At 73.9% G+C, this 186,465-nt stretch carries 166 protein-coding genes, 1 tRNA gene and 2 pseudogenes; 54 read left to right on the top strand and 115 right to left on the bottom strand.

The genetic code is table 11. The features are described from left to right. Positions 1-635: 635 nt before the first annotated feature. The 4 genes from uvrC to rsgA all read right to left on the bottom strand — a co-directional run bounded on the left by uvrC (position 636) and on the right by rsgA (position 7,480). Positions 636-2,582, bottom strand: coding sequence for an excinuclease ABC subunit UvrC (gene uvrC, locus OC439_RS19695; RefSeq protein WP_262014692.1), 1,947 nt, complete (start codon positions 2,580-2,582; stop codon positions 636-638). Between the two features lie 76 nt (positions 2,583-2,658). Beyond that, positions 2,659-3,147, bottom strand: a complete 489-nt coding sequence (locus OC439_RS19690; protein ID WP_262014691.1) for a Rieske (2Fe-2S) protein — start codon at positions 3,145-3,147, stop codon at positions 2,659-2,661. A gap of 100 nt (positions 3,148-3,247) precedes the next feature. Further along, the gene (gene uvrA / locus OC439_RS19685; protein WP_262014690.1) at positions 3,248-6,190 is read right to left on the bottom strand and encodes an excinuclease ABC subunit UvrA; all 2,943 of its coding nucleotides are present in this window, start codon (positions 6,188-6,190) and stop codon (positions 3,248-3,250) included. Between the two features lie 210 nt (positions 6,191-6,400). Continuing rightward, the gene (rsgA, locus tag OC439_RS19680; protein WP_262014689.1) at positions 6,401-7,480 is read right to left on the bottom strand and encodes a ribosome small subunit-dependent GTPase A; all 1,080 of its coding nucleotides are present in this window, start codon (positions 7,478-7,480) and stop codon (positions 6,401-6,403) included. Positions 7,481-7,717: 237 nt separating this feature from the next. Between rsgA and OC439_RS19675 the strand changes: the two genes are divergently transcribed. Together OC439_RS19675 and OC439_RS19670 are read left to right on the top strand one after the other, a co-directional pair. Further along, on the top strand, positions 7,718-8,434 hold the full coding sequence (locus OC439_RS19675) for a maleylpyruvate isomerase family mycothiol-dependent enzyme (RefSeq protein WP_262014688.1): 717 nt from the start codon (positions 7,718-7,720) through the stop codon (positions 8,432-8,434). Between the two features lie 8 nt (positions 8,435-8,442). Then, on the top strand, positions 8,443-9,096 hold the full coding sequence (locus OC439_RS19670; protein ID WP_135241188.1) for an MBL fold metallo-hydrolase: 654 nt from the start codon (positions 8,443-8,445) through the stop codon (positions 9,094-9,096). 45 nt (positions 9,097-9,141) lie between these two features. Here the strand turns inward: OC439_RS19670 and OC439_RS19665 are convergent, their stop codons facing one another. Next, positions 9,142-9,750, bottom strand: coding sequence for a DedA family protein (locus tag OC439_RS19665; protein WP_262014687.1), 609 nt, complete (start codon positions 9,748-9,750; stop codon positions 9,142-9,144). A gap of 89 nt (positions 9,751-9,839) precedes the next feature. Continuing rightward, positions 9,840-10,514, bottom strand: coding sequence for a class I SAM-dependent methyltransferase (locus OC439_RS19660; protein ID WP_262014686.1), 675 nt, complete (start codon positions 10,512-10,514; stop codon positions 9,840-9,842). 181 nt (positions 10,515-10,695) lie between these two features. Between OC439_RS19660 and OC439_RS19655 the strand changes: the two genes are divergently transcribed. After that, positions 10,696-10,899, top strand: a complete 204-nt coding sequence (locus OC439_RS19655; RefSeq protein ID WP_013287480.1) for a cold-shock protein — start codon at positions 10,696-10,698, stop codon at positions 10,897-10,899. Positions 10,900-10,948: 49 nt separating this feature from the next. On the opposite strand, the gene OC439_RS19650 is transcribed toward OC439_RS19655, so the two are convergent. From OC439_RS19650 to OC439_RS19630, 5 genes are all read right to left on the bottom strand, one after another. Further along, positions 10,949-12,223: an MFS transporter gene (locus tag OC439_RS19650; RefSeq protein ID WP_262014685.1), complete on the bottom strand. Its 1,275-nt coding sequence runs from the start codon at positions 12,221-12,223 to the stop codon at positions 10,949-10,951. Continuing rightward, complete coding sequence (locus OC439_RS19645) at positions 12,220-12,795, bottom strand: ArsR/SmtB family transcription factor (RefSeq protein ID WP_262014684.1); 576 nt, start codon at positions 12,793-12,795, stop codon at positions 12,220-12,222. Before OC439_RS19645 ends, OC439_RS19650 begins: the two co-directional genes overlap by 4 nt. 97 nt (positions 12,796-12,892) lie before the next feature. Beyond that, complete coding sequence (locus OC439_RS19640) at positions 12,893-13,801, bottom strand: hypothetical protein (protein ID WP_262014683.1); 909 nt, start codon at positions 13,799-13,801, stop codon at positions 12,893-12,895. Between the two features lie 170 nt (positions 13,802-13,971). Further along, positions 13,972-15,621: a CocE/NonD family hydrolase gene (locus tag OC439_RS19635; RefSeq protein ID WP_410054936.1), complete on the bottom strand. Its 1,650-nt coding sequence runs from the start codon at positions 15,619-15,621 to the stop codon at positions 13,972-13,974. A gap of 2 nt (positions 15,622-15,623) precedes the next feature. Next, a complete protein-coding gene (locus OC439_RS19630; protein ID WP_262014697.1) occupies positions 15,624-16,139 on the bottom strand; it encodes a MarR family winged helix-turn-helix transcriptional regulator in 516 nt (171 codons plus the stop codon). A 137-nt stretch (positions 16,140-16,276) separates the two neighbouring features. On the opposite strand from OC439_RS19630, the gene OC439_RS19625 reads away from it, so the two are divergent. After that, on the top strand, positions 16,277-18,403 hold the full coding sequence (locus OC439_RS19625) for an MMPL family transporter (protein ID WP_262014682.1): 2,127 nt from the start codon (positions 16,277-16,279) through the stop codon (positions 18,401-18,403). A gap of 54 nt (positions 18,404-18,457) precedes the next feature. Here OC439_RS19625 and OC439_RS19620 read toward each other — a convergent pair whose 3' ends face one another. Both OC439_RS19620 and OC439_RS19615 read right to left on the bottom strand, forming a co-directional pair. Further along, positions 18,458-19,327, bottom strand: coding sequence for a lytic transglycosylase domain-containing protein (locus tag OC439_RS19620; RefSeq protein ID WP_262014681.1), 870 nt, complete (start codon positions 19,325-19,327; stop codon positions 18,458-18,460). 32 nt (positions 19,328-19,359) lie between these two features. Next, positions 19,360-20,859: a DedA family protein gene (locus OC439_RS19615; protein WP_262014680.1), complete on the bottom strand. Its 1,500-nt coding sequence runs from the start codon at positions 20,857-20,859 to the stop codon at positions 19,360-19,362. A gap of 131 nt (positions 20,860-20,990) precedes the next feature. Between OC439_RS19615 and typA the strand changes: the two genes are divergently transcribed. Then, the gene (gene typA / locus OC439_RS19610) at positions 20,991-22,859 is read left to right on the top strand and encodes a translational GTPase TypA (protein ID WP_262014679.1); all 1,869 of its coding nucleotides are present in this window, start codon (positions 20,991-20,993) and stop codon (positions 22,857-22,859) included. 268 nt (positions 22,860-23,127) lie between these two features. Here the strand turns inward: typA and OC439_RS19605 are convergent, their stop codons facing one another. After that, complete coding sequence (locus OC439_RS19605) at positions 23,128-23,793, bottom strand: class I SAM-dependent methyltransferase (RefSeq protein WP_262014678.1); 666 nt, start codon at positions 23,791-23,793, stop codon at positions 23,128-23,130. A 72-nt stretch (positions 23,794-23,865) separates the two neighbouring features. On the opposite strand from OC439_RS19605, the gene OC439_RS19600 reads away from it, so the two are divergent. Further along, a complete protein-coding gene (locus OC439_RS19600; RefSeq protein ID WP_262014677.1) occupies positions 23,866-24,732 on the top strand; it encodes a serine hydrolase in 867 nt (288 codons plus the stop codon). A 5-nt stretch (positions 24,733-24,737) separates the two neighbouring features. Here OC439_RS19600 and OC439_RS19595 read toward each other — a convergent pair whose 3' ends face one another. Next, the gene (locus OC439_RS19595; protein WP_262014676.1) at positions 24,738-25,535 is read right to left on the bottom strand and encodes a tyrosine-protein phosphatase; all 798 of its coding nucleotides are present in this window, start codon (positions 25,533-25,535) and stop codon (positions 24,738-24,740) included. 44 nt (positions 25,536-25,579) lie between these two features. Between OC439_RS19595 and OC439_RS19590 the strand changes: the two genes are divergently transcribed. Continuing rightward, positions 25,580-26,677 carry a mandelate racemase/muconate lactonizing enzyme family protein gene (locus OC439_RS19590; protein ID WP_262014675.1) on the top strand — a complete coding sequence of 366 codons (1,098 nt, stop codon included), beginning with the start codon at positions 25,580-25,582 and terminating at the stop codon, positions 26,675-26,677. A gap of 57 nt (positions 26,678-26,734) precedes the next feature. Beyond that, positions 26,735-27,808 (top strand): C40 family peptidase, encoded by a 1,074-nt coding sequence (locus OC439_RS19585; RefSeq protein WP_262014674.1) that lies wholly within the window; start codon positions 26,735-26,737, stop codon positions 27,806-27,808. 58 nt (positions 27,809-27,866) lie between these two features. On the opposite strand, the gene OC439_RS19580 is transcribed toward OC439_RS19585, so the two are convergent. Then, positions 27,867-28,865 carry a TerC family protein gene (locus OC439_RS19580; RefSeq protein ID WP_194803519.1) on the bottom strand — a complete coding sequence of 333 codons (999 nt, stop codon included), beginning with the start codon at positions 28,863-28,865 and terminating at the stop codon, positions 27,867-27,869. Between the two features lie 389 nt (positions 28,866-29,254). On the opposite strand from OC439_RS19580, the gene OC439_RS19575 reads away from it, so the two are divergent. After that, positions 29,255-29,548, top strand: a complete 294-nt coding sequence (locus OC439_RS19575) for an antibiotic biosynthesis monooxygenase family protein (protein WP_013287496.1) — start codon at positions 29,255-29,257, stop codon at positions 29,546-29,548. Positions 29,549-29,657: 109 nt separating this feature from the next. Here OC439_RS19575 and OC439_RS19570 read toward each other — a convergent pair whose 3' ends face one another. The 4 genes from OC439_RS19570 to uvrB all read right to left on the bottom strand — a co-directional run bounded on the left by OC439_RS19570 (position 29,658) and on the right by uvrB (position 34,004). Then, positions 29,658-30,557: a DUF5753 domain-containing protein gene (locus OC439_RS19570; RefSeq protein WP_262014673.1), complete on the bottom strand. Its 900-nt coding sequence runs from the start codon at positions 30,555-30,557 to the stop codon at positions 29,658-29,660. 85 nt (positions 30,558-30,642) lie between these two features. After that, entirely contained in the window at positions 30,643-31,011 is a 369-nt protein-coding gene (locus OC439_RS19565) for a VOC family protein (RefSeq protein ID WP_262014672.1), read from the bottom strand. A gap of 25 nt (positions 31,012-31,036) precedes the next feature. After that, the gene (locus tag OC439_RS19560; RefSeq protein ID WP_262014671.1) at positions 31,037-31,873 is read right to left on the bottom strand and encodes a helix-turn-helix domain-containing protein; all 837 of its coding nucleotides are present in this window, start codon (positions 31,871-31,873) and stop codon (positions 31,037-31,039) included. Between the two features lie 25 nt (positions 31,874-31,898). Next, positions 31,899-34,004, bottom strand: coding sequence for an excinuclease ABC subunit UvrB (gene uvrB / locus OC439_RS19555; RefSeq protein WP_135241208.1), 2,106 nt, complete (start codon positions 34,002-34,004; stop codon positions 31,899-31,901). 298 nt (positions 34,005-34,302) lie between these two features. Between uvrB and OC439_RS19550 the strand changes: the two genes are divergently transcribed. Beyond that, complete coding sequence (locus OC439_RS19550; RefSeq protein ID WP_262014670.1) at positions 34,303-35,925, top strand: hypothetical protein; 1,623 nt, start codon at positions 34,303-34,305, stop codon at positions 35,923-35,925. Positions 35,926-35,950: 25 nt separating this feature from the next. Here OC439_RS19550 and coaE read toward each other — a convergent pair whose 3' ends face one another. Then, positions 35,951-37,138 carry a dephospho-CoA kinase gene (gene coaE, locus OC439_RS19545; RefSeq protein ID WP_262014669.1) on the bottom strand — a complete coding sequence of 396 codons (1,188 nt, stop codon included), beginning with the start codon at positions 37,136-37,138 and terminating at the stop codon, positions 35,951-35,953. Positions 37,139-37,299: 161 nt separating this feature from the next. Next, a complete protein-coding gene (rpsA, locus tag OC439_RS19540; RefSeq protein WP_262014668.1) occupies positions 37,300-38,829 on the bottom strand; it encodes a 30S ribosomal protein S1 in 1,530 nt (509 codons plus the stop codon). A gap of 312 nt (positions 38,830-39,141) precedes the next feature. On the opposite strand from rpsA, the gene OC439_RS19535 reads away from it, so the two are divergent. The 7 genes and pseudogenes from OC439_RS19535 to OC439_RS30310 form a co-directional block, all read left to right on the top strand. Further along, positions 39,142-39,945: a class I SAM-dependent methyltransferase gene (locus OC439_RS19535; protein ID WP_262014667.1), complete on the top strand. Its 804-nt coding sequence runs from the start codon at positions 39,142-39,144 to the stop codon at positions 39,943-39,945. A 130-nt stretch (positions 39,946-40,075) separates the two neighbouring features. Further along, positions 40,076-40,603, top strand: a complete 528-nt coding sequence (locus OC439_RS19530) for a Uma2 family endonuclease (protein ID WP_262014666.1) — start codon at positions 40,076-40,078, stop codon at positions 40,601-40,603. Positions 40,604-40,644: 41 nt separating this feature from the next. Further along, positions 40,645-40,863 (top strand): DUF2945 domain-containing protein, encoded by a 219-nt coding sequence (locus OC439_RS19525; protein WP_262014665.1) that lies wholly within the window; start codon positions 40,645-40,647, stop codon positions 40,861-40,863. Further along, the gene (locus OC439_RS19520; protein ID WP_073830920.1) at positions 40,850-41,197 is read left to right on the top strand and encodes a DUF3140 domain-containing protein; all 348 of its coding nucleotides are present in this window, start codon (positions 40,850-40,852) and stop codon (positions 41,195-41,197) included. Before OC439_RS19525 ends, OC439_RS19520 begins: the two co-directional genes overlap by 14 nt. Before the next feature lie 41 nt (positions 41,198-41,238). Further along, a complete protein-coding gene (locus OC439_RS19515; RefSeq protein ID WP_262014664.1) occupies positions 41,239-42,105 on the top strand; it encodes a CPBP family intramembrane glutamic endopeptidase in 867 nt (288 codons plus the stop codon). A gap of 40 nt (positions 42,106-42,145) precedes the next feature. Continuing rightward, a complete protein-coding gene (locus OC439_RS19510) occupies positions 42,146-42,895 on the top strand; it encodes an SDR family NAD(P)-dependent oxidoreductase (RefSeq protein ID WP_262014663.1) in 750 nt (249 codons plus the stop codon). Further along, positions 42,855-42,959: pseudogene (locus OC439_RS30310) on the top strand (hypothetical protein); the annotation flags it as partial. The gene OC439_RS19510 and the pseudogene OC439_RS30310, both read left to right, overlap by 41 nt. 209 nt (positions 42,960-43,168) lie before the next feature. On the opposite strand, the gene polA reads toward OC439_RS30310, so the two are convergent. The 11 genes from polA to OC439_RS19450 form a co-directional block, all read right to left on the bottom strand. Beyond that, the gene (gene polA, locus OC439_RS19500; protein WP_262014662.1) at positions 43,169-45,868 is read right to left on the bottom strand and encodes a DNA polymerase I; all 2,700 of its coding nucleotides are present in this window, start codon (positions 45,866-45,868) and stop codon (positions 43,169-43,171) included. Positions 45,869-45,940: 72 nt separating this feature from the next. After that, positions 45,941-46,693 carry an amino acid ABC transporter ATP-binding protein gene (locus OC439_RS19495; RefSeq protein WP_262014696.1) on the bottom strand — a complete coding sequence of 251 codons (753 nt, stop codon included), beginning with the start codon at positions 46,691-46,693 and terminating at the stop codon, positions 45,941-45,943. Positions 46,694-46,746: 53 nt separating this feature from the next. Continuing rightward, on the bottom strand, positions 46,747-47,724 hold the full coding sequence (locus tag OC439_RS19490; protein WP_013287514.1) for an amino acid ABC transporter permease: 978 nt from the start codon (positions 47,722-47,724) through the stop codon (positions 46,747-46,749). Positions 47,725-47,728: 4 nt separating this feature from the next. Then, the gene (locus OC439_RS19485; RefSeq protein WP_262014661.1) at positions 47,729-48,634 is read right to left on the bottom strand and encodes an ABC transporter substrate-binding protein; all 906 of its coding nucleotides are present in this window, start codon (positions 48,632-48,634) and stop codon (positions 47,729-47,731) included. 32 nt (positions 48,635-48,666) lie between these two features. Continuing rightward, entirely contained in the window at positions 48,667-49,377 is a 711-nt protein-coding gene (locus OC439_RS19480) for an ABC transporter ATP-binding protein (RefSeq protein ID WP_262014660.1), read from the bottom strand. Then, positions 49,367-50,212 (bottom strand): ABC transporter ATP-binding protein, encoded by an 846-nt coding sequence (locus OC439_RS19475; RefSeq protein WP_047893879.1) that lies wholly within the window; start codon positions 50,210-50,212, stop codon positions 49,367-49,369. The genes OC439_RS19480 and OC439_RS19475 overlap by 11 nt, the downstream gene beginning before the upstream one ends. Further along, on the bottom strand, positions 50,205-51,344 hold the full coding sequence (locus OC439_RS19470; RefSeq protein ID WP_135241218.1) for a branched-chain amino acid ABC transporter permease: 1,140 nt from the start codon (positions 51,342-51,344) through the stop codon (positions 50,205-50,207). Before OC439_RS19470 ends, OC439_RS19475 begins: the two co-directional genes overlap by 8 nt. Then, the gene (locus tag OC439_RS19465) at positions 51,341-52,291 is read right to left on the bottom strand and encodes a branched-chain amino acid ABC transporter permease (protein ID WP_091420555.1); all 951 of its coding nucleotides are present in this window, start codon (positions 52,289-52,291) and stop codon (positions 51,341-51,343) included. The genes OC439_RS19470 and OC439_RS19465 overlap by 4 nt, the downstream gene beginning before the upstream one ends. A gap of 105 nt (positions 52,292-52,396) precedes the next feature. Further along, entirely contained in the window at positions 52,397-53,557 is a 1,161-nt protein-coding gene (locus OC439_RS19460; RefSeq protein WP_104114971.1) for a branched-chain amino acid ABC transporter substrate-binding protein, read from the bottom strand. A gap of 257 nt (positions 53,558-53,814) precedes the next feature. Continuing rightward, positions 53,815-55,032 (bottom strand): hypothetical protein, encoded by a 1,218-nt coding sequence (locus OC439_RS19455; RefSeq protein ID WP_262014659.1) that lies wholly within the window; start codon positions 55,030-55,032, stop codon positions 53,815-53,817. A gap of 37 nt (positions 55,033-55,069) precedes the next feature. After that, positions 55,070-55,690: an ANTAR domain-containing response regulator gene (locus OC439_RS19450; RefSeq protein WP_262014658.1), complete on the bottom strand. Its 621-nt coding sequence runs from the start codon at positions 55,688-55,690 to the stop codon at positions 55,070-55,072. 81 nt (positions 55,691-55,771) lie between these two features. On the opposite strand from OC439_RS19450, the gene OC439_RS19445 reads away from it, so the two are divergent. Together OC439_RS19445 and OC439_RS19440 are read left to right on the top strand one after the other, a co-directional pair. Next, a tRNA-Leu gene (locus OC439_RS19445) sits at positions 55,772-55,854 on the top strand. Between the two features lie 98 nt (positions 55,855-55,952). After that, positions 55,953-56,636, top strand: coding sequence for a transcriptional regulator (locus tag OC439_RS19440; RefSeq protein ID WP_262014657.1), 684 nt, complete (start codon positions 55,953-55,955; stop codon positions 56,634-56,636). A gap of 36 nt (positions 56,637-56,672) precedes the next feature. Here OC439_RS19440 and OC439_RS19435 read toward each other — a convergent pair whose 3' ends face one another. Beyond that, a complete protein-coding gene (locus OC439_RS19435) occupies positions 56,673-57,848 on the bottom strand; it encodes a trans-sulfuration enzyme family protein (protein ID WP_262014656.1) in 1,176 nt (391 codons plus the stop codon). 83 nt (positions 57,849-57,931) lie between these two features. Between OC439_RS19435 and OC439_RS19430 the strand changes: the two genes are divergently transcribed. Both OC439_RS19430 and OC439_RS19425 read left to right on the top strand, forming a co-directional pair. Further along, positions 57,932-58,411 (top strand): Lrp/AsnC family transcriptional regulator, encoded by a 480-nt coding sequence (locus tag OC439_RS19430; protein WP_262014655.1) that lies wholly within the window; start codon positions 57,932-57,934, stop codon positions 58,409-58,411. A 61-nt stretch (positions 58,412-58,472) separates the two neighbouring features. Continuing rightward, a complete protein-coding gene (locus OC439_RS19425) occupies positions 58,473-59,468 on the top strand; it encodes an LLM class flavin-dependent oxidoreductase (protein ID WP_199733081.1) in 996 nt (331 codons plus the stop codon). A gap of 167 nt (positions 59,469-59,635) precedes the next feature. Here OC439_RS19425 and OC439_RS19420 read toward each other — a convergent pair whose 3' ends face one another. From OC439_RS19420 to OC439_RS19390, 6 genes are all read right to left on the bottom strand, one after another. Continuing rightward, a complete protein-coding gene (locus tag OC439_RS19420) occupies positions 59,636-61,921 on the bottom strand; it encodes a cellulose binding domain-containing protein (RefSeq protein WP_315985943.1) in 2,286 nt (761 codons plus the stop codon). A gap of 358 nt (positions 61,922-62,279) precedes the next feature. Next, positions 62,280-63,323, bottom strand: coding sequence for a sulfite exporter TauE/SafE family protein (locus OC439_RS19410; protein ID WP_262014654.1), 1,044 nt, complete (start codon positions 63,321-63,323; stop codon positions 62,280-62,282). Positions 63,324-63,434: 111 nt separating this feature from the next. After that, positions 63,435-63,905 (bottom strand): RrF2 family transcriptional regulator, encoded by a 471-nt coding sequence (locus tag OC439_RS19405; protein WP_135241228.1) that lies wholly within the window; start codon positions 63,903-63,905, stop codon positions 63,435-63,437. Positions 63,906-63,976: 71 nt separating this feature from the next. Further along, a complete protein-coding gene (locus OC439_RS19400) occupies positions 63,977-64,855 on the bottom strand; it encodes an acyl-CoA thioesterase (RefSeq protein ID WP_262014653.1) in 879 nt (292 codons plus the stop codon). Beyond that, entirely contained in the window at positions 64,852-66,300 is a 1,449-nt protein-coding gene (gene pyk / locus OC439_RS19395) for a pyruvate kinase (protein ID WP_262014652.1), read from the bottom strand. The genes OC439_RS19400 and pyk overlap by 4 nt, the downstream gene beginning before the upstream one ends. A 279-nt stretch (positions 66,301-66,579) precedes the next feature. Then, a complete protein-coding gene (locus tag OC439_RS19390; protein ID WP_013287532.1) occupies positions 66,580-66,945 on the bottom strand; it encodes a YciI family protein in 366 nt (121 codons plus the stop codon). A 163-nt stretch (positions 66,946-67,108) separates the two neighbouring features. Between OC439_RS19390 and OC439_RS19385 the strand changes: the two genes are divergently transcribed. Both OC439_RS19385 and OC439_RS19380 read left to right on the top strand, forming a co-directional pair. Next, positions 67,109-67,975, top strand: coding sequence for an aldo/keto reductase (locus OC439_RS19385; protein ID WP_262014651.1), 867 nt, complete (start codon positions 67,109-67,111; stop codon positions 67,973-67,975). A gap of 91 nt (positions 67,976-68,066) precedes the next feature. Next, positions 68,067-69,659: a GMC family oxidoreductase gene (locus tag OC439_RS19380; RefSeq protein WP_262014650.1), complete on the top strand. Its 1,593-nt coding sequence runs from the start codon at positions 68,067-68,069 to the stop codon at positions 69,657-69,659. Between the two features lie 41 nt (positions 69,660-69,700). Here OC439_RS19380 and OC439_RS19375 read toward each other — a convergent pair whose 3' ends face one another. The 4 genes from OC439_RS19375 to OC439_RS19360 form a co-directional block, all read right to left on the bottom strand. Beyond that, positions 69,701-70,504, bottom strand: a complete 804-nt coding sequence (locus tag OC439_RS19375) for a lipase family alpha/beta hydrolase (RefSeq protein WP_262014649.1) — start codon at positions 70,502-70,504, stop codon at positions 69,701-69,703. Positions 70,505-70,671: 167 nt separating this feature from the next. Then, positions 70,672-70,935, bottom strand: a complete 264-nt coding sequence (locus tag OC439_RS19370) for a DUF6244 family protein (protein WP_073830945.1) — start codon at positions 70,933-70,935, stop codon at positions 70,672-70,674. A 58-nt stretch (positions 70,936-70,993) separates the two neighbouring features. Then, complete coding sequence (locus OC439_RS19365) at positions 70,994-71,773, bottom strand: hypothetical protein (protein WP_262014648.1); 780 nt, start codon at positions 71,771-71,773, stop codon at positions 70,994-70,996. A 238-nt stretch (positions 71,774-72,011) separates the two neighbouring features. Beyond that, positions 72,012-74,528, bottom strand: a complete 2,517-nt coding sequence (locus tag OC439_RS19360; RefSeq protein WP_262014647.1) for an FtsK/SpoIIIE domain-containing protein — start codon at positions 74,526-74,528, stop codon at positions 72,012-72,014. Between the two features lie 183 nt (positions 74,529-74,711). Between OC439_RS19360 and OC439_RS19355 the strand changes: the two genes are divergently transcribed. Further along, on the top strand, positions 74,712-76,124 hold the full coding sequence (locus tag OC439_RS19355) for a PhoX family protein (protein ID WP_262014646.1): 1,413 nt from the start codon (positions 74,712-74,714) through the stop codon (positions 76,122-76,124). Positions 76,125-76,192: 68 nt separating this feature from the next. On the opposite strand, the gene OC439_RS19350 is transcribed toward OC439_RS19355, so the two are convergent. The 3 genes from OC439_RS19350 to OC439_RS19340 form a co-directional block, all read right to left on the bottom strand. After that, positions 76,193-76,825, bottom strand: coding sequence for a hypothetical protein (locus OC439_RS19350; RefSeq protein ID WP_262014645.1), 633 nt, complete (start codon positions 76,823-76,825; stop codon positions 76,193-76,195). 82 nt (positions 76,826-76,907) lie between these two features. Next, positions 76,908-77,117, bottom strand: coding sequence for a DUF1818 family protein (locus OC439_RS19345; RefSeq protein WP_262014644.1), 210 nt, complete (start codon positions 77,115-77,117; stop codon positions 76,908-76,910). Positions 77,118-77,231: 114 nt separating this feature from the next. Continuing rightward, positions 77,232-77,804: a TetR/AcrR family transcriptional regulator gene (locus OC439_RS19340; protein ID WP_262014643.1), complete on the bottom strand. Its 573-nt coding sequence runs from the start codon at positions 77,802-77,804 to the stop codon at positions 77,232-77,234. Positions 77,805-78,078: 274 nt separating this feature from the next. On the opposite strand from OC439_RS19340, the gene OC439_RS19335 reads away from it, so the two are divergent. Continuing rightward, the gene (locus tag OC439_RS19335) at positions 78,079-79,533 is read left to right on the top strand and encodes an MFS transporter (protein ID WP_262014642.1); all 1,455 of its coding nucleotides are present in this window, start codon (positions 78,079-78,081) and stop codon (positions 79,531-79,533) included. 73 nt (positions 79,534-79,606) lie between these two features. Here OC439_RS19335 and OC439_RS19330 read toward each other — a convergent pair whose 3' ends face one another. Then, on the bottom strand, positions 79,607-82,285 hold the full coding sequence (locus OC439_RS19330; protein ID WP_262014641.1) for a hypothetical protein: 2,679 nt from the start codon (positions 82,283-82,285) through the stop codon (positions 79,607-79,609). 115 nt (positions 82,286-82,400) lie between these two features. Further along, positions 82,401-83,186, bottom strand: coding sequence for an SGNH/GDSL hydrolase family protein (locus tag OC439_RS19325; RefSeq protein ID WP_262014640.1), 786 nt, complete (start codon positions 83,184-83,186; stop codon positions 82,401-82,403). Positions 83,187-83,383: 197 nt separating this feature from the next. Between OC439_RS19325 and OC439_RS19320 the strand changes: the two genes are divergently transcribed. After that, positions 83,384-84,919, top strand: a complete 1,536-nt coding sequence (locus tag OC439_RS19320; protein ID WP_262014639.1) for a M1 family metallopeptidase — start codon at positions 83,384-83,386, stop codon at positions 84,917-84,919. 62 nt (positions 84,920-84,981) lie between these two features. Continuing rightward, positions 84,982-85,491, top strand: coding sequence for a hypothetical protein (locus tag OC439_RS19315; protein ID WP_262014638.1), 510 nt, complete (start codon positions 84,982-84,984; stop codon positions 85,489-85,491). A gap of 56 nt (positions 85,492-85,547) precedes the next feature. Here OC439_RS19315 and OC439_RS19310 read toward each other — a convergent pair whose 3' ends face one another. Together OC439_RS19310 and gltB are read right to left on the bottom strand one after the other, a co-directional pair. Then, positions 85,548-87,053: a glutamate synthase subunit beta gene (locus tag OC439_RS19310; protein WP_262014637.1), complete on the bottom strand. Its 1,506-nt coding sequence runs from the start codon at positions 87,051-87,053 to the stop codon at positions 85,548-85,550. Further along, complete coding sequence (gene gltB, locus OC439_RS19305; protein ID WP_262014636.1) at positions 87,046-91,713, bottom strand: glutamate synthase large subunit; 4,668 nt, start codon at positions 91,711-91,713, stop codon at positions 87,046-87,048. Before gltB ends, OC439_RS19310 begins: the two co-directional genes overlap by 8 nt. A 145-nt stretch (positions 91,714-91,858) precedes the next feature. On the opposite strand from gltB, the gene OC439_RS19300 reads away from it, so the two are divergent. Then, positions 91,859-92,701 (top strand): GNAT family N-acetyltransferase, encoded by an 843-nt coding sequence (locus OC439_RS19300; protein WP_262014635.1) that lies wholly within the window; start codon positions 91,859-91,861, stop codon positions 92,699-92,701. Between the two features lie 21 nt (positions 92,702-92,722). Here the strand turns inward: OC439_RS19300 and OC439_RS19295 are convergent, their stop codons facing one another. Together OC439_RS19295 and lgt are read right to left on the bottom strand one after the other, a co-directional pair. Next, positions 92,723-93,910 carry an FAD-dependent oxidoreductase gene (locus OC439_RS19295; RefSeq protein ID WP_013287548.1) on the bottom strand — a complete coding sequence of 396 codons (1,188 nt, stop codon included), beginning with the start codon at positions 93,908-93,910 and terminating at the stop codon, positions 92,723-92,725. Positions 93,911-93,921: 11 nt separating this feature from the next. Beyond that, positions 93,922-95,136 (bottom strand): prolipoprotein diacylglyceryl transferase, encoded by a 1,215-nt coding sequence (gene lgt / locus OC439_RS19290; protein ID WP_262014634.1) that lies wholly within the window; start codon positions 95,134-95,136, stop codon positions 93,922-93,924. Between the two features lie 102 nt (positions 95,137-95,238). Between lgt and OC439_RS19285 the strand changes: the two genes are divergently transcribed. Next, positions 95,239-95,790 (top strand): NUDIX hydrolase, encoded by a 552-nt coding sequence (locus OC439_RS19285; protein ID WP_262014633.1) that lies wholly within the window; start codon positions 95,239-95,241, stop codon positions 95,788-95,790. A gap of 129 nt (positions 95,791-95,919) precedes the next feature. On the opposite strand, the gene trpA is transcribed toward OC439_RS19285, so the two are convergent. Genes trpA through trpC form a run of 3 tightly spaced genes read right to left on the bottom strand, consistent with a single transcriptional unit; the run spans position 95,920 to position 98,792 of the window. After that, on the bottom strand, positions 95,920-96,723 hold the full coding sequence (gene trpA / locus OC439_RS19280; protein ID WP_262014632.1) for a tryptophan synthase subunit alpha: 804 nt from the start codon (positions 96,721-96,723) through the stop codon (positions 95,920-95,922). Between the two features lie 4 nt (positions 96,724-96,727). After that, entirely contained in the window at positions 96,728-97,954 is a 1,227-nt protein-coding gene (gene trpB / locus OC439_RS19275) for a tryptophan synthase subunit beta (protein WP_262014631.1), read from the bottom strand. A 34-nt stretch (positions 97,955-97,988) separates the two neighbouring features. Then, complete coding sequence (gene trpC, locus OC439_RS19270; RefSeq protein ID WP_194801305.1) at positions 97,989-98,792, bottom strand: indole-3-glycerol phosphate synthase TrpC; 804 nt, start codon at positions 98,790-98,792, stop codon at positions 97,989-97,991. A 445-nt stretch (positions 98,793-99,237) separates the two neighbouring features. Here trpC and OC439_RS19265 point away from each other — a divergent pair, with 445 nt between their 5' ends. Then, entirely contained in the window at positions 99,238-99,513 is a 276-nt protein-coding gene (locus OC439_RS19265; RefSeq protein WP_135241248.1) for a hypothetical protein, read from the top strand. On the opposite strand, the gene OC439_RS19260 is transcribed toward OC439_RS19265, so the two are convergent. The 5 genes and pseudogenes from OC439_RS19260 to OC439_RS19240 form a co-directional block, all read right to left on the bottom strand. Further along, entirely contained in the window at positions 99,506-100,063 is a 558-nt protein-coding gene (locus OC439_RS19260; RefSeq protein WP_262014630.1) for a Trp biosynthesis-associated membrane protein, read from the bottom strand. The genes OC439_RS19265 and OC439_RS19260 overlap by 8 nt on opposite strands. Beyond that, a complete protein-coding gene (locus OC439_RS19255; RefSeq protein WP_194801252.1) occupies positions 100,060-101,613 on the bottom strand; it encodes an anthranilate synthase component I in 1,554 nt (517 codons plus the stop codon). Before OC439_RS19255 ends, OC439_RS19260 begins: the two co-directional genes overlap by 4 nt. Continuing rightward, the gene (gene hisI, locus OC439_RS19250) at positions 101,610-102,023 is read right to left on the bottom strand and encodes a phosphoribosyl-AMP cyclohydrolase (protein ID WP_262014694.1); all 414 of its coding nucleotides are present in this window, start codon (positions 102,021-102,023) and stop codon (positions 101,610-101,612) included. Before hisI ends, OC439_RS19255 begins: the two co-directional genes overlap by 4 nt. A 180-nt stretch (positions 102,024-102,203) precedes the next feature. Further along, a pseudogene (locus OC439_RS19245) lies at positions 102,204-102,851 on the bottom strand (phosphoribosyl-AMP cyclohydrolase); the annotation flags it as partial. A 152-nt stretch (positions 102,852-103,003) separates the two neighbouring features. Then, the gene (locus OC439_RS19240; RefSeq protein WP_262014629.1) at positions 103,004-103,393 is read right to left on the bottom strand and encodes a MerR family transcriptional regulator; all 390 of its coding nucleotides are present in this window, start codon (positions 103,391-103,393) and stop codon (positions 103,004-103,006) included. A 110-nt stretch (positions 103,394-103,503) separates the two neighbouring features. Here OC439_RS19240 and OC439_RS19235 point away from each other — a divergent pair, with 110 nt between their 5' ends. Genes OC439_RS19235 through OC439_RS19225 form a run of 3 tightly spaced genes read left to right on the top strand, consistent with a single transcriptional unit; the run spans position 103,504 to position 105,571 of the window. Then, positions 103,504-104,226: an ABC transporter ATP-binding protein gene (locus tag OC439_RS19235; RefSeq protein WP_262014628.1), complete on the top strand. Its 723-nt coding sequence runs from the start codon at positions 103,504-103,506 to the stop codon at positions 104,224-104,226. Beyond that, positions 104,223-104,978: an ABC transporter permease gene (locus tag OC439_RS19230; protein ID WP_262014627.1), complete on the top strand. Its 756-nt coding sequence runs from the start codon at positions 104,223-104,225 to the stop codon at positions 104,976-104,978. The genes OC439_RS19235 and OC439_RS19230 overlap by 4 nt, the downstream gene beginning before the upstream one ends. Beyond that, on the top strand, positions 104,975-105,571 hold the full coding sequence (locus tag OC439_RS19225) for a TetR family transcriptional regulator (protein WP_013475814.1): 597 nt from the start codon (positions 104,975-104,977) through the stop codon (positions 105,569-105,571). The genes OC439_RS19230 and OC439_RS19225 overlap by 4 nt, the downstream gene beginning before the upstream one ends. Positions 105,572-105,590: 19 nt before the next feature. Here the strand turns inward: OC439_RS19225 and OC439_RS19220 are convergent, their stop codons facing one another. After that, a complete protein-coding gene (locus OC439_RS19220; RefSeq protein WP_262014626.1) occupies positions 105,591-106,322 on the bottom strand; it encodes a DUF2470 domain-containing protein in 732 nt (243 codons plus the stop codon). Between the two features lie 67 nt (positions 106,323-106,389). Here OC439_RS19220 and rpsD point away from each other — a divergent pair, with 67 nt between their 5' ends. Further along, positions 106,390-106,998 carry a 30S ribosomal protein S4 gene (gene rpsD / locus OC439_RS19215; protein ID WP_262014625.1) on the top strand — a complete coding sequence of 203 codons (609 nt, stop codon included), beginning with the start codon at positions 106,390-106,392 and terminating at the stop codon, positions 106,996-106,998. Between the two features lie 42 nt (positions 106,999-107,040). Here rpsD and OC439_RS19210 read toward each other — a convergent pair whose 3' ends face one another. Together OC439_RS19210 and OC439_RS19205 are read right to left on the bottom strand one after the other, a co-directional pair. Then, a complete protein-coding gene (locus tag OC439_RS19210) occupies positions 107,041-108,831 on the bottom strand; it encodes an ABC transporter ATP-binding protein (RefSeq protein WP_262014624.1) in 1,791 nt (596 codons plus the stop codon). Continuing rightward, entirely contained in the window at positions 108,828-110,696 is a 1,869-nt protein-coding gene (locus OC439_RS19205) for an ABC transporter ATP-binding protein (RefSeq protein WP_262014623.1), read from the bottom strand. The genes OC439_RS19210 and OC439_RS19205 overlap by 4 nt, the downstream gene beginning before the upstream one ends. Positions 110,697-110,887: 191 nt before the next feature. Between OC439_RS19205 and OC439_RS19200 the strand changes: the two genes are divergently transcribed. The 3 genes from OC439_RS19200 to OC439_RS19190 all read left to right on the top strand — a co-directional run bounded on the left by OC439_RS19200 (position 110,888) and on the right by OC439_RS19190 (position 114,561). Then, positions 110,888-111,517 carry a TIGR03085 family metal-binding protein gene (locus tag OC439_RS19200; RefSeq protein WP_262014622.1) on the top strand — a complete coding sequence of 210 codons (630 nt, stop codon included), beginning with the start codon at positions 110,888-110,890 and terminating at the stop codon, positions 111,515-111,517. A gap of 128 nt (positions 111,518-111,645) precedes the next feature. Then, complete coding sequence (locus OC439_RS19195) at positions 111,646-112,596, top strand: terpene synthase family protein (protein ID WP_262014621.1); 951 nt, start codon at positions 111,646-111,648, stop codon at positions 112,594-112,596. Between the two features lie 138 nt (positions 112,597-112,734). Beyond that, complete coding sequence (locus OC439_RS19190; RefSeq protein ID WP_262014620.1) at positions 112,735-114,561, top strand: AMP-dependent synthetase/ligase; 1,827 nt, start codon at positions 112,735-112,737, stop codon at positions 114,559-114,561. Positions 114,562-114,632: 71 nt separating this feature from the next. Here the strand turns inward: OC439_RS19190 and OC439_RS19185 are convergent, their stop codons facing one another. Beyond that, positions 114,633-115,940, bottom strand: a complete 1,308-nt coding sequence (locus OC439_RS19185) for a low temperature requirement protein A (protein WP_262014619.1) — start codon at positions 115,938-115,940, stop codon at positions 114,633-114,635. A 72-nt stretch (positions 115,941-116,012) separates the two neighbouring features. Continuing rightward, positions 116,013-117,464, bottom strand: coding sequence for a PLP-dependent aminotransferase family protein (locus OC439_RS19180; protein ID WP_262014618.1), 1,452 nt, complete (start codon positions 117,462-117,464; stop codon positions 116,013-116,015). 59 nt (positions 117,465-117,523) lie between these two features. Between OC439_RS19180 and OC439_RS19175 the strand changes: the two genes are divergently transcribed. Together OC439_RS19175 and OC439_RS19170 are read left to right on the top strand one after the other, a co-directional pair. Next, a complete protein-coding gene (locus OC439_RS19175) occupies positions 117,524-118,159 on the top strand; it encodes a YczE/YyaS/YitT family protein (RefSeq protein ID WP_262014617.1) in 636 nt (211 codons plus the stop codon). Between the two features lie 116 nt (positions 118,160-118,275). Then, positions 118,276-118,737 carry a hypothetical protein gene (locus OC439_RS19170; protein ID WP_262014616.1) on the top strand — a complete coding sequence of 154 codons (462 nt, stop codon included), beginning with the start codon at positions 118,276-118,278 and terminating at the stop codon, positions 118,735-118,737. 8 nt (positions 118,738-118,745) lie between these two features. Here OC439_RS19170 and hisF read toward each other — a convergent pair whose 3' ends face one another. The 12 genes from hisF to hisD form a co-directional block, all read right to left on the bottom strand. After that, on the bottom strand, positions 118,746-119,513 hold the full coding sequence (hisF, locus tag OC439_RS19165) for an imidazole glycerol phosphate synthase subunit HisF (protein WP_262014615.1): 768 nt from the start codon (positions 119,511-119,513) through the stop codon (positions 118,746-118,748). A gap of 86 nt (positions 119,514-119,599) precedes the next feature. Then, positions 119,600-120,601, bottom strand: coding sequence for an NADP-dependent oxidoreductase (locus tag OC439_RS19160; RefSeq protein WP_262014614.1), 1,002 nt, complete (start codon positions 120,599-120,601; stop codon positions 119,600-119,602). After that, positions 120,598-121,023, bottom strand: coding sequence for an organic hydroperoxide resistance protein (locus OC439_RS19155; protein ID WP_091045350.1), 426 nt, complete (start codon positions 121,021-121,023; stop codon positions 120,598-120,600). Before OC439_RS19155 ends, OC439_RS19160 begins: the two co-directional genes overlap by 4 nt. Before the next feature lies 1 nt (position 121,024). Next, positions 121,025-121,471, bottom strand: coding sequence for a MarR family winged helix-turn-helix transcriptional regulator (locus OC439_RS19150; RefSeq protein WP_262014613.1), 447 nt, complete (start codon positions 121,469-121,471; stop codon positions 121,025-121,027). 83 nt (positions 121,472-121,554) lie between these two features. Continuing rightward, positions 121,555-121,971, bottom strand: a complete 417-nt coding sequence (locus OC439_RS19145; RefSeq protein WP_262014612.1) for a RidA family protein — start codon at positions 121,969-121,971, stop codon at positions 121,555-121,557. Next, a complete protein-coding gene (priA, locus tag OC439_RS19140) occupies positions 121,968-122,696 on the bottom strand; it encodes a bifunctional 1-(5-phosphoribosyl)-5-((5-phosphoribosylamino)methylideneamino)imidazole-4-carboxamide isomerase/phosphoribosylanthranilate isomerase PriA (RefSeq protein ID WP_018785235.1) in 729 nt (242 codons plus the stop codon). Before priA ends, OC439_RS19145 begins: the two co-directional genes overlap by 4 nt. Positions 122,697-122,715: 19 nt before the next feature. Beyond that, positions 122,716-123,036 carry a hypothetical protein gene (locus tag OC439_RS19135; protein ID WP_262014611.1) on the bottom strand — a complete coding sequence of 107 codons (321 nt, stop codon included), beginning with the start codon at positions 123,034-123,036 and terminating at the stop codon, positions 122,716-122,718. 46 nt (positions 123,037-123,082) lie between these two features. Then, positions 123,083-123,703 carry an imidazole glycerol phosphate synthase subunit HisH gene (gene hisH, locus OC439_RS19130; protein WP_262014610.1) on the bottom strand — a complete coding sequence of 207 codons (621 nt, stop codon included), beginning with the start codon at positions 123,701-123,703 and terminating at the stop codon, positions 123,083-123,085. Continuing rightward, the gene (locus OC439_RS19125) at positions 123,703-123,870 is read right to left on the bottom strand and encodes a hypothetical protein (protein ID WP_167796924.1); all 168 of its coding nucleotides are present in this window, start codon (positions 123,868-123,870) and stop codon (positions 123,703-123,705) included. The genes hisH and OC439_RS19125 overlap by 1 nt, the downstream gene beginning before the upstream one ends. Further along, on the bottom strand, positions 123,870-124,481 hold the full coding sequence (gene hisB, locus OC439_RS19120) for an imidazoleglycerol-phosphate dehydratase HisB (protein ID WP_262014609.1): 612 nt from the start codon (positions 124,479-124,481) through the stop codon (positions 123,870-123,872). The genes OC439_RS19125 and hisB overlap by 1 nt, the downstream gene beginning before the upstream one ends. Further along, positions 124,478-125,551, bottom strand: a complete 1,074-nt coding sequence (locus OC439_RS19115; RefSeq protein ID WP_262014608.1) for a histidinol-phosphate transaminase — start codon at positions 125,549-125,551, stop codon at positions 124,478-124,480. The genes hisB and OC439_RS19115 overlap by 4 nt, the downstream gene beginning before the upstream one ends. Continuing rightward, positions 125,548-126,873 (bottom strand): histidinol dehydrogenase, encoded by a 1,326-nt coding sequence (hisD, locus tag OC439_RS19110; RefSeq protein WP_262014607.1) that lies wholly within the window; start codon positions 126,871-126,873, stop codon positions 125,548-125,550. Before hisD ends, OC439_RS19115 begins: the two co-directional genes overlap by 4 nt. 108 nt (positions 126,874-126,981) lie before the next feature. On the opposite strand from hisD, the gene OC439_RS19105 reads away from it, so the two are divergent. Next, positions 126,982-127,686 carry an LON peptidase substrate-binding domain-containing protein gene (locus OC439_RS19105; protein WP_262014606.1) on the top strand — a complete coding sequence of 235 codons (705 nt, stop codon included), beginning with the start codon at positions 126,982-126,984 and terminating at the stop codon, positions 127,684-127,686. Here the strand turns inward: OC439_RS19105 and OC439_RS19100 are convergent. The 25 genes from OC439_RS19100 to mraZ form a co-directional block, all read right to left on the bottom strand. After that, complete coding sequence (locus OC439_RS19100; protein ID WP_262014605.1) at positions 127,652-128,518, bottom strand: DUF2567 domain-containing protein; 867 nt, start codon at positions 128,516-128,518, stop codon at positions 127,652-127,654. The two genes, OC439_RS19105 and OC439_RS19100, sit on opposite strands and share 35 nt — an antisense overlap. A gap of 48 nt (positions 128,519-128,566) precedes the next feature. Next, positions 128,567-130,114 (bottom strand): ATPase, encoded by a 1,548-nt coding sequence (locus OC439_RS19095; protein WP_262014604.1) that lies wholly within the window; start codon positions 130,112-130,114, stop codon positions 128,567-128,569. Positions 130,115-130,254: 140 nt separating this feature from the next. Then, on the bottom strand, positions 130,255-131,103 hold the full coding sequence (locus tag OC439_RS19090) for a hypothetical protein (protein ID WP_262014603.1): 849 nt from the start codon (positions 131,101-131,103) through the stop codon (positions 130,255-130,257). Between the two features lies 1 nt (position 131,104). Then, positions 131,105-132,049 carry an RluA family pseudouridine synthase gene (locus OC439_RS19085; RefSeq protein ID WP_262014602.1) on the bottom strand — a complete coding sequence of 315 codons (945 nt, stop codon included), beginning with the start codon at positions 132,047-132,049 and terminating at the stop codon, positions 131,105-131,107. Further along, entirely contained in the window at positions 132,046-132,660 is a 615-nt protein-coding gene (lspA, locus tag OC439_RS19080; protein ID WP_262014601.1) for a signal peptidase II, read from the bottom strand. Before lspA ends, OC439_RS19085 begins: the two co-directional genes overlap by 4 nt. 68 nt (positions 132,661-132,728) lie before the next feature. Further along, positions 132,729-133,148, bottom strand: coding sequence for a TraR/DksA family transcriptional regulator (locus tag OC439_RS19075; RefSeq protein WP_018785248.1), 420 nt, complete (start codon positions 133,146-133,148; stop codon positions 132,729-132,731). A gap of 225 nt (positions 133,149-133,373) precedes the next feature. After that, positions 133,374-134,879 carry a potassium/proton antiporter gene (locus OC439_RS19070; protein ID WP_262014600.1) on the bottom strand — a complete coding sequence of 502 codons (1,506 nt, stop codon included), beginning with the start codon at positions 134,877-134,879 and terminating at the stop codon, positions 133,374-133,376. A gap of 22 nt (positions 134,880-134,901) precedes the next feature. Beyond that, positions 134,902-135,210 carry a DUF167 domain-containing protein gene (locus tag OC439_RS19065; protein ID WP_262014599.1) on the bottom strand — a complete coding sequence of 103 codons (309 nt, stop codon included), beginning with the start codon at positions 135,208-135,210 and terminating at the stop codon, positions 134,902-134,904. A gap of 2 nt (positions 135,211-135,212) precedes the next feature. Continuing rightward, complete coding sequence (locus OC439_RS19060; protein ID WP_410054937.1) at positions 135,213-136,046, bottom strand: hypothetical protein; 834 nt, start codon at positions 136,044-136,046, stop codon at positions 135,213-135,215. 72 nt (positions 136,047-136,118) lie between these two features. Next, positions 136,119-136,922: a DivIVA domain-containing protein gene (locus tag OC439_RS19055; RefSeq protein WP_262014598.1), complete on the bottom strand. Its 804-nt coding sequence runs from the start codon at positions 136,920-136,922 to the stop codon at positions 136,119-136,121. A 41-nt stretch (positions 136,923-136,963) separates the two neighbouring features. Further along, complete coding sequence (locus OC439_RS19050) at positions 136,964-137,269, bottom strand: YggT family protein (protein WP_013287596.1); 306 nt, start codon at positions 137,267-137,269, stop codon at positions 136,964-136,966. A gap of 28 nt (positions 137,270-137,297) precedes the next feature. Beyond that, a complete protein-coding gene (locus tag OC439_RS19045; RefSeq protein ID WP_262014597.1) occupies positions 137,298-137,999 on the bottom strand; it encodes a cell division protein SepF in 702 nt (233 codons plus the stop codon). 193 nt (positions 138,000-138,192) lie between these two features. Then, positions 138,193-138,939, bottom strand: coding sequence for a YggS family pyridoxal phosphate-dependent enzyme (locus tag OC439_RS19040; protein ID WP_262014596.1), 747 nt, complete (start codon positions 138,937-138,939; stop codon positions 138,193-138,195). Positions 138,940-138,948: 9 nt separating this feature from the next. Continuing rightward, positions 138,949-140,064, bottom strand: a complete 1,116-nt coding sequence (gene ftsZ / locus OC439_RS19035) for a cell division protein FtsZ (RefSeq protein WP_135241281.1) — start codon at positions 140,062-140,064, stop codon at positions 138,949-138,951. A gap of 246 nt (positions 140,065-140,310) precedes the next feature. Next, entirely contained in the window at positions 140,311-141,129 is an 819-nt protein-coding gene (locus OC439_RS19030) for a cell division protein FtsQ/DivIB (protein WP_262014595.1), read from the bottom strand. Further along, complete coding sequence (gene murC, locus OC439_RS19025; protein ID WP_262014594.1) at positions 141,126-142,607, bottom strand: UDP-N-acetylmuramate--L-alanine ligase; 1,482 nt, start codon at positions 142,605-142,607, stop codon at positions 141,126-141,128. The genes OC439_RS19030 and murC overlap by 4 nt, the downstream gene beginning before the upstream one ends. Before the next feature lie 31 nt (positions 142,608-142,638). Further along, positions 142,639-143,745 carry an undecaprenyldiphospho-muramoylpentapeptide beta-N-acetylglucosaminyltransferase gene (gene murG, locus OC439_RS19020; RefSeq protein WP_030500243.1) on the bottom strand — a complete coding sequence of 369 codons (1,107 nt, stop codon included), beginning with the start codon at positions 143,743-143,745 and terminating at the stop codon, positions 142,639-142,641. Continuing rightward, positions 143,745-145,247, bottom strand: coding sequence for an FtsW/RodA/SpoVE family cell cycle protein (locus tag OC439_RS19015; protein ID WP_370584962.1), 1,503 nt, complete (start codon positions 145,245-145,247; stop codon positions 143,745-143,747). The genes murG and OC439_RS19015 overlap by 1 nt, the downstream gene beginning before the upstream one ends. A gap of 152 nt (positions 145,248-145,399) precedes the next feature. Beyond that, positions 145,400-146,527 (bottom strand): phospho-N-acetylmuramoyl-pentapeptide-transferase, encoded by a 1,128-nt coding sequence (gene mraY, locus OC439_RS19010; protein WP_091420798.1) that lies wholly within the window; start codon positions 146,525-146,527, stop codon positions 145,400-145,402. Beyond that, complete coding sequence (gene murF, locus OC439_RS19005; RefSeq protein ID WP_262014593.1) at positions 146,524-147,933, bottom strand: UDP-N-acetylmuramoyl-tripeptide--D-alanyl-D-alanine ligase; 1,410 nt, start codon at positions 147,931-147,933, stop codon at positions 146,524-146,526. The genes mraY and murF overlap by 4 nt, the downstream gene beginning before the upstream one ends. Beyond that, complete coding sequence (locus OC439_RS19000; protein WP_262014592.1) at positions 147,930-149,492, bottom strand: UDP-N-acetylmuramoyl-L-alanyl-D-glutamate--2,6-diaminopimelate ligase; 1,563 nt, start codon at positions 149,490-149,492, stop codon at positions 147,930-147,932. The genes murF and OC439_RS19000 overlap by 4 nt, the downstream gene beginning before the upstream one ends. Positions 149,493-149,544: 52 nt before the next feature. Beyond that, on the bottom strand, positions 149,545-151,758 hold the full coding sequence (locus OC439_RS18995; protein WP_262014591.1) for a peptidoglycan D,D-transpeptidase FtsI family protein: 2,214 nt from the start codon (positions 151,756-151,758) through the stop codon (positions 149,545-149,547). A gap of 3 nt (positions 151,759-151,761) precedes the next feature. Beyond that, on the bottom strand, positions 151,762-152,343 hold the full coding sequence (locus tag OC439_RS18990) for a hypothetical protein (protein WP_262014590.1): 582 nt from the start codon (positions 152,341-152,343) through the stop codon (positions 151,762-151,764). Next, positions 152,340-153,449, bottom strand: a complete 1,110-nt coding sequence (gene rsmH, locus OC439_RS18985; RefSeq protein ID WP_262014589.1) for a 16S rRNA (cytosine(1402)-N(4))-methyltransferase RsmH — start codon at positions 153,447-153,449, stop codon at positions 152,340-152,342. The genes OC439_RS18990 and rsmH overlap by 4 nt, the downstream gene beginning before the upstream one ends. Positions 153,450-153,653: 204 nt before the next feature. Further along, positions 153,654-154,085: a division/cell wall cluster transcriptional repressor MraZ gene (mraZ, locus tag OC439_RS18980; protein WP_073831045.1), complete on the bottom strand. Its 432-nt coding sequence runs from the start codon at positions 154,083-154,085 to the stop codon at positions 153,654-153,656. A 355-nt stretch (positions 154,086-154,440) separates the two neighbouring features. Between mraZ and OC439_RS18975 the strand changes: the two genes are divergently transcribed. From OC439_RS18975 to OC439_RS18960, 4 genes are all read left to right on the top strand, one after another. Then, a complete protein-coding gene (locus OC439_RS18975; protein ID WP_128138608.1) occupies positions 154,441-155,688 on the top strand; it encodes a MurT ligase domain-containing protein in 1,248 nt (415 codons plus the stop codon). Further along, positions 155,678-156,400 (top strand): type 1 glutamine amidotransferase, encoded by a 723-nt coding sequence (locus OC439_RS18970; protein WP_013287612.1) that lies wholly within the window; start codon positions 155,678-155,680, stop codon positions 156,398-156,400. Before OC439_RS18975 ends, OC439_RS18970 begins: the two co-directional genes overlap by 11 nt. A gap of 29 nt (positions 156,401-156,429) precedes the next feature. Continuing rightward, on the top strand, positions 156,430-157,116 hold the full coding sequence (locus OC439_RS18965; RefSeq protein ID WP_410054935.1) for a TVP38/TMEM64 family protein: 687 nt from the start codon (positions 156,430-156,432) through the stop codon (positions 157,114-157,116). Between the two features lie 124 nt (positions 157,117-157,240). Further along, the gene (locus tag OC439_RS18960; protein ID WP_262014587.1) at positions 157,241-158,443 is read left to right on the top strand and encodes a hypothetical protein; all 1,203 of its coding nucleotides are present in this window, start codon (positions 157,241-157,243) and stop codon (positions 158,441-158,443) included. A gap of 74 nt (positions 158,444-158,517) precedes the next feature. On the opposite strand, the gene leuS is transcribed toward OC439_RS18960, so the two are convergent. Then, entirely contained in the window at positions 158,518-161,358 is a 2,841-nt protein-coding gene (leuS, locus tag OC439_RS18955; RefSeq protein ID WP_262014586.1) for a leucine--tRNA ligase, read from the bottom strand. A gap of 397 nt (positions 161,359-161,755) precedes the next feature. Here leuS and OC439_RS18950 point away from each other — a divergent pair, with 397 nt between their 5' ends. Genes OC439_RS18950 through OC439_RS18940 form a run of 3 tightly spaced genes read left to right on the top strand, consistent with a single transcriptional unit; the run spans position 161,756 to position 166,593 of the window. Continuing rightward, positions 161,756-162,811, top strand: a complete 1,056-nt coding sequence (locus OC439_RS18950) for an AAA family ATPase (RefSeq protein WP_013287615.1) — start codon at positions 161,756-161,758, stop codon at positions 162,809-162,811. A gap of 1 nt (position 162,812) precedes the next feature. Next, a complete protein-coding gene (locus OC439_RS18945; protein ID WP_262014585.1) occupies positions 162,813-164,111 on the top strand; it encodes a DUF58 domain-containing protein in 1,299 nt (432 codons plus the stop codon). Between the two features lie 16 nt (positions 164,112-164,127). Then, positions 164,128-166,593, top strand: a complete 2,466-nt coding sequence (locus tag OC439_RS18940; protein WP_262014584.1) for a DUF3488 and DUF4129 domain-containing transglutaminase family protein — start codon at positions 164,128-164,130, stop codon at positions 166,591-166,593. A gap of 870 nt (positions 166,594-167,463) precedes the next feature. On the opposite strand, the gene OC439_RS18935 is transcribed toward OC439_RS18940, so the two are convergent. The 9 genes from OC439_RS18935 to OC439_RS18895 all read right to left on the bottom strand — a co-directional run bounded on the left by OC439_RS18935 (position 167,464) and on the right by OC439_RS18895 (position 178,143). Next, positions 167,464-167,865, bottom strand: a complete 402-nt coding sequence (locus OC439_RS18935) for a DUF3040 domain-containing protein (RefSeq protein ID WP_128139017.1) — start codon at positions 167,863-167,865, stop codon at positions 167,464-167,466. A 115-nt stretch (positions 167,866-167,980) separates the two neighbouring features. After that, positions 167,981-169,240: a DNA polymerase IV gene (locus tag OC439_RS18930; RefSeq protein WP_262014583.1), complete on the bottom strand. Its 1,260-nt coding sequence runs from the start codon at positions 169,238-169,240 to the stop codon at positions 167,981-167,983. Between the two features lie 110 nt (positions 169,241-169,350). Further along, entirely contained in the window at positions 169,351-170,538 is a 1,188-nt protein-coding gene (locus tag OC439_RS18925) for an alkaline phosphatase family protein (RefSeq protein ID WP_262014582.1), read from the bottom strand. After that, positions 170,535-171,266 carry a methyltransferase domain-containing protein gene (locus tag OC439_RS18920; protein ID WP_262014581.1) on the bottom strand — a complete coding sequence of 244 codons (732 nt, stop codon included), beginning with the start codon at positions 171,264-171,266 and terminating at the stop codon, positions 170,535-170,537. The genes OC439_RS18925 and OC439_RS18920 overlap by 4 nt, the downstream gene beginning before the upstream one ends. Positions 171,267-171,297: 31 nt before the next feature. After that, positions 171,298-171,477: a hypothetical protein gene (locus OC439_RS18915; protein ID WP_013287622.1), complete on the bottom strand. Its 180-nt coding sequence runs from the start codon at positions 171,475-171,477 to the stop codon at positions 171,298-171,300. Between the two features lie 96 nt (positions 171,478-171,573). Continuing rightward, entirely contained in the window at positions 171,574-174,924 is a 3,351-nt protein-coding gene (locus OC439_RS18910) for an error-prone DNA polymerase (RefSeq protein ID WP_262014580.1), read from the bottom strand. A 93-nt stretch (positions 174,925-175,017) separates the two neighbouring features. Then, positions 175,018-176,739 (bottom strand): DNA polymerase Y family protein, encoded by a 1,722-nt coding sequence (locus OC439_RS18905; protein ID WP_262014579.1) that lies wholly within the window; start codon positions 176,737-176,739, stop codon positions 175,018-175,020. Next, positions 176,736-177,497 carry a hypothetical protein gene (locus tag OC439_RS18900; RefSeq protein ID WP_262014578.1) on the bottom strand — a complete coding sequence of 254 codons (762 nt, stop codon included), beginning with the start codon at positions 177,495-177,497 and terminating at the stop codon, positions 176,736-176,738. Before OC439_RS18900 ends, OC439_RS18905 begins: the two co-directional genes overlap by 4 nt. Positions 177,498-177,636: 139 nt before the next feature. Beyond that, positions 177,637-178,143, bottom strand: coding sequence for an SAV_6107 family HEPN domain-containing protein (locus tag OC439_RS18895; RefSeq protein WP_262014577.1), 507 nt, complete (start codon positions 178,141-178,143; stop codon positions 177,637-177,639). A 526-nt stretch (positions 178,144-178,669) separates the two neighbouring features. Here OC439_RS18895 and OC439_RS18890 point away from each other — a divergent pair. The 6 genes from OC439_RS18890 to OC439_RS18865 are packed head-to-tail and all read left to right on the top strand — an operon-like array spanning position 178,670 to position 183,864. Continuing rightward, complete coding sequence (locus tag OC439_RS18890) at positions 178,670-179,158, top strand: YbaK/EbsC family protein (RefSeq protein ID WP_262014576.1); 489 nt, start codon at positions 178,670-178,672, stop codon at positions 179,156-179,158. Beyond that, positions 179,155-179,886 (top strand): monooxygenase, encoded by a 732-nt coding sequence (locus tag OC439_RS18885; protein WP_262014575.1) that lies wholly within the window; start codon positions 179,155-179,157, stop codon positions 179,884-179,886. Before OC439_RS18890 ends, OC439_RS18885 begins: the two co-directional genes overlap by 4 nt. Next, positions 179,883-180,437 (top strand): GNAT family N-acetyltransferase, encoded by a 555-nt coding sequence (locus OC439_RS18880; RefSeq protein ID WP_262014574.1) that lies wholly within the window; start codon positions 179,883-179,885, stop codon positions 180,435-180,437. Before OC439_RS18885 ends, OC439_RS18880 begins: the two co-directional genes overlap by 4 nt. Then, positions 180,434-181,240 (top strand): carotenoid biosynthesis protein, encoded by an 807-nt coding sequence (locus tag OC439_RS18875; protein WP_262014573.1) that lies wholly within the window; start codon positions 180,434-180,436, stop codon positions 181,238-181,240. Before OC439_RS18880 ends, OC439_RS18875 begins: the two co-directional genes overlap by 4 nt. Further along, positions 181,237-182,364: a glycosyltransferase gene (locus OC439_RS18870; protein WP_262014572.1), complete on the top strand. Its 1,128-nt coding sequence runs from the start codon at positions 181,237-181,239 to the stop codon at positions 182,362-182,364. The genes OC439_RS18875 and OC439_RS18870 overlap by 4 nt, the downstream gene beginning before the upstream one ends. Before the next feature lie 12 nt (positions 182,365-182,376). After that, positions 182,377-183,864 (top strand): phytoene desaturase family protein, encoded by a 1,488-nt coding sequence (locus OC439_RS18865; RefSeq protein WP_262014571.1) that lies wholly within the window; start codon positions 182,377-182,379, stop codon positions 183,862-183,864. A 33-nt stretch (positions 183,865-183,897) separates the two neighbouring features. Here the strand turns inward: OC439_RS18865 and OC439_RS18860 are convergent, their stop codons facing one another. Further along, entirely contained in the window at positions 183,898-184,587 is a 690-nt protein-coding gene (locus tag OC439_RS18860) for a CDP-alcohol phosphatidyltransferase family protein (RefSeq protein WP_013287633.1), read from the bottom strand. 44 nt (positions 184,588-184,631) lie between these two features. Continuing rightward, positions 184,632-185,549 carry a methylenetetrahydrofolate reductase [NAD(P)H] gene (metF, locus tag OC439_RS18855; RefSeq protein WP_262014570.1) on the bottom strand — a complete coding sequence of 306 codons (918 nt, stop codon included), beginning with the start codon at positions 185,547-185,549 and terminating at the stop codon, positions 184,632-184,634. A gap of 227 nt (positions 185,550-185,776) precedes the next feature. Here metF and OC439_RS18850 point away from each other — a divergent pair. Next, on the top strand, positions 185,777-186,465 hold a 689-nt coding region (locus OC439_RS18850), incomplete at its 3' end, for a helix-turn-helix domain-containing protein (protein WP_262014569.1).

Here is a 186,465-nt window from a genome sequence, read left to right as displayed (position 1 = left end):
GACGACCGGGCCGGGCCGATTCCCTGACCTGCCGTGGGTGCCGGGCGGGCCGATGTTCGGCGCTCGGTTCCGGTGCCGCGGGGCTCAGCCATGTACAACGCCCCGCGCCCGCCACCGATTCCACCCGCACGATGGCACCGACCACAGCCACGCCCCCGCCCCGAACCGGACACGGCTCACCAAACCACCCGTCCTCGGTGCGATGGCCCCGGCCTGGTGCGGGATGGAGTCCGCGAGCTGCCGACATCGAACGCCAGCCGTCACAGATCCACTCGACCACATGCGCGATCTTGCAGTTTGGTACCCGGCAAACCTCGCAAAGCTGGCATCCCTGGGGCACCAAGTGCAAGATCGCGTGGGGCCTGGGCGTGGGCGGCCCGCCGGTACAAGCCCCGCGCGGTGTGCGAGATCTTGGTACCGAATGGCCCCTATGGGGGCTCTTCCGTACCAAGATCTGCCACCGCTTTCAGAATGTGGACAGAGGTCGCACCAGGCGGGAAGCCGTCCATCAGTGGAACGCCATGGGTGTCAAACGGGGGCGGAGACACCCATGGGGTTCCAGTCGGGCGTGACGGGTGACGTGCCGGCAAAGCCGGACAGCGAGCAAGCCCGAGGGCGGGCGTGAGCGCGAAGGGTCAGGGACGGGGGGCGGCTTCGGTGGGGGTGGAGCCGTCCAGCGCGGCCAGGATCGCCTCGGCCGTACGCCTGCCGACCCCGGGCACCTCGGTGATCTCCTCCACCGTGGCGGACGACAGCCGCTTCAGCGAGCCGAAGTGCCGCAGCAGCGCCTTACGGCGTACGTCACCGAGGCCGGGCACGTTGTCCAGCGCCGATTCGGTCATCCGCTTGGAGCGCCGCTGCCTGTGGAACGTGATGGCGAAGCGGTGCGCCTCGTCACGGACGCGCTGCAGCAGGTAGAGCGCCTCGGAGGTGCGCGGCAGGATCACCGGGAACTCGTCGTCGGGCAGCCAGACCTCCTCCAGCCGCTTCGCCAGCCCGCACAGCGCCACGTCGTCGATGCCCAGCTCGGCGAGCGCCTTCGCGGCGGCGGCGACCTGGGGCGGGCCGCCGTCGACCACGACGAGCTGCGGAGGGTACGCGAACTTGCGTGGCCGCCCGGTGGTCGGGTCGATGCCGGGCCGGTCGGGGTCGGAGGCGGTCTCCTCGCCCAGCTCGCCGGTCTCGGCGCGGGCGTCGAGGTAGCGGGCGAAGCGCCGCCGCAGCACCTCGGACATGGCCGACAGGTCGTCGGTGGCGCCGCGCACGATGAACCGGCGGTATTCGCTCTTGCGGGGCAGCCCGTCCTCGAACACGACCATGCTGGCGACCACGTCGGTGCCCTGGATCTGGGACACGTCGAAGCACTCGATGCGCAGCGGCGAGGTGTTCATGGCGAGCGCGTCGGCGATCTCGTCGAGCGCCTGGCTGCGGGTGGTCAGGTCACCGGCCCGCTTGAGCTTGTGCCGGGCCAGCGCGTCCTTGGCGTTGCGCTCGACGGTCTCCAGCAGCGACCGCTTGTCGCCGCGCTGCGGCACCCGCAGCGACACCCGGCTGCCCCGGCGGGCGGTGAGCCAGTCGGCGAGCGCGTCGGCGTCGCCCGGCAACTCGGGGACGAGCAGTTCGCGGGGCACGTCGGCCTCACCCTGCTCGCCGCCGTACACCTGGGTGCAGAAGTGGTGCACGAGGTCGCCGGTGGTCAGTTCCTCGGTCTTCTCCACCACCCAGCCGCGCTGGCCACGCACCCGGCCGCCGCGGACGTGGAAGACCTGCACGGCGGCTTCGAGCGGGTCGTCGGCGAACGCGACCACGTCGGCGTCGGTGCCGTCGCCGAGCACCACGGTCTGCTTCTCCATCGCCCGGCGCAGCGCCGCGACGTCGTCGCGCAGCCGGGCGGCCCGCTCGAACTCCAGCTGCTCGCTGGCGTCGAGCATCTCCTTCTCCAGCCGCCGGACCATGCTGTCGGTGCGGCCGGCCATGAAGTCGCAGAAGCCGTCGACGATCTCCCGGTGCTGTTCGGCGGTGACGCTGCCGACGCACGGCGCCGAGCACTTGCCGATGTAGCCGAGCAGGCAGGGCCGGCCGACCTGGCCGGCCCGCTTGAACACCCCGGACGAGCAGGTCCGCGCCGGGAAGACCCGCAGCAGCAGGTCGAGCGTCTCGCGGATCGCCCAGGCGTGCGAGTACGGCCCGAAGTAGCGCACGCCCTTGCGCTTCACCCCGCGCATCACCTGCAACCGGGGGTATTCCTCGTCGAGCGTGACCGCGAGATAGGGGTACGACTTGTCGTCGCGGTAGCGGACGTTGAACCGGGGGTCGTACTGCTTGATCCAGGTGTATTCCTGCTGGAGCGCCTCGACCTCGGTGGCCACGGTGATCCAGTCGACCGACTCGGCGGTGAACACCATCTGCCGGGTGCGCTGGTGCAGGCCGACCGGGTCGGCGAAGTAGGAGTTGAGCCGGCTGCGCAGGTTGCGCGCCTTGCCGACGTAGATCACCCGGCCGGTGCCGTCGCGGAAGCGGTAGACCCCTGGCGACTCCGGGATGGTGCCGGGCGCGGGACGGTAGGTCGAGGGGTCAGCCACGGTGTCAAGCCTAGTCCGCACCCCTGACAGGCGACCGTAGCCGCGTCCCCGCCGGCCGACGGGGACGCGGAACGGGTCAGGCCAGCTTGATCTGGTCGCCGTCGACCTTGATCTCCTTCGCCGCGAGCGGCTTGGTGGCCGGGCCACCCTTCACCGAGCCGTCGACGATCGAGAACCGGCTGTTGTGGCAGGTGCAGTTGATCGTGCCGCCGTCGACGTTCGACACCGGGCAGCGCTGGTGCGTGCAGATCGGGTCGAACGCCTTGAACTGGCCGGCCTCGGGCTGGGTGATCACCACGCCCTGGCTGGCGAAGACGGCGCCACCGCCGACCGGGATGTCCGAGGTGCGCGCCAGCGCACTGCTGCCGTCCCGGTCGCCGCCGCCGGCGTCCCCGGTCGCGGTGGCGCCGGGCGGGCCGCCGCTGGTCGGGGCCTGCCCGGGGGACGCGTCGTCGTCACTGCCGCAGCCCGCGAGCACCACGGCTGCGCCCACCGCGCCGGCTCCGGCGAGCAGACTGCGGCGGCTCTGGGTGAACGGTCGGGTCAGCGCCTGATCATCACTCATGTCCGGCCTTTCTCTCGGCTTACTGCGGAACACGCACAAGCTTGCGGCACGGTTCATATTGACGCGTCAACGAACCGGGAGCCGCGTTGAAGGACGCCGGTCAGCGCGCCCCGGCGGGGACCTTCCGGGTCCGGGACTTGGCGCTGCCGTTGGCCTTCGCCGCCCGGGTGGTGGCCGCCTTGGCGCCCTTGGCCTCGCCGTCGAGCTTGAGGATCGGCCGCAGGAACTGCCCGGTGTGGCTCTCCGGCACCTCGGCGACCTCCTCCGGCGTGCCGGTGGCGAGCACCGTGCCGCCCCGGTGGCCGCCCTCGGGGCCCATGTCGATGAGCCAGTCGGCCGTCTTGATCACGTCGAGGTTGTGCTCGATGGTGATGACCGTGTTGCCCTTGTCGACCAGGCCCTCCAGCACCATCAGCAGCTTGCGGATGTCCTCGAAGTGCAGGCCGGTGGTGGGCTCGTCGAGCACGTAGACGGTGCGGCCGGTGGAGCGCTTCTGGAGTTCGGAGGCGAGCTTGACGCGCTGCGCCTCGCCGCCGGACAGCGTCGGCGCGGGCTGGCCGAGGCGGACGTAGCCGAGGCCGACGTCGACGAGCGTCCGGAGGTGCCGGTGGATGGCCGGGATGGCGGAGAAGAACTCGGCCGCCTCCTCGATCGGCATGTCCAGCACCTCGGCGACCGTCTTGCCCTTGTAGTGCACCTCGAGCGTCTCGCGGTTGTAGCGCGCGCCCTTGCACACCTCGCAGGGGACGTAGACGTCCGGCAGGAAGTTCATCTCGATCTTGATTGTGCCGTCGCCGGAGCACGCCTCGCAGCGCCCGCCCTTGACGTTGAACGAGAACCGGCCCGGGCCGTACCCCCGGACCTTGGCCTCGGTGGTCTCGGCGAACAGCTTGCGGACGTGGTCCCAGACGCCGGTGTACGTGGCGGGGTTGGAGCGCGGCGTCCGCCCGATCGGCGACTGGTCCACGCCGACGACCTTGTCCACGTTCTCCAGGCCGGTGATCCGGGTGTGCCGGCCGGGCACCAGCCGGGCGCCGTTGATCTGGTTGGCGAGCACGGTGTAGAGGATGTCGTTCACCAGCGTCGACTTGCCCGAGCCGCTGACGCCGGTGACCGCGATGAGCTGGCCGAGCGGGAAGCTCACGGTGAGGTTGCGCAGGTTGTGCTCGCGCGCGCCGTGCACCACCAGTTCGCGCCCCGAGGTCTGTGGCCGACGGCTGGCCGGCGTCGGGATGGCCTTGCGGCCGGCCAGGTACGCCCCGGTGACCGACTCGGTGTTGTCCAGCAGCGCCGGCACCGACCCGCTGTGCACGATCTTGCCGCCGTGCTCGCCCGCGCCGGGGCCGATGTCGACGATCCAGTCCGCGACCCGGATGGTGTCCTCGTCGTGCTCGACCACGATCAGCGTGTTGCCCAGGCCGCGCAGCCGCAGCAGCGTCTCGATGAGCCGGTGGTTGTCGCGCTGGTGCAGGCCGATCGACGGCTCGTCGAGCACGTAGAGCACGCCGACCAGACCGGAGCCGATCTGGGTGGCCAGCCGGATGCGCTGGGCCTCACCGCCGGAGAGCGTGCCGGCCGGGCGGTCCAGCGAGAGGTAGTCAAGACCGACGTCGAGCAGGAACTTGAGCCGGGCGTTGATCTCCTTGAGCACGCGCTCGGCGATCATCTTCTGCCGGTCGGTCAGCTCGATGCCGGCGAGCAGGTCGGCCGCCTCGCCGACGGAGAGGTTGCAGACCTCGGCGATGCTCTTGCCGGCCAGGGTGACCGCGAGCACCTCCGGCTTGAGCCGGGTGCCGCCGCAGGCCGCGCAGGGCACGTCCCGCATGTAGCCCTCGTACTTGTCCCGGGACCACTCCGACTCGGTGTCGGTGTGCCGGCGCTCGATCCACTGCACCACGCCCTCGAAGCCGGTGTAGTAGGAGCGCTCGCGGCCGTACTTGTTGCGGTAGCGCACGTGCACCTGGTCGTCGGAGCCGTGCAGGATCGTCTTCTGCGCCCGCGACGGCAGCGCCCGCCACGGGGTGTCGATGTCGAAGTGCTCGGCCTCGCCGAGCGCCTCCAGCAGCCGCAGGAAGTATTCGAGGTTGTGCCCGGTGGCCCAGGGCTGGATCGCGCCCTCGCGCAGCGTGCGCTCCGGGTCGGGGATGACCAGCTCCGGGTCCACCTCCTTCTTGGTGCCGAGGCCGGTGCACTCCGGGCAGGCGCCGTACGGGGCGTTGAACGAGAAGACCCGGGGTTCCAGGTCCTCGATGGCGAGCGGGTGGTCGTTCGGGCAGGCCAGGTGCTCGGAGTAGCGGCGCTCCCGGGCCGGGTCGTCCTCCGGCAGGTCGACGAAGTCGAGCAGCACCAGGCCGCCGGACAGACCGAGCGCGGCCTCGACCGAGTCGGTCAGCCGCTGCTTGGCGCTCGGCTTGACGCTGAGCCGGTCGATCACCACCTCGATGGTGTGCTTCTCCTGCTTCTTGAGCTTCGGCGGCTCGGTCAGCGGGTGCACCACGCCGTCGACCCGGGCCCGGGCGTAGCCCTTGGCCTGGAGTTCGGCGAACAGGTCGACGTACTCGCCCTTGCGGCCGCGCACCACCGGCGCGAGCACCATGAACCGGGTGCCCTCCGCCATGGCCAGGACGCGGTCGACGATCTGCTGCGGGCTCTGCTTGGAGATCCGCTCGCCGCAGATCGGGCAGTGCGGCTCGCCGATGCGGGCGAACAGCAGGCGGAGGTAGTCGTAGACCTCGGTGATGGTGCCCACGGTGGAGCGCGGGTTGCGCGAGGTGGACTTCTGGTCGATGGAGACGGCGGGACTGAGGCCCTCGATGAAGTCGACGTCGGGCTTGTCCATCTGGCCGAGGAACTGCCGGGCGTACGACGACAGCGACTCGACGTAGCGGCGCTGCCCCTCGGCGAAGATGGTGTCGAACGCCAGGCTCGACTTGCCCGAACCGGAGAGCCCGGTGAAGACGATCAGGGCGTCCCGGGGCAGGTCGAGACTGACGTCACGGAGGTTGTGCTCGCGCGCGCCACGGATGATCAGTCGGTCGGCCACGGTGCGTGTGCTCCCGGAAGAAGAATATGAGGCGGATCTGTGCACCAGACGCCGGGTCTGGGTGGTTTTCACAGGTTGTCGGGGGCGCAGAGAAGACGCCCCGGCAACTCTAGCCCCGACGTATGACAACTTCCGTCGCGCGAACATTCCCCCAGCTCAGGCCGGTCGGGCGCGAACCACGCAGGTCCACCCGACCGGCCCGGGCCGGGCTCAGAATGCCCCTGGTGCGGGCGGGGTCGCCGGACGTCCGGTACGTCGCCGCCCGGCCCGCCGTCCGCCCCGCCGTTCGGCCGCCAGCCGGGCCGCGCGGCGGCCGCCCTCGTGCTCGATCTCCCGCTGCAGCCGCCGCCAGCTCTCCCAGCGACGCACCGGCAGCTCGCCGTCGTCCAGCGCGGCCCGCACCGCGCAGCCCGGCTCGGCGTCGTGGGCGCAGTCGGCGTACCGGCAGCCGGCGGCCAGCTCGGTGATGTCGGCGAACGCCCGGTCCAGCCCGGCCGCGCCGTCGAGCAGGCCGACGGCCCGTACACCGGGGGTGTCCAGCACCGCTCCCCCACCCGGCAGCGGCACCAGCGACCGCCAGGTGGTGGTGTGCCGGCCCTTGCCGTCGACCCGGCGGATCGCCTGGGTGCGCATCACGTCCGCCCCGGCCAGCGCGTTGACCAGGCTCGACTTGCCGGCCCCGGAGGGGCCGAGCAGGCCGAGCGTGCGGCCCGGGGCGACGTGGCGGCGCAGCGGCGCCAGGCCGGTGCCCCGCTCGGCGCTGACCGGCAGCACCGGCACCCCCGGCGCGAGGTCGGCCAGTTGCCGGGCCACCGCCGCCGGGTCGGCGGCCAGGTCGGCCTTGGTGAGCACGACGAGCGGCTCCGCCCCGGATTCGTGCGCCAGGGAGAGCAGCCGTTCGATCCGCGCGGCGTCCGGTTCCGGGTGCACCGGCTCGACCACCGCGGCGGCGTCGAGGTTGGCGGCCAGCACCTGGCCGCTGGAGTCCTTGCCCGCGGTGCGCCGCACCAGCGCGCTACGCCGCGGCAGCACCACCTCCACCGTGACCGGGCCGTCCGGCCAGGTGGACAGCAGCACCCAGTCACCAGCGCAGGGCAGCGCGGTCAGGTCGCGGGCGGCGGCGGACAGCACGCCGCCGCCGAGGCTGGCCCGCACCGGCCCCTGCGGGCACAGCACGGTGCAGACGCCCCGGTCCACCCGGGCGACCCGCCCGTGACGGTGGCCGGCGCGCCGGTCGAGGTGGGCCGCCCAACCGGCGTCCCAGCCGAGGGCGGTCAGATCGAGAGTCATGGTGTCCTCATCGGTGTCGAGGGGAGATACGGCGGAACACACGCGCTGCGACCGGCATGCACACCACCTCCCCTCCGACTCCCGGTGCCGCGTTCGCGACGACGTGGACGCCGGCGCGTGCGGCGCCGGTCCGATGTCGTCGGCCCCGACGGTAGGTGTCCCGCCGACGCGCCGAAAGCGATTTCCCCCCGGGCACGGCCCGGTCCGGCCCGCTAGGGTCGGACGGGTGAGAACGCGATGACCGCCGACCCCCTGCTGCTGACCGGCCCGCTGGCCGAGGCGAACGACCGGCTGCTGCGTACCGTGTCCGGCCTGACCGCCGCGGACGTCGCGGCGCCCTCCCTGCTGCCGGGCTGGTCCCGCGCGCACGTGCTCACCCACCTGGCCCGCAACGCCGACGGGTTCGTCAACCTGCTCACCTCGGCGCGCACCGGTGAGGAGATCCCGATGTACGCCTCGGCGCACGCCCGCGCCGACGACATCGAGGCCGGCGCCGGGCGCGGCCCGGCCGACCTGCTGGACGACCTGCGCCGCAGCGGCCAGCGCTTCGACGCGGCGGTCGCGGCGATGCCCGCCGACGCGTGGGGCGCCACGGTGCAGACCCGGCGCGGCCCGTGGCCGGCGGCGATGCTGGTCTGGGGCCGGCTGCGCGAGGTCGAGGTGCACCACGTCGACCTGGCGGCCGGTTACCGGCCCGCGGACTGGCCGGACGCGTTCGCCCAGCGGCTGCTGCACGAGGTGGTGACCGGGCTGGCCGGCAATCCGGCCGCGCCGGCCATGGTGCTGCGTTTCGACGGCGCGGCGTCCGAACTCGTCGTGGGTGACCCCGAGGGGGCGCCCACGGTCACCGGCCCCGCGCCGGAACTCGCCGCCTGGCTCACCGGCCGGGGCGCGGGCGAGCTGCTCACCGTCGAACCCGACGGTCCTCTGCCGAACCCACCGGAATGGATCTGAACATCGTCATGACCTACACCGGAGACGTCACGCCCGGCGGTCCGCCGGCCGTGCGCGAGCTCGACCGGCTCACCGTCACCAAGCTGTCGGTGGGCCCGATGGACAACAACGCCTATCTGCTGCGCTGCAACGCCACCGGCGAGCAGGTGCTGATCGACGCCGCGAACGAGGCGCCGCGCCTGCTGGAGCTGGTCGGCGACGGCGGCCTGGCCGCCGTGGTGACCACGCACCAGCACATGGACCACTGGGTCGCGCTGGAGGAGGTGGTGGCCAAGACCGGGGCGCGCGCGCTGGTGCACGCCGACGACGCCGAGGGTCTGCCCATCGAGGCCGAGCGGCTCGCCGACGGCGACACGGTGCCGGTCGGTGACTGCGCGCTGGAGGTCATCCACCTGCGCGGGCACACGCCGGGCTCGATCGCGCTGCTCTACCGCGACCCGGCCGGCACCCCGCACCTCTTCACCGGAGATTCACTTTTTCCGGGCGGCGTGGGCAACACGGACCAGGACCCGGAGCGCTTCGGCCGGCTCATCGACGACGTCGAGGCCAAGCTCTTCGACCGGCTGCCGGACGACACCTGGTTCTACCCGGGCCACGGCAAGGACAGCACCATCGGCGCCGAGCGGCCCGCGGTGCCGCAGTGGCGCGCCCGCGGCTGGTGAGCACGCCCGGTCCGGCCTCCCCCGTGACGGCCGGGCCGGGCGCGGTCAGCCGGTGACCGCCCGCAGCCGCCGCCGGGTGGCGAGCAGCACCGGGCCGGCCAGCAGCAGCCCGACCGCCATGGTCAGCACCGTCGGGTTCAGCGCCGCCGGCAGCAGGCCGGTCAGCGCCCGCGCGGCCAGCCCCAGCGCCACGTAGAGCCCGGCCCACGCGGTGGCCCCGGCCGCCGCGCAGACCAGGAACCGCCGGTACGACATCCGCAGCCCGCCCGCGGCCAGCGGCAGCAACGCGTTGAACACCGGCAGGAACGGCGCCACCAGCACGATCCGTCCGCCGCCACGGTGCAGCAGCGTCTCGGCGGCGGACCAGCGGGACTCGCCGATCCAGCCGCCCACCCGGCTGTCCCGAAGCCGCCCGCCCCAGCGCCGGCCGGCGAAGAAGCTCAGCGACCAGCCGGCCAGGCAGCCCGTGACCACCGCCGCGACGGTGAGCGCCCCAGCGGCCGGACGACCCGCGCCGACCGCCGCGAGGACCGCGGCGTCGCCGGGCACCAGCACCCCGATCAGGGGTACGGCGTCGGCGAGCATGACCACGCCGAGCAGCCCCATCAGCAGGGTGGTGGGCAGCTCACCGGCGGCGGCCACGAGTTCGTTCATGGGCTGCACGCTATGTCCCGGCTGCACCCCGGCACATCGGGCATGATCCCCCAGTGGTCCCCGACACCCGGCCGGGGAGACCCCTAGGGTCAGCGGGGGCGGAGCACCTGCACCCGGCGGACCGGGGAGTCGACGGAGGGTTCGGTGGTCGGCACCGGATAGCTGGCCACCAGTTCCAGCCCGTCCGGCGGCAGGTGGCCCCGGTCCGGGTCGCCGACCAGCACCTGCACGCCGTGTGCGGCGCAGCGCCGCAGGTAGGGCAGAACCCGGGCGGCCAGCCCCGCGTCGTAGAGCGCGTCCCCTGCCACCAGCAGGTCGGCGCCCGCCACCCCGTCGAGCAGGTCGGCACCGTCGGCCGTCACCCGGACCCGGTTGGCCCGCGCGTTGACAGTGACCGCGGCCACCGCGTACGGGTCGATGTCGTTGGCGACCACCTCGTCGGCGCCGGCGAGCGCGGCGGCGATGGCGACCAGCCCCGATCCGGCGCCCAGGTCGAGCACCCGCCGCCCGGCGGCCAGCTCCGGGTGGTCCAGCAGGTGCCGGGCGAGCGCCTGCCCACCGGCCCACACCGACGCCCAGTACGGCGGCGGCAGCGACCGCCCGGCGGCGGCCTCCATCCGGGCCCACCACAGGATGGCGTCCTCGGCCAGGTGCAGACGCACCTCCGGCACGAACGGCGTACCGACCAGGCGCAGGCGGTCCGGGCCCGCGCCGGGCGCCGCGATCTCCTGCTCCAGGTCGGCCAAAGCCGTCTGCCTGCTCATCGGGGCAAGCATGCCGTGCCCGGCCCGACGGCGGGGTCTTTTTCCGGTCGCGCACGTATTCACGGGCGCGCCGCGCGCTTCCGGCAGCGGATTCCGGTCCGGACGGTTACTGTCGGGGTGGTACAGGGCGATCACCGGCCGTGGAGCCGATGCTCGCCCGCATTGGAACAGGGAGAGACGCATGGCAACCGGCACGGTCAAGTGGTTCAACTCGGAAAAGGGCTTCGGCTTCATCGAGCAGGACGGCGGAGGCCCGGACGTGTTCGTCCACTACTCGGCCATCCAGAGCAGTGGCTACCGCGAGCTGAACGAGGGCCAGAAGGTCGAGTTCGAGGTGACCCAGGGCCAGAAGGGCCCGCAGGCGGACAACGTCCGTCCGATGTAACGCGTGCCGGTGGCGGCGGTCGGGGTCCGACCGCCGCCGCAGTGCATCCTCAGGACGGCGCGGCCGGCAGGTCGCGCCGTTTCCGTAGTGGCCCGGCCAGCAGGATCAGCGGGGTCAGCGCCAGCCAGGCGGTCATCGCCCGGATCGCGCCGCCCGGCCCCCAGACCGCGCCCAGCGCGCCGGCGAGCAGGGCGGCCAGCGGAATGGTGCCGTAGTTGAGCAGGTGCATGCTCACCGTCGCCCGGCCGAGCAGCCGGTGCGGCGTGTACGTCTGCCGGAAGCTGCCCTTCACCACGTTGCCGACGGCGACGCCGAGGCTCACCAGCACCCCGCCGAGCACCAGCCAGCCGGTGCGCGCGCCGGGTCCGGCGAGTGGGATGAGCAGCGCGGGCGGGCCGGTCAGGGCGCCGGCGACCAGCAGCGTACGGGCGCTGCCGAGCCGGCGGGCCAGGCGTGCGGCGAGCGCGGCGCCGATCACGCCACCGAGGCTGGCGAGTCCGATCAGGAGGCCGACGAGGCCCGCCGGAAGGTCGGCCGAGCGGACCAGGAACACCACGAGCACCGCCTGGTAGCCGGTGAGGCCGATGTTGCTCGCCGCCCCGAAGACCGTCAGGACCCGCAGGTACGGGTCGCGGACGACGAACCGCAGCCCGGCGGCGACCTCGCGGCGCAGCGACGTCGACCCGGCCGGACGGTGCGGGCGGGGTTCGTCCGCGCGGATGCGGCGCAGGCACAGCGCGGACAGCAGGAAGCTGAACGCGTCCAGCGCCACCGCGGTCACCGCGCCGACAAGCTGGGCGACCAGACCGGCCAGACCCGGCCCGACCAGGTAGCTCGCCGTCTGGGTGGCGTGCAGCCGCGCGTTGGCCTCGGGCACCTGCTCGGGACGCAGCAGCGTGGGCAGGTAGACCTGGTCGGCGGTCTCGAAGAAGACCCGGGCCAGGCCGGCGCCGAGCGCCACGATCAGCAGGTGCCCGACGGTGAGCAGCCCGGCCAGGGCGGCCACCGGCACGCTCGCGAACAGCGCCGCGGCGGCGAGGTCGGCGGCGATCATCACGGGCCGGCGGCGGACCCGGTCGACCCACGCCCCGACCGGCAGGCCGGCGAGCAGCCACGGCATCCAGGCCGCGGCGGTGAGCACCGCCACCTGGAACGTGGTCGCGTCGAGCACCGCGACGGCGACCAGCGGCAGCGCCACAGCGGTCATGTTGCTGCCCACCGCGCTGACCGTGTGACCGGTCCAGAGCAGCCGGAAGTCGCGGTCCCGGAACAGCGGGCCGGGCGGCGCCTCGACCGGCCCGGACGTGCGCGCGGGAGCGGTCACGGCCGGCCCGGCACGCCGTGGGCGAACACGAAGACCGGCTCGCGGGGCTGCCCGTCCTCGGGCACCGGCCGGTCGGCCCACCTGGCGAACAGCGCGATCACCTCGCGGCTGAGTTCGGCCAGCTCGTCCGGGGTCAGGTGCAGCCACTTGTCGGTGCTGAACGGCCCCTCCCCCCACGCGGCGTGCGCCTCGTCGGGGGCGGCCTGCCAGGCGCGGACCAGCTCGGCGTGCCGCTCCAGGTTGAGCGAGCTGGCCGCGTCGGCCACCACCCGGGCCGCCGGGTCGTCGTCGAAGTCGCTGTTGGACCAGCGCACCCCGCGGTCGCGCAGCCGCCACCAGCGTTCCCGGCGGTCGCGGGCCAGCTCGGGCGCCTCGGCCAGCAGATCGGCGGCGGCGAGCACCTTGAGGTGGTGGCTCACGTTCGCGGGCGCCTGGCCGGTGTGCTCGGCAAGCATGCCGACGGTGCACGGGCCGTACACCTTGAGGACGTCCATGAGCCGGCGGCGCAGGGGGTGGGCGAGCGCGGCGAGCACCCGCGAGTCGGTGACCTGCCGGACGGAGGGCTGTTCCATGCGGCGAGCATGACATTAGCAAGAGTTGTTGCGCAATACCTCTTGCGGATTAGGAGAGGCCGGGGCGCCGCGACGCGACGGTCGCGGCGCCGGACGGTCAGGCGGTCAGCCGCCGGGACAGTTCGTCGGCGACGTCCCGGGCGATCTGCGGCGGGATGGCCTCGGCGATCTTCTCCGGCGGCAGGCCGGCCAGCACCCCGGAGACGATCTGCTCCTCGTCGGTGAAGTCCTTGCCGGACAGCTCGTTCACCTGCGCCACCAGCGCCGGCCAGGCGCGCAGCATCGCCAGCATCTGCTGCAACGGCGAGTTCGCCATCGGCGGGTTCACGAGCCCCGTGGTGTTGACCGGCGAGATGAGCCAGTTGCGCAGGTTCTGCAGGTCGGCCAGGACGTCGCCGACGGTACGGTTCTTGGCGCCGGTGTCGCGGATGAGCTTGTCGGTCTGTTCCATGTCGTCCTCCGGTTTCGCGATGGCGATCATCCCGATCGCGGTCAGGTAGCGGCGGAACAGCGGGGTCTGGTCCCGGCCCGCCTTCGTGGAGTCGCGGAAGAAGCTGAAGTGGGTGTGGAACAGGTGGCTGCTGTCGCCGCCGGTGCGCCGTCCCAGCCGGTCCCAGCGGCGTACGGTCCGCCCGTCCGGGGAGTAGATGACCTCCCGGATGTCCCGGGTGTCGGCGGCGTTCGCCACGCACTGCGCCACCATCCAGGTGGAGAACGTCCGCAGGTTGTGCGTGCCGCCACCGGAGCGGACGGAGAACGTGCCGACGTCCAGCGCCGACGCGTACAGCGTGAGCCCGGACCGGTCCCGGTTGGACTCCACCACCGAGTAGTCGTTCGTGACGACCCGGTCGGAGCCGCAGTGGTAACCGCCGCGGTGGTTGACGTCGCCGACGATGCCGACCTCCGCCGGCTCCAGGTCGTCGGCGCGTACGGCCTTCTTGTCGACGTTGAGGTAGGTGAGTAACAGGTTCCGGACGGCCAGCAGGTTCGCCGGGGCCGACGTCATGACAGATCCCCTTCCGATCGATGACCGGCGAGGGCACGACAATCACACCGCGTGATGACATGCGATCCGCGGACGCGCCCCGCCGGATAACTGCACGGCACCGGGCACTTGCTCCGAGCTTAACCACGGTTCGGCAGAAGTGCCCAGCTCAGGGGCGGTTTTTTGAACTATCAGCCCGCTGTGGACGGTGCCGGCACGAGCGGCAGCACCAGTGCCGAGGGATGCTCGCGATCGTGGAGGATCTCCCGCCATCCAGCACGGAGGGTCACAGGGGTGCCGAGCGGCTCACCGGTGCCGGGATTGCGCGCGTAGCGCGGATGGGCGCCGCCGGAGACCTGCACCCGCAGCCGGTGCCCGGGCGCGAAGCGGTACGCCGTGGGCCAGAGCGTCACCGGCACGGCGACCACTCCGGACGGATCTCGCGGGAACCGGCCGGGCTCGACGCGGACCAGGCCGTCGCAGACGTTCCACGAGCGCCCGCGCCGGTCCACGTCGCACAGACGCACGAACACGTCCAGGTACGACAGTTCGCTGCGCAGGTGGACCTCGGCGCGTACCGGCCCGGCCACCTCGACCGGCTCACGCAGCGGCTCGCTGGTGTAGGTGAGCACGTCCGGGCGCGCCTCGACCGGCCGGTTGTCCACCGCACCGGCCCGCTGGGCCACCAGCAGCGGGCCGCCGAGCGACGGGGTGGGGTCGGCCGGGTCGTACCAGATCCGGTCCGGTGCGCCGTGCTCCTGCGGCTCCGGGGCCAGCCCGCCGGCGGATCGCAGATGCCATCGGGCGGGGGTGGCCGGTGGCGGCCAGTCCGGCAGGTCGCGCCAGCCGCCGCCGTCGCCGCCGACGTGCACCCGTACCGGCGCGCGGTCCGGCCCGGGCCGCCCGGCCAGGTGGGTGTCGAGCCAGTCCAGGCCCTCCCGCAGCGACGCCAGGAGCAGCCCCGGGCTGCCGTGCGTCCACGGCCCGACTACCAGGCGGGTCCGCGTCCCGGCGGCCCGCAGGCGGGCGTAGTCGTCGAGCTGGGCCGGCAGGAAGATGTCCTGCCAGCCGCTGACCATCGCCACCGGGGCCCGGACCTCGGTGATCCGGTCGCCGAAGACCCGGGTACGCCAGTAGTCGGCGCCGGGCGTGTGGTGGCGCAGCCACTCCTGGAAGAACGGCACCGTCACGCCGGTGGCGACCCGGTCGGCCTCGGCCAGCGGCAGGTGCGCCAGGGCCCGGGCGAGGCGGGGCTGGCCGCGCTTGAGTTCCCACTGGCGGGCCAGCCAGGGCACGGTCTGCGCCTGGAGCAGCTCGGCCCAGGTGAGCACCGTGTCGAGGGCGAACGACTCTCCCGCGTACGTCGAGTCGCGGGTGCCCGACGCGGTCACCACGGCGACCATCGCGCGCAGCTCGTCGCCCGCCTCGGCGGCGAGCGCCCACTGCACGAAGCCCTGGTAGCTGGCGCCGAACATGCCGAACGCGCCGGTCCACCACCGCTGGCGGCGCAGCCAGTCGAGTGTGTCGAGACCGTCGTCGCGCTCGTGCACCAGCGGCGCGAACTCGCCGCCGGAGCCGAACGTGCCGCGGCACGACTGGATCACCACGTGGAAGCCCCGCTCGGCGATCAGGCGGCCCAGCAGCCGGATCGGCCCGCCCCGCCCGTACGGGGTGCGGATCAGCACGCACGGCGCGGCGGGCAGGCCGGGCGCGTAGTGGTCGGTGCGCAGCGTCACTCCGTCGCGTACCCGGACCGGGATGTCCCGGGTGACGGTGACCCGCCCGGTGCGGGCGGCGGGCAGTTGCAGCGCCGCGGTGGCCGCCCGGGTGACCAGCCGCACGATCAGGCGTCTCCGGACGCGGCGCCACGGCGGGGCGCGGCGCGGATCTCGTCCCGGTGGGTGCGCATGGAGTGCACCATCTCGGCCATGAACCGGTGCACCACGGCCAGCTCGTCGTCGCTGAAGCGGTCCATCACGTCGTCGGTACGGCGGCCCAGCGGCCCGAAGAAGCTCTGCGCCAGCGTGGCGCCCCGGTCGGCGTAGTGCAGCAGGATCTTGCGGCGGTCGGCGGTGTCCCGGTCGCGCCGGATGTGGCCGCCGCGCTCCAGGCGGTCGACGAGCGCGGTCACCGAGCCGGAGGAGATGTTGAGCGCCTCGCCGAGCCGGCCGGGGGTGATCGGGTCGCCCACCAGCTCGGCCTCCATCACCGCGATCAGGGCGTACAGGTCGGTGGCGTTGAGCCCGTGCAGCCCGGCGAACGCGTGCCCGATGTGCTGCGCGTCGACCGAGTAGCGGCGCAGGTCGTTTGTGATGTCGGCGACCATGCGACCGCGTGGGTCGTCGCGCCGCCGGTACATCCTGTGCGCCGTCACCGCTTGCCGCCACCCCCTGTCGAACAGCTCCGGTTGCAGCATAGAACCACCCCGGATAATCTCGCTTATCAAGATACTCGTTAAAAAAGAATTCCCCGCGATCAATACTGTGAGGGCATCAGATGTCTCTGTTCACCCGCGTCGTCCGGGGCCGGCTGGCCGCCTGGCTCACGCTGGCCGCCGCACTCGTCGTCGGCGTGGTCGCCTTCGGGCTACCGAAGCCGGACAATCCGGCGCCCGTCTCCGACACCGGCCTGTCCGTGGAGTGGCAGTCGACGCAGGTTGAGCGGCTCCAGGAACAGTTGCCCTCCAAGGACGCCCAGACCGCCCTGGTGGTGGTCAGCCGCGCCGACCAGGCCCCGCTGAGCGGGGCCGACCGCAGCGTGCTCGACGGCCTGGGCGGCGAGTTGAACTCGCTCGCCGCCGGCGGGCGGGTCTCCCCCGCCCAGGTCTCCCCGGACGGCACTGTGGCGCTGGTCGCGGTGCCGCTGTCCACCGAGGGCGGCCCGTCGGCGGTGGTCGACGAGGTGGAGGAGCTCCGCGAGGCGGTCGGTGACCTGCCCGGCGAGCTGACCGTCGAGGTCACCGGCGGCCCGGCGTTCACCGCCGACCTGGGCAAGGTGTTCCAGGGTGCGGACACCACGCTGCTGCTGGTCACCGCCGCCGTGGTGGCGGTGCTGCTGCTCGTCACCTACCGCAGCCCGTTCCTGTGGCTCGTACCGCTGCTGGTGGTGGGCGCCACCGAGCAGATCACGCTGCGCGTGGTGGAGTCCCTCGTCCCCGCCTTCGGCATCTACCTGCCCAGCGGTCAGGTCACCGGCATCGCCAGCGTGCTGGTGTTCGGCGCCGCCACCAACTACGCGCTGCTGCTCATCGCCCGCTACCGGGAGGAGCTGCGCCGCGAGGAGGACAGGTTCGCCGCCATGCGCTCGGCGCTGCGCCGTACCGCCGAGCCGATCCTGGCCAGCGGCAGCACCGTCGTCCTCGGCGTGCTCACGCTGCTGCTGTCCGAGCAGGAGACCAACCGGGCGCTCGCCATCGCCTGCGCCACCGGTGTGATCCTCGCCATGCTCTGCGCCCTGTTCGTGCTCCCCGCCGCCCTGCTGCTGTTCGGCCGGGGCCTGTTCTGGCCGTTCATCCCCCGCGTCGGCAGCGCCGCCCGCGAGGGCCGGATCTGGGGCCGCCTCGGCGAGCTGGTGGTCCGCCGGCCGCTGCCGGTCGCCGCGCTCGCCGTCCTGCTGCTCGCCGGCCTCGCCCTCGGCGGCCTCGGCATCCGCACCGGGCTGTCCGAGACCGAGCAGTTCAGCGAGAAGCCCGAGGCGGTCGCCGGAGCCGAGACGCTCGCCCGGGCGTTCCCGGCCGGCAGCACCCAGCCGGTCGCGGTGCTCACCACCCCGCAGGCCGCCCAGGCGGTCCTCGCCGCGGCCGGCGGCGTCGACGGGGTCGCCTCGGCCCGCCCCGGCGCCGCCGGGGACCGGGTCGCCCAGATCGACGTGGTGCTCACCGCCGAGCCGGGCAGCGCCGCCTCCGACCGGGCCGTGGTGGCGCTGCGCGACGCCGTGGCCGCCGTACCGGACTCCGCCCCGCCCGCCGTGGACGGCGCGGACGCCGCCGACGGCGCGCTGGTCGGTGGTTCGGTCGCCGCGACCTACGACTCGAACGAGGCGAACACCAAGGACCTCAAGCTGATCCTGCCGCTCATCCTGCTGCTGGTCGGCGCGGTGCTGGTGCTGCTGCTGCGCGGGCTCCTGGCGCCGCTGCTGCTGGTGCTCACAGTCATCGCCTCGTTCTTCGCCAGCCTCGGCGCGGCCTGGCTGCTCTTCGACCACGTGCTGGACTTCCCGGCGCTGGACAGCGGAGTGCTGCTGCTCGCGTTCGTGTTCCTGGTGGCGCTCGGCGTCGACTACAACATCTTCCTGGTCACCCGGGCCCGGGAGGACGCGCGCCGCACCGGCACCCGCGACGGCATGCTGTCGGCGCTGCGGGTCACCGGCGGCGTGATCACCAGCGCGGGCGTGCTGCTCGCGGCGGTGTTCGCGGTGCTCGGCGTGCTGCCACTGATCACCCTCACCCAGATCGGCATCATCGTCTGCGTCGGCGTGCTGCTGGACACGCTGCTGGTCCGGACGGTGCTGGTACCGGCGCTGGCGTTCCTGCTCGGCGACCGCTTCTGGTGGCCCGGCCGGATCACCCGGTCCGCCGACGCGCCCGCCACGACGCCGGCCGAGCTGGTCGCCGCGCGGGACTGACCGGACGGGCGGGGGCCGGCGCGTACGCCGGTCCCCGCCCGTTCGTCCGGTCGATCAGAAACTCAGGCACTCGCACTCGGTCATCAGCGCCCGCACGTTGCGCACGTACTGCGGGTTCGGGATGGTCAGCGGCTGATCCTCCCGCGCCACCGCGCCGTGCCCGTAGTTGTAGGCCGCGATCACGGCGTTGAGCAGGCAGGAGTTCAGCTCACTCGTGCACAGTGAGGCGTCGAGCCGGTAGTCGGACTCGAAGTACATGTCGCCGATGTACTTGGTCAGCCAGGCCAGGTAGGTGCCGCCCAGGTAGGCGTTGTCCCGGTAGGCGTCGATGTCGTACGACTGGCCGAAGCGCTGGTTCATCCACTCCGCCGTGGCCGGCATGACCTGCATCAGCCCGACCCCGCCGTCACAGGCGACGATGTTGGACTGCCACCCGCTCTCCTGCCAGGCGGTGGCCTTCATCAACGCCGACGGGATGCGGATGTCCGGCGCCGAGGTAGGCCAGTAGGTCCGCGCCGCCGCGTCGGCGAGCGCCGCCTTCACCTGGCTCTGACTGGCCTTGGTGCCCCGGTAGCTCGGCTTGCAGCCGTCGTCCACCGGCTTCGGCGGCGCCGGTGGCACCTGGGTCTCGGTCGGCGGCTTCGGCCGGGCCAGCGGCGCCGTGGTCGTGCGGGACGGCTTGGCCCGCGGCTTCGGTTTCGCCGACGCGCTCGGGCTGGGCCGGCCGCCCATCGCCGCGACCGCCGGTGGCTCGTCGCTCGGCGCGTCGGCCGGCGCCTCCTGCGGCTGGTCCGCCGGTGCCGCCGTGGGCAGGTCCGCAGCGACCTCCCGGACCGGCCGTTCCTCCTCGCCGCACGCCGTCAGCGTGGCCGCCGCGACCAGTGCCACCACCGTCACGGCCCACCGGCCGAGTCCTCGCCGCATCGGACCTCCCCGTAGTCCCCCGTCGGCGCACCCTAGCAAGGATCGACAGGTCCGGGGGGTACCCGGAACGCGGACCGGCGGCCCCGGGGCCGGGGCGGCGACTCCCCCGCCACCGCGTCGGCCGGCCCCTCGTCCGGCTCCGCGCCGGCGGACCGTTCCTCCCGGGCCGCGCCGCCCGGTCGCTCGTCCCGGTCGGTCAAGCGGTCCCGGGTCGCCCACGCCACCACGAACACGGTGGTCCAGGCGACGCCCAGCAGGACCGCCGTGACGGTGCCGCTCGCCGTACTGAAGCCCAGGTAGAGCCGTGCGCCGGTGACAGTGACCACGCCCGCCGACGCGACCGTCCAGACCGCCGCGCCCACCGGCCAGCGGGCGCCGTGCGACAGCAGCCAGGCGAGCGTGCCGAAGCTCGCGGTCACCACCGCGTTCTGCGTCGGGAACAGGTCACCGGGGCGGTCCGGGCTGCCCGGGCCGGTCAGGTCCGCGACGACGACGAGCAACACCAGCGGCACGGCGGCGCCGACGGTGCCCAGCACCCCGAGCGGGTCCGCCCGCCACGCCCGGCCGCGCCGGGCCACCACGGCGGCCACCACCGCCACCGCGGCGATCAGCACCCAGCCACGCAGCACCGACACCGCCAGCAACGCCGTGTCGACCACCCCGGGGGTACGCCGGGCGGCGAACCAGTCGGCGACCAGCCCGTCGAGGACGTACAGCCCGCTCTGCGCGACCACCGCCTCCAGCAGGACCGCCACGGCCAGCCCGGCGACGAACAGCAGCGCCAGCCCCAGCGCCAGGTTGATCAGCAGCGTCCAGGCCGGGCCGACCCGCATGGCGACCAGGAAGAACAGCACCCCGTACCGGGCCCGCAGCCAGCGCAGCGGCGGCAACGCGGCGGCCCGTGCGGCCAGCGCGCGTACCGGGTCCGGGTTGCGGCCCAGCCAGCGGCCGGCGAGCACGACGGCGAGCAGGCACAGCAGCAGGACCAGCACCGCGCCGGTGGCCCGGCCGAGCAGCTTCGACACCCGCTCGTACGACTCACCGGCCAGGTAGCCGGCCAGCACCGAGGCGCCCACCCAGCTCGCCACCCCGGCCAGGTTCCACGGCGCGAACCGCCGGTACGGCATCCCGGCCGACCCGGCCAGCCGGGGCGCCAGCGTGCGGGCGAACGCGATCCAGCGGGCCGCGAGCACACCCCGGCCGCCGAGGCGCTCCAGCAGCGAGTCGGCCCGCCGCCACCGGTGCGCGCCGATCCGGGCACCCACCCCGGAGGCACGCAGACGGGGGCCGTAGCGGCGGCCGGCCCGCCACGCGAGTGTGTCTCCGATCACGGCAGCGGCGGTCATCGCCACCAGCACGGGCGCGAGGCGCAGCGTCCCCGCGTACGCTAGGAAGCCGACCAGAAGCAGGGTCGCCTCGCCGGGCATCAGCAGCCCGACGATCACCGCGGTCTCCGCCGCGACGATCGCCGCGGCGGCCACGTAGATCAGCAGGGGCGGCAGCTCCTGCAGCCAGCTCAGCAGGTCAGGCATCGGACACCCCGCACGGGTGTCAGCATGCCAGTCGCTGGAACGGTCGGCACAGCACTTTCGACGCAGATCCGGGTTGTCTCGGGGTGACCCCGAGGCGTGCCCCGGCAACCGCAGACAGGAGTATGGAGGGTATGCAGCTACGCACCGACCTCCGCAACGTCGCCATCATCGCCCACGTCGACCACGGCAAGACGACCCTGGTCGACGCCATGTTGCGGCAGGCCGGCGCCTACGGCGCCCGTGGTGAGAACACCGAGCGGGTCATGGACTCGATGGACCTCGAGCGCGAGAAGGGCATCACCATCCTCGCCAAGAACACCGGCGTGCGGTACCTGCCGGCGGACGGCTCGGAACCGGTCACCATCAACATCATCGACACCCCCGGTCACGCCGACTTCGGCGGCGAGGTCGAGCGCGGCCTGACCATGGTCGACGGTGTGGTGCTGCTCGTCGACGCCAGCGAGGGCCCCCTGCCGCAGACCCGGTTCGTGCTCCGCAAGGCGCTGCGCGCCCGGCTGCCGATCATCCTGGTGATCAACAAGGTGGACCGTCCGGACGCCCGGATCAAGGAGGTCGTGGACGACACCTACGAGCTGTTCCTCGACCTGGACGCCGACGAGGAGCAGATCGACTTCCCGATCGTCTACGCCTGCGCCCGCGACGGCATCGCCTCGCTGACCCAGCCCGCCGACGGCGCCGTCCCGGACGACAGCAGCAACCTGGAGCCGCTGTTCCGCACCCTGCTGGACACCATCCCCGCGCCCGCGTACGACGAGGGCGCGCCGCTGCAGGCGCACGTCACCAACCTCGACGCCTCGCCGTTCCTGGGCCGGCTCGCGCTGTGCCGGGTCCGCCAGGGCACCATCAGCAAGGGCCAGACCGTGGCCTGGTGCCGCACCGACGGCAGCACCCAGCGGGTACGCATCTCCGAGCTGCTGATGACCGAGGGCCTGGAGCGCAAGCCGGCCGAGTCCGCCGGGCCGGGCGACATCATCGCCGTCGCCGGCATCCCGGAGATCATGATCGGGGAGACGCTCGCCGACGCCGAGAACCCGGTGCCGCTGCCGCTGATCACCGTGGACGAGCCGGCCATCTCGATGACCATCGGCACCAACACCTCGCCGCTCGTCGGCCGGGTCAAGGGCGCCAAGGTCACCGCCCGGATGGTCAAGGACCGGCTCGACAAGGAGTTGGTCGGCAACGTGTCGCTGCGGGTGCTGCCCACCGAGCGGCCGGACGCCTGGGAGGTGCAGGGCCGCGGCGAGCTGGCCCTGGCGATCCTGGTCGAGCAGATGCGCCGCGAGTCCTTCGAGTTGACCGTCGGCAAGCCGCAGGTCGTCACCCGGGAGATCGACGGCAAGACCTGCGAGCCGGTCGAGCGGCTGACCATCGACGCCCCGGAGGAGTACCTGGGCGCGATCACCCAGCTCCTGGCCACCCGCAAGGGCCGGATGGAGCAGCTGGTCAACCACGGCACCGGCTGGATCCGGATGGAGTGGCTGGTCCCGGCGCGCGGCCTGATCGGCTTCCGGACCGAGTTCCTCACCGAGACCCGCGGCACCGGCATCCTGCACCACGTCTTCGAGTCGTACGAGCCGTGGTTCGGCGAGCTGCGCACCCGCAACAACGGCTCGCTGGTCGCCGACCGCGCCGGTTCGGTCACCGCGTTCGCGATGACCAACCTCCAGGAGCGCGGCCAGCTCTTCGTCGAGCCGGGCACCGAGGTGTACGAGGGCATGATCGTCGGTGAGAACTCCCGCTCCGACGACATGGACGTCAACATCACCAAGGAGAAGAAGCTCACCAACATGCGCTCGTCGACCGCCGACGAGACCGAGAAGCTGATCCCGCCGCGCAAGCTGTCCCTGGAGCAGGCCCTGGAGTTCTGCCGCGAGGACGAGTGCGTCGAGGTCACCCCGGCCGCGGTGCGCATCCGCAAGGTGGTGCTCGACCAGCAGCAGCGTGGCCGGGCCGCCGCCCGCCGCAAGCACGCCGGCTGACCCACCAGCTCACCAGCCCCACCCGGAGCCCGGCCCGCCCCTCGGCGGACCGGGCTCCCCCCTTCCCCTCCCCACCGCCGCCCACCGCTGCCGCCCACCGCTGGACGATCATGAGGTTGGCGGCAGTCCTGGAGATCAAATCCGCCGCCAACTTCATGATCGACGGGTCGGGTGCGAGAGGGCGCGACGGGCGGCCACGGGGTGCAGGGCGGCGGGCGGCAGGCGGCAACGAGGGCGGGGTCGGCAGGGTGGGGTCGGCAGGGTGGGGTCAGCGGGGCTTGGTGGCCTCCAGGGCCAGGACGTCGGGGATCGGGCCGGAGCCGGACTCGACCACCCGGGTCAGCCGCAGGCCGGCGCCCGCCACGGCGTCCAGCAGGCCGGCCAGCGGCAGATGCCACGCGCCGACCCGCGCCCGCACCCCGGTCGCGTTCCACGAGCGGACCGTGCGGTCCCGCGAGGCGTACCCGCCGTCGATCACGATCCGCTCCGGCTCGGACCGGTCGGCGAACGCACCCACGAAACACGGGTGCACGCCGACGTGCACCAGGCGGCCGCCGGGTGCCAGCACCCGCGCCGCCTCGGCGACGGCCGCCGGATAGTCCGGCATGTCGGTGTGCGCGAGCACGCAGACCACCGCCGGTACGGCGCCGGCGGACAGCGGCAACGCCGTCGCGTCGGCACGGGCCACCGGCAGCCGGGCACGGGCGTGGCGTAGCTGCCCGCCGGACAGGTCCACCCCCACCGGTGTCCATCCGAGACGCTTCAGCTCGGCGGCGTGCGCCCCGGTACCGCAGCACAGGTCCACGCAGCGGCCGGGGCCGTCCCCCAGCAGGTCGGCCAGCACCGACCGGACCCGGTCCATGTAGACCGACGAGGTCTCGCTGGCGTACTCCTCGTACCAGTCGGCGATGTCGTCGTACAACGGGGTCGTCATCTCCGCACGCTAGCCCGCACCCGCGCCCGCCGCTGCCCCGCGTACGCCACGAAGATCCGCTACGGTGCGGTCATGACCTGGGAGGACCTTGACGCACACCTGGACCGGGTGCCCGGCACCGTCTCCGCGTACGTGGGCCGCCCCGGCGCGCGGCCGACGTGGACGCGGCGGGCCGACGCCACCCACTACGCGGCGAGCACCATGAAGCTGGCCGTGCTGGTGGCGCTGTTCCGCGCCGCCGAGGCGGGCCGGCTCGACCTGGACGCGCCGGTGCCGGTGCGCAACTCGTTCGACTCCGCGCTGCCGGGCGCGCCCCGGTTCGCAAACGACCGCGACTACGACAACGACGAGGCGGTCTGGGACCGCGTCGGCGGCGAGGCGCCGCTGCGCTGGCTCGCCGAACGGATGATCGTCCGGTCCAGCAACCTGGCCACGAACATCTGCATCGGCGAGGTGGGGCTGCCCGCCGTGGCGCAGGCGTGGGCGCTCGCCGGTGCCCGGCACAGCGTCACCGGCCGCGGCATCGAGGACTTCGCCGCCCGCGACTCCGGCATCGACAACCTGGTCACCGCCGCCGACCTGGCGGGCCTGCTCGGTGAGCTGGCGCTCGGCGCGACCCGGCCCGGCCCGCTCGCCTCACCGGCTGGCTGCGCCGCCATGCTCGACGTGCTCGCCGCCCAGGAACACCGCGAGGACCTGGCCGCCGGGCTGCCCGACGGCACCCGGATCGCGCACAAGGGCGGCTGGGTACGCGGTGTACGCCACGGCGCGGGCGTGGTGTTCCCGGACGACGCGCCGCCGTACACGATCGTCGTCTGCACCACCACCGAGCTGGCCGACGGCGGCGCGGACGGTGACGAGGTCTCCGACGACGCCTGCCGGCTGATCGCGCACGTCTCCGAGCGGGTCTGGGCCGCGCGGCACGACCTGGCCGGCTGACCCGGCTACTCCAGCAGCCGCTCGCGCAGCGCGGCGCGGTGCGCGTCGGTCACCCCCAGACCGTCGCGCAGGTACGCGTCGAACGAGCCGTGCGCGCGGCGCACCTCGTCGTAGGCGGCGTCCAGGTATTCCGGGCGCACCTCCAGCAGCGGCCGGGCCACCGCCGGGTCCAGGTCCGGCCGGCGCTGGATCATCGCCGACAGCAGCACCTCGCGCAGGCTCTCGGTCAGCTCGTTGTGCACCAGGTAGTCGGCGCGGATCGCCTCCTCCTCCACGCCCAGCGCGGTCAGCAGCACCACCGACAGCCAGCCGGTGCGGTCCTTCCCGGCCGAGCAGTGGAACAGCAGCGGCAGGTTCGCGCCCTCGGCGGCCAGCCGCACCGCCGCGCCGAAACCGGTCCGCGCCGACTCCCCGGTGACGAACCAGCGGTAGATCGCCGTCATCGCCCCCGGCATGCCCTCGCGGGCCAGCGCCGCGTACGCGTCCAGGTCGTGGCCCTGCAGCACCGCCGAGACGTACGTGAACACCGGGTGCGCCGCGTCGTAGACCGGCAGGTGCACAGTGCGGGGCTCGCCCACCAGCCGGTCCGGCGGGGCCACCGCCTGCTCGTGGACGTCGCGCAGGTCCACCACGCAGGCCGGGCCGAGCTTGCTCAGCACCGGCAGGTCCTCGTCGGTGAGCCGGCCCAGCGCGGGTGTGCGGATGAGCCGCCCCGCCCGTACCCGCCGCCCGTCGCTCGTCGGCAGTCCACCCAGGTCACGCGCGTTCGGCGCGCCCACCAGCTCCCATTCCCGCCCGGCCATCGGCCCTCCCCTGCTCGCCGCCAGTTGGCTATAGGGTGCCCCACATGACGATCGCCGCGGTACGCACCCACCGTCTGTCGGCCCCCTTACACACCCCGTTCGTCACCGCGCTGCGCCGTACCACCACCGTGGACACGCTGGTCGTGGAGGTGGTCGACGGCGACGGCCGGTCCGGTTTCGGGGAGGCGCCGCAGGTCTGGCAGGTCACCGGCGCGTCGGTCGCGGGTGCCGAGGCGTGCGTACGCGAACTGCTCGCGCCACAGCTGATCGGCCGCGACGCCGACGACCTCCAGGCAGCAGGCGCGCTGGTGCGCCGCGCCGTGGTGGGCAACGAGTCGGCGAAGGCGGCGCTCGACGTGGCGCTGCACGACCTGGCCGCGCGGCGGCTCGGCGTACCCCTGGTGCGTCTGCTCGGTGGCACGGCGCTGCGCGTGCCGACCGACGTCACGCTGGCCGCCGGCGACGCGGTCGACCTGGCCGCGACGGCGGCGCGGCGCGGCGCCGAGGGGTTCAGCGTGCTCAAGCTCAAGGTCGGCACCGACGCCCGCGGCGACCTGGACCGGGTCCGCGCGGTGCGGGCCGCGGTCGGCCCGGACGTGCGGATCCGGCTGGACGCCAACCAGGGCTGGACGCCCCGGGAGGCGGTGCGGGTGATCCGGGCGATCGAGGACGCGGGGCTCGACGTGGAACTGGTCGAGCAGCCGGTGCACCGCCGCGACCTGGACGGGCTGGCCTGGGTCAGCGACCGGGTGGACCTGCCGATCCTGGCCGACGAGTCCGTCTTCGACGTGCGCGACCTGGTCGAGGTGATCCGGCGGCGCGCCGCCGACATGGTCAACGTGAAGCTGGCCAAGTGCGGCGGCCTGCAACCGGCCCGCACGCTGCTCGACCTGGCCGCCGCGCACGGCATGGGCACCATCGTGGGTTCGATGATGGAGGGCCCGGTGGGGGTCGGCGCCGCGGCCAGCCTGGTCGCCGCGTCCGGCACCACCGCCGTGTCGGACCTCGACGCCGCCTGGTGGCTGGCCTGGTCGCCGGTCACCGGGGGCATCCGGTACGAGGGCGCGAGCGTGCTGCTGCCGGACGCTCCGGGCCTGGGGGTCACCGGCCTACGTGAAGCTAAAATTCAGACAAGTGGTTGAGCAACGTCAGAATTTTTCATATGGTCGCCCGGACGACCACCGGAGAGAGGGGTACGCGTGGCACCTCAGCCCGGCCGCCGGGCCGTCGTACGGGTACCGGTGGCGACCCTGTGGACCGCTCCCGAGGCGGTACGCCCGATCGACTGCCCCGCCCTCGCCGGCTCGCCCGACGTCGCCGCCTGGATCGCCGGCATGGACCGCGACCAGCTCGTCGGTGACTGCGTCCTGACCCAGCTGCTGCTCGGCGAGCCGGTGCGCGTCACCGAGTCCCGGCCGGACGGCTGGGTGCGGGTGGTGGCGCTGGGCCAGCCAGCGGCGAAGCTCGGCGCCGACGGCTACCCGGGCTGGCTGCGGGCCGCCCACCTGGCCGACGCCGACCCGGCCGACACCGTCCCGTCCGACAGCGTCCCCGCCGGCCCCGCTCCGGCCGGCCTCGCCGCGTCCGGCGCGGCGCGATCGGACCCCGCTTCGGCCGGACCGGCAGCGGTCGGCACCGGTCCGGCCGGTCCCGGTCCCGGTCCCGCTCCGGCCGGTTCCGGCCCGGCGGCCGACGGTCCGCTGACGGTCGACGTGGCCCGCACCGCGTTGCGTGCCGCACCCGGCGGCGACGCGGCGCTCACCGGCGTGGTCCTCGGCACCCGGCTCACCCCGGCCGGGCCGGCGGTGGACGGCAGGCGCCCGGTCCGCGTACCCGGGCGGGCCGACCCGCTCTGGGCCCCGGAGGACGACCTGGTGCCGCTGCCCGCCGAGCGCCCCGAGGCCGAGGAGGTGCTCGCGGTCGCCGAACGGCTGCGCGACCTGGTCTACGTCTGGGGCGGCATGTCCACCGACGGCATCGACTGCTCCGGGCTGGTGCACCTGGCCTGGCGGCGGTACGGGATCACGCTCCCCCGCGACGCCGACGACCAGGCGGCGGCGACCTCGCGGGTGCCGCTGGACGCCGAACGCCCCGGCGACCTCTACTTCTTCGCCCGGCCCGGCCGGCGCATCCACCACGTCGGGATCGTGTCGGCCGAGCCGCGCGGCGGCCGGCGCCGGATGCTGCACGCCTGCTACCTGACCCGCCGGGTGGTCGAGGAGGAGCTACCGGCCGACCGGACCGCCACCCTCGTCGGCGCCCACCGCGTCTGACCGCCGACACGCCGCGGGGCGCCCCCGGCACGGGAGCGCCCCGGACGGGACGGGTGGGTCAGCGGCGGGCCTGGGCCAGTTCCCGGCGCCGGTCCCGCGACGACTTCGCCAGGCTGGCGGCGGTGGCCACACCCAGGGTGCCGAGGATGACCGTCAGCGACAGCCAGATCGGGATGTGCGGGGCCCACGCCACGTGCTCGCCGCCGTTGATGAACGGCAGGTTGTTCTCGGCCAGCGCCTCCAGCACCAGCTTCACGCCGATGAAGCCGAGCACCACGGCGAGGCCGTAGCTGAGGTAGATGAGCCGGTCCAGCAGGCCGCCGAGCAGGAAGTAGAGCTGCCGCAGTCCCATCAGCGCGAACACGTTCGCGGTGAAGACCAGGTACGGCTCCTGGGTGATGCCGAAGATCGCCGGGATCGAGTCCAGCGCGAAGATCAGGTCGGTGGTGCCGATCGCGATCATCACGATGAGCATCGGGGTGAAAAGGCGCCGCCCGTGCTCGTGGGTGGTCATCCGCGCCCCGTCGTAGTCACGGGACAGCGGGAGCGCCTTGCGGCTCCACCGGATCAGCAGGTTCTCGCTGAACTCGTCCTCGTCCGGCTCGCCCTGCCGGGCCAGGTTCACCGCGGTGTAGATGAGGAACGCGCCGAAGATGTAGAACACCCAGGAGAACTGGGAGATCAGCGCCGCGCCGGCCGCGATGAAGCCACCCCGCATGATCAGCGCCAGGATGATGCCGACGAGCAGCACCTTCTGCTGGTACTGCCGGGGCACCCCGAACCGGGCCATGATGATCACGAAGACGAAGAGGTTGTCCACCGAGAGGCTGTACTCGGTGAGCCAGCCGGTGTAGAACTCGCCTGCGACGCGGCCACCCGCGGTCAGCCAGAGCACCACGCCGAAGATCAGCGCCAGGCCGACGTAGAAGCCCACCCACAGGCTGGACTCCCGGACGCTCGGCTCGTGCGGCCGCCGGCCGATGATGAACAGGTCGGCGAGCAGGACCGCGATCATCGCGATCAGCGTTACCGCCCACACCAATGCGGACACGTTCAAATCCATCCTCCGGCAGACACGCTGCGTCGGGCACACCGTACGCCGGGTGCGGTGCCGGGGTGCGTCGACGCTGACAGGGGTGACTGTCGGAGGTCTCTTCCGCCGGAGCCCGGGTGCCGGGTTCCGACCGGCGGAGCCGGGTCGGGCCACCGGGGGTGCCGGCGCTCTTCCGTGCTGACGACTCCGTCGCGGGGGAATACTCCCCTCCTCGGCCGCCATTGTTCACCATCGCACCCAGGTGGCGCATCTCCGGGGCGTCCGTCGATCTCTCGACGTGCTGTGGCTCACGTCCCGCAGGGCGTCCTAGGAGGCTAGCCGTCCTCTGGCGAGGCACGCCGGGACGTCACCCGGGACGCACCGGCGGCGGGCCGGCATGGCAGGCTGCCTGCATGGTTCTTGAGGTCGCGCTGATCGATGTCACGCCCGGACACGAGGACGAGTTCGCCGCCGCCTACGCGCAGGCGCGGCCGATCCTCGCCGGCGCCGAAGGCTGCCGCTCCGTGCGGATGACCAGGGGCGTGGAGTCGCCCACCCGGTTCGTGCTGCTCGTCGAGTGGGACTCGGTCGAGGCGCACGACGTGAACTTCCGCCAGACCGAACGGTTCGCGCAGTGGCGCGGGCTGATCGGCCCGCACTTCGCCGGTCCGCCGCTGGTCGAGCACTTCATCGACGTGCCGGCCTGAACTGTCGTACCCCTGCCGTAGCCTGCGCGCTGCGCGGCCACCGGTCCCGACGGGCATCGGGGGCGCCGGGCCCGGTGGTCGCGCCGCACCGACAGCGGGCCGTACGGGCTCACTCCAGCTCGTGCGGATCGCGCGGCCGGGGCACCGGCGCCGCGCCGAGCCGCCGGGCGACCAGCTCGGCGGAGGCGTCCGCCGGCAGCGCCGCGGCCAGCAGCCGCTCGATGACCCGCTCGTAGTGGGCCACGTCCGCCTCGGCGACCAGCCGCAGGTCGGTGGTGAGCGTCTCCACCAGCACGGTGCGCGGGTCGTCCGGGTCGGGGTAGGCGTAGTACGAGAACGGCGCCAGCGGGTGCGGTCCGTCGCCGCTCGACGCCGCGGACCGCAGCACCCGGACGGTGACGCGGGGCCGTTCGGCGAGCGCGAGCAGGTGCCGCATCTGGTCGCGCCACACGTCGGCGGGCAGGCCGTCCGGGTCGCAGACGCGCTCGTCGACCAGCGCGGTGTAGTGCGGCGGGTCCGGCCGGATCAGCAGTTCCTGGCGTGCGACACGGGCGCGCACGTCGGCCTCCACGTCCACCTCGCCGGTCAGCGCCGCGCCGGCCGACACCCGCAATCGGGCGTACGCCGGGGTCTGGAGCAGGCCGGGTACGAGCACGCACTGGTACTCCACGATGCGCTCCGCGCCCGCCTCCAGCTCGGCGTACGCCCGCTGGCGCTCCCCCATCTCGCCGAGCGCCTTGGACCAGCCCCGGCCGGTGGCCGCGTCGCGGGCGATGACGATCAGCTCGTCGCGCTGCGGCGGCGGCACCGCGTAGACGTCGAGCAGGTCGAGCACGTCGGCCAGGTCGGGCCGGCTCTGCCCCAGCTCGATGCGGGACAGCTTCGACGTGGACGCCCAGCCCAGCCGGGTGCAGACCTGTTCGAGCGTGAGCGACTCGCGACGACGCAGCCGGCGCAGCTCCACACCGAGCCTCGCCCTCCGGACCACAGGACTTGCTGACAACGGCATGCACGCCTCCCGGGAGGGAGCGTACGCATCACCGTCACGCTCGGCAATACCTCGCCCACACAGCGCTACCGTGCGGGCGGCGCACTCAGGGGCGGTACGTGCCGAACGACCAGACCAGCCCGGCCAGGTCGCGGGCCGCGTAGTCGCGGGAGCCGTAGTCGGTGTCGAACGGCGCCCGGACGATCTCCGCCCCGGCCACCCGGGCCCGCTCGTGGTGCGCGTCGACGTCGTCGAGCGCCACGTAGACGCGGTAGTCGTCGTCGGCCGGCCGGGACCGCGGCGCCGGCCCCGGGCCGAGCATCACCAGGTCGTCGCCGTACGCAAGCTCGGCGTGGCCGACCGTGCCGTCGGGGAGTTCGTGGGCCTCGCGCACGGTGAAGCCGAACGCGGAACAGAGGAAGTCGGCCGCGGCTCGCACGTCGGGATACCGCAGGACCGGATAGATGCTTCGCATGCCCGTCAGTCTGCCGCCGGAGCGGTCAGGCCGGATTGGACGAATGCGATCCGGGCCCGGTCAGCGCGGCCGGGGTGGCGCCGGCGAACTCGCGGAACTCCCGGATCAGGTGCGACTGGTCGTAGTAGCCCCACCGGGCGGCCCGCTCCGCCCACCCGGCGGCGTCCGGCACGGCGGCGTCCGCGGTGAGCAGCGTCCGGCCCAGGCTCGCGTACGCCCGCTCGAAGCGCAGCAGGCGGGCGACCGTCTTCGGCGGCAGGCCGAACTCCCGCCGGAACCGGACCGACAGGTGACGGCGGGACCAGCCCAGCTCGTCGGCGAGCGCACCCACGCCGACCGCTCCCCCGCTGCCGTCCAGACGCCGCCAGGCCGCCAGCAGGTGCGGGTCCGGCGGCACTGTCGCCGCCAGCCGCGCGGCCACTGCCGCGTCGAGCCGGGCGAAGCGTTCCGGCCAGCCCGGCGTCTCGGCCAGCTCGTCGCGCAGCCGGGCCAGCCAGCCCGCCACCGCGTCGAGCGGCACCACCCGGTTGGTCAGCTCGGCCAGCGGCAGCCCGAGCAGGCGGCGGGCCGCCGGGGCGGTGAGCAGCACCTGCACCCCGGTGCCGGTCCCGGCCGTCCGGGTGGCACACCAGCCGTCGAACGGGCCGGCCAGGAAGGCGTTCGCGGCGGCCCCTCCCCGGCCGGGGGCACGCGGGTCGGTCACGTCGAGAGGGTCGCCCCAGCCGAGGATCAGCACCACGAACGCGCCCGCCACCTCCCGGCGTACCAGCGGAACGGGCGCGTCCTCGCGGTAGCCGAGGTAGCTGTCCACCCACCGGCGCAGCCGCGGGTCGGGGCGCCCGACGACGGCCTCGGTCAGCATCGCGCCGCCCCGGCCGCCGCGCCGGTCACCGGACCCCTGCGGCGTCCATCCCGCGCAGCTCCTTCTTGAGGTCGGCGACCTCGTCACGGATCCGCGCGGCCAGTTCGAACTGCAACTCCCGCGCGGCGGCGAGCATCTGGTCGTTGAGCTCCTGGATGAGGTTGGCCAGGTCGGCCCGGGCCATCCCCTCCCGCGACGGGGTGGCCGCGGCGCCCCGGCGGCTGCGGGTCTCCTTGACCGGCGCCTTGCCCCGGGACAGCTGCCGCACGGCACCGCCGACGTTGCTGTTCTCGGTGTCCTCCGCCTCGCGGTAGATGTCGTCGAGGATGTCGTGGATCTTCTTGCGCAGCGGCTCCGGCTTGATGCCGTTCGCCTCGTTGTGCGCGATCTGCTTGGCCCGGCGCCGGTTGGTCTCGTCGATCGCGCTCGCCATCGACGGGGTGATCTTGTCGGCGTACATGTGGACCTGGCCGGAGACGTTACGGGCCGCGCGGCCGATGGTCTGGATCAGCGACCGGCCGCTGCGCAGGAAGCCCTCCTTGTCGGCGTCGAGGATCGCCACCAGCGACACCTCGGGCAGGTCGAGACCCTCCCGGAGCAGGTTGATGCCGACGAGCACGTCGTAGTCGCCCTTGCGCAGCTCGCGCAGCAGCTCGACCCGGCGCAGCGTGTCGACCTCGGAGTGCAGGTAGCGCACCCGGATGCCGTTCTCCAGCAGGTAGTCGGAGAGGTCCTCGGCCATCTTCTTGGTGAGCGTGGTGACGAGCACCCGCTCGTCCCGCTCGGTGCGCAGCTTGATCTCGTGCATGAGGTCGTCGATCTGGCCCTTCGTCGGCTTGAGAACCACCTCGGGGTCGATCAGGCCGGTGGGCCGGATCACCTGCTCGACGAACTCGCCCTGGGCCTGCTCCAGCTCCCACGGGCCGGGGGTGGCGGAGAGGTAGACCATCTGGCCCACCCGCTCCAGGAACTCGTCGAAGCGCAGCGGCCGGTTGTCGGCGGCGCTCGGCAGCCGGAAGCCGTGGTCGACCAGCATCCGCTTGCGGGAGGCGTCGCCCTCGTACATGCCGCCGATCTGCGGGATCGTCACGTGCGACTCGTCGACGACCGTCAGGAAGTCGTCGGGGAAGTAGTCGAGCAGGCAGTGCGGCGGGCTGCCCGGCAGGCGGCCGTCGATGTGCATGGAGTAGTTCTCGATGCCGGAGCAGAAGCCCACCTGGCGCATCATCTCGATGTCGTAGGTGGTGCGCATGCGCAGCCGCTGGGCCTCCAGCAGCTTGCCCTGCCGCTCCAGCTCGGCCAGCCGTTCGCCCAGCTCGGCCTCGATGTCGCGGATCGCCCGTTCCATCCGCTCCGGACCGGCGGCGTAGTGCGTGGCCGGGAAGATCATCAGGCTGTCGACCTCGCGGACCACGTCACCGGTCAGCGGGTTCAGGTAGTAGAGCTTCTCGATCTCGTCACCGAACAGCTCGATCCGGACCGCAAGCTCCTCGTACGCCGGGATGATCTCCAGCGTGTCGCCGCGGACCCGGAAGGTGCCGCGCTGGAAGGCCATGTCGTTGCGCGTGTACTGGATGTCGACCAGCCGGCGCAGCAGCTGGTCGCGGTCCAGCTCCTGCCCGACCTTGACCCGCACGGCCCGGTCGAGGTATTCCTCCGGGGTGCCCAGGCCGTAGATCGCCGAGACGGTGGCGACGACGATGACGTCCCGCCGGGTGAGCAGCGACATGGTGGCCGAGTGCCGCAGCCGCTCGACCTCCTCGTTGATCGAGGAGTCCTTCTCGATGTAGGTGTCGGTCTGCGGGATGTACGCCTCGGGCTGGTAGTAGTCGTAGTAGGAGACGAAGTATTCGACCGCGTTCTGCGGCAGCAGCTCGCCGAACTCCTTCGCCAGCTGGGCCGCGAGGGTCTTGTTGGGGGCGAGCACCAGGGTCGGCCGCTGGAGCCGCTCGACCAGCCACGCCGTGGTGGCGCTCTTGCCCGTGCCGGTCGCGCCGAGCAGCACCGTGTTGCGGTCGCCGCGCCGCACGCGACGCTCAAGCTCGTCGATGGCAGCCGGCTGGTCACCGGCCGGCTGGAACTCACTGACGACCTGGAAGCGGCCGTCGAGCCGGGGAATGTCGAGCGCCATGACACCAACCGTACGCCCGGGGTCCGACACTTCCGGCCACGACCACGGACCGTCCCTGATCGGCTTCGATATTCCCATTGTGTGGCTCATCTCACCGGTCTACCCTCGTACCGTAGGCCGCTCGCGGCGGCCGACCGGGCCGGTGATCGCCCCCTCGCGGGGCCGGTCGCCCCCGGCGCCAGGGCCGCAGCACCCGGGACGACCGGCGTGCGCGCCGACGGTGGTCGCGCGCAGCGCTGACCGGCCGCCGCGAGCGCCCCTGCTCGTCACCGAAACCCCGCTCTCGCGTTCTCCACTCGTGGGGACCTCTCCCGAGCGCCGGCCGCGACGCGAGCCCGACACCGGCACGCCCCCGCCCGCCGACGAGCCGGGCCGCCAGCGCGGCGCCAGCCGCCCCCACCGGCTCTCCGCGCGGGGCGACGGCGACCAGGCCGTACCCCGGGAACCGGGTCGCGGCCACCGGCGCGGCCGCACCAGCACACCGACCCGGCCCGCCACCGTGGCCGGCCGGCGCCGCCGGGCCGGCCTGTTCGACGGCCGCCGTCCCCCGCTCACCACCCGGCCGGACGGCGACCCGGAACTGGACGGCGCCGGCGACCCGCCGGACGGGCCGGACCGGCGCCGGATCGCCCTCGCCGCGCTCGTGGCCGCAGCCGCGCTCTCCGCCGCTACGCTCGTCGCCGCCCTGCCGTCCTGGGTGCCCGGCCGCACCGGCGACGCCCCGGCGACACGTGCCCTGACCGCCGCCGAGGCGGACCGGGTGGCCGCGCTGCGGGTCACCAACCTGCGCGACGTACGCGCCGGTGTCCGGGTCACAGTCGGCGCGGACGGTGCCCGTACCGAACTGGTCGGCTGGGTCGACTGGGCCCGCCCCCTGGTCTACCTGGACGTCGGCGGCCCGGGCGCGGGCGACGACCGGGGCCTGGTGCAGGCCACCGCGTCCGCGCTGCTGGTACGGCCCGACCCGGGCGCGCTCCCCACCCCGGCCCGGCCGCCGCTGGTGCCGCCGGCGGACCGGTGGCGGATGCGTTCCCCGGCCGGCGGGCACGGCCTGGGCGCGGTACGCGACCTGCTGATCGGGCTCGGCGCCGACCGGGTCGATCCACCCGCCACCGACGGCCGGTGGCTACGCGGCGACCAGGTGGGCGGCGTCGCGGTGGACGTGCTCCAGGCGCCCCTCGCACCGCCCGGTGACCCGCTGCCGACGCTGTGGGTGGACGCGGACGCCCGGCTGCACCGGCTCACCGGCCGGCTGGCCGACGGCACGCCCGTCACCGTGGACCTGACCCGCGCCGACCGGCCCACGCTGCACCCGGTGGACGCGCTCGGCGGCCGGCCCGGGCAGCCCCGGGCGCTCACCGACGACGAAGCCGCCCGGCTGGCCGCGCTACCCGCCCGGCTCCGGGCACTCGGCGGCGCGACGGTGGCGGTGGCCGCTCCGCTCGGCCCGTCGGCGAACCTGCGGGCCACCGGCACGGTGAACTGGACGAGCCCGTCGGCGTACCTCGCGGTGATCGAGGAGGGCAGCGGCCGACGCACCCTGCGATGGGCCCGGCCGGGACGGGTGGCCGAGGTGCAGCGTTCCCCCGACGGGCCCGCGACGCCACCGGCACCGGTGCCGGCCGCGCTGCTCGCGGCCCCCGCGCGTTCGCCCGGCGACGACCTCGACCGGCTGCTCGACGCGGCGCTGCGGGCGGCCCGGCACGCGCCCGGCACCGCCGTCCGGATCCGCGAGGACCGGCTGGACGACCGGGCCGTCGACGTGTTCGAACTGCCGGGCGGCCGCCGCCTGTGGCTGGACCGGGGTGGTCTGCCGCACCGGATGGAGCTGCGGGCCGGGTCCGGCGTGTGGATCCGGCTCGACCTCACGCCCGGTCGTGCGGCGGGCAGCGGCGGATCGTCGGCCTCGACGGCGCGCTGAGCCCGGCCCGCTCCCTACCGCCCGGTCAGGGCCGCCAGCCGGTCTGCGCGGCCCACTCCTCGGCGCGCAGGTGCTCCTCGTCGAACCAGGGATCGGTCACCGTGCCCCACGTGGCGTGCTCCGGCGCGGCCGCCGCCAGATCCCGCTTCACCTGGAGGTAGTCGGCCCGCCGTGCCGGGTCGGCGCGCAGGTGGTCGCGCATCAGCAGCGCGTACCGCCAGCCGGGCGAACCGGCCTCCCGCAGGTGCAGGCGCACCGGACGCGCCGGGTCCGCGCCGCCGTGCAGCCGCTTGGGCCACCGCACCGGCTCCGGCTGCCGCGGCGCGTCCCACCACTCGCCCGGCAGCCGCGGGAAACCCGCCTCGGCCAGCCGCTGCGCGAGCGGCCCGTCCGCCTCGTCCAGCGAGGGCACCGTCACCTGGATGTCGATCACGTCCGGCGCGGCGAGCCCCGGCACGGCGGTGGAGCCGACGTGGTCGACCCGGATGTCACCGCCTGCGGCGTGGCGGATCCGGGCGGCCAGCCGGGCGTACTGCTCGGGCCAGGTCGGGTCCGGCCCGGCGGGCGCGGCCGGGTCGGGTGGGACGGGTGGGACGGCACGGCGTTCGCGGACGTTGCGCTCGTAGGGCAGCAGACGGTCCCGCCAGAGGGTGTCCACGGCGGCGTGCAGATCGGTGAGCGTGCCGTCGTTCGTCAGCAGCACGTCGGCGACCGCACGGCGGGTCGCGTCGTCGGCCTGCGCGGCGATGCGCCGCTGCGCCTCCGCCGGGGCCATCCCCCGGTCGCGGGTCAGCCGGGCCATCCGGGTCGGCACGGCCGTCTGCACCACGACCACCAGGTGGTACGTCGGCGCGAGTCCCACCTCGACCAGCAGCGGTACGTCGTTGACGACGATCGCGTCGGCAGGGGCGGCGGCGACCAGTTCGGCGCTGCGCGCGCGTACCCGGGGGTGGGTGATCCCTTCGAGCGTGCGGCGGGCCGCCTCGTCGCCGAAGACCAGCGCGCCGAGGGCGGCCCGGTCCAGCGCCCCGTCGGCGTCCAGAACCTTTTCGGAGAAGGCGGCGACCACCTCGGCCAGCCCGTCGGTGCCGGGCGCGACGATCTCGCGGGCGATGCGGTCCGAGTCGACGATCACCGCGCCCAGCGTGGCGAGGCGGCTCGCCACCGCGCTCTTGCCCGATCCGATTCCGCCGGTCAGCCCCACCTTCAGCACCCGGACAGTCAACCGGATCCGGTGTCCGCGTGCCAAACCCGCCCGGCGTACGACGCGGGCCCCGCCCCCGGCGCTCCGCTGGTGCGGAACGCGGGGACGGGGCCCGTCGTCAGAGGCAGTCGCCGGTCCGTCCGGTGGGACGAACAGGCGTCAGCGTCCGGTCACTTGCCGCCGGCGAGCTTCTCCCGCAGCGCGGCGAGCGCCTCGTCGGTCGCGAGCGTGCCGGCCGGCTCCTCGGCCTGACGGCTCGGGGCCGAGGTCGAGGTGGTGGTGCCGCTGGTGACCGGCGGAGCCGGGTTGGCAGCGGCCTCGGCGTCGGCGGCGCGGGAGGTCTGCACCTGCTTGGTGTGGGCCTCCCAGCGCTGACGCGCCTCGGCGTACTGCTGCTCCCAGGTCTCGCGCTGCTTGTCGTAGCCCTCGAGCCACTCGCCCGTCTCCGGGTCGAAGCCCTCCGGGTAGATGTAGTTGCCCTGGTCGTCGTAGGTCGCGGCCATGCCGTAGAGGGTCGGGTCGAAGTGCTCCTCGCCCTCGACGAAGCCCTCGTTGGCCTGCTTGAGCGACAGCGAGATCCGGCGGCGCTCCAGGTCGATGTCGATGACCTTGACCATGACCTCGGAGCCGACCTGCACGACCTGCTCCGGGATCTCCACGTGGCGCTCGGCCAGCTCGGAGATGTGGACCAGGCCCTCGATGCCGTCGTCCACGCGGACGAACGCACCGAACGGCACCAGCTTGGTGACCTTACCCGGCACGATCTGCTGGATCGCGTGGGTGCGGGCGAACTGACGCCACGGGTCCTCCTGCGTCGCCTTCAGCGACAGCGAGACCCGCTCGCGGTCCAGGTCGACGTCCAGGACCTCGACCTCGACCTCCTGGCCCACCTCGACGACCTCGGACGGGTGGTCGATGTGCTTCCAGGACAGCTCGGAGACGTGCACGAGGCCGTCCACGCCGCCCAGGTCGACGAACGCGCCGAAGTTGACGATCGAGGAGACGACGCCCTTGCGGACCTGCCCCTTCTGGAGCTTGTTGAGGAACTCGGTGCGCACCTCGGACTGCGTCTGCTCCAGCCAGGCACGGCGGGACAGGACCACGTTGTTGCGGTTCTTGTCCAGCTCGATGATCTTGGCTTCGAGTTCGCGGCCGACGTACGGCTGCAGGTCACGCACACGCCGCATCTCGACGAGCGACGCGGGCAGGAAGCCGCGCAGGCCGATGTCGAGGATGAGACCACCCTTGACGACCTCGATGACCGAGCCGCGGACGACGCCGTCCTCGTCCTTGATCTTCTCGATCGTGCCCCAGGCCCGCTCGTACTGCGCCCGCTTCTTGGAGAGGATCAGCCGACCCTCCTTGTCCTCCTTCTGGAGGACGAGGGCCTCGATGTGGTCACCCACCGAAACGACCTCGGCCGGGTCCACGTCGTGCTTGATCGACAACTCCCGAGAGGGGATGACACCCTCGGTCTTGTAGCCGATGTCGAGCAGGACCTCGTCCCGATCGACCTTGACGACGGTGCCTTCGACAATGTCGCCGTCGTTGAAGTACTTGATGGTCTCGTCGATCGCGGCGAGGAAAGCTTCCTCAGAGCCGAGGTCGTCGTGGGTGACCTTGTTGGCGCTCGAGGTGGCCTCGATGCTGCTCGTCATGTGGGCGGTTGCTCCGGTCGGATGGGTTGTCACAGCGGGCATGGGTGTCGCGGTGACTCTGCCGCGCCAACGGATCCGTCGCCGGGCACACCGAACGATCGACGCGAGAAGATCATTAGTGGCTCCGGTGACCGCGCACCTGCTCCCTGCCGAGGCACACGATCCGCGAGCGCATCGTCTAGCCTACCCGCTGCATTACCACAGCGTGCAAGCCCTCCCGGGTCCGTGCGAACTCATCCGCTGCGAAAGCGGAGATTTCGCGCGGTAAGGGGCCACAGCTGTCCCGTCCGTCACATCCGTCCCAACCGCCACCCCAACCGACCGGCCGGACGCCGCCGGACCTAGCGTGGACGGGTGGACGACGACAGGGTGACCCGCCGACGGGTCGACGCCGGGGAGATCCGCCGGGCGAACCGCGGATGGTGGGACACCGACGCCGACGCGTACCAGGCCGAGCACGGCGCGTTCCTCGGCGACGCCGACTTCGTCTGGTGCCCGGAGGGCCTGCGCGAGGCCGACGCCCGGCTGCTCGGCGACGTCGCCGGGCGGCGGATCCTCGAACTCGGCGCCGGGGCGGCCGCCGCCGCCCGCTGGCTCGCCGCCCAGGGCGCCCGGCCGGTCGCGCTGGACCTGTCCGCCGGCATGTTGCGGCACGCCGCCGAGGCCGCCCGGCGCACCGGGGTACGCGTGCCGCTGGTGCAGGCCGACGCGCTCGCCCTGCCGTTCGCCGACGCCGCGTTCGACACCGTCTGCACCGCGTTCGGCGCGATCCCGTTCGTGGACGACTCGGCGGCGGCGATGCGCGAGGTGGCCCGGGTGCTGCGGCCCGGCGGCCGATGGGTCTTCTCGGTCACCCACCCGATGCGCTGGATCTTCCTGGACGACCCGGGCGAGGGCGGGCTGACCGCCGTGCACTCGTACTTCGACCGCTCCCCCTACGTCGAGCAGGACGAACACGGCGTGGCCACGTACGTCGAGCAGCACCGCACCCTGGGCGACCGGATCCGGGAGCTGGTCGGCGCCGGGTTCCGCCTGCTGGACCTGGTGGAGCCGGAGTGGCCGGCCGGGCACGAGGGGATCTGGGGCCAGTGGAGCCCGCTGCGCGGCCGGCTGTTCCCCGGCACCGCGATCTTCGTCGCGGAGAAGCCGACGGGCTGAGCGCGTCGCACGTCCGGTGCGATCGGGCCGGCGGTAGCGCCCCCATACTGCCCGGGTGAGCGCCGAGCCGATCGCGACACCCTCCTCTCCATGGCGTCCGGACCCGCTTCGGCAACAGCGTGCCGACCACATGGTGGAGGATCTGCTGACGCTGCCGCCCGACGCACCCCGCGTCGAACTGGTCGACGGCATCATCCACGTGACGCCCTTGCCCACTCTCCACCACCAGGACATCGCCGGCCTGCTTACCCGGTGGCTGCGATCCCGCGTGCCTGCGCATCTACGTGCGACCCAGGCGGTGAGCGTCGGGCTGGACGTTGACGCCAGCCGCCGACCGGACGTCCTGCTCCACCGCGCCGAACTGCCGTCCGACTGCTGGCTGCTACGGCCTGCGGACGTCGTCCTGGCCGTCGAGATCGTCTCCCCAGGCACCCGGCGGGTCGACCGGTTCGCCAAGCCGGGCGAGTACGCCGCCGCCGGGATCCCGTTCTACTGGCGGATCGAGCAGGATCCGGTGCACCTCTACGCGTACCGCCTCGGTGACCGGATCGGTCCGGGCGGCGAGCGGCAGTACGAGCTGGTGGACGACAGCAGCGAGGTGATCGAGCTGTCCGAGCCCTTCGCGATCAAGCTGCCGATCGCCGAGATCCGACCCTGACCACACCGTTACTCGGTGTCGGCCGCGGGTAACCGCGCGGCATGGCCGAGAAGGAGTTCCGCACCGGCGACCACGTCTCCTGGGCCAGCCACAGCGGCCGGGCGTACGGCGTCGTCAAGGAGAAGCTGACCGAGCGCACCCACGTACGCGGGCACACGGTGAACGCCTCTCCGGAGCAGCCGCAGTACCGGATCACCAACGACGACTCGGGCCGCGACGTCGCCCACCGCCCGGAGGTGCTGCGCCATGAGTCGCGCTGAGGACCCGCAGCAGACGTACCGGGAGTTCACCGACGCGGTGAACATGAAGCCCGGTGAGCTGACCCGCTGGCTGGAGACCGAGGAGTCCAAGCACGTCGGCTGGCACAAGAAGGGCACCCAGGGCGGCGAGTCGGTCGGGCACGACTCCGGCCGGCGTATCGTCGACCTGCTGCGCCGCAAGCGCGCCGACCTCACCGCCGCCGACTACAAGCACATGCGCAAGGTGATCGGTTACGTCCACCGCCACCTCGCCCAGCGGCCGTCCGGGGACGTGCGGGACACCAGGTGGCGCTGGTCGCTGATGAACTGGGGGCACGACCCGCTCAAGAGCTGAGCCGCCCGGTCCGTTCGCGTCGCGTTGGTACCGTGCCGGCGATGACGACAGACGTCTCGACCGCAGGCCGTCATCCCCGCGCCGGACGGGTGGTCCTCCTGGCGGGCCTCGGCCTGATCGCCGTCGCGGCGCTCCTCCTGGTGACGACCGGGAACACCGGCATCCGGTACAGCACCGACCACGACGGCACCGTACCGATGTGGAGCCGCTGGACCCCGGCGCTGGCCGGGATCGCACTGATCCGCCTGATCCCGCCCGCGCCCGACCCGAGGTGGCCGGACCCGGTGGCGCCGTACCGCGAGGCGGTGCCGCTGCTGCTGGCCGGGATCGCGTTCGCCGCCGTGATGCCGCTGCTCGGCGGCGAACCCGCGTACACACTGGTGAAGCTCGCGCTGCTGCTCGGCGTACCCCTCGTGGTGTTCCTGGCCGCGCGCCGCCGGCAGCCACGGTGGGAGCCGGGCCCGGCCGCGACGGACGCCGCCCACCGCTGGGGTCCGGCGCTGCCGGTGGCGGTGTGGCTGGTGCTCAGTTACGCGACGCCGCTGGCCGCGCCCGCGAGCGACTGGGGGCGGACCGTCGCGCCGGTCGAGCTGGCCGTCACGCTGCTGGTGGCCTTCGCGGTGAACGCACTGCTGGAGGAGGTCTTCTACCGGCGGTGGCTGCAGACCCGGTGGGAGTCGCTGCTGGGCCGCTGGCCGGCGATCGTGCTCGCGTCGCTGGTGTGGGCGGTCTGGCACGTGGCCATCCAGGGCAGCGGCCGCCCCGCCGTCGACCTGGCCACTGTGGTGGTCAACCTCGGGGTGCTCGGCCTCTTCCTCGGCTACCTGTGGTCCCGGTACCGCCGGATGTGGCCGCTGCTGGTGGTGCACGGCGCGCTCAACGCGATGCCCACCCTGACCGGGCTCTGACTTGACCCTGCCGCCGGTGGCAGGGTCGGACGATGCCGGCATGGAGAACAGCACACCGCGCGTCGTCGTGGTCACCGGCGCGGGCACCGGCATCGGCCGGGCCACCGCACGCTCCCTCGCCACCTCCGGGTACGCCGTCGTCGCCGTCGGACGGCGCGCCGCGCCGCTGTCGGAGACCGCCGCCGGCAGGCCGGACATCACCCCGCTGACCGCCGACGTCACCGCGCCCGACGGGCCGGACCGGATCGTCCGCACCACGCTCGACCGGTACGGCCGCCTCGACGTCCTGGTCAACAACGCCGGGGTGGCGGGCGGCGGGCCGCTCGCGGAACTGGACGAGGACGCCGCCCGGCGGCAGCTGGACACGAACCTGCTGGCCCCGATCCGGCTGGCGCACGCCGCCGTCGAGGCGCTCGCCGCGACGTGCGGCGTGATCGTCAACGTCACCACGTCGGTCGGCCTGCGTGCCTGGCCGGGCAGTTCGGTGTACGCGGCGGGCAAGGCGGCGCTGGACTCGCTGACCCGCAGCTGGGCGGTGGAACTCGCGCCGCGCGGCGTCCGGGTGGTGGCGGTGGCGCCCGGCGCGATCGACACCCCCATCGGGGTGCACAGTGGCCTCTCCCCCGAGCGGCGCGCGGCGGTACGGGACTGGCAGCTCGCACACACCCCGGCGGGCCGGATCGGCCGGCCGGAGGACGTAGCCTGGGCGATCCGGCGGCTGTGCGAGCCGGAGGCGGAGTTCGTCACCGGTGTGGTGCTGCCGGTGGACGGGGGCGCGGTGGTCGCGTGAGAGGGCGGTGGCGGCGGTGCGGATCGGCGCGGTGGCGAAGGCGACGGGCTGCACACCGCGTGCCCTGCGGCACTACGAGGAACACGGGCTCATCGCCTCGGCCGCGACCGCCTGGCCGCCGCCCTCCAGGCCGCGGCCACTCCGGCCGCGCCCGCGCCCTCACCCGCTTCCCTTCAGTGATCAAGGAGTTCGTGTCCCGATTCGGGCCCCGGGAGGACACAAACTCCTTGATCACCCGCAGGCCGGCGGGCCGGACGGGGTGGGGCGGGGAGGTCAGTGGTCGGCGCTGTTCCAGTCGCGGCCCTCGCCCACCGACACCTCCAGCGGCACCGACAGCGGGTACGCCTCGCCCATCTGCTTGCGCACCAACGCCTCCAACGCCTCCCGCTCGCCCGGGGCGACCTCGAAGACCAGCTCGTCGTGCACCTGCAGCAGCATCCGGGACCGCAGCCCGGCGTCGCGCAGCGCGCTGTCGACGTGCAGCATCGCGACCTTGATGATGTCGGCCGCCGAGCCCTGGATCGGGGCGTTCAGCGCCATCCGCTCGGCCATCTCCCGGCGCTGCCGGTTGTCGCTTACCAGGTCGGGCAGGTAGCGGCGGCGGCCCAGGATGGTGGAGGTGTAGCCGTCCTGGCGGGCGCGGGCCACCACTTCCTGGAGGTAGTCGCGCACCCCGCCGAACCCGGCGAAGTAGTTCTCCATCAGCCCGCGCGCCTCCTCGGCGGAGATGCCGAGCTGCTGGGACAGGCCGAACGCGCTGAGCCCGTACGCCAGGCCGTAGTTCATCGCCTTGATCTTGCGGCGCTGGTCGGCGGTCACGTCGCCGACCTCGACGGTGAAGACCGAGGACGCGGTGGCGGCGTGGAAGTCGTGCCCGGAGTTGAACGCCTCGATCAGCGCGTCGTCCGACGACAGGTGCGCCATGATCCGCATCTCGATCTGGCTGTAGTCGGCGGTGAGCAGACACTCGTAGCCCTCACCGACGACGAACGCGCGGCGGATCCGCCGCCCCTCCTCGGTGCGGATCGGGATGTTCTGCAGGTTCGGCTCGGTGGAGGACAGCCGCCCGGTCGCCGCCACCGTCTGGTTGAACGTGGTGTGGATCCGGCCGTCGTCGGAGACCGACTTGAGCAGCCCGTCGACTGTCGACTTGAGCTTCGCCACGTCGCGGTGGCGCAGCAGGTGGTGCAGCAGCGGATGCTCGGTCTGCGCGAACAGCCACTGCAGCGCGTCGGCGTCTGTGGTGTAGCCGGTCTTGATCCGCTTGGTCTTGGGCAGACCCAGCTCGGTGAAGAGGATCTCCTGCAACTGCTTCGGCGACCCGAGGTTGAACTCGCGGCCGACCACTTCGTAGGCGCCCTGGGCGGCGGCCTTCACCTCGGCGGCGAAGTGCGCCTCCAGCTCGGAGAGGTAGTCGGTGTCGGCGGCGATGCCGGTGCGCTCCATGGTGGCGAGCACCCGCATCAGCGGCAGCTCCACGCCGGCCATCAGCCGGGCCGACTGCTCGCCGTCGCGGGACAGCTCGGCGTCGATCGCGTCGGCCAGGTCGAGCGTGGCGCGGGCCTGGAGCATGAGGTTCTGCTCGGCGACGCCCTCGTCGCCGAGCCCGTCCAGGGTGAGCTGACCGGTCTCCGGCGCGTCGACGCGCAGCTCCCGGTGCAGGTAGCGCAGCGCCAGGTCGGTCAGGTCGTACGAACGCTGGTCGGGGCGGGCCAGGTAGGCGGCGATCTGGGTGTCGCGGGCGATGCCGTGCAGCTCCCAGCCGTGCGCGGCGAACGCCAGCACCACCGGCTTGCTGTCGTGCAGCACCTTCGGGCGCTCCGCGTCGGCCAGCCACCCGGCCAGCGCGGCCTCGTCGCCGGCCTCCAGCCGGCTCGGGTCGAACCAGGCGCCCGCCCCGGCGGCGGTGGCCAGCGCCATCGCGGTAACCGTGGCGGTGTGCCGGCGGTTGGGGCCGGTGTCGAGCGTCACCGCCAGGCCGACCGGTGCGCCCGCCGGGGCGTGCGTGTCGAGCCAGCCCGCGAGCGCGCCCGGCTCGGTGAGCACCTCGCCGGCCAGATCGAAGCCCGCCTCGGCCTCCGGCTCGACCGCCTCCAGGTATTGGTAGAGCCGGTCACGCAGGATGCGGAACTGGAGCGTGTCGAAGACCTGGTGCACCGCTTCGCGGTCCCAGCCCTGCCAGCGGGCGTCCTCGGGGCGGACCGGCAGCTCCAGGTCGGAGACCAGGCAGTTGATCTCGTAGTTGCGGATCACGTCGGCGAGCCGCTCGCGCAGGCTGTCGCCGGCCTTGCCCTTGATCTCGTCGGCGCGGGCCACCACGCCCTCGACGCCGCCGTACAGATTGATCCACTTGGCCGCGGTCTTCGGGCCGACGCCGGGCACGCCCGGCAGGTTGTCGCTGGTCTCGCCGACCAGCGCGGCCAGGTCGCGGTAGCGATCAGGGGTGACGCCGTACTTCGCCTCGACCGCGGCCGGGTCCATCCGGGCCAGGTCGGAGACGCCCTTGCGCGGGTAGAGCACCGTCACCCGCTCGCCGACGAGCTGGAACGCGTCCCGGTCGCCGGTGGTGATCAGCACGTCCATGCCCTGGTCGCGGGCCTGCCAGGCGAGCGTGGCGATGACGTCGTCGGCCTCGTAGCCCTCCTTCTCGACCACCGGCACGCGCAGCGCGGCGAGGACCTCCTTGACCAGGCTGACCTGACCCTTGAAGTCGGTGGGGGTCTCGCTGCGGCCGGCCTTGTACTCGGAGTACTTCTCGGTACGGAAGGAGCGGCGGGACACGTCGAACGCCACGACGATGTGCGTCGGCTGCTCGTCGCGCAGCACGTTGATCAGCATCGAGGTGAAGCCGTAGACGGCATTCGTCGGCTGCCCCGTGGTGGTGGAGAAGTTCTCCACAGGCAGGGCGAAGAACGCCCGGTATGCCAGGGAATGTCCGTCGACGAGGAGCAGGCGCGGCGTCGTAGCTGTCACGGCTGCGACTCTAGTCCGTACGCCCGACAACTCCGGCCTCCGGTGCGGCGCGCGCCGCACCGGAGGCCGAGGTCAGAGAACCTTGGCCAGGAACGCCTTGGTCCGCTCGTGCTGCGGCGCCGAGATCACCTCGCGCGGGTCGCCCTGCTCGACCACGACGCCGCCGTCCATGAACACGAGGTGGTCGCCGACCTCGCGGGCGAAGCCGATCTCGTGGGTCACCACGATCATCGTCATACCGTCGCGGGCCAGGTCCTTCATCGTGTCCAGCACCTCGCCCACCAGCTCCGGGTCGAGCGCGCTGGTCGGCTCGTCGAACAGCATCAGCTTCGGCCGCATGGCCAGCGCCCGGGCGATCGCCACCCGCTGCTGCTGGCCGCCGGAGAGCTGACCGGGGTACGCGCCGAGCTTGTCGCCCAGTCCCACCCGGTCCAGCAGTTGCGCGGCGTGCTCCCGGGCCTGCGCCTTCTTCGCCTGGCGCAGCAGCACCGGCGCCTCCATGACGTTCTGCAGCACCGTCATGTGCGGGAACAGGTTGAACCGCTGGAACACCATGCCGATGGCGCGGCGCTGCGCGGCGACGTCCTTGTCGCGCATCTCGTACAGCTTGCCGCCGCGCTCCCGGTAGCCGATCAGGTCACCGTCGACCCAGATCCGGCCGGCGTCGATCTTCTCCAGGTGGTTGATGCAGCGCAGGAACGTCGACTTGCCGGAGCCGGAGGGCCCGAGCAGACAGCACACCTCGCCGGAGCGGACCTCCAGGTCGATGCCCTTGAGCACCTCCAGCGGCCCGAACGACTTGTGCACCTGCTCGGCCCGCACCATCAGCCCGGACTCGGCAGCCGGCGCGGTGGCCTGCGCGGGCACGATCAGCTCGCTCACTTCACCACCCCCGCGCCGCCGCCGGCCTCGGCAGTCATCCCCCGCAGCTTCAGCCGGGCCCGTCCGGTCACGCCGTAGCCCTTGCCGAAGTGGCGTTCCAGGTAGTACTGCCCGACGAGCAGGATGCTGGTCAGGAACAGGTACCACAGGCAGGCCGCGACGTACATCGGAAAGATCTGGAACGTCCGTTTGCCGACCGCGTCGAGCTGGAAGAACAGCTCCACGCTCACCGGCACGTAGAGCAGCAGGGACGTGTCCTTGAGCATGGCGATGGTCTCGTTGCCGGTCGGCGGGATGATCACCCGCATCGCCTGCGGCAGCACCACCCGGCGCAGCAACTGGGCACGGCTCAGGCCGAGTGCCTGGGCGGCCTCGGTCTGGCCGGGGTCGACCGACTGGATGCCGGCCCGGACGATCTCCGCCATGTACGCGGCCTCGGAGAGCGCGAGGCCGAGCAGACCGGCCATGAACCCGGTGAGGATGTCGCGGGAGGAGAACCCGAACAGCCGCAGTTGCAGGTTGTCGATGCCGAACAGCTGACCGATCTGGGTGTCGAACGGCACCCCGAACTCGACCCGGCTCCACAGGATGCCGATGTTGCCGAAAACGGCCAGCAGCACCAGCCGGGGCACGGCCCGGAAGAACCAGGTGTAGAGCCAGGCCACGCCGCGCAGGATCGGATTGTCCGACAGCCGCATCACGGCGATCACCACGCCGAGCGTGACGCCGATCAGCATCGCGCTGACGGTCATCAGGACGGTGCCGCGCAGCAGGCCCTCGATGATCGGCGGCCGGAACATCTTGTCGACCATGAAGGACCAGTTGAAGGCCTCATTGGTCACCAGCAGGTGGACGAACATCGCCGCGAGGACGGAGAGCACCGCCACCGCGACCCATCGTCCGGGGTGCCGCACGGGCACGGCCTTGATCGGTTCCGGCCGTGCCCGCGCGGTTGTCGCTTCCTCGGTGGTCATGTCGTCACGGGTTGATCGCGGGGTCCGTGATCGCGCCGTCTCCCACCTTCCACTTGTCCAGCACCTGCTTGTAGGAGCCGTCGGCGATCACGGCCTTGGTGGCGTCACGCACCGCCTCGGCCAGCTGCGTCTGCTCCTTGGCCAGCACGTAGCCGTACGGCGCCGCCTCGTACTGCTTGTCCAGCAGCTCCAGGGCGTCGTTGGACTTCGTCACCGCGTACACGCCGACCGGGTAGTCGGCCAGCATCGCGTCGTCCTTGCCGGACACGACGGCGGCGGTGGCGGCGTCCTGACCCGGGAACTGGTCGATGGTGATCGCCGGCTTGCCCGCATCGGTGCACGCCTTGGACCGCTTCTGGATGTCCTCGACCTGGACCGTGTCCTTCTGCACCGCGATCTTCTTGCCGCAGGCGTTGTCCAGCGCGATCCCGGCCGGGTTGCCCTTCTTGGTCACCCACTGCGTGCCGACCTGGAAGTAGCTGACCATGTTGGCCTGGCCCTTGCGCTCGTCGTTGATGGTGAACGACGAGACGCCCGCCTCGTACTTGCCCGAGTTGACGCCGTTGATGATGTCGCCGAACGGCGCCGAGACGAACTCCGCCTTGAGGCCCAGCTTGGCCGCCACCGCGGTGAACAGCTCGACGTCGAAGCCGATCACGGTCTTGCCGTCGGTGTCCAGGAACTCCGCAGGGGCGTAGGTGGAGTCGGTGCCCACCACGATCTTGCCGTCCGACTTGATCGCGTCCGGGACCTTCGCGGCCAGCGCGGCGTCGACCGACGACGCGACGCTGGGACCGCCGCCGGGCTGGTCGGTGCTCTCCTCCTCGCCGCACGCGGCGAGGGAGAGCAGCAGGACGGCCGCACCGGCGACGCCGAGCGCCGCCCGCCGTCCGGGGTTGGGGTGGAACATGGCTGTACTCCTTATTGCGAGGGGTCGGTCGGTCAGGCCACGCCGAGGTAGGCCTCTTTGACCGAGGGGTCGTGCAGCAGGTCCGCGCCGGTGCCGCTCTTGACGATCCGGCCGGTCTCCAGCACGTACGCCCGGTGGGCGCGCGCCAGCGCCTGCTGGGCGTTCTGCTCCACCAGCAGGATCGTGGTGCCCTGCTGGTTGATCTCCGTGATGATCGTGAAGATCTGCTGGATCAGCATCGGCGCGAGACCCATCGACGGCTCGTCGAGCAGCAGCAGCTTCGGCCGGCTCATCAGCGCCCGGCCGACCGCCAGCATCTGCTGCTCACCGCCGGAGAGCGTGCCGCCGGCCTGCTTGCGCCGCTCGGCCAGCCGCGGGAACAGGTCCAGCACCCGGGCCAGGTCCTGCGCGATACCGGCCTTGTCGCGCCGGGTGTACGCGCCCATGTCCAGGTTCTCCAGCACCGACATGCCGGGGAAGATGCCCCGGCCCTCGGGCGCCTGGCACAGCCCGCGCCGCACCCGCAGGTCGGCCCGGAGCTTGGTGATGTCCTCACCGGCGAACTTGATCGTGCCGGAGGCGACCGGCCGGATGCCGGAGATCGCCCGCATGGTGGTGGACTTGCCGGCGCCGTTCGCGCCGATCAGCGCGACGATCTCCCCCTCGTCCACGGTCAGGCTGATGCCGTGCAGCGCCTGGATCCGCCCGTAGAGCAGGCTCACGTCCTCGATCTCAAGCAGCATCGTCCGGCACCCCCAGGTACGCCGCGACCACCTTCGGGTTGTCCCGCACCTCGGCGGGCAGCCCTTCGGCGATCTTCTTTCCGAACTCCAGGACCACGATCCGGTCGGTCACGCCCATCACCAGGCGCATGTCGTGCTCGATCAGCAGCACCGTCACGCCCTGGTCCCGGATCTGCCGGATGAGCTGGAGCAGCTCCTCCTTCTCCGCCGGGTTGAAGCCGGCGGCCGGCTCGTCCAGGCAGAGCAGCTTCGGGTCGGTGGCCAGCGCGCGGGCGATCTCCAGCCGCCGCTGCTCGCCGTAGGACAGGTTGCGGGCGAACTCGTGCATCCGGTTGCTGATGCCGACGAACTCCAGCAGGCGCTCGGCCTTCTCCCGGCCCTCGCGCTCCTCCTTCCAGTGCCGCGGCAGGCGCAGCAGGGCGGAGATCACGCTGGTCTTATGGTGCGCGTCCGCGCCGACCTGGACGTTCTCCAGCGCGGTCATCTCCGGGAAGAGACGGATGTTCTGGAAGGTACGGGCCATGCCCATCCGGGTGATCTGGTGGCGCTTCTTGCCACTGATCTTCTGGCCCAGGAACCGGATCTGCCCCTCGGTGGGCTGGTAGATGCCGGTCATCGCGTTGAAGCAGGTGGTCTTGCCGGCGCCGTTCGGGCCGATCAGGCCGAGGATCTCACCCTTGTAGAGGGTGAAGTCCACGTCGTTGAGGGCCACCACACCGCCGAAGCGCAGCGTGACGTGGTCGACCTCCAGCAACGGCTCCCGCTTGTCGACCGTCTCGACGGCGGGGGCCGCCGCCTGGGCCGGAACGGCCGGGGTCTGCTCGGTGTCACTCACCGACGATCACCTCCTTGCGGCGGTCCTTGAACTCCGCCGCTCGTCGCCGGTTCGGGATCAGGCCCTGCGGCCGGAAGATCATCATCACCACGAGCACCAGGCCGAAGAAGAGGAACCGGTACTCGTACAGCTCGATGCCGAACAGCTCGATGCCGCGGAACCGCTCGATCATGTACGCCACCAGGCCGCCGCCGACGATCGCGCCGACGATGTTGCCCGAGCCGCCGAAGATGACAGCGGCCAGGATGATGATCGAGTTGAGCAGCTCGAAGTTCTGCGAGTTGACGAAGTTCTGCTTACCGGCGAACAGCGCACCGGCCAGGCCGGCGATGGCCGCGCCGGAGGCGAACGCCCACAGCTTGAACTTGAACGTCGGCACGCCCATCAGCTGGGCGGCGTCCTCGTCCTCGCGGATCGAGATCCAGGCCCGGCCGACCCGGCTGTGGGTCAGGTTCCGCACCCCGATCACCACCAGGATGATCAGCGTGAGCACCAGCCAGTAGTACGGGCGGGCGTCGAGCACGCCGAACCACGGCCGGCCGTCGGCGTACTCGCCGGGCGGGTGCGGGATCTGGTTGAAGCCGCGCTGTCCCTTGAGGAACTCGGAGCTGACCGCCGCGATCCGGATCATCTCGGCGAAGCCGAGCGTCACCAGCGCCAGGTAGTCGCCGCGCAGGCGCAGCGTCGGCGTACCGAGCATGACGCCGGAGACCATGGTCAGGCCGATCGCGATCGGCACCACCGCCAGCCACGGCCACAGCGTCTTGAGGTCGCTGCTCGGCGAGGTCAGCACCGCCACCGTGTACGCGCCGACGGCGAAGAAGCCGAAGTAGCCGAGGTCGAGCAGGCCGGCGAAGCCGACCACGATGTTGAGCCCGACCGCCAGCAGCACGTAGATCGAGACCGTGAACATCACCTGGGTGAAGTTCGCTCCCGGGGTCGGGATCGGCCCGAGGTACTGGTAGAACTCCTTGTTCGGCAGCGCGTAGAAGAACGCGATGACCGCGACCAGCAGCACCCAGCGCACCCAGCGCGGCGCGTGGTGCCAGCGCTCCGAGATCGCGTGCCGGCCCTGCCGCAGCTTGTCCGCCGCCGTCTCCCGCCGCTCCGGCGGGTCGATGGTGGTCGTCATGCGCGTGCCCTCCCCAGTGATTCGCCGAGCAGACCGGTCGGCCGGAACATCAGCAGGACGACGAGCACCGCGAACGCGGCGAAGTCCTTCCACTGACTGCCGAACAGGCCTGCGGCGTAGTTCTCCACGACGCCGAGCAGCAACCCGCCGACGAGCGCGCCGCGCAGGTTGCCGATACCACCGAGCACCGCCGCGGTGAACGCCTTGAGGCCCAGCAGGAAGCCGACGCTGTAGGTGAGCGTCTGGATCCGCACGTCGTAGAGCAGGCCCGCGACGCCGGCCATGGTGCCACCGGCGATGAAGACCATCAGGATGATGCGGTCCTTGTTGACGCCCATCAGGGCCGCCGTGTTGGCGTCCTGGGCCACCGCCCGGATGCCGCGGCCGGTACGGCTGCGGTTGATGAACTGGTCCAGCGCGAACATCATCACCAGCGCGGAACCGATAGTGAGCAGCTGCACCGCGTCGATCGGCACCCCGGCGATGTGGAACAGCGGCTCCGAGCTGACCAGGATCGGCGCACCCTCCGGCCGCCGCCGGGTGTAGACGCCGAACGCCTCGGAGATGGCGATCGAGGCACCGATGGCGGTGATGAGGAACGCCAGCGGCGGCGCGTTGCGCTTGCGCAGCGGCCGGTACGCCACCCGTTCGATCACCGTCGCGGTGCCCGCCGAGGCGATCGCTGCCACGATCATCGCCACCAGCAGGTAGAACAGGATCGAGCCGATGCCGCTGACCTGCGAGTTCTGGTCGAGTCCGAAGCCGTTCCAGGTCCAGATCGCGGCGAACGCGCCGGCGATGAAGACCTCGGAGTGGGCGAAGTTGATGAGCCTTAGCACGCCGTACACGAGCGTGTAGCCGAGCGCGACCAGGGCGTAGATGGCGCCCTGCGTCAAGCCGGTCGTGGTGAGTTCCCCGAAGTTGGAGAACAATCCGTCGAAGTCCAAGGGAGGGACGCTCCGTCGCTCAAGAGAAAAAGAGGGTGCGGCCGGGAGCCAGCTCCCGGCCGCACCCGCGATCACTACTCAATCGCCAGTCCAGCGATCGAACGATCAGGACTTGGGGATCTCCTGGTCCGGGACGACCTTGCCGCCCTGCACCTTGAACGCCCAGACCTTGACCTGCGCCGGGTCGAGCTCGCCGCCCTCGACGAACTTGTAGCTGGCGGCAACGCCCTCGCCGCTGTAGCCCTTCACGAACTCCAGCAGGTCGGCGCGGCTGCTCTTGCCGGCCTTGATGCCCGCCAGCAGGATGTTCGCCGCGTCGTAGGCGGTGTCGCTGTAGGTGCCCGGGTCGGTGCCGTTGAGCGCCTTGAAGTCGGCGGCGAAGGTGCCGCGCGCCTCGGTGGACGGAGCGCAGGGGCAGGTGAGGATGGTGCCCTCGGCGGCAGCCGCACCGGCGGAGGTGATGTACGCGCCGTCGTTCACGCCGTCACCGGCGACCAGCGGAGCGGTGACCCCGGCAGCGGTGAGCTGCTTGCGGATCAGGCCGGCCTCCTGGTAGTAGCCGCCGTAGAAGACCGCCTTCACGTTGGCGGCCTTGACCTTGGTGACCACACCGGAGAACTCGGTCTGCTTGCCCTCGCCCTGGACCTTGTCGCTGCCCACGACCGAGGCGCCGAGGACCTTCTTGACCTCGTCGGCCAGGCCGGCGCCGTACGCGGACTGGTCGTCGATGACGTAGACCCGGTCGGCCTTCATCACGTTCTTGATGTAGTTACCGGCGGCGGGGCCCTGGCTCAGGTCGTTGCCGACCGCGCGGAAGAAGGTCTTCCAACCCTGCTCGGCGAGGCTGGGACGGGTCGCGGAGGGGGTGATGGTGACCAGGCCGGCCTCGTTGAACAGCGGGCCGGCGGCCTCGGACTCGCCCGAGTAGGCCGGACCCACGACACCCAGGATCTTGGTGTCGTCGATCGCCTTCTGGGCCAGACCCGGCGCCTGGTCCGGGCTGCCCTGCGAGTCGAGCTCGGCGAGCTCGACCTTGCAGTCCGGGTTCTCCTTGTTGTACTTGTCGACGGCCAGCTTGACGCCGTTCTTCTCGTTGATGCCCAGCGCGGCCGAGCTACCGGTCAGCGCGCCGAAGAAAGCGATCTTGCTCCCGCAGGCGCTGCCCCCGGAACCCTCATCGTCGCTGCCGCTGGAACAAGCGGTGCCACCGGCGACGAGCGCCAGCATGGCGACCCCGCCGATCACGCGTGCGAGCTTCTGCCTCAAGGCCCGAACCCTCCTCCGTCCATGATCCGAACCACCCGCCGCTGATTGGCCCTTGCGGGGTGGACGAACCAAGACCGTCGTCGCCGGTCTGGGGCGGGACGTTATCCCACCGTGAGCGGTGGCGTAAGACCTGGAAAGCGGGGTTGACCGAACCGTTACACGCCGTGGCGGATTCAAGCCCATCGGCGTAAGAACCGAAGGCGGGCAAAGGCTTTCGCCGACTATTCCTCGGTAACGAGCCATACCCTCCCCACCCGCTACCGATCGACGGTTGACAACGCCCCCCACCAGGCACGGGATGTTTTCCCGTCATCGGCGACCACGAGCAGCCGGTCGTCGCGGACCGCCACCGCCAGCGCCGCGTCGCCCCCGTCCGGCACCGGCACCGGCGTGATCACCGGAAGCCACGACGCGCCGCCGTCACGCGACATCCAGAGCCGTCGCTGAGCCCCGTCCCCGGTCACCGCGACGAGCCGCCCACCGGACGCCGCGAGCGCGTCCACCGACGACACCCCGGGGCCCGCCGAGCCGAACCCGCCGACCCGCCGCCACCCCTGCGCCGCACCCGCCGAACCGGCGGACGGCGAACCGCAGTCGTCGCACCCGCGCCACACCGCGAAGCGGTCACCCACCGGACCGACCGCCACCGGCCCGCCGTCGGCCGACACCACCCGCTCGGCCGCCCCGGCGGCACCCGCCGGCACCGGCAGGACCACCCGCCGCCACACCCGGCCGTCGGCCGAGAACCACGCGAGCGGCGTCCGGGCCGTACCGCCGGGCGGCAGCAACGACCCCACCACCAGCCAGCCCGACCCCACCGCCGCCACGTCGTACGCCGCCGTCCGGCCCCGGCCGTCGCCGGCCAGCTCCGCGACGCCCTCGCGCAGGACGAACCCCTCGGCGTCCGGCGACGACCACACCGCCGCGCCGTCCGCGCGCGCCCCGGCCACCAGCCAGCCGCCCGGCCCGGCCGCCAGCCGCGACGCGCTCACCGCGCGCGGGCCGCCGAACAACTCGAACGCCGCCGGCACCTCCCGCAACGGCCCGCCCGGACGCCACACCCACGTCCCGGTACGCGGATTGCCGTGCACGCCACCGGTCTTCGCGCCCAGCGCCGCCATCCCGTCGTCGCGGCACGCCACCGCGTAGAGCACGTGCTGGCGGCCGTAGAACGTCTGCGCGCGCACCGGAACCGGCGACCAGGTCACGCCGTCCGATGAGAACCACGCCGCCGGTCGGGTCTCCCCCGCCGGATCGACCAGCCCGCCCACCACGTACCACCGGCCGGCGCACCGCGCGGCGTCACGCAGCACCGGACGTCCGGCGGCGCCGGCAGGAAGGGCCAGCTCGACGGGCTGCCACTGCGGGCGTACCGGAGCGGGCTCGGGCAGCGGTCGCGGGGTGGCGTGACAGGCCGCCAGGAGCAGCACGGCGGCAGCGGCGACGAGGGCCGGCCGGACGCGCGCGGATGACATGCATCCGATCCTATCGATCGGACGCCTTCCGGAAAGGTCAGGACGCGGGCTGCTCCACCTCGCCGCCGGCGGTCTCGGCGAGGATCCGCTCGGCGACCTCCTTCATGGTCATCCGGTGGTCCATCGCGGTGCGCTGGATCCACTTGAACGCCTGCGGCTCGGACATGCCGTACGTCGTCATCAGCGCGCCCTTGGCGCGCTCCACGGTCTTGCGGATCTCCAGCCGGTCGGTGAGGCCGGCCACCTCCGACTCCAGCGCGGCGATCTCCGAGTAGCGGGACAGCGCGATCTCCACCGCCGGCACCAGGTCGCTCTTCTGGAACGGCTTGACCAGGTACGCCATCGCGCCCGCCGCCCGCGCCCGCTCCACCAGGTCACGCTGGCTGAACGCGGTCAGGATGATCACCGGGGCGATGCGCGCGCCGGCGATCCGCTCGGCGGCGGCCAGCCCGTCCATGATCGGCATCTTGATGTCGAGGATGACCAGATCCGGCTTGAGCTCCTCGGCGAGCTTGACGGCGGTCTCGCCGTCACCGGCCTCGCCGACCACCTCGTAGCCCTCTTCGACAAGCATCTCGGCCAGGTCCAGCCGGATGAGCGCCTCGTCCTCGGCGATCAGAACGCGCTTGCGCTCGGCGTCCGCCTGCATCTCGCCCACGAGCCACTCCCACCATCGATCCCGGCACGGTCACCACACATGCTCCCGCATGAGCCTAGTCGGGTACAGTTACCGCACCCCGCCGGGATGGTGGAACGGCATACACGGAAGTCTCAAACACTTCTGCCCGAAAGGGCTTGCGGGTTCGAATCCCGCTCCCGGCACTCTTGTCATACATGTGTTCGAGGATGCTGCTGTGCATCCTCCCGAAATGCGGGCACGAGCCCGCGCCCTTCGCGCCCAGGGTCACAACATCCGTTCGGTGGCCCGCAGCCTGTCCCTGCCCTACACCACGGTCTGGCACTGGTGCGTCGACCGACCAGAGCCAGCGATCTTCGGAAGCGCCGTCCGCTGCTTCCGGTGCCGCCCCAATCCGGACGCCCCACCCGACCATGCCTCCTACGCCTACCTGCTCGGGCTCTATCTTGGTGACGGACACCTGGTCACCACGGACCGGACGCCGGTGCTCCGCATCTACTGTGCCGACGCCTGGCCGAGCCTGATCGAGAAGTGCGACGCAGCGATGCGGGCGGTGTTGGCCAACAAGGTGCAGCGCATCCAGAAGCGCGGCTGTGTCGCCATACAGAGCACAGCACTCCACTGGCCGTGCCTGTTCCCCCAGCACGGACCGGGCAAGAAACACGAGCGCCCGATCGTCCTGGCCGCCTGGCAGCGGAGCATCGTCGAGGACCACCCGGGCGACTTCCTGCGGGGCCTCTTCCACTCCGACGGCTGCCGCTTCACCAACCGGGTCGTCGTTCGCGGGAAGGAATACGTCTATCCCCGCTACATGTTCTCCAACCGCTCCACCGACATCATGGCGCTGTGCCAGTGGTCCCTCGACCTGCTCGGCATCGCGTGGCGGATGAATCTGCCGTGGTCCCTGTCAGTCGCCCGCCGGGAGGCGGTCACCGCCCTCGACCGGCATGTGGGCCCGAAGTCGTGACCCGGCGACGGCGCGCGGGACAGCGGCCGGGCGGCGTCAGATCCGCGACAGCGCCCGTGCGAGATCCGCCCGCAGGTCCTCCGGGTCCTCCAGGCCGACCGAGACGCGCAGCAGCCCGCCGCAGGGCTTCGCGTCGCCCTCGACCGGCCGGTGGGTGAGCGAGGCCGGGTGCTGGATCAGCGTGTCGACGCCGCCGAGCGACACCGCGTGCGTGATCAGCTCGCAGGCGCCGGCGACCTCGGCCGCGGCGGGCGCGCCGCCGCGCACCTCGAAGGCGAGCAGGCTGCCGGTGCCGGACATCTGCCGGCCGACCAGCCCGGCCGGGTCGTGCAGCGACGGGTGGTGGACGCGCTCGACGGCGGGGTGCCCGGCGAGCCAGGCGGCGAGCTTCTCCGCGCCGGCCTGCTGGGCGCGGACGCGCAGCGGGAGGGTCTGGATGCCGCGGTGCAGCAGGTACGCGCCGAGCGGGTGCAGGACGGCGCCGGTGACGGCACGGACCTGGCGCAGCCGGGCGGCCCACTCGGGTCCGCAGGCGACGACGCCGGCGAGGACGTCGCCGTGGCCGCCGATGCTCTTGGTGGCGCTGTGCAGCACGAGCGCGGCGCCGTGGCGGGCGGGCTGCTGGAGCACCGGAGTGGCGACGGTGTTGTCGACGAGCAGCGGGACGTCACCGGCGGCCTCGGCGAGCGCGGCGATGTCGACCAGGTCGAGGCTCGGGTTCGCCGGCGTCTCGACCACCACGATGGCCGTGTCGGGGCGGATCGCGGCGGCCACGTCGGCGGTGGTGGCCCAGGTGACCTCGGTGCCGAGCAGGCCCGTGGCGAGGACGTGGTCGGTGCCGCCGTAGAGGGGACGGACGGCGACGACGTGCCGCTTGCCGTCGCGGGTGGCGGCGAGCAGGGTGGCGGTGAGCGCGGCCATGCCGCTGGCGAACGCGACGGCTTCGGCGGTGCCTTCGAGCTGGGCGAGCGCGGTCTCGAACCGGGCCACTGTGGGGTTCCAGAGGCGCTGGTAGACGGCGCTGCCGCCGGCCGGGAGGGTGCCGCCGGTGGCGAGCGTCTCGTAGTCGTCACCGCCGCCGGCCACCGAGGGCAGCGGGTTGGTGGTGGACAGGTCGATCGGCGGGACGTGGACGCCGAGCCCGGCGAGGTCGGCGCGCCCGGCGTGTACGGCTGCGGTGTCCACGGAAGTCATACCGGAACTGTCGAACATGACGATAGTGGGAGGCAATAGCAGCGAAGAAGATTCTGTTAATCACGCTTTCGCTCGGCGGTGATTCGGTGAAGGATGGTCACATGCCTGCCGCACCGAATGATGTACGGCCGTTCGCCGGCCTGGACGACATCGACCGCGCCATTCTCACCGAGCTGACTGCGGACGGCCGGCTGCCGAACAACGCGCTGGCCGAGCGGGTGGGGGTGGCGCCGTCGACGTGTCTGACGCGTACCCGGGCGCTGCGGGAGTGCGGGGCGATCCGCGGGTTCCACGCCGAGGTGGACCCGGCGGCGGTGGGTCTGCCGTTGCAGGCGCTGGTGTCGGTGCGGCTGACGGCGCACGAGCGGGCCGCCGTGGACGCGTTCCGGGCCCGGTCGGTGCGGCTACCAGGGGTGGTGTCGGTGTTCCACGTGGCGGGCGCGGAGGACTACGTGCTGCACGTGCGGGCCGCCTCCGGTGACGCGCTGCGGGACTTCGTCCTCGATCATCTCGCAGTCGATCCGGCGGTGCAGCACACGCAGACCAGCCTGATCTTCGAGCAGGCGCGGGGTATGGGGTAGCGCACCCGGCGGAACAATTCCGGCACGTCGCCTGTTGCACCTCCCTGTGATCGACGTACCCATGTCTGTTCTTGATCTTGCCCCGGTGGCGGCGACCGGCAGTGCCGGTGAGGCGCTGCGGTACACCACGGAGCTGGCCCGCCGCACCGAGGAGCTGGGCTACCGCCGGTTCTGGGTGGCCGAGCACCACAACATGCCCGCGATCGCGAGTTCCGCGCCGGCGGTGCTGCTCGCGCACCTGGCGGCGAACACCAGCACGATCCGGCTCGGTTCGGGCGGGGTGATGCTGCCCAACCACGCGCCGCTGGTGGTGGCCGAGCAGTTCGGCACCCTGGAGGCGCTGCACCCGGGCCGGATCGACCTGGGCATCGGCCGGGCTCCGGGCACCGACCAGGTGACCGCGCTGGCGTTGCGCCGCACCATGGAGGGCCTGTCCGCGGAGCACTTCCCGCGTGAGCTGGCCGACCTGATGAACTACTTCTCCGGCGCCGAGCCGGGCCCGATCACCGCGACACCGGGCCGCGGCCAGTCGCCGCAGGTGTGGCTGCTCGGGTCCAGCGGGTTCAGCGCGCAGCTGGCCGGCCTGCTGGGGCTGCCGTTCTCGTTCGCGCACCACTTCAGCTCGCAGAACACGATCCCGGCGTTGCAGCTCTACCGGCAGAACTTCCGGCCGTCGCAGTGGCTGGACCGGCCGTACGCGATGGTGGCGGTGAACGCGGTCTGCGCGGAGACCGACGAGCGGGCCGAGTGGCTGGCCGGGCCGGCCGGGCTGTCGTTCCTGAAGCTGCGGTCGGGGCGGCCGGAGCCGCTGGTCACGCCGGAGGAGGCGGCGGCGTACCCGTACTCGGAGTTCGAGCGGGAGTTCGTCGCCCAGCGCCGCGACGGCCAGGCGACCGGGTCGCCGGAGACGGTGGCCCGGCAGCTCGGTGAGTTGCTGGAGCGCACCGGCGCGGACGAGCTGATGCTCACCACGATGGTCTATGACGTGGCGGACCGGGTCCGCTCGTTCGAGCTGATCGCCGAGAAGGTGGCGGGCGGGCTGCGCCGGGAGGGCTGAAACACGCTCTTCATAGCCACGTCACCGCACCGTCGCGTGGGACGCATAACTTTGTCCCCGGTGGTGGTACGGCATTCCCGGTCGGGACGGGTCGGGAATGCTGCGGTGTGGTGCACCGGGTCGCCGGCGGAGCGGATTCCGCGGCCGGCGACCCGGTGCCTGCCGTTTCAGCGCAGGTAGATGTTCGGCGCGGGTGGGGTGCTCATGCCGTCGCCCAGGTGGAAGCCCGGGTGCGGCGGCTGGTTGTAGGCGGTGTTCTGCCAGGCCACTGCCACCCGGTACTGCGGGTCGTGCATCAGCGTCGGCAGGCGCAGACCGGTGGTCACCGGCGTGCTGTAGATCCGGAGCGCGGTGCTGTCGGAGGTGCGCCACACGACCTCCTCCCGCCAGTCACCGAGCAGGTCCGCCGAGAGCGCCGGGGTGGACTTGGTGCCGTTGTTCGAGGCGACGCCGCTGCCGGTGAGCAGCCGGGTCTCGCCGCCGGTGCCGTACTTGTCGATCTTCGTGGCGTCGAGCAGCTCGCGGACCGGGTCGCCGTCCCACCAGATCAGGAAGTTCGCCGACGACGGCTTGCGCCCGACGTTCTGGCCCCGGGTGTTGAGCAGCCCGTCGACCGCCGACGACCAGGACTCGGCACCCGGGCTACCCGCCCAGACGTCGCCGGAGACGCCGCGGCCGTTGTCGCCGTTCGGCGCGGTCTGCCAGATGATCTGCCCGGTACGCGCGTCGGCCATCCAGGAACTGGGCTTGCTGCCGTCCTCGTCGACCTTGAACACCTCCAGACCGGAGCGGGACGGGTCGAGGTCGCCGACGTGCAGGGCGTCGCCGTGGCCGTTGCCGGTGGAGTACAGCAGCCGGCCGTTGTCGTCGATGGTGGCGGCGCCGTACACGATCTCCTGGCGGCCGTCGTTGTCCACGTCGGCCACGGAGAGCTGGTGGTTGCCCTGGCCGGCGGCGGCGCCGTTGCCGGAGGCGTTCGAGTCGAACGTCCAGCGCTTGCGCAGCGTGCCGTCGCGGAAGTCCCAGGCCGCGACGACGGCCCGGGTGTAGTAGCCGCGCGCCATGATCAGCGAGGGGCGCTGCCCGTCCAGGTACGCGGTGCCGGCGAGGAACCGGTCGACCCGGTTGCCGTACGAGTCGCCCCAGGAGGAGACGGTGCCGCGCGGCGGGTCGTAGTCGACAGTGGACAACGCCGCGCCGGTGCGGCCGTCGAACATGGTCAGGTACTCCGGGCCGGCGAGCACGTAGCCGCTGGAGTTGCGGTGGTCGGCCGAGCCGTTCCCGATCACCTGGCCGGTGCCGGAGCGGGTGCCGTCGGCGGTCTTCACGGCCACCTCGGCATCCCCGTCACCGTCGTAGTCGTACACCTGGAACTGGGTGTAGTGGGCGCCGGCGCGGATGTTGCGACCCAGGTCGACGCGCCACAGCCGGGTGCCGGTGAGCGTGTACGCGTCGACGTAGACGTTGCCGGTGTAGCCGGACTGCGAGTTGTCCTTGGCGTTCGACGGGTCCCACTTGAGCACGAACTCGTAGCGGCCGTCGCCGTCGAGGTCACCGACGCTCGCGTCGTTCGCCGCGTAGCTGTACCCCTCCCCCGACGGGGTGGTGCCGCCGGGCGGGGGCTGGATCGGCACGTCCAGGTAACCGTTGGCGAACTGGAGCGCCGGGGCGGACGCCGCCTGCTCGGCGCCGTTCACCACGGCCCGCACGGTGTACGCCGATCCGGCCGCCGCGCCGCTGTCCAGGTACGTGGTGGCGCCGGTGATCGGGCTGCCGTTGACCTTGGTGCCGCCCCGGTACAGGTTGAACGAAACCCCGGTGGTCTCGGTGCCGAGCAGCCGCCAGGAGACCAGGTTCCCGCTGCCGGAGCGGACGCTGATCAGCCCTCGGTCGAGGTCCTCCATCTGCTTCGCGCCGGCCGGCGGCGTGGTCGGCGGCGGCGTGGTGGGCGGAGGTGTGGTCGGCGGCGGGGTCGTGGGCGGAGGTGTGGTGGACGGTGGCGGGGTCGTCGGTGGCGCGCTGGTGGACGGCGCGCCGGTGCAGGCGGTGCCGTTGAGCGTGAAGGCGGCCGGAACCGGGTTCGACGCGTCGTTCCACGAGCCGTTGAAGCCGAAGTTCGCGGTGCCGCCGGTGCCGATGGCCGCGTTGTAGCCGGCGTCGCGGGCGCTCACCTGCGCGCCGGACTGGCTGACCGTCGCGTTCCACGCCTGGACGACCTGCTGGCCGGCGGCGAAGCTCCAGCCGAGGGTCCAGCCGTTGACCGGGTCGCCGAGGTTCGTCACTGTCACGTCGGCGCCGAAGCCGCCGCTCCACTGGTTGGTGATCCGGTAGTCGACCCGGCAGGCGGCGGCCGCCGCCGCAGCGGTCATCGTGGTGAGCGCGCCGGCCGACAGGGTGACCGCCGAAGCCGCGGCGAGCAGCGCGATCCGGCGGCGGGGGGTAATGAGGTGCACGGGGGATGCCTTTCGCGGAGGTCAGGCACGGGGCGAGCGCCGGCCTGCCCGGACCGGCGGAACGTGCCCTGACGCGACGAGCGACGTCAACACATCGACGTCGGTGATTCGGCTCCGCGCTCCGTCAGCCTAGGTCACCGCCGGACACCCCCACAAGCGCCCGGCTCACCGCGCACGTCGCACGCACCCTCCACCCCGTCCCGACGCAGTGGCGGCCGGCGCGGCGCGGCCGGACGGCGGCATGGCGGGTCGGCGGCACGGCAGAGTCGCGGGCGGCGGGCGGCGAGAAGAGACAGCCGACACGCCGTGGAACACCCCTCTCGGGTGCGGGGCGCGCGCCCCGAGAAGAGCTGAAGGCTCAGCCTTCGACGGCGGCGGCGAGCTTCCGCGACTCCGCGGCCTCGGCGAACTCCCCCGACTCCGCGGGCTTCGCCGGCTCGGCGGACTCACCAGACTTGCCGAACTCACCCGGCTCCGCAGGCGCGGCAGGCTCTTCCGCCGGCGCAGAGCCGGTGGCGAGGGCCGCCTCGACGGTGGCGCGGGCCCGGCGGGTACGGCGCAGGGCGCGCACCGCCAGCCCGACGGCGACCAGCCAGGCGGTGCCGAGCAGCACGTACACCACCACCGGCACCGAGCCGCCCACGCCGCCGGCGCTCAGCAGCGTGCGGGCGTTCGTCAGCACGATCACGCCGCCGATCACGGCGCCGAGCAGCTGAGCGGGGACGATGCGGACCAGCCAGGCCGCGATCGGCGCGGCGATCAGGCCACCGACCAGGAGGGCGGCCACTGTGGGCAGCAGGAAGCCCTCGGAGCCCAGGCCGATGAGGAAGCCGATGCTGGCCGCGCCGGCCACCACGAACTCGGAGGTGTCCACCGAGCCGATGACCTTGCGGGGTTCCATCCGGCCGGAGACCAGCAGGGCCGGGGTGGCGACCGGGCCCCAGCCACCGCCGCCGGTGGCGTCGACGAAGCCGGCGACCAGGCCGAGCGGGGCGAGGAAGCGGCTACGGAGCCGGCCGGCGGCGCGGTTGGCGCGCAGCGGCCGGGAGAACCGCACCAGCAGGTACGCGCCGAGCGTGAACAGGATGGCTGCCATCCACGGCGCCGCCGCCTCGGTGGAGATGGAGCTGAGGAACGTCGCCCCGGCGAACGCGCCGATCGCGCCGGGCAGCGCGATGCGGCCGACCACCTTCCAGTCGACGTTGCCGAAACGCCAGTGCGAGACGCCTGCGGCGAGCGTGGTGCCGATCTCGGCCAGGTGCACGGAGGCGGACGCGGCGGCCGGCGCCACGCCGGCGAACAGGAGAAGCGTCGAGGAGGTCAGCCCGTACGCCATGCCGAGCGCGCCGTCGACGAGTTGCGCGGCGAGCCCGACGAGGGCGAGGACCAGCAGCTTGCGCACGAGCGCCCCCTGACTTTTCGGTATCTCCTATCAACTTGGTCGACAATGCGGCACGAGGGCACCCCGGGTCAAGTCCCCCATCCGGTTGGTAGGAGACGCCGGACGGTGTGGTCAGCTCCAGGCGCGCGGGTCGGCGGCCAGTTCGTTGACCCGGCCGGGCAGCGCGCCGGCGGCCACGTCGGCGATGGTGACCAGCTCCAGGATCTCCCGCTCGCTGGCCCGCAGCGCGATCCAGACGTCCTGCAAGGCGCGGGCCGCGCCCTGGTAGCCGAGCTGTTCCGGGCGCTGCCCGCGCACGTGCGCGAGTGGACCGTCGATGACGCGGATCACCTCGGCCAGGGAGATCTCGCCGGCCGGCCGGGCCAGCCAGTAGCCGCCCTCGGGGCCACGCTGGGCGTGCACGATGCCGCCCCGGCGCAGTTGCAGCAGGATGCTCTCGAGGAACTTCGGCGGGATGTCCTGCGCGCGGGCGATCTGCTCGGCGGTCACCGGGCGGCTCCGTCCGGTGCTTCCCCCGTCCGCGACCGAGGCCAGCTCAGCGGCCGCGCGGAGGGCATAGTCGACCCGGGCGGAAAGACGCATACGGCCAGGTTAGTCCGCTGCGGTGCGGACCTGCCGCCCGACCCGCGCCCGGACGATCACCGGCCGGGCGGTCAGCCGCCGACCCGCCGCAGCAGACCCTCCTGGACGGCGCTGGCGATGTGCCGGCCGTCGGTGGTGAACATCCGGCCCGTGGCCAGGCCACGGGCGCCGGACGCGGACGGGCTCCAGCAGTCGTACAGGAACCAGTCGTCGGCGCGGAACGACCTGTGGAACCACAGCGCGTGGTCGAGGCTCGCGCCGACCACACCGCCCGGGCCCCACACCTCGCCGTGCACCGACAGCACCGAGTCCAGCAGCGTCAGGTCGGAGGCGTACGTGAGGGCGCACGCGTGCAGCAGAGGATCGTCCGGCAGTTTGCCGTCCAGGCGCATCCACACCCGCTGGTGCGGTTCGGCCGGGCGGTCGCCGGGGCGGACCCAGCCGGGCTCGCCGACGTAGCGCACGTCGATCGGGCGCGGGATCATCCCCCAGATGCCCAGGCGCTCCGGGTAGCGGGAGAGCCGATCGGTCATGGTCGGCACGTCGTCCGGGCCGGGTACGTCCGGCGGGAGCGGGGCGTGGTGGTCCAGCCCCTCCTCCTGGCGCTGGAACGACGCCGACATGAAGAAGATCGGCTTGTCGTGCTGCAACGCCACCGAGCGGCGTACCGAGAAGGAGCGGCCGTCGCGGACGTTCTCCACCTGGTACTCGATCGGCTCGGCCGGGTCGCCGGGGCGCACGAAGTAGCCGTGCAGGGAGTGCACGGCCCGCTCCGCGTCGACGGTGCGGCCGGCCGCGACCAGGGCCTGGCCGGCGACCTGCCCGCCGTAGACCCGCTGCGGGCCCACCTGCGGGCTCATCCCCCGGAAGGTCATCTCTCCGGTACGGGCGAGGTCGAGCACCTCCAGCAGCTGGTCGACCGCGGCCTGCCCGGTGGCCACACCACTCATTGAAGGGCTCGCGCCGAGGCGGCGTCGACCAGCGAACCGAGCTGGTGCACGCGCAGCGTGTTGGTGGAGCCGGGGGTGCCGGGCGGGCTGCCCGCCACGATGACCACGTAGTCGCCCGGGTTGGCCCGGTTGAGGCCGAGCAGCGCCTGGTCGACCTGGCGGAACATGTCGTCGGTGTGCTGGACGAACGGCATCAGGAACGTCTCCACGCCCCAGGACAGCGCGAGCTGGTTGCGCACCTCCGGCACCGGCGTGAACGCCAGCAGCGGCAGGTCGCAGTGCAGCCGGGCCAGCCGCTTGACGGTGTCACCGGTCTGCGAGAACGCGACCATGGCCTTGGCGCCGATGGCCCGGGCGATCGACGAGGCGGCGACGGTGAGCGCGCCGCCGTGCGTACGCGGATCGTGCTGCAACCGGGGGACGGCGATCGAGCCGGCCTCGGTGGTGGTGATGATCTTCGCCATGGTGCTGACGGTGAGCACCGGGTACTTGCCGACGCTGGTCTCGCCGGAGAGCATCACCGCGTCCGCGCCGTCGAGCACCGCGTTCGCCACGTCGGAGGCCTCCGCGCGGGTCGGGCGGGAGTTCTCGATCATCGAGTCGAGCATCTGGGTGGCCACGATGACCGGCTTGGCGTTCTCCCGGCAGAGCTGCACGGCGCGCTTCTGCACCAGCGGCACCTGGTCCAGCGGCAGCTCGACGCCGAGGTCGCCGCGGGCGACCATGACCCCGTCGAAGGAGAGCACGATCGCCTCCAGGTGGTCGACCGCCTCCGGCTTCTCGACCTTGGCCAGGACCGGGCGGCGCACGCCCTCCTCGTCCATGATCGAGTGGACGAGCTTGATGTCCTCCGGCGAGCGGACGAAGGAGAGCGCGACCAGGTCGACGCCGAGGCCGAGGGCGAAGCGCAGGTCCGCGGCATCCTTGTCGGACAGGGCCGGGACGCTCACCGCGACGTTCGGCAGCGAGACGCCCTTGTTGTTGGAGACCGGGCCGCCCTCGGTGACCAGGCACCGGATGTCGTTGCCGGTGACGTCGCTGACCTCGACCGCGACCCGGCCGTCGTCGATCAGCAGCCGGTCGCCCGGCTTCACCTCCTGGGGCAGCTTGCGGTAGGTGCAGGAGACCCGCTCCTTGGTGCCGACGACGTCGTCACCGGTGATCACGACGGAGTCGCCGGTGCGCCACTCGTGCGGGCCGTCGGCGAACCGGCCGAGACGGATCTTGGGCCCCTGGAGGTCGGCGAGCACGGCGACCGGCTTGCCGGCCGCCTCGGCCGCTTCCCGGACCAGCCGGTAGACCGACTCGTGGTCGGCGTGACTGCCGTGGCTGAAGTTGAGCCTCGCCACGTTCATGCCCGCTTCTACGAGGCCGCGGATACGCTCCGGGGACGCGGTTGCGGGGCCGAGAGTGCAGACGATCTTCGCGCGGCGTGTCACGCCCATCAGGCTAGTCTCTCCTCCGGATCGGCCTCCCGGCCGACCCCTTGCGGACTGCGGAACATTTGTCCAACGACGCGCGTCAACCGCGTGGGCGGGCGGTAGGCGTACCGCACCGGAACGTCGTGTGGCGGGCATCAGCGACCGCGCGGTGAGAAATCGTACCGCTCCCCGTCACGGACCGGCCGGGGGCACTGTGGGGCCGCCGCGCCCGGCCGTCCGGCCGTGGGCGGGCACTGGGTACGCGGCAGCGATCGGTGCCGTCGGAGGGGCGGGCGTCGCGCCTCAGCTCTCCGTCTTGACCAGCGGGAACTCCAGTGAGCCGGCCGGGCAGAGGAAGGTGAGCACCTCGACCCGGTAGAGCCCGGCCTGCACCGCCGGGTCGGCCTCCATGACGCTGCGGACGTCGTCCACCGAGCCGGTCCGGGCCAGGCCGAAACCGATCGGCGGGTCGGGTTCCCGGGCCGGGCCGTCGACCGACCCGTCCACGAGCACGATGCCGCGCCGTTGCAGCGCCCGCATGTGCTGGAGGTGCTCGGCCTGCAACCGCTGCACGGTCTCGTCCGGCAGGGCCCGTCCCGAGGGCCCCGGGTAGAGCACGATGCACTCGTACGTGTCCAGCGCGAAGTCGAGCCGTGGCGTCGCGGCCATGCGCACCTCCTGAGCACCGTCCCGCCCAGCCTCCCACGGCGGCCCGGTGCGCCGGGGCCGCTCGCCGCAACTGCCAGTGCTTCGCCGCCACGATTCGGGGAATGTCCAGGGTCGGGGCGCAACACCGCCCCGCGAGGTACGAACGAGCACAGGAGGACCGCGAATGGCCACCAGCACCCAGCCCGCCAAGGCGTCGGGCAGCTACCGGATCGGTGGCGACCTGCCGGTCGACCGCCTCGGCTACGGGGCGATGCAGCTCACCGGCCCCGGCGTGTGGGGCGACCCGAAGGATCCGGCCGAGGCGGTACGGGTGCTGCGCCGCGCGTACGAGCTGGGCGTCACGTTCATCGACACCGCCGACTCGTACGGGCCGTTCGTCAGCGAGCTGCTGATCCGCGAGGCGCTGCACCCGTACGCCGACGACCTGGTCATCGCGACGAAGGCCGGCCTGACCCGCTCCGGCCCGGACGACTGGCGGCCGGTGGGCCGCCCGGAGTATCTGCGCCAGCAGTGCGAGCTGAGCCTGCGCCACCTGGGCCTGGACTGCATCCCGCTCTACCAGCTGCACCGCATCGACGCGAAGGTGCCGCTGGCCGACCAGCTCGGCGAGCTGGCGCTGCTGCGCCAGGAGGGCAAGATCCGGCACATCGGGCTGTCCCAGGTCAGCGTCGAGGAGATCGAGGCGGCCCGGGCGATCGCGCCGATCATGTCCGTGCAGAACCTCTACAACCTGGCCGACCGCAGCGCGGAGGACGTGCTGGAGCACTGCGAGCGCCACGACCTGGCGTTCATCCCGTGGTTCCCGATCGCCACCGGCAACCTGGCCCGGCCCGGCGGCCCGCTGGACGCGATCTCGACCGCGCACGGCGCCAGCCCGGCGCAGCTCGCGCTGGCCTGGCTGCTGCGCCGGTCGCCGGTGATGCTGCCGATCCCGGGTACGTCGTCGGTGGCGCACCTGGAGGAGAACGTGGCGGCGGCCGAGGTGGAGCTGACCGACGACGAGTTCGAGGCGCTGGCGAAGGCCGCCTGAGCCGGCCGCCGCACCTCCGCCGACCGGCCCCTTTCGCGGAACGTGATCGAACAACTACTGTCAGAGGGATTCTCATGAGTGGGGGTCCCCTGTGGAGGAATTCGACTACGTCATCGTGGGGGCCGGTGCGGCGGGGTGCGTGCTGGCCAACCGGCTCACCGAGGATCCGGGGACGCGGGTGTTGCTGCTGGAGGCGGGCGGCTGGGACCGGAGCCCGTACGTGCGGGTGCCCAAGGCGTTCTCCCGGCTGATGGACGACGAGCGCACCGCCTGGCACTACCCGGCCACCACCGGGCCGGACCGCCGGGAGATCTGGCAGCGCGGGCGGATGATCGGCGGCTCGACGTCGGTGAACGGCATGATCTGGAGCCGCGGCGCGGCCCGGGACTGGGACGCCCTCGAACCGCTGGGCTGGGGCTGGTCGGTCATGGGCCGGGTGTTCCCGCAGCTGGAGGACCATCCGCTCGGGCCCGCGCCGCATCGGGGCACGGGCGGCCCGGTGCGGCTGTCCATCGCCACCGGCACCGACCCGCTCGCCGAGGAGATGGTGGCGACCGGCGCCGAGCTGGGCTGGCGCCACGCCGACGACCTGGACGCCCACGACGACGAGCGGATCGGCTACCCGACCGCCACGATCCGCGCCGGACGCCGGGTCAGCGCCGCCGACGCGTTCCTGCACCCGGTGCGGCGCCGGCCCAACCTGACCGTCGAGGTCGGCGCCGTCGTCCTGCGGGTGCTCGTCGAGGGCGGCCGGGCCACCGGTGTACGGGTGGCGCGCGGCGGCGGGGAGACCACGTACCGGGCGGCCGGTGAGGTGATCCTCGCCGCGGGCGCCCTGGCCACCCCGCACCTGTTGCAGGTCTCCGGCATCGGTCCGGCGGACACGCTGCGCGCGGCAGGGGTGCCGGTGCTGCTCGACCGGCCACGGGTCGGCGCCGGGCTGCGTGAGCACCGGTCGATGGTGCTCCAGTACCGCCTCGCCGAACCCGGCGGCCACAACATGACCATCGGCAGCCCGCTCGGGCAGGCCCGGGCCACGCTGCGCTGGCTGCTCACCGGGGGCGGCCCGCTCGCCCTGCCGGTGCTGGACGTGGCGGCCCACCTCAAGTCCCGCCCCGACCTGGACCGCCCGGACGCGCACCTGCTGATGGCGCCGTTCTCGGCCGCCCCACCGCGACCCGGCAAGGCCCTCGAACTGGAACGGGAGCCGGGCGTGATGTGCCTGGGCACGGTGACCCGCCCGGACAGCGAGGGCAGCCTGACCATCACCGGCGCGGACCCGCGTACGCCGCCGGCCATCGTGGCGAACTACCTCACCACCGAGCACGACCGGCGGGTGGCGGTGGACCTGTTCCGCCGGATGCGGGAGTTCTTCGGTACCGGCCCGATCGCGAAGCGCATCCGGGCCGAGACGGTGCCCGGGACGGCGGCCACCACCGACGCGGAGATCGTCGAGGCGGCGGTGGCGCGCGGCTACTGCGGCTACCACGCGATCGGCACCTGCGCGATGGGCACCGGCGACGACCACGTGGTGGATCCGCGGTTGCGGGTACGCGGCGTGGACGGGCTGCGGGTGGTCGACGCGTCGGTGCTGCCGGTGATGGTGGCCGGCTGGACCAGCGCCCCGGTGACCGCGCTGGCCTGGCGGGCCGCCGACGTGATCCGCGGGCGAGCCGACGACTGAACGTGCCCGGGACCGCGCGGCGGCGGGCCCGGGCACGTGGCTCAGACCGCGAAGCAGTTCGGCTGGACCGCGGCGCCGGAGAGCACCTGGCGCACCGCCGTGTACGTGGTGCCGTCCAGCACCAGCCCGAGGTGGCCGACGACCCGCAGCGGGCACCACGCCTGCACCAGGATGTTCGTCGCGCCGTCGGCGAGCACGGCGTTGTCGACCGGCCGGACCAGTTCGTCCTGCCAGGTGCGCACCGTCGCCCAGCGCACCGGGCCGGGGGTGTCGTCCCCGGCGTTGAGGTCGGCGAGGAAGCTCGACCCGATGGTCATCTGCTGGCAGGCGATCACCCCGGCGCAGCTGCCCAGCCCGAGGACGGCGACCAGGTTCGCGACGTAGGTGCCGTACTGCGGGCTGCCCAGGCTGACGTACTGGTCGACGGTGGCGGTGCCGCCGAGGTACTTGACGTACCAGCGGCTGACCAGGCCGCCCTCGGAGTGGCCGACCAGGTCGACGCGCGCGGCGCCGGTGGTGGCGCGCACCCGGTCCACGTAGGACGCCAGGGAACGGGCGGACTCGCGGATGTCGCCGAGGCCGAGGTTCGGCAACTGGAAGATCGAGACCCGGTAGCCGTCGGCGCGCAGCCGGGCGGCGATCGGCTCGTACGCGATGGAGATTCCACTCAGGCCGCCGACCACGATCACCGGGTCGGCGGCCGCGGCGGCGACCCGTTGCGCGGCGGTGGCGACGGTGGCCGGGTTCGACGGAGCGGCGGGTTCGGCGGTGGCGGCCTGGGCGGCGGCCGGGACGAGCAGGACGGTGGCGGCGGTGGTGGCGGCCAGGATCGTTCGGAGCAGCATGGGCTGCACCTCCGGGGGGAGGCACCCGGGCGTACCCGGGGGGACGGGTGGGATCCGATCGATCGTGGACACGATGATGCGTGTCCGATTTCACACACGTCAATGAGAAGTTACGCGGCGGTAACCCTTGTCGCGCCCTCAGCACAAACCGGCATGCCGGGCCGGGCTCAGTTGCCCAGCGCCTGGACCTTCGCGATGGTCTCCTGCACGTGCTGCCGGGCCGGCTCCCCGCCCTGCGCGGCCTGCGCCAGCGCCTGCCGGTAGGAGTCGATGGCGCCGATCAACGGCCCCGCCGTGGCACCTTCCAGCGCGCCCGCCACCAGCGCCCGCGCCTCGGCCGCGTCCTGCGCGGCGGCGGCAGTGCGTGCCTTGGCCTCGTCCAGCTTCTGTGCCGCCGCCGCCAGCCTGGCGATGATCTCCGCCGCGCTCACACGCCCTCCCCCAGCTCACCGACCCGCGCGCAGCCTACCGCCCCACCCCGCCTCACTGTCAGCGCAGGAGGCGGAACAGGAGGAGGTAGAGGCAGAAGAAGGACGGGGAGACCAGCGCGCAGATCACGAAGCCGAGCGGCACGTACCGTCCGCCCGGCGGTGCCTCGCCCTCCACCACCGGGCGGCCCCAGCGGGCGAGCACGACCTGACCGGCCACGAAGGACATCAACGGCACGCCCGCGCAGCTCAGCGCCGCGACCAGGTCCAGCCCGGTCACCGGCAGCGACGAACCCACTATCGCGATCAGCATCAGCAGCGAGCCGACCAGCGCGCAGCCCGCGTACACCACCACCGCCCGGGCCGGCGCCGACCAGGTGGGCAGCAGCACCGGCGTGCGGGCCAGCGCGTCGGCCTGCTGCCCGAACGCGTCGGCCTCCTCGGCCAGCCGCCCCGCCGCCGCCAGCTCCGCCGCCGGGTCGCCGGCCCGCGGCGCCGGAACACCCCCCGAGGGGTACGCCCCGACATCCGGCCGCCCCGGCGCGTCGGCTGCGCCGCCGGTCACCCCGTCGCCCGGCCCGGGTGCGGGAGCCGGCGCTCCCCCACCGGCAGCCATCGCCGGCTCCGGCGCCTCCGCCGGTACCGACGTCATCGGCGTGCCGATCGCCTGCCCGAGCCGGTCCAGATGCTGCCCCTGGGCGGTGAGCCGCTGCCCGAGCGTGTCGACGGCGGACTGGAGGCCACGGCGGCGCTCCGCCTCGGCGGCGATCTCCCGCTCGCCGCCGCGCTGCCGGGTGGACAGCTCCCGCAGCAGCGCCGCGTACTCGTCGAATCCGCTCATGCTGGGCCGTCTTCCGTTCGCGACTGCGGGGCTCGCAAACCCGGCTCACTCCTCGCGCTCACAAGGCCGTCTTCCGTTCGCGACTGCGGGGCTCGCAAACCCGGCTCACTCCTCGCGCTCACAAGGCCGTCTTCCGTTCGCGACTGCGGGGCTCGCAAACCCGGCTCACTCCTCGCGCTCACAAGGCCGTCTTCCGTTCGCGACTGCGGGGCTCGCAAACCCGGCTCACTCCTCGCGCTCACGTGCTATCTCCCCCGGCGGCGAACGGCACGATCAGCGCGGTGCGGTGCTCGTGCCGGTCGACCAGCAGGGCGCGCCCCTCGCGCGGGACGTACGCCAGGTCGTGCACGCCGAGGTGCAGGCCCAGGTCGGCGGCGGGGACGTTGAGCGCGACCAGGCCGGTCACGTCGTCGCGGTGCCCGCTGCCGCCGAGGTCGTCGGCGAGCCGGCGCAGTCCACGCCACCAGCCGAGCACGTGCACCCCGCACGCGGGGCCCTGGCGCAGCACGGCGCGCAGGTCGTCGTACCCGGAGCGGAACGTCGCCGGGTCGGAGGCGGCCAGCGTCGTGGCGGCGGCGTCCATCCCGAACACCACCAGGTAGGTGCGCCCGGACGCCGGGGCGTCGCCGGTCGCGGCCTCGGCGAGCTGGGCGCGCAGCGCGCCGGCGTCGAGGCGCCGGACCGGGTGCCCGGCGGCGGCGAGCGTCATGGCCAGGTCGTCGGCGGCGTCCGTGGTGCCCGGCGCCAGCGGCACGAACAGGAACCGGGCGGTGCCGGGCGCGTGCTGGCGGGCCAGGGACAGGGTGGCCGACCGGAGCACGTCCGCGCCCGCCCCGGCGGTGCCGACCACCGCCAGGTGCCGGCCCGGGCTGCCGTCGAGCGCGAAGCCGGCCGGGCTGCCGGGGACGTCTACTACCCGGCCGACGAGCGCGTACGGCGGGTCGGCGCCGGGTGTCAGCGCCGCCCAGGCGGGGTCGTCGGTGAGCCGGGGCGTCTCGTGTCCCCGGAAGACCGCAGGCGGGCGTGACCCGGCCGGGCGGGCCGCGTGCAGTTCGTGGCGCAGCGCGGCGAGGTCGGCCGAGGCGGCGTGCGCGTCGGGGAACCGCACCTCGGCGTCCGAGCCGGGCGCACCCGCGCCGGTGTTCACCACTGCCGTGCCGACGGTGAGCCCGCGCGCGGCGTCGTTGCGCGGGTCCAGCACGGCGTCGCCGCCTGGTAGCGCGATCCGCAGCGGGAACTGCCCGAAGATCGCCTCGGCCCGGCCGTAGAGCGCCTCGATGCCGGTGGTGCTCTGGCTCGCCAGCACCAGGTGCAGGCCGTACGAGCGGCCCTTGCGGGCCAGTTCCTCGATCAGGTCGACGGCCTGCCGGGCCAGCGCGTCGTTGCCGGCGAACAGCACGTGGAACTCGTCGACCACCGTGACGATCCGGGGCGGCCGGGCGTTGGGCGGCAGGTCCGCAAGGCGGCTAACGCCGTGCCGCTTCAGCAGGTCGGCGCGGCGGCCCAGTTCGGCGCGCAGCTCGCGCAGCACCGCCACGCCGTACTCGCGGTCGGACTCGATGCCCACCGCGTCGGCGTGCGGCAGCCAGGACGGGTCACGGTCGGTGGGCACGAACTCGGTGAAGCTGACGCCCTCCTTGAAGTCGAGCAGCATCAGCCGCAGCTCGGCCGGGGAGTAGCGGGCGGCCAGCCCGTAGAGCACGTCGAGCAGCAGCACCGTCTTGCCGGCGCCGGTCCGCCCGCCGATCAGCCAGTGCGGGGTGGCGTCGTCGAACGCCACGCTCAGCGGCCGGCGTCCGGCCCGGCCGAGCACGGTACGCAGCCCGGACGCGGCGGACCCGGCCCAGCGCTGCGCGGGCAGCAGGTCGGTGAACGTGACGCCGTCCTGATCGGCGGCCTCGGCGTACCGGCGGGCCAGCGCGGTGACAGTGGCGTGCGACGGGTCGCCGTCGAGCACCACCGGCGCGGCCAGCCCGCTGCCGTCGGTGCTGAACGGGCGCCCGGGCGGGTCGCCGACGAGCGTGTACCGCTCGGTGACGCGCAGCTGGGTGGTGGCGCCCAGCGGCGGCGCGGCGCTCGGCCCGGCCGGTGGGTGACCGGCCAGCAGCACGCAGACCGCAGCGGCCGGGCCGGCGTGGGTGAGCGCGGCGAGCCGGGCCAGTTCCCGGGGCGGCGGCGCGGACGCGGCGACCACCACCAGCAGCTCGCGGTCCTCCGGCGCGGACCGCTGGGCGGTACGGGCATGCCGCTCGGCCAGGTCGAGCAGGGCCGTCGTCTCCGCCTCGGTGGTCGCCGCCGCGGCGAGTACCCCGGCGTCCTGGAGTGGGCGCAGCGGAAGGAACGCCGCGCCGAAGGCGGCCTGGTCGATGCCGGCGACCCGGATCGCACCGGCCGGAGCGGCGGTCAGCAGCCGTACCACCACCGCCCGCAGCAGCTCGCCGACGCGCGGGTCACGGGCGTCCGCGTCGACCGCCAGGTGCGCGCCCGCACCCACCGGCACGAGCACCGGGAACGCGCCGTCGACAGTGGTCGCGGCGCCGAGGCGTACCGGAACGGGGTGGGTCGCGACGCGGGCGGTGCCGGGCACCGCGGCGGCCAGCTCCCCGCCGAGGCGGGCCAGCCGCGCGACCAGCTCGGGGCTGCCCACCGGCGCCGGGCCCGCGGCACCCAGCAGCCGCCGGGCCGCCTCCCAGTGCCGCACCGCCCGCCGATGCCGATCGACCGCCTGCCGGTACGCCGCCGCGAGTCTGCCCACCGTCCGCCCTCCGACGTTTGCGATCGAAGGGAACCCTAACGGACGCGCGCCGCACCGGCACGGGGCGCTCCGCACCGGGGATTCGTCCACTGTTCACCCGGCTACCGACGGGCGCGCCGCCCGCCGTTCCCCCGGCCCGGCTTGCCTTCGGTCAGGCAATCGTGCGCACAGGAAGGCGACGACGTGACCACCTCACCTCTCCCCCGGCGGTCCCTGCTGCGCGGCGGCGTGGCCGGCGGACTCGGCATCATGGTGGCCGGCAGCCTGGAGGCGATCGCCGGACCGGCGGCGGCCCGGCCCGCGTGCCGCCCCGCCGTCGGCTACGGCGACCTGGTGCCGGACCCGGCCGGCCTGCTGGCGCTGCCGCCGGGCTTTTCCTACACGGTCGTCGCGCAGGCGGGCGCGACGCTGCTGGAGTCCGGGCAGCCCACCCCGAGCGACGCGGACGGCACCGGCTGCTTCCGCGGCCCGCACGGCTCGGTGCTGGTGAACAACCACGAGATCGGCGGCGACGAGCCGTACCCGGTGCCGCCGCTACCAGGCCTCACCTACGACCCGGGCGCCCGCGGCGGCACCACCACCATCGAGGTGGACCGGCACGGGCGGCGGCTGCGCGAGTACGTGAGCGTGGCCGGCACGCACAACAACTGCGCCGGCGGCATCACCCCGTGGGGCACGTGGCTGACCTGCGAGGAGACCGAGCAGCGGGCCGGTGGGCGGTATCTGAAGGACCACGGGTACGTCTTCGAGGTCGACCCGCACGACAGGTCCGCCAACACCGACCCGGTGCCGCTGACGTTCCTCGGGCGGTACTCCCACGAGGCCGTCGCGGTCGACCCGTACACCCACTCGATCTACCTGACCGAGGACGCGAGCGGGCCCAACGGCCTGTACTTCCGGTGGACGCCGCCGCCCGGCTTCCGGGCCGGCAAGGGCGCGCTGCGGGCGCTCGCCCAGCGGCCCGACGGCGGCACGGCGGGCAGCCTCGCCGCGATGCGCTGCCTGCGCGGCGACACGCACGTGGCCGACCTGTCCGAGGCCACCACACCCGGCACCCGCTACCGGGTCCAGTGGGTCGAGGTACCCGACCGCGACGCCCGCACCGTGTCCGTACGCAAGCAGTTCACCGACGCCGAGGTGACCCGCAGCCGCAAGCTGGAGGGCGCCTGGTGGGGCGACGGCGGCGCGTACTTCGTGGCCAGCTACGCCCGGCACGACGACGGCAGCGCCAACGAGCACGACGGGCAGGTGTGGTTCTACGACCCGCGCCGGCAGACCGTCACGCTGAAGACCATCTTCGGGGTGAACACCGACCCGGAGGCCGACCACGGCAACTACGACGGGCCGGACAACATCACCGTCTCGCCGTACGGCGGGGTGATCCTGGCCGAGGACGGCGAGGGCGTGTCGCACCTGGTCGGCGTCACCGAGCAGGGCACTGCGTATCCGCTGGCGCGCAACGAGCTGAACGACAGCGAGTTCACCGGGCCGACGTTCAGCGCGGACGGGAGGACGCTGTTCGCCAACATCCAGTCGCCGGGGTACGTGTTCGCGATCACCGGACCGTGGGGGCGGCCGGGTAACGGGCACCGCTGAGGAAGCGCTGGCCGGCGGTTCCCCAGGGGGCGGGAACCGCCGGCTGCCCTACCTGAAATCGGTGACCCTCAGGAGCCATCACTCGGCGGGCGTGAACGAGGGGTGATCAAGCGCGAGATCTGCGCCCGAAGCCGGTGATCATCCGGCGGCACGACTCGGTAGCCCAAACGCTCCAACTCGGCCAGTGCCGTACCGGTATTGCGCCGGACCACCGCAGCGATCTGCCTGCGCCGGTAATCCGTGCGGGTCGATTCGATCAACTGCCGCCAACCGTTCTTGGCCTCGACGAGCCCTTCGATGATCAGGCATTCGAGGACGTCCTCGAGCGCGGGACGAAACCTTCGTCCGCCGACCGGCAGGTGAATCTTGCTGAGCCCGCCGGCACCCTTCCGCCCCAACTCGGAGAGAAAGGTCTCGAACGTCGGATGGCTGGCGCAGACCTGAAGGTGGGCCTCGGTGTACTGCTCCTTGTTCCGCTGAAAGTCGTAGTGCAGCAGCGGCTCAGGTGTGCCGCCGAATTTGAGCGCACAGTAGGACGCTTCGACAGTGAGGAACTTGCCTTCGTCATGGTCGAGGGTGAGGAGACATTGCACATCGAGCCAGATGCCGGTCCTCGCCGCCGAGCGCATACGCACTGGCTGCGACCGGAGCCCGTCGAGCTGAGTCCCGACCACGGCCTGCTTGGGCGACACCTTTGCCACGACTCGCGCGTTGTCACAGACCGTCTTGTTCAATAAGCCCTGCAGAGTATCGGCGAACTGTCGAGCCTGTGGCCCGAGTGCGCTACGCCCGCGTGTTGCCAATGGACATCCATAGCTTCTGCGCTTCAACGGAGCAGAAGTCACGCCGTTCTGCCATCTCGGCGAGCTGCCGGTAAGTCAGGTGCATCTGTTCGAGTTCCTGCTCGACGGCATCTCGCCACTCGTCGCCAGTCATCTCGATCACGAGTGAGCCTGGCACCTGGTAGGGAGCACTTGTCACCACGACCTCCACCGCACTCGATCTCCGCCTACACGATGCTAGGCATACAGCAAGATCTTTATCTACCCGGCGTCGCCGAATGACCACTTCCAGTCACTCGAATCCCGCCTTCAACCGACCAGAACGTCAGGCCGGCGGGCGCAGGCCGTCGAGTGCGATGGCCAGGACGCGGTCGCGCTGGGCCGGGTCCGGGAACTGATATGCGGCCAGCCCGCTGATCAGCCGGATCACGTCGTCGAAGCCGGCGTCCGGCCGGGCCGCGCCGGCCTCCTGGGCGCGGCGCAGCAGCGGCTCGCCGGTCGCGTAGATCTCGGTGCGGCAGCTGCGGAACACCTCGGAGTCGTGCACCAGCTCCTCGGCCAGCGCCCGCTTGGTGGCCACATAGGCGACGAACCGGTGCAGCCAGCCGACCAGGGCGTCCCACGGCGGCTCGTCGGCCAGGTCGGCGGCGGAGGCGCTGAGCGCGCGCACCTCCTCGACGTAGACCGCCTCGAACAGGTCCCGCCGCTGGGGGAAGTTGCGGTAGAGCGTGCCGATGCCCACGCCCGCCCGGCGGGCGATCTCCTCCAGCGACGCGCCCGCGCCGTGCTCGCCGAAGACCTCGCGGGCGGCGGCGATCAGCGCGTCGTAGTTGCGGCGGGCGTCGGCCCGTTTCGGGCGGCGGGAGAAGACCTCACCGGGCACGTCGGCGTCGGTCATGACGCGCGTCACCCCTTCCGTCTTGCAACCGGAGGCACCCCTCCGCTAGGTTAATGGAGGCAAGCCTCCGGTTACTGACCGGAGCCACCCCTCCGGATAGCTTACTCCGGACTTCCGGCCGCCCTCCGGCCACGCGATCCTCGCGCCTCGACACGGACCCGGGAGGTCCCACCATGCCCGCCGACCGCTGAGCGCCCGCACAACCCGGCCGCCACCGCCGCACGACCGCGCGAGCGGCCCCCAGTCTCGTACCGACAACGGGGAGTTCTCCCACATGATCCACTCATCAGGGCGCGGCTCTCGCCGGCTCACCTTCCTCGTGCTGGCCGCCGGCACCGGATTCTTCGCGATGCTCCAGTCGCTGATCACGCCGGTGCTGCCCACCATCCAGCACGACCTGCACACCTCGCCCAACACGGTGACCTGGGTGCTCACCGCCTACCTGCTCTCCGCGTCCGTCTTCACGCCGATCATCGGCCGCGTCGGCGACATGGTCGGCAAGGAGAAGACGCTCGTCTTCTCGCTCGCCGCGCTCGCGCTGGGCTGCCTGCTGGCAGCCGTCGCCCCCAGCATCGGCGTGCTGATCGCCGCCCGCGTGGTGCAGGGCATCGGCGGCGCCGTCTTCCCGCTCTCGTTCGGCATCATCCGCGACGAGTTCCCGGCCGCCCGGGTCAGCTCGGCCGTGGCCTCGATCTCCGCGGTCGTGGCCGTCGGCGGCGGGCTGGGCGTGGTGCTGGCCGGGCCGATCGTGGCCACGCTGGGCTACCGGTGGCTGTTCTGGATCCCGCTGGTGGTGGTCGGCCTGACCGCGCTCGCCGCGCACCGGTTCGTGCCACGCTCGCCGGTACGCACCCCGGGCCGGATCAACTGGCTCAGCGCCGTACTCCTGTCCGGCTGGCTGGTGGCGCTGCTGCTGCCGGTCAGCAAGGGCGCCGCGTGGGGCTGGGGCTCCGGCCGGGTGGTCGGACTGCTGACGCTGGCCGCGGTGCTCGCCGCCGCCTGGCTGGCGACCGAGGCCCGCGCCGCGAACCCGCTGATCGACCTGCGGATGATGCGCCTGCCGGCGGTCTGGACCACGAACCTCGTCGGGTTGCTCTACGGCGCCTCGATGTTCGCCGTGTACGCGTTCCTGCCGCAGTTCGCGCAGATCCCGACCAGCGCCGGCTACGGCTTCGGCGCCAGCGTCACCCAGGCCGGGCTGCTGATGCTGCCGATGCTCGTCGGCATGTTCGTGGCCGGCCTGCTGGCCGGACGGCTGCAGTCCCGGTTCAGCGCCAAGGCGCAGCTGAGCACCGGCGCGGTGTTCAACGTGGCGGCCGCCGCCATGCTGACCGTCGCGCACGACACCCGCTGGCAGGTCGGGATCGCCGGTGGCCTGGTCGGCCTCGGCATCGGGCTGGCGTTCGCCTCGATGGCGAACCTGATCGTGGCGAACGTGCCGGCCGGGCAGACCGGCGCGGCGACCGGCATGAACGCCAACATCCGCACCATCGGCGGCGCGATCGGCGCGGCGCTCGCCAGTGCCGTGATCACCGCGAATCCGCAGCCGAGCGGGCTGCCCCGGGAGGCCGGTTTCACCGCGGGCTTCCTGCTGCTCACCGGCATCTCGGTGGCCGCGGCGCTGGCCGCGCTCGCCGTACCCTCCGGCCGCCGCCGGTGGCCCCGGCGGCGGATCGGGCCGGCGGTGCCGGACCTGGCGCCGGCCGCGGAGCTGGTCCCGGCCCGCTGACCTGAGCCCTCTCGTTCCGTGGATCTTGGTACGCGGGCGCCCCTTGCGGGGCGTGCGCGTACCAAGATCTCGCCTAGCGTGGTGCGACGCGGCAGCCGGGGTCGGGTCCGGTGTCGGCCACGCCGCAGTGGAACACCTCGACCGGGGCGGCGTCCACGTCGGGCACCTTCGCCACGGTGAGCAGCGCCAGCCGCTTCGCCACCGGTTCGCCGGAGTCCGGGGCGTACCGGATGAGGCCGCTGACCCCCGGGTAGCCGCCGGCGGCGTTCTGCCGCAGCACCTCGGCGTGCACCCCGACCGGGTTGACCGAGCGGGGCTCCCAGCGGCGGCCGGTGTCGGCGTGGCGCAGCCGGGCGGCGAGGCTCTCCAGCGCGCGTACCGTCATCATGGTGGCGTCGTAGGCCAGGCTGACCCGCTCGCCGACCGGCGGACCGGTCCCGGCGCGGCATCGGGGCGGGTCGAGCAGGCCGTCCGCGCCGATCCAGGTGAGGAAACTGCCCCGGGCGTCGTCGCGCCCGGCCTGCGCGGCCCGCAGCGACGCGCACGTGGCCAGCGCGGCCTTCGACACGTACGTGACCGGCAGGTTGCCCGGCGCGCTGGCGCGCAGCCCCGGGTTGGCCATGTAGCGGTTCACCGAGTCGTCGGCGACCAGGTGCCGGGGCGGGTTCGCGCCGCACTCCTTGAGCGCGCGCATGAACCCGTCGAACTCCGACCAGCGGCCGGCGAAGAAGAGCATCCCCGGGTAGCCGCACTCCTGGGTGAGCCGCCGCCCGCTGCGCCACTCGTCGAGCCGGGTGATCCGGTCGCCGAAGCGTTCCCGCAGGCCGTCGACGAGGGTGGCGACGTACAGGTCGTCGGTGAGCGAGCTGCCCTCGCCGGTGGTCCAGTAGACGTGCGCCTCCCCCACCCGCAGCACCTGCCGGGCGTACGCCTCGACCATCCGGGCCTGGTCCCGGTTCGGCGCCGACATGGCCAGGTAGAGGCTGGAGTTGGCGTCCATCCGGTCGGCGGACAGCGTGGGGGCGAGCACCGGCAGGCCGACCCGGTTGAGTTCGCGCAGCGCCGCCGCCGTGCTGGTGCGGCTGTCCACCAGACCGACCACGCCGAGCACTGTGGGGTCGTCGCGGGCCAGCCCTTCCAGCATCCGTACCGCGTCGTCGGCGTGCCGCATCTGCCGGCCGGCGTTCGCCACCACGATGTGCAGCAGCGCCGCGTCGTCCGCCGCCGCCGACTCCTGGAGCAGGGCGTACTGGGCGGTGGCCATGCCCTCCAGTTCCTCCCGCTCGGAGACGTAGGACTCCTCGTCGGCGCGGGTCCGGTTGCCGGTGAGGCTGCCCAGGTAGACAAGCGTCAGGTAGGGGCGGCGGTGCTCGCTGCGCCGCCACACCTCCTCGGCGGCCCGGTTCTGGGCGAAGATGCGCCGCTGCACGGCGCGCAGCCGGTCCTGCCCGGGTTCGCTGTTGAAGACCTGCCCGGCGGTGTCGCTGTAGCCGACGCACTCCCCGCCGACGAGCCGCACGGTGACCCGGTCGGTGGGCCAGGGGCGGCAGTCCGGCGCCCACCGCCCGTGCGCCCACACGCCCAGCCCGGCGACGAGCGCCAGGGCCACCGCGGCGGGTAGGAACCGCCGTGCCCACCAGGGCGGGTCGGGCGCGACAAGGGCCGGCGGGACGCCTCCCACCGGGACGTCGGCGTCCCGGTCGTCCGCCTCCAGCAGGATCAGCCAGGCGCCGGAGCGACGCAGCCGGCGGTTCTCCGGCAGCGCCTCGGCCCACTCCTCGTACGCCTCCTCGGCCTCGGCCAGCGGCCGGGCCGCGGCCGGTTCCGGCGGCGGGTCGGCGGCGACCGCGACGACGAGCAGCGGATCGTTGCGGCCGGTCTCGTTGCGCACCTCGTCGACGAGCCGGACCAGCGTGTGCCCGACGTTGTCCGGCCGCGCGCCGTCGAGCACCAGCACCGGGTAGGCGGTGCGGCGCCAGTCCCCGGGCCGCCAGAACCGCCGCCGGTACGCCAGGCGCAGGTCCTCCAGGAACGCGTGCAGCAGCAGCTTCTCCACCTGGGCCGGGTGTTCGCCGTCGCGCCAGCCGGCGGTGAGCCGCTCGGCGAAGCCGAGGAACGTCACCGACTGCCGGGGCGCCAGGTACTGCTGGCGCATGAACCAGCGGTACTGCCGTCCGACGAGCGGCACCCGGCCGGAGACGGCGATCCGGAACACGACGCCGGGTACGGCCCGCCACAGCAGCCAGAGCAGCAGGTGCAGTGCGGCGCCGAGGCCGGAGTCGCCGCCGACCTGGGGGTCCTCTCCGGCACGCCGTCCCCGCCAGTCCCGTAGCCGGCGCACCAGCGCGGCCCGGCCGCTGTCGGCGGCGTCCAGGTCCACGGCGAGCGTCTGGTGCATCAGCCAGTCGGCCAGCGGGTAGTGCCGGAACCGCAGCCGGGGCGCGCCGAACGCCTCCACGGAGAGCTGCCGGTGCAGCTCGCGCAGCACGGCCGCGACGTCGTCGCCGGCGGGCCGGCCGGTCAGGTCCAGCACGGCGTGCGGTACCCGCCGCCCGGCCCGGCGCGCCGCGAAACGCCGTAGCAGGGCCGCGACCGCGCCGTCCCCGGTGGGCCGGACCAGCCAGAGCAGTGGGAGCCGGCGGTCACCGCGGCGTGGACGCCGCAGCAGCCGGGCCAGCAGGGTGAGCAGTTCCGGGCCGCCGGCCGGGAGTTGCTCGCGGACCGGCCGCGGCCGGGTCACCGGTTCGCGCATGGTCACCTCCGGGTCACACGGGGTGTCGCACCATTGTCGACGTTCGATGCAACCCGGCACGGCGGGGCCCCGCTCGACGGACGGGTGTCGAGCGGGGCCCCTCCTCGCGTGCGGATCAGCCGATGGCGGCGGTCAGCGCGGCCAGGTAGCCGTAGCGGTAGCCGTTCGCGTTCGGGTGGTACGCCTCGATGACACCGCTGACGTCACGGATCCACGGGTCGGCGGCGCACACGCCGTGCCCGGCGAAGAACGGCCGCGCGTCGACGAAGGTGCCGCCGGCGGCGGCGGCCCGGCCGGAGATGACGCCGTTGAGCGTGTCGGCGGCCTGGTTGAGGATGGTGCGCTTGTAGCTGCTCATGGCGAGCAGTCCACAGGAGCCGGTCTCGAACAGCCGCGGGTAGCCGAGCACCACCAGCCGGGCGTTCGGGGCCCGGTTGCGGATCGCGGTGTACGTGGCGTCGAGCCGGGCGGGCAGCGTGGCGGTGGCGAACGCCTTCGACTCGTTCACCGCGCTCTCGCAGCTGGACGTGCTGCCGAAGCGGCAACTGGTCATCACGTCGGCGAAGCCGGCGTCGTTGCCGCCGATGGTGATGGTGACCAGCGTGGTGCTGCTGCTGAGCTGGCCGACCTGGTTGGCCAGCACGTCGGCGGTGACCGCGCCGCCGCAGGCCGGGAACTTGAAGCTGGTGACCGAATGGGCGGCGGCCCAGAGCGGGGCGTACGACTTCTGGCTGCGCAGGCAGGTGGACAGGTCGTACGGGCCGGCGCCGACCCCGGAGGAGTAGGAGTCGCCGAGGGCGACGTAGTTGACGGTGGCCGCCCGGGCGGCGCCGGGCAGGAGCACGGCGCCGAGGACGGCCGCCAGGAGGGCGGCGAACGCGGTACGGACGCGACGGGGCATGGCAGAGCCTCCACGGTGCAGGGGTGGTGGAGCCCGTTGACCGCGCGCGTGGCCGAGGGATCGGTGCTGTTACTGGTCGGTAATGCTATCGAAACATCCGTCGAAATTGAATAGCCCCGATCGACCGGACAGGACAGATACGTTCACATGTGTCGATTAGCTTGACGGTGACGACACCCGACGGAGGGAGTCCCACCGTGCGACGCGCACTCACGGCGGCCATCGCCGCCCTGACCCTCACCACGGCCGGCACCACAGTGACCGGTGCCCCCGGCCAGGCCGCCCCCACCGGATGGGGCCGGCCGCAACCCGCGGCGGCCACCCCGACGCCGGGCAGCCCCGGGCTGGGCGACAGCTACTTCCCCGACTACGGCAACGGCGGCTACGACGTCGGCCACTACGACATACGGCTGCGCTACGAGCCGGCCACCGACCGGCTCAGCGGCACCACCACGATCCTCGCCACCGCCACCAAGGACCTGTCCCGGTTCAACCTGGACTTCGCACTCGACGTCGAGTCGGTGCGGGTCAACGGGTGGGTCGCCGGCTTCACCCGGGCCGGCGACCACGAGCTGGTGATCACCCCGGCCCGGCCGCTGACGAAGGGCCAGCAGCTCACCGTGGTGGTGAGGTACGCCGGCGTGCCGTCGCAGACCACCGTCTACGGCTACACCGCCTGGACCCGTACCGCCGACGGGGCGCTCGCCGTCAACGAGCCCGAGTCGGCCTGGTGGTGGTACCCGAGCAACGACCACCCGAAGGACAAGGCCACCTGGGACGTCTCGGTGTCCGTGCCCACCGGTGTCGAGGTGATCAGCAACGGCGTGCAGCCGCGCGACCCGCTGCCCGAGGCCGGCAACCGCACCCGGTGGAGCTGGCGCAGCGTCAGGCCCGGTGCCACCTACCAGGCGTTCCTCGCGATCGGGCAGTACGACATCGTCACCGGCACCGCGCCGAACGGGCAGCCGGTGGTGAACGCGTACAGCACCACGCTCGGCGAGCGCCTGCCGGCCGCGCGGGCCAGCATCGAACGCACCGCCGAGATCGTCGACTGGGAGAGCGGGCTGTTCGGCCCGTACCCGTTCGAGGCGCAGGGCGGCGTGGCCGGGCCGGTCGACGGCATCGGCTTCGCCCTGGAGACACAGACCCGCCCGGTGTACGGGCCCGGCTTCTGGCGGCGCGGCGCCAACACGTACGTGGTGGTGCACGAGAACGCCCACCAGTGGTTCGGCGACTCGGTGTCGGTGGCCGACTGGCGGCACATCTGGCTCAACGAGGGCTTCGCCTCGTACGCCGAGTGGCTCTGGTCCGAGGAGCAGGGCGAGGGCACCGCGCAGGAGCTGTTCGACTTCACCTACGACAGCTACCCGGCCGACTCCGAGTTCTGGCAGGTACGCCCCGGCGCCCCAGGCCCGAGCGGGATCTTCGACGACGCCGTCTACGACCGCGGCGCGATGGCGCTGCACCAGATCCGGCTCGCCGTCGGCGACACCGCGTTCTTCCGCATCCTGCGCACCTGGACGGCCAAGCGGCAGTACGGCAACGGCACCGTCGCGCAGTTCCAGGCGCTCGCCGAGCGGATCTCCGGGCGGGACCTCGACGCGGTGTTCACCACCTGGCTGTTCACGCCCGGCCGGCCCACCGTGGCCGCCACCGCGCGGACGACCGCCGCACCGGCGCAGCCGGCCTCGTGGGCGAAGATCCGAGCGGCGCACGACCTGCTCGGCCGCTGACGGCGTCGTCCGGGCCGGTCCGCTTCCGGCGGGCCGGCCCGGTTCGTCCGAGGAGGAAACCGGTGATACACAACGTCCATGAACGACACCTGCCGGTGCCGGCTTCGGCGGCCGGGGCGCTGATCGACTCGCTGGCCGGGCCGGAGGACCGCCTCTGGCCGCTGCGGCGCTGGCCGGCCATGCGCCTGGACCGGCCGTTGGGGGTCGGTGCCACAGGCGGCCACGGGCCGGTCCGCTACACGGTGCAGGACTACCGGCCCGGCGCGTACGTGCGCTTCCGGTTCCTCGCTCCGGCCGGCTTCCGCGGCCACCACGAGTTCGAGGTGCTGCCCGGGACCGGCGACGGGTGTCTGCTGCGCCACCGGCTGGTGATGACCGCGCACGGGTCCGCGCGGGTGAGCTGGCCGCTGTTCTTCCGTCCGCTGCACGACGCGCTGGTGGAGGACAGCCTCGACACCGCTGTGGTCAGCCTCGGCCTGGCCCGGCCAGCGCCGAGGCGCTGGCCGGCGCGGGTACGCGTCCTGCGCGGGCTGGCCCGGACAGTGAGCCGCGGCCGACGCACGGTCCGGTGAGTTTGTTAAGAAGGGCCCCCTCCTCTGCCTGAGGCGTTAAGAGGGGGCCCTTCCTTTCACCTGGCGGCGAGCGGCTGGCGGGCCGGGTCGACCGGGGCGGGCAGCTCCCCCACCCCGCCGAGGTACGTGTGGATCGCCGCCGCGGCGGCGCGTCCCTCGGCGATCGCCCAGACGATCAGCGAGGCCCCCCGGTGCATGTCACCGGCGACGAAGACACCGTCGGCGGCCTGCCAGTCGGGGCCGGAGTCGATCGCGCCCCGGCGGTTGCGGGTCACCCCGAACTGGGCCAGCAGCGGCTGCTCCTCGGTGCCCTCGAAGCCGATGGCGAGCAGCACCAGGTCGGCCGGGATCTCCCGCTCGGAGCCGGGCAGCGGGGTGACGATGCGGCGGCCGTCCACCTTCTCCACTGTCACCTCGGCGATCCGGACCGCGCGGACCTGGCCGGTGCCGTCGTCCACGAACTCCTGCACCGCGACGGCGAAGACCCGCTCGCCGCCCTCCTCGTGCGCCGGGTAGTTGCGCAGCACCCAGGGCCAGGTCGGCCACGGGTCCCGCGCCGCGTCGCGCTCGGCCGGCGGCTCCGGGTAGAGGTCGAACTGGTGGACGCCCGCCGCGCCCTGCCGGTGCGCCACACCGAGGCAGTCCGCGGCGGTGTCGCCACCTCCGATGATCACCACGTGCTTGCCGGCGGCGTCGATCGGCGTACCGTCGGGCAGCGTGGCGAGCACGGGCCGCCCGTCCCCGGCGGCGGCCACCACCCGGTTCGCGGCGACCAGGTGCGCCATCGCCTGGTGCACGCCGCGCAGCGCCCGGCCGGGCGTCTCCGGGGTGTCGCGCCCCTGCAACGCGCCGCAGGCCAGCAGCACCGCGTCGTGCTCGGCGCGCAACTGCTCGGCGGTCACGTCGACGCCCACCTCGACACCGGTCCGGAACCGCACACCCTCGGCGGTGAGCTGGGCCAGCCGCTTGTCGATGTGCTGCTTCTCCAGCTTGAAGTCGGGGATGCCGTAGCGGAGCAGGCCGCCGATCGCGTCGTCGCGCTCGTACACGGTGACCGTGTGACCGGCGCGGGCGAGCTGCTGCGCGGCGGCCAGCCCGGCCGGACCGGAGCCGACCACCGCCACCGACCGGCCGGTCGCGGCGGACGCGGGCCGGGGCCGCAGACCGTCGCGGGCCACGGCCGCGTCGGCGATCTCCACCTCGACCTGCTTGATGGTGACCGGCTGCTGGCCGCCGAGGCCGAGCACGCAGGCCGCCTCGCACGGCGCCGGGCATAGCCGGCCGGTGAACTCGGGGAAGTTGTTCGTGGCGTGCAGCGACTCCACCGCGGCGTCCCAGTTGCCGGTGCGGACCAGATCGTTCCAGTCCGGGATGCGGTTGCCCAGCGGGCAGCCGTCGTGGCAGAACGGGATGCCGCAGTCCATGCACCGGGTGGCCTGCTCGCGGATCAGCTCCTCACCGGCCGGCGGGTAGACCTCCCGCCAGTCGGAGATGCGTACCGGCACCGGACGGCGGGCCGGCAGCCGCCGGTCGTAGCGCAGGAAACCGTTCGGGTCAGGCACGAGCCACCTCCTGGGCGACCGCCCGGGGCGCGGGCGGTACCGGCGCGGCCGACGGCACGCTGAGCGCGCTCATCACCGCGTCGTCGACGTCTCGGCCGGCGGCTTCGGCGGCCCGCATGATCTCCATGACCCGGCGGTAGTCCCGGGGCACCACCGCGGTGAACTCCTCCACCGCCTGCGGCCAGCGCTTGAGCAGGTCCTCGGCGACCGCCGAGTCCGTCTCGGCGAAGTGCCGCTGGACCAGCTCGTGCAGCCGGTCGCGTTCCTCGTCGCGCAGCGGCGACAGGTCGACCAGCTCGGCGTTCACCAGCCGCTCGTCGAGCCGGTGCACGAACGCGGTGCCACCGGACATGCCGGCGGCGAAGTTGCGCCCGGTCGGCCCGAGCACCACGACGGTGCCGCCGGTCATGTACTCGCAGCCGTGGTCGCCGAGGCCCTCGACCACCGCGACCGCGCCGGAGTTGCGCACCGCGAACCGCTCCCCCACCCGGCCGCGCAGGTACACCTCGCCGCCGGTGGCGCCGTACAGGATGGTGTTGCCGGCGATGATCTGGTCCTCGGCGCGGCGGCCCGGCGTGGCGTCCACGCCGACGAACGGCGCGTCGGCGTCCGGCCGGACCACGATCCGGCCGCCGGACAGTCCCTTGCCGACGTAGTCGTTGGCGTCGCCGTACAGACGCAGCGTGACCCCGCGCGGCAGGAACGCGCCGAACGACTGGCCGGCGGTGCCGCGCAGCCGGAACTCGATCGTGTCGTCGGGCAGGCCGTCGCCGCCGAATCGGCGGGTCACCTCGCCGCCGAGCATCGCGCCGACGCTGCGGTGCTCGTTGCGGACCTCGACCTCGACCCGGACCGGGGTACCGTCGCGCAGCGCCGGCCCGGCCAGCTCGATGAGCCGGTTGTCCAGCGCCGCGTCGAGGCCGTGGTCCTGGGCGCGTACGCCCCGGCGGGCCGCACCCTCGGGCAGCTCCGGCAGGTGCAGCACGCGGCTCAGGTCGAGCCCGTGGCCCTTCCAGTGGTCGATCGCGCCGGCCACGTCGAGCAGCTCGGTGTGGCCGATCGCCTCGTCGATGCTGCGGAAGCCCAGCTCGGCGAGGTAGCCGCGGACCTCCTCGGCGAGGAACAGGAAGAAGTTCTCCACGAACTCCGGCTTGCCGGTGAAGCGCTCGCGCAGCACCGGGTTCTGGGTGGCGATGCCGACCGGACAGGTGTCCAGGTGGCACACCCGCATCATCACGCAGCCCTCGACGATCAGCGGCGCGGTGGCGAAGCCGAACTCCTCGGCGCCGAGCAGCGCCGCGATCAGCACGTCCCGGCCGGTCTTGAGCTGGCCGTCGACCTGCACGGTGACCCGGTCGCGCAGCTTGTTGAGCAGCAGCGTCTGCTGCGCCTCGGCCAGGCCCATCTCCCACGGGGTGCCGGCGTGCTTGAGCGAGTTGAGCGGGGACGCGCCGGTGCCGCCGTCGTGCCCGGAGATCAGGATGACGTCGGCCTTGAGCTTGGCCACACCCGCCGCGACGGTGCCCACGCCCACCTCGCTGACCAGCTTGACGTGCACCCGGGCGGCCGGGTTGACGCACTTCAGGTCGTGGACGAGCTGGGCCAGGTCCTCGATGGAGTAGATGTCGTGGTGCGGCGGCGGGGAGATCAGGCCGACGCCGGGGGTGGCGTGCCGGGTCCGGGCGATCCACGGCCAGACCTTGTTGCCCGGTAGCTGCCCGCCCTCGCCGGGCTTCGCGCCCTGCGCCATCTTGATCTGCAGGTCGTCGGCGTTGACGAGGTATTCGCTGGTCACGCCGAACCGGCCGCTGGCGATCTGCTTGACCGCGGAGCGGCGCTCCGGGTCGTGCAGCCGCTCGACGTCCTCGCCGCCCTCGCCGGTGTTGGACTTGCCGCCGAGCCGGTTCATCGCGATGGCGAGCGTCTCGTGCGCCTCCGCCGAGATCGACCCGTACGACATGGCGCCGGTGGCGAAGCGCTTGACGATCTCGGAGGCCGGCTCGACCTCGTCCAGCGGCACCGCCGGACGTACGCCGGTGCGCAGCGTGAACAGCCCGCGCAGCGAGCCCGCCTGCGCGGCCAGCTCGTCGACCTTCGCGGTGTACTGCCGGAACACGTCGTACTGGCGGCTGCGGGTGGCGTGCTGGAGCAGGAAGACCGTCTCCGGGTTGAACAGGTGCAGCTCACCCTCGCGGCGCCACTGGTACTCGCCGCCGACCTCCAGCCGGTCGGTGGCCTGCGCGCCCGGCGCCGGCCAGGCCCGCGCGTGCCGGGCCGCCACCTCGGCGTGGATCTCGTTCAGGCCGATGCCGCCGATGGTGCTCGGCGTGCCGCGGAAGTACCTGTGGACCAGGCGGGTGTCCAGGCCGACCGCCTCGAACACCTGCGCGCCGCAGTACGACGACACGGTCGAGATGCCCATCTTCGACATGATCTTCAGGACGCCCTTGCCGAGCGCCTTGACGTAGTTGCGGACCGCCTTCACCCGGTCGACGCCGGCCAGCACGCCGGTGGAGATCATGTCCTCCACCGACTCGAAGGCCAGGTACGGGTTGACCGCCGCCGCGCCGTACCCGATCAGCACCGCCGCGTGGTGCACCTCGCGGCAGTCGCCGGACTCGACGATCAGCGCCACCTGGGTGCGGGTCTGCTCGCGGACCAGGTGCTGGTGCACCGCGGCGGTGAGCAGCAGCGACGGGATCGGCGCCAGGTCGGCGTTGGAGTCCCGGTCGGAGAGCACCAGGATGCGGACGCCGTCCTCGATCGCCTCGGAGACGTGCCGGCAGATCTCGGTCAGCCGGGCCTTGATGCCGGCGCCGCCGTCGCGCAGGCGGTAGAGCCCGGAGACCCGCACCGCCTTGAAGCCGGGCAGGTCGCCGTCCTCGTCGATGGAGAGGATCTTGGCCAGCTCGTCGTTGTCGATCACCGGGTACGGCAGCACGATCTGCCGGCAGCTCGCCGGGCCCGGGTCGAGCAGGTTGCCCTCCGGCCCGATGGTGGACGCCAGGCTGGTCACCAGCTCCTCCCGGATGGCGTCCAGCGGCGGGTTGGTGACCTGCGCGAAGAGCTGATGGAAGTAGTCGTAGAGCAGCCGCGGCCGGGTGGACAGCGGGGCGATCGGCGTGTCCGTGCCCATCGAGCCGATCGGCTCGGCGCCGGTGCGGGCCATCGGGCCGAGCAGGATCTTCAGCTCCTCCTCGGTGTAGCCGAACGTCTGCTGACGGCGGCGTACCGAGTCGTGGGTGTAGACGGTGTGCTCGCGCGGCGGCAGGTCGTCCAGCTCGATCAGGCCGGCGTGCAGCCACTCCTGGTACGGCTGCTCGGCGGCCAGTTCCGTCTTGATCTCGTCGTCGGAGACGATCCGGCCGTTGACGGTGTCGACGAGGAACATCTTGCCGGGCTGGAGCCGGCCCTTGGCGACCACGGTGGCCGGGTCGAGGTCGAGCACGCCCGCCTCGCTGCCGAGCACCACCAGGCCGTCGGCGGTGTGCCACCAGCGGCCCGGGCGCAGGCCGTTGCGGTCCAGCACCGCGCCGACGATCTCGCCGTCGGTGAACGCGACCGACGCCGGGCCGTCCCACGGCTCCATCAGGCTGGCGTGGAAGCGGTAGAACGCGCGCTTGTCGGCGCGCATGTCCGGGTCGTTCTCCCACGCCTCGGGGATCATCATGAGCACCGCGTGCGGCAGGCTCCGCCCGGCCAGGTGCAGCAGTTCCAGCACCTCGTCGAAGTTGGCCGAGTCGGACGCGGCGGGGGTGCACACCGGGAAGACGCGGCGGATGTTGCCCGGGATGCTCGGGCTGCGCAGCAGCGCCTCGCGGGCCTGCATCCAGTTGCGGTTGCCCCGGATCGTGTTGATTTCGCCGTTGTGCGCGATGAACCGGTACGGGTGCGCCAGCGGCCAGGACGGGAACGTGTTCGTGGAGAAGCGCGAGTGCACCAGCGCGATGGCGCTGACCACCCGCTCGTCGGTCAGCTCCGGGTAGAACGCGGGGAGCTGGTCCGGGGTGAGCATGCCCTTCCACACCATGGTGCGGCCGGACAGCGACGGGAAGTACGCCGGTACGCCCCGCTCGGCGGTCTCCCGCTCGACCTGCTTGCGTAGGCAGAACGCCACCCGGTCCAGGTCGAGCCCGGTCAGCGGGGAGCCGGCCGGGCCGGCCGGCGAGCCGGTCAGCCGGTGCGCGGCGACGAACAGCTGCCGGACCCGGGGCATGGCCGCGAGCGCGGTCTCCCCCAGGCCGGACGGGTCGGTCGGCACCTCGCGCCAGCCGAGCACGTCGGCGCCCTCGACCAGTGCGTACTTGTCCACCACCTGGCGGGCGCGGGCCTCGGCCGCGTCGTCGTCGGGCAGGAACACCAGGCCGGTGGCGTACTGGCCGGCCGGGGGCAGCGGGAAGTCGACGGTGGCGCGCAGGAACGCGTCCGGCACCTGGATCATGATGCCGGCGCCGTCCCCGGTGTTGTGCTCCGCGCCCCGGGCTCCCCGGTGGTCCAGCCGGCACAGCGCCCCGAGGCCGTTCGCGACGACCTGGTGCGAGCGCCGCCCGTGCAGGTCGGCCACGAAGGCCACGCCGCAGGCGTCGTGCTCGTACGCGGGGTCGTAGAGCCCGGTCGTCCGCGGGGCCGACTGCGGGCTGTGAGGGTACGGAAAGGCCACCGGGCCTCCTGTCGTCACTCAGGATGGATCATGATGGGGACGACGTCGGCCCTCTGCGGTTTATTGAGTCTACGTTAGGGCTTCCGGCGCAAGGCCAGTTCAGATTGATCACACTTCCAGATGCTGGGACGTGTAGTCTCGCGCGGTGGATCTCGCACGCGCTGACGTACTCGCCCGGTTGGAGCGGTTCTACGACGCGGTGCCCCGCGACGGGGCCCGGACCGAGGATCACGGCGCCCTGGTGCTGTTCGTCCGCGACGGCGCCGGATGGCCGTTCTACGCCCGGCCCCGGCTCGACGCCACCGACGCGCCCACGCTCGCCGACGTGACGGCGGTCCGCGCCCGGCAGCGGGAACTGGGCCTGCCCGAGGCGTTCGAGTGGGTGCACGAGCACCAGCCCGACCTGCTGGCGGTGGCCCGCTCGGCCGGGCTCAGCGTGCTGGAGGCGCCGCTGATGCTGCTGGAACCGGAGCGGCTGCCCGATCCGGGGACGTTCAGTGACGTACCGGTGCGGGTGCTGGACCCCGGCGACCCCGGCTTCGCGGCGGACATCGCGCTGCGCCGGGCGGTCGCGGCGGTCGGCTTCGCCAACGGCGGCACCGCGCGCGGCGACGCCGGATCGGCCGAGCGGGACGCCGCCCTCGCCCAGCTGGACGTGGCCGCGCTGGAGGAGGAGGCGACCCGGGTCGCCGACGGCCGGCGCATCTCGGTGCTCGCCGAGACGCCCGACGAGGGCGCGCTGGCCAGCGGGATGGCGATGCGGGTCGACGACGTGGCGGAGATCGCCGGGGTGGCCACGCTGCCGTCCGCCCGGCAACGCGGCCTGGGCGCGGCGGTGACCGCCACGCTCGCGCGGGAACTGCGCGCCGCCGGCACCGATCTGATCTTCCTGAGCGCCGGCAGCGAGGACATCGCCCGCGTCTACCTGCGGGTCGGGTTCCGCCGGATCGGCACCGCCTGCATCGCCGAGCCCGCCGCCGTCATCTGAGGCCGCACGCCGCGGCGGAGGTCAGGACGGCGGCTGCCAGGCGGCGGCCGCCGCGGCGGCGGTGTTGCGCAGGCGCGGGCTGATCGTGCCCAGCGCCGCGTCCCGGGCGCGCAGCGCCAGACGGCCCCGGGCCTGCAGGACCGCCGACATCCGCCGGGTCTGCCGGACCATCGTGGCCGCGCGGGGGCGGCGCAACCTGTCGTACGCGGTGACCGCATCCGGCAGCCGCGACTCCCGCAGCAGCCCGGCCAGCGTCGCCGCGTCCTCGAACGCCAGGCAGGCGCCCTGCCCGAGGTGCGGCGGCATGGCGTGCGCGGCGTCGCCGAGCAGCACCACGCCGCCCGGGCCGGCCGGGAAGCCGTACGCCTTCGGCAGCGGCCGCAGCTCACGGATCTCCTGCTGGACCACGTCCTCCGGGTCGGTCGCCTCCAGCAACGTGCCGATCGGCGCCGGCCAGCCCGCGAACCAGCGCTTGAGCAGCGCGAGCTGGATCTCCGGCGGCTCCGGCCGGGGCGCGCCGGCGGCGGTGGCGACCCAGTAGACGCCGCCCCGGCGGGAGGCGCCCGCGGTGCCCCGCTCGCCGAGCGAGGCGGCCAGGAAGCGGTAGCCGGCGCCGAGCGTCTCGCCGTGCACCGGCTGGTCGTCGGGCAGCTGCGGGGCCCGGTACCAGGGGATGACGGCCCGCCAGGCGGCGCACCCGGAGCTGACCACGGCGGTCTCCGGGGCGAGGTGCCGGCGGATCTCGCTGTCGGTGCCGTCGGCGGCCACCACCAGGTCCGCCTCGTAGGTGTGCCGGCCGTCGCCCACCGCCGGGCGCTCGCCCGACGCCGCGCGCACCGTCCGCACTGTCACGCCGGTACGCAGTTCGACCCGGTCACCCAGACCGGCGATGAGCGCGTCGTGCAGGTCCTCCCGGTGCACCACCACCGGCATCCGCTCGGCCGGCGTGGACCGGGCCTGCACCAGCCAGTGCCCGTCGGGACGGCGCACGCCGCCGTCGGGCAGCGGGGTGGCGATCGCGTCCAGCCCGTCGCCCAGCCCGAGGGCGCGCAGCGCGCGTACCCCGTTGGGCCAGAGCACCACGGCGGTCGCCTCCGGGCGAACCCGGTCGGCGCGTTCCAGCAGCGTGACCTGCCAGCCCGACCGGGCCAGCACACCGGCCGCCGCCATTCCGCCGAGGCCGGCGCCGACCACCACCGCGCTGCGCATGACTCCCCCGCTCAGCTGTCCCGGTCCGCCGGGCGCCCGCCGTCGGCCCGGCCGGCGTTCGTCCGCTCGGCGTCCGCCCGTTGCGGGTCGTCCTCGGTGGCGTCGCCGTCCGTCCGCTCGGCCGTCGCGCCGTCGTCGTCCGTGCGGCCCGTCGCGGCGGCGTCGGCGGCGGGCTCGGCCCCTGCCGGTTCGTCGTCCGCCGCCGGCTCCGGGGGCAGCTCGCCGGTCTTCCGGTACGCCTCGAACTGTTCCTCGGTCACCACCCGGTAGCCCTCGGGCACGGCCGGCCGGGCGGCGGCCTCCCGGGCGGACAGGTCGACCTGGGAGACGTCGCTCGCCGCTGCGACAGCGGGAGCCGGCTCGCCCACCGGCACCAGGTATTCGCGCGGGCCGCGGACCCGGATGAAGTAGGCGAGCGCGCCGAGGAAGACCAGCGCGGCGGTCCAGACGTTGAGGCGTACGCCGAGGATCAGGTTCGCCTCGTCGGTGCGCATCAGCTCGATCCAGAACCGGCCCGCCGTGTAACCCATCACGTAGAGCGCGAACGCCCGGCCGCGACCGAGCCGCAGCTTGCGGTCGAGGAACAGCACCAGCGCGGCGACGCCGATGTTCCAGAGCGCCTCGTAGAGGAACGTCGGGTGGTAGAGCCCCGGCTGGAGCACCGGGTTGCCGGCGTCGTCGCGCAGCGCGTGACCCGGGTTGTCCGGGTCCATGACGTGCACTTCCAGGCCCCACGGCAGCGTGGTCCGCCCGCCGTACAGCTCGTTGTTGAACCAGTTGCCCAGCCGGCCGACGGCCTGCGCCAGAGGCAGGCCCGGTGCCAGCGCGTCGGCGATCACGGTGAACGGGATGCCGAGCTGCCGCGCGGCGAGCCACGCGCCGACCGCGCCACCGGCCACCGCGCCCCAGATGCCGAGGCCACCCTCCCAGATGTAGAGCGCCTTGATCGGCTCGCCGCCGGCACCGAAGTATTTCTCCGGCGAGGTGATCACGTGGTAGATCCGCGCGCCGATGATGCCCGCCGGCACGGCCCAGACGGCGATGTCGAGCACCGCGCCCGGCGCCACACCGCGGCGGCGCAGCCGGTACTCGGTGACCACGCAGGCCACCACGATGCCGAGGATGATGCAGAGCGCGTACGCCCGGATCGGAACCGGACCGAGCTGCCAGACGGCGGTGCTGGGGCTGGGCATGGCCGCCAGTGGGGTCATCGGGGCGAGGGTCACGGGTGCACACGGTACCGGTGCGGACTGTGTGTGCGGCACCCCGGGCCGCCTGCCGCGCGGGTCGGATGACTTCTGGTTTGCACGGTCGTAGGCTGTTTGTCCATGAGCCCGCTCACCTGGGCGGTCGCCGCTGTCGTCACCGACGCATCAGGCCGGCTGCTGCTCTGCCGCCGGTCCGAGGGGGCCCGGCGCTGGGGCCTGCCGGGCGGGCGGCTGCGTCACGACGAGAGCCCGGCGGACGCCGTCGTCCGGGCGGTCCGCGCCGAGACCGGCTGGGCGGTGGCGCCGGCCGACCTGGTCGGCCTCTACCGGGTCACCGACCCGCAGGCGCCCGCGCCGCCGGCCGGGCGCTGCGGCGGGCGCCCGGACGTTCTGGTGCACGTGTTCCGCGCCGGGCCGGCCGACGTCGAGCCGTCGGGCGAACCGTCGGCCGGGTGCCTGCCGCGGTGGTGGCCGCCGCAGGAACTGCCCGACGTGCTGACCCCCACCACGCGCGCGGCGATCGCGGACGCGCTCGCCGGCCGCGCCGGCGTGCTGCGGCACACGACCGCCGCCGACGCACTCACGCCACCCGGCGACGGACAGCCCGGCGACGGGCCGCCCGCCCCGCCCGGCCAGCGCGCATCCGAGCAGGCCGACAGCAGTAGCCGCTGACCACCCTCCCGCTCACGCGGAACGCACGCGCATGATCGACACCAGTTCGGCGAAGTGGCGGCGTCCTGGCGTCCATGACCACGCCAGCTCGGCGTAATGGAGTCGATCAAGGGCATGGCGAGCCGGCCGTCAGCGAGCGGGGTTGCGGACGCCCTCGGCCAGTTCGGCGCTGAGCTTGCGCAGGGCGGTCAGGCCGGCGGCCTGATCCGGGGCGTCCAGCACGCAGCGGACCAGCGCGCTGCCCACGATCACCGCGTCGGCGTACCCGGCCACGGTGGCGGCCTGCGCACCGGTGCCCACGCCCAGCCCGACGCCGACCGGGATGTCGGTGACCTCGCGCAGCCGGGAGACCAGGATCGGCGCCGCCTCGGAGGTCTGCGCGCGGGCGCCGGTGACGCCCATGATCGCGGTGGCGTAGACGAAGCCGCGGCAGTGCTCGGCGGTCATCCGCAGCCGCGCGTCGGTCGAGGACGGCGAGACCAGGAACGTGCGGTCCAGGCCGTGCGCGTCGGAGGCGGCCAGCCACTCGGCGGCCTCGTCCGGGATCAGGTCCGGGGTGACCAGGCCGGTGCCGCCGGCGGCGGCCATGTCGCGGGCGAACGCGTCCACGCCGTACTGCTCGATCGGGTTCCAGTAGGTCATGGTGACCACGCTCGCCCCGGTCGCGGCGACCGCCTCGACCACGCGCAGCGCGTCCGCGACGCGGACACCGCCAGCCAGCGCGATGTCGCTCGCCTTCTGGATGACCGGGCCGTCCATCACCGGGTCGGAGTACGGGATCTCCACCTCGATGACGTCCACGCCCGCCTCGACCATGGCCTTCATGGCGGCGATGCTGCCCTCGACGGTCGGGAAGCCCGCCGGCATGCAGCCGACCAGCACCGCCCGCCCGTCCGCCCGCGCCTTGTCGAAGGCGACCCCGATGCGGCTCACGCTGTCACTCCTTGTCGAGGATGCCGAAGTACGCGCCGGCGGTGTGCACGTCCTTGTCGCCCCGCCCGGACAGGTTGACCACGATCACCGGCTCCCGGCCCAGCTCCTCGGCGAGCCGGGGCGCGACGGCGCGGGCACCGGCGAGCGCGTGCGCGCTCTCGATCGCCGGGATGATCCCCTCGGTGCGGCAGAGCAGCTCGAACGCGGCCATCGCGTCGGCGTCGTCCACCGGCAGGTAGGTGGCCCGGCCGGTGTCGTGCAGCCAGGCGTGCTCCGGGCCGACGCCCGGGTAGTCCAGGCCGGCCGAGATCGAGTGCGACTCGATGGTCTGCCCGTCGGCGTCCTGGAGGACGTACGTGCGGGTGCCGTGCAGCACGCCGGACGAGCCGCCGGTGATGCTGGCGGCGTGCCGCCCGGTGTCGACGCCCTCGCCGCCGGCCTCGAAGCCGTAGAGCCGCACGCCGGCGTCCGGCACGAACGCGTGGAAGATGCCCAGCGCGTTGGAGCCGCCGCCGACGCAGGCCGCGACCGCGTCCGGCAGCGCGCCGGTCAGGTCCAGGCACTGCCGGCGCGCCTCCTCGCCGATGCCGCGCACGAAGTCGCGGACCATCTCCGGGAACGGGTGCGGCCCCGCGGCGGTGCCGATCAGGTAGTGGGTGTCCTCGACGTTGGCGACCCAGTCCCGCATCGCCTCGTTCATCGCGTCCTTGAGCGTGCGCGAGCCGGTGGTCACCGGGACGACTGTGGCGCCGAGCATCCGCATCCGCGCCACGTTCAGCGCCTGCCGCTCGGTGTCCACCTGGCCCATGTAGACCACGCATTCCAGGTCGAACAGGGCGGCGGCGGTGGCGGTGGCGACGCCGTGCTGGCCGGCGCCGGTCTCCGCGATGACCCGCCGCTTGCCCATCCGCTTGGTGAGCAGCGCCTGGCCCAGCACGTTGCGGACCTTGTGCGCACCGGTGTGGTTGAGGTCCTCGCGCTTGAGCAGGACCCGCGCGCCGATCTGCGCGGAGAACCGCCGGGCCTCGTAGAGCAGCGAGGGCGTGCCGGCGTAGTCGCGCAGCAGCGCGTCGAACTCGGCGAGGAAGTCCTCGTCGCCCATCGCCTTCCGGTACGCCGCGTCCAGCTCGTCGAGCGCGGCGACGAGCGCCTCGGGGACGAACCGGCCGCCGAACCGGCCGAAGTGACCGGCGGAGTCGGGGACCGGGCCGGTTGCGGGTGCGGCGCTCATCGCGGGCGTCCTCTCGGGTCGGGTGCCCGGCGGCTCAGCGCACCGGGCGGGGCGTGGCCGGGTGGTTACCGGCGTTGACCAGCTCGGCCACCGCTTCGCGCGGGCTCTTCTGGGTGACCAGGCCCTCGCCCACCAGCACGGCGTCGGCGCCGGCGGAGGCGTACCGGATCAGGTCGTGCGGACCGCGCACCCCGGACTCGGCGATCTTGACGACGCTGCTCGGCAGGCCGGGCGCGATCCGCTCGAACACCGAGCGGTCGACCTCCAGGGTACGCAGGTCGCGGGCGTTCACGCCGATGACCTGCGCGCCGGCCTCCAGGGCGCGGTCCGCCTCCTCCTCGGTGTGCACCTCGACCAGCGCGGTCATGCCGAGCGACTCGATCCGCTCCAGCAGCCCGACCAGCGCGTTCTGCTCCAGCGCGGCGACGATCAGCAGCACCAGGTCGGCGCCGTGCGCGCGGGCCTCGTGCACCTGGTAGCTGGAGACCACGAAGTCCTTGCGCAGCACCGGCACGTTCACCGCGGCCCGCACGGCGGCCAGGTCGTCGAGCGACCCGCCGAACCAGCGGCCCTCGGTGAGCACGCTGATCGCCCGCGCGCCACCTGCCGCGTAGTCACCGGCCAGGTCGGCCGGGTCGGCGATCTCGGCCAGCCGCCCCTTGGACGGCGACGAGCGCTTCACCTCGGCGATCACCGCGACGCCGGGGCGGCGCAGGGCCGCGTACGCGTCGAGCGGTGGCGGCGCCGCGGCGGCCAGCTCCCGGATCCGCTCCAGCGGAACCTGCTCCTGGCGCCGGGCGACGTCCTCCCGCACGCCGGCCAGGATCTCGTCGAGCACCCCTGCGGACGGCGCCGCTCCGGCGTCGTCCCCCTCCGCGTGCGCATGCTCAGCAGTCACCAACGGACTCCCCTCTCCGGGCGTCATGGGCCGATGCTAGGGGGCGCCACCTGGCGACGAGTGCCGGGGGGTATGGCGCACCTCACGACATGGGCTGTGGCATGATGGCCGACTTCCGGTGAACGCCATGTCACGCAGCGCCACCGCTGGCATCGACCGTCACCCATCCCCTATCTCACCACGATCGTTCCGGGCCCGCAGGACGGGTTCCGGCGATGGGCTGTGACCAAGCTCAAGGACCTCCGGCCCTGCCCAGGTCGTCCCCGGTGCGGCAGCGTTGACCTGTGCTTCACGGCGGCGAAACGTCCGCCCGGAAGCATCGTCGTCGGGCACACTCGACGCCGGCGGCTGCCGACCGTCGCCAACGATCTCGTATGGGGTGACCATGAGCGCCAACGGGCCGACCCAGACCATCGGCTTGACCACCATCTCCCGTACCGTCGCCTCCCTCGCCGTCGGCGTGGTGGACACGCTCGAACGCGCGGTGGCCGGCGACGGCCGGATGCGTACCGCCCGCGGCAACGCCTGGGAGGCGGTCTGCGCCGACCGGGCCCGCGCCGCGCAGCGCCGCGAGCTGGAGCGGCTGGTGGCCGAGCTGGCCGCCGCGCGGGCCGCGGCCCGGCAGCGGCGCGACGCCCGCGAGGCGCAGCCGGTCAGCTGACCGTCGGGTCCTCGCCCCGGTCCAGCGCGTCCCACGCGTCCCGGGTGCCACGTTCGACCGCCGGCCGGCCGGGCTCGTCCGCCGGAGCGGACCGCCGCTCGTACCGGGCGCCCATCGCCGGCCAGCCGTCCCCGCGCAGGGCGGTGAACGCGCCGCCGGCCGCCAAGGCCAGGCCGCCGGCGAGCACCAGCGCCGGCCACTGCCGGCTCACCCCGGCCTCGGTCAGGCCGATCCCGCCGCCGACCGCCACCGCCAGGCCGACGCCGGCCAGCAGCACACCCAGCAGCCGGCGCAGCCGGCCCCGGGTGGCGAGCACCGCGCCGCCGCCTGCCAGTCCCACGTAGGTGAGCGCCAGCACCCACGGCAGCAGCTCCGTACCGGTGCGCTCGGCCCGCCCGGACGGCAGCGACCCCCGGGCGGTCGCCTCCACCGCCCAGGTCCGGGTCACCGCCCAGCAGGCCAGGCCCGCGCCGGCCAGGCAGAGGAGCACCGCGTACGCGAGTTCGCGCCGCCCGCGGGCCGCCGGCGCGGTGGTGCCGGGCGCGCTCACCGGGCGGCCCGCAGCGTCTCGGCGGCCGCGATGGCGGCGAGCACGGCGGCGGCCTTGCTGCGCGTCTCCCGGTCCTCGGCGGCGGGGTCGGAATCGGCCACGATCCCGGCGCCGGCCTGCACGTAGGCGCGGCCGTCACGGATCAGCGCGGTACGGATCGCGATGGCCATGTCCAGGTCGCCACCGAAGGCGAAGTAGCCGACGGTGCCGCCGTAGACGCCGCGCCGGACCGGCTCCAGCTCCTCGATGATCTCCATGGCCCGCACCTTGGGCGCGCCGCTGAGCGTCCCGGCCGGGAACGTCGCGGCCAGCGCGTCGAACGCGGTGCGGTCGTCGCGCAGCTCCCCGACGACAGTGGAGACGATGTGCATGACGTGGCTGTAACGCTCGATGGTGGCGAACTCGGGCACCTCGACGGTGCCCGGCCGGCACACCCGGCCCAGGTCGTTGCGGCCCAGGTCGACGAGCATCACGTGCTCGGCGCGTTCCTTGGGGTCGGCGAGCAGCTCGGCGGCGAGCTTGGCGTCGCCGTCCGGGGAGCCGCCGCGCGGGCGGGTGCCGGCGATCGGGTGCAGCAGGGCCCGCCGCCGCCCGTCCGGGCCGGCGCTGACCTTGAGGTGCGCCTCCGGCGACGAGCCGACGATGTCGAAGCCGTCGAAGCGCAGCAGGTACATGTACGGGCTGGGGTTGGTGGTGCGCAGCACCCGGTAGACGTCGAGCGGGTCGGCGTCGGTGGGGCGCTCGAAGCGCTGGCTGAGCACGATCTGGAAGCACTCGCCGGCCCGGATCGCCTCCTTGGCCGTCTCCACCGCCTTCGGGTAGCCGCCCTCGGGGGTGCGGCTGACCACCTCACCGACGCCGGGCCGGTCCACTGTCGAGACCATGGGCGGAATCGGTCGGGACAGCGCGCTGGTCATCGCGTCGAGGCGGCCGACGGCGTGGTGGTACGCGGCCTCCACCAGCTCCGCCCGGTCGGGGTCGTCGAGCGGCGGCAGCACCGCGTTGGCGACCAGGATCGCGGAGCCCTCGTAGTGGTCGAGGACCACCAGGTCGGTCGCGAGCATCATGCCCAGCTCGGGTACGTCCAGCTCGTCCTCGGTCAGCTCGGGCAGGCGCTCGAAGCGGCGGACCAGGTCGTAGGCGAGGTAGCCGACCAGGCCACCGGTCAGCGGCGGCATGTCACCGGCCGGATCCCAGCCCGGCCCGGCGAGCGCGGCGACCGTCTCACGCAGCACGGTGACCGGGTCGCCGCCGGTGGGCACCCCGGCGGGCGGGGTGCCGGTCCAGCTCGCCGCGCCGTCGCGCTCGGTCAGCGTGGCGCTGCTGCGGACGCCGATGAACGAGTAGCGCGACCAGGCGGTGCCGGCCGAGCCGACGCCCTGCTCCGCGGACTCCAGCAGGAACGTGCCGGGACCACCGGCCAGCTTGCGGTAGACCCCGACCGGCGTCTCCGCGTCGGCGAGCAGCCGCCGGGTCACCGGTACGACCCGCCAGCGGGCGGCCAGGCCGGCGAAGGTGGACCGGTCCGGGCTGACGGTGCCGTCGGTCACGGGGTCACCTCCGGGGAGCTGACCGGCAGTTCGGTGAAGAAGCAGGTGCGCTGCCCGGTGTGGCAGGCCGCGCCGACCTGCTCCACGCTGACCAGCAGCGCGTCGCCGTCGCAGTCGAGCGCCACCGAGCGCACGTACTGGTGGTTGCCGGAGGTGGCGCCCTTGACCCAGTACTCGCCGCGGCTGCGCGACCAGTAGGTGGCCCGGCCGGTGGTGAGCGTGCGGTGCAGCGCCTCGTCGTCCATCCAGGCGACCATCAGCACCTCGCCCGTGTCGTGGGCGCGGACCACGGCGGCGACCAGGCCGTCCGGGGTGCGGCGGAGCTTCGCCGCGATGGCCGGGTCGAGCCGGGACGGCCGGGCCGGGCCGGGAGTGGGGGCGCCGGTCAGCGGCGCGTCAGGGGCGGGCACGGTTGACCATTCTCCCGCACGCGGCCCGGGGACCGCCGACGTGTCCCGGGAGGCGGGCGTCACCGGCCCCAGCGCCCGGCCCAGCTGGGCGAGGTAGCGCTCCACCCGGCCGTCGGCGAGCGCCTCGGCCAGGTCCGCGCCGTGGGTGGCGGCGATCTCGTCGGCGTACGGGCGGATCAGCGGGAGGATGCCGGTGACCAGCCGTCCCGCGGCGGCGCCGACCTCGGCCGGGTCGCCGGGGCGCGAGCCGAGGCAGAGCAGCATGTCGTCGCGGTAGCCGGGCGGGGCGACCGGCAGGTCCAGCGCGGCGGTCAGGGCGGCCCGGCGGGACACCACTCGCACCGACGGGTTGGCCGGCCGCAGCACCGAGGGGCAGAGCCGGGCCAGGTCGGCCGCGGCGAGCCGGACCCCGGCCGGGTCGTCGGCGACGCGGGCCGCGGCGACCTTGCCCAGCGTCGCGATCAGCTCCTCCAGGCGCGGCTCGTCGGCGGGCTGGCAGAGCACCGGCAGGTCGATCCGGCGGCGCCATTCCGGCGCGGCCCAGAGCAGCCGGGCGGGCGCGGTGACCGGGAGCCCGAACGCCCAGTCGGCGGGCTGGCCCAGGCGGCGCACCCAGGAGCGGATGTCGCGGGCGGCCACCGACACGTGCACCAGGCGACCGGCGAACTCGGCCAGGTACGCCCGCCGGGCCGCGTACGGGGTGCCGCGGCGGGACGTGGGCTGCCGGGCGCCGGCGGCGGCGCGTCCGTCGTCGGCGGCGACGAGCACGTCCACGTCGACGTCGCTGTGCTCGGTGGCGGCCCGCCGGGCGTGGCTGCCGCGCAGCATGATCCCGACGACCGGCCGGTCCGCGACCTGCCGGAGTCGGGCGGCCCAGTCGTCGAGGAACCCGGTTTCGGGCAACGGAGCTGGACCCACGGCGTCATGGTGCCGAGATCCGATCTTCCGGTGCCGGACTCCCTGTCCGCCATCGGGCGCGGTCAGCCCGACTCCTCCTCCGCCCGGCGGTACGCGTCGATCTTGTGCTCGAGGACCTTCAGGTCCTCCTCCAGCTCGGCCATCCGGGCCAGCACCCGGGCGCGGTGCGCCTCGAACAGCGCCCGCCGCGCGCCGAGCGTGCTGTCCCCGTGCCGGGCCAGCTCGGCGTAGCGGCGCATGTCGCGCACCGGCATCCCGGTCCGCCGCAGCCGGGTGAGCAGGAACAGCCAGTTGACGTCGGACTCGGTGTAGCGCCGCCGGCCGGACGAGTCCCGCCCGACGCGGCCCACCAGGCCCTCCTGCTCGTACCAGCGCAGCGTGTAGGTGGTCAGGCCGACCCGTTCCGCCGCCTCACCCACGGTGAGGCTCGTATCCCGCGTGCTGATGTCCACGCCCTCCAGGCTTCCAGTTCGAGCGCACTCGAAGTCAAGTCCCTCATTGCCCTGGAGACGGAATTCACCTACCGTTGAGTTCAACGGGTGATGAATTGACGGAGGCGAGCATGGACGACGCGGTGTCGGTCCGCGAGCTGGTGGTCGACCGGGGCGGGCGGCGGGTGCTGCACGGCATCAGCTGCGTGGTGCCCCGGGGCACGGTGACCGGGCTGCTCGGGCCCAGCGGCAGTGGCAAGACCACGCTGATGCGCGCGGTGGTCGGCGTGCAGACGGTCGGCTCCGGCGCCGTCGACGTGCTCGGCCGCCCGGCCGGCTCGGCCGACCTGCGCCGCCGGGTGGGCTACCTGACCCAGGCGCCGAGCGTCTACGCCGACCTGACGGTGCGGGAGAACGCCCGCTACTTCGCGGCGCTCCAGGGCCGGGGCCGCGCCGAGGCCGACCGCGCGGTGGCCGACGTCGGCCTCGGCAAGGCGGCCGACCAGCTCGTCGGCACGCTCTCCGGCGGCCAGCGCAGCCGCGCCTCGCTCGCCTGCGCGCTCGTCGGCGAACCGGAGCTGGTCGTCCTCGACGAACCCACTGTCGGCCAGGACCCGGTGCTGCGGGCCGACCTGTGGGCCCGGTTCCACGCGATGGCCGCGAACGGCACCACGCTGCTGGTGTCCAGCCACGTGATGGACGAGGCCGCCCGCTGCGACCGGCTGCTGCTGATCCGCGAGGGCCGGCTGGTCGCCGACGACACCCCGGCCGCGGTCCGCGCCGCCACCGGGACCGACGACCTGGAAGAGGCGTTCCTGCGCCTGATCCGCGACGCCGAGGGAGAGGCGCGATGAACGGACGGATCCTGGCCGCCACCACCGGGCGCATCCTGCGCCAGCTCCGCCACGACCGGCGGACCGTGGCGCTGCTCGTCGTGGTGCCGTCGGTGCTGCTCACGCTCGTCTACTACATGTACGTCGACCAGCCCGCCCCGCCCGGCGGGCCCAGTACGTTCGACCGGGTGGCCCTGATCATGCTGGGCTTCTTCCCGTTCATCATCATGTTCCTCGTGACCAGCATCGCCATGCTCCGCGAGCGCACCACTGGAACGCTGGAGCGCCTGCTCACCACGCCGCTGGGCAAGCTCGACCTGCTGTTCGGGTACGGCATCGCGTTCGGCCTGGCCGGGGTGCTCCAGTCCACTGTCGCCTCGGTCGTCGCGTACCGGGTGTTCGGGCTGGAGACCGCGGGCAGCGCGTGGCTGGTCGTGCTGATCGCCGGGGTGAACGCGGTGCTCGCGGTGGCGCTCGGGTTGTTCTGCTCGGCGTTCGCCCGCACCGAGTTCCAGGCGGTCCAGTTCATGCCGGTGGTGGTGGCGCCGCAACTGCTGCTGTGCGGCCTGTTCGTGCCGCGCGACCAGATGGCCGGCTGGCTCCAGGCGATCAGCGACGCGCTGCCGCTGTCGTACGCGGTCGAGGCGTTGCAGGAGGTCGGCGCGCACGCCGAACCGACCGGGACGATGTGGCGGGACGTGGCGGTCGTGGCCGGGGCGGCGGTGGCGGCGCTGGTGCTGGCCGCCGCGACGCTGCGCCGGCGCAGCGGGTGAACGCGCGGCGCACCGGGCGGCGGCCCGGCACCCCGGACACCCGCGAGGCGATCCTCGCCGCGGCCCGGGAGGCGTTCGCCGAGCGCGGGTTCGACGCCGCGTCCATCCGGGCCATCGCCGCCGCGGCCGGAGTGGACCCGGCGCTCGTGCACCACTACTTCGGCGGCAAGGAGGAGCTGTTCCGGGCCGCGACGGCGTTCCCCGCCGACCCGGGACGGCTGCTGCCGGCGGTGCTCGCCGGCGGCCCGGACGCGCTCGGCGAGCGGATGGTCCGGGTGTTCCTGGAGGTCTGGGACTCCCCCACCGGCACCGCCGCGGTGGCGCTGCTGCGCTCGGCCGTCAGCAACGACTGGACCGCGCGCCTGCTGCGCGAGTTCCTGGTCACGCAGGTGCTGCGGCGGGTGCTCGACCAGCTCGACGTCGACCCGGCCCAGCGCGCGCTGCGCGGCGGCCTGGTCGCCACGCAGCTCGCCGGGCTGGCCATGATGCGATACGTGCTCCGCCTCGACGCCGTCGCCACCGCCGAGCCGGCGACGCTGGTGGCAGCCATCGGCCCGACGGTCCAGCGGTACCTCACCGGCGACATCACCTGAGCCGGGCGCGCCGGCCGGCTCAGGCGGCGGCGCGGGGGCAGAGCATCGGGTGCAGCAGGCGGGACAGCTCCGCCACGTCGGCGACCGGCCGGGGGAAGGCGAGCCGGGCCCGCCGGGTCGCGCCGGGGCGTCCGTGCGCGACCAGCAGGCCGTACCTGTCGATCCGGACCACCCGCGGCACCTGGTCGCCGGGCAGGTCCAGCCGCCGCCGCAGATAGTCGCCGACCTGCTCGGCGTGGTGGTCGGCCAGGTCCGCGAGGAGGTCGGCCTCGACCGGGTGCAGCGGATCCGGCTCGGCCTCCGCGTACGCCTCGGGGTCGACCCGGCGCACGCGCCCGGCGCGTTCCCAGCGGGCCTCGGCCACCTCGAAGCGGTGCAGGTGGAACCGGCTGCCCACGTCGAGCAGGTCGCCGGTCGGGTCGGTGGCGGCGAAGTCGACTGCCGCGTCGCGGGCCTCGTCGCCGTCCAGCCGCGTCGCCCAGCCGGAGACCCAGGCCCGGCCGAGCGAGGGCGCCCCGGCCGCGGGCGGCAGGTCGAGCACGTCGAGCACGGTGGCCACGTCGGCGTCGCCCGCCGGCGGCACGAGCGCCGCGGCGAGGTCACTGACCACGGGTACGAGCAGCAGCACCCGCCCGTCCGGGTCGACGGCGTGCCGGACCTGGTGCGGGCCGGGGTGCCGGGCCAGGTGGACGAGGGCGGGCAACCGGCCCGCGACAAGGGTTCGCACGATCTCCGCCGGGCTGGGCCGCATGATCCCGACCTCCTCAAGATAGGTTAGGCTTACCTAAGAAGCAGGCTAGACGATCGGAGACGTCGACGTGAACCACCCCCGGCCCAAGGCACGGCTCTCCCGCGCCCTCGGAATCCCGCTGACCCGCAAGTGCGTGCGGTACTTCGAGCGGCGCCCCTATCCCCCGGGCGTGCACGGCCGGTCCCGCCGCACCACCTCCGACTACCAGGTGCGGCTGCTGGAGAAGCAGCGGCTGCGCCACCAGTACAACGTCAGCGAGGCCCAGCTGCGCCGCCTGTTCGACGAGGCCGCCCGGGGCTCCGGCAAGACCGGCGAGACGCTGGTCGCGCTGCTGGAGCGGCGCCTCGACGCGGTGGTGCTGCGGGCCGGGCTGGCGCGCAGCGTCTACCAGGCCCGCCAGCTCGTCGCACACGGCCACATCACCGTCGACGGACGCAAGGTCGACCGGCCGTCGTACCGGCTGCGTCCCGGCCAGGTGGTCGGCGTGCGCGAGCGCAGCCGCGCGCTGCCGCCGTTCCAGCTCGCCGCCACCGGGGCGCACGCCGACGCGCAGCCGCGGCCGTACCTGTCGGCGCAGCCGGCCGAGCTGCGCGCCACGCTGGTACGCGAACCGGCCCGGCACGAGGTGCCGGTGGTCTGCGACGAGCAGCTGGTGGTGGAGTTCTACTCCCGCTGACCGGTCACCGGGTCTGCTCCAGCCCTGGTGGACCCGCCAAGATCAGCGGGTCTGCTCCAGCCAGGAGGCGTACAGCAGGGCATACACCGAGTCGACGTCGCGGACCAGCTCGTCGTGCGGGCCGCGCTGCACGATCCGGCCCCGGTCCACCACGATCACCTCGTCCGCCGCCTGCGCGGTGGACAGCCGGTGCGCGATGGCGAGCGTGGTCCGGCCCCGGGTCACCGCGTCGAGCGTCCGTTGCAGGCGGACCTCGGTGGCCGGGTCGACAGCACTCGTCGCCTCGTCGAGCACCAGCAGGTCCGGGTCCGCGACGTACGCCCGGGCCAGCGCCACGAGCTGCCGCTCGCCGACGCTCAGCGCCTCCCCGCGCTCGCCGACCGGCGTGTCCAGCCCGGACGGCAGCCCGTCCAGCCAGTCGGAGAGGCCCAGCTCGGCGAAGGCGGCGGTGAGCCGCTCGTCGGTCAGGTCGGGGCGGGCGAAGCGGACGTTCTCCCCGACCGTGGCGTCGAACAGGAAGCCGTCCTGCGGCACCATGACCACCCGGGAGCGCAGCGAGTCGAAGCGCACCTGCCGCAGGTCGACGCCGGAGAGCAGCACCGCGCCCTCGGTCGGGTCCATCAGGCGGGTGAGCAGCTTGGCGAACGTGGTCTTGCCGCTCCCGGTCTCGCCCACCACCGCCACCCGGCTCTTCGCCGGGATGTCCAGCGTCACGTCGTGCAGCACCGGCGGCCCGCCCGGGTAGGCGAACGTCACGCCGGCGAACCGGGCGTCCAGCGGCCCGGGTGGCAGGTTCCGGCCCTGCTCGCCCGGGTCGGCGACGTCCGGGGAGACGTCCAGCACGTCCAGCACCCGGCGCCAGCCGGCGATCGCGTTCTGCGCCTCGTTGAGCACCTCGGTGGCGATCTGCACCGGCTGGATGAACAGCGTGACCAGGAACAGGAACGCGGTGAGCTGGCCGATCGACAGCGTGCCGTCGACACCCAGGCTGACCCCGACCACGACCACGCCGGCCAGCGCCAGCCCGGCCGCCAGTTCGCCCACCGAGCTGCCCATGATGCTGATCCGGATGGCCCGCTGCTGGGCCACCCGCTGCCCGTCGATGGCCGTGTCCAGCCGCCGCGCGGTGCGCCCGGCGATGCCGTACGCCCGGATCACCGGCGCGCCCACCACGCTCTCGCCGATCGCGCCGAGCAGCGTGCCGGTGCGCTGCCGCACCAGCCCGTACGCCCCGGCGAGGCGGCGCTGCAACTGCCGGATCACCAGCACCGCGGGCGCGAACGCGACGAGCACCACGAGCGTCAACTGCCAGGAGTACGCGAGCATCACGGCGGTCGTCACCAGCAGCTGGCCCAGGTTGACGATCAGGATCACGCCGCCCCACTGGAGGAACTGGGTGATCTGGTCGACGTCGCTGGTGACCCGGGAGACGAGCGAGCCGCGCCGCTCGGACTGCTGGTGCAGCATGGACAGGTCGTGCACGTGCCGGAACGCCCGGGTGCGCACCCCGGCCAGCGCGGTCTCGCTGACCGTGAACAGGCGGCGCATCATCAGGTAACCGCAGGCGGTGGTGACCACCAGCACCCCGGCGGTGATCGCCACGGTGAGCGAGATGACGTTCAGGTCGAGCCCGCCGACGATGCCGTGGTCGATGCCGCGCTGCACCGCCACCGGCACGGCGACCCGGCCGATCATGTAGACCAGTGCCAGCGCCAGCGTGCCGGCGAGGCCGGTGCGCAGCTCCGGGGAGAGCGCCAGGCCGCGCCGCAGCGTCCGCCAGGTCGACTCGGTGGCCTCTGTGGTCTCGGTGCTCTCCCCCGTGGCCGTACTCACCGCTCCACCTCCAGGCCCGAGGTCAACGGGGTGACCTCGTCGTACGTCCGATTCTGCTCGCGTTCCTGCTCGGCCTGCTCGTACGCGGTGACCAGGTCGGCGTAGCCGGGCACGGTGGCCAGCAGCTCGGTGTGGGTGCCGCGGGCGACCACCCGGCCCTGCTCCACGTAGATCACCTCGTCGGCGAGCGCGATGGTGGCCCGGCGGTACGCCACCACCAGGATCGACGCCGGGGCGCCGCCGTCGGTGGGCGCGCGCAGCCCGGCCAGGATGGCCGCCTCGACCCGCGGGTCGACGGCGCTGGTGGCGTCGTCGAGCACCAGCAGCCGGGGCCGCCCGGCGAGCGCCCGGGCCAGCGTGAGCCGCTGGCGCTGACCGCCGGACAGCGACGTGCCCCGCTCGCCGACCATGGTGTCCAGCCCGTCCGGCAGCGCGGCCACGAAACCGTCCGCCTCGGCCAGCCGCAGCGCCGCCCACACCTCGTCGTCGCCGATGCCGGCCCGGTCGAGCGCGATGTTGGCCCGGACCGTGTCGTCGAAGACGAACGGCACCTGCGCCACCAGCGCCACGTTGCCGGCGAGCGAGGCGGCGGTCAGCTCCCGCACGTCCACGCCGTCCAGCGTGACCCGTCCGGCGCCCGGATCGACCAGGCGCACGGCGAGCGAGGCGATCGTCGACTTGCCCGCGCCGGTGGGGCCGACCAGCGCGACCGTCTTCCCGGCCGGCACGGTGAACGTCACCTCGCCGAGCACCTTGGCACCGGGCAGGTGCGCCTCGGCCGGCTCGTACGCGAAGTGCACGTCGTCGAAGCCGAGCGTGGCCGGCTCGCGGGTGGCCGGGTCGAGTGTCCTCGTGCCGTACGGCATCTCGCCTGTCGCGTCGAGCACCCGGCGGACCCGGTCCCAGCCGGCGACGCTGCGCGGCAGTTCGGCCAGCACCCAGCCGATGGCGCGTACCGGGAAGGCCAGCACGGTGAACAGGAACGCGACGCTGACCAGCTCGGTCACGCTGATCGCGCCCTGCCGGTACCGGATCGCGCCGACCACCAGCACGGCGAGCGTGCCGAGGCTGGGCAGCGTCTCCAGCATCGGGTCGAACACGCCGCGCAGCCGGCCGACCGAGATCAGCGCGTCGCGCAGTTCACCGGCGCGGGACGCGAAGCGGGCCGTCTCCTGGGCCTCGCGGCCCATCGTCTTGACCACCAGCGCGCCGTCGAAGCTCTCGTGCGCGATGCCGCTGACCTCGGCCCGCAGCCGCTGCGCCCGGGCCTGCCGGGGCGCCATCCGGCGGGAGTAGACGACGTTGAGCGCGAACAGCGCGGGGAACACCGCGAGGCCGACCAGGGCCAGCGCCCAGTCGGTGAAGAACAGCGAGGCCACCGCGCCGACGAGCATCACCAGCGTGCCGACCGCGAACGGCAGTGGGGCGATCGGGTACCAGGCCGCCTCCACGTCGGAGTTGGCGTTGGACAGCAGCGTGCCGGTGGAGTTGCGGTGGTGCCAGGAGAGCGGCAGGTCCAGGTAGCGGCGGGTGACCCGGCGGCGGTAGGCGGCCTGGAGCCGGTACTGCATGTAACCGGCGCCGAGCCGGCGGCCGAAGATGCCGACGACCCGCAGCACGCTGATGCCGAACAGCGCCGCCGCGGCGAGCGCCAGCGCCCCGCTCGCCACCTCGCCGCGCTCCACGGCCGGCACGACCACGTCGCCGACCACCGCGCCGACCACGTACGCGCTCGCGATCACCAGGAGGCCGAACAGCACGCTGCCGCTGACCGCGACCGCGAAGATCCGTGGCTGTTCCCGGATGGCCCGGCCGAGCACCCGTAGCCCCCTGCCGAGCACGTCCCGACTTGTCCCGCTCGCCACGCTCTCCCCCGCCGTAAGCCGCAGTTTTCTCCCCCATCCTTACCGCTCGCCGCCAGCTTCGCCGACCCGGCCGGGATATGTCCGCCGTCACGTTGCGCCGGACCTGGGCGGACCACGGGGCGGGACACTCCGGCCCGCCGCCGTGCCGGGCGTGGCGCGCCGATCGGCCGGGACGGGCCTACGATCGGGCCATGCCGCGGTACGCCCGAGCGGAGCGCGAGGCGCTCGCCGACCTGATGCTGGAACTGGGACCGGACGCACCGACTGTGAACGAGGGGTGGTCGACCCGTGACCTGGCGGCGCACCTGCTGGTGCGGGAGCGCCGGCCGGACGCGGCGGGCGGGATCCTGCTGCCGCCGCTGCGCGGCTACGGCGAGTCGGTCCGCAGGCGGATCGCCGCCGGGCCGTACGCCGACCTGATCGCCCGGGTGCGCCGGCCCCCGGTGTGGAGCCCGGTGAGCAACCCGCTCACCGACGAGCTGGCGAACGGGATGGAGTTCTTCATCCACCACGAGGACGTGCGGCGCGCCCGCCCGGGCTGGCACCCGCGTGACCTGCCGGCCGCGCAGCAGGCGGTGCTGTGGAAGCGGGTGTCCCTGCTGGCCCGGATGGCGCTGCGGCGGTTCCCGGCCGAGGTGCTGGTGCAGGCCCCGGGGTACGGCGAACTGCGGGCCGGCGCCGGCGGCGAACGGCTGCGGGTGGTGGGTGCGCCGGGCGAGCTGGTGCTGTTCCTCACCGGCCGGCAGCGGGTGGCCCGGGTCCAGGTGGACGGTCCGGCCGACCGCGCCGAGCGCCTGCGCACGGCCGAGCTGGGACTCTGACCGAGGGTGTGCAGCCGGCCGCTCGCACACTGTGGAAAGTGGACGGACCGACTTCGATAACGGTTACGTACTCCCGTACGCTCCTGCGCGGCAGCCCCACCCCGCGGGGCGGCGGACAGGGGACGACGATGCGCGACTTCGCCCTCTCGGCACTGCACGAGCCGCCCTTTCCCTCCCGGCGTCACCCCGCCGTCGACCAGGTGGCCGCGGAGAGCGCCGCCTGGGTACGAGACTTCGGCCTGGTGAAGGACCAGGCCGGGCGCCGGCGCCTGGAAGGCGCGCACGCCGCGGAGCTGGCCGCACGCGCCTGCCCCGAGGCGTCGGCGCCCGGGCTGCGGATGCTCACCGACCTGATCAACTGGCTGTTCGTGGTGGACGACGCCTGCGACGACGACGGGCTCGGCGCGACGCCCACGCTGCTGGCACCCACGCTTGCCGCGCTGCTGGCGGTGCTCGACCAGCACGGCGACCCGGAGGCGCCCGCACCCACCGACGGCGGTGCGATCGCCCTCGCGCTGCACGACCTGTGCCGCCGGGCCCGCGACCGGGGCCGGCCGGCTCACCTGCTGCGCCTGGTCAGTCAGTTGCGGGAGTACCTGCTGGCGCTGCTCTGGGAGGCCGCCAACCGGGAGCGCCACCGGGTGCCGGGGGTGGCCGAGTACACGCAGATGCGCCGCCACACCGGCGGCGTACGCCCCAGCTTCACGGTGACCGACCTGGCCCGCCCGTCCGCGCCCCGGGCCGACCAGCGGGTCGCGCCGGCGCTCACCGCGCTGGACGCGCTGGCCACGGACCTGGTCTGCTGGTGCAACGACCTGTTCTCCTACGGCAAGGAGCGCGGCGCCGCCCCGGAGGCGCACAACCTGGTCACCACGATCGCGGGCGAGACCGGTGGGGACGAGACGTCGGCGCTGTACGCGGCGGCGGACCGGTTCAACAAGGCCCTCGCCACGTACGCGGAGCGGGACGCGGCGCTGAGCGCGGTGGCCGACGAGGGGATGCGGGTCTTCCTGGACACCCGCCGGGACTGGATCCGGGCCACGTACGACTGGTCTCGCGCGGCCGGCCGGTACGCCTGACCGGTTCCAGCAGGCGGGACCGCCGGCGACTCGGCCGATCGGGGCTAGCCGCTGGCCGGGTGCACGCAATACCCTTCGGTAACCGCAGACCGGCGTGACCCCCGTCACGTCCCTCCACCCCTGAAGGCGGCTACAGCGATGGCTCTCGATGTACCGTACCGTTCCGTACCCGACATGTTCCTCAAGCGCGTGGCGGATTCCCCCGACCGGCACGCCTTCGCCCACCCCGCACCCGACGACTCGGGCCCGGTCTGGCTGACGTGGGAGCAGGTCGGGCAGCGCGCCAAGGCGATCGCCGCCGGGTTGCACGGGCTCGGTGTCGGCCTGGAGAACCCGGTCGCGATCCTGGCCAACACGCGCCTGGACTGGGTGCTCGCCGACTTCGGCATCATGTGCGCCGGCGGTGCCACCACCACCGTCTACCCCACCACCGAGCCCGAGGACGCGGTCTACATCATCGCCGACTCCGGCTCCAAGGTGCTGTTCGCGGAGAACCCGGCCCAGGCGGCGAAGATCGCCGGGGCGGACCTGCCCGCGCTGACCCACGTCGTGCTCTTCGACGGCACGCCCGACCCGGCGGCGGCCGTCCCGCAGCTCACCCTGGCCGAGCTGGAGGAGCGCGGCGCCGCCGCGCTGAGCGCCGAGCCGGACCTGATCGACATGCTCGTCGCCGGCATCGGCCCGGACCACCTGGCCACGCTGATCTACACCTCGGGCACCACCGGCCGCCCGAAGGGCGTGGAGCTGCTGCACGGCGGCTGGTGCTGGGAGGGCGTGGCGCAGGCCGAGCTGGGCCTGCTGCGCGTCGACGACCTGCAGTACCTGTGGCTGCCGCTGTCGCACTCGTTCGGCAAGACGCTGCTCTGCGGCGCCACGCACGTCGGCCTGCCCACGTACGTCGACGGCCGGGTGGACAAGCTCGTCGACCTGCTCGGTGTGGTGCAGCCGACGCTCATGTGCGGCGCACCCCGGGTCTTCGAGAAGGTCTACAACAAGGCGGTCACCACCGCGCAGGGCGCGGGCGGGGCCAAGGCCAAGATCTTCGCCTGGGGCGTCGGGGTCGGCAAGGAGAAGGTCGCGCTGGAGCAGGCCGGCAAGCCGGTCCCGGCCGGGCTGCGGATGAAGTACGCGCTGGCCGAGAAGCTCGTGTTCAGCAAGCTCCAGGCCCGGCTCGGCGGCCGGATGCGGGTGCTGGTCTCCGGCGCGGCGCCGCTGAGCAAGGAGATCGCCACCTTCTTCGCCGCCGCCAACCTGCCGATCTCCGAGGGCTACGGCCTGACCGAGACCAGCGCCGGCGCTTTCGTGAACCCGCCGGACGGGCTGAAGATCGGCAGCGTGGGCCGGGCCATGGGCGACCTGGAGTGCCGGATCGACACCGACGGTGAGGTCCTGCTGCGCGGCAAGCCGGTCATGCGCGGCTACCACAACCTGCCCGAGGAGACCGCCGCCGCGTTCACCGAGGACGGCTTCTTCCGCACCGGCGACATCGGCACGCTCGACGCCGACGGCTACCTGCGCATCACCGACCGGAAGAAGGACCTGGTCAAGACCTCCGGCGGCAAGTACGTCGCGCCGTCGCACATCGAGGGCATGTTCAAGGCGGTGTGCCCGTACACCTCGCAGGCGGTGGTGATCGGGCAGGCGCGCAACTACTGCACCATGCTCGTCACGCTGGACCCGGACGCGATCAAGGGCTGGGCCGCGGGCACCCCGTTGGAGGGCAGCGACTACACCACGATCGTCACCTCGCCGCAGGCACGGGAGATGGTCGAGGGGTACGTGGCCGAGCTGAACGCCAAGCTCAACCGCTGGGAGACGATCAAGAAGGTGACGATCCTCCCCCGTGACCTGACCATCGAGGACGGCGAGGTCACGCCGTCGCTGAAGATCAAGCGCCGCAGCGTGGAGACGAACTTCGCCTCCGAGATCGACAAGATGTACGAGGGCACGCTCGCCGAGCTGTAGCCCGCACCGCCACACGGTCGCGCCGGCCGTGCCCCACCGTCCCGGGGCACGGCCGTTCGCGTCGGTGCCGGTCAGAGGTGCTGCTGCCGCCAGTGGCTCTGCTCGGCCTCGGCGGCGACCTGCTCCTCCAGCGCGAGCCGGCGTACGCGGCTCCGGCGCCCGTTCTCGCCCCGGGTCTCCCAGGCCACGCCCGCGCCGGTGAGCACCGCCAGCACGACGAGCGCGTTCAGCTCGTGGAGAAGGGCGACGGCCGGTACGGCGGCGACGAGCAGCAGCACCGTCACCAGCAGCGGCGGCCGCACCCGGCGCTCCGCCAGCCACCAGCACGCGGCGATGCTGAGCAGGTAGAGCCCGACCCCGCCGAACAGGATCCCGGCCCAGAAGGCGCCCAGCGGCGGGCCCCACGCGGGCGTCGCCGGTGAGGTGGCCTCGGCCAGCAGGTCCTTGAGGCCGAGGGCGAAGAGGATGATCCCGGCGACCATCGGCAGGTGCAGGAACGTGTAGACGGTACGGGCCAGCCGCAGCCGCGCGGCCCGGTCCCGGGCCTGGTGCAGGGCCTGTTCCAGCGCGAACGCCAGCGTGTCGAAGTACGCCCACCACAGCGTCGCCACGATCACCACGCCGAGCAGCGCGGCGACCGCGACCGGCCCGGTGAGCGGCAGCCCGCGCTTCGGGCCGAGCCCGAGCGCGATGAGCGACTCGCCGAGCGCGACGAGCACGATCAGCGCGTGCCGTTCCGCCCAGTGCCCGGCCGAGACGACCACCCACCACTGCCGGCCCAGGATCGCCCCGGAGAGGTATTCGACGAGCAGCGCCAGCGTCCAGAGCGCCAGTTGCAGCCACACCGCGAGCCGCTCCTGCGGCAGCCGCCCGGGCAGGGTCCCGGCGACGACGAGCAGCGCCGTGGCCACGGTCGGGGCCAGGAAACGGATCCGCAGTCCCCGGCGCCGGGCCGGGTCGGCACGGTCGGCCCAGGCGAAGACGGTGAGCTGGGCGGTCCGGATCACGAAGTAGCACCCGGCGAAGACGAGCGGCCCGGGCAGCAAGCCGCCGCGGTTGGCGAACGCGCTGGGTGTGCTGAGCACGAGCAGGAACGTCGCCGCCACGGTGACGACGCCGACCAGCGGCAGCACCCCCTGGTCGGCGCGGAACGCGTTGCCCATCCGCGCGAAGCCGGTCCACGACCACCAGAGCAACGCCAGCACCAGCAGGAAGCGGTAGAGGTTGACCGGCGTGAGCACCGAGGCGGTGAGCGTGGTGACGCTCAGGAACGCGAAGACGAAGACCAGGTCGTAGAAGAGCTCCAGCCGGGTGGTCCGGGAGCCCGGCGCGCTGCGGCGCACCGCCCACGACCACCGGACCGCGTCCCCGTCTCCCACCCGGGCAGTCTGCGGGCAGCGGCCCGCCCGGAGCCGGGGTTCGGGCGGTTCACCACCGGATCGGGCGGGCGGTCAGGCGATGACGCTGGGCTCCCGCCACTGCGGGCGGCTGGTGCGGTCCAGGTCGTAGCGGACCGCGGCGAGCCGCCCGACCGCCTCCACCAGTTCCTCGGCGGGCAGGGTGAAGGGCAGACGCAGGAAGCGCTCCAGCGTCCCGTCCAGGCCGAACCGCGGTCCGGGCGCCAGCCGTACGCCGACCTCCTCGGCCGCCCGGGCCAGCGCGCTGGAGATCGGCCCGTCGAGCTCCGCCCAGAGCGTGACGCCGCCGCCGGGTACCCGTACCCGCCAGTCGGGCAGCCGGTCGGCGAGCGCGGCGACCAGGGCGTCCCGCTGGGCGACGAGCTGGGCCCGGCGGGCCGCCACGATGGCCGGCGCCTCGGTGAGCAGGTGCACGGCGACGAGCTGGTCGAGCACCGGGCTGGCCATGTCCACCCCGACCCGGGCCGCGGCCAGCCGCTGCACCTGGGGCGCGGAGGCGCGGACCCAGCCGATCCGCAGCCCGCCCCAGTAGGGCTTGCTCATGCCGCCGATGCTGATCACCCGGGAGTGCCTGTCGAAGACGGCCACCGGCGGCGGCAACGTGGTGTCGTCCAGCGGCAGGTCGACGAAGGACTCGTCGACCACCAGGTCGGTGCCGGCCGCGTGGGCCGTGCCGACCAGCCGCTCGCGCAGGTCGGCGGCCATCAGGTGGCCGGTCGGGTTCTGGAACTCGGGGATCACGTACGCGAGCTTCGGCCGGGTCTGCCGGAGGCTGCCGAGCAGCAGTTCGGCGTCCCAGCCCTCGTCGGACAGGCCGTGGGTGGCGATCCGGGCCCGGCGGGCGGACAGCGCGGCCAGCGCGTTGGGGTAGGTGGGCGACTCGACGAGCACGCCGCCGCCGGGCGACAGGGCCAGCCGCAGCACCAGGTCCAGCGCGTGCTGGGTGCCGCTGGTGACCATGATCTGCTCCGGGCTGGTGGGCAGTCCCCGGTCGGTGTACGCGCGGGCCACCGCCTCGCGCAGCTCGATGATGCCGGTCGGGTGGTAGCCGGCGCCGCCGAGGTAGCGGGGCAGGTCCTCGGCCGCGGCCCGGGCGGCCGGGACGAGCTGCGGGGGCGCGGACAGCGCGGCCACGCCGAGGTCGATCATGTCGCGGTCGTCGAGCGGCGTCCACAGCCCGGTGCTGGCCACCCGGTGCCCGCCGGGCAGCATGGTCCAGCTCCCCGCGCCGCGGCGGCTGGCCAGGTGGCCGCTCTCCCGCAGTTCCCGGTACGCGGCGGTGACAGTGGTCCGGCTGATCCGCAGCGCCTCGGCCAGTTCCCGCTCGGCCGGCAGGCGTACCCCGAGTGGGAGCCGCCCGTCGGCGAGCAAGCCGCGGACGGCGCCGGCGAGCGCGGCGTAGTCGGGGCTGCGCCGGCGGCCCGGCAGGGCATGCCACTGGCCGAGGAGCCGCGCCAATTGGACACCGCGCACCTGACTGGTCATAGCCACACCCCCGAAATTGGCACGCTTGAGGACCGCGATTGGCCCCTAGGGTGGCATGCATGGCACAGCTTGGCAATCTCCGGCACCGGCCGGCGCGACGGCTCACCCAGCTCTACGCCGGGCTGGTCCTCTACGGCGTGAGCATGGCGCTGATGATCCGCTCGGAGCTGGGACTGGACCCGTGGGACGTGTTCCACCAGGGGCTGGCCCGGCAGACCGGCCTGTCCTTCGGGACCGTCACCATCGCCGTCGGCGCCCTCGTGCTGCTGCTCTGGATCCCGCTGCGGCAGCGGCCCGGCCTCGGCACGGTCAGCAACGTCGTGGTGATCGGACTGGTCGTCGACGCCACACTTGCCGTGCTGCCGCCCGGCGAGGGCATGGCGGCCCGCGTCACGCTGCTCGTCGCCGGGATCGTCGCCAACGGCGCCGCCACCGGCCTCTACCTCGGCGCCGGGCTCGGCCCCGGCCCGCGCGACGGGCTGATGACCGGCTTCGTCGCCCGCCACCCCCGGTTCTCGGTCCGGCTGGTCCGCACCGTCATCGAGGTCACCGTGCTGGCGCTCGGCTGGCTGCTCGGCGGCACCGTCGGCCTCGGCACCGTGGCGTACGCGCTGACCATCGGCCCGCTGGCCCAGTTCTTCATCCCGGTCTTCGCACTGCCCGCACGGCCGGCGGCCGGTGCCTACGCTACGTGAGCGCAGTCGGGCCGACCGCCACGGACCGGTCCGATCCGCAACGCGCTGAGCTGCGACGACGCACAACAGGGAAACCAGGTGTTTCCTCCGCCGTCGCGGCCGGGCATCATTCCTGCATGGGGGAGAACGGATGGCGTTGGAGCGACGCCTGGATCTTCGTCGCGCTTGTCATCGCCAGTGGCGCCGGCCGGCACCGGCGGGCCGCCGCGACACGTCGCCCCGAAGGCGTACGGCTGGCCGACGTCCTCTCCACCGCCGACCACCTCAACCAGGCCATCCCGGAACGGCACGAGGTGGAGGGCGCGGTCCGGCGGCTGGTCGGGGCGGGCCTGGTCAGCGTCGCCGACGGCTGGTTCCGGGTCACCCCGGACGGTGAACGGCTCTGGCGCACCCGGCCCAGCGCCGGGCTCGGCACCACAGTAGACACCGTGCAGGGCGTACTGACCCGGCGGCACCCGCCCGCCGAGTCCGAGTGGCAGCTCGCCGAGGACGACCACGCCGCCGCCGTGCAGGAGTACGTGGTCCGGTCGATCCCGATGCCGCGCCGATCCCCCGAGGGGCACGCCGGCCGGCCGTGAGCGCCGGCTCAGCGCACCGGGTGCCCGGCGCCGCGCAACGCGTCCTTGACCTCGCCGACCGTCAGTTCGCCGAAGTGGAAGACGCTCGCCGCGAGCACCGCGTCCGCCCCGGCGCCGACGGCCGGCGGGAAGTGGGCCACAGCGCCCGCGCCGCCGCTGGCGATCACCGGCACGTCGACCACCTCGCGGACCGCCTGGATCAGCGGCAGGTCGAACCCGGCCTTGGTGCCGTCGGCGTCCATCGAGTTGAGCAGGATCTCGCCCGCGCCCAGCTCGGCGCCGCGCGCCGCCCACTCGACCGCGTCCAGCCCGGTGCCCCGCCGGCCGCCGTGCGTGGTCACCTCGAAGCCGCTCGAGGTCGTGCCGTCCGGGGCGCGGCGCACGTCGAGCGAGAGCACCAGGACCTGCCGGCCGAACCGGTCGGCGATCTCGGCGATCAGCTCCGGCCGGGCGATGGCCGCGGTGTTCACGCCGACCTTGTCCGCCCCGGCGCGCAGCAGCGTGTCGACGTCGGCGACCCGGCGGACGCCGCCGCCGACGGTGAGCGGGATGAAGACCGACTCGGCGGTGCGCCGCACCACGTCGAGCATGGTGCCCCGGTCGCTGGACGAGGCGGTGACGTCGAGGAAGGTCAGCTCGTCCGCCCCGGCCCGGTCGTACGCCGCCGCCAGTTCCACCGGGTCGCCGGCGTCGCGCAGGTCGAGGAAGTTGACCCCCTTGACCACGCGCCCGGCGTCCACGTCCAGACACGGGATGACCCGTACCGCCACCGTCATGCCCCGAGCCTAACGAACGCGCGGGCGGTGGTGACCCGCCGGTGAGGCCGGTCACCACCGCCCGCTGTGGTGCGCGTTCGCGCCGGTCAGAGACGGACCAGCATCTTGCCGAGGTTCTCGCCGCGCAGCAGGCCGAGGAACGCCTCCGGGGCCTGCTCGATGCCGTCGACGATCGTCTCGTCGTACGACAGCCGGCCCTCGCGCAGCCAGCCCGCCACCTCCTGCACGAACTGCTCCCGCAGGTGACCGTGGTCACCGACGAGGAAGCCGCGCAGCGTCAGCCGCTTGCCGATCACCAGCGCCAGGTTGCGCGGCGCGGCGGGCGGCTCGGTGGCGTTGTACTGCGCGATCATGCCGCAGATGGCGGCCCGGCCGTGCAGGTTCATCGCCCCGATCGCGGCCTCCAGGTGGTCACCGCCGACGTTGTCGAAGTACACGTCGACGCCGTCCGGGGCGGCGGCCCTGAGCTGCTTGTACACCGGGCCGTCGTGGTAGTCGAAGGCGGCGTCGAAGCCCAGCGCGGTGAGCCGTTCCACCTTCGCCGCGGAACCGGCGCTGCCGATCACCCGGCCGGCGCCGCGCAGCTTCGCGATCTGGCCGACCATGCTGCCCACCGCGCCGGCCGCGCCGGAGACGAACACGGTCTCCCCCGGCTTCATCGCCGCCACGTCCAGCAGCCCGGCGTACGCGGTCAGGCCGGTCATGCCGAGCACGCCCAGGTAGGCGGTGACCGGCGCCAGGTCGGGGTCGACCTTGCGCACGCCCCGGGCGTCCACCAGCGCGTACTCGCGCCAGCCGAGCCCGTGCAGCACCGTGTCGCCGGGCTTGACGCCGCCGGCCTCGCCGGCCACGACCTCACCGATCGCGCCGCCGTCCAGCGGGGCGTCGAGCGCGAACGGCGGCACGTACGACTTGACGTCGTTCATCCGCCCGCGCATGTACGGGTCGACGGACATGAACCGGTTGCGGACCACTACCTGTCCCGGGCCCGGCGTCGGCACCTCGGTGGTGACCAGCCGGAAGTTCTCCGGCGTCGGCCAGCCCTCCGGCCGGGACGCCAGATGGATCTCCCGGTTCGTCCCGCTCATCGGGCCTCGCGGACCGTGCGGGTCACCTCGACGTTGCCCCGGGTCGCGTTGGAGTAGGGGCAGACCTGGTGGGCCGCGTCGACGAGCTGCTCGGCGGCCGCGCGCTCGACCGCGGGCAGGTCCACCACGAGCGTCACGGCCAGGCCGTAACCGCCGCTGCCGTTCGGGCCGATGCCCACCTCGGCCTCGACGACGGAGCCGGAGACGTCCGCCTTGGCCTGGCGGGCCACCACGCGCAGCGCGGAGTGGAAGCAGGCCGCGTAGCCGGCCGCGAAGAGCTGCTCCGGGTTGGCCGCGCCGCCGGCGCCACCCATCTCCTTCGGTACGGCGAGGTCCAGCTCGACCGTGCCGTCGGAGGTCCGGACGTGACCGTCGCGGCCGTCGCCGGTGGCGCGGGCGGAGGCGGTGTAGAGCACCTGCATGTCACTGCTCCTTCTGTCGGTGGATCGTCTCGGTGACCCGGGTGAGGATGCCGTGGAGGAAGACCAGTTCGTCCTCGGAGAGCCCGGTGGCGGTGGCCACCCGGCGCGGCACGTCACCCATCCGCTCCCGCAGCGCCCGGCCTCGGTCGGTGAGGCCCACCTCGACCCGGCGCTCATCCGCCGCCGATCGGGTACGCACCACCAGACCGGCCGCCTCCAGCCGCTTGAGCAGCGGGGAGAGCGTGCCGGAGTCGAGCCGGAGCGCGGCGCCGAGCTCGGAGACCGTGGGGGCGTCGTCGTCGCGCTCCCAGAGCACCAGCAGCACCAGGTACTGCGGGTAGGTCAGGCCGTGCTCGTCGAGGATGGGCCGGTAGACGTCGGTCAGGGCGCGCGACGCCGCGTAGAGCGCGAAGCACACCTGCCGGCGCAGTACCAGATCATCGGTCACGCCCAGAACGGTAGCTCGCAATTAAGTTGTGCACAACTTATCGGGCCGTGGAGCGGTGCGGCGCCGGTCACCCGGGGCACCGGTCAGCGCTCCGGGAGGTACGCCTCCAGCTCGACCTCGACCAGGAGATCCGGGTCGATCAGCCCGGCCACCACCACCATCGTGGCGACCGGACGCACCGGGCCGAACACCGCGTTGTGCGCCCGGCCCACCTCGTCGGCGAAGATCCGGTCCGTCACGTACATCCGGGTCCGCACCACGTCCCCCGGCCCGGCGCCGACCTCGGCCAGCGCGTCCAGGCCGATCCGGATCGCCTGCGCGGTCTGCGCCGCCGCGTCACCGGCGTGCGCCACCCGGCCGTCCACGGTGGAGGTGCAGCCGGCGGTGATCGCCAGCGAACCGGCCCGGACCACCCGCGAGTAGCCGTACAGCGCCTCCCACGGGCCGCCCGAGCCGAGCCGGGTCACCACCCCGGCGTCGGCGGACGGCTCGGCCGTCACGCGCCGGCCCGCAGCGTCGCCAGCGCCTCGGCGACTGTGAACGCGCCCGCGTAGAGCGCCTTACCGGCGATCACGCCCTCCACCCCCACCGGCTCCAGCGTGGCCAGCGCCCGCAGGTCGTCAAGCGTGGACACGCCGCCGGAGGCGATGACCGGGGCGTCGGTGCGGGCGCACACCTCGCGCAGCAGGTCCAGGTTCGGCCCGCGCATGGTGCCGTCCTTGGTGATGTCGGTGACCACGTACCGCGCCGCCCCGGCGGCGTCGAGCCGGGCCAGCACCTCGTACAGGTCACCGCCGTCGCGGGTCCAGCCACGCGCCGACAGGGTACGGCCGCGCACGTCCAACCCGATCGCCACCCGGTCGCCGTACTCGCCGCAGATCCGGTCGCACCACTGCGGGTCCTCCAGCGCGGCGGTGCCGATGTTGACCCGGGCCGCCCCGGTGCCGAGCGCCGCCCGCAGCGACTCGTCGTCGCGGATGCCGCCGGACAGTTCCACCTTCACGTCCAGCTTGCCGACCACCTCGGCGAGCAGCGCGGCGTTGGAGCCCCGCCCGAACGCGGCGTCCAGGTCGACCAGGTGGATCCACTCCGCGCCGTCGGACTGCCAGGCCAGGGCCGCGTCCAGCGGGTCGCCGTACGCGGTCTCGCTACCGGCGGCGCCCTGCACGAGCCGGACGGCCTGGCCGTCGGCGACGTCCACGGCGGGCAACAGGGTGAGGCTCAACGCTTCTCTCCTCGGATCCTCAACGACGGTCCAGCGCGATCACCACGATCGCGGGCAGGACCAGCAACAACAACACGACCAGCACCAGCCGCAGCGCGAGGTCGTCCACCAGAGCCCAGATGGCGACCACCGCCACCGCGGTGAGCACCAGGATCGTCGCCCGCTCGCGGCGCGTGTGCCGGCGCAGCCGGCCGGTACGCCCCCGCCGCAGCGACGGCGTCAACCGGCGTACCAGGGAACGACGCCGTTCCCGGCGTGCCACCCGGCGGGCGCGGACGGCGCGCGCCCGCTCCTGCTCGGCCTCGCGCGCCGCGCGGCGGCGGGCCCGCTCCTTGCTCACGCGGACACTCGCCGACGCCCCGCCCGCGTGCCCGGGACCGGTCCGGTCACAGCGTGCCGAGCCAGTTGCGCAGCAACGCGGCACCGGCGTCGGCGGACTTCTCCGGGTGGAACTGCGCCGCCGAGAGCGGCCCCCGCTCCACCGCCGCGACGAAGTCCGCGCCGTGGTGCGCGGTGGTCACCGTGGCGCCCGCCTCGGCCAGCGCCGCCGGGTCGGTCACCCCGTAGGAGTGGACGAAGTAGAACCGGGTGCCCTCGGGCAGCCCGGCGAACAGCGTCGAGCCGGCCGGCGGGTGCACGGTGTTCCAGCCCATGTGCGGCAGCCGCCGCGCGGGCAGGCGGGTCACCCCGCCGGGCAGCAGCCCGAGCCCCTTGGTGACCACGCCGTGCTCCTCGCCGTGCCCGAAGAGGATCTGCATGCCGACGCAGATGCCCAGCACCGGCCGCCCGGCGGCGACCCGGTCGGCGATGACCGGCCCGGCGCCCAGCGCCTCGATCCCGGCCATGCACGCGGCGAACGCGCCCACGCCCGGCACCACCAGGCCGTCGGCGGACGCGGCGGCCTCCAGGTCGTCGGTGACCGTCACGTCGGCGCCGGCCCGCGCCACCGCGCGCTCGGCCGACCGCAGGTTGCCCGAGCCGTAGTCGAGCACCACCACCCGTGCCATCAGCTCTCCCCCGGCAGCAGCCAGAGCACGCCGGCGGCGGTCGCCAGCAGGGCCAGCAGGCCGGTGATCACCACGGCGGCGCGCGGTGCGCCCTGCTTGAGCAGCGACCACGTCCCGCCGACCAGCAGGCCGGCCACGATCAACAGAAGAGTGGGCAGCACCTTCATCAGAGAGCGCCCTTCGTGGACGGCACCACGCCCGCGTTGCGCGGATCGACAGCGGTGGCCTCGCGCAACGCGCGGGAGACGGCCTTGAACTGCGCCTCGACCACGTGGTGGGCGTCCGGGTGACCGCCGGGCCGGGCCGCGCGCAGCACGTCCACGTGCAGCGTGATCCGGGCCGACTGGCCGAACGACTCCCAGATGTGCCGGGTCATGCTGGTCGGGTAGACCGGACCGATGTACGGGGCCAGCGCCGGCTCGTCGTGCACCACGTACGGGCGGCCGGACAGGTCGACGGCGGCCCGGACCAGCACCTCGTCCATCGGGACGGTGGCCGAGCCGTACCGCCGGATGCCGGCCTTGTCGCCCAGCGCCCGGTCGAACGCGGCGCCCAGCGCGAGCGCCGTGTCCTCCATCGTGTGGTGCGCGTCGATCTCCAGGTCGCCGACGGTGTGCACGGTCAGGTCGAAGCCGCCGTGCCGGGCGATCTGGTTGAGCATGTGGTCGTAGAAGCCGACACCGGTCTCGATGTCGGCCTTGCCGGTGCCGTCGAGGTCGATCTCGACGAGCACCTTCGTCTCGTTTGTGACCCGCTCGATCCGGGCGATCCGGCTCATGAAACTGTCTCCATCGCGGTGAGGAAGGCGTCGGTCTCGGTCGGGGTGCCGGCGGTGACGCGCAGCCAGCCGGGCAGGCCGACGTCGCGCACCAGCACGCCGGCATCGAGCAGGGTACGCCAGGCCACCGCCTGGTCCCCCTCGACGGCGAACAGCACGAAGTTGGCGTCGCTGTCGGCCACCCGGTGGCCCCGGGCGCGCAGCTCGGCGACGATCCGGTCCCGCTGCCGCATGATCGCGGCCACGGTGCCGAGCAGGGCGTCCCGGTGCGCCAGCGCCGCGCGGGCCGCGGCCTGGGTGAGCGCGGACAGGTGGTACGGCAGCCGGACCAGCTGCACCGCGTCCACCACCGCCGGGTCGGCGGCCAGGTAGCCGAGCCGGCCGCCGGCGAACCCGAACGCCTTGCTCATGGTGCGGGTCACCACCAGCCGCGGGTGGCCCGGGAGCACCGCCAGCGCGCTCACCGTGCCGGGCCGGGCGAACTCGGCGTACGCCTCGTCCACGACCACCATGCCGGGTGCCTCGTCCAGCACTGCGGCGACCACGGCCGGGTCGAGCGCGGTACCGGTCGGGTTGTTCGGCGAGCAGAGGAACACCACGTCCGGCCGGTGCTCGCGGACCTGGGCCACCGCCTCGCCGGCGGTGAGCCCGAAGTCCTCGCCGCGGCGGGCGGGCACCCACCGGGTGCCGGTGCCGAGCGCCAGCAGCGGGTGCATCGAGTACGCCGGCGTGAAGCCGAGCGCGGTGCGCCCGGGACCGCCGAACGCCTGGAGCAGTTGCTGCTGGATCTCGTTGGAGCCGTTCGCCGCCCACACGTGGTCGGCGGTGAGCCCGTGCCCGAGGTACGCGGCCAGGTCGGCGCGCAGCGCCACCGCGTCCCGGTCCGGGTAGCGGTTGAGGTCGCGCAGCTCGGCGGCGACCGCCTTGCCGATCGCCTCCACCACCGGCTCGGGCACCGGGTAGGAGTTCTCGTTGGTGTTCAGCCGCACCGGCACGTCGAGCTGCGGCGCCCCGTACGGCGTCCGTCCGCGCAGGTCGTCGCGGATCGGCAGGTCGTCGAGCGTGGTCACGACGCGCCGCCCTCGCCGAACCGGACGCTGACCGCCTGGCCGTGCGCGGGCAGGTCCTCCACGGTCGCCAGGGTGACCACGTGCGGCGCCACCTCGCGCAGCGCGTCCCGCGTGTATTCGACCAGGTGCACGCCGCGCAGGAACGACTGCACGGACAGCCCGGAGGAGTGCCGCGCGCAGCCGCCGGTGGGCAGCACGTGGTTGGAGCCCGCGCAGTAGTCGCCGAGCGACACCGGCGACCAGGCGCCCACGAACACCGCCCCGGCGTTGCGGACCCGCAGCGCCCACTCGCGGGCGTTCTCGGTCTGGATCTCCAGGTGCTCGGCCGCGTACGCGTCGACCACCCGCAGCCCGGCCTCCAGGTCGTCGACCAGGACCACGCCGCTCTGCTCGCCGCGCAGCGCGGTGCCGATCCGCTCGGCGTGCTTGGCCGCCGGCGCCTGCCGGGCAAGCTCCGCGTCGACCGCGTCGGCCAGCGCGGTGGACGGGGTGACGAGCACGCTCGCGGCGAGCGGGTCGTGCTCGGCCTGGCTGATCAGGTCGGCGGCGACGTGCGCCGGGTCGGCGGTGTCGTCGGCCAGGATCGCGATCTCGGTCGGGCCGGCCTCGGCGTCGATGCCGACCACGCCGCGCAGCAGCCGCTTCGCGGCGGTGACCCAGATGTTGCCCGGGCCGGTGATCATGTCGACCGGCTCGCAGCGTTCGTCGCCGGCCGGGTCGACGCCCGCGCCGTACGCGAGCATGGCGACCGCCTGGGCGCCGCCGACCGCGTACACCTCGTCCACGCCGAGCAGCGCGCAGGCCGCGAGGACCCGGCGGTCGGGCAGGCCGTCGTTGTCCTTCTGCGGCGGGCTCACCACCACCAGCGAGCGCACCCCGGCCGCCTGGGCCGGGACCACGTTCATCACCACCGTCGACGGGTACATGGCCAGGCCGCCGGGGACGTACAGACCGACCCGGTCGACAGGCACCCACCGCTCGGTCACCGTGCCACCCGGCACCACAGTCGTGGTGTGGTCGGTACGCCGCTGGTCGGCGTGGACCTTGCGGGCCCGGGTGATCGACTCCAGCAGCGCGGCGCGGACCTGCGGGTCCAGCTCGCCCTCGGCGGCGCGGATCGTCTCGACCGGCACCCGCAGCCGCTCCGGCGAGACGCCGTCGAACCGTTCGCTCGCCTCCCGGATCGCCGGGTACCCATGGTCCCGGACCGCCTCCACGAGCGGGCGGATCCGCTCGACCGCCACGGAGACGTCGAGCTGGGCACGGGGCAGCAGGCGGCGCGGGTCACGGGTCCCGCCGCGCAGGTCGATCCGATTCAGCACGCCTGCGAGTCTAGGCCGCCGCCGGTGTCACCGGCCGGGCCCGCCCGCACGCCGGGACGGTGAGCCGGGACACGCGCGGGCGGGCGGGTTGGCGATACGCTCGATCACGTGAGCGCACGGCTGCCGGTGTTCCCGCTCGGGACCGTCCTCTTCCCCGGGCTGGTCCTTCCGCTGCACATCTTCGAGGAGCGCTACAAGGCGCTGGTGCGCCACCTCGTGGGGCTGCCCGAGGGCGCGCCGCGCGAGTTCGGCGTGGTGGCGATCCAGGCCGGATGGGAGGTCGCGCCGGCCGGGCCGCCGGGGCGTTCCGGGCCGGCCGGCGGCGACGTCACGCTGCACGAGGTCGGCTGCACCGCCGAGCTGCGGCAGGTCACCGAGCTGGCCGACGGCGGCTTCGACATCGTCACGGTCGGGCGGCGGCGGTTCCGGGTCGCCGAGGTGGACGACTCCGCCGAGCCGTACCTGACCGCCGAGGTGGAGTGGCTGCCCGAGCCGGACGGCCCGGACGAGGTCTCCGACCTGCTGGCGGCCCGGGTGATCTCGGTGTTCCGGCAATATCTCGGCCTGATCCGGCCGGACCAGCAGGAGATCACCGAGCAGCTGCCGGAGGATCCGACGGTCCTGTCGCACCTGGTCGCCGCGACCGCCGCGCTGACCGTCGCCGACCGGCAGCGGCTGCTCGCCGCCGACGACACGGCCGGGCGGCTGCGCGCCGAGCTGCGCCTGCTCAACCGGGAGACGGCGTTGCTGCGGCAGGTGCGCGCGGTGCCGGTGCCGCTCAGCGAGCTGGCTGGTCCCCCGGCGCCGAACTGAACCCGGGCGGGGGCGGCGGCCAGGCCGCGTCGGGCTCCGGCTCCGGCCGCAGCGACGGCCACCGCGACCAGCCCGCCAGCAGCGTGTACGTGACTGCGGCGCCGAACGCGGCGAGCAGCAGGTTCCCGTGCGGCACCGGCAGCGGGCCGTACCAGTCGACGCCGCCGGCGCGCAGGTCGACGGGCTTGGTGAAGGCGGTGCCCGCCGGCGCGGTCTCCACCAGCCGCTGGAACGTCGACAGCCCGATCCGGCGGCCGACCTGCCAGGCCACCACCGCCGCGCCGAGACCGCCGAGCGTCACCGCGACCAGGCCGGCCGGCCCGCGCCGACGCCGCAGCAGCACCCACAGGGCGATCGCGGCGAGCACGCCGAAGCCGAGCGTCAGGAGGCTGAACCAGCCGTCCGCGGCGATCGGCTGCTCCGGCTGCGTGGTCGCGTAGACCGTGCCGGCGGGGGTCTGCCGGACCGGGGTGGCGGGCGCCGCCCACGCCCACAGCAGGCCCAGCGGCGCGCCGAGCGCGGTGAGCAGCGCGACCACGCCGAGCGCGGTCAGCAGCGGGCGGCGGGACCGGGTCGCGCCGGGTAGCTCCGCCACCACGCCCGGGTATCCGGCGAGCGGGTCGGCGCCGGGTGCGGTGACCGGCGTGCCGGCGGGTACCGGCAGGCCGCCGGGCCAGCCGGGCGGCTGAGCGTACTCGGGCCACACGCCGCCGGGACGCGGGGCGTCGCCGGGACGCGAGGCGTCGCCCGGCCGCGGGGCGTCGCCGGTGCGCGCGTCGGTGCCGTCGGTGCGCTCGCGCGCCCGCTCGGGCTCAGGGGTGTCCGGACTCACCCGTTGATCCTCTCAGGCCCGGGCACGGCGCGGGGCGGTGGTCGCCGCTCAGCGCGCGAACGGTTCCAGCATCACCGCTGCCGCCTTGAGCCAGGCGTTGCGGGTCTCGGCCTGGAGCTGGTGGTACTCGATCGAGGAGCCGGTCTCCAGCGCCGGGTCGTAGGGCACCACGGCGACCGCCCGGGTCCGGGTGGCGAAGTGCCGTTCCAGGTCGTCCTGCAACGAGGTACGCCCCGGCGTGGGGCAGGAGATCAGCGTGACCGCGTTGTCGGCCAGCTCGCCCATGCCCACCTCGTGCAGCAGGTCGAGCATCCAGTCCGCGCTGAACGCCGCGTCCTCGCGCGGCACGGTGGTCACCACGAGCTGGTCGGCGGCCTGCATGACGGTGCGCCAGTTCGGGCTCTCCACGTTGTTGCCGGTGTCCACGCAGACCACCTCGTGGGTGCGGCGCAGCAGCTCCAGCACCCGCTTGACGGTGAACTGGTCGAGCCGCTGCGCGAAGCGCGGGCTCTCCTCGCCGGCCAGCACGTCGTACGAGCCGTCGGAGGCGTGCCGCAGGTAGTCGTCGAGGTGCGACAGCAGCGTGTTGCCCTCGAGGATCTCGATCTGCGCCAGGTCGTGGATCAGGTGCCGGATGGTACGGGCGTGCCGGGCGCTGCCGGCCCGCAGACCGAGCGTGCCGCGCAGTTCGTTGTCGTCCCAGGCGAGTACGCCGCGTCCGCGGACGCTGCCCACCGTCGCGGCGGCGAGCACCGTCGCTGTGGTCTTGTGCACCCCGCCCTTGGGGTTGGCGAAGGCGAGCACCCGCGGGGTGCCCAGCTCGCGCCGCAGCACGCTGGTCGCCCGTTCCAGTTCCGGGTCCGGCTCCGGGGCGCGCCACTGCACCTGGGCCGCGTCGACCCGGCCGGAGCGGCCCTCCAGCGGGCGGCGGGGCGCGGGCACCACCGGCTCCGGGGCGGGCGGCGTGTCCGGCCGGTAGCGGCCCCGGTCGAGCAGCGCGTAGCGGGACTCGGGCGGGGGCGGCGCGGGCCGGTAGCCGCCGTCCAGAAGGGAGTACCGGGACTCGGCCGGCGCCTCGGCCCGGCCGCGCGGCTCCGGACGGGCCGGTTCGGGTCGCCAGGACGGCTCCGGGCGCGGCTCGGCGGTGAAGGGCTGTTCAGGCGCGAGTGCCGGCTCGGGCGCGAACGACGGGTCGGCGCGCCAGGACGGGTCGGGCGGGTAGGGCTGCCCGGCGCGCCAGGACGGCTCCGGATCGCTGCGGTACGCCGGTTCGGCCCGGTAGGCGGGCTCGCCGTCGTGCCGGGGATCGGCGCGGAAGGCCGGGTCGACCCGGAACGTGGCCTCGGCCCGGTAACCGGGCTCGGCGCCGTACGACCCGTCGGGGGCGCGGCCGACGGCGGTGGCGCGCCCGGTCCACCCGGCGCCCGCGCCACGACGGGGCAGCGGGTCGGGCGGCGGCGCCGGTTGCTCCTCGACGTGCCGGTCGGCGTCGGCGTGCTCCGCGCCGCGACCGCCGAGCCGGGCCCGGTCGAGCAGCGCCCGCCACCGCGGTGCCGGCTCGCCCTGCCGACCCCAGCCGGTCTCGCTGCCGTCCAAGGATTCGCCCTCCCCCAGCCCATCGATCTCCGCCTGACAGGCTACGAACGAAACCCTATTCGGACCACTCCCCGCGCCGCACATCGCCCGGTGGTCCGCCGCACCATGGGATCGGCCGGGTCGCCGCGTACCCCGATGTCTCAGGAGGTGGGAGCGGGATTGGGCGTCCCGGAGCCGGCGGCGGGTGCGGGGGCGGTGGGTGAAGGTCCGCTCACCGTCCGTGCGGCTTCCGACGAATCGCCCATTCCGCCTGCCTCGGCCGGGCCGGTGTCGGCCGGCGGCCGGACCACGTCGCGCTGTTCGGGCAGCGGCGGGGTGAACACGGTCCGGTCCAGGCGGCGCACCTCCGGCGCCGGGTCCACCACCCGTACGCCCGAGCGCGCGGTGAGCGCGCGCAGGGCGTCCGGAGCGGCACTCACGACCGCGGCGTAGACGCAGGCGCAGCCGGTCCGGTACGCCTCCGCCTCGCGGGCGGCGACCTCCGCGCCGCTGTCGTACACCCGGCGCAGTTCCGGATCGGCGGTGGCCGCGGCGGCGCGCGATCGGTAGTCAGCGGCCTCCCGGTCCTTGCGCGTCGCGACGCCGGCCATGCCGGCCACCACGTCCTGCGGCAGGCGCAGCGCCGCGATCCGGACGATCTCGGTCTGCCGGCCGGGCAGCGGCACCCGCGCCACCACCGCCGAGACCCGCGTGCCGTTCAGCGCGGCGGCCGCCCGCCCCGGGGTCAGGTAGCCGTCGAACGACACCAGCGCGTAACCGTCCGGCGCGTCGAGGCGGGCCAGTTCGTCCCCGGCGGCCCGCAGGTACGCCGGGATGCTCGCGCCGTCGGTCACGCCGACCCTCGTCACCTCGCCCACGGTGCGGTCGCTCACCGGCCGGTCCCGCCGCTGCGCCACCGCCACCACCAGCACCACGAGCGCGCAGGCCAGTGCGACCCAGGTCAGCACGGCGGACCGGGACCGGCGCGGCGGCGCGTGGTCGTCGCTCACGTCAGTCGCGCAGGATCTCCAGCGCCCGGGCCAGGTCGTCCGGGTACTCGCTGACGAACGTCACCTCGTCGCCGGTGCCCGGGTGCGCGAAGCTCAGCGAGCGGGCGTGCAACCACTGCCGGGACAGCCCCAGCCGGGCCGACAGCGTCGGGTCCGCGCCGTAGGTCAGGTCGCCCACGCAGGGGTGCCGCATGCTGGAGAAGTGCACCCGGATCTGGTGCGTACGCCCGGTCTCCAGCCGCACGTCGAGCAGGCTGGCGGCGGGGAACGCCTCGAGCGTGTCGTAGTGGGTGATGCTCGGCTTGCCACCGGAGACCACCGCCCAGCGGTAGTCGTGGTGCGGGTGCCTGTCGATCGGCGCGTCGATGGTGCCGCGCAGCGGGTCCGGGTGGCCCTGCACCACGGCGTGGTAGCGCTTCTCCACCTCGCGGTACTTGAACGCCCGCTTCAACGCGGTGTACGCGCGCTCGCTCTTGGCCACCGCCATGATCCCGGTGGTGCCGACGTCGAGCCGGTGCACCACGCCCTGCCGCTCGGCGGCGCCGCTGGTGGAGATCCGGTGGCCGATGCCGGCCAGCCCGCCGATCACCGTGGGGCCGGTCCAGCCCGGGCTCGGGTGCGCCGCCACCCCGACCGGCTTGTCCACCACCACGATGTCGTCGTCGGCGTACACCACGGTCAGGCCGGGCACGGCCTGCGGCACCACTGCCGGCGGCGCGGTCGGCGCGGGCAGCGTGACCTCCAGCCACGAGCCCGCCTTGACCTTGTGCGAGTTGGGCCGGGCCACGCCGTCGACGAGCGCGTCCCCGGCGTCGATCAGGCCGGCGGCGGCGGTGCGGGAGAGCCCGAACAGCCGGGACACGGCCTGGTCCAGGCGCATGCCGTCGAGGCCGTCGGGCACGGGCAGGGAACGGGTGTCGCCGCCGGCGGCGAAGGCGGAGGTCACGCGCTCTCCCGCTGCTCGGCCGGGGCGGTGTCGTCGCGCTTCTCGTCGCGCTTCTCGTCGCGCAGCCGGGAGCCGTCGCGCTGCCGGCCGGTCAGCTCCAGGAAGACCGCGAGCACCACGCCGCACACCAGCGAACTGTCGGCCAGGTTGAACACCGGCCAGACCTGGCCGTACGGGTCGAACAGGCTGATCATGTCGACCACGTGGCCGACGAAGTGGCCGGGCGCGCGGAAGATCCGGTCGATCAGGTTGCCCAGCGCGCCGCCCAGCACCAGGCCCAGCGACACCGCCCACGGCAGCGAGCGCAGCCGCAGCGCCATCCAGGTGATCCACCCGATCACCACGAACGTGATGATCGGGAAGACCCAGGTGTGGTCGGAGCCGATGCTCCAGGCCGCGCCGCTGTTGCGGGTGAGGCTGAAGTAGACGGCGCCGCCGAGCAGCGACACCGGCTCCCGGCCGGTCAGCTCGGCGAGCGCGAGCTGCTTCGTGCCGAGATCCGCCAGCAGCGAGAACAGGGACACGCCGAGCAGCAGGCCGACGGCCTTACGGCGGGGCGCGCCGGCGCCCGACTCGGTGGTGCCGGCCCCGGCGGGCGGTGCTGCGGTCATCTGCTCCCCATCGACGCTCGCGAGACGGTGCGGTCACCGTCTGCCGTACGGCCGCCGGGGAGCGGTGATCAGCGCCGCTCCTCCAGCTGCTTGCACGTCACGCAGAGGGTGGCCGACGGGAACGCGGCGAGCCGCTCCACCGGGATCGGGTTGCCGCACCGCTCGCACCAGCCGTAGCCACCCTCGTCGAGGCGCTCCAGCGCGCGCTCGACCTGCGTGATCCGTTCCTTGATGCTGTTGGCGAGAGAGATCTCCTGCTCCCGCTCGAACGTCTTGGTCCCGGTGTCGGCCTGGTCGTCCCCGGCCGAGTCGGTCAGCCGGTCGCGCTGCAGCTCGGTGATCTCGCTCAGCGTCTGATCGTACTCGGCGTTCAGCTCGTCCCGCCGTGCCGCCAGGGCGGCCCGGATCTTCTCGGTCTCCGCCGCGCTGCGGGTGGCCTTCGCCACCGGCTTGCGACCGGCGGTCCTGGTGTCGGCTGGCTTCGCCATCGTCAGCTCCCTCAGCCGCGCGGAGCGGCGGTCAGCGGTGCGTGGGCGGGGACGCCGTCGTCGGCGTCGTCCGCGTACGGAAGGGTGCACGGCGAGTGGGCCCGCCGTGCACTCCGGAGGTTGGCAAGAATACGGAACGTACAGGCGTCCGACAACGTGCCGCACCGTCGTCCCACGTATCCGCCCCGGACTGCCATCAATCGGGGCAAAAGGAACGGTAGCAGATCAGCGGGCCGTCTCCTCGCCGTACTCCCCGAACCACCTCGCCAACCGGCCCCGGCGACTCACCGCCCGCAGCCGCCGCTCGGTCTCGTCCCGTACTCCGGCGGTGGCGACGATGAGCAGGCTGTCCCCGACCTTGAGCCGGGTGTCAGCGCCCGGCACGAAACCGACCCCGTCACGCAGTACCAGCGTCACCGCGGCGCCGACCGGCAGCCGCAGCTCGTCCACGTGCACCCCGGCCAGCCGCGACCCGGCGGGCACCTCCAGCTGGAGCAGGTCGGCGCGCATCCGTTCCAGCGGGGCCGTCTCCAGCAGGATCTCGCTCGCCTCGGCCGGCGCGGTCACACCCAGCCGCCGGGCCGCCGGCGCCAGCGTCCCGGCCTGGAGCAACGTGAAGATCACCACCAGGACGAAGACGGCGTCGAACAGGCGGTCCGCCCCCGGCACGTGCAGCGACAGCGGGATGGTCGCCAGCACGACCGGCACCGCGCCGCGCAGCCCGGCCCAGGACAGGAACGCCTGCTCGCGCAGGTTCACCCGGAACGGCAGCGCGGAGACCGCCACGGACAGCGGCCGGGCGAGCAGCAGCAGCGCCAGCCCGGTGATCACGGCCGGCAGCACCGCCGAGTCCAGCCGGCTCGGCGAGACCAGCAGCCCGAGCAGCACGAACAGGCCGATCTGGGCCAGCCAGGCCAGCCCGTCGGCGAACCCGAGGATCGCCTGGCGGTGCGGCAGCCGGGAGTTGCCGAGCAGCACGCCCGCGACGTACACGGCGAGGAAGCCCGAGGCGTGCAGCACCGAGCCGGCCGCGTACGCCAGCACGGTGAAGCCGACCACCGCGATCGGGTACAGGCCGGCCGACGGCAGCGCGGCCCGGCGCAGCGCGTACCGGCCGGCCAGACCCGCGCCGACCCCGACCGCCGCGCCGGCGCTCAGCTCGTAGCCGAGCAGCAGCACCTCGTACCACCAGGGGTGGTGGGCCTCGACCCCGGCGCGGGACAGCAGCAGCACCAGCAGCACGACCGGGGCGTCGTTCACCCCGGACTCGGCCTCCAGCGCGGCCACCAGCCGGGGCGGCAGGCGCAGCCGGCGCAGCGTGGCGAACACGGCCGCCGCGTCGGTGGAGGAGAGCACCGCGCCGTAGAGCAGCGACAGCCGCCAGTCCAGGCCGAGCAGCAGGTGCACCACCACGCCGACGACCACGATGCTGACCACGACACCGACCGTGGACAGCGCCGCGGCCAGGCCGAGCACCGGCCGCAACGTGGTCCACCGCGCGGTCAGGCCGCCCTCCGCGATGATCACGATGAGCGCGCAGAAGCCCAGCACCCGGGTCAGTTCGACGTCGTCGAACCGGATGCCCAGGCCGGCCTCGCCGAGCAGCACGCCGAGCGCCAGGTAGACCAGCAGGCTCGGTACGCCGAGCCGGGTGGAGAACCGCACCGCCCCCACCGCGACCAGCAGCACGGCGGCGCCCACGAGCAGCGCGACGTCGAGCCCCGGGGTCATCGCCGGCCGGCCCGACCGGACCTCACGCCGTGCTGCCGTCGCGCAGCCGGCGCAGCACCTCGGGCAGCCCGTCGTGCGGGCGCTCGACCAGGAACAGCTTGTCGCGGCTGGCCGCGCCGGACCGCAGCGACACGGTCGCCGGCCGGACGCCGAGCGCGTCGGCGAGCGCGCGCCGGGCCGCCTCGGTGGCGCGGCCGTCCACCGCCGGCGCGTGCACGGCCACGACGAGCGCGGGGCCGTACGGCCCGTCGAACCGCCCGCCCACCCGGGCGCGGGCCGCCCCGGGCTTCACCCGCACCGCGACGGTGAGTGCGTCGTCCGCGCTCGTCATGGTCAGCGCGGCCGGGCCTCGGCGAGCAGGGTGGTGGCGGCCTCGCAGTGCGCGCACGGGGTGAAGCCCAGCGCGACCGCCTCGGCGACCGGCAGCGGTTCGTCCTCCCGGCCCACCAGGTGCGGGCAGCCGGGCAGGTGGAAGCGGGGATGGCCGTCGACCACCAGCACGTCGCCCGGTAGCCGGACCAGCCGGGCGACGTCGCCGGTGGAGAGGTACTCGGCGGGCGGGTCGCCGTCGAACGCCTCGCCCGGCGCGGGCGAGGTGGGCCGGGCGGTCTCCGGCACGCGCGGGCCGGGCGGCGAGTAGGGCGTCGCGTCCGCGACGACCGGGTCCGCGTCCACCGGATCCGGGTCAAGCGCCGCCGCGTACGGCCCGGCGGGCTCGGCCTCGAACGCGTGTGTGTACGGCCCGGCCTCGGCGTCGAACGCCGGCGTGTACGGCTCGGCGGCGGGCGTGTACGGCCCGGTGTCGGACGGCTCGGCCGGCGGCGAGTACGCGGCCGGCGGCGGGGCGTCGTCCGGGTCGGTCACCGGCGATCCGGGCGGTTGCCGCCACCCGGATCCACCGGCGCCGGCCGTGGACGTGTGGTGCGGGACCGGGCTCACCGGCTCGTCCGGGGACGGGACGGTGTGCGCGGTCCGTGGTCGCGGTCCGGTCTCCCGGCCGGCCGTGGCCCGTGCCGCGGCGGCCTGGCGGGCGAACGCGACGAAGGCGACGGCGGACAGCAGGCTGGCCGCGATCGAGACGATGAGCAGGAGGCTGGACCCGCCGGCGAGACCGGCGATCAGCAGCACGACCGCGACGAGGATGAGCAGGATGCTGGCGGCTACCACGGCTCACCCCCGGCCGCGTCGTGTCGGTCTGGGCGGTCGGTGGCCGTCACGGGGACGGCCACCGACGCGGGATCAGCGGCCGGACTCGAGCGAGCCCGAGCGGCCACCGCCGTAGGAGCCGGCGAGGCCGGCCGCGGCGAGACCGTTGCTGCCTGTGGCACGGGTGCCCTCGGTGCGGTTCATCTCCACCTCGAGACCCTGGCCGCGACCGTCGAGGTCACGCAGCTGGCTCTCCAGGTACGCCTTGAGGCGGGTGCGGTACTCGCGCTCGAACTGCTTGAGCTCCTCGATGTGCTTCTGCAGCGCGGTGCGCTTGGCGTCCAGGCCGCCCATGGCCTCCTGGTGCCGCTGGCGGGCGTCCCGCTCCAGGGCGTCGGCCTTGGCGCGCGCCTCCCGGGTGACCTCCTCGGCCTTCGAACGGGCCTCGGAGAGCAGCTGGTCGGCCTCGCGACGGGCGTCGGAGACGTGGTCGTCGGCGGTGCGCTGGGCCATCATGAGCACCCGCAGCGCCTGCTGCTCGCCGTCACCGGTCACGCCGGCCGGGCCGCCCTGCGTGCGGACCTGCTCCAGCTCGGCCTGCATCGCGCGGGCCGCCTGCTCGGCGGCCGCCTTGTCGCGCTGCACCCGGTCGAGCTGGGCCTTGACGTCGTTGAGCTCCGCCGCGAGGCGGGCGTCACCGCCGGGGCCGGCGGGAGCGCCACCCCGACCGCCGCGCTCCACCTGGGCGCGCAGCTCGTTGTTCTCCTCGATCAGACGGGCCAGCTCACGCTCGACCTCGTCCAGGAAGGCGTCGACCTCCTCCTCGTCATACCCCCGCTTGCCGATCGGCGGCTTTTTGAAGGCGACGTTGTGGACGTCGGCCGGGGTCAGCGGCATCGAAACTCCTCGGGTCAGTTGCGGCCGCGAAAGCGCTCTGGTCAGGCAAACGCGAAGATCAGGCGCCTAAACACGAACTCCATCAGCACGAACAGGATAACCAGGAGCACAAGGGAGGCCAGGTCGATGCTCACGGTACCAATTCGCAGTGGTGGGATCACACGCCTCAACGCTCGCAGGGGCGGATCAGTGACGCTCCACACGACTTCCAGTCCCGCCGACGCTCCCCGTCCCGGTTGCCAGCGGCGACCATAGGCCAGCACCGCTCCAAGAACAAATCGCGCCAATAGGACAATTAGGAAGATGTACAGCAGCAGGTAGAGCACCTGGAACAGGATCGACAACACGGCAGGCGACGTCCCTCGGTCGTGCGGCTCAGCTCAGGCTGAAGAAGCCGCCCTCAGCGATCTTGGCCTTGTCCTCCGCGGTGACCTGGACATTGGCCGGTGAGAGCAGGAACACCCGGTTGGTCACGCGCTCGATCGTACCGCGCAGACCGAACGCGAGCCCGGCCGCGAAGTCGACGAGCCGGCGGGCGTCCGCCTCGTCCATCTCGGTGAGGTTGATGATCACCGGTACGCCGTCCCGGAAGTGCTCGCCGATGGTCCGCGCCTCGCGGTACGTGGTCGGGTGCAGCGTGGTGATCTGGTAGCGCTGCTCGTCCTCCGGCGCCACACGCTCCCGCTCGCGCGGCTGAGCCTGCGGCGCGAGCGCGAGATTGTCCCGGGTGTGATAGGTCAGGGCGCCCGAGCTGTCGCCGCCGGAGGACCGGGTGATCGACCGCACGCTGGACCGCTCGGCCCGCTCCGGGCGCTCGGTCTCGGCCCGGTCGACGTCGGCGGCGCGGCTGGAGGCGCGCTCGGACAGCCGGCCCCGCTCGCCGAGCCGGCCACGCGTCGTCGGCGGCTCCTCGGCCTCGTCGTCGTCCTCGTCGGCGAACTCCTCGGCGTACCGGCTCGACCGGTAGCGCGACGAGTCCCGGTAGCCACCCTTGTCGTAGCCACCGTCCTCGTACGCCCGCTCGTCGTCCTCCTCGACGAGACCGAGCCAGACCCCCGCCTTGCGCAGTGCACCCATCCCCGCGCCCTTCCGTCCGCCGTGCGGCACGCGCCCCCGTGCCGTGTCGCTTGATCACGAGTGGACGATCATGCCCACCGGACCGGATCGGCAATCCCCTGACGTGCGGTTCGCGGTCCGCCCGTCACGGCCCCCGGCTACGGGAACGCCGTCCTGAACAACACTGATGTAATTTGCTTCCGTCGTGGTGAGGCTACCGCAGCGCAGGGCGCATTCCGAGCAACGCGCTGCCGACACGGACATGTGTCGCGCCGTGACCGATCGCGCTCTCCAGGTCTCCGCTCATGCCCGCCGACAGCACCGTCGCGCCCGGATGGTCGGCCCGCAGCGCCGCCGCCACCTCGGCCAGCCGGGCGAACGCCCGGTCCGGCTCCCAGCCCAGCGGCGCCACCGCCATCAGGCCCGCCAGCCGCAGCCCGTCGGCCCCGGCCACCGCCGCGGCCACCGGGTCGAGCCCGCGCTGCGGATCTGCCGCGCCCGGCAGCGCGCCGCCCCGGGCCGGGTCGCCGTCGATGCTCACCTGCACCAGCACGTCCAGCGGCCGGTCCCGGACCGCCCCGGCGGCGGCGTCCAGCGCGGCGGCCAGCCGGACGCTGTCCACCGACTGGACCACGTCGGCGTAGCGGACCACCGAGCGGGCCTTGTTGCGCTGCAACTGGCCGATGAAGTGCCAGCGCGGCGCGGCGCCGGTCTCTGCCACCGCCTGCGCCTTCGGCGCCGCCTCCTGGTCGCGGTTCTCCCCGACGTCGGTCACACCGAGCCCGGCCAGCGCGACCACGTCCGCCGCCGGGTACGTCTTGGTCACCGCGACCAGGGTGACCTCGTCGCGCGGCCGCCCGGCGGCCGCGCAGGCGTCGGCGATGCGGGCCCGCACCCGGGCCAGCCCGGCCGCCAGCTCGGCACGCCGCTCGGGCCGCACCGCCGTCTGTGACTCCGTCATCGGCGCGGCTCAGGACCCGTTCTTGAGGAAGTCGGGCACGTCGACGTCGTCGAACAGCACCCGGCGCGACGGCTGCTGCGGCGCCGGCATGGTGGCCGGCGGGCTCACCGGAGCGTTCGGCTGGGCCGGCGGGTTCTGGTTGCTCTTGCGCGGCGGCTCGACCGCCTTGTACGCCGGCGTGCCACCGTCGAAGCCCGCCGCGATCACTGTCACCCGCACCTCGTCGCCGAGCGCGTCGTCGATGACCGCACCGAAGATGATGTTCGCGTCCGGGTGGGCCGCGTCGGTGACCAGCTGCGCCGCGTCGTTGATCTCGAACAGGCCGAGGTCCGACCCGCCGGCGATGGAGAGCAGCACGCCGCGCGCGCCGTCCATGCTCTGCTCCAGCAGCGGGCTGGAGATGGCCGCCTCGGCCGCCTCGACGGCGCGGTTCTCGCCCCGGGCGCTGCCGATGCCCATGAGCGCGCTGCCGGCGCCGCTCATCACGCTCTTCACGTCGGCGAAGTCCAGGTTGATCAGACCCGGCGTGGTGATCAGGTCGGTGATGCCCTGGACACCGGAGAGGAGCACCTGGTCGGCGGTGCGGAACGCGTCCATCATGGAGATGTTGCGGTCGCCGAGCGCGAGCAGGCGGTCGTTCGGGATCACGATGAGCGTGTCGCACTGGTTGCGCAGCTCCTCGATGCCCGCCTCGGCCTGGACCTGCCGGCGCTTGCCCTCGAACGAGAACGGCCGGGTGACCACACCGATGGTGAGCGCGCCGAGCTTGCGGGCGATGTTCGCCACGACCGGCGCGCCGCCGGTGCCGGTGCCGCCGCCCTCGCCGCAGGTCACGAACACCATGTCGGCGCCCTTGAGGACCTCTTCGATCTCGTCGCGGTGGTCCTCGGCGGCGTTCTTGCCGACGTCCGGGTTGGCGCCCGCGCCGAGTCCCCGGGTCAGCTCCCGGCCCACGTCGAGCTTGACGTCCGCGTCGCTCATCAGCAACGCCTGCGCGTCGGTGTTGATCGCGATGAACTCGACGCCCTTGAGCCCAACCTCGATCATCCGGTTGACGGCGTTGACGCCGCCGCCCCCGATGCCGACGACCTTGATGACCGCCAGGTAGTTGTGCGGAGGTGTCATCTCCGGTCCTTTCCCTTCGAGATTGGCATGGGCCGACCCCACACGGCTTGGCCGGATCAGCGGCCGGACACTCCCCCGTGGCCTCCGACGACTGAACCCTCACCCTCTACTAGAGGCTTAGAGTTATGTCAACCACTGATCTCTTCGGGGCAACGTATGCGCCGCCGCGCCAGGAGCCAAGGACCTGTTCCGGCGTGTCGCCGACCGAGCGACAGGGGACACAGCGCCCGCCCGCTGAGCCTCGGGTCACTCGAACGTGACCACGTCCGGCGCGCTGACGTCGATCCGGTCCGCCTTGCGGCTCAGCAGAGCGGTCGCCACCGTCGACTTGTCGGTGCCCCGGGAGGCGTCGCCCCAGAACACCTGACGCTCACCGCGCAGCAGCAGCGTGATCCGGGCCAGGCCGGCCACGTCCACCGCGACCAGCTCCGCGCGCAGCTTCTCCCCCAGCGCCGCGAGCACCGCCAGCCCGGCCCGCGTACCCGGGTCGTCGGGGCCCGGCCGGGCCACCCGGACCTGCGGCAACCCGTCCGGCGCCCGGTCCAGGCGCTGGAACACCACGCCCGAGCCGTCGACGACCACGAAGCCCTCACCCTGCGGCACCGCCGCCACCGGGGTGCGCTCCCGCACCCGGATCACCAGCGTGCCCGGCCACTCCCGTTCCACAGTCGCGCTCGCCACCGGCGGCAGCGTGCCGACCTTGCGCGCGGTCGCGTCCAGGTCCACCCGGGCCAGCGGCGCATTGTCCGGCACCGCCGCGGCGTCGCGGATCTGCACCGGGGTGACCAGCCGCGCGCCGACCACCCGTACCTCGCGGACGCCGAACAGGCCGGTGCCCAGCACCGTCCACGCCACCAGGCCCGCGACGGCGAGCACCGCCGCGGCGACCGCCCACGGCAGCGCCGCCCGCATCCGCCGCTGCCGGGCCCGGGCCATGAACCGGCGGGTCGACGGCGGCACCGCGTCCGCGTTCGCCCGCACGAGCTGCCAGCGCCGGGCCGGGCTGCGCCGCCCGCCGCCGCCGTCCGGTCCAGGGGTACGGCCGCGGGCCGGACCGGGACTCATCCGGCCGGGGTCGCCGCGCCGTCCGGGTCGACGCCGGCGCCGAGCCCCGTGCCCCCGGCGGAGCGGGCGAGCAGGGCGTCGAGCAACTGGTCACCCATCAGCGAGATCGGCGGCGCGCCCATGGTCACCACCACGTCGCCGGTCCGCGCCCGCCGGGCCACCTCGGCCGGCACGTCGTCCCACGACTCGACGAACACCTTGCGTTCGGCCGGCAGCGACACCTCCTGGATCAGTGCGGCCGAGCCCTCGCCGGGGCGACGCGTCTCACCGGGGCCGAAGACCTCCAGCAGCACCACCTCGTCGGCGATGCCGAGCGCGGCGGCGATCTCCGCCTGGTTGTCGCGGGTGCGGTAGAGCCGGTACGGCTGGAACACCACGATCAGCCGGCCGTCGCCGGCGACCTCGCGCAGCGTCTGCAACGCCAGCGTCATCGAGGTCGGGTGGTAGGCGTACTCGTCGTAGACCAGCACGCCGTCGGCCACGCCCTTGCGCTCGAAGCGCCGCCGCACGCCGGGGAACGCGCCGAGCGCGGCCTCCGCCGCGGCCACCGGCAGTTCCAGCAGGTACGCGGCGAGCACCGCGGCGGCGCTGTTGAGCGCCATGTGCCGGCCCGGTACGGGCAGCCGGATCTCGCCCAGCGGCCGGCCCTCGACCTCGGCCTGGTAGCGCACCCCGTGCGCGGACGAGACGACCTCGCTCATCCGCAGGTCCGCGTCGGCGGACTCGCCGTACGTCCAGACCCGGCGGCCCTCGGCGCGCAGCGTCTCGGCCAGCCGGCGCCCGCCCGCGTCGTCGGCGCAGGTGATCACGAAGCCGGCCGGGTCGGTGAGCCGGGCGAACTCGGCGAACGCCGCCTCCAGGGTGGCCAGGTCACCGTAGGTGTTGAGGTGGTCCGCCTCGACGTTCGTGATGATCGACACGAACGGGCGGTAGATGAGGAAGGAGCGGTCGCTCTCGTCCGCCTCGACCACGAAGTGCTCGCCGGTGCCGTGGTGCGCGCCGGAACCCACCTCGGAGATCTCGCCGCCGATCACGAACGACGGGTCGGTGCCGGCCTGCTGGAGCACCATGGTGACCATCGACGTGGTGGACGTCTTGCCGTGGGTGCCGGCCACCGCCACCGTGCGGCGGCCCGTCATCGCCGCGGCGAGCGCCTCGGAGCGGTGCAGCACCCGCAGCCCGCGCCGGCGCGCCTCCACCATCTCCAGGTGGTCCTGCGGGATCGCCGAGGAGTAGACCACCGTGTCCACCCCGTCGAGGTTGGACGCCTCGTGGGTGGAGTGGATGGTGCCGCCGAGTGCCCGCAGGCCGGCCAGCGACGGCCACTCCCGCAGCTCGCTGCCGGAGACCGGCAGGCCCCGGGTGAGGAACAGCCGGGCCAGCCCGGCCATCCCGACCCCGCCCACCCCGATCAGGTGGATCCGGCCCAGGTCCTCCGCCGTCATGGTGCCGGCGGGCGTGAACTGCGCGGTGTTCATCAGACGTACCTTCCCGTCGCGGTGTCCCTCATCAGCGGGCCACCGCCTCGTAGACGAAGTTCAGCAACGCCACGTCGCCGTCGCGGCGGCCGTAGCCGGCTGCGGCGTGGCTCATCGCGTACAGCCGCTGCGGGTCCCGGATCAGCGGGATCACCGTCCGCTCCACCCAGGCCGGGGTCATCTCGGCGTCGTCGACAAGCAGGCCACCGCCCGCCTCCACCACCGGCAGCGCGTTGCGCTTCTGCTCCTGGTTGCTGTGCGGGTAGGGCACGTAGACGGTGGGCAGGCCGATCGCGGCCACCTCGGCGCAGGTCATCGCGCCGCCCCGGGCCAGCATCAGGTCGGCCGCGGCGTACCCCAGCTCCATCTCGGACAGATACGGCAGCGTGACGTACGGCACCGGCAGGTCGGTGGGCACGGAGACCGGCTCGTTGCGGGCGCCGATGACGTGCAGCACCTGCACGCCGTTGCGGGCCAGTTCCTTCGCCGCGCCGGAGACGGCCAGGTTGATCGAGCGGGCGCCCTGCGAGCCACCGGCGACGAACAGCACCGGCAGGTCGGGACGGAGTCCGAAGTGGGCGCGGGCGGCGTCACGCAGCGCGGCCCGGTCCAGCCCCGCGATGCCCCGGCGCAGCGGAACACCGACCACCCGGGCGTCGCGCAGCGCCTCGGCCTGGGCCGGCTGGTGCGGGAAACCCACCGCGACGTTCTTGGTGAACTTCATCCCGAGCCGGTTCGCCACGCCCGGCGGCACGTTCACCTCGTGGATGACGATCGGCAGCTCCCGCCGCCACGCGGCCAGGTAACCCGGCACCGAGACGTACCCGCCGAAGCCGACCACGGCGTCGGCCTGGACCTCGTCGATCACCTTGCCCGCCGCGCGCGCCGCCTTCCACATCCGGTCCGGGGTACGCACCAGGCTCATGTTCACCGACCGGGGCAGCTGGTAGGCCGGGATCTGCCGCAGGTCGTAGCCGGCCGGCGGGATCAGCTCGTTCTCCAGCCCCTTGGGTGTGCCCAGACAGGTGATCCGGACGCTCGGGTCGTGTCGGCGCAGGCAGTCGGCGAAGGCGAGCAGCGGGTAGATGTGCCCGCCCGTACCCCCTCCGCAGAGCACCACCGAACGCAGCGGACCCATCAGCGTCTCCTCTCGCTCGCCGCGCCGGCGCGCGCCCGGTCGGACCGGGCGCCGCGGGGCGCGGCCTGGTCGTCCTGCCGCCGCTGACGGGACCGGGGCACGGACCCTCGGTCGGCCGGGGGCGGCGCCGGTCGGCGACGCCGGCCGGGAAGCGGCGGCAACGGGGCCCACACTAGTCGGACCCATCGGGCGGGCGGACGGGCATGCAGCGCTCGCGCCGCGTCCGGCTCGGCGCGGGCGAACGAGGCGAGCATGCCGATCGCGGCGAGCGTCACCACCAAGGCGCTGCCGCCGTCGGAGATGAACGGCAGCGGTACGCCGGTCAGCGGCAGCAGGCCGGTCACGCCACCGATGTTGATGACGGCCTGGCCGACCAGCCAGGCGGTCACGCCGGCGGCGGCGAGCCGGCGGAACGGGTCCTCGACCCGGCGGGCGATCCGCATCCCGGTGTACGCGAGCACGGCGAACAGCGTCAGGACCACAGTGCAGCCGACCACGCCCAGTTCCTCGGCGACGATGGCGAAGATGAAGTCGTTGTGCGCCTCGGGCAGGTAGTTCCACTTCAGCGAGCTCTGTCCCAGGCCGACGCCGAACCAGCCGCCGTTGCCGATCGCGTAGCGGGCCTGCACGAGCTGGTAGCAGTAGTCGAGCTGCTGCTCGAAGCAGGTCTTCGGGTCGGGCGGGTCGAGCCACATGGTGAGGCGGCCGAGCCGGTAGTTGTCGGCGTCCCGGGAGCCGGAGCCGGCGCCCAGCGAGGCGGCGGCCACCAGCAGGCCGACGCCGGCCAGGCCGATCGTGGACAGCGCGGCGAAGACGCGGGCCCGTACGCCCGCCGCCCAGAGCATCCCGACCACCAGCGCCAGCAGGCAGAGCATGCTGCCCAGGTCGTTGTAGCCGACGAGCACGAACAGCAGGCCCACCACCGGGAACAGCGGCGTGGCCAGTTCCTTCCACCAGCCCAGCGCGGCGCCCTTGCGGGCCAGCACGTGCGCCGCCCACAGCACCAGCGCGAACTTCGCCACCTCGACCGGCTGCAGCGAGATCGGGCCGAGGGAGAGCCAGAGCAGTTCGGCCTTCAGCGGCCCGATCGAGGTCACCCCGAACAGCGAGTTCAGCGCGACGAGCAGGTTGAGCGTGAGCAGCAGCGCCACCGCCACGCCGAGCGCCGGACGGCTGACCGCCCGGAACGTGCGCGCAGGCAGCCGCTGGCAGGCCCAGAACGCGCCGATGCCGATCACCGCGAACACGGCCTGCTTGGTCAGCGACGCGGACGCGTCGCCGCCCTCGGCGAAGTCCTTCACGCTCGTGGCGGAGAAGACCATGGTGAGGCCGATCAGCAGCAGCAGGCCGGCGCTGGACAACAGCAGGTAGTACGAGGCCAGCGGCCGGGCCAGCAGGCCGCGCAGCGCGGCCAGGCCACCGGCCGGATCCCAGCGTGCGGCCGGCGGTTCGGCCGGGGGCGTGGCCGCCGGGGCACGGCGGGCCGGCGGGTCGCTGGTCACCTGGATGTCTCGTCCCTCCCCCACAGGCCCATCATGGCCGTTCGAACCGCCCGCCCGTGGCGCAACCGCCCGGTCGGCGTGTCGGATCTGAAGGAAGGGCCCCTTATTAACAGACGTCTGTTAATAAGGGGCCCTTCCCTACACCCGGGGCGTCAGCTGACCGCGGCGAGGAACTCGCTGTAGAACAGGCCCAGCGCGATGGCCACGCCGATGCCGGCGATGATCCAGAACCGGACCACGATGTTGACCTCGCTCCAGCCCGCCAGCTCGAAGTGGTGCTGCAACGGCGACATCCGGAACACGCGCTTGCCGGTGGTACGGAAGGAGATGATCTGGATGACCACGGACATCGTGATGATCACGAAGAGGCCGCCCAGGATCGGCAGCAGCAGGATGGTGCGGGTGGACATCGCCATGCCGGCGATCAGGCCGCCCAGTCCGAGCGCGCCGGTGTCGCCCATGAAGATCCGCGCCGGGGACGTGTTCCACCACAGGAAGCCCACGCACGCGCCGGCCGCCGCGCCGGCGATCAGCGCGATCTCCAGCGGGTCGCGCACGGCGTAGCAGTACGACTCGGTGTAGTTCGGGTCGGCGCACCAGTGCCGGTACTGCCAGAACGCGATCAGCGCGTACGCCGCCAGCACCATCACCGAGGCGCCGGTGGCCAGGCCGTCCAGGCCGTCGGTGAGGTTGACGCCGTTGGTGGCCGCCATGACCACCATGATGATGACGATCACCGCGCCGATCTTGCCGATCTCCAGCGCCGGGATGTCCCGGATGAAGCTCAGCGTGGTGCTGCCCACCGTCTCGGTGTTCGTCGCGTTGCCGCCGGCGTCGGTCATGCTCGACGGGAAGTAGACGGCCACCGCGCCGAACACCGCGCCGACCAGGATCTGCCCGGCCAGCTTGCCCCGCTTGTTGAGACCGCCGCTGTGCCGCTTGCGGACCTTCAGGAAGTCGTCGATGAAGCCGACCGCGCCGGAGAACACCATCAGCCCCAGCAGCACCAGCGCCGTGATGGTCGGCTCGACCTGCGCGATCTGCGCGTCCGGCAGCGTGGTCAGGGCCAGGTGCCCGGCCACGTACGCGATGACCGTGGCCAGGATGAAGACCACGCCGCCCATCGTCGGCGTGCCCTTCTTGCCCTCGTTGCTGGCGAGCCCGAGGTTCGATCGGATCGGCTGGCCGGCCTTGAGCCGGGCGAACACCTTGATCGCGATCGGCGTGCAGAACAGTGAGATCAGGAACGCGACCCCGATGGCGACGATGACCGCCCTCATGCGGCGCCGCCCTCCGTCGCACCGTCCGGGGCGTCCGCGCGCAGCGCGTCGGCCACCTCCCAGGTCCGGTACCGGGAGCCCTTCACCAGCACCACGTCCCCCGGACGCAGCTCGCTCCGCAGCACCTCGACGGCCGCCGCCTGATCGGTGAGCAGCACCGACTCTCCTCCCCAATTACCTACCGCTGTCGCGCCCTCGTGGATCGGCGCCGCCGGCTCGCCCACCACGAGCAGCCGGTCCACTCCCAGTTCGGCCGCGAGCCGGCCGACCTGCTGATGCCCCTGAAGTTCGAAGTCACCCAGCTCGGCCATGTAGCCGAGCACCGCGACGGTACGCCCGTCGCCGCGCATGCTGGCCAACGCCCGCAGCGCCACGCCGGTGGAGGCCGGGTTGGCGTTGTACGAGTCGTCGATCACGGTCACGCCGTCGGGACGCTCGAAGACGTCCATCCGCCGGGTGGAGACCAGGCCCAGCTCGTTGAGCGCCGCCGCCAGGTCGGGCAGCGGCAGGCCCAGTTCCCGGCCGACCGCCGCGGCGGCGAGCGAGTTGGAGACCTGGTGCCGGCCGGTGAGCCCGAGCCGCACCGGCGCGCTGCCCTCCGGGGTGACAAGGGTGTACGAGGGCCGTCCCCGGCCGTCGAGCGTCACGTCCACGGCGCGCACGTCGGCGCGCTCCGACTCGCCGTAGCGCACCACCCGGGCCCGGGTACGCGACGCCATCGCGTCCACCCGCGGGTCGTCGGCGTTGAGCACCGCCAGCCCGTCGGAGGGCAGCGCCTCGACCAGCTCGCCCTTCGCGAGCGCGATGGCCTCCACCGAGCCGAACTCGCCCAGGTGCGCCACGCCGACGTTGAGCACCACCGAGATCCGCGGCGGCACCACGTCGCACAGGTAGCGGACGTGCCCGACCCCGCGGGCGCCCTTCTCCATCACCAGGTAGCGGGTCTCCGGCGTGGCCTGCAACGCCGTGTACGGGTGCCCCAGCTCGTTGTTGAACGAGCCGGGCGGCGCCACAGTCGGGCCGAGCCGGACCGCGAGCTGGGCGATCAGGTCCTTGGTGGTGGTCTTGCCGGACGAGCCGGTCAGCCCGATCACCGTCAGCCCGGGCAGCCGGTCCACCACCGCGCGGGCCAGCCGGCCCATCGCGTCGAGCGCGTCGCCGACGAGCACCATCGGCACGCCCGGCACCTCCCGGGTGCCGAGCACCGCGACCGCGCCGGACGAGATCGCGCCGGCCGCGTAGTCGTGGCCGTCGACGCGCTCGCCGGGGAAGGCGACGAACAGCCCGCCCCGGTTCACCTTGCGGGAGTCGAACTCGACGGTGCCGGTGACCCGGGCGTCCGGGTCGGCGCCGACGAGCCGGCCGTCGACGGCGGCGGCCACCTCGGCCAGCGTCAGCGGGATCACCGCTGACCCACCAGGTCACCGAAGCGGGCGCGCAGCGCCGCCGCCAGCTCCACCCGGTCGTCGAACGGCAGCACCTCGCCGCCGATCTCCTGGCCGCGTTCCTGGCCCTTACCAAGCACCGCCACCACGTCACCCGGTTCGGCCACCCGGACCGCCTCCTCGATCGCCGCCCGCCGCCCGGGCACCTCGATGACGCGGGCCGGGGTCGCGGCGGCGTACGCGCCGGCGAGCACCTCGGCCCGGATCGCGGCCGGGTCCTCGGTCCGCGGGTTGTCGTCGGTCACCAGCACCACGTCGGCGCCGCGCGCGGCCACGCCGCCCATCACCGGCCGCTTGCCCCGGTCCCGGTCGCCGCCGGCGCCGAGCACGCAGATCAGCCGGCCCTCGGTCAGGCCGCGCAGCGCGGTGAGCACCGCCTCGATCGCGTTGGCCTTGTGCGCGTAGTCGACCACCCCGCGTACCGGGGCGTCGCCGCTGACCAGTTCCAGCCGGCCGGGCACGCCGCCGCAGGCGGCCACGCCGCGCGCCGCGGTCTCCGGGTCCACCCCGGCGGCGACCAGCAGGGCGACCGCGAGCAGCGCGTTCGCCACGTTGTGCCGGCCGGGCAGCGCCACGCCGGTGGGCAGCGTCAGCCCGTCCGGGCCGTGCAGGGTGAACCGCTGGGCGTACCCCTCGCCGTCAATGCCCCCGGCCCACCAGGTCGCGTCCGGGTCACCGGCCGCCGAGTAGGTGACGGTGCCGGGCTTGTACAGCGGGCGCAGCGCCGAGTCGTCGTGGTTGAGCACCTCGACCCGGCAGCGGCCGTCGAACAGCTTGGCCTTGGCCGCGAAGTAGTCCGCCTCGTCGGCGTGGAAGTCCAGGTGGTCGGAGCCGAAGTTGGTGTAGCCGCCGACGTCGAACCGGACGCCGCCGACCCGGCCCATCGCGAGCGCGTGGCTGGACACCTCCATCACCACCGTGTCCACCCCGTGCTCGCGGGCCACCGCGAGCATGGCGTGCAGGTCGGTGGCCTCCGGGGTGGTCCGGACGCTGTCGATCACCAGATCGCCGAGGCGGGTCTCCACGGTGCCGATCAGCCCGGTGACGTGCCCGGCGGCGCGCAGCCCGGACTCGACCAGATAGCTGGTGGAGGTCTTGCCGGCGGTGCCGGTCACCCCGATCACGGTCAGGCCGGCGGTCGGGTCGCCGTAGACGGTCGCGGCCACCTCGCCGAGCGCGTCGCGCGGGTCGTCGACGACGAGCACGGGCAGACCGGTGCCGGCGGCGAGCGCCGCGCCGGCCGGGTCGGTCAGCAGGGCCACCGCGCCCGCCTCCGCCGCCGCGGCGGCGAACTCCGCGCCGTGGCGGCGGGCACCGGGCAGGGCGGCGTACAGGTCGCCGGGGCGTACCTCCTGGCTGGCGTGGGTCACGCCGGTGACGGCCGGTTCGTCGGCCTCCTCCGGCAGAGTCGCCGCCACGCGGGCGGCGAGGTCGCCGAGCCGTACGGGACGCACGGTTGTGGGACGTGGATTGCCGGGCACGGCGTCAGACCCTACCCGGTCGTCCGGTTCCGACCGCACAGCCGCCCCGGTGGTTCGTCGCCACTCACCGATGATGTCCCGCCGCCCCCGCTCAGCGCGGAAAGACCTCGAACTTCGGGGACTTGTTGGTCAGCGACGGCGGCACCCGGTAGTGGCGGAGAGTGAAGCCCATCATCTCCCGGAACGCGGGCGCGGCGACCGCGCCGCCCTCGCCGCCGGGGCTCCAGACGAACACCGCCACCACGTACCGGGGGTTCTCCGCCGGGGCCATGCCGATGAACGAGCCGACCGGCCCGGGCTGCTCCTTGCCGTTCTCGTAGCGCAGCCCGGTGCCGGTCTTGCCGGCCACCCGGTAGCCGGGCACGGCGGCGGCCAGTCCGGTGGCCTGGCCGTCCGGGCCGTCGACCGTGGTGACCGCCTCCATCATCCGGCGCAGCGCCGCCGCGTTGTCGGGGCTGAGCACCGAGCGGGTGGTGGGCGCGGCGGCGGGGCTGCGCTTGCCGTCCGCGCCGATGGTCTCCTTGACCAGGTGCGGCTGCACGTACGTGCCGTTGTTGGCGATGGCGGCGTACGCGGCGGCCATCTGCAGCGGCGTGGCGTCCACGCTGTGCCCGATCGGCACCGACCCGTACGCCGAGCCGCTCCACTGGTCCGGCGGGAGCAGCCGGCCGGAGGCCTCGCCGGGCATGCCCTCGCCGGTCGCCGCGCCCAGCCCGAACCGCTTCTGGTAGTCGAACAGACGGTCCTTGCCCAGCTTCTCGGCGATCTCGATGGTGCCGACGTTCGACGAGAAGGCAAGCATGCCGGGGATGCTCATGGTGCGGCCGCCGGCCGGGTGGGTGTCGCGGAAGGTGACGCCGCCCCGGACGATCGTGTCGGAGACCGGGAACTTGGTGTCCGGCGTGATCACGCCCTCCTGGAGCGCCGCGCCGTAGGTGATCGCCTTGTGGATCGAGCCGGGGTCGACCACGAACGTGGTGGCCGCGTCGTCCCGGTCCGCCGGGGAGCCGACCTTGGTGGGGTTCGCCGCGTCGTACGTCGGCTGGCTGGCCTGCGCCAGCACCTCACCGCTCGGCACCTCGATGATCACCGCGGCGCCGACGCTGCCCTTCACCTTGGCCGTCTGCTTCGCCAGGATCCGCTGCGTCATGAACTGGAGGTCCCGGTCGACGGTGAGCTTCAGCGAGCTGCCCGGCTGCGGCTGGGTGGTGCGGCTGTAGCCGCCCGGGATGGGCGCGGCCAGGTCACCGAGGCCCACCTCGTAGGTCCGCTTACCGGCCTGTCCGCGCAGCACGTCGTCGTACTTCGCCTCCAGCCCTTCCAGGCCGTTCATGTCCTGGCTGACGAAGCCGAGCAGGTTGGCGGCCAGGTCGCCGCCGGGCACCTCGCGCCGCTCGTCACGGTGCACGTTGATGCCGGCCAGGTCGAGCTCCATGATCCGCTTCGCGGTGCCGATCTCCACACCGCGGGCCAGGTAGACGAACTGCAACGGGGTGTCGGTGCCGGGCAGGGTGCGCTGGCGCATCTTCTCGGCCAGGTCGGACACGGGCACGCCGAGCAGCGGGGAGAGCAGGCGCGCGGTGGCGAACCGGTCCTTCACCCGGGTCGGGTCGGCGAACACGTACCGGGCCTCGACGCTGTGTGCCAGCGGCTCGCCGCTGCGGTCGAGGATCGCCCCACGCGGGGCCGGCAGCTCGACCACGGCGAGCCGGTTGGGCAGGCCGCCGTCGGCGTACGCCGGGGTGTCCACGGTCTGGAGGTAGACCAGCCGCACGCCGATGCTGGCGAACAGCGCCAGCGCCAGCACGGTGCCGAGCCGCAGCCGCCGGCGCGGGTCGCCGAGTCGCGGCGGCCGGCGCGGCTTGCGTACCGGCCTGCGGGGTTGCGCGGCCGGGCGGCGCGGCTGGGACCGGCGGCGCGGCGGAGGCGCGTCCTCGTCGTCGTCGAACGGCTCCCGCACCGGCCGGGACGAGACGGTCCGCACCACGCCGGCCCGGCCGCCCGCGGCGGTAGACCGGCGCCCGGACCGGGCGCCGTCGGTGGCGGGCTCGCGCGTGCCGGCCCGGCCGGCCCGGCCGCCGTCGAGCACCTGCAACGCGGGCCGGAACGGGTCGCCGGACCGGTTGCTCCGGGGGGTACGCCGTTGCTCGGCGCCGCCGCCCTCGCGCACGGTCCGCCCGCGCGGGGTGTACGCGCGGGCGTCGGAGATCCCGCCGAGGCCCGGCTCGCGCGGCTCCGACCCCCGCGACGATCCGCGCCGGGAGCCATTGGCGTCCCGGCGCGGATCATCCGATCTCGGCGGCATCGCTCAGCCTCCGTTGCCCTGCGGGCTGGTGACCGACGGGGCGCCCTGCGCGGGGTGCGGCACCCCGATGGTCTGGCCGTCCGGCAGCCGGATGTAGGCCGGGTCCTCGGACTCGACCAGGCCGAGCCGCCGGGCGTTGGCGGTCAGGTTGCCGGGCGCCTCCTGCTTGGCGATCTCCTTCTTCAGCTCCTGCTCGTCCACGTCCAGCTTGGCCTGCTGCTGCTGGAGCTTCTCCAGCTTGAACGCGTTCTCGTTGATCTTGGTGTTGACCGCCAGGATGCCCAGCACCCCGCCGACCACCAGCACCAGGATCAGCGCGACGAACGGAGCCCGGGGCACCCGGATCGGCGCCGGCGGGGCGACCCGCAGGCGCGGCGCGGGCGCACCGGTGACCCGGGTACGCTCGGCCGGCCGCAGCGCGGCGCTGCCCTGCGTCGGAAACTCGCGCGCCCCCCGGGCGCGAGCCTGCTCCCGGCGGTCGGTCGCGGTCGTGTCCCGCGTGGTGCGCTGCGCCGCGGTCCGGCCCCCCGACCGCGGTGCGCGCTGCCCGACGGCTCCCCGGCCGTCGCGCTTCTCGACGTTCATGTCCCCTCCCCCTCCTCGTCCGTCCCGTTCGCGTCCCCCGGGGCCGACCGCGGGTCCTCGCCGGACCCCGGTGACCCCGTCCCCGGTTGGTGCATCGCCTTCACCCGGCGGCGGTACCGTTCGCGGTCGGTACGCCCCTGCCGGGCCGCCTCCGGATCGAGCCGTTCCGCGGCACGCAGCCGCACCGAGGCGGCACGCGGGTTCGCGGCCACCTCCGCCTCCCCGGGCAGCTCGGCGCCCCGGCTCAACAGCCGGAACGTCGGGCCCGACCCGGGCAGTTCGACCGGGAGGTCGATCGGGCCCTTACTGCGGACCCGATCGGCGAGCGCCTGCTTGGTGAGCCGGTCCTCCAGCGAGTGATAGGACAGGACCACCATGCGGCCGCCCACTGTGAGCTTGTCCAGAGCAGCCGGCAGCGCCGTCTCCAGCGCTGCCAGTTCTCTGTTTACCTCGATCCGTAAAGCCTGAAACGTTCTCTTTGCCGGGTGTCCACCGGTTCGCCGGGCCGGTGCCGGAATGGCGTCCCGGACCAGCTCGGCCAGCCGGGCCGAGGACGTGATCCGGTTGCGCTCCCGTTCCCGGATGATCGCCGAGGCGATCTTCCCGGCGAACTTCTCCTCGCCGTACACCCGCAGCAGGCGGGCCAGGTCCGGGTGGGAGTACGTGTTGACCACCTCTTCGGCGGTCACCCCCCGGGTCTGGTCCATCCGCATGTCCAGCGGCGCGTCCTGTGCGTACGCGAACCCGCGGTCGGGCGCGTCCAGTTGCAGGGACGAGACGCCGAGGTCGAACAGCACCCCGTCGATCGCCGGGTAACCGAGCCGGTCGAGCACCTCGGGCAGCTCGTCGTAGACGGCGTGCTCCAGGTGGATCCGGTCGGCGAACCGGGCCAGGCGGACCCGCGCGTGGGCGAGCGCCTCGGTGTCCCGGTCCAGGCCGATCAGCACCGTGTCCGGATGCGCCGAGAGCACCGCCTCGGCGTGCCCGGCCAGGCCGAGCGTGGCGTCGACGTGCACGGTGCGACCGGGCCGGCCCAGTGCGGGGGCCAGCAGCTCGAGACACCGCTCGAGCAGCACCGGCACATGCGTGCCGCGTAGCTCCCTCATCTCGACCCCCACCCCGTTCGCCAACCGTTCCGTCACGTGTCCGTCGTCGCCACGACGCCTCGCCATACCGCCAGATCCCCATCCGCTCCCGCCCGCCGGAGGCCGCGGCCCTCCGTGTCGGATCGTGCGCCTGGCACCGGGGAAGGGGTGCCAGGAACTCGAAAGCGGCTGGAGATCTCGCAGTACGTCGGGCGCCGTCACGCCCTACAGACCGCCGGGCAGCACCCCCTCCTCGATGTCGGCGAAGTCGTCTTCGCTCTCCGCGAGGTAGGCCTCCCAGGCCGCCCTGTCCCAGATCTCCACCCGGGTGCTCGCTCCGATCACGACCAGATCCCGGTCCAGTGCCGCGTACGACCGCAGGTGGCCGGGAATCGTGACCCGCCCCTGCTTGTCCGGCACCTCGTCGTGCGCGCTGGCGAAGAAGACCCGGCTGTAGGCCCGGGCCGCCTTGCTCGTCATCGGCTGCGCGCGCAACTGGTCCGCGATCCGCTGGAACTCGGGCATCGGGAAGACGTAGAGGCAGCGCTCCTGCCCTTTGGTGATCACGACACCCCCCGCCAGTTCGTCCCGGAACTTCGCCGGCAGGATCAACCGGCCTTTGTCGTCCAGGCGCGGAGTGTGGGTGCCGAGGAACATCGGCCCAACCCCCTCGCCCTGAGCGGCGTTCGCGGCGCCGCTGACCCCCCGGGCCGGTGTGGCCCTCCCGGCCTCACCATCGCGCCCCACTCTACTCCACTTCCCTCCACCTGCAACCAGAATCGCCCGCGCGGCGTGGCGTTTCCGCGCGCAAAACCGCACGTCAACGCGGGTGGGGCGGAGTGGAGGGGGTGGGGCGCGCCCCACACCGTCCGCTACCCGACATCGACCGCCGCCGTCCGGCCCCGCGCGCTCCGCCCGTCCGCCGGGCCGACCCCGGCCGAACGGTTCGCCGTCGGCGGCGATCTGGTGGAGGTGGCGGTCCGGTAACCTCGCTCGCGTGACGGACGCGAAGATGCCCTTGCGGGCAAAGGTGGCCAGCTCCGTGTCGCGCACCGCCGCGGCGCTGTCGCGGGCCGCGGGCCGTGGCGACGGCTCGGTGATCGGCGGCTGGATCGGCCTCAAGATCGACCCGGACCTGCTCGCCCACCTCTCGGCCGGGCGGGCCATCGCCCTGGTGTCCGGCACCAACGGCAAGACCACCACCACCCGGCTCACCACCGCCGCGGTCGGCGTGCTGGGCCGGGTCGCCACCAACTCCTTCGGCGCGAACATGCCCACCGGCCACACCTCGGCGCTGGCAAAGGCCGGCAGCACGCCGTACGCGGTGCTGGAGGTGGACGAGCACTACCTCGCCCAGGTGCTGGAGGCGACCGAGCCGCACGTGGTGGCGCTGCTCAACCTCTCCCGCGACCAGCTCGACCGGGCCAAGGAGGTCGCCATGATGGCGCAGCTCTGGCGCGCCGCCCTGGTCCGGCACCCGCGGGTGCGTGTGGTCGCCAACGCCGACGACCCGATGGTGGTGTGGGCCGCGTGCCCGCCGGCCGACCCGGCCCAGGGCCACGTGCCGCCGCACGTCACCTGGTTCAGCGCCGGGCAGCGCTGGCACGACGACTCCTGGGTCTGCCCCGAGTGCGGCTCCACCATCCAGCGCTCCGGCGAGCAGTGGTGGTGCACCGGCTGCCCGCTGCGCCGCCCCGAGCCGAACTGGACGGTCGAGGACGACGGCGTGCTCGACCCCACCGGCGCCTGGCACAAGATCCAGCTCCAGCTCCCCGGCAAGGTCAACCTCGGCAACGCGGCCACCGCGCTGGCCGTCGCCGCCGAGTTCGGCGTACGCCCGGTGGACGCGGTGTCCCGGCTCGGCACCGTCACCTCGGTGGCCGGCCGCTACGCCCAGGTCGACCGCGACGGGCGCAACATCCGGCTGCTGCTGGCGAAGAACCCGGCGAGCTGGCTGGAGGCGTTCGACATGGCCGACGTCGCGCCGACACTGCTGTCCATCAACGCCCGCGACCCCGACGGGCTGGACACCTCCTGGCTGTTCGACGTGGACTTCTCCCCGCTGACCGGCCGGCAGGTGCTGATCACCGGCGACCGGGCGTACGACCTGGCGGTGCGGCTGGAAGTGAACGGCGTGCCGTTCCAGCACGTCCGCAGCTTCGACGAGGCCGTCCGCGCGGTGCCGCCGGGCCGGCTGGAGGTCATCGCCAACTACACCGCCTTCCAGGACATCCGAGCGGAGCTGGACCGTGTCAACTGAGAGCCTGCGCATCGTCTGGATCTATCCCGACCTGCTGTCCACCTACGGCGACCGGGGCAACGCGCTGATCCTGGCCCGCCGGGCCCAGCTGCGCGGCATGCCGGTCGAGGTGCTGGAGGTCCGCTCCGACCAGCGGCTGCCCGCCACCGCCGACATCTACCTGCTCGGCGGCGGTGAGGACGGCCCGCAGGCGCTCGGCGCCCAGCGCCTGATCGCCGACGGCGGTCTGCACCGGGCGGTGGCCCAGGGTTCGGTGGTGTTCGGCGTCTGCGCCGGCTACCAGCTGCTCGGCACCTCCTTCTTCGCCAAGGGCACCCGCTGCGCCGGCCTGGAGCTGCTCGACCTCTCCTCCGACCGCGGCCCCACCCGGGCGGTCGGCGAGCTGGCCGGTGAGGTCGACCCGCGGCTGGGCATCCCGCACCTGTCCGGGTTCGAGAACCACGGCGGTCGCACCCACCTCGGCCCGGGCGTGTCCCCGCTGGCCCGGGTCACCACCGGGGTCGGCAACGACGGCGCCACCGAGGGCGCGTGGCGGGGCAAGCTGCTCGGCACCTACTCGCACGGCCCGGCGCTGGCGCGCAACCCCGACCTGGCCGACCTGCTGCTGCGCTGGGCGACCGGCATCCACCAGCTTCCGCCGCTCGACGACACCTGGGCCGACCGCCTCCGCTCCGAACGCCGCACCGCGGTGGCCGCCGCCCCGAGGCCGTGACCGGCGCCGCCCGGCCGGGGCGGCGACCGGTGGCCCGCCGGCTCGCCGGGTTGCTGCGGCAGCCCTCGGTGCGCCGGTTCGGGCTGCTCCTGCTGCTGCTCGCCGGGTTCGGCGTGACGCTGCTGCTGGTGCCCCGGCCGGACCCGGCCGACCTGCCCCGGCTCGCCGACTCGCTCGGCGGCTACGGCCCGCCCGCGGCGGTGATCGGCGGCGCGCTGCTGCTGGTGGCGCTGGTGCCGCGGACGTTCGTCACGCTGGCCGCGGGCGCGATCTTCGGCCCGGTGCAGGGCGCCGCGTACGCGCTCGGCGCGGCGCTGCTCGCGGCGGCCATCGGCTTCACAGTGGGCCGGGTGCTGGGCCGCGAGTTCGTCGCCGAGCGGGTCCGCGGCCGGCTGGCCCGCCTCGACGGCTGGTTCGCCCGGCAGAGCGTCTTCGGCGTGGTCACCGTGCGGCTGCTGCCGATCGCCGGGTTCGGCCTGGTCAGCTACGGCTACGGCACCACCGCGGCCCGGATCCTGCCGTTCCTGGCCGGCAGCGTGATCGCCTCCGCCCCCACCGCGATCGGCTACGCGGCGATCGGCGCCGCCGCGACAAGTCCCGGTTCGATCAACTGGTACGCGGCTGCGCCTGCGAGCCTCGGCCTGATCGCCAGTGTGCTGATCATCCACCGCTGGTGGCGGGCCGAACGGCGCCGGTCTGCCGGACCGGCCGGCTGACCCGGCGGCGAAGGCGCACGACCGCGCGGAGGACCTCCGGGCCGGACCGGCCCCGGTAACGACCGCACGACGATCCCGCCCACCGGTCACCGCGCGGCACCGGCGCTACCTAGCATTCGCGAGCATGAGGCCCTCGTCCCGCGCGGCCCGCTCCCGGGCCGCCGCCGTCCTCGCTCCGGTCCTCGCGGCGGCGCTGCTCGCCGCGTGCACCCCGGGAGACCCGGCGGCCACCCCGGCGACGGCCGAGGGAATGCCCTCGACGCAGGTGACCGCCGCGCCGCGTGCCGACTTCTGCCCGGTCACCATGCCGCAGAGCTGGCAGGACGCGATCCGGGACAGCCGGCTGCCGCAGGAGCCCGGGGAGCGGTGGTCAGGGCTCACCCCGGCACCGGACGCCCGCTCCGCGTTCGCCACCGTGCAGCGCGACGGTCTCCCGATGCTGCTGGTCAAGCAGGAGAAGAACGGCGACCGACGGGTCGTGGCCACCATGCCGGACCTGTTCACCTTCCCGCTGTGGGGCGACTTCGACGGGCGCTGGCTGGTCTACGCACGCTCCGACCTCATCCGGGCGGCGCCGCACTCCACCGGTGGCGCGGAACTCTTCGTCTGGGACGCGGAGACCGGGGCCGAGCCGCGGCAGGTCGCGAGCGCCGACCAGGGCGGCGTCCCGTTCCTGCTGCAGGACGGGAAGCTCGCCGTGACCCGGATCCTCGACAAGGACCGGGCCGAGCTGACCCTGCACGACCTGGCGGCCGGAACGGTCCGCACGGTGGCCACCGGACAGGTGAGCGCTGTCGGGTTCCGCGGCGCCGACCTGATCTGGTTCGACCGGGCCACTGGCCGCCTGAACGCGATCGGCCCGGATGAGACGGCGGGCCCTCCGGCACCGCCGGCCCTGGGACCGGGGACCACGGTGGACATGACCACTGACGGCCGCACCACGGCCTGGATGTCCCGGGACGAGCGCGACCTGACCGTCTGGCGGCCGGACTGGACGGCACCCGTGCGGATCCTGCGGGTCACTCCTCCCCGGCCGGCTACGCCCTCGCTGCCGCCCGGCGCCAGGCCACCGACCGAGGACCCGTTCCACCGGATCGCCAGCCCCACTGCGGTCGGCGACCTGGTGCTCTTCGACTACCACCTGGGCTGGTACGTGGCCGACCTGCGGACCGGCTCGTACGTCCGGCTGACCGCGGACCACGCCCAGGCGATGGTCTCGGGCTCGGCGCTGCTGATGGACCCGGACGACAACTCGGTCCCCACGGAGCGGCACGCGTACTCGCTGCTGCGCCTGGACCGGCTGCCGCCACTGCCGGCGTGCCCATGACGGACCACGGGGAGCCGCCGCCGGGTTGAGGCGCGCCCCGCCTGCGGGACGCGCCTCCGGCACACGGCCGCCGGTCAGGCGACCACAGACACCATCCGGCCCTTCACCACGATCACCTTGCGCGGCTCCTTGCCGCCCAGCGCGCCCGCGACCGCCTCCAGCGCGGTCGCGCGGACGGTCTCCTCGGACGCGTCGGCGGGCACCTCGACCCGGCCCCGGACCTTGCCGTTCACCTGCACCGGGTAGGTGACCGACTCGGCCACCAGCAGGGCCGGGTCGGCGACCGGGAAGTCCGCGTACGCCAGCGAGGTCTCGTGGCCCAGCTTGCGCCACAGCTCCTCGGCCATGTGCGGGGCGAACGGGGCGACCATCAGCACCAGCGGCTCGGCCACCTCGCGCGGCGTACGCGCCAGCCGGGTCAGGCCGTTCGTCAGCTCGATCAGCTTGGCGATGGCGGTGTTGAACCGGATCCCGTCCATGTCGGCGCGGACCCCGTCGATCGCCTTGTGCAGCAGCCGCCGGGTCGCCTCGTCGGCCGGCTCGTCGGTGACCCGCAGCTCACCGGTCTGCTCGTCGACGACGGTGCGCCAGACCCGCTGCAAGAACCGGTACGCGCCGACGACGGCCCGGGTCTCCCACGGGCGGGACACCTCCAGCGGGCCCATCGACATCTCGTACACCCGGAACGTGTCCGCGCCGTACGCCGCGCACATGTCGTCCGGGGTGACCACGTTCTTCAGCGACTTGCCCATCTTGCCGTACTCGCGCCGCACCTCGGTCTCGCCGTGGAACCAACGGCCGTCGACCTCGACGACCTCCTCGGCGGGCACGTAGGCGCCGCGCGGGTCGACGAACGCGTACGCCTGGATCATGCCCTGGTTGAACAGGCGGCGGAACGGCTCGAACGACGACACGTGGCCCAGGTCGTACAGCACCTTGTGCCAGAAACGCGCGTACAGCAGGTGCAGCACGGCGTGCTCGGCGCCGCCGACGTACAGGTCGGTGCCACCGCAGTCGCCGTCGCGGCGCGGCCCCATCCAGTACGCCTCGTTCTCCGGGTCGGCGAAGCGCTGCGAGTCGGCCGGGTCCAGGTAGCGCAGCTCGTACCAGCAGGAGCCGGCCCACTGCGGCATCACGTTGGTCTCGCGGGTGTAGCGCTTCGGCCCGTCGCCCAGGTCCAGCTCCACCTCCACCCAGTCGCGCCGCCGCGACAGCGGGGTCTCCGGGGTGCTGTCGGCGTCCTCCGGGTCGAACGTCTTCGGCGAGAAGTCCTCCACCTCGGGCAGCTCGACGGGCAGCATCGACTCGGGCAGCGCGATCGGCGCCCCGGTCTCGTCGTAGACGATCGGGAACGGCTCACCCCAGTAGCGCTGCCGGGAGAACAGCCAGTCGCGCAGCCGCCAGGTGACCGCGCCGGCGCCGTGCCCGTTCGCCTCCAGCCACTCGATGATCCGGGCCTTCGCGTCGGCGACGCCCAGGCCGTCCAGGTCGATGCCGCGCTCCGGCGCGGCGCTGTTGATCGCCGGGCCGTCACCGGTGTACGCCTTGCCGTCGAAGCCCTCCGGCGGCCGCACGGTCCGCACGATCGGCAGCTCGAAGACCTCGGCGAAGTCCCAGTCCCGCTCGTCCTGGGCCGGCACCGCCATGATCGCGCCGGTGCCGTACCCGGCCAGCACGTAGTCGGCGATGAAGATCGGCATCTGCCCGCCGGTCACCGGGTTGGTCGCGTAGGCGCCGACGAAGACGCCGGTCTTCTCCTTGCTGTCCGCCTGCCGCTCCACGTCCGTCTTGGCCGCGGCGGCCTTCCGGTACGCCTCGACGGCCTCACGCGGGCCGGCGTGCCCGCCGGTCCAGGCGTCCTTCGTCCCCCTCGGCCAGGCGGCCGGCGTCAGCACGTCGACCAGTTCGTGCTCGGGCGCCAGCACCATGTAGGTGGCGCCGAAGACGGTGTCCGGCCGGGTCGTGAACACCCGCACCGGGGCGGCGTCGGTCGGGAAGTCGATGTGCGCGCCGGTCGACCGGCCGATCCAGTTGCGCTGCTGCAGCTTGATCGGCTCCGGCCAGTCCAGTGTGTCCAGGTCCTCCAGCAGCCGGTCCCCGTACGCGGTGATCCGCATCATCCACTGCTTCAGGTTGCGCTTGAAGACCGGGAAGTTGCCGCGCTCGGACCGGCCGTCGGCGGTGACCTCCTCGTTGGCCACCACGGTGCCCAGTCCCGGGCACCAGTTCACCGGCGCCTCCGAGACGTACGCCAGGCGGTGGTCGTCGACGACCTTGCGCCGCTCCCCCACGGTCAGCTCGGCCCACGGACGCCCGTCCGGGGTGGCGCGGGTGCCGCCCTCGAACTCGGCGATCAGCTCGGCGATCGGCCGGGCCTTCTTGGCGTCCGCGTCGTACCAGGAGTTGAAGATCTGCAGGAAGATCCACTGGGTCCAGCGGTAGAACTCGGTGTCGATGGTCGCCACCGAGCGCCGCTCGTCGTGAGCCAGCCCCAGCCGGCGCAGCTGCGCCTTGAACCGCTCGATGTTGGCCTCGGTGGTGGTCCGCGGGTGGGTGCCGGTCTGCACCGCGTACTGCTCGGCGGGCAGGCCGAACGCGTCGAAGCCCATCGCGTGCAGCACGTTGCGCCCGGCCATCCGCTGGTAACGCGCGTAGCAGTCGGTGCCGATGTAGCCCAGCGGGTGACCGACGTGCAGGCCGGCACCGGACGGGTACGGGAACATGTCCAGCACGTACATCTTCTCGGCGCCCGCCCGCGGGTGGCCCGGGTCGGCCAGCGGGCCGACCGGGTTCGGCGCGTGGAAGGTGCCCTCCCGCGCCCAGGTGTCCTGCCAGCGGTGCTCGATCTCGTCGGCCAGGGCGGCGGTGTACCGGAACGGGGGGATGTCGGTCGCCGGTGCGGCTGCCTCACTCATGGCGTCTCCTCGGCGCGGATCGATTCGAAAAAATTGTGGGCGGTCTGCTGCGGGCACAAAAAAGCCCCTCGCGCAGGAGGGGCGGCCGTGCTGTCGCGCTTTCAGCGCATCAACACGGCTCGGTAAGAAGCAGGAAGAACCCGGCCATGCAGGCAGTGTACCTCGCACCCCTCGGTGGCGGCGCGCCCGTTCCACCCGCGGCGGCCGGTCCCCCGGTCCGGCGAATATTCCGGGCGTAACCGACCGACCACCTGCGGGAGTCGGCAGTAACGACAAACATGGTTAGCCTGAGATACCAATGAGATTTCTGCGGCAGACGAGGCTCGGCGTCGCGAACCCAACGGCGGGTCCAGGTGCTCTATAAAGAGCTGCCGTCCAGGCGACGAGGAGGAGGCCCGTGACACAACAGACCTGGGACGAGGTGGGCGGTCTGCTGCCGCACGACGAGTTCCGCGCCGCCAGCGAGGCCATCGTGGCCAACATCGAGCAGGTCATCGAGGGCAAGACCGCCACCGTCCGGCTCGCCCTGGCGGTGCTGCTGGCCGAGGGCCACCTGCTCATCGAGGACGTGCCCGGCGTCGGCAAGACCAAGCTCGCCAAGGCGATGGCCCGGTCCATCGACTGCTCGGTCCGGCGGATCCAGTTCACCCCCGACCTGCTTCCCAGCGACGTCACCGGTGTCAGCGTCTACAACCAGGAGACGCACGACTTCGAGTTCCGCCCCGGCGCGGTCTTCGCCAACCTGGTGGTCGGCGACGAGATCAACCGGGCCTCGCCGAAGACCCAGTCGGCGCTGCTGGAGTGCATGGAGGAGCGGCAGGTCACCGTCGACGGGGTCACCTACCAGTTGCAAACGCCGTTCATGGTGATCGCGACGCAGAACCCGATCGAGATGGAGGGCACCTACCCGCTGCCCGAGGCGCAGCGCGACCGGTTCACCGCCCGCATCGCCATGGGCTACCCGGACCCGCGCGCCGAGCTGGCCATGCTCGACGGGCACGGCGCCACCGACCCGCTGCCCGGGCTGCGGCCGGTCTCCGACGCGGCCACCGTCCGCCGGCTGATCGGCCACGTCCGGCAGGTACACGTCGCCGACGCCGTCAAGCAGTACGCGATCGACCTGGTCACCGCCACCCGGGAGGCGCCCGACCTGCGCCTGGGCGCGTCCCCGCGGGCCACGCTCCAGCTGCTGCGCACCGCCCGCGCGGTGGCCGCCCTGGAGGGCCGCGACTACGTCCTGCCGGACGACCTCCAGGTCCTCGCGGTGCCGGTGCTGGCGCACCGGATCATCCCGACCGCGGACGCGCAGCTGGCCCGGCGCACCACCGACGCGATCGTCTCCGAGCTGGTGCACCGCCTGCCGCTCCCGCACGACCGGCAGCGCTCGCCGTACGACACCCGCCCCGGCGGCGGCAACAACGGCCGCGGGCCGTACGAGCCGCGGAGGCCGTGACGTGCGCGACGGCCTGCGTGGGCTGACCACCCGCGGCCGCTCCTTCCTGGCGGCCGCGGTGGCCGCGGCGATCTCCGCCGGCATCCTGGGCGAGAAGGACCTGCTCCGGGTGGCGGTCCTGCTCGCCGTGCTGCCGCTGCTGGCCGCCGCGTACGTCGGGCGCAGCCGGTACAAGCTGGCCTGCAACAGGTCGCTGGAGCCGCACCGGGTGCCGGTCGGGGCCAGCTCCCGCGTGGTGCTGCGGCTGCAGAACCTGTCCCGCCTGCCCACCGGCACGCTGCTGCTGGAGGACCGCCTGCCGTACGCGCTGGGCAGCCGGCCCCGGGTGGTGCTGGAGCGGCTCGGCGCGCACCAGGCCAGCTCCGTGGCGTACACGGTCCGCGCGGACGTGCGCGGCCGCTACGAGGTGGGGCCGCTGGTGATCCGGCTGACCGACCCGTTCGGCCTGTGCGAGCTGACCCGGTCGTTCCCCAGCACCGACCACCTCACGGTGATCCCGCAGGTCACCCCGCTGCCGTCGGTCCGGCTACCAGGTGAGTACGCCGGCAGCGGCGACAGCCGGGCCCGGTCGGTGGCGGTGCACGGCGAGGACGACGCCGCCACCCGGGAGTACCGGAGGGGCGACGACCTGCGCCGGGTGCACTGGAAGTCCACCGCCCGCACCGGTGAGCTGATGGTGCGCCGCGAGGAGCAGCCGTGGGAGAGCCGCGCCACGGTGGTGCTCGACACCCGTGCCGGCGGGCACCGGGGCGAGGGCCCGACGGCCAGCTTCGAGTGGGCGGTCTCGGCCGCCGCCAGCATCGCCGTGCACCTGCGCGAGGCCGGCTACAAGCTGCGGCTGGTCACCGGCAACGGCGCCGACGTCGGCGCCACCGAGGCGGGCGGCGAGGGACTGCTGCTCGACCACCTCGCCGACGTGCACCTGGACCGGCGCGGCGAGATCACCACGCTCGTGCAGCAGGTCCGGCAGCGGGCCGACGGCGGTCTGATCATCGCGCTGCTCGGCACGCTCGGCACCGCCGAGGCGGAACTGCTGGCCGGGCTGCGCGGCAACGGCGCCACCTGCGTGGCGTTCCTGCTCGACAGCAACACCTGGCTCAACCTGCCACCGAACGCCCGGGCCGAGGCGGAGCGGGCACACGGCGCCGCCGCGCTCACGCTGCTGCAGAGCGGCTGGCGGGTCATCGGGGTGGAGCACGGCACCCGGCTGCCGATGCTGTGGCCGCAGGCCGGACGGGGCTCGCAGGGCTTCGCGCTGCGGGCCGCCATGGCCGAGACGGTGGCCGGCGGACGACGATGACGGGAAGGATCCCCCTGTGACCCCGCACCGCAACATCGGGTTCGTCGCCGCGGCGGCGACACTGCTGGCGGCGGCCCCCCTGTCGGCGATCTTCGAACGCTGGACCTGGCTGATCCAGGCCGCCGTCGTGGTCGCCGTGGTGGCTGGCGCGGCCGCGTTGAGCCGGCTGGGCCGGTTCCCGCTGTGGGGGCAGGTACTGGCCATGCTGGGCGGGCTGACCCTGGGCCTGACCTGGGTCTTCCCCGGCGGCACCGAACTGCTCGCGTTCGTGCCGACCCCGGCCACGTTCGCCCACTTCGGCGACCTGCTCCAGACGTCGTTGCAGGACATGCGCTCGTACGGCGTGAAGGTGCCGGACGTCGACTCGCTGCTGTTCCTCGCGGTGCTCGGCATCGGCGCGGTCGCGGTGGTGGTGGACGTGCTCGCGGTCGGGTTGCGCCGCCCGGCGCTGGCCGGTCTGCCGATGCTCGCCATCTACTCGGTGCCGGTCGCGGTCTACGTGGACAGCGTCCCGGCCACCCCGTTCGTGGTCGGCGCCGCCGGTTACCTCTGGCTGCTGGTCACCGACAACGTCGACCGGGTACGCCGGTTCGGCCGCCGGTTCACCGGCGAGGGCCGTGACGTGGACGTCTGGGAGGCGTCCCCGCTCGCCGCGGCCGGACGGCGGCTCGCCGTGGTCGGCGTGATCGTGGCGGTGGCGCTGCCGCTCGCAGTGCCCGGGATGACCGGCGGGCTGCTGAACAACGTCGGCGCCGGGCCCGGCGAAGGCAACGGGCGCCCGGGCCAGGGCGGCAGCTCGGGCCGGGTCGACCTGTTCGCGGCGCTCAGCGGCCAGCTCAACCAGAACGAGGAAGTCGAGCTGGTCAAGGTCAGTACCAACGAGACCACCCCGTTCTACCTGCGCCTGGGCGTGGTGGACGACCTGCGGCCGAGCGGCTTCCAGGCACGCGTGCCTACCGGGCGGCCGGTCACCCGCCCGCTGCCCGACCCGGGGGAACGCGCCACGCGCGGTGTCGAGCAGCAGCGCTACCGCGCCACGGTCGAGGTGACGAAGAACCTCAACATGCCGTTGCTGCCGGTCTACGCCGAGCCGGTCAACACCGACGACCTCAACGGCAACTGGCTGTACGACCCGAACCAGCAGGTCGTCTTCTCCAACCGGGAAAACGCCCGCGGCAAGAGCTACTCGTTCGACTACGTACGGTCCACCTTCAGCCCGGCGGCGCTGCGCGCGGCCCCGTCGCTGCCCTCGGACAGCCCGGTGATGCGGCAGCAGACCGAGCGGCCGTCCGTCCCGGCCGTCGAGGAACTGGTCGCGCAGCTGGTGAAGGGCAAGTCGAACGACTACGACAAGGTCCGGGCGATCTACGACTACTTCTCCGTGGAGAACGGCTTCACCTACGCGCTGTCCACCCGCAACGGCAGCAGCGGGGAGGACATCACCGACTTCCTCGCCACCAAGGTCGGCTACTGCCAGCAGTACGCGGCGGCGATGGCCTGGCTGGTCCGGGCCGCCGGTATCCCGGCCCGGGTGGCCGTCGGGTTCACCAACGGCGGCAACGCCGACGGCAGCACGTACGTGCTGACCAACCGCAACCTGCACGCCTGGACCGAGGTCAACTTCAGCGGGATCGGCTGGGTGCCGTTCGACGCCACCCCGGCGGCGGCCGTGACGGGCTCGGTCCGCTCGGCCTGGGCGCCGGACATCGACGCCCCCGAGGAGGTCACCCCGTCGGCCGGCAGCACCAGCGCTCCCGACGCGGCCGGCCCGTCGGCCGGGCCGAACGAGGCGGACCGGCTGGACAAGGACACCGACCAGGGCCTGACGCTGAACCAGGGCGGCCCGGCCGAGGAGAGCCCTGTCTGGCCGTGGTGGCTGGCCGGTGCGCTGGCGCTGCTGGCGCTGCTCGCCGTACCGGCCCTGCGCCGCTCCGCGCTGCGCCGACGCCGGCGCGTCCGGGCGGTCCCGCCCGCGGCCACCGCGCTGCCGGTGCCGGGCCAGCGCGGCGAGACGCGGCCGGTCGTCGTCGGCGTGGACGCCGAGGCGGCCCGCGCCGACGCGCACGCCGCCTGGGACGAGCTGCTCGACACGCTCGTCGACTTCCACGTCCGGGTGGACCGCACGGAGACCCCCCGGGCCACCGCCGAACGGCTGGCCCGGGAGGCACTCGCCGAGAAGGGCGACGCCGTGACCGGGGTACGCCTGCTCGGCCGCGCCGAGGAGCGCGCCCGTTACGCGCGTGACCCGCTGACCGACGCGGAGTTGCAGCCGGCGCTGCGCACGGTCCGGGGCGCGCTGGCGGCGGGCGCGGACCGCCGTACCCGGCTGCTGGCCGCGCTGCTGCCCCCGTCGGTGCTGCAGCGTTGGCGTACCGCCCTGGCCGAGCGGTCGGCAATGGTGGTGACCGCGAGCGGTCAGGTCCGGCAGCACATGACCCGCTGGAGCCCGCGCCGCCTCCTGGCCCACCGTCCCACCCGCTGACCCACCCGCCCGCCCCGCCCCCTCCCGCGCGGCCCGCCGCCCTTCGGCGTCGATCAAGGAGTTTGTGTCCAAACCCAGCCCGCTGAAGACACAAACTCCTTGATCACCGCTCCTGGCCGGACACGCACGAGATCTTGGTACGAAACGGCCCCCATAAGGGCCCTTTCGTACCAAGATCTACGGCGGCTCCCGGGATACGGGCAGCGAATCCCGCCTGCCGGGCGAGCACGGCTGATCAGGCGAGCTGGGCGCCCCGCCCCGCCCCGCCCCGCCCCGCACCGCCCCGGCCCGGCCCGGCCCGGCCCGGCCCGGCCTCGACGATCTTGCAGTTTGCGCCCGGGCGAAGGGGACATTCGGGGCACCGCTCGGGCCGAAAGTGCAAGATCGCGGGTGAGGGCGGGTGTGGCGCCTGCTGGCGGGCGCGAGGAGGCGCTTGGCGTGGCGCTGAGGCGGGGAGGCTTGGGCACGACGGGGAGCTGCTCTGCCGCGACCCCGGGCACGGTGCACACGCCCACGCGCGGGGCGACCCGGGCACGGTGCACACACGCTCACGTGCGGGGCGATCCGGGCACGGTGCGCACGCCCACGCGCGGGGCGATCCGGGCACGGTGCACACACGCTCACGTGCGGGACGATCCGGGCATCACGTGCTGACGGAGGCGCCCGGCGGTGCGCATACGAGGCGGACCGCCGGGGGCGGCGCCGAGTGGCGGGGCAGTGAGTGGACGGTGGGGTCGATCGCGGGCACGACTGAGGCCGGGCCCTCGCCCGCGCTGCCCGGCGACCGGCAGCAGGGCACCCCGGCGGCGCTCGCCAGCCTGTTACGGAGGCACCGCCGGTTTCCCGCCCCGGGTCAGGGGCGGGACGCGGTCAGCGGTGGCCCTCCGGGCGCTGCCGCCAGCGGTCCTCCATCCGATCGAGGAAGGAGCCCCGGCGACCACCACCACTGCGGCCACGGGGACGACGCCGGCTCGTTGTGCCGCCGACCACGTGCAGGTCGGGCGACTGGGATCGGCGGTGCGACTGCACCGCGTAGCCCAACGAGGCCAGCATGACGACGAAACCCGCCACGGCCACCGCGGGAATCTTGATCACGGCACCGTAGATCAACAGGGCCAGACCAGCGACGACCACGCCGGCAGCGACGAGCACGCGACGCCGCGCGTGGAAACGCGGGTCGCTGGCGCGCACGGCCGAGGCGAACTTGGGGTCCTCGGCAAGCGACCGCTCGATCTGCTCGAACAGCCGCTGCTCGTGCTCCGAGAGCGGCACGGCACTCCTCCCCGGTCACGTTGGTCGGCCCGGGCGGGCCGACAGACCGTGGCAGCCAACCGGCTGCTTACCCGCAAGTCTACGAGGGCCCCCGCGCGTCGGAAAGCGGGACGACCTACGGCCGGGTCGGTTTTTCGACTTGTCGTGTATCACGACGGCCGAGAAGACTGGCCGGACCTATGACGGACCGCCCGAATCGGGCGGCCGCCGCGTCGGCCGCCGCCTCCGCCTCGCGCCAGCCGCGCTCGGGCGCACCGAGGGTGAGCTGCTGCGGGGTCTCCCCGGCGGGGGCGAGACCTTCCATCCGGACCCCGACCAGCCGAACCGGCTCGCCCGGGGCGAGCGCGCCCCACAGCGCCCAGGCCGTGTCGAACATCTCCCGGGCGGTGTCGGTGGGCACGGCGAGGGTGCGGGAGCGGCTGATCGTCCGGAAGTCGGCGAAACGGACCTTGAGCGACACCGTACGGCCCACCTGCCCGGCCGCCCGCAGCCGAGCGCCGGCCTTGTCGGCGAGCGCGAGCAGGGACCGCCGGATCTCGTCCGGGTCGGTCACGTCGATGTCGAACGTGACCTCCGCGCCGATCGACTTCTCCACCTGTTCGGGCGTGACGCCGCGCGGGTCACGCCCCCAGGCCAACTCGTGCAGGTGGGCGGCGGACGCCTCGCCCACGGCCCGGCGCAGCAGGCCGGCCGGCGCTTCGGCGAGGTCGCGTACGGTGCGCAGGCCGAGGCGGCGCAGCGCGTCCGCCGAGCGCTCCCCCACGCCCCACAGCGCGGACACCGGCAGCGGGTGCAGGAACTCCAGCACCTGGGCGGCCGGGACCACGAGCAGGCCGTCGGGTTTGGCCCGGGTGGAGCCGAGCTTCGCCACGAACTTGCTCGGCCCCACGCCCACCGAACAGGTCAGCTGTTGCTCCTCGGCGACCCGGCGGCGGATCAGCGCGGCGATGTCGGCGGGCCGGCCGAACAGCCGTCGGGCGCCCGCCACGTCGAGGAACGCCTCGTCCAGCGACAGCGGCTCGACCAGCGGCGTGACGTCCCGGAAGATCCGCATGACCGCCCGCGACGCCTCGGTGTAGGCGGTGAAGTCGGGCGGGAGGTAGACCGCGCCGGGGCACAGCGCGCGGGCACGGGCGGTGGGCATGGCGCTGCGGACGCCGTACCGCCGGGCCTCGTAGCTGGCGGAGCTGACCACGCCGCGCGGGCCGACGCCGCCCACCACCACCGGCCGGCCGCGCAACTCGGGGCGGCGGCGCACCTCCACGGAGGCGTAGAACGCGTCCATGTCGACGTGCAGGATGGTGCAGCCGGTGTCGTCGGCGTCCGGCCCGAAGCGGGGGTCACCGCCTCGGGGCAACGACTGGCTGCGGCCCATGCCAGCAGGCTAGCCCGCCGGTCCGACAACCCCACCGCCCGCCGACCCCGCACGAGGCGGGGCCGACCCGGGCCCGCGGCCACCAGCGCACCAGCACGGACGAAGCGGGGTCAGCCCCGGATCACCAGCAGCGGGACTGTCATCTCGGCGGCGGTGTCCGCGCCGTGGTACGCCACCAGCCGCGACGCCATCGGCGGTTCGGAGCGCGTGGCGACCACCGCGTACGTGTCCCGGCAGACCACCACCACGTCGCCGATGCGGGTCAGGTGTGCCTCGGGCACCGGCCCGAACCAGCCGGTCGCCACCGCCTCGGCGCGGGTCAGCACCTGCGCGGCCGGGCCCAGCACCTCGGTCCAGGCGGCCACCACGTCGGCCTCGGCGCCCGGCTCGACGTGCAGGTAGCGGACCCGGGGCTCACCGGCGACCACCCGCACCCCGGCCAGCAGCCGGGGGTCGGTGTCCAGGTCGATGCGGTGCCCGGCGGGCACGTCGAGCTGGCCGTGGTCGGCGGTGACCAGCAACGCGGCGTCCGGCGGCAGCCCGTCGACGAGCCGGGCCAGCAGGACGTCCACCTCCGTGGCGGCGGTCCGCCAGGGCGCGGAGTCGACGCCGCTGAGGTGCCCGTGCCGGTCCAGGTCGGGGTGGTAGCCGGAGACCAGTGCGGGCCCGTTCCCGGCGGCCAGCGCCGCCAGCATCCGGGCGGCGAGCGCGTCAACGCCTGCTGCGCCCCGGTAGTCGCCGCCCCGGTTGGCGGCGAGTGTGAGGCCGCTGCCGGCGAACTCGGGACGGCTGACCACCGTCACCGCGACCCCGGCGGCGCGTGCCCGCTGGTACCAGGTGGGCACCGGCTGCCAGCTCGCCGGATCGGGGTCGCCGGCCCAGTCGACGTGGTTGAGCACCCGGTCGGTGCCGGGCACCCGGACCGTGAAGCCGAGCACGCCGTGCGCGCCGGACCCGGTGCCGGTGCCGAGGCTGACCAGGCTGGTCGGGGTGGTGGACGGGAAGCCGGTGGTGAGCGGCCGGCCGGCGGTGGCGGCCAGGCCGGCGAGCGTCGGGGCGTACGGGGCGGCGGTGGGGATCTGGTACCAGCCGAGGCCGTCGACGAGCAGCACCGCGATCCGGCGTACCCCGGCCAGGCGCGGGGCCAGGCCGAGCCGGTCGGTCGCGCCCGGTACGCCGAGCAGCGCCAGCGCGCTGGGCAGCACGTCGGTCAGGGCGCCGCCGTCGTAGCGCGGCGCCACCCGGTCCAGCGGGCCGGGAGCCGGGCCGGGAGCCGGATCGGGAACCGGGCCGGTCATGCCGGGCGGCGGGCGAACAGGTGCAGCTGGGCGGCGAGATCGCGGTACGGGGACCGGGCGGCGAGGGCGCGCTCCAGCTCCACCAGGGCGGCCTGCTGGCCGTCGGCCACCGCGGCCGGAAGAAGGTCGGCGAGCACCCGTACCCCGTGGATCTCCTCCACGACGAGGCCGGCGGTGGTGAGCAGCGCGCTCGCGTCGGCGGCGTCGTAGCGGCGGCGCAGCGTGTCCCGGCCGCCGGTGGTGCCGTGCGGGTCGGCGGCGAGCGCGGCGGCGGCGTCCAGTTGCCCGTTCATCGCCCGGCCGAACACGGCGGCGGCCCGGCCGGCGACGAGTACGCTCGCCGCGCCACCCGGCCGCAACGCGGTGACCAGCGCGGACATCACCGGTTCCGGGTCGTCGACCACCTCGAGGACGGAGTGGCAGAGCACCAGGTCCACGGTGGCCGGTTCGACGAGTCCGGTGAGCGCGTCGGCGTCGCCCTGCGTCGCGCGTACCCGATCGGCGACCCCGGCCTCGGCGGCCCGGCGGGTCAGCGCGGCGAGCGCGTCGGGGCTGGCGTCGACCACTGTGACCCGGTGACCGGCCTCGGCGAGCGGGACGGCGAAGCCGCCGGTCCCGCCGCCGACGTCGAGCACGGAGAGTCGTTCGCCGGCCCGCCGGTCCAGCTCGGCCCGGAGCACCGACCAGATGACGGCGGTGCGGGGGGTGAGGGTTCGGATCTGCTCCACGCGCCGAGCCTAGTCACCCCCCGGCCCGGGTTCAGGACTCGCCGCCGCCGGCGGGGTCGTCCTCGGCGCGGGAACGCTGGTGGTTGGCCACCGGGCCGTCGGTCACCTGGTATTCCCGCGGCTCGGCCTCGTGGGTGGGTGCCCAGTCGGCGCCGAGGCGGGTCCGTCGGGCGTTCGCCACGCCACCGGCGTTAGTGCGGTGAAAGGTCATCGGTTCATCCCCCATACCCCGGGTGGGCCACTCTGCCCACCCGCGTCGGGAGTCTCCCGCCTCCGGCTCGGAGAAACCGTAATGTGGATCACTCCATCAACGGAAATCCCTGGATGCCGGTGTGACGGGGGGCTCGATCGCGTCCAGCCGGTCCGCGGTGAGGTTCGTGACGCCCTCGTGCCGCTGCAGCCGGCCCCGCACCACGAGTGCTCCGCTGGTGCGGGCGACTCGACGGTATCTCTGCCACAACCCCGGGGAGCAAGTGACATTGAGCATCCCGGTCTCGTCCTCCAGGTTGAGGAACGTGACGCCGCCGGCGGTCGCCGGGCGCTGCCGGTGAGTGACGATCCCGCCGACCCGGATCCGCTGCCCGGGTGGCACCTGGCCGAGGCGGGCGATCGGCACCGCGCCCAGTTCGTCGAGGCGGTCCCGGATGAACCGGGCCGGGTGGCTCTCCGGGGACAGGCCGGTGGCCCAGACGTCGGCGACCAGGCGGTCCACCGCGGCCATGCCGGGCAGGGTGGGCGGGTCCGCGCCGGTCACCGTGCCGGGCAGCCGGCCGGGCCGGTCCTGGGCCGCCGCGCCGGCGGCCCAGAGGGCCTGCCGCCGGGTCAGCCCGAAACAGGCGAACGCGTCGGCGGTGGCCAGCGCCTCCAGCTGCGCGGCGGTGAGACCGACGCGGCGGGCCAGGTCCGGCATGTCCCGGTACGGCCCGTGCGCGGCGCGTTCCGCCTCGATCCGCTCGGCCACGTCCTCGCCGAGGGTACGGACGCTGCCCAGCCCGAGCCGTACCGCCGGGCCGCCCAGTCCCCAGGCGTGCGGCGGCTCGCCCGGCACGCTGCCCCACCGGGTCTCCGGGGTGGACTCCAGCACCGCCTTGGCGCCGCTGGCGTTGATGTCCGGCCGGCGTACCTCGACGCCGTGCCGGCGGGCGTCGTCGGTGAGCGTCTGCGGCGAGTAGAAGCCCATCGGCTGGGCGTTCAGCAGCGCGGCCAGGAACGGGCCGGGGTGGTAGCGCTTGAGCCACGAGCTGGCGTACACCAGGTAGGCGAAGCTCATCGCGTGGCTCTCCGGGAAGCCGTAGCTGGCGAACGCGGTGAGCTTGCGGTAGACGTCGTCGGCCAGTTCGCCGCTGATGCCCCGCTCGGCCATCCCGGCGTAGAGCCGGTCGGCGATCTGCGCCATCCGCTCCACCGACCGCTTCGCCCCCATGGCCCGGCGCAGCTGGTCGGCGCCGGCCGCGTCGAACCCGGCCAGGTCGATGGCGAGCTGCATGAGCTGCTCCTGGAACAGCGGTACGCCGAGCGTCTTCTCCAGCGCGTTGCGCATCAGCGGGTGCGCGTACGTGACCGGCTCCTGGCCGTTCTTGCGCCTGATGTACGGGTGCACCGAGCCGCCCTGGATCGGGCCGGGCCGGATCAGCGCCACCTCCACCACCAGGTCGTAGAACTCGCGCGGCTTGAGCCGGGGCAGCGTGGCCATCTGGGCGCGGCTCTCCACCTGGAACACCCCCACCGAGTCGGCCCGGCAGAGCATGTCGTAGACCTCGGGGTCGTCCAGCGTCATGTCGCCCAGGTCGAGCCGGGAGCCGATCAGGTCGTAGCCGTAGTGCAGCGCCGAGAGCATGCCGAGACCGAGCAGGTCGAACTTGACCAGGCCGACGGCGGCGCAGTCGTCCTTGTCCCACTGGAGCACGCTGCGGCCGGGCATCCGGCCCCACTCCACCGGGCACACCTCGATCACCGGCCGGTCGCAGATCACCATGCCGCCGGAGTGGATGCCCAGGTGCCGGGGGAAGGTCTGCAGCTCGTTGGCGTACGCGACCACCTGCTCCGGGATGTCCGCCACGTCGACCGCGGCGACCGAACCCCACCTGTCGATCTGCTTGCTCCAGGCGTCCTGCTGGCCGGGTGAGAAGCCGAACGCCTTCGCCACGTCCCGCACCGCCGACCGGGGCCGGTACGAGATGACGTTGGCGACCTGGGCGGTGTGCTCCCGGCCGTAGCGGGCGTAGACGTGCTGGATCACCTCCTCCCGGCGGTCGGACTCGATGTCCACGTCGATGTCGGGCGGGCCGTCGCGTTCCGGGGCGAGGAACCGTTCGAACAGCAGCCGGTGCCGGACCGCGTCCACGTTGGTGATGCGCAGCGCGTAGCAGACCGCCGAGTTGGCCGCCGACCCCCGGCCCTGGCAGTAGATGTCCTGCGCGCGGCAGAACGCGACGATGTCGTAGACCACCAGGAAGTAGCCGGGGAAACCGAGGTCTTCGATCATCCGCAGCTCGTGTTCCAGCTGCGCGTACGCCTCCGGGTGCGCCTCGGGCGGGCCGTAGCGCTCGCGGGCGCCGTCCATGGTCAGCCGGCGCAGCCAGCTCATCTCGGTGTGCCCGGGCGGCACCGGGTACGCGGGCAGCTGCGGCGCCACGAGCTGAAGGTCGAAGGCGAGTTCCGCGCCGTACTCGGCGGCCCGTGCCACAGCGCCCGGGTACGCGGCGAACCGCGCCGCCATCTCCGCGCCGCTGCGCAGGTGGGCGGTGGCCGCGGCGGGCAGCCAGCCGTCGATCTCGTCGAGGCTGCGCCGGGCCCGGACCGCGGCGACTGTGGTGGCCAGCCGCCGCCGTCCCGGGGTGGCGTAGTGCACGTTGTTCGTGGCGACGGTGGGCAGCCCGGCCGCGGCGGCCAGGTCGGCGAGCGCGTCGTTGCGGTCGGCGTCGACCGGGTGGCCGTGGTCGGTCAGCTCCACCGCCACCGTCTCCGCGCCGAACAGCGCGGTGAGCCGGTCCAGTTCCCGGGCGGCCGCGTCGACGCCCTCGGTGAGCAGCGCCGCGGGCACGTGCCCCTTGCGGCAGCCGGTCAGCACCAGCACGTGGTCCCGCAGCTCGGCGGCGATCTCCTCCAGCTCGCCGTAGACCGGGCGGCCCTTCTCCCCGCCGCGCAGCTGGGCCCGGGAGATGGTGGCGGCCAGGCGCGCGTACCCCTCGTGGCCGTGCGCGAGCACCAGCAGGTGCCGGCCGAGCGGGTCGGGCTCGCCGTTCTGCGGGCCGGGCAGCCCGAGGGACAGCTCCGCGCCGAAGATCGTCGGCAGCCGCAGCGCGCGGGCCGCCTCGGCGAAGCGCACCACGCCGTAGAAGCCGTCGTGGTCGGTGACGGCGAGCGCGGTCAGCCCGAGCCGGGCCGCTTCCTCGGCCAGTTCCTCCGGGTGGCTGGCCCCGTCGAGGAAGCTGAAGTTGGAGTGCGCGTGCAGCTCCGCGTAGGGCACCACGCCGTCCGGGCGGGCCAGCTCCGGCGGCCGGTATTCCTGGCGCTTGCGGCTCCAGGCCGGTGAGTCGCCGCCGTCGGCGTCGACCGCGAGCGGGTCGACCACGTGCAGGTGCCGCTCACCCCCGCCCCGGCCGGAGAGCACCTGCTCCAGCTTCGACCAGGGCATCTTCGGGTTGTGGAAGCTCACCCGCGCCCGCCTCGCCCTGCACCCGGCCGCCCGAGATGTTGGTACGAAACGGCCCCTGGAGGGGCGCTTTCATTCCAAGATCTTCCCCGGCACTCAGTCATAGATCGCCTCCACCAGCCACTGCCCGCCCTCGACCGCGAGCAGCAGGGCGGCACCGTCGGCCAGGCTCACCTGGAACCGGGCCCGGCGGCGCGCCTCGGCCGGCGCCCACCAGCGCTCGTCCACCGGCCACGGACCGGTCCAGCCGGTGATCTCGGCCGGGCGGCCGTCGCCGACGGTGAGCCGGGCCGGCGCCGCGCTGACCGCCAGCCGCGCGCTCACCACGACCGGCTCCCCGGCCGCGTCACGCACGTCAGCCGGCAGCGGGGCGGGCAGGATCACGGCCGGTGACGGTGGCGGGATCCGGCCCGGCCACGGCGGCTCGGCCACCGCCCGGCCCCGCCCGGCCCGCCGCCCGGCACGCACACCCGAAGCCGGTACGACGACCGAGGCGGACGCGGCACCCGGAGCGGCCCCGACAGCCGGGGACGGCGACGCGGCCGGAGCCGGGGACGCCGGAGCCGGTGACGGCAGGGGTGGCGGGCCGGGGCGGGCGGGCGCCCGCTCGTCGCCCCACGGCACGAGGCGTACCTGGTCGGCCGGGGACCGCCCGCCGCCGAGCACGGCGGTGACCACCGCCTCGGGGCCGAGGATGCCCTGCACCCGGCTCAGCGCCCGGTGCGCCCGCTCCCGCTCCTCACCGGTCTCCCCCCACAGCCCGGGTTGCAGGCCCGCCTGGGCGAGCACCCCGTCGGGCACCAGTCGCAACCGGACGATCCCGGCGGTGGGCCGGGCCGGACGCGTCCCGCCCCGGCCGTTGCTGCCGGAGAGCCAGCCGTCGAGCTGCCAGCGGACCCGGTCGGCGACGGCCGCGGCGGTGAGCAGGCCGTCGTGCCGCCAGACCCGGTGCAGTTCCTGGCCGTGGGCGGTGACCGCCTCGATGCCGAGGCGGGTGCAGGCAAGGCCGTACCCGGCCAGCCGCTCGTGCAGCCGCTCGGCGAGCATGCGGGCGGCGAACGCGGCGGCGTCGACCCGGTCGACCGGCTCGTCGTAGTCGGCGGTGACGGTCAGGTCGGCGGGCGGCTGCCGGACCGCCAGCGGACGGTCGTCGCGGCCACCAGCGAGCCGGTGCGCCAGCGCCCCGTCGAAACCGAACCGGGCCAGCACGTCCCCGGCGGGCAGCGCCGCGAAGTCGCCGAGGGTGCGGACGCCGAGCCGGCGCAGCAGGTCGGCCAGCGCGGGCCGGCCGAGCGCCTCGACCGGCCGGGCGGCCAGGAACTCGCGGGTGCCGCCGGGGGCCACGATCCGGCCCTCCCGGGCGGCCAGCCCGGCCGCGAACACCCCGTCGGCGATGCCGGCCTGGCTCTCCACCGCGCAGCTCTGCGCGACGTGCTCCACGATCCGCTCGGCCGCCGCCTCCTCGCCGCCGAGGTAGCGGCTCGGCCCCCGGGCCGCCGTGGCGCAGGCGCCGGGCCGGATCACCTCGACGCCGGCGACCACCTCCTCCACGGCGGCCACCACCGGCTCGAACGCGCGTACGTCCCGCCCGGGGTCGTGGTCGACCACCGTCAGGTGCGGGCAGCGCCCCTGCGCCTCGCGGCGGCGCAGCCCGCGCCGGATGCCCTCGGCGCGGGCCCGCTCGGAGCAGGCGATCACCCGGTTGGCGTGCAGCACCACGACCGGGTCGGTGGCGGGCACCCCGTCGACGATCTCGGCGGCGAGGACCGGCCAGTCCGGGCACCAGAGCAGCAGCGTCCGCTGCGGTTCGCCGCTCACGCCGGACCGGCCGCGGCGAGCGTACGGGCGGGTGGGGCGACCACGCGCAGCCGGCGCGACGGCGCGGCGGACGGGACGCCGAGCCCCGCCGAGCGGGGGATCACCCGGGTCAGCTCGTCGCCGGGCAGCCACACCTTGATCTCCTTGGGGCGGGCGGCGGCGCCCCGGCCCCGGGCCGAGACGGTCACCTCGCGGCGGCGCAGCCGCCCGCGACCGGCGCCGAGCCCCTGCCAGACGCCCCGGACCACCTGGAGCGTGACGTCCGCGCCGTCCCACCGCCCGTACGGGACCAGGACGCTTCCGCGCTGCCGGGCACGGGCGGCCAGCCGGGTGGCGACCGAGGCGGAGACGGTGGCCGGCACGGCGGTGACCACCACGTCGACCCCGTCGATGAGCGCGGCGACCACTGTGGGCCACTCCGGCCCGGGGTCGGGCACCAGGGCCAGCCGCTCCAGGGCGATGCCCGCCTCGGCGGCGGCGGCGGCCCCGAAGGTGGGTACGCCGACCACCGCGCACCACGAGCCGGCCCGGGACGCCTCGGCGAGCAGCGCGATGATCAGCGAGGTGGCGCCGCTGCGCCGGGGCTGGCCGGCGCCGACCGCGACGGTGCTGCCACGCCGCAGACCGCGGTTGGGCAGCAGCCCGGTCAGCTCGGCCCGCACGGGCAGCACCCGGTGGCCGCCGGCCGGGTCGGGCGCGCTCGCCGGACGGACCAGATCGGCCAGGGCGGCGGAACCGACCACCATGCGGCCCGCCATCGGACCAACCCCCCGTCGTGTTTCGCCACGGGCTCGCCCGTGGATGGTGCTGTGGATCGTGTCGTGCGCGGCACGCGTGTGCCGTGGGTGCGGCGCCCGGCCACCCGGGGTCCCGCCGGTGGTGGCCGGGCGCCACGAATCAGGCGGCGGCCGCTCCGGGCCGCGACGGCGGGGAGTCGGAGGCGCCGAGCCGCAGCGGGCGGGGCAGGCCGTCGAGCGCCGGCTGGTGGGCCAGGCCGAGCGCGGTCTCCACCACCGTCACGAACTCCTCGGCGGCGCGCAGCAGGTCGTCGGCCTCGCGGGCGGTGACCACGCGGGGGATGCCGGCCTCGGCGGCGGCCCGTTTGCTCGCGCCGGCGGCGAAGTAGGCGGCCCACTCGTCCAGCTCGGGGGCGACGGTGGCGAGCAGCACCCAGACGCTGGTGATCCGGTGCCGGCGGGTGGGCGCGGGGCGGGCCCGGGCGGCGAGCACGGCGGCGGCGGCGCGCAGCGCCGCGAGATGGGCGGCGGCGTACCGGAGGCCGTCGGGTCGGGTGCGGGCGGCCTCGGCCAGCCCGTCGCGGGCCACCGCGAGCAACTGGGCGGGGGTGCGGTGCGGCAGCACGTGCGCGGGCACCGTGGGCGCCTGGGCCGGACTGGTCGGCATGGGTCTCTCCTCCGCGTGTGGCCGGGGCGGGCGGTCGCGCGACGGTGGACGTCGCCCGGTCGCCCGGAGCGGTCGGTGCGGAGGAAGACGCACCTTGGTGGCGGCCGGCCGGATGTGGACGCTTCCCCACACCCACACCCGGCCGGCGTGCCGGCGGGTCCGTCGCCCGCCGCCCGGGGGTCGTGGGCGGCGGGCGACGACCTGCCTGACGGGCCCGGACTCGCGACTGTCCGAGACCCGGTGCGGCCCGCGGTGCCGCACCTCCCGGAAGCCGGTGCCGCGAAACACCGCTTCCGGAGCGTTCGACGAGTGCGCGACCGGCTCGGATCAGGCCGGGCCAGCCGGGGAGCTGAGCCGCTTGCCGTTCAAGCCGAACCTGACGTCGAGCCGCAATCGAACACTCGTTCTAACTACCCTGACAGTACACCTCCCCTCCGACGAAAACGCAACGTGTGACGCGCCGGGGACGCACGGGAGGGCGACGGCCCCCGGCGGGGCCGTCGCGAGGTGGGGGAAGAATGGGTGCATGCAGCCACACCCGAACGTGCAGGCGGTGCAGCGCGCGCTCGACGACGCGGGCGCGCGGAACGGATCGGGCGAGGCCAGCCTCGTCCGACTGCTGCCCGACGCGGTGCACACCGCCGCCGCGGCGGCCGAGGCGCTCGGTGTCGCCGTCGGCGCCATCGCCAACTCGCTGATCTTCGACGCGGACGACGCGCCGCTGCTGGTGCTCACCTCCGGCGCGCACCGGGTGGACACCGCCGGGCTGGCCGCCGGGCTGGGCGTGACCCACCTGCGCCGGGCCACCCCGGAGTTCGTCAAACGGCACACCGGGCAGGTGATCGGCGGCGTCGCACCGGTCGGCCACCCCGCGCCGCTGCGCACCGTCGTGGACACCGCCCTGGCCGGGTACGACGAGGTGTGGGCCGCCGGCGGCGTACCCCGGGCGGTGTTCCCCACCACGTACGCGGAACTGCTGCGGATCACCGCCGGCACCCCGGCAGAGGTGGCGTGAACCCCGGACTCGTCACGCTGCACGTGTGGCGTGTGCCCCGCCGGGCCGTACCCGGTGTGCTGGGCCGGATGGCCACCCACCCGGCGCGGCTGCGCCGGCTGCCGGGGGTCCGCTTCGCCAAGCTGCTCGGCACCGGGACCGGCACCGGCTTCGGCCCCGGCGACGCCGACCTGACCCGGTGGGCCGCGCTCGTGGTGTGGGACTCCCCCGCCGACGCGGCCGGGTTCGACACCTCCCCGGTCGCCCGTTCCTGGGCCCGGATCGCCGACGCCGCGGTACGGGTCGATCTGCGCCCGCTGACCAGCCGCGGCCGGTGGTCCGGCCGGGAGCCGTTCGGCGCGCCGGCCGGCGGACGGGTCACCGGGCCGGTGCTGGCGCTGACCCGGGCCCGGTTGCGGGCCCGCCGCGCGGCCACGTTCTGGCGGGCGATCCCGCCGGTCGCCGCCGAGCTGCACGCCGCGCCCGGCCTGCTCGCCCGGTTCGGCGTCGGCGAGGCGCCGCTGGGCTGGCAGGGCACGGTGAGCGTGTGGCGCGATCCGGCGGACCTGGTCGCGTTCGCGTACCGTTCCCCGGAGCACCGCGCCGCGATCACCCGTACCCCCACCGAGGGCTGGTACGCGGAGGAACTGTTCGCGCGGTTCGCGGTGGGCGACGTGGTCGGCGACCGTACGGTGCTGGGCTGGGCCGCCGCCGAAGGCGACCCGGAAACATCGAGAGGGTACGCATGAGGCTGGTGCGGTGGACACCGGACGACCTGGTCCGGCGGCTGGACGACGTGGTGGCCGTCTACGGCGAGGCGATGGGCTACCGGCCCGACCTGCTGGAGGCCCGCCGCGGCTACATCGCCACCCACGTGCGACGGCCCGGCTTCCGCGCCGTCGCCAGCCTGACCAGCGAGGGACACCTGGCCGGTTTCGGGTACGGCTACCGGGGCGCCACCGGGCAGTGGTGGCACGACCAGGTGCACCGGGCGCTGAACGCGCAGGACCGGCAACGCTGGCTGGCCCACCCGTTCGAGGTGGTGGAGCTGCACGTCCGGCCGCCCGCGCAGGGGCACGGCCTGGGCGCACGCCAGTTGCGCGCACTGCTCGCCGTGGCCGAGGGCGACACCACGCTGCTGTCCACGCCGGAGGCCGACGAGGAGAAGTCCCGGGCCTGGCGGCTGTACCGCCGGTTCGGCTTCGTCGACGTCCTGCGGCACTTCCACTTCCCCGGTGACGAGCGGCCGTTCGGCGTGCTCGGCCGGGACCTGCCGCTGCCCCCGCCGGACGCTTCATGAGGGGGCGGCTGCCCTGGGCGCTGCTGGCCGTGCTGGTGCTCGCCCAGATCTGCTACCCGCTCACCGGCGGCGCGACCCGGGCCGGGCTCACGGTGGCCACAGTGGTGCTCGGCTGGCTGCTCTCGGTCGGCCACGCGCTGCTCACCCGGGGCGTCCGTACCGCCGTCGCGCTGGTCGCTGTCGTCACCGGCGGCGGGTTCGCGGTGGAGGCGATCGGTGTGGCCACCGGGTTCCCGTTCGGCAGCTACGACTACTCCGGCGAGCTGGGCCCGAAGCTGGCCGGGGTGCCGCTGATCATCCCGCTCGCCTGGACCTGGATGGCCTGGCCGGCGTGGCTCACCGCGGTCCGGCTGGTCCGCTCCCGGGTCGCCCGGATCGCGCTCTCGGCGGTCGGGCTGGCCGCCTGGGACCTGTTCCTCGACCCGCAGATGGTGGCCGAGGGCTACTGGACCTGGCTCGACGCCACCCCGGCGCTGCCCGGGCTACCCGGCATCCCGGTCAGCAACTACCTGGGCTGGCTGGGCTTCGCGGTACTGCTCGCCGTCGCGCTGCGCCCGCTCGCCGGCCCGTCGGTGGACCGGGTCGACGGCCGGGACGCCCCGATGTTCGCGCTCTACCTCTGGACGTACGCCTCCAGCGTGCTGGCGCACGCGGTGTTCCTGCGGCTGCCGGCGTCGGCGCTGTGGGGCGCGGCCGGGATGGCGGTGGCGGCGGTGCCGCTGGCGGTGACGCTGTGGCGGGCCCGCCGGCGGGACCGGGCCGGCACGCCGGAGCCGGCGCCGCGCGTCGACGCCCCGGCATGATCGCCGTCCTCGCGCTGGCCGTGGCGGTCGCCGCGCTGACCGGGCACACGCTGGTCAACGCGTACGCCTGGCTGCGCCGCCCCGGCGCCGGCCCGGCCGAGGTGACCGAGCCGGTGGCGGTGCTGCTGCCGCTGCGCGACGAGGCCGAGCGGGTCACCCCGTGCCTGCGCGCGCTGCTGGCCCAGCGCGGCGTACCGGACCTGCGGATCGTGGTGCTCGACGACGGCTCGACCGACGGCACCGCCGACGTGGTCCGCGCGGTGGCAGGCGACGATCCCCGCCTCACGCTGCTCACCGGCGTCGCCCCGCCGCCGGGCTGGCTGGGCAAGCCGCACGCCTGCTGGCAGCTCGCCACCCGTACCGGCCCGGAACCGGCGGTGCTGGCCTTCGTCGACGCGGACGTGGTGCTCACCCCGTACGCGGTGGCGGCGGCGGTGACCGAGTTGCGCGCGGCCGACGCGGCGCTGCTGTCGCCGTACCCCCGGATCGTGGTGCGGACGGCGGCCGACCGGCTGGTGCAGCCGTTGCTGCAGTGGTTGTGGCTGACGTTCCTGCCGCTGCGCGCGATGGAACGCTCACGGCGGCCGTCGCTGGCCGCGGCGGGCGGGCAGTTCCTGGTCGTGGACCGGGCCGGCTACCTGCGGGCCGGCGGGCACGCGGCGGTGGCCGACAAGGTGCTGGAGGACATCGAGCTGGCCCGGGCGGTGAAGCGGGCCGGCGGGCGGATCGCGCTGGCCGACGGGTCCCGGCTGGCGTCCTGCCGGATGTACGACACCTGGCCGCAGCTGCGCGACGGCTACACGAAGTCGCTGTGGGCGACGTTCGGGCACCCCGCCGCCGCGGCGGCCGTGCTGGCGCTGCTGGTCGCGCTCTACGTCGCGCCGCCGCTGCTGGCTCTCGGGGCGCTGCTCGCCGGCGCGCCGGCGGTGGCCGCGGTGGCGTTCCTGGCCTACCTGGCCGGCGTCGCCGGGCGGGTGGTCAGCGCCCGCGCGACCGGCGGACGGGCGTGGCCCGACGCGCTGGGCCACCCCGTGTCGGTCGTGGTCCTCGGTTGGCTGACCGTCCGGTCGTACCATCTGCGGAAGCGACACCGGCTCACCTGGCGGGGTCGCCCGGTCACCTAGGAGGGGCACGCCATGGCGCGCATCGTGGTCATCGGCGCCGGGGTGGGCGGGCTAGCCACCGCCGCCCGGCTCGCGGTCACCGGGCACGAGGTCACCGTCCTCGAACGGGCCGGCACGGTCGGGGGGAAGCTCGGCCGGTACGCCCACCACACCCCGGAGGGGGTGTGGCACTTCGACACCGGGCCGAGCCTGTTCACCCTGCCGCAGGTCTTCCACGACCTGTTCGAGGCGACCGGGGCGAAGCTCGACGAATACCTCGACCTGGTCCCGCTGGACCCGATCGTGCGGCACGTCTTCCCCGGGGGCGGGCCCACGCTCGACTCCTGCGCCGACCCGGACGAGTTCGCCGCCCGGATCGGCGCCGCGTTCGGGGACCGGTCCGCCGCCGACTGGCGCGGGCTGTGGCGGCGCGCGGACCGGGTGTGGGCGGCCTCGCACCGGGACATCCTGCGCCGTACCGTCGACTCGCCCCGTGACCTGGCGGCGCTGGCCTGGCGGCTGGGCGACCTGGCCGCCATCGGCCCCGGCCGCAGTCTGCGCGGGCTGGGCCGCCGCCACCTGTCCGACCCGCGGATGCGGATGCTGCTGGACCGGTACGCCACGTACACCGGCGCCGACCCGCGCCGCGCCCCGGCCGCGCTCGTCGCCGTCCCCTACGCCGAGTTGGCGTACGGCGGCTGGTACCTGCGCGGCGGGCTGGGCACGCTCGCCGACGCGCTGCTGTCGCGCTGCCTGGACCTGGGTGTGGTGGTACGCACCGACGCCACGGTCACCCGGATCGACGCCGCGGGCGGGCGGGTGCACGGGGTACGCGTGGCCGGGTCCGCCGCGCCGGTGCCCGCCGACGTGGTGGTGGCGAACGTGGACGCGCTCACCCTCTACCGGGACCTGCTGCCCGACCCGCGCCGGCTGGCCGCGCTCGCCGACCGCAGCCTGGCCGGGTTCGTGCTGCTGCTGGGCGTACGCGGCGACTCCGGGCTGGCCCACCACACCGTGTTCTTCCCCCGCGACTACGACGCCGAGTTCGACGCCGTGTTCGGCGACCCGGGTCGCGGGGTACGGGCCCGCCCGGCGCCCGACCCGACCGTGTTCGTCACCGCCGCCGACGACCCGGCGGTCCGCCCGGACGGCCACGAGGCGTGGTTCGTGCTCGTCAACGCGCCCCGCCACGGGACCGCCGCGAGCGCTGTGGACTGGCGGCGGCCGGGCCTGGCCGAGGCGTACGCGGACCGGATCCTCGACGTGCTGGCCGAGCGCGGTGCCGACGTGCGGGACCGGCTGGTGTTCCGGGAGATCCGCACCCCGGCCGACCTGGACGCGGCCACCGGCGCGCCGGGCGGGGCGATCTACGGCACCGCGGGCGGGCTGCTGCGCCCGGCCAACCGGGGGCCGGTGGCCGGGCTCTGGCTGGTCGGCGGCTCCAGTCACCCGGGCGGCGGGCTGCCCATGGTGACGTTGTCCGCGGAGATCGTCGCCGAGGCGGTCGGCCCGGCCTGGTGAGGTGTCGCCGACCGCCGCACGGGCGCGCGGCGGTCAGCCGGCGTCGACCAGGGCGCGGCGGACGGCGGAGAGCAACTGACCGAGGCCGAACCCGGCGAGCAGCACCCAGACCGTGGTGGCCATGGTGATCGTGCCGGCGGTCAGGTCGGCGTCGATCAGCCCGGTGAGCCCGGCGACCAGCAGCCCGACCAGCGCCACGCAGACCCGGGTGGGCCGCTCCCCCACCGTCACCGCGCCGATCTCCCGCATCCCCGCCGAGACCGCGCGCGCCCGCACGTACTCGTGCAGCCAGGACAGCCCACCGGCCGCCGCGACCAGCGCGCCCGGCGCGCCGAGCAGCCAGAACGCAACCAGCCAGGCCACCTCGCCGAGCCGGTCGGCGACCGAGTCGTACACGTAGCCCAGCCGGGTGGTGCGGCCGGTCGCGACCGCCACCGCGCCGTCCACGCTGTCGGCCACGGCCGCCAGCAGCACGAACAACGCGCCCAGGAACGGCCCGTTGCCGGGCCGCTCCACGAACAGGGGTACGCAGAAGCAGAGCAGCACCCCGAACACGGTCACCGGGGTGGGGCCGACGCGCAGCCGGCCCAGCACGTAGCCCACGTGGTAGGCGAAGCGCAGCCAGGCGCGCACCACCGGCGCGGCGGTACGCGGATCGAAGCCGCCGTGCAGCCGCGCCCACGCGGTCGCGTACTGGTCCCAGTTCAGCTGTGTGCCCACCACGGATCAACCGTAGAAGCACGGCGCGGGTGTCGTGTGGCGGGTGGTCACACCCGCGCGGCGGCGCGCAGCCGCTGCCACACCTCCCGGGTCGCGGTGGACCGGTTGAGGGTGATGAAGTGGATCCCCGGCACGCCCTCGTCGAGCAGCTTCTCGCACATCTCGCCCGCCTGTTCGACGCCGAGTCGGCGGACCGCCTCCGGGTCGTCGGCCACCCGCTCGAACCGCTGCGCCAGGGCGGGCGGGAACGGCGCGCCGGACAGCTGCACCGAGCGTTCGATGGTGCCGATCTGGGTCACCGGCATCACGCCGGCCAGGATCGGGGTGTCGCAGCCGGCGGCGGCGACCCGGTCGCGCAGGCGCAGGTACTCGTCGGCGTCGAAGAACATCTGGGTGATGGCGAACTCCGCGCCGGCCCGGCACTTGCGGACGAAGTGCGCGGTGTCGCTGGCCACGTCCGGCGAGCGCGGGTGCTTGTACGGGAACGCGGCCACGCCGACGCTGAAGTCGCCGCTGTCGCGGACCAGCCGGACCAGGTCCTCGGCGTACCGGACGCCCTCGGGGTGGGCGATCCACTCGCCGCCCGGGTCGCCCGGCGGGTCGCCCCGCACGGCCAGCACGTTGCGGACCCCGACCGAGGCCAGCCGGCCGATCACGTGCCGCAGCTCGGCGACCGAGTGGTTCACCGCGGTCAGGTGCGCCATCGGCAGCAGCGTCGTCTCGGTGGCGATGCGTTCGGTCACCGCCACCGTGGTGTCGCGGGTCGAGCCGCCCGCGCCGTAGGTGATCGACACGAACGAGGGCCGCAGCGACTCCAGCTCGCGGATGGCCTGCCAGAGCAGCTTCTCCCCGGCCGGGGTCTTCGGCGGGAAGAACTCGAAGGAGAACGTGGGGCGGCCGTCACGGATCAGCTCCCCGATGGCCGGCTGGGGATTGGGAAGGACCGAGGGAAGACCGAGCGCCACGGACCGACTGTAACCGGGACGGCACGCCGCACCGGGAATCTTCCCAGCCCGCGAACACCTGTCCCGGCGCGACGTCGTACCCCGGGGGTAGAAATGCGGCAGCGCGGTGGGGCGGCCGACGGCCGTTCCGGGGGCCCGCGCGGGGGTCGCCACGACGGCGACGCACCGGCGCCACCACCTGGCCGGGCGTCCGCGTCGCCATCCGCGCCGTCGCCCCGGAGGTTCCGATGATCCCGTCCCCGCCGCCGGCCACGCGCCTGCTCGGGCCGCTGCTGGCCGAGTTGCGGGCCGCCCGTGGCTGGAGCCAGCAGCGGCTGGCCGACGAGCTCTGCGCCGCCTCCGGCGTGCCCACGCTGACCCGCAACGAGGTGTCCCGCTGGGAGCGCCAGCTGCGGCTTCCCGGCGACTTCTGGTCCGCCTGGCTGGCGACTGTCCTGCGGGTGCCGGGCGAGGTGCTGGCCGGGGCCGCCGCCCGCAGCCGCCGGCTGGGCGTGGCGCCCGCGGTGGTCGACCCGGCCGGCTCCCGGGCCCGGCTGGCCCTGCTCACGCTCGCGTACCGCTGGGCGGCCGACCCGGGCGGCCGCACGCCGGCCGGTCCGTTCGCCGCCGCGCCGCCGCGGCACGGCCGTCCCGGGCGGGACGACGGGGGCACGCCGGCGGACGAGGCCTTGTCGCTCGGCGTCCCGCGCGGGCCGGACGAGCCCGCCGGCCGTGGTCACCCGGCGGACCGGGTGACGCTCGCCACGCTGCGGCGCTGGGACGACCTGCTCGGCGGCGGCGACCTCGCCGGGTACGGCGCCCGCCGGCTGCGGCACGCGGTCCGCGGCTACCGGCGCGCCGGGCCCGCCGGCCGGCGCGCGTTACTGCCCGCGCTCGCCGAGTCGGCGCAGCTCGCCGGCTGGCTGGCCGCCGACGC

The organism is Micromonospora sp. Mcm103 (assembly GCF_024519755.1).
Taxonomy (GTDB): Bacteria; Actinomycetota; Actinomycetes; order Mycobacteriales; family Micromonosporaceae; genus Micromonospora; species Micromonospora aurantiaca.
Note: the sequence above shows the minus strand (reverse complement) of the source record. Positions and strands in the feature narration are given on the sequence as shown.

Bases quoted from the DNA above. Each gene is read 5' to 3' on its own strand.
- pyk (WP_262014652.1), bottom strand. From the start codon at position 66,300: ATGGGCGTGACACGCCGCGCGAAGATCGTCTGCACTCTCGGCCCCGCA.
- OC439_RS19530 (WP_262014666.1), top strand. From the start codon at position 40,076: ATGGTGGAGGATCTGCTGACGCTGCCGCCCGACGCACCCCGCGTCGAA.
- OC439_RS19660 (WP_262014686.1), bottom strand. From the start codon at position 10,514: ATGAGCAGGCAGACGGCTTTGGCCGACCTGGAGCAGGAGATCGCGGCG.
- ftsZ (WP_135241281.1), bottom strand. From the start codon at position 140,064: ATGACACCTCCGCACAACTACCTGGCGGTCATCAAGGTCGTCGGCATC.
- OC439_RS19675 (WP_262014688.1), top strand. From the start codon at position 7,718: ATGACCGCCGACCCCCTGCTGCTGACCGGCCCGCTGGCCGAGGCGAAC.
- OC439_RS18895 (WP_262014577.1), bottom strand. From the start codon at position 178,143: ATGCCGACCAGTCCGGCCCAGGCGCCCACGGTGCCCGCGCACGTGCTG.
- OC439_RS19615 (WP_262014680.1), bottom strand. From the start codon at position 20,859: ATGCCTGACCTGCTGAGCTGGCTGCAGGAGCTGCCGCCCCTGCTGATC.
- OC439_RS19600 (WP_262014677.1), top strand. From the start codon at position 23,866: ATGACCTGGGAGGACCTTGACGCACACCTGGACCGGGTGCCCGGCACC.
- OC439_RS18925 (WP_262014582.1), bottom strand. From the start codon at position 170,538: ATGACCGGCCCGGTTCCCGATCCGGCTCCCGGCCCGGCTCCCGGCCCG.
- OC439_RS19630 (WP_262014697.1), bottom strand. From the start codon at position 16,139: ATGTACCGGCGGCGCGACGACCCACGCGGTCGCATGGTCGCCGACATC.
- OC439_RS18975 (WP_128138608.1), top strand. From the start codon at position 154,441: ATGCCCTTGCGGGCAAAGGTGGCCAGCTCCGTGTCGCGCACCGCCGCG.
- OC439_RS18875 (WP_262014573.1), top strand. From the start codon at position 180,434: ATGAGGGGGCGGCTGCCCTGGGCGCTGCTGGCCGTGCTGGTGCTCGCC.
- OC439_RS18995 (WP_262014591.1), bottom strand. From the start codon at position 151,758: ATGCCGCCGAGATCGGATGATCCGCGCCGGGACGCCAATGGCTCCCGG.
- rsgA (WP_262014689.1), bottom strand. From the start codon at position 7,480: ATGACTCTCGATCTGACCGCCCTCGGCTGGGACGCCGGTTGGGCGGCC.
- OC439_RS19190 (WP_262014620.1), top strand. From the start codon at position 112,735: ATGGCTCTCGATGTACCGTACCGTTCCGTACCCGACATGTTCCTCAAG.
- OC439_RS19595 (WP_262014676.1), bottom strand. From the start codon at position 25,535: ATGGCCGGGCGGGAATGGGAGCTGGTGGGCGCGCCGAACGCGCGTGAC.
- OC439_RS19480 (WP_262014660.1), bottom strand. From the start codon at position 49,377: ATGCTGCTTGAGATCGAGGACGTGAGCCTGCTCTACGGGCGGATCCAG.
- OC439_RS19235 (WP_262014628.1), top strand. From the start codon at position 103,504: ATGGACGACGCGGTGTCGGTCCGCGAGCTGGTGGTCGACCGGGGCGGG.
- OC439_RS19425 (WP_199733081.1), top strand. From the start codon at position 58,473: ATGTCTGTTCTTGATCTTGCCCCGGTGGCGGCGACCGGCAGTGCCGGT.
- OC439_RS19485 (WP_262014661.1), bottom strand. From the start codon at position 48,634: ATGTTCCACCCCAACCCCGGACGGCGGGCGGCGCTCGGCGTCGCCGGT.
- OC439_RS18900 (WP_262014578.1), bottom strand. From the start codon at position 177,497: ATGGCGGGCCGCATGGTGGTCGGTTCCGCCGCCCTGGCCGATCTGGTC.
- OC439_RS19690 (WP_262014691.1), bottom strand. From the start codon at position 3,147: ATGAGTGATGATCAGGCGCTGACCCGACCGTTCACCCAGAGCCGCCGC.
- OC439_RS19470 (WP_135241218.1), bottom strand. From the start codon at position 51,344: ATGACGACCACCATCGACCCGCCGGAGCGGCGGGAGACGGCGGCGGAC.
- OC439_RS19340 (WP_262014643.1), bottom strand. From the start codon at position 77,804: ATGACCGACGCCGACGTGCCCGGTGAGGTCTTCTCCCGCCGCCCGAAA.
- OC439_RS19125 (WP_167796924.1), bottom strand. From the start codon at position 123,870: ATGAAGGTGCTGCCCACTCTTCTGTTGATCGTGGCCGGCCTGCTGGTC.
- OC439_RS19565 (WP_262014672.1), bottom strand. From the start codon at position 31,011: ATGCGAAGCATCTATCCGGTCCTGCGGTATCCCGACGTGCGAGCCGCG.
- OC439_RS19200 (WP_262014622.1), top strand. From the start codon at position 110,888: ATGCCGCGGTACGCCCGAGCGGAGCGCGAGGCGCTCGCCGACCTGATG.
- OC439_RS19055 (WP_262014598.1), bottom strand. From the start codon at position 136,922: ATGCCGCTGACCCCGGCCGACGTCCACAACGTCGCCTTCAAAAAGCCG.
- OC439_RS19175 (WP_262014617.1), top strand. From the start codon at position 117,524: ATGGCACAGCTTGGCAATCTCCGGCACCGGCCGGCGCGACGGCTCACC.
- OC439_RS19070 (WP_262014600.1), bottom strand. From the start codon at position 134,879: ATGACCCCGGGGCTCGACGTCGCGCTGCTCGTGGGCGCCGCCGTGCTG.
- OC439_RS19670 (WP_135241188.1), top strand. From the start codon at position 8,443: ATGACCTACACCGGAGACGTCACGCCCGGCGGTCCGCCGGCCGTGCGC.
- lspA (WP_262014601.1), bottom strand. From the start codon at position 132,660: ATGACCGCAGCACCGCCCGCCGGGGCCGGCACCACCGAGTCGGGCGCC.
- OC439_RS19525 (WP_262014665.1), top strand. From the start codon at position 40,645: ATGGCCGAGAAGGAGTTCCGCACCGGCGACCACGTCTCCTGGGCCAGC.
- rsmH (WP_262014589.1), bottom strand. From the start codon at position 153,449: ATGAGGGAGCTACGCGGCACGCATGTGCCGGTGCTGCTCGAGCGGTGT.
- OC439_RS19220 (WP_262014626.1), bottom strand. From the start codon at position 106,322: ATGCGGCCCAGCCCGGCGGAGATCGTGCGAACCCTTGTCGCGGGCCGG.
- OC439_RS18930 (WP_262014583.1), bottom strand. From the start codon at position 169,240: ATGGGCCGCAGCCAGTCGTTGCCCCGAGGCGGTGACCCCCGCTTCGGG.
- murG (WP_030500243.1), bottom strand. From the start codon at position 143,745: ATGGGTCCGCTGCGTTCGGTGGTGCTCTGCGGAGGGGGTACGGGCGGG.
- OC439_RS18870 (WP_262014572.1), top strand. From the start codon at position 181,237: ATGATCGCCGTCCTCGCGCTGGCCGTGGCGGTCGCCGCGCTGACCGGG.
- OC439_RS19665 (WP_262014687.1), bottom strand. From the start codon at position 9,750: ATGAACGAACTCGTGGCCGCCGCCGGTGAGCTGCCCACCACCCTGCTG.
- OC439_RS19625 (WP_262014682.1), top strand. From the start codon at position 16,277: ATGTCTCTGTTCACCCGCGTCGTCCGGGGCCGGCTGGCCGCCTGGCTC.
- OC439_RS19605 (WP_262014678.1), bottom strand. From the start codon at position 23,793: ATGACGACCCCGTTGTACGACGACATCGCCGACTGGTACGAGGAGTAC.
- OC439_RS19375 (WP_262014649.1), bottom strand. From the start codon at position 70,504: ATGCTGCTCCGAACGATCCTGGCCGCCACCACCGCCGCCACCGTCCTG.
- OC439_RS19430 (WP_262014655.1), top strand. From the start codon at position 57,932: ATGCCTGCCGCACCGAATGATGTACGGCCGTTCGCCGGCCTGGACGAC.
- murC (WP_262014594.1), bottom strand. From the start codon at position 142,607: ATGAACACCGCGCAGTTCACGCCCGCCGGCACCATGACGGCGGAGGAC.
- mraZ (WP_073831045.1), bottom strand. From the start codon at position 154,085: ATGTTCCTCGGCACCCACACTCCGCGCCTGGACGACAAAGGCCGGTTG.
- OC439_RS19065 (WP_262014599.1), bottom strand. From the start codon at position 135,210: ATGACGAGCGCGGACGACGCACTCACCGTCGCGGTGCGGGTGAAGCCC.
- OC439_RS19170 (WP_262014616.1), top strand. From the start codon at position 118,276: ATGGGGGAGAACGGATGGCGTTGGAGCGACGCCTGGATCTTCGTCGCG.
- OC439_RS19230 (WP_262014627.1), top strand. From the start codon at position 104,223: ATGAACGGACGGATCCTGGCCGCCACCACCGGGCGCATCCTGCGCCAG.
- OC439_RS19325 (WP_262014640.1), bottom strand. From the start codon at position 83,186: ATGCCCCGTCGCGTCCGTACCGCGTTCGCCGCCCTCCTGGCGGCCGTC.
- OC439_RS19045 (WP_262014597.1), bottom strand. From the start codon at position 137,999: ATGGGTGCACTGCGCAAGGCGGGGGTCTGGCTCGGTCTCGTCGAGGAG.
- OC439_RS19335 (WP_262014642.1), top strand. From the start codon at position 78,079: ATGATCCACTCATCAGGGCGCGGCTCTCGCCGGCTCACCTTCCTCGTG.
- OC439_RS18865 (WP_262014571.1), top strand. From the start codon at position 182,377: ATGGCGCGCATCGTGGTCATCGGCGCCGGGGTGGGCGGGCTAGCCACC.
- OC439_RS18915 (WP_013287622.1), bottom strand. From the start codon at position 171,477: ATGACCTTTCACCGCACTAACGCCGGTGGCGTGGCGAACGCCCGACGG.
- OC439_RS19560 (WP_262014671.1), bottom strand. From the start codon at position 31,873: ATGCTGACCGAGGCCGTCGTCGGGCGCCCCGACCCGCGGCTGCGCCGG.
- OC439_RS18880 (WP_262014574.1), top strand. From the start codon at position 179,883: ATGAGGCTGGTGCGGTGGACACCGGACGACCTGGTCCGGCGGCTGGAC.
- OC439_RS19390 (WP_013287532.1), bottom strand. From the start codon at position 66,945: ATGGCCGCGACGCCACGGCTCGACTTCGCGCTGGACACGTACGAGTGC.
- OC439_RS19365 (WP_262014648.1), bottom strand. From the start codon at position 71,773: ATGAGCGGATTCGACGAGTACGCGGCGCTGCTGCGGGAGCTGTCCACC.
- OC439_RS19160 (WP_262014614.1), bottom strand. From the start codon at position 120,601: ATGAGCGGGACGAACCGGGAGATCCATCTGGCGTCCCGGCCGGAGGGC.
- OC439_RS19330 (WP_262014641.1), bottom strand. From the start codon at position 82,285: ATGCGCGAACCGGTGACCCGGCCGCGGCCGGTCCGCGAGCAACTCCCG.
- OC439_RS19155 (WP_091045350.1), bottom strand. From the start codon at position 121,023: ATGCAGGTGCTCTACACCGCCTCCGCCCGCGCCACCGGCGACGGCCGC.
- OC439_RS19285 (WP_262014633.1), top strand. From the start codon at position 95,239: ATGAGCCCGCTCACCTGGGCGGTCGCCGCTGTCGTCACCGACGCATCA.
- uvrB (WP_135241208.1), bottom strand. From the start codon at position 34,004: ATGGCGCTCGACATTCCCCGGCTCGACGGCCGCTTCCAGGTCGTCAGT.
- OC439_RS19520 (WP_073830920.1), top strand. From the start codon at position 40,850: ATGAGTCGCGCTGAGGACCCGCAGCAGACGTACCGGGAGTTCACCGAC.
- rpsA (WP_262014668.1), bottom strand. From the start codon at position 38,829: ATGCCCGCTGTGACAACCCATCCGACCGGAGCAACCGCCCACATGACG.
- hisF (WP_262014615.1), bottom strand. From the start codon at position 119,513: ATGACGGTGGCGGTACGGGTCATCCCGTGTCTGGACGTGGACGCCGGG.
- OC439_RS19655 (WP_013287480.1), top strand. From the start codon at position 10,696: ATGGCAACCGGCACGGTCAAGTGGTTCAACTCGGAAAAGGGCTTCGGC.
- typA (WP_262014679.1), top strand. From the start codon at position 20,991: ATGCAGCTACGCACCGACCTCCGCAACGTCGCCATCATCGCCCACGTC.
- OC439_RS19640 (WP_262014683.1), bottom strand. From the start codon at position 13,801: ATGACGTCGGCCCCGGCGAACCTGCTGGCCGTCCGGAACCTGTTACTC.
- OC439_RS19435 (WP_262014656.1), bottom strand. From the start codon at position 57,848: ATGTTCGACAGTTCCGGTATGACTTCCGTGGACACCGCAGCCGTACAC.
- OC439_RS19590 (WP_262014675.1), top strand. From the start codon at position 25,580: ATGACGATCGCCGCGGTACGCACCCACCGTCTGTCGGCCCCCTTACAC.
- OC439_RS19570 (WP_262014673.1), bottom strand. From the start codon at position 30,557: ATGCCGTTGTCAGCAAGTCCTGTGGTCCGGAGGGCGAGGCTCGGTGTG.
- OC439_RS19490 (WP_013287514.1), bottom strand. From the start codon at position 47,724: ATGACCACCGAGGAAGCGACAACCGCGCGGGCACGGCCGGAACCGATC.
- leuS (WP_262014586.1), bottom strand. From the start codon at position 161,358: ATGAGTGAGGCAGCCGCACCGGCGACCGACATCCCCCCGTTCCGGTAC.
- OC439_RS19400 (WP_262014653.1), bottom strand. From the start codon at position 64,855: ATGAGTGGTGTGGCCACCGGGCAGGCCGCGGTCGACCAGCTGCTGGAG.
- OC439_RS19180 (WP_262014618.1), bottom strand. From the start codon at position 117,464: ATGACCAGTCAGGTGCGCGGTGTCCAATTGGCGCGGCTCCTCGGCCAG.
- OC439_RS19575 (WP_013287496.1), top strand. From the start codon at position 29,255: ATGGTTCTTGAGGTCGCGCTGATCGATGTCACGCCCGGACACGAGGAC.
- hisB (WP_262014609.1), bottom strand. From the start codon at position 124,481: ATGAGCCGGATCGCCCGGATCGAGCGGGTCACAAACGAGACGAAGGTG.
- OC439_RS19455 (WP_262014659.1), bottom strand. From the start codon at position 55,032: ATGTCATCCGCGCGCGTCCGGCCGGCCCTCGTCGCCGCTGCCGCCGTG.
- OC439_RS19195 (WP_262014621.1), top strand. From the start codon at position 111,646: ATGCGCGACTTCGCCCTCTCGGCACTGCACGAGCCGCCCTTTCCCTCC.
- OC439_RS19265 (WP_135241248.1), top strand. From the start codon at position 99,238: ATGAGCGCCAACGGGCCGACCCAGACCATCGGCTTGACCACCATCTCC.
- hisH (WP_262014610.1), bottom strand. From the start codon at position 123,703: ATGGCACGGGTGGTGGTGCTCGACTACGGCTCGGGCAACCTGCGGTCG.
- OC439_RS19515 (WP_262014664.1), top strand. From the start codon at position 41,239: ATGACGACAGACGTCTCGACCGCAGGCCGTCATCCCCGCGCCGGACGG.
- OC439_RS19620 (WP_262014681.1), bottom strand. From the start codon at position 19,327: ATGCGGCGAGGACTCGGCCGGTGGGCCGTGACGGTGGTGGCACTGGTC.
- OC439_RS19075 (WP_018785248.1), bottom strand. From the start codon at position 133,148: ATGGCGAAGCCAGCCGACACCAGGACCGCCGGTCGCAAGCCGGTGGCG.
- OC439_RS19510 (WP_262014663.1), top strand. From the start codon at position 42,146: ATGGAGAACAGCACACCGCGCGTCGTCGTGGTCACCGGCGCGGGCACC.
- OC439_RS19030 (WP_262014595.1), bottom strand. From the start codon at position 141,129: ATGAGTCCCGGTCCGGCCCGCGGCCGTACCCCTGGACCGGACGGCGGC.
- OC439_RS19040 (WP_262014596.1), bottom strand. From the start codon at position 138,939: ATGACGGAGTCACAGACGGCGGTGCGGCCCGAGCGGCGTGCCGAGCTG.
- OC439_RS19385 (WP_262014651.1), top strand. From the start codon at position 67,109: ATGGCCACCAGCACCCAGCCCGCCAAGGCGTCGGGCAGCTACCGGATC.
- OC439_RS19405 (WP_135241228.1), bottom strand. From the start codon at position 63,905: ATGCGTCTTTCCGCCCGGGTCGACTATGCCCTCCGCGCGGCCGCTGAG.
- OC439_RS18890 (WP_262014576.1), top strand. From the start codon at position 178,670: ATGCAGCCACACCCGAACGTGCAGGCGGTGCAGCGCGCGCTCGACGAC.
- trpB (WP_262014631.1), bottom strand. From the start codon at position 97,954: ATGAGCGCCGCACCCGCAACCGGCCCGGTCCCCGACTCCGCCGGTCAC.
- OC439_RS19295 (WP_013287548.1), bottom strand. From the start codon at position 93,910: ATGCGCAGCGCGGTGGTGGTCGGCGCCGGCCTCGGCGGAATGGCGGCG.
- OC439_RS19645 (WP_262014684.1), bottom strand. From the start codon at position 12,795: ATGGAACAGCCCTCCGTCCGGCAGGTCACCGACTCGCGGGTGCTCGCC.
- OC439_RS18960 (WP_262014587.1), top strand. From the start codon at position 157,241: ATGAGGCCCTCGTCCCGCGCGGCCCGCTCCCGGGCCGCCGCCGTCCTC.
- OC439_RS19495 (WP_262014696.1), bottom strand. From the start codon at position 46,693: ATGGTGCGGGCCGAGCAGGTGCACAAGTCGTTCGGGCCGCTGGAGGTG.
- OC439_RS18990 (WP_262014590.1), bottom strand. From the start codon at position 152,343: ATGAACGTCGAGAAGCGCGACGGCCGGGGAGCCGTCGGGCAGCGCGCA.
- mraY (WP_091420798.1), bottom strand. From the start codon at position 146,527: ATGAGGGCGGTCATCGTCGCCATCGGGGTCGCGTTCCTGATCTCACTG.